Genomic DNA, 211668 nt, shown 5'->3' with positions numbered 1-211668 from the left:
AAGCTAAGCCTCACAGCGCCGATGGTACTGCAGGGGGGACCCTGTGGGAGAGTAGGACACCGCCGGACTCCTTTTAGACAAGAAGGCCACCCAATGCTGGGTGGCCTTCTTGCGTTAACGCGCAGGTGCTGCGTCAGCGGGCCAGACGCGCCTCGAGCGTCGCCGCTGTCTCGCGCACCGCGTTCGCCAGTACGACCTCCGCACCGTCGGCGTCGGCCCAGGTGACCGCGACCGCGGCGACCGGCCAGCCGGCGACGTCGCGCACGACGGCGCCCACCGAACGCAGGCCTTCCGCGACCTCCCCGTCCTCCGTCGCATACCCCCGAGAGCGTACGTCCCGGAGGAGTTCGCGCAGCTCCCCGGGGTGGCGGGGACCTCGTCCGGTGCGGTCGGAGAATGCCGACGACGCCGGGTACAGCGCGCGTACCTGTTCGCGGGGGAGAGCGGCGAGCATCGCCCGCCCGGTCGCCGTCAGGTGCGCGGGGAGGCGCACGCCGACGTCGGTCACCAGGGCGGGCCGCCGCGGCGCACGCTCCTCGACGATGTACAGCACGTCCCCGCCGCTCATGACCGCCAGGTGCGCGCTCTCCCCGAGCTGGTCGGAGAGCCCGGCGATGAGCGGACGGCCGAGCCGTGCCAACGGCTGCTGCCGGGCGTAGCCTCCAGCCAGCTCGAAGGCCGATGTCCCGAGTCCCCACCGGCGCTCCTCGCGGAGGTGCAGCACGAAGCCGTGGGTGGCGAGCGTGCGCAGCAGGTGATAGACCGTCGATCGCGGAAGCGTCAGCTCGCGGGCGATCGCGGACGCGGCCACCGGCGCCGGCCGGCCCGCCAAGTAGCTCAGGATGCGCAGGGTCTGCGCCGCGGCAGGCACCTGGGCGTCAGCGGTCTCGGAGATGTCTGGGATCACAGACAAAGGTTGCCACGAAGCCGTGTGCACGTCGACCCCGCGGGTGTGGAATCGAGACATGAGCGATCCAGCCCCTGTCCTCGTCGGCGCCGCCCCCCTTTCCCCGGCCGAGGTCGTCCGCGTCGTCCGTCACGATGTGCCCGTTGTCGTCGACCCCGCGGCGCTGGCCAGAGTCGCCGAGACCCGGCGTGTGATCGACGGCCTCGCCGCGGACCCGCACCCGCATTACGGGGTGTCCACGGGCTTCGGTGCCCTGGCGACGACGTTCATCGCTCCGGAACGGCGACTGCAGTTGCAGGCGAGCCTCATCCGCTCCCACGCCGCGGGAACCGGCGCCGAGGTCGAGCGGGAGGTCGTACGCGGGCTCCAGGTGCTGCGCCTCCAGACGCTCGCGTCCGGCCGCACCGGGGTTCGCCCCGTCGTGGTCGAGACGTACGCCGCGCTGCTCAACGCGGGCATCGTGCCGGTGGTCCGCGAGTACGGCTCGCTGGGGTGTTCCGGGGATCTCGCGCCCCTCGCCCACATCGCCCTCGCGGCCATGGGCGAGGGCGATGTGCGCGACAGCGCGGGCCGGCTCGTCCCGGCGGCCGACGCCCTCGCGGACGCTGGCATCGAGCCGCTCACGCTCGTGGAGAAGGAGGGCCTCGCCCTCATCAACGGCACCGACGGGATGCTCGGCACGCTGGTGCTCGCGCTCCACGATCTGGAGACGCTGCTCCTGACGGCGGATGTGGCGGCGGCGATGTCGGTGGAGTCGCAGCTCGGCACCGATGCGGTGTTCGCCGCCGATCTCATGGCGCTGCGTCCGCAGGCGGGGCAGGCGGTATCCGCCGGTTACCTCCGGGCGCTGCTCGCCGGGTCGCCGATGGTCGCGAGCCACAAGGGCCCGGAAGACGGCCGTGTCCAGGACGCGTACTCCCTGCGCTGCTCGCCGCAGGTGCACGGCGCCGCGCGCGACACGCTCGGGTATGCCGAAATGATCGCGGAGCGCGAGCTCTCCAGTGTCATCGACAACCCCGTCATCACCCTCGACGGCCGCATCGAGTCCAACGGCAACTTCCACGGAGCGCCCGTCGCCGCGGTCCTCGACTTCCTGGCGATCTCGATCGCCGACGTCGCCTCCGTGTCCGAGCGGCGCACCGACCGCGCGCTGGATCCGGCCCGCAGCCACGGGCTCCCGCCGTTCCTCGCGGCGGAGGTCGGGGTCGATTCCGGGCTGATGATCGCGCAGTACGCGGCGGCCGGCATCGTCTCCGAGCTCAAGCGTCTCGCGGTTCCCGCCTCGGTCGACTCCATCCCCTCCTCGGCGATGCAGGAGGACCACGTCTCGATGGGCTGGGCCGCAGCACGGAAGCTGCGTCGGGCGATCGACGGCCTCTCCCGCGTCCTCGCGATCGAGATCCTCACCGCCGCCCGCGCGCTGGATCTCCGCGCGCCGCTGGAGGCAGGCCCGGCGACCGGCGCCGTGCGCGACCTCGTCCGCACGGTCGCCGCCGGCCCCGGCCCTGACCGCCACCTCTCGCCCGAGATGGAAGCCGTGACCGCCCTCGTCCAGTCGGGTGCCATCGCCCGTGTCGCAAAGGAGCACATGCATGACTGAGGAGAACGCAGCGCGCACGGTACGCGCAGCCCGCGGTGCCGAGCGCACCGCCAAGAGCTGGGGCGCCGAGGCGGCCAAGCGCATGCTCATGAACAACCTCGATCCCGAGGTCGCCGAGCACCCGGAAGACCTGGTGGTCTACGGCGGGACGGGCAAGGCGGCGCGTAGCTGGGCGGCGTACGAGGCGATCGTCCGCACGCTCGACGAGCTGGAGCCGGATGAGACGCTGCTCGTCCAGTCCGGCAAGCCGGTGGGCGTGTTCCGCACCCACGAGTGGGCGCCGCGCGTGCTCATCGCCAACTCGAACCTCGTGGGCGACTGGGCGACCTGGCCGGAGTTCCGCCGTCTGGAGGAGCTGGGGCTGACCATGTACGGCCAGATGACCGCCGGCTCCTGGATCTACATCGGCACGCAGGGCATCCTGCAGGGGACGTACGAGACGTTCGCCGCGGTCGCCCGCTCGCTCGGGCGCGATTCCCTGCGGGGGACGCTGACACTGACGGCCGGTGCGTGCGGGATGGGCGGGGCGCAGCCCCTCGCCGTGACCCTCAACGAGGGCGCGGTCCTGATCGTGGACGTCGACGAGACGCGGCTGGCCCGCCGTGTGGAGCATCGGTACCTCGACGAGTACACCACCGACCTCGATGCGGCGGTGGCCCGGGTCGTCGCGGCGAAGGACGCCGGTCACGCCCTCTCGGTCGGCGTCGTGGGCAATGCCGCGGAGATCTTCCCTGAGCTCCTGCGGCGGGGCGTGCCCATCGACGTGGTCACCGACCAGACCAGCGCCCACGACCCCCTCGCGTACCTGCCGATCGGTGTCGACGTGGCCCGGTGGAAGAAGGAGGCGGCGCGCGATCCCGAGGAGTTCACCCGGCGGTCGAGGGAGTCGATGGCCGCCCACGTCGCCGCGATGGTCGGCTTCCAGGACGCGGGGGCGGCCGTGTTCGACTACGGCAACTCGATCCGCGCGGAGGCGCAGCTCGGCGGCTTCGACCGGGCGTTCGCGTTCCCCGGATTCGTCCCCGCCTACATCCGCCCGCAGTTCGAGGAAGGGCGAGGACCGTTCCGCTGGGTGGCGCTGTCCGGAGACCCGGAGGACATCTTCAAGACGGACCGCGCGATCGCCGAGCTCTTCCCCGAGGACACCGCCCTGCACCGCTGGCTCGACAAGGCGGGGTCGGCCGTCCACTTCGAGGGCCTGCCGGCGCGTATCTGCTGGCTGGGCTACCAGGAGCGGCACCTCGCCGGACTGAAGTTCAACGAGATGGTCGCCTCGGGAGAGCTGTCCGCGCCGATCGTCATCGGCCGCGACCACCTCGACTCCGGCTCCGTCGCATCGCCGTACCGGGAGACCGAGGCGATGAAGGACGGTTCCGACGCGATCGCCGACTGGCCGCTGCTCAACGCCCTCCTCAACACCGCCTCCGGGGCGTCGTGGGTGTCGCTGCACCACGGCGGCGGGGTGGGGATCGGACGCTCGATCCACGCCGGGCAGGTCACGGTGGCGGACGGTTCGGCTCTCGCGGCGGAGAAGCTCGCCCGGGTGCTGACGAACGACCCCGGTACCGGTGTCATGCGGCACGTGGACGCCGGGTACGACCACGCCAAGGAGGTCGCCCGCGACCGCGGACTGAAGGTGCCGATGCTGTGACGACGACGCTCATCTCCGGGATCGGGGAGCTGACGACCAACGTCGCCGCCGGGGGCGACCCGACCGGCACGCTCCGCGAGGCGGCCGTGCTGATCGACGGCGCGCGGATCGCGTGGGTGGGCTCGTCGGCCACGGCTCCCGCGGCGGATGAGGTCGTCGACGCCGGGGGTCGGGCCGTGATCCCCGGATTCGTCGACAGCCACAGCCACCTCGTCTTCGGCGGCGATCGGGCGGCGGAGTTCGAGGCGCGCATGGCGGGGCAGCCGTACGCGGCGGGCGGCATCCGCTCGACGGTGCAGGCGACGCGGGCGGCGACCGACGACGAGCTGCGCGCCCGACTGCACGGGTTCATCGAGGAGCTGCGGACGCAGGGCACCACCACGGTCGAGATCAAGAGCGGTTACGGTCTCGCCGTCGCGGAGGAGGAGCGCCTCGTGCGCCTCGCCGCCGAGGTGACGTCGGAGGTCACGTTCCTCGGCGCGCACGTGGTCCCGGTCGAGTACGCCGACGATCCCGATGCCTATGTCGACCTCGTCGTGGGGCCGATGCTCGACGCCTGCGCCCCGCACTCCCGGTGGATCGATGTCTTCTGCGAGACCGGCGCCTTCACGGTGGCGCAGTCGCGACGGATCCTGGAGGCGGGCAGGGCCCGGGGCCTTGCTCCTCGGGTGCATGCGAGCCAGCTCGGTCCGGGCGACGGCGTGCGGATGGCGGTCGAGCTGGGGGCGGCATCGGTGGATCACGGCACCTACCTCACCGACGCGGACATCGCCGCGCTCGCCGCATCGGACACGGTGCTCACGCTGCTGCCCGGCGTGGAGTTCTCCACGCGCCAGCCCTATCCGGATGCGCGCAGGCTCCTCGACGCGGGTGTGACGGTCGCGCTGGCGTGCGACACGAACCCGGGGTCCAGCTTCACCTCGTCCATGGCCTTCTGCATCGCCATCGCCGTGCGGGACATGGGCATGACCACGGCGGAGGCGGTCTGGGCCGCCACCGCCGGCGGGGCGCGGGCACTGCGGCGCGACGACATCGGCCGGATCGCCCCCGGGGCGCGCGCCGACCTCGTGCTGCTCGACGCCCCCTCCCGCGTGCATCTGGCGTATCGCCCGGGTGTGCCGCTGGTGCAGCGCGTCTGGAAGGACGGGGCGGCCGTCGTCTGAGGGCGGCTCGGGCTAGCGTGCCGCGAGGCCCGCGAGCAGCTCGAGCACGCAGAGGGCGGCGAGCCGCACGGTGCGACCGTCCTCGGCGTCCGCGGTCGCGTCGACCTCGGCGATGTCGGCGCTCGCGACCCGCGGATCGGCGGCGACCGCCCGGGTGAGGGCGCGCAGCTCCCACGCGGCCAGGCCTCCCGGGACGCTGGCCGGGCACCCCGGTGCGACCGCGCGGTCGCACACGTCCACGTCGATGTCGAGGTGCACCCGGGCGGCGTCGCCCGCGCCCGCGATCTCGACGGCCTCGGCCACGACGTCGGCGATGCCGCGACGGCGCACGTCGTCGAGGGTGACGACCCGGATGCCCCAGTCGGCCGCGCGGCGGGCGTACGCGGCGGAGTTCGCGAAGTCGGCGAGGCCGATCTGCACGATCCGGGTGGGGTCGATGCGTGCGGTGGGGAGGGCGGACGCCGCCGGGGCGTCTTCGACGAGTCGCCGCACCGGCGTGCCGTTGGAGACGCCGTCGCGCAGGTCGAAGTGGGCGTCGAACGTGATCAGGCCCGTCGCCCGGGCGCCGAGCGCGACCGGATAGGTGAGGGAGTTGTCGCCGCCGAGGGCGATGACGAGGTCTGACGCTCCCGCGAGTTCCCGGACCCGCTCGATCGTCCGCGCCTCTCCCGCGTCGCCGTCCGGCTCCGGCACGTCCCCGGCGTCCGCGATGCGGAGCACCTCGTCCAGGTCGATCGTCGGTGGGCCGAGGACCGTCGTGCCGTAGCGGGGGAGCGCCTCGCGGATCGCGGCCGGGGTCGCGTGCGCCCCGGTCGGGGACAGGGAGGTGCGCCAGGTCGGGACGCCGAGCAGCACCGCATCGGCCGTGCCCTCGAACGCGGGCCAGGCGCCGGCGCGCGGCCACAGCGGATCGTGGGACAGTGCCATGTCAGACTCCCGGGATCAGGGCGTGGGCGACGGTGAAGATCGCGAGGCCGGCGAGGGCGCCGACGACGGTGCCGTTCAGGCGGATGTACTGCAGATCGCGGCCGACCATGAGCTCGATCTTCTCGGTGGTCTCGGCGGGATCCCAGCGCTCCACGGTGTCGGTGATGATCGAGGCGATGTCGTGCCGGTACCGGTCGACGAGGAAGACAGCCGCATCGGAGACCCACGTGTCGACGCGGCGCTGCAGGGCGGCGTCGGTCGTGAGCCGCTCGCCGACCTCCTGCAGCGCCTGCACGGCGCGACGGCGCAGCCCGCTCTCCGGGTCGGCGAGGGAGGTGAGGAGTCCGTTCTTGGCGGTGTTCCACGCCTCTGCGGCGAGGGCGCCGACGCGCGGGCTGTCGAAGAGCGCGGCCTTGGCGTTCTCCAGCTTCTCGCGCGTCGCGGGATCGTTCTGCAGGGCGTCCGCGAGGCGGGACAGGTACCCGTCGATCGCGAGGCGGGCCGGATGCTGCGGGTCGGCCTGCACGGCGCGGACGAACTTGACCGCCTCGTTGTACACGGTGTCGTCGATGAGGCGGTGCGCGATCTTCGGCATCCATCCGGGGAGCCGCCGGGAGACGAGTCCGGTGAAGGAGGCCGCGTTGGCGTCGAGCCATCGCCCGATGCTGTCCACCGCGAGGTCGACGGCACCGTGGTGCGCCTCCGCCTCCACGATCTTCTCCAGCCACGCCCCGGCGGGCGGCCCCCACTCCGGCGCGACGAGATGCTCGCGCGCGAGGTCGGCGAGGAGATCGCGCACGTCGTCGTCGCTCAGGGCGTTCAGCACGGCCGTCGCGACCGTCGCCCCCTCTGCCGCCACGCGCTCGGCATGCGGGGTCTCGCGAAGCCACTCCCCGGCGCGGAGGGCGATCGCGGTGCTGGTCAGCTTGGTGCGCACGACGTCGGCGGCGAGGAAGTTCGTCTCCACGAACTCGCCCAGCGTGCGGCCGATCTCGTCCTTGCGGTTCGGGATGATCGCGGTGTGCGGGATGGGCAGGCCGAGCGGACGGCGGAACAGCGCGGTCACCGCGAACCAGTCCGCCAGCGCGCCGACCATGCCGCCCTCCGCCGCGGCGCGGACGTACGCGAGCCCGCCGACCCGCTCCTGGAACGCGAAGGCGACGACGAAGGCGAGGGCCATGAAGATCAGCGCCCCGAGCGCGACGGCCTTCATCCGCCGCAGCGCGCGCCGGCGCTCCTGGTCGGCGACGGAGAGCAGCGTCGTGGGTGTTCGCGGCATGACGTCATCCTTTCACGGGGCGAGTAGCCTCGATACGTGATCGAAGACATCAAGAAGCGCGCCCTGCACCGCACCAGCATCCTCGAGGGTCAGATGCGCGGCGTCGCGCGGATGATCGAGAACGAGGAGTACTGCATGGACATCATCACGCAGTCCCGCGCGATCCAGCGCTCCCTCGAGTCGCTCAACCGTCTGCTGCTGGAGAACCACCTGCGCACGCACGTCACCCACATGTTCGAGGACGGTGGCGAGGAGCGCGACAAGGCCGTCGGCGAGCTCCTCAAGGCGTTCGACTTCGACCGCAAGTAGCGGCCGGCGGGGGACGCCTCTCAGGCGACCGCGTACCCGTCGGCGACCGCCAGCGCCTCCTCGATCGCTGCCAACCCCCGCACCAGCTCCGCCTCCTCGATCACCAGCGGCGGAGCGATGTGCACGCGGTGGAAGTGCGTGAAAGGCCAGACCCCTGCCCGCTTCGCGGCGGCGGCGAACGCCGTCATCGGGGCGGCGTCGGCACCGCTCGCGTTGAACGGCACCAGCGGCTCCCTGGTCTCCTGATCCCGCACGAGCTCCACCGCCCAGAACAGCCCGCGACCGCGCACCTCGCCCACGCTCGGATGCGACTGCGCCCACGAGCGCAGGGTCGGACCGACGACCCGCTCGCCGAGGTCGCGCACCCGTTCCAGGATGCCGTCGCGGCGGAACACCTCGAACGTGGCCACACCGGCCGCGCAGGCGAGAGGGTGCCCGGAGTACGTCAGTCCGCCCGCGAACGGGACGGTGTCGAAGGCCGCCGCGATGCGGTCGGAGATCACGACGCCGCCGAGGGGCACGTAGCCCGAGTTCACGCCCTTCGCGAAGGTGATCAGGTCGGGGCGGCCCTCGAAGGCATCGATCCCGAACCACTCGCCGAGCCGGCCGAATCCCACCATCACCTCGTCCGCGATGAAGACGATCCCGTAGCGATCGCAGAGCGCGCGTACCCCGGGCAGATAGCCGGGCGGCGGAAGCAGCACGCCGTTGGTGCCGACGACCGTCTCGACGATGATCGCGGCGATGGTCTGCGGTCCCTCGAGCTGGATGGTCTGCTCCAGATGCGCGAGGGCGCGCTCCGTCTCCTGCTCGGTCGTCTCGCTGTGGAACGGGGAGCGGTAGAGGTACGGTCCGAAGAACCGCACGGCCCCGGTGTCCGTGACGTCGTTCGCCCAGCGGCGCGGGTCGCCGGTGAGGGAGATCGCGGTCGCGGTCGAGCCGTGGTAGCTGCGGTACATCGACAGCACCTTCCGGCGGCCCGTGGCCTGCCGGGCCATGCGCACCGCGTACTCGTTCGCCTCCGCGCCGCCATTCGTGAAGAACACCTTCTCGAACCCGTCGGGAGCGACCTCGGCGATGAGACGGGCGAGCTCCCCGCGCACATCGTTGGCCATCGACGGCTGGATGGTCGCGAGCCGCCCGGCCTGCTGCTGGATCGCGGCGACGAGGTCCGGGTGCTGGTGGCCGAGGTTGAGGTTCACCAGCTGGCTGGAGAAGTCGAGGTAGGCGGTGCCCTCGTAGTCCCAGAACGTCGAGCCCCGACCGGTGGCGACCGGCAGCGGGTCGATCAGCGCCTGCGCGCTCCAGGAGTGGAAGACATGGGCGCGGTCGTCGGCGCGCACCTGCGCCTCGGCGTCCGAGGCGGGGAGCGGGAAGGTGAGTCCGTGGCGGTCGGTGAAGGTCGTCATCGTGATCGCTCCTCGTCAGTGGTTGCTCGGGAAGCCGAGGTCGATCTGCGACGGGGTGTGGTCGGGCCACCGCGTCGTCACGACCTTTGACCGCGTGTAGAAGTGCACCGACTCCGGGCCGTAGATGTGCGCGTCGCCGAAGAGCGAGTCCTTCCACCCGCCGAACGAGTATGCGCCGATGGGCACCGGGATCGGGACGTTGACGCCGACCATGCCGACCTCGATGTCGAACTCGTACTGCCGCGCCGTCCCGCCGTCGCGCGTGAAGATCGCGGTCCCGTTGCCGTAGGCGTTCGCGTTGACGAGCGCGACCGCCTCCGCGTAGGAGCCCACGCGCACGACGGACAGGACCGGGCCGAAGATCTCGTCGTCGTAGACGCGCATGCCGGGCGTGACGTCGTCGATCAGGCTCACCCCGAGGAAGAAGCCGTCGCCGTCGAACCGCTTCGTGGTGCCGTCGACGACGACCGTGGCGCCCTCCCCGGGGGCCTCTGTGACGTAGGAGGCGACCCGGTCACGGTGCTCCGCGGTGATGAGGGGCCCCATCTCGCTCGCCGCATCCGTGCCGGGGCCGATCGAGAGGCCGTCGATGCGGCGGGCGATCGCGGCGACGAGGTCGTCGGCGATGTCGCCCACCGCCACGAGCACGGACACCGCCATGCAGCGCTCGCCCGCGGAGCCGTAGGCTGCGGAGACGGCGGCGTCGGCGGCCGCGTCGATGTCGGCGTCGGGCATCACGACCATGTGGTTCTTCGCGCCGCCGAGCGCCTGGACCCGCTTCCCGGCGGCGGACGCCCGTCCGTAGATCGACCGGGCGATCGGGGTCGAGCCGACGAAGCTCACCGCCTGCACCTGCGGGGAGCCGAGGAGCGCGTCGACGGCCTCCCGGTCGCCGTGCACGACGTTGAGGACGCCGTCCGGGAGACCGGCCTCGCGGAAGAGCCGTGCGAGCCAGACCGCGGCGGACGGATCCTTCTCGCTGGGCTTGAGGACGACGGTGTTGCCGCACGCGATCGCGGAGGCGACCATCCACAGCGGCACCATGACCGGGAAGTTGAACGGGGTGATGGCCGCGACCACGCCGACCGGCTGCTTCACGGAGTGCACGTCGACCCCGCGGGCGACCTGCTCGCTGCGCTCGCCCTTGAGCAGGTGCACGAGCCCCGCGGCGAACTCGACGTTCTCGATGCCCCGGGACACCTCGCCGGCCGCGTCGGACAGGACCTTCCCGTGCTCGGACGTGACGATGGCGGCGAGCTCGTCCGTCCGTTCCTTGAGGAGCTGACGGAGCCGGAAGAAGACGTCGGCGCGTTTGATGAGGCTCGTCTCCCGCCACGCCGGCAGGGCGGCAGCAGCGGCGGCCACCGCGGCGTCGACCTCGGTGGCCGAGGCCAGTGCGACCTCTTTCGTGACGGCACCTGTCGCCGGGTCGAAGACGGGGCCGCGGCGCGCCGCCTCGGCGGTCTCGGTGCCGTTGATGACGTGACGGACGATGTCCACGGGTGCTCCTTCGCAGAGGGGATCGCGTCTCGCACACTCTGACCGAGGGTCGCTACGCTGGGGTTCGGCCCATGCTGACAGGAAACGGAGCGCGTGCGGAGTGGCAGAGCGTCAGGACTTCTCGGTGGATCGGACAGATCGTCCGGATCGATCGCCTTCGGTGCTGCGTGTCGGGGACGTGCTCGCGCTTCCCGCGGTGCAGGCGGGGGCGCCGACCGTCCTCGTCGGGGGCCCGGCGCTCGACGCCGGGGTGCGGTGGGTCCACGCCTCGGACAGCGCCGCCGTCGCCCGCCTGCTCGACGGCGGCGAGCTGCTGCTCACGACCGGCGCGGCCTGGCCGACGAACCCCGCAGCGCTGCGCGTGCTCGTGGCGGAGCTGGCGGCGGTGGGGGTGTGCGGCATCGTCGTCGAACTCGGCCCGCGGATGCCCCGCGTCCCGGTCGCGGTCGTCGAGGCCTGTGCCGCCTCGGGCCTCGCCCTGATCGCGCTCGGGGTGGAGGTCAAGTTCGTCGCGGTGACCGAGGCCGTGCACCGCGCGCTGATCGAGGCCCAGACCGTGGCGCTCCGCGAGCGTCAGCGCCTGCACGACCTCTTCACCACCCTCAGCCTCCGCGGCGCGCCGGCCGACCTCATCGTGTCCGAGGTCGCCCGCGCGCTCGACGCCCCGGTCCACCTCGAGAATCCGGCGGGGGAGGTCGTGGCGGTCGAAGCGCTCCGCGCCGCGGTCGGTGAGGCCCTCCGCCAGGCGGAGCGGGGCGGCGATCGGGTGCCCGTGCAGGCGCGCGGTGTGCGCTGGGGCTGGCTCATCGCGGCGGAGGGTCCGCCGCACCCCGCCGGTCGGTCCACGGTCCTGGAGCTGGGAGCGACGGCCCTCGCCTTCGGCTGCCTCGCTGATGGCGAGGGGGCGTGGACCGTGCTCGCCCATCGCAGCCTCGTCGAGGATCTTCTCGGTGCGCGGTTCGCCCGCGAGGAAGACGTCGAGGTCCGGCTCCGGAGACTCGGGCTCGACCTCTCGGGCGGGACCGTCTCCGGCCTCGTCTTCCGCACGGACGAGGACGCGGGGACGCTCGTCGCCCGCGCGCGTGCGGCGGGGCTGTCCGCGGTGGGGGCCCGGCGGGGAGCGGACCTGGTCCTGCTCCTGGCCGCCGGATCCGACGCGCTGACCGATGCCGTCCTCGCGCACCTCTCGGACGGCGCGCCCGTGACCGTCGGACCGAGCGCCGAAGGCGTCCGCGGCCTCCTGGCCTCGATCCGCGCCGCGCTCGACCTCGCCGCACGGCCGTCCGGGGGCGACGTGCCGGCGGTCCGCCGCGTCGCCGACCGGCCCCTCGAACGCCTCGTATCCGCTCTGCGCGACGACCGGCGGCTCCAGGCGCACAGCGAGCAGATGCTGGAGCCGCTCGTCCGTCACGACCGGGATCGCCGCGGAGACCTGCTCGCGGTCCTCGCTGCCCTCGTCGCGCACCCCGGCAACCGCTCCGCGGCGGCGGCCGCGAGCCATCTCTCGCGCTCGGTGTTCTATCAGCGCCTCGCGCTCATCGGCGACCTGCTCGGCGCGGATCTGGACGACGGGGAGACCCTCGCCGCCCTGCACCTCGCCCTCCTCGCCCGCCGTCGCGAGGAGACGCGGCCGCGCTGAGACCGACCGTCAGCGCGTGCCCCAGGCGAACTGCTGCTTCTGGAGCTTCGCGTAGATGAAGGTCTCGGTCGACACCACGCCCGGGATCGGCCGGATGCGATCGTTGACGAGGGCCAGCAGATGGTCGTCGTCCTCGCACACCGCCTCGACGAGCACGTCGAACGATCCGACCGTGATCACGACGTAGTCGACCTCGTCGATGTCGGCGATCGCCTCGGCCACGCCTCGGGCGTCCCCGGCGACCTTGACGCCGACCATCGCCTGCCGGTGGAAGCCGAGCTGCATGGGATCGGTCACCGCGACGATCTGCATCACTCCGGACTCGGTGAGCCGCTGCACGCGCTGCCGGACGGCGGCCTCGCTCAGGCCGACGATCCGGCCGATCTCGGAGTACGAGCGCCGCCCGTCCTCCTGCAGCATCTCGACGATGGTCTTGGAGATCGCGTCGAGGGTATGGTCCTTCTTCGACGGTGCCATGGTGTGATCTTGGCACCGCGGACGGTCGTGGACAACGGGGTGTGCGTGCGCCCGCTCAGGCCTCGATCGGGCCCAGCCAGGCGCTCGCCGCGGTGGCGTGCGCCGACTCCGGGTCGGAGGGATGGAACGCGCCGGCGAGGACGTCGCGATACAGCCGGGAGAGCTCGTTGGCGCTGAAGTACGAGCCGCCGCCGGCCACCAGCATGGCCTCGTCGACGACGTGCTTGGCCATCGTCACCGCGCGATGCTTGACGCCCGAGAGCGCGGGGAACCAGCCCGCGCCGCGGTCCGCGCGCTCGTCGACATCGCGGGCGAGTACGGCGATCTGCGGAGGGAGGGCGTCGTAGGCGAGGGCCATGTCGGCGATCCGCCAGCGGATGTCCGGATCCTGGCTGTACGCGGCGCCGCTCTTCTTGGAGCGACGCCGATGGGCCGTCGCCACGGCCAGCTCGAGGGCCCGCCGGGCGATTCCGGTGTAGACGGAGGCGAGGAGGATCTCGAAGACCGCGAAGATGCCGAAGACGATCGGGTCGGGGCTCGGGCCGGGGTCGATCCGCCGCACGACGTGCGCCGCCTCCGCGACGGCCCCGTTGAGGCGCGTGGTCCGGCTCTGGGTGCCGCGCATGCCGAGGGTGTCCCAGTCGTCGGCGGTGGTGACCGCGGACGTGCGGTCGACGAAGGCGAACACGAGCTTCGGCGCGTCCGGGCTCGTGGTGTCGAGCCCGTGCAGGCCGAGCTTCGTCCACACCGGGGCGAGCGAGGTGAAGATCTTGGTGCCGGTGAAGGCGTAACCCCCGGCGCCGTCCGGGACCGCCGCCGTGTCGCTCCCGAACAGCACGAGGTCGTTGCCGCCCTCGCTGATGCCGAACGCGAAGACCTCGCCGGCCACGGCGCCGTCCTGCACGAACTCGAGACCGGGGACCCCGCGGTCCGAGAAGACCTTGGCGACGCCGGTCCAGACGAGGTGCATGTTGATCGCCAGGGCAGTTGCGGGCGCGGCGCCCGCGAGCCGCTGCTGGAGGAGGGCGGCCTGCTCGAGGCCGAGTCCCGCGCCGCCGCGCTCCCGCGGCACGAGGATCGACAGGTAGCCGGCCGCGCGGAGCTCATCGAGGTCGGCCTGGGGGAAGGTGTTCTCCCTGTCGTGGAGGGGGGCGCGCTCGCGGATGCGGTCGAGTAGGTCGTCGGGGAGATACGCCGACGGGTCGAAGTCGTTCATGCCAGAGCCTCCAGGAGCTGTCGGATGGATTCCTCCGGGCGGTCGCGATGCACCGAGTGGCCGGCGCCGGCGACGACCGACAGGGAGATGCGGGGGTTGCTCGCGAGCACCTCGTCGGCGAGGGCCCCGGTGAAGATGCTGGAGACGGTGGGATCGCCGCCGATCACGTGCGTGGGCACCGTCAGGCGGGCTGCGTGTGCACGGACGTCCCACGGCTGGTTCTGTGCGCTCGTCTGCTCGACCGCCCACACGCTCGCCCGCCGGACGGCGTCGACCTTGAGCTCCTGGTCCTGCGGGTGCCAGTGCGGGTGCTCCTGCCGCACCGCGTCGAGGCGGTTGTCGGCGAAGGCGCGTTCCTGGCTGCGGCGGACGTCGGCCGCGTCCTGCTGGACGACATGGATCGCGGGATCGATGAGGACGAGGCGTCGTGTCCAGTCCGCGTCGTCCGCGGCGGCCACCGTCCCGGCGGCGCCGCCGAGCGAGTGTCCGACGACGGCATCCCAGGCGCCCGCACCGGGAGGGCGCGTGGCGGCGAGGTCCGCGGCGTACGCTGCGACGGAGTAGTCGAGCATGCGCGGGGCGTCTCCGTGGCCGCGCAGGTCCACCGCCGTCGCGTGCCAGCCGGCCGCTGCGAGGGCGTCGCCGAGCCGCCACATGAGCGCGCCGGACGATCCCAGACCGTGCACGAGGAGGGCGCGTCGCGGCGCAGCGACATCGCCCCAGCTCAGGCGGGGGAGGGTGACGGGAGCGGACATGGCACCAGCCTACGACTGCGCCGGGGCGTGGCGGGCGGCGTCAGAGCGCGGGCTCCAGAGGCGGCAGGTCGGCCGCGATGCGGAGCACCCGCGCGGCGGCCTCGTGTCCGGCGGCCAGGCGGGTCTCGAGGTCGGCGCCGTCGAGCGTCGCGGCGAGGAACCCGGACGCGAAGGCGTCGCCGGCACCGACGGGCTCGACGACATCGACCACCGGCGCGGGAACGAACACCGGGTCCGCGTCGCCCGCGAACGCCGTCGCGCCGACGTCGCCGTCCTTGACGACGAGTAGGCGGCAGTGCGGGAGGTGGGCGCGGATCTCCGCTGCTGTGGCGGTCCCCCAGATGCGCTCGGCCTCGTCGCGGCCGACGAAGGCGATGTCGGCGGCGTCGGCCAGACGAGCCAGGGTGGCGGCCGCCTCTTCCGGGCTCCACAGCGCCCGGCGGTCGTTGACGTCGAACGAGACGACGGCTCCGGCGGTGCGCGCGTCGGCGAAGAGCTGGTCGACCATCGCCAGGCACGTCGCGGACAGCGCCGGGGTGATGCCCGTGGTGTGCACGATGCGCACGCCGGCGAGCTGCGCGGGGGACAGGAACCCCGGTGCCATGCGCGAGGCGGCCGAGCCGCGGCGGTAGTAGTAGACGGCCGACGACTCCACGCCGGGATCCTTGAACATCACACCGGTCGGTGCCTCGGCGTCGATTTCGGTCCACAACTCGACGCGACGCCGTTCCAGCTCGGCGGTGAGACGTCGGCCGAGGGGATCGTCGCCGAGGCGGGAGGCCCAGGCGGCGCGGTGGCCCGCGGCCGCCACGCCGACCGCGACGTTCGCCTCCGCGCCCGCGTGCGTGATCGACGCCGTGTCGGCGGACGCGAGGTCGGCGCCGGTGGGAGTGATCAGCGCCATCGACTCGCCGACGCACACGATCGCGGGGGAGGAGGACGGGACGGAGGGGCTCATGAGGGGGTGACCGCCAGGGGCTCGGTATCGGGATGGGGGCTCGCGTCGCGGTGACGCAGATCGGGGAAGGAGCGCACGAACACGATCGAGACGAGCAGTCCGACGCCCGCGAAGATGGTGGCGGCCAGGTAGGCGCCGCGCCAGTCGCCGACGTCGACGAGGAAGCCGGCGACCGCCGATCCGGCTGCGGCGCCGATGAGCTGGCCGGTGCCCGCCCAGCCGAAGGCCTCGGCGGTCTCGCTGAACTTCACGCTGGCCGTGGTGATGGCGAACAGCACCGCGAGGGCGGGAGCGATGCCGATGCCGGCGAGGATGAGCGTGCCGCCCAGCCAGAAGACGTTGAGCATCACCATCGTGAGGGCCAGGCCCACGGTGACGATGAGCAGGCGGCGCGCCATGGCCCACGGGCCGATCGGGATGTGGCCGAAGGCGAGACCGCCGGCCAGGCTGCCGGCGGAGAAGACGGCGAGGATGAGGCCCGCCGCGAGGCTGCCGTGCTCGAACGTCGCGACCACGCCGACCTCGACCGCCGAGCAGGCGCCGATGAGGAGGAAACCGATGACCGTCGCGAGGAGCACGGGCGGCTTGAGGACGACCTTGCCCAGCGCATTGCGGCTGCGGGGGATGCGCACGCGGCCGACCTCGGGGGAGAGGATGAACCACGCGCCGCCGGCGACGAGGACGATCGCCACCAGGAGCAGACCCTCCATGGTGCCGACCTGGGTGGAGACGAGGGTGATGACCACCGGGGCCAGCACCCAGATGATCTCCTGCAGGGACGCGTCGAGGGAGAACAGCGGCGTGAGCTGGCCGGCGTTCACGAGCTTGGGGTAGATCGTGCGGACGGCCGCCTGCACGGGCGGGGTCGACAGGCCGGCGATCATGCCGAGAGCCATGTAGCCGGGGACGGAGAGCGGCAGCAGCCCGAGACCGAGCACGGCGATCACGCAGACGGACAGGGTGAGGGTCAGCACCCGCCGCATGCCCCAGGCGCCCATCCACCGGCTGGTGATGGGGCCGGCGACCGCCTGGCCGACGCTGGTCGCGGCGAGCACGAGGCCCGCCGATCCGTACGATCCGGTCTGCTGCTCGACGTGCAGCAGGATCGCCAAGGACATCATCCCGTTGGGGAAGCGCGCGGTGAGCTGGGCGGCGATCATGCGGCCCACTCCCGGCGTGCGAAGAAGATCCCGATAGCCCGCCACTCGACAACGGTACCGGGCGGCGGCGACGTCGGAGGGACGGGCCGACGACCGACACGCCGCGACACGCCGTGGACACGCCGACGGGCGAATTCCACAGGCCTGGGGATGTCGGAAGCCCCTCGTAGGGTGCCCCCTGTGGATGGATCTCTCACAGGCTCCTCCCAGCCGCGATTTCCCGCGGGTCGACGACCCCGGGAGAGGGGGTCCGCCTGTGGAAGAAACGGTGGACAACCTGTGTTGTATCTGTAGAGAGCGGTGGAAAAACTACACGGATGTAACTACTACCCCTTGTGGTCGCACCGAATGTCCGTCCCTATATGTAGTATTGAGATCCCGGCGGAGGTCTGCCGGAGAAACCAGAGATTTGAGGGGTTCAGATGTCGATCACGGTGTACACCAAGCCTTCCTGCGTCCAGTGCAACGCGACCTACCGTGCCCTGGATGCCAAGGGCATCGAGTACGAGATCCACGACCTGTCGGAGGACCCGACGGCCCTGGAGCAGGTCAAGGCGCTCGGCTACATGCAGGCGCCGGTCGTCGTCACGGACGAGGACCACTGGTCGGGCTTCCGTCCCGACAAGATCGACGAGCTCGCGTCCCGCCTGGCGTGAGCCTTCGGCGTCGCTCAGGGACCGGGGTGAATCATGCACCTAGTCGCTACCGCAGCGCCGCTCCTGGTCTACTTCTCGAGCGTGTCGGGTAACACCGCGCGCTTCATCGAGAAGCTCGGGCTCCCCGCCCGACGCATCCCCCTCCACCGGAACGAAGAGGACCTCGTCGTCGACGAGCCCTTCGTGCTGGTCACCCCCACCTACGGCGGGGGCGTCGGGCGCGGGGTCGAGAAGGGGGCCGTGCCCAAGCAGGTGATCCGGTTCCTCAACTACGAGCGCAACCGGCGCCACATCCGCGGGGTCATCTCCGCGGGCAACACCAACTTCGGCGACGCGTTCTGCCTCGCCGGCGACATCATCAGCCGCAAGTGCCACGTGCCTCACTTGTATCGGCTCGAGATCTTCGGCACACAGGACGACGTGGATCGCGTGAGCGACGGATTGGAACGACGGTGGAATCTTCAGTGACCGAGACAGTGGCATTCAAGGTGAACCCCGCGTACGAGGGCCTGGACTACCACGCGCTCAACGCGATGCTGAACCTGTACGACGCGAACGGGAAGATCCAGTTCGACGCCGACAAGCGCGCCGCGCGGGAGTACTTCCTGCAGCACGTGAACCAGAACACGGTGTTCTTCCACTCGCTCAAGGAGCGCCTGGACTACCTCGTGGAGAAGGAGTACTACGAGGGCGCTGTCATCGAGAAGTACTCGTTCGACTTCGTGCAGAAGCTCAACGACCTCGCCTACTCGAAGAAGTTCCGCTTCGAGACGTTCCTGGGTGCCTTCAAGTACTACACGAGCTACACGCTGAAGACGTTCGACGGCAAGCGCTACCTCGAGCGCTTCGAGGACCGCGTCGTGATGACCGCGCTCGCCCTGGCGGACGGCGACGAGAAGCTCGCCGTGAACCTCGTCGAGGAGATCATCTCCGGTCGGTTCCAGCCGGCCACCCCGACCTTCCTCAACGCGGGCAAGGCCCAGCGCGGCGAGCTCGTCAGCTGCTTCCTGCTGCGCATCGAGGACAACATGGAGTCGATCGCCCGCGGCATCAACTCCGCCCTGCAGCTCTCGAAGCGCGGCGGCGGCGTGGCCCTGCTGCTGTCGAACATCCGCGAGGCGGGCGCCCCGATCAAGCAGATCGAGAACCAGTCCTCGGGCATCATCCCCGTCATGAAGCTCCTCGAAGACAGCTTCAGCTACGCCAACCAGCTCGGCGCGCGTCAGGGTGCCGGTGCGGTGTACCTCAACGCCCACCACCCCGACATCATGCGCTTCCTCGACACGAAGCGCGAGAACGCGGACGAGAAGATCCGCATCAAGACGCTGTCGCTCGGTGTCGTGGTGCCGGACATCACGTTCGAGCTCGCCAAGAACGACGAGGACATGTACCTGTTCTCGCCGTACGACGTGGAGAAGGTCTACGGCGTCCCGTTCGGCGACATCTCGGTCACCGAGAAGTACCGCGAGATGGTCGACGACCCGCGCATCAAGAAGACCAAGATCAACGCCCGCGAGTTCTTCCAGACCGTCGCCGAGATCCAGTTCGAGTCCGGCTACCCGTACGTCATGTTCGAGGACACGGTCAACAAGGCCAACCCCATCAAGGGGCGCATCAACATGTCGAACCTCTGCAGCGAGATCCTGCAGGTGAACACGCCGACCACCTACAACGACGACCTGTCGTACAAGGAGATCGGCAAGGACATCTCCTGCAACCTCGGCTCGATGAACATCGCGCTGTCGATGGACGCCGACGACCTCGGCCAGACGGTCGAGACCGCGATCCGTGCGCTCACCGCGGTCAGCGACCAGAGCCACATCCGCTCGGTCCGCTCGATCGAGGACGGCAACGACCGGTCGCACGCGATCGGCCTGGGGCAGATGAACCTGCACGGCTACCTCGCCCGCGAGCACGTCTTCTACGGCTCGGAGGAGGGTGTCGACTTCACGAACATCTACTTCTACACCGTGCTGTTCCACGCGCTGCGCGCCTCGAACCAGCTCGCGATCGAGCGCGGCACGGCGTTCGACGGATTCGCCGACTCGACCTACGCGTCCGGCGAGTTCTTCGACAAGTACATCGACCGCGCCTGGGTCCCGGAGACCGAGAAGGTCAAGGAGCTCTTCGCCGGCAAGCACATCCCGACGCAGGAGGACTGGGTCCAGCTCAAGGCGTCGATCCAGGAGCACGGCATCTACAACCAGAACCTGCAGGCCGTGCCGCCGACGGGCTCGATCTCCTACATCAACAACTCGACCTCCTCGATCCACCCGATCGCCTCGAAGATCGAGATCCGCAAGGAAGGCAAGCTCGGTCGCGTCTACTACCCGGCGGCGTTCATGACGAACGACAACCTGGAGTACTACCAGGACGCGTACGAGATCGGCTACGAGAAGGTCATCGACACGTACGCCGCGGCCACGCAGCACGTCGACCAGGGCCTGTCGCTGACGCTGTTCTTCAAGGACACCGCCACCACGCGTGACATCAACAAGGCCCAGATCTACGCATGGCGCAAGGGCATCAAGACGATCTACTACATCCGTCTGCGTCAGCTGGCGCTCGAGGGCACCGACATGACCGAGTGCGTCTCGTGCATGCTCTGACACTTCGACAGGCTCAGTGACCCAGGAACTAGGACAAGAATGACTCCTCACTCCCCGCTCAAGCTGGTCTCCAGCGTGCAGGCGATCAACTGGAACCGCATCCAGGACGACAAGGACCTCGAGGTCTGGAACCGTCTGGTGAACAACTTCTGGCTGCCGGAGAAGGTGCCGCTGTCGAACGACGTGCAGTCGTGGAACACGCTCACCCCCGACGAGCAGCTGCTCACCATGCGGGTGTTCACCGGGCTCACGCTCCTCGACACGATCCAGGGCACCGTCGGCGCGGTGTCGCTGATCCCCGACGCGATCACGCCTCACGAGGAGGCCGTCTACACGAACATCGCGTTCATGGAGTCGGTGCACGCGAAGAGCTACTCCTCGATCTTCTCGACGCTCGCGTCGACGAAGGAGATCGACGAGGCGTTCCGCTGGTCCACGGAGAATGTGAACCTTCAGAAGAAGGCGCAGATCATCATGGACTACTACCAGGGAGACGACCCGCTCAAGCGCAAGGTCGCCTCCACGCTGCTGGAGTCGTTCCTGTTCTACTCGGGCTTCTACCTGCCGATCTACTGGTCGTCGAAGGCGAAGCTGACGAACACGGCCGACCTCATCCGCCTCATCATCCGCGACGAGGCCGTGCACGGGTACTACATCGGCTACAAGTTCCAGCGCGGACTCGAGACGGCCGACCAGGCGCGCAAGGACGAGCTCAAGGACTACACGTTCTCGCTGCTCTACGAGCTCTACGACAACGAGGTGCAGTACACGCAGGACCTCTACGACGGCGTCGGGCTGACCGAGGACGTCAAGAAGTTCCTGCACTACAACGCCAACAAGGCCCTGATGAACCTGGGCTACGAGGCGATGTTCCCCTCCAGTGTCACCAACGTGAACCCGGCGATCCTGTCGGCGCTCTCCCCGAACGCGGACGAGAACCACGACTTCTTCTCCGGCTCGGGCTCCTCCTACGTCATCGGCAAGGCCGAGGCCACGGAAGACGACGACTGGGACTTCTGAGCCCCCTTCGGAGAGAGCGTGATGTACGGCGTGAACACTAGTAGTGTGCGAACGATCGAGGAGATTCGCAAGACCGCACGGATCTTGGTTATTGATGATTCCGCGTTTCCGTTCAAATCTCAATTTGAGAAAGACGGCTATCATATCGAGCGCTGGGCGACCATCAAGAACCTCTCTCAGTTGACCGACGGTCACTATCATGTGATCTTGCTCGATATTCATGGTGTCGGATTAAATGTCGATCCCGACCGGCAGGGGATCGGAGTTTTGGCGCACATTAAAGAAACAAACCCGGCGCAGCCGGTGCTCGTGTACTCCGCGAAACCGCACGGTGTTCGCGCAATAGATCAGTTAAAGCTCGCCGATGGTGTTCTCGATAAGTCCCAAGCGTACGTTGATTACAAGTCAAGTATTGACCGTATTCTCACTGCACGCTCGACCCCTGAGGCATATATCGCAATGGTTAATGCGTACCTTGGGGCTGACGTGGCGCGCGCGCCGAAACTTGTGCCGCGCGTTCTCAAGGCGATCCAGACGGGTAGAGTCGATCGTCTCGCGAAGTACCTCAATCGAGCTTTGCATGAACCGACTCAGATTGATCGGGTGCTGGCAATCGTCAGTATCGGAGTGACTACTGTCGGCCTATTTCAAGGATAAAGAAATGAGGGTTCGATGGCGAACCTTTGGGAAGTTTTTCCGTTTCCAACTATCTCCATGGGGGAAATTACAAACGGTGCGCTCATGGACGCCCACCCTGCTTGCGTGAGGTGTCGTGCACGTCCGTGCGTGGAAGACTCTCAGCAGCGAGAGCCGGCCGAGATTGCTCACTGCCGATACGGAATCTCCTACTCTCGTGTCGATGACGTGAGGAATATCATCGGCCTTACGGTTGGGCTTCCGGAGCAGTCCGCTGCGGCCCGACGTGCTTATAGTCGGGACAAGCAGCGCCGCGCAACTCCCGGTCAGGTTCGATCGGCCGTGCAAGCTGCCCAGAGGCTCGGGACCGGGCTCGTGGAGAGCTTCGAGACGAGTCGGCAAGAGCTCCTCGCGGCGCTGGCTGCTGACCCGGAGATGCTTAAGAGTCTGGCCGAGCAGTTGAGGCATGAGTTCGATGAGAACCTTGAGCAGAGTCACGATTTTCTACAATTGCTTACGCAGGTTCAGGGCAACGCTGAAGCGATCCTGCTGGATAAGCACCCTGGGATGGACGTTGACCTCGCCGCAGAAAAGTCCCCCCACGAAGGAGCAATTTTCTTTGCCGCGAAACTGATGAAGGTCAAGATTGATTCCCTTGTCTACCTTCAGGAGATCAATCGAGTGCACGGTGGGGAGACGCGTTTCCAAATTCACCCATTCATTCTGAAGTACGTTCGAATCTACAAATGGCAAGCGGAGCAGCGTGAACTTCGAATTCGGCTTGATGGTTCGTCGTATGCTGCTGTTTTCTTAAGTGGTGATGCGGTCGGCGCAGTTGTGCAAGCGCTTTTGGATAACATGGTGAAGTATGCGCCTGCAGGTTCTAACGCGACCGTCGAGTTTGCAGAAAGCGGCGATCGAGTTGCCGTAAGTTTTCGGTCGATTGGTCCAAGAATCGAGAAAGAAGAGATGTCCAAGATATTTCTGCCTCGGTATAGGGCGGTTTCTGCTCGCCGGATTGAGTCACTTGGACAGGGAATTGGTTTAGCAACGGCTAAATCAATCTCGGACGTATTGGGGCTTCAGCTATCGGTTGAGCAAGATGCTGATCCTCATCCGTCGTACTCAGGCAGGTTCTCTACGACATTTTCGTTGAGCTTTACAAAAGCTGTCTAGTCAAGCTCTAGCACAACGAGGTGCAGTACACGCAGGACCTCTACGACGGCGTCGGGCTGACCGAGGACGTCAAGAAGTTCCTGCACTACAACGCCAACAAGGCCCTGATGAACCTGGGCTACGAGGCGATGTTCCCCTCCAGTGTCACCAACGTGAACCCGGCGATCCTGTCGGCGCTCTCCCCGAACGCGGACGAGAACCACGACTTCTTCTCCGGCTCGGGCTCCTCCTACGTCATCGGCAAGGCCGAGGCCACGGAAGACGACGACTGGGACTTCTGAGTCCTGCGCGGTGGGACGCAAGCAGAGTAATGCGTCCGACTCCGGCCGACCCGACCCTCGGGCTGGCCGGAGGCGCCGTCGGGTGACCCACCGTGAGCCTGACGATCGCGGTCCGGTCGTCCGCTGTCAGCGCTCAGACGGAACGGTCGGGCTACGGCACGTACTCGCCCGATGTGTAGTCGGCGACGAGCTTCAAGGTGCCCGCTGACGGCCGCGCGGACACCCACACGGTGCGCGGATCCCACAGGTTCCCAGGCACCGACAGTTGCGGCGTCGCCCCCATCTCCGCGGCGAGTTGTTCCGGGGTCATGCCGTCGGGTGGGCGAACGGTGAACGTCACCGAGCAGCCGCCGCTTCCGCAGCCTTCGCTCTGGCCGACCACCTGCGCGCAGGCAGGGAGGGGCACGGCTGACAGGGGAGGAGTGTCGCCCTCGTCCGCCATCATGAACAGCCAGCCCAGCCGTGCGAGGTAGAACACGATGAGGAGAGCTGCGGCGACGATCAGGCCGACCCGGATCCTGCGGCGCCGGGTCGCACCCTTCTCCTGCGGACCGTGGTCGGCTAGCGGAGCGGGTTCCATGGCGTGAGCATACCCATCGCACCCGGAAGATCCATCCGCCGCAGAACGAGCATGACGTTCACAGGGCGGCGGCCTTCGCTCCGCGCCGACTGCGGCGAGAGTCTCCGCACCCGCGGCATCGGATACGCAACGACGCCCCAGCGCTGAGGATGTACGGGAGTCGGCGTGCGGTATTGGAGGATGGAGAGTGGCCGTGCCGAAGGTTCTCAGGCGCATGGTGGTGCGGACCTTCGGCTATCAGAGAGAGGTTCTGGATGAAGATGCCGACGAGTCGCTCATCGCAGAACCCCCCGCGAGGCTTCCTCCGACGTGTGCTTCATCTGCTGGGCGCGGCTGCGGGCGCGATCCTGATCGTTGTCGGGGTCCGCTTCGGCACATCACCCGATTTTCAGTACATGTGTGGGCCGGGAACCTATGGGGGCCCCTGCAGTGGTGCCACGATCCTCGCCCTCGCCTGTCTCATCGCGGGGGCGGTGCTGTATGGGCAGTTCGGAACCCGCCGGTGGCTCTGGGTACCCGGTGCCGGTGCTGCGGGCGCGGTCATCCTCGCCGAGTATCAGGGCGTTCCCGTGAACCCCTTCTCTTTCGCCGTCGTCCTCATCCTCGCCGCAGCGGCGGTTGCGACGAGTGTGATCGGCATCATCAAAGGGCATGTTGCGCGTTCCGCGAAGTAGCGCGGTCGTCTCACGAAGGCAGAGTCGCAAGCAGACAGTGCACCGGTTTCGATGATCGTGACGGGGATGGTCGTGCCTGGGGGCGTCCGACCCCGGCCGACCTGACCGCCAGGCTCTGACGTTCTGGTTCCGGCCCGTGATCGCGAGCCGTGGAGTGACGGGGAGTCGGTAGACCGCCGACTCGCGTCGATCAATCGCCGAGTACCGGGACGCCCCAGATCCGTGCCGCATCGGAGATGAGGCGATCCATGCCATCCGGCGACTCCCGGCGAAGCGGCGCGTCGTCCCTGGTCACCGGGACCGGGATCGCGACCTGTCCCGCTTCCTGCGAGACCACGATCACCAGGGTCGGATAGAGGAAGGCGCCCTCCTGGATGCCGCCCCTCGTCACGCCCTGGATCCGGTCCCGGGGAATGCTGTAGGCCGTGAGGAGACGCGCTCCGCCGCGGACCAGCCGAAAGCCCGAGGGCTCGATGACCCCGGTGGGGCTCGCCGTGAGCAGGCCGCGGGGTGCGGCGCCGAGTCCGAGAAGGGGGATCGTGCGCGAGAGGTACGCGGCCACGCCGTTGAGGGCGTAGGAGCCGAAGATCCGTGCCTGCGGCTCACGCTCCCGCAGTGCTCGCCGCTGGGCGCGCTGCACTCGTTGGATGCGCCCGAGCACGATCCAGATGATCAGACCGGCGAGTGCCACGCCAGCGCCGAACACGAGCGAGGTCGCGACGGGCGGCTCGCCGTCCAACAGGGGGCGCACGAGCGCCCCCCAGACGAAGAACGCCGCCAGTGCGGCAGCTATCGCGAGCATCAGTCTGTTGGCGGGCGGGTTCCGGCGCACGAGATCAGCCGCCCCACAGGAACGCGGCGGCGGGAAGGAGCGCCAGGACGCCGAGCACGGCTCCGACGACGGGCCACGCATACCCTCCGCCGTCGGCGCGGGCGAAGACGAGCCCGATCACGCCGAGGATGAGGGCGATGCCGCCGAAGAGGACCGCGAGCGGCAGCGTGAGGAACACCAGCCATCCGTAGTTCGGGTCCGCCGTCCCCGCCAGGACGAAGACGATCGCGGTCGGCAGGATCCCGACGACCGCCGTGGCGGCGGAGGCGACTCCGCATCCGAAAGCGCGGCGACGGGGCAACGGAGGGATCTGAGTCACCCCGCGATCCTAGCGATCACGCGACTCGGCGAGGGCGAGCCCCGGCCGCTCGCGGAGGAAGCCCTTCCTTTCCGCATCGGTTTCGGCTGGACTGTGCGCATCGGTGTCGAACCAATCGGAGGGTGGGACAGATGTACCGCAGCAATGGGAACTACGAAGCATTCGCACGACCCCGGAAGCCGGAGGGGGCCGACGACAAGACGGTCTGGCTGGTCGGCGGCGGTCTCGCCGCGATGGCGGCCGCGATCTTCATGATCCGCGACGGGCAGGTCGCGGGGGAGCGGATCACGATCCTCGAGGAGCTGGGGCTGCCCGGCGGCGCGCTGGACGGGATCAAGTACCCCGAGAAGGGGTTCGTCATCCGCGGCGGCCGGGAGCTGGAAGATCACATGGAGTGCCTGTGGGACATGTTCCGCTCCATCCCGTCGTTGGAGATCGAGGGTGCCAGCGTGCTCGACGAGTTCTACTGGCTCAACAAGGACGACCCCAACGTCTCCCTGTGCCGGGTGACCGAGAAGCAGGGGCAGGACGCGCATACGGACAAGCTCTTCACCCTCTCGGAGAAGGCGCAGAAGGAGATCGTCGCCGTCATCCTCGCCACCCGCGAGGAGATGGAGGGCAAGCGGATCGACGAGGTGTTCGGCGACGACTTCCTCGGCAGCAACTTCTGGCTGTACTGGCGGACCATGTTCGCGTTCGAGGAGTGGCACTCGGCGCTGGAGATGAAGCTGTATCTGCACCGCTTCATGCACCACATCGGCGGGCTGCCCGACCTGTCCGCGTTGAAGTTCACGAAGTACAACCAGTACGAGTCGCTCGTGCTGCCGATGCGGAAGTTCCTCGACGACCACGGCGTGCAGTTCCGGTTCCATCACACCGTGACCGACATCCAGTTCGACATCGAGGACGGTCGCATCCAGGCGACGCGCATCGACTGGATCGCCGACGGCGAGCCCGGCGGCGTCGACCTCGGTCCGGACGACCTGTGTCTGGCGACGATCGGGTCGCTGACGGAGAACTCCGGGAACGGCGATCAGCACACCGCTCCGGAGCTGAAGACCGGCCCGGCCCCGGCTTGGGACCTCTGGAAGCGGATCGCCGCGAAGTCGCCCGCGTTCGGGCGGCCGGAGGTGTTCTGCAGCGACATCGACAAGACGAAGTGGGAGTCCGCCACCGTCACCACCGTCGACGAGCGCATCCCGAAGTACATCGAGAAGATCTGCAAGCGCGACCCCTTCAGCGGCAAGGTCGTCACCGGCGGCATCGTCACCGCCAAGGACTCGGCCTGGCTGATGAGCTGGACGGTGAACCGGCAGCCGCACTTCAAGGCGCAGAAGCCGAACGAGATCGTGGTCTGGGTGTACGGGCTCTTCGTCGAGACGCCCGGCGACTACGTCAAGAAGCCGATGCAGGAGTGCACGGGCGAGGAGATCGCGCAGGAGTGGCTCTACCACCTCGGTGTGCCGGTGGAGGACATCGCCGAGCTCGCCGCGTCGGCGGCCAAGACGGTCCCGGTGATGATGCCGTACGTGACCTCCTTCTTCATGCCGCGCCGGGCCGGCGACCGTCCGCAGGTGGTCCCGGAGGGAAGCGTCAACTTCGCCTTCCTCGGACAGTTCGCCGAGACGACGCGCGACACGATCTTCACCACCGAGTACTCCGTGCGCACCGCGATGGAGGCCACGTATCAGCTGCTCGACGTGGAACGCGGCGTGCCGGAGGTCTTCAACTCGACCTACGACATCCGCTACCTCCTCAAGGCGACCGCGCGGCTGCGCGACGGCGAGGCCGTCCACATCCCCGGCCCGAACTTCCTCCAGGGTCGCCTCCTGGACAAGCTCGACAACACGCAGATGGGAGAGCTGCTGACGGACTTCGGGCTCATCCCCGCGCACGGCGCCACGGTGCCGCGCCCGCGGGACGACGATGCGATCGCGTGAGCATGCGCTCGACGAGACCGATGCCCGGGAACCCGTGGCCGCACGACATGACCCTCACCGTCGAGGACCGTCCGCACACGCTGCTGGAGCTCCTCTGGATCCGCGAGGCGCACGGGCTGGATCCCGCCGATGACGCGCTCCCGCCGCCGCTGGTCGATCGACCGGCGGCGGCCGCGCGGCGCGTGGACGAGGAGACCCGGGCGCGCTGGACGGAGGTCTGGCCCCGCATCTGGGGCGACGCGGTCGCGCACGCCGCGACCGAACCAGACCAGGCGCTGCTCGACCGCGCCGTCGCCACGACGCTGAGTCCGGATGAGCGGGAGGCGGTGCTCACTCGGCTCGTCGGGCCCACAGCGCGGGACGAGTTCGGGGTGGAGGTGTCCGATGATGCGGCGTACCGCGCGTGGGAGCGGCGCGGTTCCGAGGCACATCTCGCGACGCACCTCACGACGATCGCGGACAGCCCCGAACGCCGTGACGTCGCCACCCTGGCCGATGCCTGGCGGCGCGGCCTCGGAAGGGTGGTGGCGCTGCCCTGCCGGGGGACGTACGTCCGGCAGATCGGACCGCAAGCGCTCCTGGTCACCGATGAGGTGCGGAGCGACTCCGCCGCGTACCGCGCGGCGCTGGACTCGTTCGGCCGAGGTCTCCCGGAGCGCCCGTCGAGGGCGTGACGTCCCGCGGGCCGAGTCAGAGGACGAGCGGGAGGAACGACACGATCAGGCCAACGGCACCGACCGCGGCGAAGACCACCCCGACAGTCCGCAGGACCCGGCGCAGATGCGGCGGCTCACCGATCCGGATGCGGGCCGGGTCGTTCGAGCTGTGGAACCCGTCGACCCATCCATCGGTGGTGGCCGCGGGCTCGCCGCGGCGCAGCGGTCTCTCGTGGAAGTCGCCGCCGGCGAACCAGCGAGCGGTGGGGCGGCCGTCCCGATCGATCACGGCGATCTCGACGGGGACCCACTGCCCCTCGACGAGCCGGATCAGCAGGGCCACGATGAGCAACGGGATTCCGACGCCGAGGCCGATCCAGGACAGCACCTCACCGACGACGGAGAGGGTGTCCACGAGCTGCACGACTCCATCGTAGAGAGAGGAACCGGTGGGAGAGTCACGCCGTCGGACGGGATCGCGGGCGGTGGGCCTGCTCCAGGTTCCTCCGAAGCCGGTCGCGGCTCTGTCCGTCGACGGACATCGCCCACATCGGGGTTCCGGGGGCGCTGCGCCAGGACGCGGCGAGCGGGCTGTCGTCGACGGTGTCGAAGCCGAGCTCGTCGTAGAGCTTCGTGACGAATGCGACGGCGTCGGCGTGATCGCTCGAGACGACCAGAGCCGTCCGATCAGCGGCTCCCCTCGGCCGCGCGAGCCTCACCAGGACCGGCACGGAGTCCTCCGGCGTCCGCGCGGGAACACGGCCGTGGAACTGGATGTGGCTGAACTCCCGGGCTCGGGGCACACCCGACCCCGCGGGAGCACGCCCTGGCGCGGGCGCTGCGCCTGGACGCCGACCACGTCGCTCACCTGAGAGCGCTCGCCGCAGAGCCGCCCGCCGTGGGGGCCTCGCCGCGGGACGACGTGCTGCCGCAGACGTCGCTCGACCTCATCGAGGCTCTGGGCCAGCCCGCCTGCACCCGGATTGGGAAGGGGTTGCCGCGTGCATGACTGCCGGCCTCCGGTACGCGATGGGCGCAGGGGACGACGCGCGGCTCCACGCGCTGGCCGCGGAGCTCTCCGGGGCCAGCGCGACGTTCCGACGGATCTGGGCGCGACACGACGTCCGTGCGCAGCGCGGCGCCGTCGTCCGCCTCACCCACGCGGAACGGGGCGAGCAGATCTTCACCCGCGAGCAGCTCCGCCTGAACGGGACGGACGGGCTCGCGCTGGTCATCTACTCTCCCCGCGCATCGTCCGTGGGGACGACCGCCGCCATGCGCCAGACCGGCGGCGCACCGTCGGCATCGGTGAGGGCAGTCGTCCGGAATCCGTGACGCTCGTAGAGGCGCACGTTGCGCGCATCCGAGGTGTCCAGCACCACGGGTCCGCCGCCACGGCGAGCGACCTCGTCGAGTGCGAAGCGGAGGAGGTGCGAGGCGATCCCGCGTCCCTGTCGGCCAGGGTGCACGCCCAGGGTCTCGAGCCGCCACGCGCCTGCGGGGGAGGGGGTCTGGTCGACGCGGTCGAGGCGGTCGCCGTGCAGCGCGACCACCTGCGCGATGAAGGCGGCCTCCGGTTCCGCGGCGTCCGGGCGGAGAAGCGCGATGGTGCCCGCGCCCTCACCGGCGACCGCGACGATCCCCTGGTCGTGCGCGTACCCGAGGTACAGGCGCTGCAGGGCCGCGAGCCGCGCGTCGTAGTCGTCCTCGGGGATCACGTGCCGGGTCCAGGGGTAGTCGCGGAAAGCGGCGGCGAGCGTCTCCGCACAGGTCGCCAGATCCTCGCCACGGGCGAGGCGCACATCGACCTCCGTGTCGTCGTTCATTCCGGTGTCCTCTCGGTGGTGGCCCCCGCGTCGATGATCGCCTGAAGCGTGGCGAGGTGCCGGGCGAAGGCGGCGCGGCCGGCGTCCGTGATGCCGACCCAGGTGCGTGTGCGGCGACCGGAGGCCTCTTTCCGTACGGTGACGAAGCCGGCGTCGGCGAGCGCGGTGAGCGCCTGCGACAGCGTGGAGTCGCTGACCTCGAGGAGGTCGGCGAGGAATCGGAAGTCGACGTCCTCCAGGTTGCGCAGGGCGGCCAGCAGGGAGAACCTCACCGGGGAGTGGATGAGGGCGTCGATCTCCCGGCGGGGGTGACTCATCGACGGGAGCTCGCGAACACGCAGGCGAGGATCGGGGCGACCGCCACGACGCCGGCGAGCACCCACCACCAGGGGGAGGATGCCCCGACCAGCTGGAGCGCCGGATCGAACATAAGGGTGTGCAGCGCGAACCACGTGCACAGGGCGATCCCCATGTTGCGGAACCCGTTCCGGGGGACGGAGCGGCGGTAGCGGACCGCGATCATCCAGATCGAGATCGTCACGAGGGCGAAGGGTGCGAACGCCTTCCAGTACGGGACATCGGCGACGTCGATCGAGAGGGTGAACGCCAGGGCGTAGGTCGCCTGCGCGATGACGAAGATCCGGAACCAGCGCGTCGCGCGCCGGGCCTCGCGGCCGATCCGCTCGGTGTCGGCGAGCTGCTGAGCCGCCTCTTCCACGGTGTACTGCTTGTCGATCATGAAAGCACTTTATCAGGCCTAAAGTGAAAAGAGGCGACGGCCGCCGCTCAGCGCCGCACACCCTCCGCCTCGCCGAGTCGCGCGAGCTCGGCCGCGGTCGGCGCCCCCTCCCAGTCGCCGGACGACAAGCACGCGAAGGCCCCCGCGGCCACCGCCCGCTGCACCCGCTCCGCGAGAGTCGCCTCCGCGGGCCGCAGGCTCAGGTACCCCGCCACGAAGGCGTCCCCGGCACCCACCGTGTCCACGGCGTCGACTGCCACGGCCGGCAGGTCGAGGCGGTCGCGGCCGTCGTCCGCGAAGGCCCCGGCCGCGCCGCGCTTGATGACGACCTCTCGCGGACCGAGGGTGCGCAGGCGCTCCGCGAGCTCACCCGGCGTCCCCGCGCCGACCAGGATGGCGGCTTCCTCCTCGCCCGCGAACAGCACATCGGCGGCCGAGGCGAGGTCACGGTAGGCGGCGCGCGCGTCCCGGCCGCGCCAGAGCGCGGCGCGATGGTTGACATCGAACGAGACGCGGGCGCCGGCCGCCCGGGCCCGCCGCGCGGCGTCCTTCGCGCAGGCGAAGGAGTCGGGGCCGAGCCCGGCGAGGATCCCTGTGAGGTGGACGACGTCCGCGGTGGCCAGGAGCGCGTCCGGGACGTCCGCCGGTGCGAGCCCGGAGGCGGCGCTCCCCGCGCGCCAGAAGGTCACCGTGGCCATCCCCGTGGTCCGTCGATGCTTGTGCATGATCCCCGTCGGGCGGTCGCTGCGGCGAGGAGCATGGACCGTCACGCCCTCCGCCCGCAGCTCGCGCGCGATGAGATCGCCGAGTGGATCGTCGCCCAAGAGGCTGACCCAGCTCGCGCGTGCTCCCAGGCGCGCCAGCCCGATCGCGACGTTGCTCTCCGCGCCGCCGAAGCTCAACGTGTGCGCCCGCGCGGAGTCGAGGGGGCCGGGCCGGTCGTTCGTGACCACACCCATCGCCTCGCCGACCGTGACGACGTGGAGCGGTGGGAGGGTCACGCGCCGCGTCCGCGGGCGACGGCCGCGAGCGCCTGCTCGGCGCGCTCGCGAAGGGCGACGAGACTGCCGCCGGCGAACGCATCCCCCAGGAGCGGGCCGCCCAGGCTCACCGCGATGCAGCCGGCGGCGATCCACGCGGGGATCTCGTCCAGCGCGATGCCGCCCGAGGGCAGCGTTCGCACGTCCGGGAAGGGTCCGCGCAGTTGCCCGATGTAGTCGGGGCCCACGGTCGCGGCCGGGAAGATCTTCACCGCCGCCGCGCCGAGTCGCCACGCGGCGTCCACCTCGGTCGGCGTCATCGCGCCCGGGTAGACCGGCACCTCCCCGGCGGCGGCCGCCTCCGCCACGCCGGGCATGATCCCCGGCGAGACGAGGAAACGGGCGCCGGCGTCGATCGCGGCACGCGCCTCGTGCTCCTCCCGGACCGTCCCCACGCCGATCTCCGCCTCACCCGCCGCTGCGATGAGTCGGGGCAGGGTGGCGATCGTGCCCGGGGTCGTCAGGGTCAGCTCGATGCAGCGGACGCCGCTCTCGGCGAGGGTCCGCACCACCGGTTCGTACAGGCTCGCATCGGGTGCGCGGAGCACGGCCAGCACGCCGGTGCGGGTGAGGGTGTCGGACGGGGTGGGGCGCATGATGGTCTCCTGCGGTCGGTCGCGCGGGGCGGTCAGGGGGTCGCGGTGGCGAATCCAGGGCGGGTGCCGTAGCGGCCGAGGGTGTCCTCGTCGAGGGTCACCCCGAGTCCGGGCGTCGCGGGGATGTCGAGGCGGCCCTCGGCGTCCAGCGTCCAGCCGCCGTGGATGAGGTCGTCGACGTAGGCCGAGCCCGTCTTGTACTCGACGAGGTCGGTGGCGGAGAGGGCGGAGGCCAGCTGCAGGTCGGCCGCGAGCCCGATGCCGGTGTTCCAGCCGTGCGGGATGAGCCGGATGCCGCGGTCCTGCGCCGCCCACCCGATCCGGCGGGACTCGCTCAGTCCGCCGCCCTTCGTCGTGTCAGGCTGCACGATGTCGAACGCGTGCCGGTCGAGGTAGGGCTGGAAGCTCTGGCGGCGGGTGAGCACCTCTCCGCCCGAGATGCGGACGGGGGACGTCGCGCGGAGCTCCGCGAAGCCGTCGATGTCGTCCGGGGCGAGCGCCTCTTCGAACCAGGCGACGTCGTAGTCGGCGAGCATCCGGGCGGTCCGCTTCGCCCAGGCCCTGTCGCCCGGGAAGAAGGCCTCGGATCCGCCGGCGTCGACGGCCAGCAGTCGATCGCCGACCGCGGCCCGTGCGGCGGCGACGGTGGCCTCGTCGGTCGCCGCGTCCACGCGGCCGAACTTCCACCAGCCGATCTTGAAGGCGGAGAAGCCGGTCGCGACGAGCGCCTCGAGATTCTCGGTCATCGGGCCGGCCTCGTCCATGAGGACCGACGCGTACGGGCGGACGCGGTCGCGGTGGCGCCCGCCGAGGAGTCGTCCGACGGGCTGGGAGGCCGCCTGGCCGGCGATGTCCCACAGGGCGATGTCGATGGCGCTCGTCGCGTGGGTGAGGGATCCGCCGCGTCCCATCCAGAAGGCGGTCTGGTGCAGCGTCTCGGTCAGGCGCTCGACTTCCTGGGGGTTCTCGCCGATGAGGTGCGGGGAGAGCAGGTCGATGGCGCCGCGCACCAGGGCCTCCGAGGTGAAGGCGCTGCCGACGCCGACGATGCCCTCGTCGGTGTGGACCGCCACGAGAGTGTGCACGATGTCGTCGGGCTGCAGCTCGTGCGACCATCCGCCCTCGGGTGTCGCACCTCGCAGTCCGCACGTGTCGATTCGGGTGATGCGCATGAAGACCTTCCAACCGTGATGAGGGAAAGGGAGCCCCTTCCGAAACCGAAGATAGTCGATTGTCGACAACTGGGCAATCTGTGGGTAATGTCTGTTCCTGCACCCGTCAGCGGTGCGACGAGAGACCACAGCGTTGTGCACGACGGCAGCGCGAAGGCCCGAACCCGAAAGGCATCACAATGAAGTTGACGCGTATCCTCACCGGCCTCGCCGTGGCCGCGACGACCGCCCTCGCCCTCACCGCGTGCACCTCGAGCGGCGGCGCGGGAGCAGGCGGCCAGGAGAGCACCCTCACGAAAGTCCTCGAGAAGAAGACGCTCGTCGTCGGTGTGTTCGCGGACGCCCCGCCCTACGGGGTCATGAAGAGCTCGGGGGAGTACGAGGGCTTCGACATCGACGCCGCGCAGGCGCTCGCCGCCTCCCTGGGGGCGGAGATCGAGTACGTGTCCACCACGAACGCGAACCGCATCCCGCTGCTGGAGACCGGCAAGGTCGACATCGTCATCGCCGCCCTCACCAACCTCGACGAGCGTGCGCAGAAGGTGGCCATGTCCCGTCCCTACGCGGCGGAGGGCCAGGTCGTCCTGGTCCCGGCGGGGAGCGACATCACCTCGTACGACGACCTCGCGGGCCGCAGCGTGGCCGCCACCCGCGGCAGCGTACCCGCCACCATCCTCGAGAAGCGCTTCCCGGAGGCCGACGCGAGCCTGTTCGAGGCGGTGGCCGACTCCATCCAGGCCCTGCGCAGCGGCAAGGTCGACGCCCTGATGGAGAGCAACTCCGTCGTCCAGGGCATCCTGGCCGACTCCGGCGACGAGTTCGTCGTCGTCGACGCCCCGCAGCTGAGCCCGTCCGTGGTCTCGATGGGGCTGAAGCAGGGCGACCAGCTGTGGCTGAACTACGTCGACAACTTCATCCGGAACTACAACATCAGCGACGCGGCGAACGACTCGTACAACGAGTGGCTCGGCACCGACGTCCCCGAGCTCATCAAGTAGCGACCTCCTCGGCTGCCCCGCCCCGGGCGGGGCAGCCGGAACGGACAACTCATGCAACTCTTCTTCGGGGACCTCATCCCCCATGCGCCCGAGCTGCTCGCCGGCCTCGGCATCAGCATCCTCATCACCCTCGCGGCCGTGCTCATCGGGTCGCCGCTGGGCGTCGGCGTGTACCTGCTGCGCGCCTCCCGTCTCCCCGTGCTCCGCGCGATCGGCGCCGCGTACGTCGAGGTGATCCGGAACACCCCGCTGCTGCTGCAGCTGTACCTGATCTACTTCGCCCTGCCGTCGGTCGGCGTCAACTTCGATCCGATCACCGCGGGCATCCTCGCCCTCAGCGTCAACAACTCCGCGTACCTCGCGGAGATCTACCGCGCCGGTTTCGAGGCGATCCCGCAGGGGCAGATCGAGGCGGCGGACGCCCTGGGTCTCTCGCGACGGACGACGTTCCTCCATGTGCGTCTCGTGCCGGCCCTGCGCAACGTCTTGCCGTCGCTGACGAACCAGGTGATCCTGCTGTTCCTCGCGTCCTCCATCGCCTCCATCGTCGCGGTGCCCGAGCTCATGCACGTGATGATGGGCATCACGACGAGCACCTTCCGCACGATCGAGACGTTCGTCGTCGGCGGGCTGCTCTATTTCCTCGTCGCGTTCCTCATCGCGGGGGCGTCGCGTCTCCTGGAGACGCGCGGCATCCGCTGGAAGGTGGCCTGATGTTCACGTCGTTCGATCTGCCCGATCTCCTCCTCATCCTCCAGAGCGCGTTCGTGACGCTGCAGATCTGCCTTCTGGCGGTGGTTCTCGGCGGGGTGGTCGGCATCGTCTCCGGCATCCTCGCGGCGAGTCCGTTCGCCCCGCTGCGCTGGATCAGTGCGATCTGGGTGGGGGCGATCCGCGGGGTCCCCGTGCTGCTCATCATCTTCTTCGTCTACTTCGCCCTGCCCCTGATGTCGCCCGGCAGCAACGTGCCGGACTACTGGGCGGCCGTGATCGCCCTCACGATCTTCGCCTCGGCGTACATCAGCGAGATCGTCCGCGGCAGCATCCAGGCCCTCCCGCGCGGTCAGTTCGAAGCGGCGCAGGCGCTGGGCCTCTCCTGGCCGAAGCAGCTCCGGTTCGTGGTGATGCCGCAGGCAGCGCGCATCATGGTGCCGCCGGGCATCGGCTTCCTCGTCGTGCTCATCAAGGACAGTTCGCTGGTGGCCGTCATCGGCCTGATCGAGCTCACCCGGGCGGGCAACATCGTCGCCTCGCAGACCGGTCAGCCCATCCTCGCCTACCTCGTGGTGGGGGCGGTCTACTTCGTCATCTGCTTCGCCCTCTCCGTCGCCGGCCGCCGCTATGAACGCCGACTCACCATCCACGCGCGCCCGCCCCGGGTGGAGGACGCGCTCACCCCCTCCCGAGGAGACTCGAAATGATCACTGTCACCGACCTGCGGCTCAGCTTCGGCGCCACGGAGGTGCTGCACGGGATCACGTGCGACGTCGCCGAAGGCGAGGTCGTCTGCATCATCGGGGCGTCCGGCTCCGGCAAGAGCACCCTGCTGCGCTGCATGAACGGACTGGAGACGCCCAGCCACGGCAGCGTCGAAGTGAACGGGCACCTGCTCACCGCGAAGGAGCGCCGGGCCGACCTCGCCGCCGTCCGCCGCGACGTCGGCATGGTGTTCCAGCAGTTCAACCTCTTCCCGCACCTCACGGCGCGGGAGAACGTCACGCTCGCCCCGCGCAAGGTGCTCGGCATCGGGGCGTCGGAGGCCGCCGCGCGGGCCGACGCCCTGCTGGCGAAGGTCGGCCTGGCCGCCAAGGCCGACGCCTACCCCGGCAACCTGTCCGGCGGACAGGCCCAGCGCGTCGCGATCGCCCGCGCCCTCGCGATGCAGCCGCGCGTGATGCTCTTCGACGAGCCCACCTCGGCGCTGGACCCCGAGATCGTCGGCGAGGTCCTCTCCGTGATGAAGGGGCTCGCGCAGGAGGGCATGACGATGGTCGTCGTCACGCACGAGATCGGCTTCGCCCGCGAGGTCGCCGACCGCGTCATCTACATGGACGACGGGCGCATCGTCGAGAGCGGCACCCCGCAGCAGCTGCTGTCCCACGCGCAGACCGAACGGGCGCGGGCGTTCCTCGGGAAGGTGCTCTGACGTCGTGATCGACCTCCTCATCCGCGGAGCGACCGTCATCGACGGCACCGGGGCAGAGCCGTTCCCGGCCGACGTCGGGATCGTCGGCGATCGCATCGCGGTCGTCGCGCCCGATGCCGGCATCGCCGCGGCCGCGGAGCTCGACGCGGGCGGCCTCCTCCTCACCCCGGGGCTCATCGATCCGCACAGCCACAGCGACTGGTCGATCCTGAGCAACCGCGATGCGCTGAGCACGGTGCACCAGGGGGTGACGACCGAGGTCGTGGGCAACTGCGGCGTCACGTACGCGCCGATCGCCGACGGCGACGAGGAGACCGCCCGCCGAGCGCTCGCGGCCTTCGGCTACGACGGCGAGGTGCGCTGGCGGTCGTTCGCCGACCTCCTCGCCGTCGTGCACGACGGCGGCACGGCGCAGAACCTCGCCTGGTTCGTCGGGCACACGGGTCTCCGTCGCGCCGCCGAGCGGACGGAGGGCGACCTCGTGCGCACCATGGAGCGGCATCTCCACGAGGCGCTCGACGCCGGCGCGCTCGGTTTCAGCTCCGGTCTGGAATACGGGGCGGGGCGCAACGCCTCGACACCGGAGCTGGAGGCGCTCGCCCGTGTCGCGGGACGTCATGACGCCATGTACGCCAGCCACATCCGCAACCGGGACACGGCGCTCGCGGAGGCCGTGGCGGAGTTCTTCCGCGTCGTCCACGCCGGGGAGCTACGCGCGCAACTGTCGCATCTGAACGTGCGACACGACACCGGCGCGCACGAGGGGGCGTGGGAGGAAGCGGTGGCCCGGCTGGAGAGCGAGCGTCGGTCCGGGGTCGACGTCCTCGCGGACATGACCCCCTATCCCGACGGCATCGGACTCGCCGCGGGACTGCTGCCCGACTGGCTGCTCTCGGCGGGGGAGGAGGCCGCGGCCGACGCCCTCCGCGACCCGGCGGTGCGTGCGCGGGTGCGTGCGGACGCCGACCGGTACTGGCGCTTCGTGCACAGGGGCCAGTGGGAACGGGTCCGGCTGGCGGTGAGCCCGGCCACCCCCGACTGGGAGGGGCTGATCCTTCCGGAGATCGCGGCGGCGAACGGGACGGACGAATGGGACGCCTACTTCGACATCATGGCGGCGTCGGGTGGCGACCTCGGAGCCGTGCAGTTCATGGGAGCGCTGTTCCATCCCGACCACGTCGCCGAGGCGGTGCGCCATGAGCGCTTCCTCCTCGGCGTGGACGGCTTCACGTCCCGTCGGGACGGCGTCCTCGGCGCCCGGACCCCGCATCCCCTGTTCTTCCACGGCTCCCAGCACTTCCTGAGCCACCATGCCCTGCGCGCGAGGACTCTCCCCCTGGAGGCGGCCGTCCACAAGATGACCGGCGCGGTCGCGCGGCACTTCCGCCTCCGCGATCGGGGCGTCGTCGCCGACGGGGCCTTCGCCGACCTGGTCCTGTGGGACCCCGAACTGCTGCGGGCGACGGACACCTTCGTCCTGCCCGAGACCTACGCCACCGCCGCCCGTCACGTCTGGGTGAACGGCACCGCGGTGGTCTCGTCGGGAGCGCGCACCGTGCACCGACCCGGAATCCGACTGGAGAGAGCCGATGTCCTCTGAATACTCATCCGCCGTCGCCGGCGCCGCGCCCGAGCGCCGCCGTCGCAGGAGCGCCGCCACGACGCCCCCGCCAGGGGAGAGCGGACGTCTCACCCCCGCTGTGACCGGGTTCGCGGTCGCGGCTGCGGTCGGCGGCTTCCTCTTCGGCTTCGACACGGCCGTCATCAACGGCGCGGTCACCGCCATCGAGAACAACCTCGGACTGGACGCCGTCGGTCTGGGCGTCGTGGTCGCCGTCACGCTCCTCGGGGCGGCGGTGGGGGCGCTCGGCGCCGGGTGGATCGCGGACCGCATCGGACGGCCCCGCACCATGCTCACCGCCGGCGTCGTCTTCTTCGTCGCCGCGATCGGGTGCGGTCTCGCGCAGGGCGTGGTCGACCTCGCGGTGTGGCGGCTCGTCACTGGCATCGCGGTCGGGTTCGCGACCGTGCTCGGCCCCCTCTACATCTCGGAGATCGCTCCGGCACACGTCCGCGGACGGCTCGCCTCGATGCAGCAAATGGCGATCGTGCTGGGGATCTTCGTCGCCCTGCTCTCGGACAGCGGGATCGCGTGGGTGCTCGGCGGCGCGGATGCGGAGCTGTTCCTCGGGCTGCCGGCCTGGCGCTGGATGTTCATCGCGGGGGTGGTGCCGGCGCTGATCTACCTGGTGCTCGCGCTCGTCGTCCCGGAGTCCCCGCGATTCCTCGTGGCGCGTGGCCGGGTGGAGGCGGCGCGTCGGGTGCTGATCCGGCTGCAGCGCGTCGCGCCGGCGGAGGCGCGACTGCTCACGGACCGCATCGAGGAGTCTCTGCAGCACAAGGACGCGGGGCGCTTCCGCGACCTGCTGGACCGGCGTCGGGGGCTCCTCCCCGTGGTGTGGGTGGGCATCGGGGTCGCCGCGCTGCAGGCGCTCGTCGGCATCGACGTCATCTTCTACTACTCCACCTCGTTGTGGGAGTCGGTCGGCTTCGAGGAGTCCGCCGCATTCGGGCTGTCGGTGCTGAGTTCCTTCATCAACGTGGCGGCCACCGTCGTCGCGATCGTCCTCATCGACCGAGTGGGGCGTCGCAGGCTGCTGCTGACCGGCTCGGTGGGCATGTTCGTCAGCCTCGTGATCGTGAGCATCGGCTTCTCCACGGCGCGCATCGTGGACGGGGCGCCCCAGCTGGACGGCGTGTGGGGCCCGGTGACGCTGATCGGCGCGAACCTGTTCGTGGTCGCGTTCGCGGTGTCGTGGGGTCCGGTCGTGTGGGTGCTGCTGGGGGAGATGTTCCCCAACCGGATCCGCGGCGTCGCGCTGTCCGTGTGCGCCGCGGCGAACTGGCTCGCGGGCGTGGCGCTCAACTTCTCGTTCCCCAGCCTGCGGGACGTGTCGCTCCCCGGCAGCTACGCCCTGTACGCGGTGATGGCGGCGCTGTCGTTCCTGCTCGTGTACTTCGGGGTCCGTGAGACCAACGGCCGCTCGCTCGAGGAGATGGGGGCGAGCGCGGGACGCGGCGGGCCGGAGGGCCCGTCGCGATGACGACGTCGCGCCCGGGTGCCGGGGAGCACGCGTCGGACGCGGCGACCGTGCACGTTCTGCGGGCGGGGCGCGCGCGGGCGACGGTCGTGCCCGCGCACGGCTGCCTGATCCATGAGTTCGATCCGGGCGGTGGGGACGTGCTGTGGTCCGACGGCCGTCGCCCGCGCGTGCTCGTGCCCTCGGAACTGACGGGGGAGGAGTCGGCGCAGGAGTTCGACGAGGAGGTGCTGGTCGGCGGATGGTTCCCCATGTTCCCCGGCGCGGGACTGCCGACCCCGTCCACGGCGCAGCACGGATGGGCGCCCCGGGTGCCGTGGACGATGGTCGCGCACGCCGACGACCGCGTGGTGTGCGTCGCCGACGGGCCCTTCCTCGACGGCGGGGTGGCGGAGCTGACCCGCACGATCGCTCTCGAGGACGGCGCCCTCACGGTCTCGACCGTCGTGCGGAACACGGGTTCGGGGGTCCGGTCGTTCACGTGGGGCGAGCACCCCTGCTTCTCTCGCGCGTTCTTCGCTCCGGGGCGCGTGCTGTTCGCCGGAGAGCCGGTCGTCGCCGTGCCGGCGCACGCGGACGGCGGGGCGGGTCATATCGCCCGTCACGGGGCGCATGCGACCGGCGCGCTCCTCGGGCCCGCCGGCTCGGTCACGCTGCGAGACGTCGCCGGGACGATGCCGCACTGGCTGCTGTGGTCCAACCACGCCGCCGCCGACCTTCCCCGCGCGGACACGATCGCGTGGGAGCCGTCCACGGCGGCGGGACTGGGGGTGGGCGATGCGCTCGCCGCCGGGACGGTGCAGCGGCTGGAGGCGGGCGACGTGTTCCACGCGGTGGTCCGCTGTGAATGGACTTTGTCGACAATCTCTCACGCATCGGTACGATGACATGATGAGCGCTCTCTCCTCCCTCCCCGCGGTCCCTGCGGCGTCGCGCCGCGAGCGCGTCGCCGAGATCCTCCGCGAGGCCATCACCACCGGCGACCTGGAGCCGGGTCAGAAGCTGACCGAGCTCGAACTGGCCGCCCAGCTGGGGACCAGCAGGGCGCCGGTGCGGGAAGCCCTGCGCCAGCTCGAGCAGGAAGGCCTCGTCGTCTCCTACCCGTACCGCGGCACCGAGGTGCTCGGCGTCTCCCAGGAGGAGATCGAGAACGTGCTCGTGCCCATCCGCATCGCGCTCGAGCGCTTCGCGTTCGAGAAGGCGATGGCCGTCGTCACCGATGAGGACGTCGCCGCCCTGACCGCGATCATCGACAGCATGGACGAGGCGGCATCCGCGGGCGACCTCGCCCGGCTCGCGGACGACGACATCCGCTTCCACGAGGCCATCGTGCTCCTCTCGGGGCAGCAGCACTGCCTGCAGATCTGGCGCACCATCCAGCCGCGGGTCCGCGCCTACTTCCGTCGCGACGCGAACTACTACGCCGACTCGCATGCCGTCGCGGACCAGCATCGCGAGCTGATCGGCGCGCTGCAGAGCGGCGACCGCGATCACGGCCTGGACGTCATCACGGAGCACATCCGCACCCACTTCTCCGCGGCCACCGCTCCGGAGGCCGACCGGTGAGCACGGTCGTCGTCACCGGTGCCGCCGCCGGGATCGGCCGCGGCATCGTGCTCCGCGCCGCCGCGCGGGGCCAGGACATCGCCCTCCTCGACATCGATGAGCGCGCGCTTGCGGACACTGCGGCGGCGGCGCTCGCCGCGGGGGCGTCGTCCGCCCTTCCGCTCCGCTGTGACGTGAGCGTCGAGAGCGAGGTCGACGCGGCCTTCACGACCGTCGCCGAGCGCCTGCCAGCGATCTCCGGGGTCGTTGCGAATGCGGGCATCGAGGTGAGCGAGACGCTGACGTCGGCGAGCGTCGAGTCGTGGGACCGCGTGATGGCGGTCAACCTCCGTGGGACCTTCCTCACGGCACGGGCGGCCTTGCAGCGCTGGCGAGCCGTGGGCACGGGCGGATCACTGGTGTGCGTCTCGTCGCCGTCCGCCTTCGTGGGCTTCGCCGGGGGAGCGAACACCGCCTACGGGGCATCGAAGGGCGGCATCTCCGCGTTCGTGCGGGCCGCCGCGTTGGACGCCGCCCCGGACGGGGTGCGGGTCAACGCCGTCGTCCCGGGCGCCACCGACACCGACATCCTCTACTTCGGCCTGGAGGGGGAGGCGTTGGCCGCCCGCCGCACCGAGCTCGGGGAGGCGGCACGTCAGCAGATCCCGCTCGGCCGGATGGCGCGTCCGGAGGAGATCGCCGACGCCGTCCTGTGGCTTCTCGGCCCGGAGAGCGCGTACGTCACCGGCAGTCACCTCGTGTGCGATGGCGGCCTCCTCGCGAAGAGCGCGAACACCTTCTAGGAGCGAGCCGGTCGGGCCTTCGCGGATAGCCTGGTGCGCATGACGGATTCCGCAGAGGTGCCGACGTCTCGCCCGATGGACGCGTGGCTCGACGCCCTCAGTCGGCCCACCGGCTCGCCGGGAGGGGGCGCAGCATCCGGGGTGATGCTGGGCCTCGCTGCCGCGCTGATGGGCATGGTCGCCGGGTACACCCCGGACGACCCCGCGGTGGTCGAGGGCACGGGCCGGCTCGACGCGGTGCGCGCCGAGCTCCTGGAGGCCGTCGAAACGGACGGGATCGTGTCGGCCCGCTTCGGCGCGGCGCTCGGGCTGGCGTCGGACGATCCCGCGCGGGAGCAGCGGGTGCGGGAGGCGGCTGTCGAGGCGGCGCGGTCGGTGGCACAGCTCGGGCGCATCGGCATCAGCCTCGTCGCGGAGGCCCGTGCGCTCGCCGCGGACGGCAACCCACACCTCGCCGTTGACCTCGCCGTCGCCACGGAGGCTCTGGAAGCGGGGCTGGCGGGGGCGTCCCTGAACCTTCGGGCCAATCTGCGGCTCGCCCGCGTGCACGGGGCATCGGCCGCGATGCGGGCATGGCTCGACGAGGAGGTCGGACGACTGGCTGAGGCGCGGACCCAGGTCGAGGGGATCACGGCGGAGCTGTCCGCGCGCCTCGACTGACGTGGCGCACGAGCGGTCGCTGCATGCGCGTCGAGGAGATCCTCGATGCGTGGGATCTGCACCCGGATGGTCCGCTCCGGTCCCGCGAGGCCGGCGGTCGGCGGGTGGCTCTTGATAGCATCCCGCCCATGAGGACGCCGGACTCCGATGCCACTCGGCCCGAGCACGACCGCGCCGCGATCAAGGAGCGGGTGTACGCGACCTTCACGGGCCTCGCCATCGTGCTCGTGCAGAACTCCAACGTCCAGCACACCAGCGCCCTGCAGGCCACCGTGACCCTGCTCATCGGCATCGTCGCGATCGCGCTGGCGGGCTTCGCCGCCGATCTGGTCGCACACCTCGCGACGCATGGCAGCTTCCCCCGGGGAGCGGACCTGCGCGAGGTCCTGAAGCTCACAGGCACGGCGCTCGGATCGGCGGCGGTGCCGCTGCTCGTCCTGCTTGCCGCCGTGCTGGGGTGGATTGAGCTGCGGACGGCTCTCACCATCGCGTCGATCGTCTACGTCGCGATCCTCGGGCTCATCGGGTACGTCGCCGTCCGCCGTACCGGGGTGAGGTGGTGGCAGCAGCTCATCGCACTGGGCATCCTCGTCGGGCTCGGCGGCGTCGTCGTGCTGGTGCAGCAACTCGCGCACGGACACTGACGGACACAGCCGTTGCGCGGACCGTGCGCATGGTTCATCCTGAACGTGCTGCACGGGCCGGCTTGGGGGGCCTCGACGGTCACGCTGCGGCCGACGGAGCGCCTGCCACTCACCTCCCTCCCCCGGCGGGCGCTCCGCTGCGAGAGCGATCTGCCGCCGTACCGACGCCGTTCGACTCACCCGGGTGATCATCATCCCCGCCCCTGTGATCGTGCGGCCCTCAGGCTTATCGTCGGTGACCAACGGCGGGCTGTCGCAGTCGGAGAACCCGTCACTCGGATCATCGGCGAGATCGAGGGACACCATGCACACGGAGACCACGCGCGCACGCTCGCGGACAGCAGGGGCACTTCTGGCGACGGCCATCGCGGCGGCGATGGTGCTCTTCGGCGCGACGCCGGCGTCCGCGCTGTGGGATCCCGACCCCGTTCTGCCGCGGGCGGGCTTCTTCACGCAGGTCACCATCACCGGCTCGCAGTACCCGACGAACGTGACGGGTGAGCTCACGACCCTGGCGCCGACTCCCGGCGCGTACCCGGCGACCGGCGCCTCGGTGGAGGCCGTGAGTCCGCAGCTCATCACCATCGCCGACCCCGTCTCCGGAGCGACCGCGTCGGCCTACTGCATCGACTTCAGCACGGAGACCGGCATCGGCGCTGGCTACAACATCGGGGAGTGGGACGCGTCGAACGTGCCCAACCTCGACTACATCAACTACATCCTCAACAACTACTTCCCGTTCAACACGGCGAACCCGCTCTCCGGTCTCCCGCTCTCGCAGCAGGTCGCCGCGGTGCAGAGCGCGATCTGGTACTTCAGCGACGGCTTCGTGCTGGCGACGGGGACGAATGCGACCATCCGGAACGCGACGGCCGCCGTCGTGCAGGCCGCCCTCGACAGCGGCGGCCTCCCGGAGCCGTCCGTGCCGACGCTCGCCATCGACCCCGACACCACCACGGTGCCCGAAGACGGGTCGATCGTGGGGCCCTTCACCGTCTCCGGCACCACCGATGGCACGCTGGACGCCGCCGTGGGAGTGGAGGTCTTCCTGGATCAGGCGGGGACCCAGCCAGTTCCCGTCGGCACCGCGGTGGCCGCCGGCACGCAGCTCTGGGCGCGGTGGACCGGGCCGGCTGCGCCGGTGAACGGATTCCGGATCACGGCCCAGGCCTCGCTCACCCAGGGCACGGTCTATCTCTACGACACGGAGTCGTCGGACAGGCCCGCGGCGCAGAAGCTCGTCCTGGCGCAGACGACGACGCTCCCGCTCCGCACCGGCGTCCGCGCGACCCCGTATGCGTCCGGGGAGGTCAGCGTGCAGAAGATCATCGCCGGTGACGGCGCGGGGCTCCAGGACGCCATCACCATCGACCTCGCCTGCACCCCCGCCCCGGCTGAAGGCGTCGTCGTCTCCGCCACGATTCCCGCGGGGGCCACGAGCGCGGATCCGGTGGTCTTCACCGGCCTGCCGGACGGGGCGACGTGTACGGTCAGCGAATCCGCGGACGGCGCCAACGATTCGGTCACTCTCGCGGCGCAGACCATCGAACCGGAGACGGTGACGGTCGACGCGGCCGCGACGGAGCCCGTCGTCGTGACCGTGACCAACACGTACGACCCCGTCGAGACGCCGAGCAACGGTGGCGGCGGCGGTGAGGGCGGCTCCGGCGGAAGCGCCGGCGAGGGCGAGGGACTCGCCGCCTCCGGGCCGACACTGATGACCGGTCCGCTGACGGTCGCCGGCCTCGGGCTCCTGCTCGCCGGTGCCCTCCTCCGGATCCGTCGTCGGGCGAACCTCCGCTGAGCAGGTGGGGGCGCGGCCTGGCCGCGCCCCCACCTGGGGATCAGGACCGCGGGGCTTCGTCTCGCCGCGGTTCCCCTCCGTCGTCCTCGTTCGCGATGCGGATGCGCCGACCCTCTTCGATGTCCTTCCGCTCCTTCTCCGCCCGCTTGTCGCTCTGGCGGGTGTCGCGCGCGGGAAGCTGGATGTCGCGTTCGGCGGCGATCCCGGCCTGGAGCTGGCGGCCGCGTTCCAGTTCGGCGTCGAACTCGGCGCCGAACAGGAGGGCGAGGTTCGCGATCCACAGCCAGAGCAGGAACACGATGACCCCCGCCATCGATCCGTAGGTGCGCTCGTAGTTGGAGAAGGTGGTGACGTAGAGCACGAAGCCGAAAGTGGCGATGGCCAGCACCACGATCGCCACGAGGGCGCCCATGCTGATCCACCGGAACTTCGGCTGCTTGGCATTCGGGGTCGCGTAGTACAGCATCGCCACGAGGAAGACGACGACGAACAGCAGCAGGGGCCACTTGGCGATGTTCCACGCGAGCTGCACGCCCTCACCCGCGCCGATCGCGTCGCCCAGTGCCGACACCATATCCCCGGAGAGCACGAGCACGATGGCGACGATCGTCAGGGAGACGACGGTGATGAGCGTGACGAGCAGCTGCATGGGGCGCAGCTTCCAGAACGGCCGCCCCTCCTCGATCTCGTAGATGCGGTTCATCACCCGGCTGAACGCTCCGACGTACCCCGACGCCGACCAGAGAGCAAGGAGTATTCCGAACACGAGCGCGATCCCGGCGCCTGGCGCCTGGGAGATCTGCTCGATGGGTCCGCGGAGGGCTTTCGCGGTCTCCGGCGGGGCCACGTCGCCGATGATGCCCAGCACCGCGTCGGCGGCGGCCCCGCCCTGGCCGAACACGCCGAGCAGCGAGAAGACGGCGATCATGGCGGGGAAGATCGAGAGCACCGCGTAGTACGTGAGGGCCGCCGCGCCGTCCATGCACTGGTCGGCGGAGAACTCCCGGACGCTCTTGACGAGGACGTACTTCCACGACCGCTTCTGCAGATCGGTCGGGCTGTCCGGCTTCTCGTCGTGCTCGGGCGGTGGAGCGGACGCGGATCCGCTGCGTGCTGTGGCTGCCTTCGACATGGTTCCTCCTCGCGCCGGCGCGAGCGCTGCTCCCGCGATCCAGTCCTATGAGGAGAGGAGGTGTTCCGGCACGGGGGTTGCGTGAACGCGAGTCGAGGGGGATGCTGTGCCGGCGGAGGGTCATGCGGCCGGGTACGTGACCACCGCGTCCGCGCGGACGACGGCGCCGCCGCTGAGCTCCGCCCTATCGACGTGCCCCGGACCGAGGATATGGCGGACGACCTCGTCCCGCGCGAGGAGGTGGTCGGCGATGATCCGTCGATGGCATCGCCACCACACGCTCTCCGAGCACATGACCGTGACGCGCCGCGCGCGACCCTCGGCGCGGAGCTCATCGAGGGCGCGTCCGAAATCCGCGGACAGGGCGTGATCGGCGTAGTTGTGGAAGCTGCGGTTCTGCCACCACGCGTTGGTCTCGAAGGGCACGTCCCTGCTCACCGGGCGTCTACCCGTCAGCGCCTCTTCGCGACGGTAGGCGATCCCCGCGTCCTGCAAGGAAGAAGCCAGCGCGTCCTGGTCGAACTGCGGGTACCGCTTCGAGCCGGGGAGACGCCGCACGTCGACGACACTCTCCACGCGGCTCTCCTGCACGAGCCCGAGGAACTCGTCGATCGTGCGGGTGGAGTGCCCGATGGTGAAGAACGGCTCAGACATGAGGCGACCGTAGCCCACTCGTCCCCATCCACGGACGACCCTTGCCCTGCCGCGGTCCCCGCACCTACGGTGAGGTGACGGGTGGGGATCCGCACCCGGGGCGGGGGCCGTTCGATGAGTAAAGTCCGATTCGGAGTTCTGGGCGTGCTGCTGGCCGCGGTCGTCGGCATCGGTGGTGCTCTTCCCGCCGTCGCCGCCGAACCCACTGCCCGGCTCTCGCTCTTCAAGGCGATCGAGAACCTCGACACGGGGGCCAGTCTCGGAGACCGCACCCTGTGGACGATGCACGCGGTCAACGTGGCCACGGGTGAGACCTTCACCGGCGACGGCCTCAACGGCATGCAGTCGCGCCTCATCCCACCCGGCACCTACCGCATCTTCGAGACCGGCGGCGTGGCCGGGTACGCCTTCTTCTCCTGGAACTGCGACGGCGACGTGACGACGCAGCCGGAGCGTACGATCACGATCACCGCGAACCAGTCGATGACGTGCACGGTGCAGAACAACGCGATCCGGAGCAGCCTCACGCTCGTCAAGAACGTGCAGGGCGGGGGCGCGGCCCCGTCGGAGTGGACGCTGCGGGCCCAGGGACCGTCGACCATCGAGGGGGCGGGAGGCTCCGCTGCGGTGCAGAACCAGCCGGCACGGATCGGCACGTACACGCTGAGCGAGTCCGGCGGACCGGGGAGCTATGTGGCAGGACCGTGGACGTGCGAGCGGCGGGATCTGACGACCGGCGCGACCGCCGCCGTCCCCGTGGCCGGTGATCAGTTCGAGATGACCCTCGGCGGCGCGGTGACCTGCCAGATCACGAACACCGGGGATCTGCCCCACCTGACGCTCGTCAAGGAGGTCGTCGATCCGGCGGCGACCGGATACCCGCTGGCCGCCCCATCCGACTTCGTCCTGACCGCGAGCGGACCCGAGCGGATCTCCGGCCCTTCCGGGTCGGACGCCGTCGACCACGCCTCCATCGACCCCGGTGCCTACACGCTCGCCGAGAGCGGTCCCGCCGGATACAGCGGTGGCGCGTGGACCTGCGTCGACGCCACGAGCGACGGCGGGATCGACGGGGCGCTCCTCTACGTGCGGGAGGGCTCCGACATCACCTGCCGCATCACCAACACCTTCGCGGGCGGTTGGCTCACCCTCGTCAAGAACGTGGTGGGCAGCGACCAGCCGCCGTCCGACTGGACCCTGACGGCCGCGGGACCGGAGACGGTGACCGGTGCCTCCGGATCTGCGGCGGTCACCCGCGTCCCGGTGCCGGTCGGCGACTACGCGCTCGCCGAGGCGGACGGACCCGCCGGATACGCGGCCGGGCCGTGGTCGTGCACGGGCGGCGCCCTGGCGACCGACACCGTGACCGTCGGCGCCGGAGCGGACGTGACCTGCACGGTCACGAACACCCTCGAGGTCGGCCAGCTCACTCTCGTGAAGAACGTCGTGAACGCCGGCGGCGGTCCCCTCACCGCGCAGGACTGGGAGCTCACCGCGGCATCGGCCGACACCGTCATCAGCGGGGTCTCCGGCTCGGGCAAGGTGAGCTTCGCGGCGGTGGCCCCGGGGACCTTCACCCTGTCGGAGGCGAGCACCGCTCCGGAGGCGGGCTCCTATGTGAGCGAGGGCTGGTCGTGCGTCGATGACGAGGGCACTCCCGTCGGCTCCGGCGACACCGTCGAGGTCGTGCCGCTGGAGAGTGTGATCTGCACCGTCACGAACCGGTGGACCCAGTCGACCCTGACGCTGCGCAAGCAGGTCGCCTCCGCCTTCGGCACGCCGGCGCTGCCCTCGGCGTGGACCCTGACCGCGACCGACGGTGCCGCCACGGTGTCGGGACCCGCCAATTCCCCCGCCGTCACGCAGGCGGCCGTCGTCCCCGGCGCATGGACGCTGAGCGAGCAGGACGGCCCCACCGGCTACGATCCGCTCGGCTGGAACTGCTCGGGCGGGACGGTGACCGGCGACGTGGTCCAGGTGCCGCCGTCCGCAGACGTCGTGTGCATCCTCACCAATGCATCGATCACGCCGAGCCTGACTCTCGTCAAGCAGGTCGTGAACGGCGAGCGCGGACGCGCGGTGCCCGGCGACTTCGAGCTGAAGGCCCGCGGCCCGGGCAACGCGGCGCTCTCCGGCCCCAGCGGCTCGGAGTTCGTCACCGACATGCAGCTTCCGCCGGGGGAGTACATCTTCTCCGAGGATGGCCCGAGCGGCTATGAGGGTGAGTGGTCCTGCACCGGCACGACCTGGGACGGGACCACGGCGACGCTGGGATTCGGAGAGGACGCGATCTGCACCGCCACGAACACCTTCGTCGGCGGCACTCTGACGCTCCGGAAGACCGTCGTCGGGGATGGCCCGGGAGCCCCGGCCGGGCCCGCCGACGCCACGGACTGGACGCTGCGTGCAATCGGTGGCGGAGAGTTCCCGCGCCCGCGCATCGAGGGAGCGTCCGGCGAGACGGCGGTGACCCTGGCTCCGCTCGGGGCCGGTGCGTTCCGGCTCTCGGAGCGGGCGGTCGCGGGCGCGCCCACAGCGGACTACCGCAGCGACGGCTGGGAGTGCACCGGGGGCGTGCTGGAGGGCGACATCGTCCAGGTGACCGCAGGGGTCGACACCGTGTGCACGGTGACGAACGTCTACGACCCCCGCTCCGGTCCCGACCCCGAGCCCGAGCCGGAACCCGAACCCGAACCCGAGAATTCGGATCCGGGCACGGATGTCGACCCCGGGACGGCGACCGGGGCGGACGGTGGGGCGGCCTCCGACCTGGCCACGACGGGTCTCGCGCCGGGCGCGGCCGCGGCGGCAGGCGCCGGTGGTCTGCTCGTGCTCCTCGGTGCCGGACTCCTCGCGGCGCGGCGGCTTCGGCGCGCGCGGCACGGGCATCCCGGATCGCGCTGATCCGACCCCTCCGCCCACGCACGGCGGGTCCGCCCTCGAGAGGACGGACCCGCCGTGCCGAGGCTCAGCCGGCGGCCGGTGCGATCTCGTTCGGCGTGACCTCCAGTTCGGTGCTCGCGAGCACCTCGCCGGTGGTGAGGTCGACCGCGTGCACGCTGTCCGCGGCCGGCTCGGTCACGTACGCGATGTCGCCCGCGACGACGATGGCGGGGTGCGGGTCCTGCCACTCGGCGGGCCCTTCCCACGCCTCGATGACCGGGTAGGAGTCGGTGATCTCGCCGGTCTCCGGGTCGAGCACGTGGATGGCGCCGTCGGCGCCGAGGATGTAGGCCAGGTCGCCCGGGCCGCGCGCGACGTCCCGGAAGGTGTACTCGGCCCCTTCGGGCAGGGACACGACCTCGGACGTCATCGCCGCGGTGTCGATGAGCGTGACGGCGCTCAGCAGGTAGCCCTCGGCGTCGGGGTCGTTCTTGTAGTCCCCGACGATGATCGGGCTCGTCTCGCTCACGTACGCGTTGCCCATCCGGCCGTACGGCTGGTCGGGTGCGGCGAGCTTGGTGATCTCGCCGTCCTTGTACACGAGCGCGCCGTCCTCGCACCCGAAGACGACCACCTCGTCGGCCGCGGTCCCTTCGCCGTGGACGCCGGGGCACTGGTCGGACGAGGCGATCTCCGTACCGTCCGCATCGCGCACGACGATGCCGCTGCGACCGTCCGCATCGCCCACCGTGGTGAGGAACGTGCCGTCCTCCAACAGCACCGAGACGCCGTGGTGCGCCTCGACGCCGTCGACGGTCTCCACCGCCGGGAGACCGCCGTCGCCGAGGTCGGCGGTGTCGAAGATCGTGGTGTCGCTCGTGCCGTCGGCGTAGAGGATCGTCTTGCCACCGTGGCGGACGACATGGCCGGGGGTGTCGGCCGCGAACACCGTGTCGGTCAGGACCGCCTCGTCGGCTGACCCGGCCCCGGTGTCGAGCACCTGGAAGCCTTCGCTCATCGTCACCATGACATGGCGACCGTCGCCGGCCGGGTTCAGGCGGGTGAACGGCTCGGAGTCGAAGTCGGCGACGGTGTCGAGGGTCTCGCCGTCGAGGACGAGGATGCCGCCCTCATACGAGATGGCAACCCGGGGGCCGGCGTCCGGTTCCGGGGCGTCGCTCGCGGCGGAGCCGGCTCCAGCCGTGGTCGAGCAGGAGGCGAGCGTCACGGCGGCGCCGAGGGCGACGGCCCCGACCAGCGCCCGGCGCAGGGGGAGTGTCTTCATGCGGTGCTTCTTTCTTGTGAGGGATGGTCTCAGCGGGTGAGACCGGAGGTGATGCGCTCGGTGTTGACGCGCATCATGGTCAGGTAGTCCGGTGCGCCGCCGTCTTCGGCGGTGAGCGACTCGGTGAAGAGCTCGATCACTTCGATGCGGACGTCGGCCTCGTCGGCGAGCGCCTGGACGAGGCGGTCGGGGGAGGAGGACTCCGCGAAGACGGCGGGCACGCCCGTCTCCTCCACGGCACCCACGAGATCGGCGAGGTCGGAGGCCGAGGGGGCCGCGAGCGTGGTGCCGCCCGGGATGACGGCACCGACGACCTCGAAGTCGAAGCGGTCGGCGAGGTAGCCGAAGACGTGGTGGTTGGTCACGAGCGCCCGACGGTCGTCGGGGATCCGGGCGAACGCGCTCGTCATCTCGTCGTCGAGCGCCGTCAGCTCCTCGCGGTAGCCGGCGACGTCCGCCGCGAGGGTGTCGGCGTCGACCCCGTCGAGCGCGGCCAGGGCGGGCTGCAGGGCGTCGACGACGTCGATCATCCGCGCCGGATCGGTCCAGAAGTGGGAGTCCGGCATACCCGCGGCATCGCCGTCGCGGTAGTCCAGGACGTCGATCGCGTCGCCCGCGACGAAGGACGGCACCTCGGCCGCGACGGCCGCGTCGAGATGCTGCTGCAGGCCCTCCTCGAGCCCGAGCCCGTTGGAGACGAGCAGGTCGGCGTCCCGCAGCGTGGCGGCCTCCTGCGCCGAGATCTCGAACGAGTGCGGGTCGGCGTTCGGCTTCATGAGGGTGACGACGCGAGCCTGATCGCCGATGAGCTCGCCGACCACATCGCCCAGGATGTTCGTCGAGACGACGACCACCGGCCGCGTATCGGCGGGAGGGGCGCAGGCGGTCAGAGCGGCGGCGGTGAGCGCGGTGAGAACCGCGGCGAGGGGTCGCAGGAGGCGCATGTCAGCGTCCCGTCTCGGCGACGAACGCCGGAGCGTCGGCGGTATCGAAGGTCCGCGCGAGGCGGGCGTCGTCGGCGTAGTCGATCTCGAACAGCCGGTGCTCCGCCGGGCCGCTCAGATAGGCGCGGTGCTGATCGGCGATGAGGGCCGGAGCCTCGCCCGCCGCCAGCGATTCCGCCACCAGCGGGGTGGTCTCCGCCCGCACCGTCCCGTCGAGCGCGCTGAGCACGAGCACGCGTCCGTCCTGGGTCAGCGCCAGGAGGGTGTCGTCCTCATCGCCGACCGCGGTGACCTGCGCGAGGGGAGTGGGGGCGGTGAGCACCGTCCAGGCCTGCGCGCGGGTGTCGAGGACCCGGATGTCGGTCGGTCCGGCGAGGCCGGCGACCGTGGGGCGCCCTTCGCGGTTGTGGAACGCGGACACGGCTCCGGCCGGCGCTCCGTCCGGGTACGGGATGCGGTCCACGGTGAGCGCCCCGGCTTCGACACGGGCGAGCAGGGCACCGTCGGCGCAGCCGATGACCGCCCCGACCCTGGTCGTGATCGTGCCGGTCGGTGCGGCGCAGTCCTCCCGGAGGCCGGTGCGCTCGCCGTCCGCCGTGTAGCCGACGACGACTCCGCCCGCCTCCCCGTCGGCCTCGGTCACCAGTGCGAACGACCCGACCGGCACCACCAGCCCCTCGTGCGGGGAGCGCTCGATGCGGAACAGCTCACGGATCTCCCCCTTCGACAGGGCCTCCGTGTCGAGGAGGACAGCGTCTCCGGATCCGGAGAAGGAGATGCCGGTGCCGCCGGTGGTCGAGCTGTTCGTCGTCGCGACCGTCGCCGCGCCGTCGCCCTCCACCGTGCCGAGCAGGGCGGGATCGGCGCGGTAGTAGTGGAAGTGGTCGACGTGGTCCCACGTCCAGACGCCGCTGTCGACGACCTCGACGCCGTCGCCGGTGTCTGCGAAGAGGTACCGGCCGTCGGTCGTCATGCCCTCCGGGGCGGCCACCGTGCCGATGTCGGTGACGCTCTCGTCCAGGAGGTCGAGGTGGGTGACCCGACCCTGCGCGTCGATGGTCGTGAGTCCGAGCTGCGGTTCCGCGACCTCTTCCGCTCCGGCGATCGCGCCGTGGCCGTCTCCGGCGGAGGAGGAGGTGGCGGGGCTCTGCGCCGCGGGCCCGGCACAGGACGCGAGGGGGAGAGTCAGGGCGGCGACGGTGATGAGGGGAAGGAGGCGGGAATGCACGAAGAGCCTTTCGGGACGAGTCAGGAGGCGGCGACAGGGACGGGAGGGGCGATCGGCCGTCGGGTTCGCACGGCGACCCGCGCCGCCCAGGACAGACCGGCGAGGGCGATCGCGGCGGCGGCGACGGACGCTCCCGCGGCGGTGGCCGCATACCAGGACGCGAGGAGACCGGCGAGGACGGCAGCCACGCCGAAGGCGCACGCGAGCGCCATCCGCGTGGGCAGGCGCGACGTCCACTGTCCGGCGGCGACCGCGGGGGCGAGGAGCAGACCGACGACGAGCAGCGAGCCCACCGCCTGGTACGACGCCACCACCGCGAGGGTCACCAGTCCGACCAGGGCCGCCTGAGCCCACCGGGGGCGGAGCCCGAGCACCGTCGCGATACGGGCGTCGAGGGCGAGCGCGACGAACGGCCGATGGCAGAGGGCGGCGACCGTCACTCCCACGACCGCGGCCGCGGCGAGCAGGAGGAGGTCGGCGCGGGTGATCGCGAGGATGTCGCCGAAGAGGATCGCCGTGGCATCCGTGGCGAAGCTCCCGGAGTGGGAGATGACGATCACCCCCAGGGCCAGCATCGCGACGAAGAGCAGTCCGATGCTCGTGTCGTAGGAGAGCCGGGCGCGTCGTTGCAGGGCGCCGATTCCGATGCTCATCGCGACGGCGCTGACCGCCCCGCCGACGAGCACGGGTGCCCCGAGCACCGTGGCCAGCGCGACGCCGGGCAGCATTCCGTGCGCCAGGGCCTCACCGAGGAAGGCCATCCCGCGGACGACGACCCAGGTGCCGACGACCCCGCAGAGGACCGCGACGAGAGCGCCGCCGATGAGTCCGCGCTGGAAGAACTCGAGCGTGAACGGGGTGAGCAGGGCGGCGAGCGAGGGGGTCACGGAACGCGAGCCTATTCGTAGTTGAGAATGATTATCAAATTCATAAACTGGAGACATGACGAGAACCCTCCGTGCTGCCGACGGCGCCCTGCGTCTCGACGGCGTCTCCGTCCGGCTCGGCGACCACGAGGCCCTGCGCGGCGTCACCTTGGAGGTGGAGGCGGGTGAGTTCGTCGTCGTCACCGGTCCGAACGGCGCGGGGAAGTCGACGCTCCTGGAGGTGGCCGCCGGGGTGCGCTCACCGACCAGGGGGCGGCGGAGTGCGACCGGGCCGATCGCCTTCGTGCCGCAGCGCGCCGCAGTGCCCCCGGGCCTTCCGCTCACCGCGCGAGACGTCGTGACGGTCGGGACGTGGCGTCGGCTCGGGGCCTTCCGCCGGCGGGATCGGCGGGCGCGTGCGGCGGTGGCGGCGGCGATGGAGCGCACCGCTGTGTCGGCTCTGCAGCGCCTGCCGTTCGCGACGCTGTCCGGCGGCCAGCAGCAGCGTGTGCTCCTGGCTCACGGGCTCGCGGGGGAAGCAGGCGTCCTGCTCGTGGATGAGCCGACGACGGCCCTGGACGCCGCATCGGTCCGTCGCATCCGGGCAGTGCTGCGGGAGGAGGCGGATCGCGGGGCGGTCGTCCTCTGCGTCACACACGATGCTACCCTGATCGCCGATGCCGACCGCGAGGTCGCGCTCCGCGACGGCATGAGGCTCTCTGCGTCGCGCTGAGGGGACCAGCCGCTCAGCGGAGCGCGATCAGAGGCCGTGGCCCATGTCGAAGTCGGAGAGCGCGGGGACCTCGATGTCGCCGGGAGACGACGAGTCGCTCCGCGGCTTCGGGAACAGGCGGTGGGCCTGCAGTTCGTCGACCTCGGCGGAGAAGTCGGGATCAGGTTCCCCGGTGTGGTGGGGGCTGACGAGCACGTCGTTGCCGACGCCGACGAGGAGGTCGGCCCAGTCCTTCTCGCCCTCCAGGAGGATCGGGATCTCGACCGCTTCGGACTCGCCCTCCCTGGCGATGGCGGCGGCCAGGGCGAGCAGCGTCTCCGCGACGTCGTCAGAGGTGATGAGCTGCTGGCCGGCGTAGGAGACGAGTTTCATGCGGGCATCATCGCCTGCCCGCCGCCGTCGCGCACGGGGGTTGCGCTCGCGGGCGAGAACCGTTAGGTCGCTCCGCCTTCGAGTATCTAACTGGGTGAGGTACCGCACGTCAGCGCAGGTAGGCATCGACGAGGAGGGCGCCACGGATGTCGCGGAGCCGGTCGACCAGCCGGGTGATGCCGCTCGCACCGAGGGAGGTGAGCGGGAGGTCGAAGGGCCCGAGGGGCTCGAGCTTCCCCATCCGCACCCGCACGACCTCCCAGCCGGCGCCGCGCACCGCGCGATCCTTCCGGCGATCGGTCTCCTCCCTCTTCCCGACGTGCTCCAGCCCGTGTCGGCCGACCGTGTCGTACTCGATCGCGATCCGCAGTTCCGGGAGCAGGATGTCGGGCCACACCTCCGTATGCCGGAAGAACGGCCGCGCGACCTTGATCGCGTTGACGTCGTCGGGGAACACCAGTCGCGCCGCCAGTGCCTCCCGCAGCTTCCCCTCCGCCGCCGAAGCCGGCTTCGGAGCGCACGCGCTCAGGAACGCCGTGCCCGTCGGCAGCGCGGGAGTCTTCGTGCACAGCGCCGGCGCGGGCTTCTTCGGGCGAGCGGGGAGTGCCCGCGCCTCTCCGAGGATCACGGGCTGCGGACGCGCCAGCGCCGCGCATTCGGGGCACCAGGACGAGCGCCGTCGCACCCGCCCCGGGCGTTCGCGCTGCTCGGTCGGCGTCGCCGCGAACAGATGGCCGACGGCGCATTCCCAGCAGAGCAGCACATCGGCCGCCAACGGGATCTGCGAGAGCGTGATGCCGTGGTTGAGCTCCGGGTGATACTGCCGGATGAGCTCGGGGTAGGCCGCCCACGCCGCCCGGTAGGTGCCGACCGCGTAGGGCACGTCGAGTCCGCGCGAGAACTGGCGTCTCGCCCACCACTGCTGCACGGGCTCGGGCACGACAGCGACGGTAGGCGAGGCCACGGACATCGCCGCTGCGGAGTCACCAGGGTGAACATCGACGGCTGCTCTGTCGTGTCCGCAGGGGCGCGCCTAGGGTCGGTGGCGAAGACCGGTGCCTCTGCGCGCGTGGAGAGCATCTCCGATCGCAACCGAAAGCAGGAAACCATGGCTGAACTGATCGTCATCTCCTATGACACCGAGAGCGACGCGGAGGGTGCTTACAACCGCGTCCAGGCCCTGCAGGACGACCTCGTCGTCGAGCTCGCCGGCCTCGCGCTCGTGAAGGTGGACGGCGAGGGCAAGACGAAGGTGGAGTACCCGGGCGCCGGGAGCAGGATCGGCCTCGGCGTCGCCTCCGGCGCTCTGTTCGGTGCGCTGATCGGCATCCTGTTCTTCATCCCGGTCGCCGGCCTGGTGTTCGGCGGCCTCCTCGGGGCCCTGTTCTCCGGCCTCGACAAGACCGGCATCGACGCCGAGTTCCGCGACCGCGTGAAGGCCACCGTGACGGCAGGCAAGTCCGCCGTCGTCATCTACGCGCTCAAGCTCACGGAGGACAAGTTCGCCGAGGCGCTGGCCCCGTACAACGGCACCGTCGTGCAGACCTCGCTGTCGAAGGAGGACGAGGCCGAGCTGGTCAAGGACCTCGGCGGCCACTGACCGCCGACCGATGCGCCCGTCGTGGATCCGTCCGCGGCGGGCGCATCGGGTGTCGGGTGTCGGAGGGGCGTGACAGGCTGCGAACGTGGACACGCTGAGCCTCCGGCCCTGGTCGGCCGACGATCTCCCTCTCCTGCACGCGGCGAACGCCCCGGAGATGACGGTGCACCTCAACGGGCCGGAGAGTGCGGCGGAGGTGCAGGCGCGTCACGAGCGGTACCTGCGTCTCGTCGCGGGGGACGAGGCCCTGATGTTCGCGATCATCGACGACGAGGGGCAGCCTCTCGGCTCGATCGGCGCGTGGCGGATCACGTGGCACGACGAGCCGGCGTGGGAGACCGGCTGGTTCGTGCTGCCTGCTGCACAGGGCCGGCGAGTGGCCGCCCGGGCTCTGGCTCTGCTCGTCGATGTCCTCCGCGATCGCGCAGGGGAGGGGCGTTCGCTGCTCGCGTTCCCCGCGGTCGACAACCCGGCGTCGAACGCGGTGTGTCAGCGGGGCGGATTCACCCGTCAGAGAACCCTCACGGAGCAGTTCCGCGGAGCCGAGCTCACGGTCAACGAATGGGTGCTCGACCTCGCCGCCGACTCCTCGGCGGCATGACCTCGTCGGGTCAGCGGCGCACGCGCGCCCTGGTCTTCGCGACGCCGGCGAGGGTCGCTCGTACCGGCGTTCCGAGGTAGAGGCCGAGGGAGGCGCCGGAGGCGAGCGCGATCCCGATCACGGCGGCGTCGATCAGCGATCCGCCGACGGTGAGCATCCCGGTGGAGGTGCCCGCTGCGTGCACGACCTCGAGGAGGCCCTGGAACACCGCGACACCGGGCACGAGCGGGACGATCGCGGCGGTCGTCACCGCGACCGAGGGCACGTGCAGGTTGTGCGCGATGAGCATGCCGATGAAGCTCGCCAGCAGTGCTCCGACCGCGCTCGCCGCGGCCGGGTGGAGCTGGAGCGCGACGGTGCCCGCGTACCCGGCAAGGGTGACGGCGCTGAGCAGGGCGCTGACGAGGATGATGCGGATGCCCGCGCCGTTGAACACGGCCACGGCGACCGCGATGATGATGGCCCCGACGAACTGGTTGAGCAGCGGGCCGAAGGGCGCTGGGTCGTCCGGCAGCTCCATCGTGAAGCCGAGCACGCCGCCGAGCTCCAGGCCGACGAGGATGCCGATGACCACCCCGAGCGTCTGCATCGTCAGGTCGAGGATGCGGCCGCCGGCCGTGAGCGCGAAGCCGTCGATGGCGTCCTGCGCGGCGCCCACCACCGTGAGCCCGGCGAGCATGAGCACGATGCCCGAGGCGACGATGATCGACGGGCGGATGCCGACGAACGGTTCGATCCCCGCGCTGCCGAGCGCCGAGACGGCGACCGCGACGACCGTGGTGACGAGGCCTCCCGCGATCTGGCTGAAGAACAGCGGCACTCGCAGCCGGGCCAGGCCCGCCTGGGTGAGCGCCGCCCCCAGCGCGGCGACGAAGGTGAGGCCCACGATGAGCGGGGAGGCGCCGAGCATGATGCTCACGCCGACCGCGAGGAGCGCCCGTGCGACGATCACCACGGACTGCTGGTAGCGGAAGGGCACGCGACGGATGACCCGGAACGCGGTGCGTGCGGATTCCAGATCCAGGCCGCCGTCGATGTCGGCCACGAGCGCCTGCACGCGCTGCAGCTTGGCGTGGTCGGGGGCGGCCACGCGGACCACGCGGACGAGCGTCTCGGGCCACACCTCCCCGCTGAGGTGGAAGGACACCGTGATCGAGTTGTAGGTCACATCGACCTGGACGCCCTTGAGGCCGTACGCCTCGCAGACGCGCGTGATGGCGAGCGTGACCTCGTGCGCGGAGGCGCCGACCGCGAACATCGACTCCCCGATGCGCGTCGCCAGATCGAGGACCCGCGGCACCGTGTGCTCGTCGATCACGGGCATCGCCTCGGTGTGGGCGACGGAGGACGGATCCGTGTGCAGCAGCCGGCGGACGGACAGGAGCAGTCGCTGGGGGGAACGCGCGGGCATATCTCCCATTCTCCCGCGGACGAGGGCCACCCGATCGACGGCCCGTCTGTCAAGGCCCGAGACGGCCCCCCGGCCCTGCTTCTACAGTGGGGTCTCGCCGCGCCGCTCCCGACGCCGTGGCAGGAGGATTCGACGATGACGGATGACTCGCTTCCCACGGAGGCGCTGCTCGATGGGCGCTACCATCTCCGGGAGTGCGTCGGGCAGGGCGGGATGGCCCGAGTGTACCGCGCGGAGGATTCGCTGCTCGGGCGCACGGTCGCCATCAAGATGCTCCGCGCGGAGACCGAACAGGGTGCCGCCTCCGAGCGCGCCCGCGGCGAGATGACCGTGCTCGCCTCGCTCAACCACCCCGCGCTGGTCACGCTGTATGACGCGCAACTGCATCCGGGACGGGCGGAATACCTGGTGATGGAGTTCGTCGACGGCCCGACCCTCGCCGAGCGGATCGCCCAGGGGCCGCTGCCCTCGGACGAGGTGGCGGCGCTCGCGGCTGATCTGGCGGAGGCCCTCCATGTTGTGCACGGCGCGGGGATCGTCCACCGCGACATCAAGCCCTCCAATGTCCTGCTCACCGGGCGCTCCCTCGCCGGGAGCCGGTCGGGCGCCAAGCTCGCCGACTTCGGGATCTCGGTGCTCGTGGACGCGGCCCGGCTGACGTCTCCCGGAACCGTGATCGGTACCGCGGCATACCTGGCGCCGGAGCAGTTGAACGGCGCGGCGCCGGCGCCTGCCGCCGACATCTATGCGCTGGGCCTGGTCCTGCGCGAAGCGCTCACGGGAGAGCGCGCTTTCGCGGAGGCCGAGGGGATCGGTGCCACCCTTGCCCGCTTGATCGATCCCCCCGCGATTCCGGAATCCGTGGGTCCGGCATGGTCCGCGCTGCTGCAGCGGATGACCGCGACGGATCCGGAGGACCGGCCGAGCGCCGCCGGCGTCTTCGCAGCGGTGTCCGCCCTCGCGCACGACCCCTCGATTCCGCCGCGGCCCCCGGTTCCGGCTCCGATCGCCGCCGCAGCGCTCGCGGAACGGGAGCCGGCCGGTCCGTCTGCTCCGACACGAACCCTCGTGCTGCCCGCTCCTCCGTCTCCCGAGGTCGGGATGCTCCGCTCCCGGACTCCTCGCCTGCAGCGGGCTCGGCGACGCCGCGGACTCCTGACCGGAGCCGTGGCGGTCGCGGTCGCCCTCACCGTCGCCGGAACGCTCTGGGCGGCCGGAGCGCTCAACCCGAACCCTGTGGTGACCCCTGTCGACACCGAACCGACCCCGCGCTCGTCGCCCACGCCGGCGGTCGTCGTGCCCGTCACCGTGCCGGAAGAGGCGGACACGCCGGCGACCCCGGTCGAGGCCCCGGCTCCGGAACCGGCGCCCGACGTGCCGGACGACAAGAAGGCAGAGAAGGCTCAGGAGGCAGCTCAGAAGGCCGCCGACGAGCAGCGGAAGGCCGAGGAGGACGCGCAGAAGAAGGCCGAGAAGGCTCAGGAGCGCGCCGAGAAGGAAGCGGAGAAGGCCCAGGAGAAGGCCGAGAAGGCGAAGGGGGAGGACACCGACCTCGAGGACTGAGTCCTCGGGCCTGTGCGTTCCTCTACGGCGGAGCCGGTGTCAGACGGCGAGATCCGCGAGCTGCCGGGAGGCGGTGCTCGTCTCCGTCGGCTCCGGCACCAGATACAGGCCGTTCGGCGTGTTCGCGGTGAACGCCAGCGCGTCCACCCACCGCCGGTTGATGGCCGGAGGCCTGCTGCCGAAGAACTTGAACACGATGTTCGAGTGCGCATGCACCCAGACCGTCGTCCGGCCGCCCCCGACGGAGGCGTCTTCCTTCCACGAGAACGGCATCGGTTCGCCGCGCCGGAGCTTCGTCGTCATGACGAGCTGGATATGTGTGAGAGCGCGGTCCTCGATCTCGATCTTCGGACCGCCCTCATAGATGAACTTGCCCATTCGATGGATCCTTCGTTCCATCTCCACAGGAACCCGTTGCCAAGAGGCGCAACCATGCCGATCGCTGGTGGGGATGTCTCCACGCTCTCACCGATCCGGGCTTTGTACCACCCCTCCTTCGTCCATCCGGTCGCGGCGGACGTCCCGGTTCTCAGATGCGGCGGGGGCCGGGGCCGCTCTCGCCGAGGGCGTCCTCCGGATTGAGCAGGCGGCAGGCCTTGAGGGACAGGCAGCCGCAGCCGATGCAGCCCGCGAGCTCGCGCTGCAGATGCTCGAGCTGGGTCCGCCGCTCCTCGAGCTCGGCGCGCCAGCGCTTGGCCACGCGGCGCCAATCGCCGTGCGAGGGCGGGGCGTCGACGGGCAGGGTCTGGAAGAGCTCTTGGACCTCGCTGAGCGGGATGCCGATGCGCTTGGCCACCACGATGATCGAGATCCGTCGCAGCATGTGGCGGCGATAGCGTCGCTGATTACCCGGCGTGCGCGTCGACGCGATGAGGCCGAGCTGCTCGTAGAAGTGCAGCGCGGAGGGCGCGACGCCCGTGCGTCGGGTGACCTCCCCGATCGGGAGGAGATCGTCCGGTTCCATCCGCCGCCCTTCCGTAGACCTCAACAATACTTGAGGAACGGGCGGAACGGTCAGCGCGAGGTCGGCGGAAGCTTGTCGACGCCGTGGCGGTTCGGCTTGTCTGGCTCGGCCGCGGTCTCCGGGGTCACGTCCGGGCTGTCGGCCGGCGCGCCCGACGTCGGATAGTGCGGCTCGTCGATCTCGACGGCCTTGTCCCGCTCGTCCGCCGGGGGCAGGTGGTCCAAGGGCTGCTTGATGTCATCGGGGTGGTGGCTCATGGCCCCAGGGTGCGCTGTGCCGCGTGCGGCACCCAAGGGGGTTGTCATCCGGCCCGCCGTGTGGTCGGTGGGTGGCGCTACTACGGGTCGAGCGCCATGCTCCGCGCCGAAGGCGGTCCGGATCTCATGCTCTGGGAGGCGCCGGGGCACGCGCCGATGAAGCTCACGGTGTCGGGGGAGGAGCGGCCGCTCTTCTTCCTGCGCACGACCGAGATCCACGCGCTCGCCGAGCGGTTCGCGGCAGAGGGCGTCGAGGTGGTGAGCTTCGACGACGGCGGCTTCGCCCTCTTCCTGAAGTTCTTCGACCCGGACGGCACCCTGCTCGGACTCATCCAGCACGCCGCCTGAGCCCGGCGTCGCGCGCGGGTCGTCGGGCTCCGCGGCCCTGTCGGTGGGTGCCGGGCTGGGCTATCGTCGGGGCACGGCTCCGCGCGGAGGGGCTGCGAGGAGGAGCGCATGGAGCAGGTCGACACGGTGATCGTGGGCGCGGGCGTGGCGGGATTGACGGCGGCGCGGCTGCTGCAGGATGCCGGGCGGACGGTCGTGGTGCTCGAAGCGCGCGACCGGATCGGCGGCCGGGTGCACACGGATCGGACCGACGGCATCGTCGATCTCGGCGCCTCGTGGATCCACGGTGTCGACGGCAGCCCGGTAGCGGCGGCTGCCGAGGCCTTCGGCATGCGGACCGTGGAGTTCACCGTCGGCGGTTTCCAGGTGGACAGCCGGCCGATCGCCTATCACGGCCCCGACGGGCGCCCGCTCTCCGCCGAGGAGACGCGCGCCTTCGCCGCCGATGTCCACGCGGTGGACGCCGTGCTCCCGGACATCATCGCCACCTCCCGCCCCACGGCCTCCTACCGCGACGTCACGGACGAGGCCCTCTCGCGCCAGGGATGGAGCGCCGAGCGTACGCAGCGGGTGCGGGAGTACCTGGAGCATCGCGCCGAGGAGCAGTACGGGGCGTGGATCGAGGACCTCGCCGCGCACGGCCTCGACGACGACGCGATCGAGGGCGACGAGGTCGTGTTCCCCGACGGGTACGGCGTGCTCCCGGAGCGCCTGGCCGAAGGCCTCGACATCCGGCTGGAGCACCTCGTCACCCGTGTCGACTGGAGCGACGACGGCGTCTGGGTGCGGACCTCGCACGGCGACTTCTCCGGGGACACGACCGTCATCACGGTTCCCGTCGGCGTGCTGCAGGCCGGAACCATGGAGATCGTCCCTCCGCTGCCGCCGGTGAACGCCGAGGCGCTGGGGCGGCTGCGCATGAACGCCTTCGAGAAGGTCTTCCTGCGGTTCCCGACGCGGTTCTGGGAGGACGGGGTGTACGCCCTCCGGCAGCAGGGCCCCGAGGCGCGATGGTGGCACTCCTGGTACGACCTCACCGCGCTGCACGACGAGCCGCTCCTGCTCACCTTCGCCGCCGGGCCCGCCGCGGCAGCCACGCGGGACTGGAGCGATGCGGAGGTGCAGGCCTCGATCATGGCGCAGCTCCGCCGGCTCTACGGCGACGGAATCCCCGATCCGATCGGGATGCGCCGCACGGCCTGGCAGGACGATCCGTTCGCGCACGGGTCGTACGCGTACATGACGGTCGGGTCGATCACCGCGGATCACGACGACCTCGCCACCCCGGTCGGCGGCGTGCTGCACCTCGCCGGCGAGGCCACGTGGACCGACGATCCGGCCACGGTCCCGGCGGCCCTGTTCTCCGGGCATCGTGCGGCGGAGCGCATCCTCGGGCGGGCGGTCCCGATCGAACGACTGTGGACACCGGAGTGACATGCCCCGGCGCCGGCAGTGTGGCCGTCGCCATACGTGCGGTCAACCCCCTGCGTCATTCCTCGCCGCCGCGCATACGGTCGTCGGACCGAACAGAGGAGGAGAGCATGAGCGACCCCCAGAACACGCAGGGCACCCCCGGCGCCGACGAGGAAGCCGACACGGCCTCCGGCGGCGCTCCCGACGACAGCGGTGAGAGCACCGACGACGTGCTCGAGCGCGAGACGACGGACGACGAGGGCAAGCCCCTCGAGAACCCGTCCGGCGGCTGACCGCCGCACCGCCCGAGGGTCAGCCGCGCCCCAGGTGGCGCGGCTACTCTCGGGTCATGCGCCGCATCGCTCTCGTCCCTCTGCTGCTCGCCGTCGGTCTCCTCGCCGGGTGTGCGCAGGTCACCCAGGCCGCGGGAGACGCGTTCGGAGTTCCGGTCGCGGAGACGTGCGCGACCATCGACGACGCGTACGCGCAGTATCAGGAGCTGCTGAGCCAGGGCGACGCGTCCGCGGAGCAGCTCGATGCCGCGCGCGACGACCTCGTCGCCACCCTCGACGGCGTCGCGGACGGAATGGACGGGCAGCTCGGCGACCTCATCCGCTCCGGCGCCGATCAGCTCGGCGGCATGACCGACCTTCAGGCCCCGGAGACGGTCGAGGCGATCGAGCGCCTCCACGACGGACTCTCCTCCTTCTGCGGCTGAGCCGGCTCGCGCGGTCGTGTCGCGACGTACCACTGCCGGAGCAGCAGCACGATGAGCAGTACGTCGACGGCGTCACCCGCGTAGAACATCAGCTCCGCTCCGATCCGCGCGTCCCCGGGGTCGACACCCACCGGAGGGTGTGCCCACAGCCACTTGGCGAGGATCGAGTGCGCGGCGATGAAGACGATGAGGACGGACGCCCGTACGGTGACGGAGGCTCGATGCGGATCGGGATCGAGGCCGAGGATGCTCGCGGTGAACAGATACCCCGTCAACAGGACGTGCAGGTGCACGGCAGCATGCAGCCACGGTGAGGCGTGCATGAGGGGGAACAGCGGCGTGGCGTAGAGGAGCCACACCCCGCCGATGTTGAGGGTGCCTGCGACCACGGGATGCGTGAGCACCCGGATCGGGGCGCTGCGCAGCACCCGGGAGAGCACACGAGCCTCGGCGACCGGAAGGGCGCGGAGGGCCAGGGCGGCGAACGGTCCGACGGTGCCGACCGCGGTGCACAGCAGACCGCTCATCCAGGCGGCCGTCCGTGGCCGCGGCCACGGACTGCGGTCGCGGGTCCGCCGCAGCGCGACGAGATACAGCACGGCGGCGCCGAGGAGGAGGACGAGGGCGAGGAAGGGGAGGACGTCGATGCCCCCCGCCCGTCGCATCCGCATCGAGGCCCGGAACCCGAGGCGGGTCGTCGTGCCGGTCGTGTGGATGCCGAGGCTTGTGGTCGACGACGCCGTCGAAGAGCTGGAAGAACCCGACCCCGATAGTTGCGAAACCGCAACTATCGGCGTATGGTTGATCTCGATCAACTTTCTATGCAGGAGCATTCCCCCGTGACACACACCTCATCCTCTTCCGAGACCGCGCGCTCGGCCCGCGAGGTCTTCACCGCGATCTCCGGCCTCATCGTCGGCATGTTCGTCGCCGTGCTCTCCGGCACGGTCGTCTCGACCTCGATGCCCGTCATCATCGCCGACCTCGGCGGCACCCAGTCGCAGTACACCTGGGTCATCACCGCGAGCCTTCTCGCCACCGCCGTCTCGACGCCGATCTGGGGCAAGCTCGCCGACCTCGTCGACCGCAAGGTCCTCATCCAGATCTCGCTCATCCTCTTCACGGTCGGCACGGTCATCGCCGGCTTCTCGACCGACACGAACATGCTCATCGCGGTCCGCGTCGTGCAGGGCATCGGCGTCGGCGGCCTCATGTCGCTCGTCATGATCGCCGTGGCCCTCATCATCTCCCCGCGCGAGCGCGGCAAGTACATGGGCGTCGTCGGCGGCATCATGGCCCTCGGCACGATCGGCGGCCCGCTGCTCGGCGGCGTCATCACCGACGCCTGGGGCTGGCGCGCCAACTTCTTCGTCGGCGTCCCGTTCGCGATCGTCGCGCTCGTCCTGCTGCAGTTCACCCTGCACCTGCCCAAGCCGCAGCGCGGCACCAAGGTGTCCATCGACTACTTCGGCATCGTCCTGCTCGCCGTGGGCGTCTCGACCCTGCTGATCTGGGTCTCCATGGGCGGCAACCAGTTCGACTGGGACTCCGGGACCAGCATCGCCCTCGCCGTCACCGCGGGCGTCGCCATCGCCGCCTTCGTCGCCGTGGAGTTCTTCGTCAAGGAACCCATCGTCCCGATGTCGCTGTTCCGCAACCGCACCTTCACGCTGTCGGTCATCGCCTCGATCGCGATCGGCGTCTCGATGTTCGCGACCTCGGTCTTCCTCGCGCAGTACTTCCAGCTGGCCCGTGGCGCCACGCCGACCGAGTCGGGCCTGATGACCATCCCCATGATCATCGGTCAGATGGGCGCGTCGATCATCATCGGACAGCTCGTCAGCCGCTTCGGCAAGTGGAAGGGCTGGATGGTTACCGGCTCGATCCTCGCCACCATCGGTGTGAGCCTGATGGCCACCCTGCGCTACGACACCCCGTTCACCCTGGTGGCCGTGTACATGTTCGTCCTCGGCGCCGGCCTCGGCATGGTCATGCAGAACCTCACCCTGATCGTGCAGAACGACACCGCGCCGCAGCAGCTGGGTGCCGCCTCGTCGAACGTCAACTTCTTCCGCACGATCGCCGGCACCATCGGCGTGACCGTCATGGGATCGCTGCTGTCGACCAGCGTGGCCGACTTCATGAAGGACGGCCTGAAGGGCTTCGTCCCGACCACGCCCGACGAGATCAGCGCCCTGGAGCGCCTGGGCTCCGGAGACGTGCCGAAGGTGGGCGAGCTGCCCGACACGATCCGCACGATCGTCGAGAGCGCCTACGGGCACGGCATCGCGGACGCGTTCATCCTCGCCATCCCGCTGGCCGTGATCGCGATCATCGCGATCGCGTTCATCAAGAACAAGCCGTTGTCCACCAAGAACGCCGCGGAGCAGCTGCGCGAGCAGGCCGAGGAGTCCGTCATCGAGGTCTCCGAGGCCGAGGTCGGCGCCAACCTCTCGACGGGGACGATCCGCACCGGGCAGGCCGGACCGGCGACCACCACGGGGTCGGTGAGCGTGCTCGAGCGCGACGATCGGAAGCAGGAGCGCTGACATGATCGCGTCCGAGGCGGTCGGCACCCCCGACGTCGACACCGCCCTCAGCGACCTCCAGGCGCATCTCAACCTCATCTTCGCGCGGACCCGGTCGCTGTGGAAGGAATCGGCGTCCCGGGTCCACCCGGAGCTGCAGGTGGCGGGGTACAAGCTGCTCACGTTCATCGACCGGGCGGGCTCGGCCAGCGCGCACGAGCTCGCCGAGCGCTTCGAGATGGACAAGTCCGTCGTCAGTCGCCAGGTGCGGATGCTGGAGGACCTCGGGCTGATCGCCTCCGTGCCGGACGAGCGTGACGGCCGGCTCCGGGTGCTCACCGCGACGCCCGCCGCGTGCACCGCTCTCACCGAGGTCCGGCGAGAGTACGGCACCCGGCTCCGCGCCGTGATCGACGAGCTCACGCCCGCCGAGATCGACGCCGCGTCCAAGGTGTTCCGGCTCCTCGCCGAGGTCTGAACCGGGCCCCGCGACCGCCTGCGGTCGCGGGGCTTCGCCGTACACTGGCGATATGCGCGCCTCGTCCGACGATCCCGCCGACGACGCTCCCCTCGACGATCTCGACCAGGCGGTCGCCCGCGTCGAGCACGAGCTCGGCCGTCTGTTCGCCCGCATCCGCGTCGGGTGGCGCGAGGCTGCCGCCACCGTGCATCCGGACCTCCAGCCGCTCGGGTACCAGGTGCTGACCTCGATCCTCGCCGGACGGGCGACCTCGGCGGGGGCTCTCATCGAGCGCCTGCAGACGGACAAATCCGCCGTGAGCCGGCAGGTGCGTCAGCTCGAGCAGCTCGGGCTCGTCGAGAGCATCCCCGATCCCGAGGACCGCCGCGCCCGGGTGCTGGTGGCGACCCCGCTGGCCGAAGAGCGCGTCGCTCTCGCCCGCTCCCGGTATGAGGGGCGCATCGGCGAGCGACTGCGCGGCTGGACGGCCGCCGACCTCGACCACTTCGCGAACCTCGTCGCCGATCTGGGCGGTTGATACACCGGAACACCTGGTCGATTCACGGGAATACAGCGGCCGGCCGTGTCCTTGGTCCCTCTGTGACTCTCTACGACTCCGCCGACTTCGGCTCGCTGCACCTGTCCAACCGCGTCGTCATGGCGCCGCTCACCCGCACGCGTGCGGACGCCGACGGCGTGCCGACCGCGATCATCGAGGAGTACTACCGTCAGCGCGCGGGGCAGGGGCTGATCATCTCCGAGGGCGTCTGGCCCGTCCTCGAGGGCAAGTCGTACCCCGGGCAGCCGGGGATCGTGACCCCCGCCCAGATCGACGGATGGCGACGCGTGACCGACGCCGTGCACGCCGAGGGCGGCACCATCGTCATGCAGCTCATGCACGGCGGCCGGGTGGGCCACCCGGAGATCTCCGGTGAGCCCCGCGTCGTCGCCCCGAGCGCCCTGGCCGCCCCCGGCCAGACGCGGACGCCCCAGGGCAAGGCCGACCTGCCGGTCGCGCACGCCCTCACCCTCGACGAGATCCCGGTGGTCGTCGAGCAGTTCGTCCAGGCCGCGCGGAACGCGATCGTGGCCGGCTTCGACGGCGTCGAGGTGCACGGCGCCAACGGCTACCTCGTCCACGAGTTCCTGTCTCCCGTGTCCAACGTCCGCGACGACCGGTACGGCGGCGCGCCGGAGAACCGCGCGCGCTTCGCGATCGAGGTGACCACGGCGGTCGCCGCCGCGGTGGGTGCCGACCGGACCGGCATCCGGCTCTCTCCGGCCCACGGCATCCAGGGCGTCATCGAGGACGACGCGGCCGACGTCCTCGCGACCTACACCGCGCTCGCCGAAGGACTCGCGCCTCTGGGGCTGGCCTTCGTCGATGTGCTGCACCCCGAGCCCGCGGGAGAGCTCGTCCAGGCCATCCGCCGGGCGGCGGGCGCACCGCTGATCGTCAACACCGGCTTCGGCGTCGAGACCACCCGTGCCGCGGCAGAGGAGCTGGTGGCCGAGGACTGGGCGGACGCGGTCGCGGCCGGGCGTCCCGTCATCGCCAACCCCGACCTCGTGGAGCGCTGGCGGACCGGGGCCGAGCTGAACGAACCGCGCCCCGAGCTGTTCTACGGTTCGACCGCCGAGGGGTACATCGACTACCCGTCCCTGGAGGTCGCGCGCGCCGGCGAGTGATGCGGAGCGCCCGCTGTCACACGACGATGTCGTCGGCCGTGTGCAGCGGGCGCCATCCGGTCTCGCGGATCCCGCGTCGGGGGAGGACGTCGGCGTCGGGCAGCGGGCCGAGGTCGACTCCGGTGAGGGTGGTGACCGCGGCGACGGGCACCTGGAAGGTGCGGAAGGCTCCGAGCGACGCGACGGCGAGGACACCCTCCCGGGTGTCGACGAGCTCGGTCTGGTCGAGGAGGAACGCGGCGGCGGCGAGTCGGCCCTCGGAGCTCCAGGCCGCGATCTTCCAGAACCGGAGGGGGATGCGGATGCCGCGGTACGGCGGGTCGGTGTCGGCGAGCACCGGGGCGGTGAAGACGGACAGGCGCTGTGCGGTCGTCTCGGCATACGCGAGCACGTGGTCCTCCAGCCCGAGCCAGAGGTCTTTCGACTGGTTGAAGACGGCCGCCTGCGGCGCCGCGTTGGGGTAGGTGAAGGTGGCTTCCATGGCCGCGCGGGCGTCGGAGCGCTCGCCCCAGCCCGGATCGCGGCGGCGCACGAGATGCCCGCGGTCGAGGTCGTTCCCCGCATAGACCGCCGGACCCGCCTGCTCCTCTGCGGGCACTCGCGGGTCAAGACGCCACTCGCCCGTCCGGGGGAGATCCCGCAGGCGGGCGCCGTCGATGGTGACGGCCGTCACCGCGGCGAGCCGCCGCTCCGGGTCCAGCAGCACCGTGAACCGCGGCGCCGGCAGGGTGCGCACCGCCATCGGGGGCACGGGGAGCGGGAGCGGGATGCCGAGGAACCCGGGGTCGTAGCCGTCCGTCATGCCTCCATCGTGCCCCGGCCCGCCGACATCGGGTGGCCGTATCTCAGGCGGACCCGTTGTCCTCCGCGCGCCGTGCCGCGGCCTCCCGCATACGGCGGCGGATGCGCAGCGCGATGAACACCAGGAGCAGCAGGATGAGCAGGCCGACTACCACGTCGGAGATCACGCCGCTCCACTGCTCGAGGATCGGCCGGATGGCGGGGCCGAAGGCGAACCCGAGGCCGATCCAGATGCCGTTCCAGACGGCCGACCCGACCAGGGTGTACAGCGTGAACTTCCACAGCGCCATGCGCTCGATGCCGGCGGGGATCGAGATGAAGGAGCGCACGAGAGGCACGCAGCGGCCGAACAGCACCGCGCCGCCGCCCCAGCGGGCGAAGAACGCCTCCGCCTTGTCGAAGTCGTCGTGGTCGAGGAGGGGGATGCGTCCGACGATGCGTCGGGTGCGGTCCCGGCCGACCGCCGCGCCGAGTCCGTACCAGATCCACGCGCCGACGAGCCCTCCGAGGGTGGCCGCGGCCCAGGCGCCCCAGGCGTTCATCCGGCCGTCGTAGGCGAGGAACCCCGCCGCGGGGAGGATCGCCTCGGACGGGATCGGGGGGACGAACGTCTCGATGAGCACCGCGAGGCCGACACCGACCTCACCGAGGGTCTCGATCAGGCTGAGCACCCAGCCGATGAATCCGTCGTAGCCGGGGGCGGAAGCGGCGAGGGGCAGGGTGCCGGGGGTCATCGTGTCCTCTGTCGGGGGATCGCGGTGATCGTGCGGAGAGCGGGTCCGTCGGAGCGGACATCGCCTCTGCACGGTATCGCCCTTCCCTGGACTCCGCCTGCGTGCGCAGGGAGCGGGAGGAGCCGGCGTTGTCAAGGCGCTCGTCGCCGTCCGACGGTACGGAGATCATGGATCCCCATCGACCGAGGAGGCAGCATGACCGATCCGCGCCAGGACGAGACGACCGGGTTCCCGGGGGAGCCCCCGACCGCCAACAACGGAGAAGGCGACGCCCCGGAGGTCGACGTGACCGATCTGGAGCCGGAGGAGATCGAGGACGGCGTGGAGGTCGACGACCGTCCCTGATCGGTAGGGGAGATTTTGACATAGGTCAAAATCTCCCCTACCGTCGAGTCATGGGCACGGCGGAGAGCAGAGACGGCGAGACCGATGCGATCAGCGGTGTCACCGCCGCCGAGATCTCCGAGAGCGTGCGCGACCTCGTCGAACGGGGAACCCTCGTCGCCGGCGACCGCCTCCCTCCTGTCCGCACCCTCGCACAGCGCCTCGGCGTCAACCGCAACACCGTGCTCGCGGCCTATCGCTCCCTCGTGACGGCGCGCATCGCGACCACCGGCGGGCGCACCGGCACGACGGTGCTCGGACCGGCTGCCACGCCGGATGAGGGCTTCACGCCCGGAACGGCCCTGCGTGACATCGCCAGTGGGAACCCCCAGGCGGCCCTGCTGCCCGATCTCGCCGCGGCCCTCGCGGCGGTGCATCCCCGGTCCGTCCTCTACGGCGAGTCGGTGATCGACGCCGAACTCGCCGAGTGGGCGACGCGCTGGATCGCAGAGGACCAGCCGCGTCCCTTCCGGCTCTCGGTCACCGCGGGCGCCGTCGACGCGGTGGAGCGGCTGCTCGCCCAGACGCTCGTGCACGGCGACCGGGTGGGCCTCGAAGACCCCTGCTTCCTCTCCAGCATCCAGACCGCGCGGCTGGCCGGGTACACGCCCGTCGCCATCCCGGTCGACGAGGAGGGGCTGACCGTGGAGGGAGTGCGCGAGGCCCTGGAGGCCGGCGTGCGCGCGATCGTCTGCACGCCCCGTGCGCACAACCCCACCGGGGTCAGCACCAGCGCCGCCCGCGCTGCGGAACTGCAGGAGGTGCTCGCGCCCCATCCGCATGTCCTCGTGATCGAGGACGACCACTTCTCCCTGCTCGCCCCCAGGCCCTACGCGAGCATCATCGGCCCGGCGCACGAACGCTGGGCCCTCGTGCGGTCGGTGTCGAAGTTCCTCGGGCCGGACATGCGCCTGGCGGTGACGGCCTCGGACCCGGTCACGGCGGAGCGGCTCGCCCTCCGGCTCAGCCCCGGGACGATGTGGGTGAGTCATGTCATGCAGCAGCTCGCCGCGGCCATGCTCCGTGACGAGGAGGTCCATCGGCTCATCGCGACGGCGGGCGCCCGCTACGCGGCCCGCAATCGGTCCTTCGTGGCGCTCCTCGCCGCCCGCGGAGTGGAAGCCTCCGGGGCGAGCGGCCTGAACGTGTGGGTCGACGTCCGCGACGACGCCGGCGTGGTCGCGGATCGACTGGCGCGCCGCGGATGGCTCGTCCGTCCGGGTTCCGAGTTCGCCCTGGAGGACGAATCCGCCGGGGGGCGCCACGTGCGGGTGACCGTGCACGATCTCGACGACGCGGAGCTGCGCCGCCTCGCCGACGATGTCGCCGCAGCCGCCGGACCGGCCTCGACCGAGGAGGGCGCGTGATGCAGGGCGAGACGGCGGGTGTCTTCCGGGTCGGGCGGTCGTCGCGACTGGACGGCGTGCTCTACGACCTGCGCGGTCCGGTGGCGGAGCGGGCCGCAGAGCTGGAGGCCCGTGGCGAGCAGATCCTCCGCCTGAACATCGGCAATCCCGCCCCGTTCGGCTTCGAGGCGCCGCCGGTCATCGTGGAGGCGCTGCGAGCGGCGCTTCCCCGTGCCCACGGCTACTCCGAGTCCCCTGGTCTGCCGGAGACGCGCGAGGCGATTCGCGCGCACTATGCGCGCCGACCCGGATTCCCGGCCCTGGGGATCGATGCGGTGACCGTCGGCAACGGGGTGTCCGAGCTCGTGGGCCTCACCCTGCAGGCGCTCCTGGAACCGGGGGACGAGGTGCTCGTCCCGAGCCCCGACTATCCGCTGTGGACGGCTTCGACCGTCCTCGCCGGAGGAGAGCCGGTCCACTACCCCTGCGTCGAGGAAGCCGGCTGGCGTCCCGACCTCGAGGCCATGGCTGCGGCGATCGGACCGCGCACGGTGGCCATCGTCATCATCAACCCGAACAACCCGACCGGGGCGGTGTACGACCGCGCGACGCTGGAGGGCATCGCCGACCTCGCCCGTCGTCACGGACTGCTCCTGCTCTCGGACGAGATCTACGACCGCGTCGTGTACCCAGGCTTCACGCACCTCTCCACGGCGCAGGTCGCGCCCGACGTGCCGTGTGTGACCTTCGCCGGACTGTCGAAGACGCACCGCGTCGCCGGATATCGGGCGGCCTGGGCGCTCACGACAGGATTCGCCGCAGACGACGCCTTCCTCTCGGGAGTGCGGCTGCTCGCCTCGATGCGGATGTGCGCGTCCGTACCGGCGCAGCATGCGATCACGGCGGCGCTGGAGCACGACACGTCGCTCGACGCCCTCGTCGCGGAGGAGGGGCGTCTGACGGTGCAGCGCGACGCGGCGACGGCGGCGCTGCGGGAGATCCCCGGTGTCGAGGTGCAGGAGGCCGGTGGTGGGCTCTACCTCTTCCCGCGGCTCGATCCGGAGGTCTACGGCATCCAGGATGACGAGCGCCTGGTGCTCGACCTCCTCGATGCGGAGCGCATCCTCCTGGTGCACGGGCGGGCCTTCAACGGCGCGGACTCCGACCACGTGCGCGTCGCCTTCCTGCCCGAGACGGAGGTCCTCGTCGACGCCGTGCAGCGCTTCGGCAGGTTCCTGCAGGGGTACTCGCCGCCCCGGAACTGACGACGCCCGAACCCGGTGGAGTGACCGAGTGGCCAGGTCGCGGTCCGCAAGACCGTGTACGCAGGTTCGATTCCTGCCTCCACCTCTGAGAGGACACCCGCGGCCGGCGGGTGAGTTCAGGCCGCGAGGCCGAGCCAGGCGCGCGGCGAACGGCCGAGCCGCTGGGCGAACGCGCGGGAGAACGCCGACGCGCTGGCGTAGCCCAGATCGGCGGCGACCGCGCTCACCGACATGCCGGCGCGCAGCTGCTCCTGGGCGATCGTGAGCCGCCACTCCGTCAGGTAGTCGCCCGGCGCGCGGCCGACGACCTCTTTGAAGCGGGCGGCGAAGGCGCTGCGCGACATGGCCGCGGTGCGCGCGAGCGTGTCGAGGTTCCAGGGCTCGCCGGGTGCTTCGTGCATCGCCACGAGCGCGGGTGCCAGACGCTCGTCCGAGAGTCCGGGCAGCAGTCCCGGGGGAAGCGCCAGCTCGCCGGAGTGGTCGAGCATCCAGCGGAGGAGCTGGATGAGCACGACCTCGAACATCCGGTCGGCGAGCAGGGGACGACCGCAGCGCACGTTGTCGACCTCGGCGAAGAGGAGGTCGAGCGCAGGCGCGAGGGTGGACACCTCGTCGAGCGGCAGGACGATCACGGAGGGGAGGGTGCGCACGAGCGGGTGGGTGGCCCCGCCGTCGAAATCGATCGTGGCGCAGGCGAAGTCGGACTCCTCGGTCGGGGCATTGAGGAAGGTGTGATCGATCGGGCGGGGGAAGAACAACAGGCTCGGGCGTGTGATGGTCTCGCGCTCGATGCGTCCGTCCGGGCGCTGATGCGTCACCTCCATCTCGCCGCGCCGCAGCACGTGGAGGAAGCCGTGGCCGGCGCTCGCCGCGAAGACCGTGGTGCCGCAGAGCGGTCCGGTGTGGAACAGGCGACTGCGCACTCGGAAGCGGTCGAGCAACGGGGTGAGGCGGTCGAGCGGCGGCATTCCTCCATTCTTCTGGACGATGTGTCATGAAAGCAAGATCAAATGATACGTATCGTACTCACTGCCGCGGAAGACTGAAGGGGAAGCCGAACCCGGCTCGTCTCGAAACAAAGGAGCATCCCATGCCCAACGTCCCTCTCGTCGACCGTGAGACCGCCACCGGCCCCGTCAAGGACCAGCTCGAGCAGATCGACTCCGCCTTCGGCGCCGTCCCCGCCATGTTCCGCGCGGTCGCGAACTCGCCTGCGGCCCTGACCAGCATGTGGAGCGCGTTCGGCGCCTACGGTGGGGGCACGCTCGGTGCGGCCCTGGGTGAGCAGATCGCCGTCGCCGTCGCGAACCGCAACTCGTGCGGCTACTGCCTCGCCGCGCACACCGCGCTCGGCAAGAAGGCCGGCCTCTCGACCGAGGTCCTCGCCGAGGCGCAGGAAGGCACCTCCGACGACCCGCGCACCGCGGCGCTGTTGGCCTTCGCGCTCAAGCTCGTCGACGAGCGCGGCCAGGTGACCTCGGCCGATGTCGACGCCCTCCGCGCGCACGGCTGGAACGACGAGCAGATCGTCGAGACCATCGGCCAGGTCGCGCTGAACCTCTTCACGAACTACGTGAACATCGCGCTCGACGTGCCGATCGACTTCCCGACGGTGCCGCTGCGTCGCGCCGCCTGAGGTCGAGGGGAGCAGAGGCCGGATTCGCTGGGGGTCCGGCCTCTTCCGCTGCCCCGGCCGGCTCGCTAGGCCTCGACCGCATCCAGCCAGTCGGTGAGGACGCGGGTGGCGAGCGTCTCGAGCCGGGGGCCGAGGGCGCGTGCCTGCTCCCGGATCACCCGCGGGTCGATGCCGTTGTGATGCAGTTCGTGGGCGTGGCCGATGAGCCAGCGCTCGATCGTGCGGTGGTCGGCTTCCAGGTGGAACTGAAGGCCGAGAGTGCGCCCCACCGCGAAGGCCTGATGCGGGAAGCCGGGCGTGTGCGCCAGGGACTGCGCCCCGGCGGGGATCGCGAACTCGTCCCCGTGCCAGTGCAGCACGGGCTCGCCGTCGAGCGGGGCCAGGACCGACTCCCGGCCCTCGGGCGTCAGCGTGAGCGGACCGAAGCCGATCTCGACCGCGCCGGTCGGCCGGACCGCTGCGCCCAGGGATTCGGCGAGGAGTTGCGCGCCGAGGCAGACGCCCAGCGTGGCGCCGCCGCTGTCGAGTCGCGCCGCGACGGCGGCCTTCGAGGAGCGCAGGAACGGGTAGCGATCGTCGTCGTACACCCCGATCGGACCGCCGAGGACGATGAGCAGGTCGGCTCCGGCGACGGCGTCTGCGTCGAGTTCGTCGATGCCGGCATCGAGGAGGGTGGTCTCGTAACCGCGCTGCGCCAGCAGAGGAGCGAGGATCCCGAGGTCTTCGAAGGGGACGTGGCGGACGGCGACGGCCGTGCGGGGCGTGCGGGACGCGGACATGCACTCTCCTCGGATAGATTTGACCTATGCCAAAAATAGCACAGGAGGTTCAGGGCTCCGAAGTGATCGTGCACGCCGCGGGGGTCCTGTTCGACTGCGATGGCGTGCTGGTGGATTCGGTCCCCTCGGCGGCGATCGCGTGGGATGCCTGGGCCCGCCGGTACGCCCCGGGATTCGACTTCCTCCGAGACGCCCCGCACGGCATGCGACCGAGTGAGGTGGTCGCGGCGATCGTCGGGCCGGAGCGGGCCGCCGAGGCGACCGTCGATCTCCTCGCGCGAGAGCTCGCCGTCGCCCCGGCGACCACCGGGATCCCGGGGGCCGCTGCCCTGCTCGCTGCGCTGCCGTCCGAGCTCTGGGCGGTTGCGACGAGCAGCAACAGGGCGGTCGCGACCGCGCGGATGCGGGGTGCGGGCATCCCGGCACCCGCCCTGCTCGTCGCCGCCGAAGACGTGGACCGCGGCAAGCCCGCTCCCGACCCCTACCTCCGCGCCGCGCGTCTGCTCGGGCGGGACCCGCGGGACTGCGTGGTCTTCGAGGACTCGGCACCGGGGATCCGTGCGGCGCGGGCGGCAGGCGCGGGGCTCGTGGTCGGAGTGGGCGCCGGCTCTGCGGCGGCCCACCCCGACCTGATCGTGCACGACCTCGCCCGCGTGCGCTGGAGCGGCGAGGCGCTGTGCCTGCAAGTGCTCAGCGGAGCGCGCTGAGGGCCTCGTCGATGACGTCCACCGCGACGTCGAGCTGCTCGTCCGTCGTCGTGAGTGTCGGCAGGAAGCGGATCACGTTGCCGTCGCTGCCCGCGGTGAGCAGCAGGATCCCGCGCTGGGCGGCGAACTCCGCGACCATGGAGGCGGCCCCGGCCAGCGGTCGCGTCGTGCCAGGGGTGCTCAGCTCGAAGGCCTGCATGGCACCGATCCCGCGGACGTCCCCGACGACGGCGTGACGGGCGCGCAGGCCCTCGAGCCGCGCGGACAGGTGCGCGCCGATCCGCCGGGCGTCCGCGAAGAAGGTCCCGTGCTCCAGCTCGTCGAACACCGCGAGGGCGGCGGCGATCGAGACCGGGTTTCCGCCGAACGTGCCGCCGAGGCCGCCCGGGTCGGGTGCGTCCATGATCTCGGCGCGACCGGTCACCCCGGCCAGGGGCAACCCGCCGGCGATGCCCTTCGCCGTGAGCACGAGGTCCGGAACGAGGTCGAAGTGCGTGCTCGCGAACCATGTCCCGGTGCGCCCGAGGCCCGTCTGGATCTCGTCGGCGATGAACACCACGCCGTTCCGCGTGCACCACTCCTGCAGGGTCGGCAGGTAGCCCGCGGCAGGGACGACGAAGCCGCCCTCGCCCTGGACGGGCTCGGCGATGACGGCGGCGAGGTCGTGGACGCCGATGCGCTGCTCCAGATGGGCGATCGTGCGCGCCGCGGCCTCCGTCCCGTCGAGGCCGTCCCGGTAGGGATAGGAATTGGGGACACGGTGGATGTCGGGAGCGAACGGGCCGAACCCGGTTCCGTACGGCGCCGCCTTGTGGTTCATGGCGAGCGCGAGGTTGGTGCGCCCGTGGAACGCGTGGTCGAGGGCGGCGACAGCGCGCCGTCCCGTGTGTCTCCGGGCGATCTTCACCGCGTTCTCGACGGCTTCGGCGCCGGAGTTCGCGAAGGCCGTGCGGGTCTCGTGGGTGCCGGGCACCTTCTCCGCGAGCAGCTCCGCGAGGCGCACGTAGCCCTCGTACGGGGTGACGGTGAAGAGCGTGTGCGTGACCCGATCGAGCTGCTCGGCCGCGGCGGTGACGGCGGCGAGGTTGGTGTGGCCGATCGTCGTCACGCCGATGCCGCTGCCGAGGTCGAGGAAGCGGTTGCCGTCGACATCGGTGACCCAGGGGCCGTCGGCGTGCTCGATGTAGACGGGAAGCACGCTGCCGACGCCGCGGGGGACGACCCGTTGCCGGCGCTCGTGCAGCGCCTGGCTCCGCGGCCCTGGGACCTCGGTGCGCAGGCGCGGGGTCGAGAGGGCGATGTCGGAGAACAGGCCGGGTGCGGACATGAGAGGGCTCCTTCGCGAAGGGGGCGTCGGCGGGCGCGCGACGTGGTCCCGAAGCTATGTTAGATTTTGACCTATGTCAAAGTCTGAGCCTGTCGGAGACGGCGCCGCGCGCTACCCGACGGCCGTCACCGCCGCGGACTTCCGTGCCAACCTCGCCGCCGTCCGCGCCCGTATCGATGCCGCCGCCGAGCGGGCGGGACGTGATCCGGGTGCGGTGCACCTGCTCCCGGTGAGCAAGACCGTCCCGACCGAGCGGGTGCGGGTGGCCATCGGCGCCGGGCTGCGTCGGCTCGGGGAGAACAAGGTGCAGGAAGCCGTGCGGAAGAACCGGGAGACGGCCGATCTGGACGTGGACTGGGTGGTCATCGGCCACCTGCAGACGAACAAGGCCAGGGACGTCGCCTCGTTCGCCGCGGAGTTCCAGGCGCTCGACCGGCTCCGGGTCGCCGAAGCCCTGGACCGGCGCCTGCAGGCCGCAGGGCGCAGCCTCGACGTGTACGTGCAGGTGAACACCTCGGCCGAGGACTCGAAGTTCGGGATGCCGCCCGACGAGCTTCCGGGCTTCCTGAAGGCCCTGCCGTCCTACGGTGCCCTCCGTGTCCGCGGGCTGATGACGCTCGCGCTGCTCACACCGGACGACGCCCGGGTGCGGGAGTGCTTCGCGCTGCTGCGCACTCTTCGGGACAGGGCGCGCGAGGAGACCCCCGAGCTCATCGGCGACGGCGCCCTCTCGATGGGCATGTCCGGCGACTATGAGATCGCCGTCGAGGAGGGGGCGACGTGCGTGCGGGTCGGGCAGGCGATCTTCGGTGCGCGTGCCGTCCCCGACAGTCACTACTGGCCGGAGGGTTGACCCCGCTCAGTCCTCGGTGCGGAAGCCGGCCGCCTTGTGCGTGCCGTCGCAGAAGGGCTTGAGCGCGGAGAGTCCGCAGCGGCACAGGGCCACGGTGCGTCGGCGCGGGTCGATCACCGTGCCGTCGCTCGCGTGCAGCTCGATCTCGCCGCGCACGAGCAGCGGGCCGTCGGGGTACGCGGTGACCGTGACCGGTTCGTCCCGGCCGCTCATGCGGTCGTCCTCTCTCGCAGTGCCGAGCGCCCTTCGCTCCAGGCGTCGAGGGTGTGGGCTCCGGCCCAGCCGTCGACCGTGAGGCACGCGGCCGCGCCGAACAGGATGTCCGCCAGCAGTTCCGGACGGTCCTCGGCGAGGCTGCCCGCGAGGTCACGGGCGGCGATCTGCTCGTGTACCGCGTCGGCCTCCACATGCTCCTCGAAGTACGCGGCGACCTCGTCGGCGAACCCCAGCCGGTGCAGACCGTCGGCGTAGAACCGGCACGGGATGGACGAGGTCATCTCGTAGGCGGCGAGGTGGCCGACGATGGCGCCGACGAGCCGGCGGTTGAGTCCGAACAGGCTCATCATGTTGTGCGAGGCGAGCGTGATCGCCGGGGCGTCGTCGACATAGGCGCCGTAGGTGTCGTCGAGTCCTGCGGCGCGCAGGGCTCGGGCGTAGAGCTCCGCATGCACCCGCTGCGGGCGGCCGCCGCCGTACTCGTCTGACTGGATCTCCACGAGCGCGGCCTTGGGGCGCCCGGTCAGCCGCGGAATCGCCCACGAGTGCGGATCGGCCTCCCGCAGCGTGTACACCGATCGCAGGATCAGGGACTCCTCGGCCTGCTCGCGGGTGGCCTTCCTGGCGATGTGGCGCGACAGACTGGGGCCGGTGTCCGCGGCAGCGAGGGCGAACAGGGCGCGACCCACGGCGTCGACCGTGGGTTCGGGAAGCTCGGGCACCGGCACGGTGTCACGCAGTGCGGCCTCGAAGGCGTCCTCGAGGATACGGCGTGCCGTGACCACCCCGGCATCCCACTCGAGACTCGCATCCAGCTGCGGAAGCGATCCGTAGGAGGACGCGTAGAGGACCAACAGGGCGAGCTGGATGTCGTCGTCCCTGACCACGTCGTCGCTCGCGGCGACGGCTGCGGCGGCGAGGTCGGGGAGGGTGGCGGCGTCGTCACCGCTACCCGTGAGGACACCGAGGACGGCGCTCGACAGGGGGCCGCGCGGCGAGAAGGCGACCGCGGTGTCGGCGTCGAGGGTGGAAACGGTCATGAGGAGGGGCTCCCATCGGATCGATCACCCGCATCCTCACCCGCGCGAGCGGAGACCACCAGGGACTTGACGCCGAGGCGCTCGGCAGGCAAGCGCGCCCGCCGTCACGGGCACCCGGCGAACACGTACCCCTCCTCGTCCGGAGTGACGAGGTCGCGATCGCGGAGCACTGTCGACGCCGGGGTGTCCGGGTCGGCACACAGCTCCGCGAACGGCCGAGGGAGCTGATCCGTGTACTCGATGTCGATCACGTGCGGCCCGTAGACCGCGGTGTACGCGCCGCACTCCGCGTAGGCGGCGCACTCCTCCGTCACGGCGAAGTCGAAGCCCGCGCGCTCCTTCAGGGCGTCGGCATGTTCGGCCGCGTTCTTCTGCCCGGCGGCGAGCCCGACGCCGTGCGCCGCGTCGACGAAGAGCTCCGCGAGGGCGAGGTTGTCGTCCAGGCTCAGGGCGCCGTCCGCGCGCGAGAACGAGTCGAGGTTGTCGAACTCGACCGCCTGGAAGCCGGAGTCCGCACAGCCCTCGATCCACGGGATCACGATCTCGGCGATGCGGGACCGCTGTGCCGCGCTGCCGGTGTCCAGGAGGGCCTCGTCGGGCCAGTCGGGATCGACGACCACCTCGTCGCCGTCGTGCAGGAGCAGGTCGTCGGGCCAGGTGTCCAGCTCGCCCGGCTGGGTCTGGAAGCCGTTGACGTAGCAGACGGAATAGAGGCCGGCGGCGGGCTCCGCGCTGCGGTCGCGGGCGACGATCCTCACACCCTCGGGCGGGTCGTAGGCGCCGCCGAGCTGGTAGTCCGGGAGGGCGGCGGTCGGAAGCAGCGCGACAGCGGCCGACGGCGCCGTTCCCTCCGCGGGGAGAGTGGACGGAGCGGTGCAGGCGGAGAGGGCGAGGATCCCGACCGCGACGAGGGCCGTCGGCGCCAGGGAGACGCGTGCGCTGCTTCGACCGCGCAGGGGACGAGGGAGGCTCATCGCGGCTGAGGCGTCGGCTGCGCGGGGGCGTCGGCGGGCGGGGCCGCGGCCTCCGAGGGGTTCCGGCGGATCCCGATCCACGACACGACGCCCCCGAGCACGAGGAGCGCCGCCGTCACCCAGGCCGCGTTGCGGAACCCGTCGAGGTCGAGGGTGCCCCCGACGATGGTCGACAGCATCGCGACCACGAGCAGACCGGCGACGCGGGAGACGGCGTTGTTCACGGCGGAGGCGATGCCGGAGTGGTTCTCGTCGATGGCGCCGAGGATCGCGGCCGTCAGTGGGGCAACGGTGAGCGACAGGCCCAGGCCCATCACGATCATGGCCGGGAGCACCTGGGCCCAGTAATCGAAGCCGGCGTTCACGGTCAGCAGCATCAGGGCTCCGACGGCCATGATCAGCGGCCCGACAGTCATGAAGATGCGCGGGCCCCAGCGCCCCGCCCACCCGCCGGCACGGGAGCTCAGCAGGATCATGAGGATCGTCATCGGCAGGCTCGCGAGCCCCGCCGCCGTCGCGCTGAGTCCCGCCCCCTGCTGGAGGTAGACGCCGACGACGAAGCCGTTGAGGGAGAGCGAGGCGTACACGAACAGCGTGGCGAGGTTGCCCCACCCGAAGTCGCGCACCCGGAACAGCCAGAGCGGCATGAGCGGCGTGGCCGAGCGGCCCTGGCGCCACAGGAAGACGGCGAAGAGCGCGGCCCCGGCCACGGCGGGGATCCAGATCGCGGGGGAGGCCCACCCGAGGTTCGGCTGCTCGATGAGCGCGAAGACGATGGCGCCCAGGCCCAGGGCGCACAGTGCACCGCTCCACCAGTCGACGCGGACGCCCCGCGGGTGCTCCGGCAGATGCAGGCGGGCGAGCAGCACCAACGTCACCCCGATGGGGAGGACGTTGATGAGGAAGACGAAGCGCCAGGACAGGAAGTCGACGAAGAGCCCGCCGAGCAGCGGACCGACCAATTGAGCGGCCGTGGTGAAGGCGGTCCAGACGCCGATGGCCCTCGCCTGGAGGTCGCCGCGCATGGTCGCGGTGATGAGCGCGAGGGAGCTGGGGACGAGCAGGGCCCCGGCCGCCCCCTGCGCCCCGCGGGCCACGATGAGCATGAGCGGGTCGATCGCGGCGGCGACCGCGACGGACGCGATGCCGAAGGCGATGAGGCCGATCCGCATCACCAGCACCCGTCCGTAGGCGTCGGACAGGGAGCCGGCGAGCAGGATCAGCGCGCTGAGGGTGATGAGGTACGCGTCGACGACCCACTGCTGCGTGGTGATCCCACCGCCGAGCTCCTCGCTGATGGCGGGAAGGGCGACGTTCACCACTGTCCCGTCGAGGAACGTGACGAACGAGGCCAGCACGGCGATCGCGATGACGAGCCGCTGGAGCGGGGCGAAGGATGACACAGGCCGACCCTACTCCGGGCGACGGACGCGAGGGCCCGGTCAGGCGGCCGGTGTTCCGGTACCTTCCTGCAGGAGCCGTCGGAGCGCGGGGAGCCCGTCCCGTGCGTGCGCCGCACGCTGCCGTGCCGCGCCGGTCCCGTCGGCCCGTATCCGGGCGAGGCCCGCCCGTACCGCGTCCGCATCGCCGAGCTCGTCCAGCACCGGTCCGATGTCGTCGAGCAGGTGCTCCGCCACCGTCCAGGCCGGGGCGATCTCGCCCGTGAGCGGATCCAAGAGGCGCGCCGTCATCCCCGCTCGCGACGCCATCCAGATCGACGCGTCGATCGTCTCCGTCTCATCGGCGACGATCCGCTGCCCGGACGACAGGGCTATCCCGCGGGTCAGCAGCGCGGAGAGGACGGCGTCCTCCGCGGTGAGCTGCGTGTCCGCGACGCGCGCCTCCACGGTCGGGTAGCGCTCGGAGAGGCGCACCGCCCAGGAGAGGGAGGTCGCCTCGCCGATGGTCCCGAGGTCGAGGAGCTGGTCCACGCGCGTGCGGTAGTCGTCGACGTCGGCGAACCGGGGCGGACACCACGACGAGGGGAGTCGGCGGATGAGCATGCTCCGCCAGCTCGCGAAACCCGTGTCGAGACCGTTGCCGAACGGGCTGTTCGTGCTGAGGGCGAGCAGCAGGGGCAGCCACGCGCGAAGCCGATTCAGAGCGCGGACCCGCTCCTCCTCGTCCGGCACCTCCACGTGCACGTGCAGGCCGTTGACCTCGTGCTCGCGGGTGAGGTGCGCCAGCCGTCGCGCGACGTCGTCGTAGTGCGCCGACGGCGAGAGGCGCGGCGAGCGGAGAGTGGTGAACGGCGCGCCGGTCGGTGCCGCGATCGCGCGCCGGACGCGGGCCTGCCTCCCGATGGCCGCGCGCAACGCCGTCAGCTGCTGGACGGCCTCGGCGCCGGTGCGTACCGGATCGGTGAGGGCCTCGACCTGTGAGGCCAGGTACTCGGTGGTCACGCGTCCGGCGGTGACGTCATCGCCGATGCGCTCCAGGATGTCACCGCTGAGGGCGACGGGGACGAGCGAATCCTCATCGAGCAGAAGGAACTCCTCCTCGATCCCGAAGCGCGTCATCCGGGTCAGTGGTTTCGCAGTTCGGAGATGAGCTCGGCCTTGCGCTTGCCGCTGTAGCCGGTGAGACCCAACTCCTTCGCGCGCTTCCGCAGCTCGGGAACGGTCCAGTCCTCGTAGTCCCCGTGCTTCCCGCCGCGGCGGCCGACCGAGCTGCGGCCGTCTCGTGCGGCCGCGTTCGAGATGCGGGCGGCCTTCTCCTTCGAAGCCCCGTCGTCGCGGAGCTCTTCGTACAGCTCCGGATCCTTCAGCGAGTTGTTGCGTCGTCCTGGCATTGCTCTGCTCCTTCGCGCATCGGGAGGGTCCAAGTCAACCCCCTCCAGAGAGGGTGTGGTTCGGGTCTAGCGTGAGGTCACCGCAGTCGGGCCCCCGCGCCCCCAGAGAAGGGAAAGACCGATGAACATCCTCCTGATCATCGTCATCGTCATCGCCGTGATCCTCGCGATCACCGGAGGACTGGTGCAGTCGCTCCAGTTCCTGCTGTGGGTCGGTCTGGTGCTCCTGGCCATCGCCGTGATCGCCTGGCTGATCCGAGCGATCACCGGCAGCCGCAAGGTCTGACCCGAGTGCGGAGGGGGAGGCTCGCCATCGGCGAGCCTCCCCCTCTTCATGGGTTCAGCGGGTGGGGGATCAGCGGTTGAACGCGTCCTTGACGCTGTCGCCGGCCTTGCCCGCGGCGTCCTTCACGTTCTCGCCGGCCTGCTTCGCGTCGGCCTTCACCTGATCCGCCTGGCCTTCGGCCTCGAGCTTCTCGTTGTCGGTGAGCTTGCCGAAGCCTTCCTTGACCTTGCCACCCAGCTTCTCAGCGGAATTCTTCATGTCATCTGCGCCACTCATAAGAGGCTCCTCTCCTGGACGGATCGATTTCTCTTCGAGCGTCGCACCGGCGTCGCGGTCCGTCCACGGGATTGACATTCACCGACGGGCGTGTCAGCGTTCCGCCCCCATCGACTCCCGCCCGCACAGGGGTTAGCCTGGCGCCAGGCGGGTGTCCTGCCCGTCGTCCTCGACAAAGGGAGCGGTGTGCGATGGACGCGATGATGATGGGTGCCATGTCCAGGAACATGGAGTCGATGCCGGACATGGCGATGATGGACATGTCGGTGCTCCAGGCGTGTATGGACGCGTGTGCCGCCTGCGAGCAGGCCTGCACGGTGTGCGCGACGCAGGAGATGGACTGCGCCCCCGCGTGCATGAACTGCGCGGACGTGTGCCACACGATGATGCGATCGATGCTCCGCATGCAGGGGATGACCCCGGCCACGATGATGGCGATGCTGGACGCGTGTATCGCGATGTGCCAGATGTGCATGGACGAGTGCATGCAGCATGCCGATCACAGCGACGTCTGCCGCCTCTGCGCTCAGGCGTGCCAGGCCTGCATGAACGCGTGCATGGCGGTCCGCGACATGATGATGGCGAGCGCCTGACCCGAGGGGATCAGGCCCTCGTCACACGACGGCGACGTTGAAGCGGGTGCGTCCCACGGCGAGCACGGCGTAGTCGAGGTGGAGGGCGACCGGGCTGCCGATGGCGGCCTCCAGCGCGGCGCCGGAACCGTTCCACAGCGAGTGCGTGGTGCCGTCGAGCGTGCGGACGACGAGGTCTCCGGCGCCCGGATCCGCCGCGATCACGAACGCGTCCGCCCATCGCGCCGGGGTCGCTGCGGCGAGACGCTCCTGGATCAGATGAAGGGCGTGGCCGGGGGCCGAGGAGGAGCAGCGGCCGCCGTTCCTGCACATGCACGTCGCACGCTCACGCACCTCGAGGGGCGGACGGCGGTGCAGCGGCGTGGACACGGGGACTCCTTCGGATCGGCGTCCGGCCAGAGTACGTCGACAGGGTCGGGATCCCGCAGCGCTCCCGACACGCGACGAAACAAACGGGTGTAGGCTCGCCGGGTGCTGTCGTCGATGAGCGCCCTCGGGGCGCGGAGCGGAGCTGCAGGCGCGTTCAGCGCCGCAGACAGAGGCTGAGGACCGGCCGGAGGCGGAACCCCGTCCCCGGTGCTGCGTCGTACCCCGGCATCGTCCGGGTGATCCTCCGATCCGTCTCGCCGTTCCGGCGATCACACCGAAAGCTCTTCCCCTCATGCGTCCCATCGACGAGCGCGCCCTGCGCGCCTCCTTCTGCAACGCCTCCCGCAAGGAGGTCTCCGACATCACTCTGCCGCCCGGCTTCGCCGAGACCGATTTCGACCGGCTCGACTACCTCGGCTGGATCGACCCGAAGCTGCCCCGGCGCGCCTACGTCGTCGTGTGGATCGACGACGAGCCCGTGGGCGTCGTGCTGCAGCGCGCCGAGCAGCGCGTGCTCGCCCGCGCCCAGTGCTCGTGGTGCGAGGACGTGACGCTCCGCAACGACGTGCAGCTGTACGTCGCCCGACGCGCCGGGGCCGCCGGCCGCAAGGGCGACACGGTCGGTGTGCTCGCGTGCGCGGAGTTCGGCTGCAACGCGGCGGTGCGCAAGCTCCCGCCGCTGGCCTATCCGGGGTACGACCGCGAGCTCGCGCGCGAGATGCGCATCCTGCGGCTGCAGGAGCATGTGACCGGATTCGTGCGCGAGGTCGCCCGGACCGACTAGGCCGTCACGGCGCGGACATGCGCGAGGGCGGGTGCCGCCCACGCCGCCGACAGGCGGGCGAACGCCTCGAAGCTGCGTCCGCCCGGCCAGTCGGCCGGCAGCATCGCCGGGGGCAGTCCCGGATCGGTGTAGGGCAGCACCCGCCAGCGGTCGATGAGGTGCACGTACGCGGGGAACGGCGCATCCGGGAGCGCGGTGAGCGAGGCCTGGAAGGCTTCGTGCTCGCCGCGCAGCGCGTCCAGGTCCCACCACGCCGCCGCGGCCTCGGCCAGCGTGCCGGCCGGGGCGGGGGCCGACGCGTCGAACAGCGTCGCCCAGCGGCGGGCGCCGAGCTCGTCGAGGATCTGCTCCGCCTCCGCCCTGAGGTGCCCGGGGCAGATCCACAGGGCGGGGGAGACGACGCCGGCGCCGATCCACTGCAGGCGCCGGCGCAGCTGATGACGCACGCTGCGCGCACTCTCCGGGATCGAGAACGACACGAGGCACCACGGATCGTCGTCGGTCATCTCCTGCATCCGGAAGATCCGGCGGTCGCCGCGCTCCAGCATCGGCACGGCCGCCGGGCTCAGCCGGTAGCCGACGGCGTCGCGGCGCTCCGGCAGGAGCAGGCCCTTCTGCTTGAGACGGGCGATGCCCGTCCGGGCGGGAGCGGCGGGGATGCCGAGGTCGGCGGCCAGCGCCACGAGATCGGCGGCCGAGATCCAGCCTCCCAGCGGGCGCAGATACAGGCCGATCAGGGTGCGCAGGAGCGAGGCGGTGCTGCCGGGGCGGGCGTCGATGTCATCGAGCACGACCGGCGCCGCGGGGTCAGGAGACACCGGACTCCAACGCGTCCCTGACCGCGAGCACCCCGGCCACGGTCTCGGCGTGTGAGGTGCTCAGCGGCGACAGCCCGAGCCGGATCCCATCAGGGAAGCGGAAGTCGGGGATGACGCCGTCCGCCCAGAGCCTCCGGGTGACCTCCCGGAAATCGGGGTGGCCGATCGTGATGTGTCCGCCGCGTCGCGCCGGGTCACGAGGGCTGAGCAGGCGGACGTCCAGCGGCGCGAGCAGCTCGTCGTACGCCCGCACAGCGAGCGCGGTGAGCGACTCCGACTTCGCGCGCACGCCGTCGATCCCCGACTGCTCGATGAGGTCGATCATCCCCTGCATCGCGAGCATCGAGGTCACCGGCGGCGTGCCGCTGAGGAGCTGACGGATGCCGTCGGCGGGGACGTACTCCGGGCCCATGGCGAAGATGTCGGCCGCGCTCCACCAGCCTTGGATCGGCTGCCGCAGCAGGCCCTGCAGGTCGTGGCGGAGGTAGGCGAACGCGGGCGATCCCGGGCCGCCGTTGAGGTACTTGTAGGTGCAGCCGACGGCCATGTCGACGCCCCAGTCGTCGAGCTGCATCGGCACGACACCCGCCGAATGGCAGAGGTCCCACAGCATGAGCGCTCCCGCGTCATGGACGACGGCGGTGATGGCGGGCATGTCGGCGAGGGCGCCGGAGCGGTAGTCGACGTGGCTGAGCGAGACGAGCGCCGTCCGCTCGGAGACCACGGCCGCGACGTCGTCGACCGTGACGCCGTGTACCGGGTCGGGCGTGATCCAGCGCAGCGTGGCCCCCATCTCCGCCGCGACGCCCTCGGCGAGGAACCGGTCGGTGGGGAAGTTCCCCTCTTCGATCACGAGCTCCGTCCGCCCCGCGGATCCCTGAGCCGTGCCCCTGGGGCCCTGAGCCTGTCGAAGGGCCCCCCGCATGAGCTTGTACAGCAGGACGCTCGTGGAGTCCGACACGACCGTCTGCCCCGGCCCCGCGCCGAGGGTGATGGCGCCGATGCGGTCTCCGAGCTCCATCGGCAGGGCCATCCACTGTTCGTCCCAGGAGCGGATGAGGCGTGTGCCCCAGTCCTCGCGCACGAACGCGGCGAGCTTCTCCGGCACGTCGCGCAGCGGGCGGCCGAGCGAGTTGCCGTCCAGATAGGCGGTGACGCCCGGGGCCTCGACGAACGCGTCGAGGTGCGCGGCGAGCGGGTCGGCGGCGTCCAGGGTGCGGGCGGCGTCGAGGAGGGCGGTGTCGGCGGAGCGGTCGGTCATGTCACACCTTCAGGTCGGCGGCGGTGAGGGGGCGGGCGGCCAGGGGATCGGCGGATCCCGGTGGCAGCAGGAGCAGGAGAGAGCGGGGATCGAGCGGGTCGACCGGCGCGAGGGCGCGGAGGAGGGTCTCGTCGTCGAGCCCGGCGGTGCGGAGGGCACGGACCTCGTCGGGGTTCATGTCAACGGGGGTCGGGCCGTTGCCCATGTCGGTGCCGTAGCGGACGGTGCCGCCGGCGGCATGGAAGCGGGCGACGTTGTCGATCGCGATGGCCCTCGCGGCGGGGTCGTGGATGGCGAGTGTGCTGATCCAGGAGGCCCGGACGGCCTGCTCCGCGATCTCCTCGTCGTCCAGGCGCTCGGTGAACGGGGCGTGCGCGAGCTGCGTCGCTCCGAGGCGGACGACGCGCTGCGCCTCGCCGGTGCCCTCCGCATGGGCGACGACGGGGAGGCCGTGCGCAGTGGCGAGCTCCACGATCGCGCGGAAGAGGGCGTCGGCGAACACAGGGCCGGCGGTGCTGTTGCTCGCGATCTTGATGAAGGACGCGCCCGACGCCGCCATCTCCGCCACGGCGGCCGCCGCCCCGGCGGGGTCCGCGATCTCCCGCACCGATCCGGCCGGAGCCCATGCCCGATCCGAGGGGTAGCCACCCGGCGAAGTGAGGAAGGCGCCGGCGTACCGGACGGTTCGCAACTCAGGAGAATCCGGCCCCACCGTGCGCGAAACCGCGCCGGCGCCGCCTCCGTCGGCCAGTTCTCCTGCATTGTGGACGGCGATAGACGCGACGGTCGACGGGTCGCCGCCGAGGTCGACCACCCGTCCGAGGCGCGACGAGGCCAGGAGCATGTGGTCGACGAGCTGCAGATGCACGTGGTGGTCGGTGAAGCCGCCGACGATGCGTCCGGCCAGGGCTGGGGTGCCGGGGGAGGGCTCCTCATCGCGGAGCTGGGGGCGCCCGTCCGCGCCGAGCCCGACGACGCCGTCGCGCCAGCGCTCGCCGTCGAAGAACGTCGCCGCGAGCATCAGGAGCCGATCTCGGTGCGGACGGTGTAGAGCTCCGGGAAGAACGTCAGGTCGAGGGCGCGCTGCAGGAAGCCGACGCCGCTCGATCCACCCGTGCCGACCTTCATCCCGATGGTCCGGGACACGGTCTTGAGGTGGCGGAAGCGCCAGAACTGGAAGTTGTCCTCGAGATCGACGAGGTCCTCGCAGGCCTCGTAGAGGTCCCAGTGGGTGCGCGGGTCCTGGTAGATCGCGCGGATGGCGGGTACGAGGGCCGGGGTCTCGCGGTACGGCTGGCGCACGTCCCGGTCGAGGATCTCGCGCGGGACGGGGAGCCCGCGGCGCGACGCATAGCGGAGGAACTCGTCGTACAGCGTGGGCTTCTCCCACTCGGTGGTGAGGAGCGCAAGGTTCGCGGGGTGGTCGCGGAAGACGCTCAGCATCTTCTCGTTCTTGTTGCCCAGCGCGAACTCGACGGCGCGGTACTGCACCGACTGGAAGCCGGACGAGTTGCCGAGCGCGCCACGGAACTGGGCGTACTCCGTCGGGGTCAGTGTCGCGAGCACCGACCACTGCTGCGTCATCACGTCCTGGATGCGCTTGACTCTGGCGATGCGCTTGAGGGCGTCGCGCAGGTCGTCGGCCGCGAGCAGTTCCCGCGCCGAGCTGAGCTCATGCAGCAGCTGCTTCAGCCAGAGCTCCGTCGTCTGGTGCTGGATGATGAACAGCATCTCGTCGTGGTGCTGCGGGTCGCTCACCGGGTGCTGTGCCGTGAGGAGCTGGTCGAGCGCGAGGTACGAGCCGTAGGTCATGCGACCGGAGAGGTCCGTGACGATCCCGGACTCGAGTGCGCGTTCGTTCTCGGTGTGCATCCCGTAAACATATCACTTTCGTGCCGGTCGTCACAGAGACGTTATGTCCAAATCCCGACGCATCGGCACGACCCGGCGACAGTGGCACGGGTATCCGGAGGATTCGGTCCTGCACCCGTGCCGCAGTCGTGCACCCGTGCCCGGCTCGTGCATCCGTGCCCGGGTCCGACTGCAAGACCCGGCGACAGTGGCACGGTTATCCGGAGGATTCGGTCGTGCACCCGGGCCGGAGTCGTGCATCCGTGTCGGAGCCGAGGTCGGACGAAAGAGGCCGGGTCAGCGGGTGTGCGCGTCGAGGAAGGCGATGGTGTCCGCAAGCGCCTTCCGGGCCTCGGGGAGATCGAGGTGGAACTGGTATTCGTGCGGGAGCTCCGGCTCGTGCGGCGCGGGCCAGAACACCGGCGTCACGTCGACCCCGAGCTCCTGGAGCCGCTTCGACATCGGGATCGACTGGAGCCAGGTGAGCCCGTCGCCGTTGCCGCCGGAGATGTAGGTCGCGGGGAAGTCGGCCGTGACCCAATCGACGGTCGACATCGTGGCGCCCGTCGAGTCCTCCGCCCAGGTCTTCGTGCCGGAGTACGCCCACATCGCCGACTTGAAGCCCCATCCGGCGACCCCGTCGAGTTCTGCCAGTGCGGCGAGGTCGTAGACTCCGCAGTTCAACACGGTCGCGACGAGCTGGTCTGCGCGGATCGACGGGCGGATGCCGAGGATCTCGGCGTAGTCCGGATTCGTGATGAGTGTCGCCATCTGGCTGGCGAGCTGGGCCCCGGCGGAGTCTCCTGCCAGCACGATGCGGCGCGGATCGACGCCCAGTTCCGCCGCGTGCGCGTCGATGTAGGCGAGGGCCTCGTCGAGCTGGTGGACGGCGAGCGGATACACGCCCTCGGGTCCGCGGGTGTAGTTCACGCCGATGGTCGTGTAGCCCTCCGCGGCGAGGATGCGGAGGTACGGATCGACGTCCTCCTTCGATCCCGAGATCCAGGCGCCTCCGTGGATCCACACCACGGTCGGCAGTGCGCCGTCGGCGGAGGCGGGGCGGAAGACGTCCATCGTCGTGTCCGCGCCGGCGTCACCGTAGGCGACATCCTTCCGCTCGTCGAGGGCGGTGTCCGGGACGTGCTTGGTCATCTCGGCGGCGGTCTCGTCGCCGCCTTTCGTGAACACGGAGCGGATGATCATCGCGGACGGCCACGGGGTGAGCGCGCCGACGATCGCGACGACGGCGGCGACCGCGGCGAGGGTGCCCACGGCGATCTTCGTGCGACGCCAGGGCGTCCGACCGGTCTTCGCGGCCACGGTTCCGGCGGTGCTGCGGGAGTCTTCCACGGCCTCAGTGTGCCAGCATCCGCCGTCATGGACCGGGAATGACGGGCGTCCTCACCCGGCGAGGCTCGCGAGGAGACGCCGGAGGCCGTACTCGAAGGCGCGGTCGACGTCACCCCCGAGTCGGAACGCCCCGGACAGTTCCATCTGCAGGAATCCGGTGGCCCAGGCGGTGAAGAGACGCGCGGCGTCGAGAGCGTCCGTCTCGCCGACCGCGGTGGCGCAGGCGCGGATGACGGGGGCGGCGGAGCGTTCCAGGGCCTCGCGGGAGACCGCGGCGTTGAACATGAGGCGGAAGCCCTCCGGGTGCGCATGAGCGAAGGCGCGATAGGTGCGGGCGAGCGTGGAGAGGTCGTCGCCGGCCGCCTCGAGCTGGGTCGCGAGGGCATCGACGGATGCCGTGGCGACCGCGACTCGCAAGGCCTCACGATCGCGCACGCGCTTGTAGAGGGAGGGGGCCCGCACGCCGACACGCTCCGCGACCGCCTGCATCGTGAGTCCCGCAGGACCGTCGGCCTCGATGATGTCCTGGCCGGCCGCGACGATGGCATCGATCGACGTGCGTTCGGGGGTGGGCATGGATCCTCCTCGATGGCTATTGACAGTAGCCATGATAGCTACGTAACGTAGCCATCGCAATCGCCCGAGAGGATCATCATGAAGCTCGCCCCTCACCTCCACCGCCTCGGCAACGACATCGTCGCCTCGTACCTCATCGACCTGCCCGAGGGCATCACCCTCGTCGACGCCGGGTTGCCCGGGCACTGGCATGACCTTCAGCGGGAGCTCGCCGTGATCGGCCGCCCGCTGTCCGACATCCGCGGACTCGTGCTGACCCACGGCGACAGCGACCACATCGGATTCGCGGAACGACTGCGTCGCGAGTCCGGCGTTCCGGTGTACATCCACGGCGCCGATGCACACCGCGTGCGTACCGGGGAGAAGCCGAAGACCCCGATGGGTCCTTCCCGGATCGGTCCCATGCTCGGGTTCCTCGCCTACGGCCTCCGCAAGAGTGCGCTCCGCACGCGCCACGTCACCGAGGTTTCCGAGGTCGCGGACGGCGACGTGCTCGACCTCCCCGGGGCCCCGGTCGTCGTGGGTCTTCCGGGGCACTCGCCGGGGAGCATCGCGGTGCACGTCCCGGCGGTCGGCGCGGTGTTCGTCGGCGACGCCCTGACCACGCGGCATGTGCTCACGGGGGAGGAGGGCGCGCAACCCGCCCCGTTCACCGACGAGCCCACAACAGCCCTGGCCTCGCTCGACCGCCTCGCGGCGCTCGAGGCCGAGTGGGTCCTTCCCGGCCATGGTGCTCCGTGGCGCGGAACTCCCGCCGACATCGCCGCCGCGGTCCGCGCCCACGCCTGACGCTCGCCCCTGTCGGGTTCACCAACGCCCCTCCCCGCGTCTGCCGAGGTGCACTTTCCGTCCCGCCCGAACGCCGCACCACGGTGCCGGATCGATAACGCACCGCCGTCGCGCGGCGGAGGTGCATTTCGCGTCCCGCGACGGGGACTCCGTGCGGGATCGAAAACGTGCCCGGTGGGCCCGCGCGAGGGGCGGAATCCGTCCCGCTGGCAGGGCTCGCCGGCGTGCGGGATCGAAAACGGGCGCGAAACGGTGTGCGGAGGTGCGATTTCCGTCCGGCACGGGCGCGGGATGCGGGCCCGGGGGAGGGGGTCAGGGGGAGAGGAGGGTGGCGGTGTCGGTCACGGTGATCTGCGGGGGATACAGGGACATGACCTGCACGGCGGCGGAGTGGTTCTCGGCCGTGGAGCCGGCGCAGGCATCCGCCACGAGCGTCACGCGTGCCCCGGCGTCCGCGGCGGCGAGAGCGGTGGACACGACGCAGCAGTCCGTGGACACCCCTGCGAGCACGATCCGACCACCGCGCCCCACGATCGCCTCCAGCTCCGGACCCCACTTGCCGAACGTCGGGAGGTCGACGGTGGGATGAGGCGACAGGCCTTCCGCCTCGGGGACCAGCGCGTACAACGGGTCGTCAGCGGGGCGGTCGGCGAACGGCCACGCGGCGAAGTACTCGCCCCAGGAGGTCGAGCGGTCGGCCGTCGGCAGCCACCGGGTCACGAGCACGCGCTCGCCGAAGGCGTCCGCGAGGCGCCGGATGTTCGTCATCGCGGCGGCGAAGAACGGCGAGCCCCAGGCCGAGTCGGGCGACGCGAAGATCACCTGCGGATCGACCACCACGAGCCAGCTCTCGTCTGCGGAACCGGCCGCCTCCTCGGCCCCGCGGCCTGCCGCCCCCTGGGTCCCTGAGCCTGCCGCTCCCTGGGTCCCTGAGCCTGTCGAAGGGCTCACGACTCCTGCCGCCGGATCTTCCCGGCCCGCGCGAACCAGGTCACGAGGAACGAGAGCACGAGCGCCACGAACACCCCGAGGTTCGCGTACGCCCAGTCCCCGTCCGTCCCGCCGACGAGGAACAGGAGGTATCCCTGCCAGTTGTTCCACGGCGCCGAGTCCGCGAAGCCGTTGAGGACGAGGCCCCACCCGATCACGCTCGCGACGACCATGGTGCCGATCGAGGTCCAGTCCCAGGCGCCGTAGCGGCCGCGGCTGTCGAACAGGGCCGCCTCGTCGTAGTCCTTCCGGCGACGCAGGATGTCGGCGATGAGGATGCCGGCCCAGGAGGCCAGCGGCACGCCGAGGGTGATGAGGAAGCTCTGGAACGGGCCGAGGAAGTCGGTCGCGAAGAAGACCACGAAGATGGTGCCCGCGGTGAGGATCGCGCCGTCGATCGCCGCCGCCGACGGCCGCGGGATGCGGATGCCGAGGCTGAGCAGGGTCAGGCCCGAGGAGTAGATGCCGAGCACTGCGCCGGAGACGAGCGCGAGCACGGCCGTGAACAGGAACGGCGCGAGCACCCACACGGGCAGGATGCTCGCCAGCGCGCCGATCGGATCGGCGGCGATCGCGACCATGAGCTCCTCGTCCGATCCCGCGAGCAGCAGACCGAAGACGACGAGGATGACCGGTGCCACCGAGCCGCCGATGGTGTTCCAGGCGACGATCGCCCCGTCGGACGCGGTGCGCTTCTGATAGCGCGACCAGTCCGCGGCGATGTTGATCCACCCCAGCCCGAATCCGGTCATCACCATCACGAGCGCGCCGACGACCTGGCCGATGCCCCCGTCAGGACGGGCCAGCACCGCGGCGAGGTCGATGGTCGGCGCGGCGAGGATGATGTAGACGATCGTCACGACGCCGGTGATCCACGTCAGCACCGACTGCAGCCGCATGATCGTGTGGTATCCGAGCACGGAGGCGGCGACGATCAGCGCGGCGACGATCACGGTCGCGAGGATCTTCAGCCACAGACTGTCGCCGTCGCCGCCGAGCTGCGTGATGACGGTCGCCGTCGCGAGCACGGCCATGATCGCGAGGAACGTCTCCCACCCGATCGACGTGAGCCAGGACACGATCCCTGGCACCTTCTGCCCCTGCACGCCGAACGCGGCCCGGGAGAGCACCATCGTCGGCGCCGACCCGCGCTTGCCCGCGATCGCGATGAGTCCGCACAGCAGGAACGACACGACGATGCCGATGACCGAGACGACCGTCGCCTGCCAGAAGGAGATGCCGAAGCCGAGCACGAACGAGCCGTACGACATCCCGAACACCGACACGTTCGCCGCGAACCACGGCCAGAACAGGTCGCGGGGCTGGGCGGTCCGCTCGGACTCGGGGATGATCTCGATGCCTGCACGCTCGATGAGAGCCGGCCTGATGTCGGTCATCCTCACATCCTGGCACTCCGGGGGCACACTCCGCGCGGCCCGATTCAGCCGGCGAAGAAGGCCCCGGCCACGCGGGTCAGGTCGTGCAGGTCCGAGACGCCGGCGAGCTCGCGGGCGGAGTGCATCGAGAGGATCGGGATGCCCACGTCGACCGTCCGGATGCCGAGCCGGGTCGCGGTGATCGGGCCGATCGTCGAGCCGCACGGCACGCTGTTGTTCGAGACGAACTCCTGCGTCACCACCTCGGCCCGATCGCACCAGTTCCGCCACGAGGCGGCGCCGACCGCATCGGTCGCATAGCGCTGGTTGGCGTTGAGCTTGAGGATGGGTCCGGAGCCGAGCACGGGCTGCACGACGGGGTCGTGCCGGCCGATGTAGTTCGGGTGCACGGAGTGCCCCACGTCGCTGGACAGGCACCACGACGACGCGTACGCCTGGCGGCGGGCGGAGCCGTCGGCGCCGAGCCCCGCGTACAGCCGTTCCAGAACGTCTTCGAGGAAGGGGCCTGCGGCGCCGGAGCGCGACTCGGAACCGAGCTCTTCGTGATCGAACGCGGCGAGGATCGCGATCGGCGCGCCCGCCACGGGGGCGTGTGCCGCGAGGGCCACGACGCCCGCGTGCACCGAGGCGAGGTCGTCGAGCCGGCCGGAGGCGAAGAACGCGTCGTCCTTGCCGAACACGGCACCCCGTGCGGCGTCGGCGACCACGACGTCGTAGCCGCGGATCTCTGCGGCGTCCACGCCGGCGGAGTCGGCGAGCTCGGCCAGCAGATCGGCCTCGGTCGGATCGCCCAGACCCCACACCGGCTGCGTCTCGGTCTGCTTGTCGAGCGCGAGGCCGTTGTTGACCCCGCGATCGAGGTGGATGGCGAGCTGGGGGAGGCGCAGCAGGGCTCCGGTGTCGGCGAGGACGACCCGGCCGTCGGCGAGGGCGAGCCGGCCGGCGAGGCGCAGCTCCCGGTCGAGCCAGGAGTTCAGCAGCGGACCGCCGTACACCTCGACGGCGGCCTGCAGCCAGCCGCGGGCTCCGGTGGTGGGCTGCGGCTTGAGCTTGAAGCCGGGGGAGTCGGTGTGCGCTCCGAACACGTGCACGGGCGTCGTGGAAGACGCATCCTCCGGCACCACCCACGCGATCGTCGCGCCGTCGCGGACCACGAGGTACCGGCCTCCGGGCTGCGCAGGCCAGGCGTCCGCCTCCTGCAGCCGTGTGAACCCGGTCTCCTCCAGACGGCGGGCGGTCTCGGCGGCGGCGTGATAGCTCGACGGGGAGGCGGCGACGAAGTCGGCGAGGTCTTCGGCGTGGGCGAGGGCGTCCGGGGTGACGGGCATGGCATGACCTTCCTGCGCAGGGTGTCCTTCGAGCGTAGTCGCGCCTGGTCACCGCGCCCCTCCCGGTCGGAGATAGGGTGGTGGCGATAGCGCCTAGGGTTCCGGGGTCTGCACCCGTCTGGTCCGAGCGGCGCCACGGTCCTCCTCCGCAGGAGGGCCGTCATCTGACAGGACAAAAGCCCGGAGGACCCGATTCGTCGCGCCCGCGGCGGAGGGAAGGGTCTGCCGTGTCCGCTGTCGCTCTCGTCCTCGTCCTCTCCGCCGCGATCGCCCACGCGTCCTGGAACGTCATCGCGCACGGCATCAGCCGCGCCGGCTCGCCGTTCCTGTGGTGGGGTGCGGTCGCCAGCACCGCCGTCTGGATCGGGGCCGTGCCGTTCACGGGCGGACTCGGTGCGGCCGACCTCGGCTCGTTCGCACTCGGGGTCTCCGTCTCCGCGGTCCTGCACGTCGCCTACATGGCCGTGCTGCAGCGCGGCTACCGGGAGGGCAGCCTGTCGACCGTCTATGCGACCGCACGCGGCACCGGCCCCTTCCTCTCCGTGATCGTCGCCGTGCTCCTGCTCGGCGAACGCCCCTCGGCCCTGGCGCTCGTCGGCGTCGCCGCGGTGATCGCCGGTGTGGTCGCGATCGGGTTCGTCGACCGCCGTCCGGCGGGCAGCGGGCGCCGCATCGACCCCGGCCTCCTGTTCGGTGCTCTCACCGGCGTGGCCATCGCGGTCTACACGATCTGGGACGCCCACGCGGTGCGGGAGTGGGAGCTGTCACCCGTGGCGTTCATGGTCGGGACGACGCTGCTGCAGGTGCCGTTCTATTCCGTGGCGGTGCGCGGACGATGGGGTGCTGTCGTGGCGCTGGGGCGCACGCAGTGGCGCCGCATCCTGGCCTTCGGCATCCTGTCGCCGCTGTCCTACATCCTCGTGCTGACGGCCATCCAGATCGCTCCGGTGGCTCTCGTGGCACCGCTGCGGGAGGTCAGCGTCGTGCTCGTGAGCCTGTTCGGCGCCTTCGTCCTGCGCGAGTCCCGGCCCGGCTTGCGGATCGGCGCCTCGCTGGTCGTCCTCACCGGGATCGTGCTGCTCGCGCTCTGAGGCCGCGGCTCACCGGAAGGTGACGAGGCCGGCGTGGGCGGCCGTGACGAGGATCTGCACGCGGTCGCGCAGGTGCCACTTCGACATCATGCGACCGAGGTGGGCCTTCACGGTTCCCTCCGAGACGATGAGCGCCTTCGCGATCTCGGCATTGGACATGCCCTTCGCGAGGCACTGCAGCACCTCCTCCTCGCGCTCGGTGAGCGGTTCGAGGGTCTCCGCCGCCGCGGTGGGAGTGGAGTCGCGCACATGGCGGATGAGCATCGACGCGATGCGGGGCGACAGCGAGCTCGCTCCCGCGAACACCTCGCGCACGCCCGTGACGATCTCCTCCGCGCTGGAGTCCTTGAGCAGGTAGCCGGAGGCGCCTGCGCTCAGCATGGGCAGCACCGTGTCGCTGCCGTCGAGTGTGGTGACGGCGAGGATGCGCACGTCGGGCCACCGTTCGGCGATCGCCGCAGTCGCCTCGATGCCGTTCATCTCCGGCATCTGGACGTCCATCATCACGACGTCGGGCTTCTCGCGCTCGACCGTCGTGAGGGCCTCCACACCGTCCTCCGCCTGCGCCACGACCGTGATCTCGGGCGCGCGCGACACGAAGTGCGACAGCGCGGAGCGGACCAGAGGATCGTCATCGACGATCACCACGCGGATTTCCTGCATGGAGGAAGCCTAACGGCGTGAAGCGGGCGCTCTGAGGATGTAGACCTTTGGCTATCGAGGTCTGGACGAACGCCAGATGTGCGCTCCGCTCGCCGCCGAGAAGATGAATACAGACATCGACAAACGGCACTAGAACGGAGGTGAATGTAATGACTTTCTGGCAGCAGGTTGGCAAGCTTTTCGGTTTCACTCGCTAGGATAGCTGGCGAATAGGAGACAGTGCACCATGGCCTTAGACCAGTCAAAACGGGCGGTGCCTGACATTTTCCGACTCGCACGCGGCGAACGCCTCACACGCGTGGAGAGCATCGTCATCCTCGCGATCATCGGCGTGATGGTCGCGATCGACGTCTTCACTCTTTTCACGGATCCCACCGTGAATCCCCTCGCCTCCGCGGTGAGCATCGCCTCCACTCTGGCTACCGCTCTGTTTCTCTGGTCGCCTCTGATCGCCACGTGTGCGATCGGTGTCGTCCTGGTGGCCTCCTTCTTCACGGGGACCGAATCGCAGGTCCTCATCACCGCCGCCCTGGCGTCTGCGCTGGTCATGCGCCTGGGCTGGAGCCCTCTTGTCCTCTCCTACACCGGAGTCTTCCTCGTCGCTGCGTCGGTCATGGCGTACGGAGACTCCGATGTCCCCGTCAATGTCGGCATCTACCTGATTGCGGCCACGGTCGCCGGGGCCATCGGCCTCGGACTCCGGCTGGCCTTCGACCGGGGACGTCGCCTCGAGCACGAGCTGGAGGCTGCGGCGGAGCAGGAACGGGAAGCCGTCCTCGCCGAGCGACGATGGATCGCCGGCGAGCTGCACGACAGCATCGCGCACCACCTCACGGTGGTGTCGCTGCACGTGCAGATGCTCGAAGACCCCGACGCCAGCGATGGCTCCCGGGAGGCGATCCGTGTCGCCGCCCGGAAGGCCATGACCGACCTCCGTTTCGTGATCGACCTCGCCGACGACGGCCCCCGTGCCGCGGGTATGCCGACGGGCGACCTCGTCGCGGCGGTCGAGGAGGCGCAGACCGAGTTCGAAGCGGCCGGGCACGAGGTTATCCTCGATGGCGACCCCGGCGACGAGCGCATCCCCCGGGCCGTGGAGATCGTGCTCGCGCGCATCGTGCGCGAGTCGGCGACGAACGTCCTGAAGTACGCGGGCCCCGGCACCGTCGAGATCCGTCTCGCCGTGGACGACGACAAGGCCCACCTGTCGCTGCGGAGTCCGCTGCCCACGACGCCGCGTCGCGAGCTCTCCTCCAGCCGGACCGGACTCGGACGGATGGCCGAGCGCGTGATGGGCGCCAGCGGCGAGTTCAGCGCCGGGGAGGTGGACGGGCATTGGCTCGTCTCCGCCGTGTTGCCGGTGGTGTGAGCCCCGCGTAGTCTGAGACGACGCCCGTGATCCCGGGCCTGAGACCGTAGACGAAAGTCTACGAGTGTCTCGACATTCGGCACTTCAGCGGCCTCGCGGTGCCGACATATCCTGAAGGCTCCCCAGATAAAGCGTCCCCAGCGCTGCGATCGCGGGCGCGATCTTTCTGGCTTCTTAAACTCCCGCGCCCGCGGTCGCGAATCTGTTCCGGGGCTCAGCCGCCCACCGCTCTCATGTAGTGTCCGTCCGTCGAGATCCCGGATGCCGCCACCGTGAAGCGCACCACCTCGCTGAGGTAGCGGTCTTCCGATGCCTCGAAGATGCGCCCCTCGGCGTCCCGCGACGTCCGCGTGAGGCGGAGGATCGGGGTTCCGCGCGGCACACGCAGGAGCGCGGCGTCCTGGTCGTCGGCGGCGACCGCGTCGATCACGTGCTGCAGGGTGACGATGGGATGGCCGACCGAGGCGAGGTACTCGGTGATCGACACCTCATCGAGGTCCACCTCGAACAGCTGGCGCCCGACGTCCTCGGTGTACGCGAGGCGCTCCAGCATCGTCGGTCGGCCGTCGAGAAGCCGCAGCCGGACCACGCTCACGATCGTGTCGTCGCGTCCCACGCCCAGTGCCGAGGCGAGGTCTCCCGCGCGACGCAGGCTGAGCTCCTGCGTCTGCGCGCCCGGCGAGACGCCGAGGTCCCGCGCCCAGCGGGTGAAGGGAACCGAGACGTCCACCGCCTGATTCGCCTTCCGTGCCACCACGCGCGCAGGGCGGCCGCGTCCCGTCTCGATCAGCCCTTCGGCGCGGAGGGCCGCCAGGGCGTTGCGGATCGGACCGCGTGACGTGCGCCAGCGCTCCGCGAGCTCCGCTTCGGTCGGCACGTCGTCCCCGGGGCGGAGCGTCCCGTCGGCGATCCGCGTGCGGAGGTCGTCGGCGATCTGGGTGTACACAGCTTCGGCCACATAGGTACATTACTTCGTTCGACGCCGTCGCACAGTCGGCGTTGCGCGCCTGTTCACCCAAGCGAATGCCGGGTGAACGCCGCCTGAACTCTTCCGAGATAGGTATACATCTCGGCCGCGGGGCTGGGAGAGTCGTCCCTGGATCACTCCTCCCACCCTGAAAGGTCCTCATGAAGCTCCGCGCTCTCCCTGCCCTCGCCGGCGCTGCGATCCTCGCGCTCGGCCTCGCCGGCTGTTCCGGATCGGCCGACGCCACCGACGCCTCCGCCGACGCTCAGTCGGTCGGCGGATTCGCCGTCGACGAGAACACGCTCGTCTTCGGGGTCGTCCCCGACTCGGTGGACACCGAGACGAACTACCAGCCGCTCATGGACTACATCGCCGAGGTCACCGGCAAGGCCGTCGAGTACCACGAGTCCACCGACTACGCCGCGCTCATCGAGGCCGCCGTCGCCGGCAAGGTCGACGTCGCCTCGTTCTCGGGGTTCACCTACGTCACCGCGACGAACAACGGCGCGAAGCTCACCCCGATCTCCTCCATCGTGACCGAGGAGGGCCAGGAGCCCGGCTACTACTCGCAGGCGATCGTGCCGGCGGACAGCGACATCTCCAGCCTCGAGGACTTCGCGGGCAAGAAGGTGTGCTTCGTGGATCCCTCCTCCACCTCCGGCTACCTCTTCCCGTCGTACAACCTCATCGAGGCGGGCGTCGACCCGAAGACCGACATCACTCCCGTGTTCGCGGGCAAGCACGACGTGAGCGTGCAGAAGGTCGGCGAGGGCGTCGAGTGCGAGGCCGGCTTCGCCGAGGACTCCGAGGTCGAGAAGTCGGACACGGTGAAGGTCATCGCCGAGACCATGGTCCCGGGTGCTCCGCTCGTCTACTCGTCGTCGCTGCCGGACGACGTGGCGACACAGCTCGTCGACGCCCTCGGCGAGGTCACCATCGACGACATCATCGCGGCGGGCATCGACAGCGCGGACTCGGACGCGTTCCGCAGCGTGTTCTTCGCCACCAAGCCGGTGGACGACGCGTACTACGACCTCATCCGCGACATCTGCGCCGAGACCGAAGCCGAGCAGTGCCAGGGCTGACGCCCCGCGCCTGACGACAGGAGAAGCCATGACCGCGGCATCCGACACCCTCATCCGCCTCGCCGGCGTCACGAAGACCTTCGGCAGCACCACCGCCCTCAAGGACGTCACGCTCGAGGTGGCCCAGGGAGAGATCGTCGTGCTGCTCGGGCTCTCCGGTTCCGGCAAGTCCACGCTGCTGCGGCATCTCGACGGCCTGGAGCTGCCCAGCTCCGGGTCCGTCGAGGTGCTCGGCGCGTCCGTTCCCTCGATGAAGGGGCGGGCGCTGCGACAGCTTCGCAGCAGCGTGGGCTTCATCTTCCAGCAGTTCGAGCTCGTGCCTTCGCTGACCGTGCTGGAGAACGTGCTGACAGGGTCGCTCTCGCGGATGCGCGGCCCGCGGCTCGGGCTGTGGAGCTATCCCCGCGCCGCGAAGCTCACCGCGCTGGAGCACCTCGACCGCGTCGGCCTCCTCGACCGCGCCTACCAGCGCAGCGACACCCTGTCCGGCGGCCAGCAGCAGCGCGTGGCCATCGCCAGGGCCCTCATGCAGAAGCCGGCGATCCTCCTGGCCGACGAGCCCGTCGCCTCCCTCGACCCGGAGTCGAGCGAGCAGGTGATGGCCCTCATCCGCGAGATCGCCGCCGACGAAGGCCTCACCGTCGTGTGCAGCCTGCACCAGGTCGACCTCGCGATCAGCTGGGCCGACCGGATCGTCGGGCTCCGGCACGGCGAGGTCGTCCTGGACACCCCGACGGACGGACTCACCAAGGCCGAGGTGATGGAGATCTACGGCCGCGTCGCGACGACCACGGCGGAGATCCGCGCCGTGCAGGTGGAACTCGTCGACGCCGTGACCACGGTGGGGGCGTCATGACGACGGTGGGGGCCTCGACACGGGGCGCTTCGACAGGCTCAGCGACCCAGGGCGGCGGCTCAGCGACCCAGGCCGCTTCGACAGGCTCAGCGACCCAGGGCAGCGGCTCAGCGACCCAGGGTGCTTCGACGGGCTCAGCGAACCAGGGCGGAGGGAGCGTCGCGGAGCGGGCGCCGAAGCGGCCGCTCTCGGCGGAGCGCATCGCGGCGGGGCTCACCCTCGTCGTCCTCGTCGTGCTCGGCATCGTCGCGGTGCGGGACGTGGGCATCTCGATCCCCGCGATGGTGCAGAGCTGGGGCAACGCCGAGAACTTCCTCGCCCGGGTCGGCGGACTCTCCTTCCCCGCGCCGGCCGACCTCGCCTGGCTGATCGCCCTGACCGTCGGCCTCGTGCTCGTCGGCACGCTGCTGGCGGCCGTGCTCTCCGTGCCGATCGCCTACCTCGCCGCTGCGAACACCACCCCGGGCGCCGGCTGGCGCGCGGCAGCCCGCTTCCTCGGCGTCCTCACCCGTGCCCTTCCCGACGTCGTGCTGGCCATGGCCTTCGTGCTGATGTTCTCGCTCGGCACGCTGCCCGGCATCCTCGCGATCGGCATCCACTCGATCGGCATGATCTCCAAGATGTTCGCGGACGCCATCGAGCAGATCGACGAGGGGCCGCGTCTCGCGATCCGCGCCGCCGGCGGCTCGAAGCTCCAGGAGTTCACGGCGGGCATCCTCCCGCAGGTGCTGCCGAGCTGGGTGGCGACGGTGCTGCACCGCAACGACATCAACCTGCGCGGGAGCGTCGTGCTCGGTTACGTGGGCGTCGCCGGCCTCGGTCTCGAGATGTCCTATGCGTTCAAGGCGCTGAACTACGGCAAGGGTCTCGGGATCGCGCTCGTGATCTTCGTGCTGTGCATCGTGATGGAGATCATCTCGAGCACGGTGCGGGGCGCGATGCTCGGTGAGCAGAAGCAGACCCGTTCCTGGATGGACCGGATCGTGCACCCGCGCCTGCGTCGGCGGTCGCACGCGCCCGCCGAGGGCCGCCCGGCGTGGGCGGCGAGCCCGGAGACCGCGGTGCGTCGTCCGTGGACCGCGCAACGCGTGCGCCACACCGCGGCCGGTGCCGTCGCGCTCCTCGTCGTGATCGGCAGCGTCGTCGTGAGCCAGATCACCTGGTCGGACCTGTTCACCTTCTGGGCGAAGCTGCCCGACGTCGCCGCCCGGTTCTGGCCCCCGTCGTTCGGCAGCTACGACACGGTCGCGATGCTGGAGGCCATGCGGGAGACCGTCGCCATCGCGCTCGCCGCCACCGTCCTCACGCTCCTGCCCTCGCTGCTGCTCGGTTCGTTCGCCGCGCGCAACGTCGCCCCGCACGCGGCAGGGCGCGGCACCGCCCGTCTGCTGCTCGTCGGCATCCGCGGCATCCCCGAGCTGATCCTCGCCATCGTCCTCGTCGTCATCACGGGTCTCGGCGCGCAGGCCGGCGTCATCGCGCTCGCGATCGGCGGCATCGGTCTGCTCGGCAAGCTCATCGCCGACTCCTTCGAGGAGGTCGACCGCGGCCCTGAGCGCGCGCTGCGGGCGGTGGGCGCCACACGGATGCAGACGTACACGTCGGCCACGCTGACCCAGGGCACCCGAGCCCTCATCGGGCACAGCTTCTACATGCTCGACACCAACATCCGCGCGGCCACGATCCTCGGCATCGTCGGCGGCGGCGGGGTCGGCTACTACCTGCTGAACGCCAGCCAGGGCTCGCGCTACGAGACCGTCACCGCGATCGTGCTGATGATCCTCGTCACCGTGCTCGCCGTCGAGGGGCTCGCGATGTGGATGAGGAAGGTGTTCCGATGACCGGGGCGAAGAATCCGGACCTCGTCGTGGTGGGGACCGGCATCGTCGGTCTCGGCGCCGCCTTCGCCGCCGTGCGCCGCGGGCTCCGGGTCGTCGTCGTCGAGCGCAGCGCCGCCCCGACCGGCGCCACGATCCGCAACTTCGGCCACCTCTGCATCGGCGCGCAGGGCGGAGAGGCACGGCGATACGCGGATGCCTCCCGAGAGCTCTGGCTGCAGCTCGCCCGGGACGCGGGGTTCTGGCTCCGCGAGTCGGGCACGCTCGTGGCCGCCCGCCACGAGGACGAGTTCGCCGTGCTCTCCGCGGCGGCGCGGGACGGCGGCATCCGGATGCTGGAGGCCGCCGAGCTCCTGCGCCGTGCGCCGCTGCGCCGGAACGGGCTCGTCGGCGGTGCCCTCATCGAGGCCGACCTGCAGACGGACCCGCGCACGGCGGCGACCGCGATCGTGCGCCACCTGACGGCACAGGGCGTCGAGTTCCGCTTCCGCACTGCGGTGACGGCCCTCGGCGCGGGACGGGTGGAGACCACGCGCGGGGCGATCGACACCGGGGCGGTCGTCGTGGCCGTCAACCACGACATCGACCAGCTCCTGCCCGAGGTCGCGGAACGGCACGGGGTCGTGCGGTGTGCGCTGGACATGATGCGGGCGGCCGTCTCCTTCCCGCGACCGTTGACCGCGCCCCTGCTGACCGGCTGGTCCCTCATCCGGTACGGGCGGTTCGCCGACAGCCCCGAGGCCCGCACCCTCCGCGAGCGCCTGCACGCCGAGCGGCCCGACCTCGCGGCCCTCGATCTCAATCAGATGTACACGCAGCTGCCGGACGGCACGCTCATCCTCGGAGACTCCCACGCCACCGACGCCGCCCCGTCGCCGTTCCAGCCGGAGGCCGCGTTCACCGCGTTCCTCGACGAGGCCGAGGCCCTGTTCGACGGGGCGGCGCCGCGGGTCATCGAGCGGTGGCAGGGCGTGTACGCGAAAGCCCCCGGCGAGTTCCTCGTCGACCGCGGAGATGACGGCGCCCTCGTGCTCGCCGCGACCACCGGCATCGGCATGACCTGCGGTCTCGGGCTCGCCGACCTGCACCTCACCGCCGCCCTCGGCGGCACCCCTGCTCTGGAAGGAACACCATGACCACTCCGATCGAACTCGTCGTCCTCGACATGGCCGGCACCACCGTCCTGGACGACGGCGTGGTGGAGCAGGCGTTCCAACGCGCCGCCGAGCGCACCGGCGTCGCCGCGCGGCTGCCCTGGGAGGATGCCCTCGACTACGTCCGGGAGACGATGGGGCAGTCCAAGTTCGACGTCTTCCTCCATCTCGCGGGCGGCGATGCGAGCGCGGCGCGGCAGGCCACCGCGGCGTTCGAGACCGCATACGCCGAGATCGTCGCCGAGAGCGGCGTCGCGGAGATCCCTGGAGCGGCGGACGCGATCCAGGGGCTGAAGGACGCGGGGCTGACCGTCGTCCTCACCACCGGATTCGCTCCGGTCACGCGACAGGCGCTCATCGACGGGCTCGGGTGGGGAGGACTCGTCGACCTCGCCCTGTCTCCGGTCGATGCCGGCCGCGGACGCCCCGCGCCCGACCTCGTCCTCACCGCCCTTCTGCGGACGGGCGCGTCAGCGGTGCAGGCTGTGGCCGTCGCCGGCGACACCGTGAGCGACGTCGATTCCGGCCGTCGTGCGGGGGCGGGCTTCGTCGCGGGGGTCCTCACCGGGGCGCACGATCGCGCGGCGCTGAGCGGAGCGGGGGCCGACGTCGTGCTGTCCGACGTCACGGCGCTGCGGACAGCGCTGGCGCAGCGCGAGCTCCTTCCTGCCGTCGCCTCCGTCTGAGGTCGTGTCATGGGAACGGTGCTGATCCGCCCACCCGGCCACCGGAGGGACGTCGCGCTGCGCCCCGCAGCCACCGCGATGGTCTGGATCGGCGAAGGCCACCCGCACGAGACCATCGCCGTCCCCGGGGTCGCGCTCGGTGATCGGGACGTGCTCGTCGCGGTGGAGATGTCGACGATCTGCGGATCGGACGTGCACACCGTGCAGGGCCGCCGGTCCGCGCCCGCGCCCCTCGTCCTCGGGCACGAGAGCGTCGGTCGGGTCATCGCGCTGGGCGACGACGGTGCGGAGGCGGTGGACGAGACCCCGCTGCGGATCGGCGACCGCGTGGTGTGGTCTGTCACGGTGTCGTGCGGCACCTGCGATCGCTGCCGGCGCGGCCTCACGCAGAAGTGCCGGGACCTCGGCAAGTACGGCCATGACCGCGTCGGGGCGCACAGCGACCTGACCGGAGCCTTCGCCAGTCATGTGCAGCTGCGGGCCGGCACCGCGATCGCGCGCGTACCGGAGGCGCTGCCGGCCGCGGTGCTGGCTCCGGCCGGCTGCGCGACGGCGACGGCATGGGCGGCCGTGGCGCGAGCGGCGCGTGACATCGATCTCGACGGTGCCGCGGTGCGCATCCACGGTGCAGGACTGGTGGGGATCAGCGCCGCGGCGATCGCGGCCGAGCACGGGGCCGTGGTCGAGGTGCGCGATCCAGACGACGATCGCCGTGGCTTCGCCGCTCGCTTCGGAGCCACCGCGCTCGACCGTGACCCGGACGTGGTCATCGAAGCCTCCGGGCACGCCGTCGGGGAGGCGCTCGCCGGCGTCGCCGTCGGCGGCACGGTCGTCCTGGTCGGGAGCGTGTTCCCGGCGGCGCCCGTCCCGCTGGAGGCGGAGGATCTCGTCCGCCGTCTCGTCACGGTGACCGGCGTGCACAATTACAGCGCTGACGACCTCGCAGCAGCGGTATCGTTCCTCGCGGGGCGCGGGCGCGCCTATCCGTTCGCCGAGGCCGTGGGCGCCGTGCGACCGCTGCTCGACATCGACGCCGCTCTCACGGAGGCTGCGGTGCCGGGCGCCCCGCTGCGGGTGGGTCTGGTGCCGGGCCGCTGAGCCCTCAGTCGGAACCGGTGCGCCGGGGCCCTGCGGGATGGAGTCCCTCGGCGTGGAAGGCGAGCAGGCGCACCGCGGCGTCGACGCTCGCCGACAGGATCTCGTCCGGGTCACCGGTCAGGGCCAGCCTCCGGTGCCCGGCGTCGTCGGCGGTGGCCCAGCCGAGGTACACCGTGCCGGCGGGATGACCGCCCTCCGGACCGGGCCCGCCCACCCCGGTCGTCGAGACGCAGATGTCGGCGTCGAAGAGCTCCCGTGCGCCCCGGGCGAGCTGCTCGGCGCAAGCGGCGGACGTCGGGTCGGTCCCCGGGGGCAGCCCCAGCACCCTCTCCTTGACCTCCGTGAAGTACGCGACGATGCCGCCGGCGAACCACCCCGACGCCCCTTCGCCCGCACCGATCGTGTTCGCGAGGCGTCCGGAGGTGAGCGACTCCGCCACGCTCACGCGCAGACCTCGGCTGCGGGCGAGCTCGCCGAGGTGCTCGAGGTCGGGGGTCTCGTTCGGTGCGGTCATCGGGGCGCTCCTCTCGTCGGTTCCCCCTACGCTACGGACCCCGTGGCGCCCTGTCGCAGGGGATTGACAACGACGCCCGCGTCAAGCCCCTGGAGGGCCGTCGCCCGGCGCGCCATCGTCGAGGAACGTCACACCGACGAAGGAGGCGGACATGGCGGAGGATGCGCGGGACACCGCAGGGATGCGGGCGGTCTTCTGGATCTGGGCGGGGATCATCGGCGTCGGGCTCGCCGTGATGATCGGCCTGCCGCTGGGAGGGCGATGACATGCGCTCGCGGATCAAGGACCACGCCCTCAGCCTCTTCTTCCTCGCCCTCTTCGTGCTGGCTCTGGCCGGCCAGGCCATCGCCGGCTACCTCCGGAACAACGACGAGCTCCTCGACCACGGGCAGCCGACGATCGGCTTCGGAGACTTCCTCTGGTCGTCCGACTTCGCGGTCGACGTCGCCGAGAACTGGCAGTCGGAGTTCCTGCAGTTCTTCCTCTTCATCGCCGCGACGATCTGGTTCGTGCAGAAGGGCTCCCCGGAGTCGAAGAAGCCCGGCGACGAGGGGCCGGGCAGCGATGCCGATCAGCTCGTCGGCGCGCACGCCCGCCCGGACTCTCCGCGGTGGGCCCGGGCGGGCGGGTGGCGAGCGGCGGTGTTCGGCAACTCGCTGCTGCTCGTGATGGGGGCAGTTTTCGTGCTGTCCTGGCTCGCGCAGTCGCTCGCCGGGACAGTGGTCATGAACGAGGAGAACGCGATGCACGGCCTCGCCGCGATCACCTGGGGCGACTACGTGACCAGCTCCGACTTCTGGGACCGCACCCTGCAGAACTGGCAGTCCGAGTTCCTCGCGGTGGGGACGATGGTCGCGTTCGCGATCTACCTGCGCCAGCGGGGGTCAGCGGAGTCGAAGCCCGTCGGCACCCCGCACCATCAGTCGGCCTTGGAGTCCGACTGAGACCGCTCGTCGTTGACGTCGGCCTGGGACAGCCGCTCGTCGTCGGCGTCGTAGCCCGCACGCGCCTCCTGCAGCGGCTGGTCGGAGTACTCGCCGCCCTGGCGTCCACCGAACGGACGGCCGTGGTCGGCGAACTCCTCGCGGGCGAAGACCAGCTCCCACGGGCCCACCGTGAAGCGCGATCCGGTACGCAGCGTCTCCGTGCGGTCGCCCGGGTGGGTCGCGTCGGCATCGGGGTTGGAGTTCATCTCGCCGTCGGCGTGCAGGGTCACCACGTACTCGTCACGGTCGTCGTGCACGACCGTCGCGTGCACCGGCTCGGTGTCGGCGAGGCGCAGCTCGTTCCCGGCGGCCGATCCGATGCGGACCTCCTCCATGTCGAGCGCGAACTCGGTGCGCTCGTCGTCGCGCCGCACGCGCAGTCGCGGGTTGCCCGCGCCGCGCTCTGCGTGGGTGGTGCCGGGCGTGTAGCCCTCGTCGGGACGGTCGTCGATGTGGCGGTCAGTCATGGCGGTGCCCTCCTCGGGTGTCGATGATTCGAGGCTAATCGCCGCGCGGATCGCGCGCAGGGCCTTGACTTCGACGCGCGCATCGCCCTCCGGGGCCGATTTGCCGTGCGCCCCGCCCGAGGGCTTACCCTCTAACCCATAGGCCGATCCCGGCAGTGTCCGCCGGGCTGAGGACCACCCGACCGAGGAGCATCACCCGATGGGCAAGTTCATCTACGAAGGCAGCGTGAAGACCGAGATCGAGGATCGGGCGCTCACGCACCTGCAGCTCGTCATCACGGCCAAGCTGCGTCGCGGCGAGCCGTTCCCGTTCAGCTGGCGCGAGGACGCCAGCGTCGGCGGCGGACGGACGACCGTCTGGATCCAGCCGGGCAGCTCTCTCGTCTTCAAGTACTTCGGCAGCCGCCAGCCCGCGGTCAACCGGGCCTGGGTCGAAGCGCTCGCCTTCACCGCGAATTCCCCCAGCGGGCTCTACCTCGTCCCCGAGCCCGCCGAGGGCGCCGAGCCCCCGCACGGCGACGTCCCCTCCGCCGGCTGACACCCGCTGTCGCGGAGACCGCCCCGGGCTGTCAACCCCCTGCCGTCCCTCCTCCGGAGCCACGAGGCTCGATCACGACCTGATCGACAGCCCCATGACAGGAGGAGCGGACATGACCGACACCACCCGCGACGGCGGCCTCACCGACCCCCGACACGCCCACCATGAGGACGGCTTCCCGGCGCAGAGCCAGGACCAGCCGGGCCTCACCGAGAAGACGACCCCGGAGCCGGACCACGGCGAGCAGTCCTACGTCGGCCACGGCCGGCTCGAGGGACGGCGCGCGCTCATCACCGGTGGTGATTCCGGCATCGGACGGGCGGTCGCGATCGCCTTCGCCCGCGAGGGTGCCGACGTGGCCATCGTGCACATGCCCGAGGAGCAGGCGGACGCGGAGGAGACGCTCGCGCTCGTCCGCGAAGCCGGTCGCACAGGCGTCAGCATCCCGGGCGACGTCCGCGAGGAGGCCTTCGCGACCGATGCGGTGCACCGTGCGCGTCGCGAGCTCGGCGGACTCGACGTGCTCGTGCTCAACGCGGCCTATCAGCACGACATCGACGGCTTCGAGAACCTCGACACCGAGAAGATGCGCCGCGTGTTCGACACGAACCTCGCCGGCCTCGTCTTCTCGGCCCGGGCTGCGTTCCCCGACCTCGAGCCGGGATCCAGCATCATCGTGACCTCGTCGGTGCAGTCGGCGCAGCCGTCGCCGGGACTCATCGACTACGCCATGACGAAGGCGGCGCAGGTCGCGTTCGTCAAGGCGCTCGCGGAGGAGGCCGGGCCGCGCGGCGTGCGCGTCAACGCCGTCGCGCCGGGGCCGATCTGGACGCCGCTGATCCCCGCGACCGGGTGGGGGCCCGAGCGCCTGGAGACGTTCGGTCAGGACACCCCGCTCGGACGCGCGGGGCAGCCTGCGGAACTCGCCGGTGCCTACGTGTACCTCGCCTCGGCGGAGTCGTCGTACGTATCCGGCGCGGTCCTCGCGGTGACGGGTGGCAAGCCGCTCTGATCCGCGCGAGGACGGCACAGGCGGCGGGGAGGCAGGGCCCCGCCGCCTAAGCTTGTCTGGTGCAGAGACCCGCGGCATCCGGACCCCTCGTGGGCGTCGCGCTCGTCATCGGATCCTGCCTCTCGCTGCCGTTCGGCGCCGCGGTGGCCGCGCAGCTCTTCCCCGTGCTCGGGCCGTGGGGCGTGACGTCGCTCCGCGTCGCGATCGCCGCGCTGCTGCTGGTCGTCATCGTGCGCCCGCGGCCCCGCGCCTGGACCCGGTCGCAGTGGCTCGCCGCCGTGCTGTTCGGGGTGTCCCTGGCCGCGATGAACGGGTTCTTCTACGCGGCGATCGACCGCATCCCCCTGGGGCCCGCCGTGGCCATCGAGTTCCTCGGGCCGCTCGTGCTCGCCGCCGTGCTGACCCGCCGTCTCGCCGACGCGGTCTGGGTGGGCGTGGCCCTGCTGGGCATGGCGCTGCTCGGCGTCGACGGCCTCGTCGGCGCCGAACCCCTCGATCCGCTGGGCGTCGTCTTCATCCTCATCGCGGCCGGATTCTGGGTCATGTACATCCGGATGAGCGCGCGCGTCGGCGCCCTCATCCCCGGCAGCAGCGGTCTCGCGATGGGACTCGTCGTCGCGGCGGTGCTCCTCATCCCCGTGGGCGTGCCCGCGGCGGCGACGGTGGCGCTGGATCCGCAGCTCCTCCTGCTCGCGGCGGTCACCGCGGTGCTGTCGTCCGTGATCCCGTACAGCTTCGAGCTCGCGGCGCTCCGCCGGCTCCCACAGCGGGTGTTCGGCGTGCTGCTGAGCCTGGAGCCCGCGTTCGCGACCCTCGCCGGGTGGCTCATCCTCGGACAGGACGCCACGCCGCTGCGGCTGCTCGCGGTGGCGCTCGTGATCGCCGCGAGCGTCGGGACGACGCTGGGCGTGCGCCGCGACCGGAGGGGCGACGGCCCCGCGGGACCGTTCACCGCGCCGATCCCGCTTCCCGACTGACGCCCCTCCGGTCGGGCGGCTCTCATGCCCGGACGGCCACCGGCTGCGGCAGCGGGTAACGGCGGCGCAGCATCACCCGCTGCACGAGGGTCCACACCACCGTGACCGTGAGGTAGAGCGCGGCGGCGAGGGGGACGAAGGCCGCGAAGACCGCGGTGAGGTAGTGCAGCGCGGCCATCATCCGGAGCATGCCGGGGGAGCTGAGTGGAGAGTCGTCGCCCTCGACGGGGGCCGGTCGGAACACCCGCCGGGTGACCTCGGCGACGGCGATCATCACGGCCAGCAGCACGCCGAAGACCGCGAACGTCGCCGGGGTCGCGGTGCCGCCGAACAGGGCCGACACTAGGCTCGTGCCGAGCGGGGCGCCGAAGAGGTCGTGGGTGAGCAGCTCGTTCGGGTGTCCGGCGATCTCCGGTCGCAGGAACAGCGTGTAGAGCAGGCCGACGACCGGTGCCTGCGCCAGCACGGGCAGCATCCCGGCGAAGGGCGAGGTGTTCTCGGCGCGGTAGAGCGCCATCATCTCCTGCTGCAGGCGCTCCGGGTTCTTCCGGTGGCGCTGCTGCAGCGCGCGCAGCTTCGGGGCGAGGCGGGCCCTGGTCTGCTCGGCTCGGGCCTGGGAGATGCCGACGGGGATGAGGAGGGCGCGCACGAGGAGGGTCACCAGGACTACGGCGAGGGCGGCGGCGGAGGGGCCGGCGAGGGGTTCGAGAAGGGTGGAGAGGCCGTTCAGGGCACCGTAGGCGGCGTCCAGGAGCGCAGCGAGGGGAGGGAAGGCGAAGATGTCCACGGGAAGGTCCGTTCGATGAGGTCGGGAGGGGTCGGCGAAGGCCGCGCGGTCCCGGTCGGACGGACTACGCGGCGGTCGCGACTCCCGGCGCTCGCGGACGAGGGTGTCCGGCGGCATCCGGATCGCTCTGTGGCAGGAGGGTTCCGACATCGATCGCCCGCAGCGGGTGCGGGGCATCGGCGGAGGCCTGGTGGCGCACGCTCAGCACGAGCGCGAGCGTGAGGACCGTGACGGCGAGCAGCGCGATCGCGAGGCCGAGCGCGGCGGCATCCGGCACCGTCACGAGACCGATCGCGGCCGCGACGAAGCCGAGCATCTGCCCGAACCACTCGCTCATGCCGCGAGCTTACCCCGTTCGAATCGCCTGGATTGCTGTATCCGGGCCGCCGATGTAGCCATTCAGGCGATTCGAAGGGCGTACGGTCGGGGTATGGCGACAGAACTTCTGGGAGTCGAGCATCCGATCGTGCTGGGACCGTTCGGGGGGAGCTCGTCGGTGGCGCTGACGGCGGCGGTGAGCGCGGCCGGCGGGCTGGGGTCGTACGGGCTGTACGGCTACGACGGCGACCGGATCCGCGCCGTCGGGGCCGAACTGCACCGCGCCACCGACCGTCCGTTCGCCCTGAACATCTGGTTGCCTGTGGGGGACGAGGTCGCGCCGAACCCGCAGCACGCGGTCTTCGCCCAGGCGCTGGAGCCGTTCTACGAGGCCGTCGGGGTTCCGGTGCCGGCCCGGCCCGAGCGCTACGTCCCCGAGCTCGACGAACAGCTCGACGCGGTGTGGGAGGTCGCCCCGGCTGTGCTGAGCGTGGTGTTCGGGGTGCCGTCCGCCGCTCTCGTCGCCGAGGCCCGCGACCGCGGCATCCGCATCGTCGGCACCGCCACCACCGTCGCGGAGGCCGTCGCGCTCGCCGAGGCCGGAGTCGATGCGGTCGTCGCCTCGGGAGCCGAGGCGGCCGGGCACCGGGTGTCGTTCCTCCGTCCCGCTGCCGAGTCGCTCGTGGGCACCGTCGCGCTCGTGCCGCAGATCGTGGACGCCGTCGACGTGCCCGTCATCGCCGCGGGCGGGATCGCGGACCGCCGCGGGGTCGCTGCGGCCTTCGCCCTCGGTGCCTCCGGCGTGCAGGTGGGGACGGCGTTCCTCGCGACCGCCGAGTCCGCCGCGACGGCAGCGCACCGCGACGCCATCCGGACCACCGCCGCCGACGAGACCGTGCTGACCAGGGCGTTGAGCGGACGCCTCGCCCGCGGAGCCCGCAACCGCGCGGTGCGGGCGATCGAGGCGAGCGGCACGATCGCCCCGTTCCCGATGCAGAACTGGCTCACCGGACGGTTCCGCACGGTGGCAGGGGAGCAGAATCTCGGCGAGCTGCAGTCGCTGTGGATGGGGCAGGCCGCCCCTCTCGCGCGCGGGACCATCGCTGCCGAGGTCTTTGCGGAGCTGGCAGCCGGAGTCCCCGGCCGGTGAGGAACGCCAGGTTCCTGGCTAGAATGGCGTCATGTCCACGCAGAACGTCTTGGAAGCGCGCAACAACCTCTCGCGCCTGATCGCCGAGTCCCAGGCGGGTGAGGACGTGGTCATCACGAAGCGGGGCACTCCGGTCGCCCGTCTGGTCCCCATCGGTCCGGTCGACGTGGTGCGGAGCGGCCGCCTCCTCGTCGAGTGGATCGAACAGCATCCGCTTCCGCCCCGGCTCGTTCGGACCGCCGAGGAGCTGGACGCGCAGGTCGCCGAGAACCGGGACGCCTGGGAATGATCTATCTCGACTCGTGCATCCTCATCTACGCCATCGAGGACCGCGGTCCGAGGGGCGATGCCGTGCGGCAGGCACTCCGCGACGTCGACGACGAGGTGGCGTCGAGTCCACTGGCACTCCACGAATGCCTCGTGCTCCCCGCGCGCGAGCGCAATCCGGAGCTCCGTGACCGGTACCTGGCTCTCTTCGAGCGGATGGAGATCGTCGCGCTCGATACGACCGCGTTCGTCCGATCGGCCGAGCTCCGTGCCGACTTCGGCCTGAAGACCCCGGACGCGCTGCACCTCGCCGCCGCCCAGCTGTCGGGGTGCACGGAGCTGTGGACGAACGACAAGCGCCTCGCCGCCGCGTCGCACGGGCTCGCCGTGGACATCCTCGACCGCTGAGCGGCGGAGCGCTATAGGATGACGGTCGAGCGGCCGTGCACGATCACCCGGTCCTCGGCGTGCCACTGCACGGCCCGGGCCAGCACCAGACGCTCGACGTCGGCGCCCCGGCTCTGAAGCTCGGCCGCGGACTCGGAGTGCGTGACCCGCGTGACGTCCTGCTCGATGATCGGCCCCTCGTCGAGGTCGGCCGTGGCGTAGTGCGCCGTGGCCCCGATCAGCTTCACGCCGCGCTCCTTCGCCCTGGCGTAGGGGTTCGCGCCGATGAACGCGGGCAGGAACGAGTGGTGGATGTTGATGACGGGGGCTTCGAGGCGCGTGATGAAGTCGTCGCTGAGGATCTGCATGTACCGGGCGAGCACGACGAGGTCGACGTTGCCGCGGAGCAGGTCGAGCTGACGCTCCTCCATCGCCTGCTTGTCCGTCGAGGGGATGTGCACGAACGGCACGCCGAAGGAGCGGACGGCCTCGGCGAGGTCGGGGTGGTTCGAGACGACCATGGTGATGTCGATGTCGAGCTGCCCGCGCTGCGTGCGCCACAGCAGCTCCATCAGGCAGTGGTCGTACTTCGACACGAAGATCGCCACGCGCTTGCGGCGGGCGACGTCGTGCAGCGACCACTCCATGCCGAAGCGCTCGGCGACCGTCGCGATGTCGGCCTCCAGCGCGGGGCGCGCGGCGGCCAGCCCGTCGAGGTGGATGACGGTGCGCTGGAAGAACCGCCCGCCCTCGGAGTCGGTCGAGTGCTGGTCGAGCGAGATGATGTTGGCCCCGTGCTGGGCGAGCACGCCGGCGACCGCGGCGACGATGCCGGGCTGGTCGTCGCAGGCGATCAGCAGGCGGGCGGTATCGGGCTGGGTCATGGCTGCTCCTCGGGGTGTGCATCGATTCTGCCGTGCCGCGCGGGTGGGGAGCGAATCGCCCACAGCGTCGCTACCCTGAGACCGTGGATGCGAGCGACGTCGGACTGGTGCTGATCCCGCTGCTGGCGGTGGCCGCACCGCTTCTGGCTCGCGGCGTCCGCCCGCTCGTCCGGGTGCCGATCGTCGTGTTCGAGCTCGTCCTCGGGATCCTCGTCGGCCCCGCCGTGCTCGGCTGGGTCGAACCGGGCCCCCTTCTGGAGAAGCTCAGCGACTTCGGCCTGGCGGTGCTGTTCTTCGTCGCCGGCTCGGAGATCGACTTCCGCCAGGTGGCCGGGAAGCCCCTCGCCCGGGCGTCGCTGGGCTGGCTGCTCAGCGTGCTGCTGGGCATCGGGCTCGGGTTCTTCTTCGCCCCGGGCGAGGGCATGGTCGTCATCGGGATCGCGTTGAGCTCGACCGCTCTCGGCACGCTGATGCCGATACTGCGCGATGCGAAGGAGCTGGACACCCCGTTCGGCCGTGCCATCAGCACGATCGGCGCCGTGGGGGAGTTCCTGCCGCTGATCGCGATCTCGATCTTCCTCAGCACCCGGACGACGCCCCTGGCCACGGCGGTGCTGCTGACCTTCGTCGTGCTGGCGGGACTCGCCGTCCTCGTCGCGCACCGGGTGCCGCACGGGCGCCTGCACGGCATCGTGCGCGCGACCCTCCACACCTCCGACCAGTTCGGGGTGCGCTTCGTGATCCTCCTCATCGCGGCCCTCGTCGGCCTCAGCGTGATGCTCGACCTGGACATGCTCCTCGGCGCCTTCGTCGCGGGGGCCATCTGGCGCATCATCATGGCGCGGGCGCCCGAGAAGGATGCGGCGGAGGTCGAGAGCAAGATCGAGGGTCTGGCGTTCGGCTTCCTCGTCCCGGTGTTCTTCCTCTACACGGGGGTGACCTTCGACCTGCAGGCGCTGCTGACGTCTCCCTCGGCGATGTCCCTGGTGCCGGTGTTCCTGCTGGCGCTCCTGGTGATCCGCGGATCGGCCGCCCAGCTGTCCGCCCCGGCGGGCGCGAGCGGACGCGACCGCGCCGCGCTCGGCCTGCTCGCAGCCACCGGGCTGCCGATCATCGTCGCGGTCACAGCGATCGGCGTGGATCAGGACATGCTCGACTCCGGGACCGCGGCCGCGCTGGTCGGGGCGGGCATGCTGTCGGTGCTCCTGTACCCGCTGATCGGGATGACGCTGCGGGGCGATCGTGCGCAGGTCGCGGGCCCGCGCCTTGCCGACCAGACCACGCTGGGGGAGCTGTGACCACCGCCTCCGCCCTGCTGACCCAGGCCGTGCAGGATCTCGCCGGCGCCCCCAAGGAGGGGCTGGGCGAGGAGAAGGACTCGCGCTGGCGCGGGCGTCGGATCGTCCGTGTCGGCGAGGCCTGGCACCTCGGCGTCATCCTGCTCACCGACACGCATGCCCTGGCGACGGCGGAGGTGCTCCGCGCGGCGGACCCGGGGCGTCGGGGATACACCGCCGAGTCGGCGCGCGCACGGGCCGAGCGCCGGGCCCTCGCCCTGCGCGGCGGCTTCCACGAGGGGGATGTCGTGCACGTCGGCTGGAGCGTGATCGACGTCGACGCGGTGGACGCCGGAGGCTCCTCCGGTCCGCTCGCGCTCCTTGACGGCGTGCCGTCGGTGCGCTGGAGTCAGGCGGGCGGTTTCATGCCGCTGGATGCCTACCTGCGCGAGCGCATCCCGCTGCTCCGCGGCGACGCCCCGGCCTGATCTCAGCCGAACAGCTCGGCGAAGCGGCGGAGCAGGGCGGCGCCCTCGGTGACCGAGGCCGCGAGGACCTCCTGCTGCACCGCGTCGAACTGCGCCGGATCGAAGTACCCCGTCGTGCGGTAGAACGTCATCCGATCGGCGAAGTCGCGCGGCGTCGGCTCGGGATGGAACTGCGCGGCGTACAGGTGCGTCCCCACCCGGTAGGCCTGCACGGGGCAGGCCGCGTTGGTAGCGAGCAGCACGGCCCCCGGCGGAGTCGTCGCGGCGCTCTCCTTGTGCGCGGTGAACACGGTGAGCGCGGGGCCGGACGGGCCGAACACGGGATCGACGGCGCCCTCCGGTGTCGTGTCGATGACCGTCGCGCTCGCCGCCTCCGGCATGGTCGTCACGACCTCGCCGCCGAGGAGCCGGGTGAGCACCCCGATGCTGAAGCAGGTGAAGAACGCGGCGATCCGCTGTTCCCGTGCGGCGCGGGCGAGCGTCTCCAGATCGGCCTCCACGCGCCGCTGCACCGGGGTCTTCTCGACGTCGGTGACGTTGAAGGGAGAGCCGCCGATGACGACGCCGCGGTAGCGGTCGAGGTGGGCCTCGGTCAGCGGCTCGTGCAGCAGATCGAGACGATCGACCACGTCGACTCCGAGCGCCCGCCGGAACGAGGCGTGCTCGGCATCCGCCGCCCCGGTCTCGGGTCGCACGCAGACGTAGAGAAGCGAGGCCATCAGGCGATTCTAACGAGGGGGAGGGTCCGGTCCTGACGGCTCAGCGGGACGAGTTCGCGGTGCGTCCTCGGACGATCCCGACGAACGTCTCGACGTCGGGCGTGGTCCGGTCGCGCGGCCAGGCGAGGGCGACCGTCGAGACCGGGCCGTCGGCGAGGACCCGGTAGTCGGCGTCCTTCCGGTGGTGCAGTCGGGCCAGCGACATCGGCACGAGGACGATGCCGACACCCGTCGCCGCCGTGGCGATCGCGTCGGCGGTCGACAGGGGGCCGCCGCGTGGGGGGATGGTGCCCGGCACCTCCATCGGCCCGAGCACGTCGTCGGACAGGGAGTGCAGCACCTCGCCGTCGAGGTCGGCGGTCGTCAGCTCGTCCGCCGCGAGCAGGTGCGAATCGGTCGAGGCCACGACGACCGGGACCTCGCCGTACAGCGGGATGACGTGCAGGGCGTCGTCGTCCAGCGGGAGGCGCACGAGGGCGGCGTCGAGATCGTCGAGCGCCTCTCGCTGCCCGGAGACCTCGATCGGGACGAGTTCGAGGGCCACGTGGGGCAGGCGCCGCTTCCACGTGTCGATCCACTTGCCCGGCGTCGCTCCGGGCACGGCGCCGAGGCGGAACGTCCGCGGCTCCTCGGGTGCGGCGGTCGGTGCGTCGAACACCACCTTCTCGGCGCGGGGTGCGCGGCGCGGAGCCGGCTTCCCCTGGCGTGAGCCGCTGCCCCCGGCACGGCCCCGGTGGGCGGGTGAGCCCTTGCCGGAGCCCTTCGCGGGTCGTCGTCCCTGGTGCGCCATGGGATCCAGGCTACTCGGCGTCCTCCGAGTCCTCGGCGGGGGAGTTCCGCTGGGTCCGCCGGACCAGTCCGGCGACACCGCCGACGAGGAACAAGGCCCCCGCCGTGAGGAGCACGATCGTGAGCAGGGTGGCGGGAGTCATCGTCCCGACGCCGTCGGCCAGCGCGGCGCGGCGCTCCGTATCGGTGAGGAACCACAGCGCCCCCGCGGCGATCGCGGCGAAGGTCGTCCCCCAGATGACGGCTGCCCAGCGCACCCGGGGTGCGGTGACGGTCTCGGTGCTCATTCCTGGCCCTCCTCGGGCTCCTGCAAGGTCACGACGATGACGCCGCTCGCCTGGTCGATGGTCACGGGCTGGATCGTCGAGGGACTGCCCTCCTCGGCGGAGATGTTCGCGGAGATGACGTTCTCGTCACCCCGCGGCGTGGCGGCGATGACGCCGGTGTCCATGACCATCGGATCGTCCGGATCGACGCGGAGCCAGCTCACCTCCACTCCGTCGCCGACGGTGCCGCGGAGCTGCAGCTGTACGCCGGCGTCGACGAAGATCTCGGTCCGCCCCGACCCCTTCTCGATCTCGATCGGGCGGGGGCCGCCGTCGTGCCGGTGGAGCTGCAGGTACAGGTCGCCGAACGGCTGTCGGACGTGCGCCTCCTGGCTGTTCGTGAGAGAGGCGTACCCGAGGGTGAGGCCGGGCATCGTGGACAGGAAGCCCGTGAGGAGACCCGCGGCCAGCGTCACCACGGTGAGGAAGGCCAGGGCGCCGCTGCGGCGACGGAGGGCTCCGGCCGTGATCATCGCCAGGGCCAGGACCAGCGCGCCGGACAACAGCCCCAGCGCGCCGCCGAAAGCTTCACCGACGGCGAGTCCCACGCCGGCGCCGACGACGATCGCGAGTCCGAGGGCGGTCATGACGAAGGCGAAGCCGGCGCGCGGATTCGACGCGCGGCGGATACGTCGGCGCTCCGCGGCTGCGGCGGCGAACACGGCCGCCTCGGCCTGACGCTCCCGGCGGAGCTGGTCGCGTGCGGCTCGCTCCGCATCCTGCTGCTGGCGGCGCCAGGCCTGATCCTGCTCCTTCCAGGCGGCGTGCTGGGCGCGCCAGGCCTCCAGCGCGGCGGGGTCCTGGGTGCCCGGAGGCAGGGGTGCGGGAGGTGCGGGAATGGCGAGGACGTCGTGCCCGACGGCGTCGGCGAGCGGTACCGAGACCGGACCATCCGTCGCCATGGAGGGAATGGCGTCCGCCCCCGTGGCGGGACCCGAACCCGCGTCGGGGGCGGACGCGGCCGGGGCCGCCGGATCTGCGGAAGCCCCCGCCGGATCCGGCGCGGAAGCGCCCGGAGTGCGGCGCGCGGCACGCACGATGAGGAAGAGCAAGGCGGCGGCGAGCACGAGCCCGACCACCCAGGTGACCGTCGACAGTGCCGACCAGCCGTCGTAGCCGAGGCCGAACAGGCGCCCGGCGAGCGGCGCCGTCGGGAAGAGGCCGATCACGGCGAGGGCGAGGATGCCGAGCTGCACGGGGTCGTACCGGCGCTGCAGCAGATCACGCAGATGCACGCGGCCGTCGACGTCCGGCAGCACCGCCCAGGCGAGGGCGTACAGGAACAGGGCCGGAAGACCGAAGAGGGCGGCGACGACGAGGACCCCGCGCACGATCAGCGGATCGATGCGGAGGCGGATCGCGATGCCCGCCGCGACACCGCCGAGCCAGCCGTCGGTGCGCACCACCCCGAGGCCGGCGACCCACAGCAGGAACCGGTCGGCGCCGCGCGGTCGGCGGGGGGCTTCCGGTGCCGGTGCCTCGTGGTCGGCGGGCGGTGGCGGAGCGGTCGGAATCGTCATGAGTCGATCCTCGCGGTCGGCGGCGCCGCGGGGCCATGGGGGGATCCCCTGAGCGCACCCTGATTCCGCGACAGGGAGGTCCCGGAGAGCGGAGGCGGATGATTGGATGACCGTATGCCCTCCGCCGTCTCCACGCTCCCCGGCCCCGCGCCGGCGACCGCGCGTCCGGCGCTGACCCGTGATCGCGATGCTCTCGTGACCGGAGTGAGCGCCGGGCTCGCACGCCACCTCGGTGTGCGCGTCGGGCTGGTGCGGGCGCTGTTCGTCGCCCTGACGCTCTGCGGCGGCGCGGGTGTGCTCCTGTACGCCTGGTGCTGGACCTTCATGCCGTGGACGGAGGGGACGACGGCGCCGACGCATCGCCTCCCGGTCGCCTGGCTCCTGCTGGTCCCCGCGGCCGTCGGTGCCCTCGTCGTCGTGGTGTGGCGCGGGGGCAGCGACTGGCTGAACGGCTCGATCCCTCCGGGAATGGCGGCCGTGGTCGTCGGCAGCACCACGCTGTGCGCGACCGCCTCCGGGCTGTGGGCCACGCTCATCGATCGCACCGACACGGCCCGCGGCCCTCGGCACACCACCACCGTCCGCATCCTCGCGGTGCTCATCCTCGGCCTCGTGGTCCTCCTGCTCCTCTCGTGGCCGATCGCGCGCTCGGGTGTCGTGCTCGTGCTGCTCCCGCTGGCCGGGCTGGTGGCGGTGGTGGCCTCGGCCCTCATCCCGCGCTGGCGGGAGCTGGCGGGGGAGCGCGTGCGCCGCATCCGGGAGGAGCAGCGCAGCGTCATGGCCGCCCACCTGCACGACTCGGTGCTGCAGACGCTCGCCCTCATCCAGAACCGGGCCGGGGCATCGAGCGAGGCGGCACGGCTGGCCCGCGCGCAGGAGCGAGAGCTGCGTGCCTGGCTGTACGACGGCGATGCTCCGGCGGACAGCGACCTGCCGACCGACCTGCGCGACTACGCCGGAGCGCTCGAGATCGACCATCCGGTCCGGATCGAGGTGGTCTCGGCCGGGCTGTCGGCGGAGCGGGCGAGCGGGGAACTGGCGGCCGCGGCCCGGGAGGCGATGCTGAACGCCGCCCGGCATGCGGGCGGCGAGATCTCCGTCTACATCGAGGGTCGTGTCGACGGCGTCGACGTGTTCGTCCGCGACCGCGGTCCCGGATTCCGGCTCGACGAGGTGCCCGGCGATCGGCTCGGCGTGCGGGAGTCGATCATCGGGCGGCTGCGTCGCGCGGGCGGCACGGGGTCGGTGCGCAGCGCCGACGCCGGTACCGAGGTGCATCTGCGCCTGCCCACCATCTCGTCCCCGGAGCGGGGACCGATCCGACAGGAGCCCCGTGGCTGACCGTCTCCGCGTCGTGATCGTCGACGACCACTCCATCTTCCGCTCCGGCCTGCGGGCCGATCTCGATGCGAGCGTCGAGGTCGTGGGCGAGGCGGCGGACGTGCCCTCCGCGATCGCCGTGATCGTGGAGACGACCCCGGACGTGGTGCTCCTCGATGTGCACCTCCCTGGCGGTGGGGGCGACGACGCGACGGGTGGGGAGGCCGTGATCCGAGGGACGCGACCGTCCACGACGCGGTTCCTCGCCCTGAGCGTCTCCGATGCGGCGGCCGACGTCGTGCGGGTGATCCGGGCCGGGGCACGCGGCTACATCACCAAGGGGTCATCGGGCCGCGAGGTGAGCGAGGCCGTGCACGCCGTCGCCGAGGGGGACGCGGTGTTCTCGCCGCGGCTCGCGGGATTCGTGCTCGACGCGTTCGGCGCCGTGGCCGGCGAGACCGCCACCGCGACGGACGAGCTCGACCGCCTCTCCTCGCGCGAGCAGGAGGTGATGCGACTGATCGCCCGCGGCTACGCGTACAAAGAAGTAGCCGCAGCCCTCTTCATCTCGATCAAGACCGTCGAGACGCACGTGTCGTCCGTGCTGCGCAAGCTGCAGCTCTCCTCCCGCCACGAGCTCACCGCGTGGGCCTCGGAGCGGCGACTGCTCTGAGAGCGGTCAGGCCGCCAGCCAGAGACCCTTCTGATCGGTGGCGACGGTGAGCCCCGCCGCGACCGTCTCGTCGTCGCCGATGCGGGCGCCTCGCACGATGCGGGCCCCGGCGCCGATGTCGGTGCGGACGCCGACGTGCGCGTGATCGCCGACCGCCGCGCCCTGGCCGACGTGCGCGTGGGCGTCGATGTACGCGCCCTCGCCGATCACGGCGTCCTCGTCCACCCACGCACCGCGGGCGACGATGGCCCCCGCTCCGACGCGTGCTCCCGGTTCGATGTAGGCTCCCGCCTCGATGTGCGCCTTCGGATGCACCTTGGCGCCATGCGCGACGAGACCGCGACCGTTGGCGTGCTTGCGGTACCGCAGCGTCGCTCCGTGGTCGTTCTCGATGTCGACGTAGTTCTTGCCCACGATTCCTCCCGTGCTCCGGAGTTCTCCGGATATATCAACAACCACGGGAGGGGGAGATTCATTCCCGCGGATGGATACGGCTCAACGCTGACACCGAGGGCACCAGAACGTGATCCGCTCGCGGGTCGGATCGGCCCCCAGCTCCCCGCGGCGGATGAGGGTTCCGCAGCGTCGGCAGGGGCGTCCGGCGCGTCCGTAGACCCACGTCGCCTGCCCTGGGCGGTCGATGCCGGTGAAGGTGCGGTTGCGGCGGTCGCGGTTCGCGCGGATGGTCCGCACGCCCAGGTCGAGGAGGGCGGCGACGTCGACCTCCGGGGTCGGAGTGGTCGGCAGGATTCCGCGGAGGAACAGGAGTTCTGCCGCGTACTCGTTGCCGAAGCCCGCGACGTTGCGTTGATCGAGCAGGGCGACGTGGATGGCCCGGGTGTCGGCGCCGAGTCGGCGCGCGGCCTCGATCGGGTCCCAGTCGGCGGCGAGGGGGTCGGGGCCGAGGTAGCCGACGAGGTCGTCTTCATCGCGGGTGGGGACGACCTCGACGTCGGCGATGTCCACGCCGACCGCCTCGCGCTCCGCCGTGCCCACGATCGCCCGCACCTTGAACGCGGGATGCCGCCACTTCTCGCCGGGCCGGTACACGAACCAGGCGCCGTCCATGCGCAGATGCGAATGCAGCGTGCTCTCGCCGATCCGCAGCAGTAGGTGCTTCCCGCGAGGGACGGCGCCCTGCACGCGCTGTCCGGTCAGATCGAGGGTCGCGAAGCGCGGCACGCGGAGGTCGAAGCGCGTGACCTCGCCGCCCGCGAGGGCCTCGTCCAGGCGGCGGGCCGTGCGGAAGACGGTATCGCCCTCAGGCATCAGGCGATCCCGGTCGTGCGGTCGTGCCGTCCCGGCGCCGGTGCGGGGGTGGCGACCGCGAGCGGGGTGCGGGCCTGCATGTCGCGCGCCAGCATCGTGCTTCCCGCGACCGCGGCCGGCATCACGGCGACGGCGCCGCCCGGGATGAGGAAGCAGAGCTGGGTGGCGACGCCGAAGCCGAGCACGCGGGCGCGACTGCCGGAGAACAGCGCGGCGCGGGCGGCGGGGCTGAGATCGCGCGCATCGAAGGCTCGACCGGTCAGCTCCCGCGCGAGCAGGCGGCCCGTGAGGACCACGCCGGACACCGCGCCGAGGACGCCGCCGACACCGGGCACGAGGCCGACGAGGAGCACGAGGAGGGCGATGAGGATGCCGAGCACGACCAGTCGGAGACCTTCACCGACGGTGGTCCAGAAACTGCCGCCGTCGACGGGAGGCGGGTCGCCGAGGTCCTTCTCCACGGCGTGCCAGATCCGCTGGTAGAACGGGTCGCCGATCGTGAGGGTGAGGGCGCTGAACACCGAACTGGCCAGCGCGAGCGCCGCGGCGACCACCACGAGGCTGACCGCGGTCCGCAGGAACCCGCGCCAGGGCTCGACCCATCCGTCGGCGAAGGGGGTGAGCCAGGCCGACAGCGAGGGCATCGACAGGATCAGCGGCACGAGGACGGCGGCGAGGAGCACGAGCGCGATGATCGCGGGGACGAGCCCGAGCGCCATCAGGCCCGGACGAGTGCGCCACACGCCGAAGCCGCGGAACAGGGTGCGGACGCCGGCGGCGAACTCTCGGATCATGGCTCCAGGGTAGGGGTGGGTCGGTGGTGGTCGTGGTGAGGCCGGGTCAGACGGCCTTGCGGAGCGTGAAGCCGCGCGGCGTCTGCACGAAGCCCGCCTCCTGCAGGGCCCGCCCGAGGACGGTGCCGTAGACCCCCTCGCCGTTCACCTTCTCGACGGTGAGGGTGTCGAGGCGGCGGTCCCTGGCCGTCGTCGCGAGGTCGGCGGCGGCGGCCTGCAGTACCTCCTCGTCGTCCGTGAAGCACAGCACGGTCCGTCCGCCGCGCTCGAGCGACAGGACGAGGGCACCGTCGACGAGCACCACGAGGCCCCCGGCCTTGCGCCCCGGGCGATGCGAGACGCCCTCGAGCTTCGGCCACCCGAGCGCCGCGCCGTACGGGTTCGCCGGGTCGGTGGCCGCCAGAGTGACGGCCTTCCGCGGCGGCGGATCGGCAAGACCGGCGTACGTGCGGAGACGGTCGACCGTGGCGGAGGCGGCGAACTGCGCGGCGCCGAGCTTCTCGATCACGTAGCCGCGGCGGCAGTGCCCCGCCTCCTCGAACCCGGCCAGCACGCGGTACGCCTGGGCGAATCCGCCGGGGACGCCCTCCGACTGCACGGCTCCGCGGGTGACCACCCCGTAGCGGTCGAGGAACAGTCCGGCGGTGACGGTCGCGCGCCGCGCCGGATCGGTCTCGACCTCGGGGAGCAGCGACCAGCGACCGCCGATGGAGGTCGGGCGAGGAGCCGTGCGCGTGAGCGACATGCCGCGATAGGTGCGCGCACGCGGGGCGCGGCGCTTGACCTTGTGGGCCTGGGAGCCCCCGGTCAGCAGCGAGCGGATCGGCGCGAAGGTGTCGTTGGTGACGTGCCCGGACCACGTCAGCGACCACAGGGCCTCCAGCACCGACTGCTCGTTCTCGGCGCCGGTCATCTCCTTGAGCTGCGCGGCGAAGTAGGCGCCGCCCGCCGCGAGGGCCGCGAGGAGGCGCGCCTCCAGCGACTCCGCGGCGATCTCCGCGTCCGGATCGGGGAGGGTGAACGGGGCGAGATCGGCCGGGTGCAGCGAGACCCATCCGTCGCGCCCGGGGAGCGTGCCGTGTCCCGACCAGATCACCTCGCCTGCGGCCGTGAGCTCGTCGAGCATCGCCGGGGTGTAGTCACGCACCCGCGACGGCAGGACGAGCGACTCCCAGGCGCTGGCGGGGATCGGGACGCCGGCGAACTGCTCGATCACCGTGAGTACGCCGTCGATGCCCTCCAGGGGTCGACCGAGATGCTGCCAGTCCGGCAGGAACCGCGCATAGGCCTCCGGGGAGACCGGCTCGACGGACCCGCGGATGGCCGCGAGTGACCGCATGCGCAGCCGCCGCAGCACCTCGGTGTCGCACCACTCGATGTCGTCGCCGCTGCCGGCCGCGGTGGGGAGGAAGTACCCGCTCGTGAGGCGGCCGTTCGTCTCCAGGCGTTGCAGGGTGTGCCGGGCGACCGCGTTACCGAGACCGAAGCGCTCGGCGACGGACGCGGTGGTGAACGGGCCGTGGGTGCGGGCGTGACGGACCACGAGGTCGCCGAGGGGATCCGCCAGGGGCTCGAGGAAGGCCACGGGGATGCCGGTCGGCAGGGCCGCGCCGAGCGCGTCGCGCAGGCGCCCGGCGTCCTCGATCGCGGCGACCCTGACCACCCCGGCGATCGTGACGGGGATGGCCCGCCGCGCGGTCACGAGGTCGTCGAGCAGCGTCGCCGCGGTCGCTCCGCCGGTGGACTCCGGATCGAGGCGTGCCGCCACCTCGTCGGCGTCGAGCGGTCCGAGCAGCCGGAGCAGGTCGGCGACGCCCTCCAGGCCGCGCGCCCGACGCTCCGGGTCGAGGCGCTGGGCCTCGCGCTCGAACTGCGCGATGACGTCGGGGTCGAGGAGCTCGCGCAGCTCGACCGTGCCCAGCAGCTCGCCGAGCAGCGCGGGATCGACGGACAGGGCGGCCGCTCGGCGCTCGGCCAGCGGCGAGTCGCCCTCGTACATGAACGCGCCGACGTAGCCGAAGAGGAGGTCGCGCGCGAAGGGCGACGGCTGTCCCGGCTGGGTCTCGACGAGGCGGATGCGGCGGTCGGCGATGCTGGTCGCGAGCTTCCGGAGCGACGGCAGGTCGTAGACGTCCTGCAGCACCTCGCGCAGGGTCTCCAGGATCACGGGGAAGGTGGGATGCCGGCGGGCGACCTCGAGGAGCTGGGCCGAGCGCTGGCGCTGCTGCCAGAGCGGCGTGCGGCGATTGGGGTTCGTGCGGGGCATGAGCAGCGCCCGCGCGGCGCACTCGCGGAACCGCGAGGCGAACAGCGCCGAGCCTCCGACCTCCTGCGTGACGAGCTGCTCGAGCTCGTCCGGATCGAACACGAAGAGCTCCGCACCGGGCGGCTCGGACTCGGCGTCGGGGATGCGCACGATGATGCCGTCGTCGCTCGCCACCGCGGAGCCCTCGACGCCGAGACGCTCCCGCACGCGCGCATTGATGGCGAGCGCCCAGGGCGCATGCACCTTCATGCCGTACGGGGAATGCAGGATGACGCGCCAGTCGCCGACCTCGTCGTGTCCGCGCTCCACGGTGAGCGTACGGTCCGTCGGCAGGGTGCCCGTGGCCTCCCGCTGCTCGGAGAGATGCGCGAGGAGGTTGGCGCGCGCCTGCTCGTCGAGTCCGGCCGCGATGAGCCGCTGCTCCGCCTTCTCCGGCTTCGCGGCGGACACCTCGCGGGAGAACGCCCCGAGCGCCTCGCCCAGCTCGAACGGGCGGCCGATGCCGTCGCCGTGCCAGAACGGCACCTTGCCGGGCTGGCCGTAGGCGGGGATGACGTTGACCCGGTCGTGGGTGATCTCGGCGATGCGCCAGCTCGTGGTGCCCAGGGTGAAGACGTCGCCGACGCGGGACTCGTAGACCATCTCCTCGTCGAGCTCGCCCACTCGGGCGCCCGTGGACTCGCCGGCCACGAAGACGCCGAACAGCCCCCGGTCGGGAATGGTGCCGCCGCTGGTGACCGCGATCCGCTGTGCCCCCGGGCGGCCCGTGAGCGTGCCGGCGTCGCGATCCCAGACCAGGCGCGGGCGCAGCTCGGCGAACTCGTCGGAGGGGAAGCGGCCGGCCAGCAGGTCGAGCGTGGCCTCGTACGCGGAGCGGGGGAGCGACTGGAACGGGGCGGAACGGCGGACGGTCTCGAACCACTCCTCGACGCTGATCGCTCCGAGGGCGCTGGCCGCGACGGTCTGCTGGGCGAGGATGTCGAGCGGGTTCCGCGGCACCTGGATGGCCTCGATCTTCCCCGCGAGCATCCGCTCCGTCACGATCGCGGTGTGCAGCACGTCCCCGCGGTGCTTGGGGAACAGGGCCGCGCGGCTGATCTCGCCGACCTGGTGCCCGGCCCGTCCCACGCGCTGGAGCCCGGAGGCCGCGGACGGCGGCGCCTCGACCTGGATCACGAGGTCGACGGCGCCCATGTCGATGCCGAGCTCCAGGCTGCTCGTGGCGACCACGCAGCGGAGCACCCCCGACTTCAGCTCCTCCTCGACCTGTGCGCGCTGCTCTTTCGACACCGAGCCGTGGTGAGCCTTGGCGAGCACGGGATCGGCGCCGGCGGTGGACCCCGCCTGTGCCATCATCGCGGCGGGCACGGTCGGCTCCGGAAGAGCGACCCCGATCCGCTCCGCATAGATCTCGTTCAACCGTCCGGTCAGCCGTTCGGCGAGGCGGCGGGAGTTCGCGAAGACGATGGTCGAGTTGTTCTGGAGGATGCGGTCGACGATCGCCTCCTCGACGTGCGGCCACACCGAGCCGGTGACCTCGGTGTACTCCGCATCGATCCCCGGGGCCTCCGGCGGCGCCCCGGGCGGGGGTGGCGGGTTGGTCATGTCGTCCATCGGCACGACGACGCCGAGCTCGAAGGTCTTCGATGCCGGGGGAGCGACGATCTCGACCGGGTCGGCGCCGCCGAGGAACCGCGCCACCTCGTCGATCGGGCGGACGGTCGCCGAGAGGCCGATGCGCTGCGCCGCGGTCTCCGCGCCGTGGGATCGGCGGAGGGCATCGAGGCGCTCCAGGCTCACCGCGAGGTGCGCGCCGCGCTTGGTGGCGGCGACCGCGTGCACCTCGTCGATGATGACCGTGTGCACGTCGCGCAGGGTGTCGCCGGCCCGGCTCGTGAGCATGAGGTACAGCGACTCGGGCGTCGTGATGAGGATGTCGGGCGGATCGGACACGAGCTTGCGGCGATCGCTCGACGTGGTGTCACCGGAGCGGACGCCCACCGTGATGCCGGGGGCGGTGAGACCGAGTCGCCGCGCGGACTGCCCGATGCCGATGAGGGGCGAGCGCAGGTTGCGCTCCACGTCGACGCCGAGGGCCTTGAGCGGGGAGATGTACAGGATCCGCGTGCGGGACCCGTCCTTCTTCGGCTCCTCCGGGAGGTCGGCGCGCTCGCGGAACACGCTGTCGATCGCCCAGAGGAACGCCGACAGGGTCTTGCCGGAGCCCGTCGGAGCGACGACGAGGGCGTGCTTGCCGGCGGAGATCGCCTCCCACGCGCCCGCCTGCGCCGGCGTGGGTGCGGTGAAGGCACCCCGGAACCAGTCCTGTGTGGCCGGGGTGAAGCGGTCGAGCACGTCGCTCATGCCTCCATCATTCCCGACCCCACCGACATCCGGCCCGGACCTTGACACCCGGCTGCGCCACCCGCACGACCTCGTTCCGCCCGCACGACGGAACCACGGTTCCGGTCGTGCGGGCGGACCCGGGTCGTGCAGACGGAACGACGGATGACGTCACCCGACCTCCCGCAACCCGCCGTCGGCATCGATCTCCAGGGTGAGGTCGAGGTCGAGCCGGGCGAGGAAGGCGTCGTCGTGACTCACGACGAGCACCGCCCCGCGGTACGCCCGCAGCGCCTCGACGAGCTGGTCGACCGTGTCGAGGTCGAGGTTGTTCGTCGGCTCGTCGAGGACGACGAGGTGCGGAGCCGGATCCGTGAGGAGTAGCCGGGCCAAGGCGACCCGGAACCTCTCCCCGCCGGAGAGCGCCGACACCGGGCGGTCGGTCGTCCCGCCCCGGATGAGGAACCGGGCGAGCCGGTTGCGGAGCTCCTTCTCCGGGACCTGGGGTGCCGCGGCGGCCACGTTCGCGAACACGGACAGGCCCTCGTCGAGACCGTCCACCCGCTGCGGCAGGTAGCCGATCCGGTCGGTGAGCGCCTCCGCCCGGAGCTCCGGCCGCTCCCGCGCCTCGTCTCCGGAGTCGGGCGCGGCGCCGGAGACCAACCGCTCCAGCAGCGTCGTCTTGCCGGCGCCGTTGCGGCCGATGAGGGCCACGCGCTCCGGACCCTGGATCACCCACGACCGCTCCGGTCCGCCGAGCTCGGCGATCCGCCGGCTCCGCGACACGTCGGGGTCCGGCAGCTCGATCTTCATCGAGGCGTCGGAGCGGACCCGTCGCCCCGCGGCATCGTGTGCCGCGCGGGCCGCGTCCTCCTTCGCGCCGACCTCGGTGCGCAGCCTCCCCGCGGACACCTCGGCGGCCATCTTCCGACCGTGCGCGACGATCTTCGGGACGCGCTTCTCGACCTCGGCCTTCTTGGCGGTCCGGGCCCGATGGGCGAGCTTGACCTCGGCCTCGATCCGCTGCCGCTTCTCCTTGCGGAGCACCTGGGCGGCGGCGACCTCGGCCTGCTTCGCCGCGTCCTGCTCCGCGTCGAGCCACGCGCGCCACTCGGAGTAGGGGCCGCCGAACACGGAGAGGTTCCTTCCGTACAGCTCGGCGGTGTCGTCCATGAGCTCGAGCAGAGCGAGGTCGTGGCTCACGACGATGAGCGTGCCCTTCCAGGACTGCACCATCGCGGCGAGGGCCGCCCTGGCGTCGCGGTCGAGGTTGTTCGTCGGCTCGTCGAGGAGGGTGATGGGAGCCCGGCGCAGCCGGATGCCGGCGATCGCGACGAGCACGGCCTCCCCTCCGGACAGCTCACCGACCGTGCGGTCGAGGAAGGCGGGGGCGAGCCCGGCCTCCGCGAGGGAGGCCTCCGCCCGCGCCTCGATGTCCCAGTCGTCGCCGACCGCGTCGAAGTGCGCGGGGTCGACGTCACCGGCGGTGATGGCCCGCACGGCATCGAGGGCGGCCGTCACCCCGAGGAGGTCGGACACCCGACGGTCCACGTCGAGGGTGAGCTGCTGGGGGAGGAAGGCGACCTCGCCCGAGGTGGTGACGGTTCCGGAGGTGGGGGCGAGCTCCCCGGCGATCAGCCGGAGCAGCGTGGACTTGCCTGCGCCGTTGCGGCCGACCAGTCCTGTGCGCCCGGCGCCGAAGGCTCCGGACACGCCGTCGAGGGCGACCGTGCCGTCGGGCCAGGTGAGGGAGAGGCGGTCGAGGACGACGGCGGCGTGCGAGGAAGAGGGCTGTGACATGGGGTGTCTCCTGTCGAGTGCGAGGGTGCACTGACACCGAGCCCTTCGGACCGTGGAGTCACGGGAGCGGAGGAGGGCGTCTGCCGGGGAGTCGGCGATCGTCGGGTCAGCGCGCGAGAAGAGGGGCGCGGAGGCGACGATTCAGATCAAAGGACTTCCAGACACGGCGGACAGGACGCCACGACGATACCCGGGCGTGTCGCGCCGCGCAACTCCCGGGCGTGTCGCCGGTCCGTCGCGCGGGGATGCGGGGCCGCGCGACGGCTCGTACCGTGGAGGCATGGCAGATGATCGGAACCCCAGTCCCGACGAGATGCGCGCACGGACGGGCCTCGGCATCGGTCTCGCGGTGGGCATGGCCATCGGTGTCTCGATGGGGATGGCGCTGGGCAACTGGATCCTCGGCATCGGGATCGGTCTCGCGATCGGCGTCGCCCTGTCCGTGGCGTTCCGCGGTTCCGCGGGCGGCAGGGGAGACGCGGCGGAGGGCGATGTCGAAGACCCGGACTCCGCTGACGGCGCTCAGGACGGCCGGGACCCGTCCGCCTGATCCGCGCCGATCCCCTCGACCCAGGTCGTGAGGAACCGGTGCACGTCGCCGAGCTCCTCCTCGGAGATGCTGTGGGTCAGTCCGCTGTAGACGCGACCGGACAGGGACGTGTGCGTGGGGAGCCATTGCGCCGTGTGGGCGATCAGCGGCGCGGGGATGACGTCGTCGTGGGAACCGCGGCCCCAGAACACCGGGGGGCTGACCTCCGCGAGGCACGCATCGCCGGGGAGGGCGTCCGGGGCGGCGTAGCCGCTCAGCGCGACGACCGCGCCGAACCGTTCGGGGGCCAGCCGCAGGGCCTGGAGTGACACCGCGGCGCCCTGGGAGAACCCGAGCAGCGCCACCGACGGCGCGTCCGCCGCGGCGTCGTCGAGCCAGCGCAGGAACGCCTCCGCCGCGAGGGTGACGGCGGCGGAGCTGCGTCCGTCGAGCCCCTCGATCGGGTACCAGGAGCGACCGGGGGTCGGCCACGGCGGGGTCAGTGGTGCGGCGACCGAGGCCACGGCGACGCCGGCGGGGAGATACGGGACGATGCCGAAGAGGTCGTGCTCGTCGGCGCCGTACCCGTGCAGCAGCACGAGCAGCGGGAGCCCGGCGCGGTCGGTGTGCGACCAGCGCGTCGCCGCATCGTCGATCGTCAGGTTCTCGGTCACACCGTCATCCTGCCAGGGCTCGCGCCGGTGCTGCCATCGACGAGGACGGCTGGTAGAAAGGAGGCATGGCGGTGCGCACACCCGATCCGGAGCCGGAGCCCGAAGACGAGGGCCTCGGTTCGTTCCGCGATGCGAACCCGCCGGTGCCGGATGCGAACCCCGGCTGGCTGAGCGACGTCGAGCTGGAAGAGGCCCGGCGCCACCTTCCGATGCTCTACGTCGAGGCGATCCCCGTGCGCACGGACGGCTCCGGTCAGGTCACCGAGATCGGCGTGCTGCTGCGGTCCACCCCGCTCGGCGAGATCACACGCACGATCGTGTCGGGCCGGGTGCGCTTCGGCGAGACGATCCGCGACGCGTTGTTCCGCCACGTCGAGAACGACCTCGGTCCGATGGCCTTCCCGCTCCTGCCGCCGCAGCCGCTGCCGTTCACGGTGGCCGAGTACTTCCCGATCCCGGGGGTGAGCGCGTATCACGACGACCGCCAGCACGCCGTCTCCCTCGCCTTCGTGGTGCCCGTGACCGGGACGTGCGAGCCGCGCCAGGACGCCCTCGAGGTGACGTGGTTCTCCCCGGAGGCCGCCGCCTCCGACGCCGTCGCCGCCGAGATGGAGGGCGGCCGCGGCACCCTCATCCGCCACGCGCTCGCCAGCCTCGGCCTCCTCCGCTGACGCGCGTTCTTCTCCCCGAGGCCCCGGGTTCGCGTCGAGACCCCGGCTACGCCGCGCGCTGAAGGCGGGGTCTCGGCGAGAACCGGGGGCCTCGGCGGAAGATGAAAGCTTGTCTTCGGAGCGGGGGAACCGGTATTCATGACGGAGGTGATCTGCTCAGAACGCCCTGATCCGCGCGGTCGATGACCGCGTCCGTCCCGAAGGATGCCCATGGCGTTCGCCGCTCCGCTCCGCCGTCTCCGTGCGCTGGCCGTCACGGTCGCCGCCGCCCTCCTCGCCTCCGGTCTGGTCTTCGTCGCGACACCCGCGACCGCGGCCACGACCGCGCTCGACCCGGCCTTCCCCGGCGTCGCGGAAGCGCTCCCCACCGCGGTCGCCGCGGCTGCGGACGTCGCCGCGTCTCCCGGCCAGGCCGACCCCGAGAGCACCGCCACCGTCTCCGGTCGCGTCACGTTCCCGACCGGCGTCGACGTGTCCCGGGGCCGCACCTTCGTCGCCGCCTACGCTCCCGGCGCCGGAGTCCCCGTCGCGGCCGCTGCCGTCACCGACGGCTCGTACTCCCTGCGCGTGCCGCAGGGCGACGTCGTCCTCGGTGTGGTGTCCGAGGGGCGCGCCGTCTTCGACCAGGGCGGTCCGCAGAGCGGCGAGGTCCTGGCGGTCGGGGCCGAGGGCGTCGTCCGCGACGTGCAGCTCGAGCGCTCGGCCCTGATCTCCGGAAGCGTGACCGCGCCGAAGGGGACCGATATCACCGGGCAGCGCGTCGTCGTCGCCGTCTACCCGGTCTCGGGGGCGGGGACCGTGGTGGGTGCCGCCGCCCCCGTGACCGACGCCGGCACCTTCGCCGTCGGCGGACTGCCCGCGGGCGCGTATCGCGTGGCCTTCGTCTCGGGAGCTGCGGGAGCGGTCTCGGAGTGGTGGGACGATGCTCCTCGTTTCGAGAAGGCGCGGACCATCACGCTCGCCGCCGGGGCCACGCAGTCCGGAGTCGTCGCCGCGCTCGAGCCGCTGCACCGGATGGAGACCTCCGTTCCCACGATCAGCGGGACGGCGACGGTCGGGCAGACGCTCCGTGCGGCGCCGGGGGTGTGGACGTCGGGCGCCGCGCTCGGATACCAGTGGTACGCGAACGGCGTCGCGATCTCGAAGGCCACCGCGTCGTCGCTCACCCTCACCACCGCGCACGCGGGAGCCCGCATCACGGTGCGCGTGACCGGGAAGAAGGCGGCCTTCGCGTCGGCGACCGTCGCGTCCGCGGCGACGTCGGCCGTGCTGCGGGTGCTGACCGCGCCGACCCCCGCGATCACCGGCACCGCCACAGTCGGACAGACGCTCAAGGTCAAGACCGGGACATGGACGGCGGGGACGCGGTTGACCTACCAGTGGTACGTCGACGGCGTGGCCGTCGCCCGAGCGACCGGGACCTCCTTCAAGATCCCGTCCTCCGCGGCGCTGAAGCCGGTGACGGTCGTCGTCTCCGGGACCAAGTCGGGGTACGCCGCAGCATCGAAGCGCTCGAAGCCGACGGCCGCCGTCAAGGGGATCCTCTCCGCGCCGACGCCCCGGATCACCGGCTCCGCGATCGTGGGCTCCCGTCTCACGGCGGTCGCGTCGACGTGGACCGGCGGCACGCGGCTGAGCTACCAGTGGTACCTGAACGGTCGCGCGATCGCGCGGGCGACCGGCTCCACGCTGGTCGTCACCGCGGCCATGGTGAAGTCCAGGATCACGGTCAAGGTCACCGGGACGAAGAGCGGCTACGTCACGGCCGCGCGCACCTCCGCGCAGACCGCCGCCGTGACGTATCCCGCCCGCACCACGCCGGTCTCCACGTGGAACTGCCCCGCCTGGGCTCCCATCAAGGGCAACGCGCAGTCGATGATCTACCACGTGCGGAGCGGGGCGTACTACGCGAAGACCAAGCCCGAGGTGTGCTTCTCCACGGAGAGCGCCGCCGTCAAGGCCGGTTACCGCAAGTCGAAGCGGTAGCCGTCCCTCCGCCGAGACCCCGGCTTCCCGCCCACACCCCGGTATAGACCCGCGGATACCCCGGGGTCTCGACGCGAACCCGGGGTCTCGGCGCGTCAGGGTGCGGAGCGGGGTCAGGGGCTGGTGAGGCGGGCGAGGGCGTCGACGAAGGCGTCGACGTCGGACTCCTCGGTGTCGAAGCCGCACATCCAGCGCACCTCGCGGCGGGCGGCGTCCCAGTCGTAGAAGCGGAACACGTCGCGGAGCTGATCGGCGACGCCCTCGGGCAGGGTCGCGAACACGCCGTTCGCCTGCGTCGGCTGCGTGAACTCCACCCCGACGATCGATCCGTCGGCGAGGCCGTCCTCGATCCGCGCGCGGAGCCGGGCCGCCATGGCATTGGCGTGCCGGGCGTTCCGCAGCCACAGGTCGCCGTCGAGCAGGGCGATGAGCTGCGCCGAGACGAAGCGCATCTTCGACGAGAGCTGCATGTTGAACTTGCGCGCGTAGTTGAGGCCCACGGCGGCGTCCGGGTTCAGCACGACGATGGCCTCGCCGAGCATGGCGCCGTTCTTCGTGCCGCCGAAGGTCAGCACGTCCACCCCGGCGTCGGTCGTGAACGCCCGCAGCGGCAGATCGAGGGCGGCGGCCGCGTTCGACAGGCGCGCACCGTCGACGTGCAGCTTCATGCCGCGCGCGTGGACGTGATCCGCGATCGTGCGGATCTCCTCCGCGGTGTACAGAGTGCCGAGCTCGGTGGACTGCGTGATCGACACCACGAGCGGCTGCGCGCGGTGCTCGTCGCCCCAGCCCCACGCCTCGCGGTCGATGAGCTCGGGGGTGAGCTTGCCGTCGTCGGTGGGGACGGTGAGGAGCTTGAAGCCGCCGATCTTCTCCGGCGCTCCGCCCTCGTCGACGTTGATGTGCGCGGTCGAGGCCGCGATCACGGCACCCCAGCGCGGCAGCATCGACTGCAGACCGGTGACGTTCGCCCCGGTGCCGTTGAACACGGGGTACGCAGCGGCGGTGTCACCGAAGTGCGCCTGGAACACCTCCTGCAGGCGGGCGGTGTAGGCGTCCTCGCCGTAGGCCACCTGATGGCCCCCGTTCGCGGCCGCGAGGGCCGCCAGGACCTCGGGGTGGATGCCGGAGTAGTTGTCACTGGCGAAGCCCCGGATGGCGGGGTCGTGCGGGATGCTCACCGGACAAGCCTAATCGCCTTCCCCTACCGGATGTCCGAGGCCCGCTCTACCCTCGAACCCATGGAACGCAGCGCGGCGAAGACCGCTTTCGCGAACGTCCTCGTCAACACGTTGATCGCCAACGTCACGACGAGCTTCCTGTGGTTCGCCCTCACCTTCTGGGTCTACATCGAGACCCGGTCGGTGCTGGCCACGGGCATCATCGGCGGTGCCTACATGCTGTTCGTCGCGTTCTTCGCGATGGTGTTCGGCACCATCGTCGACCGTCATCGCAAGCACCGCGTCATGCTCCTGTCGAGCGTCATCTCGGCGGCGGCGTTCCTCGTCGCGGGCGTCCTCTACCTGTGGCAGCCCGAGGCGTCCCTGCTCGACCTCGGCGGGCCGTGGTTCTGGCTGTTCTCCGGCGTCATCCTGTTCGGCGGGGTGATCGAGCAGCTCCGCAACATCGCGCTGTCCACCACGGTGACGCTGCTGGTGCCGGAGGAGAAGCGCGCCAACGCCAACGGTCTCGTCGGCACGGTGCAGGGGCTCGCCTTCCTCGTCACGAGCGTCTTCTCCGGCCTCTCCATCGGCTTCCTCGGCATGGGGTGGACTCTGGGGATCGCGATCGTGGCGATGGCCCTCACCTTCGCGCACCTGCTGTTCATCCGGATCCCGGAGTCCGAGCCCGAGGTCGACCCGGAGGCGAAGAGCGCCGTCGACTTCCGCGGCAGCGTCCAGGCGATCCGCCAAGCTCCCGGACTGTTCGCGCTCATCGTCTTCTCGACCTTCAACAACCTCATCGGCGGCGTCTACATGGCGCTCATGGATCCGTACGGGCTCACGCTCTTCGACGCGCAGATGTGGGGGTTCGCCCTGGCCTTCGCGTCGACCGGCTTCCTGATCGGCGGGGGACTGGTGGCCAAGTTCGGCCTCGGCAGGAAGCCCGTGCGCACGATGCTGCTCATCGTGATCGCGATGGGACTCCTCGGGGCGATCTTCATGCTGCGCGAATGGTGGCCGCTGTACGTCCTCGGCATGTGGGTGTACATGGCGCTCGTGCCGCCCGTCGAGGCCGCGGAGCAGACCGTGATCCAGAAGGTCGTCCCGTTCGCGCGCCAGGGACGGGTGTTCGGCACCGCGGCCGCGATGGAGGCGGCGGCGGCCCCGATCACCGCGTTCCTCATCGCCCCGATCGCCGAGTTCCTCGTGATCCCGTACATGGACAGCGCGCAGGGGCAGCGGCAGTGGGGGTGGCTCCTCGGCGAAGGTGAGGCGCGCGGCATCGCGCTCATCTGCCTCTTCGCGGGTCTGATCATGGTGGTCGCCGCGACCCTGGCCTTCTTCACCCGGTCGTATCGCACGCTCACCGAGCTGTACGCGACCGCGCCCGATCCGGCTCCCGACGAGGCTCCCGAACAGGCTGCCGACGGTGCACACGAAGCGACCGGCGAACCGGACACGTTCCGCGACGCCCCGCCGATCGTCCCCGGCATACCGCCCGAGTCCCGGTGACGATCCGAGCCCTCGGTGGCGGTTCGAGGAGCGGGGCTCAGCCCAGGTCGAGCACCCGGTCGTTGAGGTCTGCGGCGTCGGTGTCCCAGAGCCCGACGAGACGCGCCGCGAGAGCCTCGGGATCGAGGGCCTTGGCGCGGAACACGACGGCAGCGGTCCGCAGCGGTTCGTCCCCCTCGCGTGCCGCCTTGGCGTACCCCTGAGCGACGGCGCGGGTCCACGCTTCGCTCGCCGCCTTGACCGCTGCATAGTTCGCTCCGCCGGCGAGGGGGCGTGCAACGGCGGTCGACGACACGATCGCGAATCGTCCGGCAGCGGAGGCGCGGAGGGATCCGTCGAAGGCGCGGCTCGTCGCCCGCACCGCCTCCAGCGCCGGCAGCAGCGCCGCGAAGTCGTCGTCGGTCTGTCCGGCGAGTCCGCCACCGCCCCGCCAGCCGCCCACGAGGGGCACGACCGCATCGACGGCGTCGAGCCGCGCGGCGAGCGCCGTCATCTCGGCGAGGGAGGTCGCATCGGCGAGCTCGGTCTCCGCCCCCGCCTCGGCCAGCGGACGCAGCCGCTCGTCCGTGCGGCCGGTGGCGAGCACCCGGGCCCCCGCGTCGCGCAGCGCCCTCGTCGCCGCGAGGCCCGCCGCGCTCGTCGCCCCCGCCAGCACGACCACCCGGTCCCGGGCTCCCTGGCTCTTCGGCGTCGTCATGCGGTGTCCTCTCGGTCGGAGATGCCTCTGCGGCCGGACCCGGGATCCGGGTCTCCGGCCGCAGAGGGGGTGCGCCCCAGCGTCACAACGGAGCGGTGCGGATCAGTCGTCCGTACCGCGGATGCCGACCGTCGACTCGATGACCGGCTTCATCTTCTTGTCGAGGGTCTCGAAGAACATCGACAGCGGGAACTCGTCGTCCAGGACCGCGTCGGTGTAGCCCTTCGGTGCTCCGGCGAGGATCTCGTCCGACAGACCGCGCGCCCACTGCGAGGCAGGGTGCGGGGTCAGCGTGCCGCGGACCAGCTCGTAGGCGGCGAGCCAGTGCGCGACCTTGGGGCGGTCGATCGAGTGCCAGTACAGGTCGTCGATCGCGTCACCCAGGGCCACGACGGCGTCCGGCACGTTCTCCCAGTCGAAGGCGAGCGCCGTGTCGGTCCAGTGCAGCACGCCGCGCTGGTGCAGCCAGGCGAACAGGAGCTGGCCGCCGACCGCGTCGTAGTTGCGCACGCGCGAACCGGTGATGGCGAAGCGGAAGATGCGGTCGAAGATCACGGCGTACTGCACGAGGTGCGCGTACTCGTGCATCTCCCGCTCGGTCTCCGTGAGCTCCTCGCCCGCGGCGACCCGGGCGTCCAGCGCCCGCTCGATCTTCACCGACTCGCGGAACGCCGTCATGTCGCAGCGCATCTCCTCCAGCGAGTAGAGGAAGAACGGCATCCGCTGCTTGATCATGAACGGGTCGAAGGGCAGGTCTCCGCGCATGTGGGTGCGGTCGTGGATGATGTCCCACATCACGAAGGTCTTCTCTGCGACCTCCTGATCGTCCAGCATCGCCGCCGCGCGCTCGGGGAGGTCGAGGTTGGTGATCTCCGAGGCCGCACGGACCACGCGGCGGTAACGGGCGGCCTCACGGTCCTGGAAGATCGCGCCCCAGGTGAAGGTCGGGATCTCGCGCATGGCGACGGTCTCCGGGAAGAGCACCGCGGAGTTCGTGTCGTAGCCGGGCGTGAAGTCCACGAGGCGCAGCGAGACGAAGAGCTTGTTGCCGTAGTCGCCGGCCTCGAGTGCGGCGATGAACTCCGGCCAGATGGTCTCGACGATGAGCGCCTCGACCAGGCGGTCGCTGGAGCCGTTCTGCGTGTACATCGGGAAGACCACGAGGTGGCGGATCCCGTCGATGCGGTGCTGCTGCGGCTGGAACGCCACGAGCGAGTCGAGGAAGTCGGGCACGCCGAAGCCCTCGGACGCCCAGCGCTCGAAGTCGGCGACGGAGGCGGCGAGGTAGTCCGCGTCGTGCGGGAAGGCGGGCGCGAGTGCCCGGATCGCGGCGGTGATCTGCCCGACGAGGGCGGTCGCCTGGTCCTGGGTCGCTGAGCTCGTCGAAGCGCCAGGGATCGAGCCGTCCTTGATCTGCAGCTCACGGATGGCGATCGCGGCCTGCTTGAGCTGTGCCCAGGCGGCGGAGTTCTCCGCGATCGACGCATCCTCGACGACCTCGGGTTCGCCGACGACGGCCTGAACAGCGGAACTGTTGGCGGAAACGAGGGACATCGGAACCTCCGATCGCAGTGAAAAACGGAAAGATTCCGGTGATAACGGAATCCTGACGATAATCTTACAGCCATGGATGATTCTGTCGACCGTGCGATCCTGGCGACCATCTCCCGCGACGGGCGGGCGACGCTGTCGCAGCTCTCCGACGCCGTCGGGCTGTCGGTGTCGGCGGTGCAGTCCCGGCTGCGGCGGCTCGAGACCCGCGGCGTCATCACCGGCTACCGCGCGATCCTCGATCCCGAGCAGGCGGGCACTCCGTTGTCCGCCTTCATCGAGATCACCCCGCTCGATCCGGCCCAGCCCGACAACGCCCCCGAGCTTTTGGAGCACCTCGACGCGATCGAGGCCTGCCACTCCATCGCCGGCGACGCGAGCTACATGCTCTTCGTCCGGGTGCCGACGCCGCGCGACCTGGAGCAGCTCGTCCGCGACGTCCGGCTCGCGGCGAACGTGAGCACCCGCACGACCGTGGTCCTGCAGACCTACTACGAGCACCGTCCCATCATCCCGGTCTCGACCACCGAGTAGGGCGGCGTCAGAGCAGCGCGCCGACGAGCGCCTCGCCCAAGGGGGTGCGCACGTGCTGCATGCGGGAGCCCTCCCGCTCGCTCACCACGAGTCCGGCGTCCCGCAGCACGGTGAGATGGTGTGACGCCGTCGACAGCGCGAGCCCCGCATCGGCGGCCACCTCCGAGGTCGTGCGGGGCGTCCCCGCGGTGAGGAGGATGCCGGCGCGCGCCGGGCCGAGCAGGGCGCCCAGGGCGGCCACGGTCTCGGTGGTGTCCCGTGCCCACCCCGCGGTCACGCCACGGGCGGGATAGAACAGCGTCGGCTGCGCCGGCGGCTCGGTGAGCACCAGGCAGCCCCAGGACGAGAGGACGGAGGGCACCAGCACCAGACCGCTGCCGCGGCAGTCCACGTCCTCGCTGTGGCGGCGGAGCGAGACCCGCACCGCGCCCGCGCCCCACGAGACCTGGGGATGGAGGGCTCCGGCCATCCCGGCGATGCCGGTCGTCGCGATCGCCCGGGCGCGAACGGCGATGTCGGCCCGGAGGAGGCGCTCCAGCTGAGGCCAGGCCGGTGCCAACGCGGCCTCCCAGACCTCCTCCCAGGCATCGGCGATCATCGCACGGGCGCGCGCCGGCCGGGCGGACAGGTCGCGCAGGGCCTGACGCTGTGCACCCGTCGAGCGCTGGATCCGCTTGCCGAGGTCGACCCGCAGCGGGTCGAGTGCCGCCTTCCGCAGTGCGGTGAGTTCCGCCTCGGGGGTCAGGTCGCCGCGCGGCGTGCTGGTGAGGAAGTCCGGGAGGTAGCCGTCGTCGCCGATCACCGTCGCCAGGAGCGCGAAGGCGTCGCGAGGCAGCCACTCCCGCGCGGTGCGGAGCCACCCCCACTGCAGGGGGTGCGCCGCCGGGCGGAGGAGCACGCGCACCGCATGCGCCAGTTCGTGCCCGGGGGAGATGCCGAACCGCACCGCCTGGATGTCGCCGGCACTCAGGTGGAACTCGACCCGGTGATCCGGGTGGTCGACGCCCTCGACCGGCGCGGAGTTTCGATCCACGTCGAAACTCTAGGAGGTGCGACGCCTGCTGTCGACACTGGGGTCATGACCGAGATCCACGTTCCTCCCCTCGTCCCGAGCGGTGCGATCCGCATCGGCACAGGGCGCAGCCGCCGATTCGTCGGCGCCGACCACGGAGCCGCCGTCTCCTACTTCTTCGTCGAGAACCAGCCCGGAGAAGGGCCGGGGCTGCACTGGCACCCCTACTCTGAGACCTGGATCGTGCTCGAGGGCACGGTGCGGATCCGGATCGGCGACGACGTCCTCGTCGCGCGAGCCGGAGACACCGCCACCGCGCCCGCCTTCACGCCGCACGGCTTCACCAACGCGGGGACCGGACTCCTCCGGATCCTGTGCATCCACGCGTCCGACACGATCATCCAGACGTTCCTCGACGAGGACTGAGAGCGGAGACCACCATGTCCTTCCAGGCGTACCTCGACAAGGTCGAGACCCAGACCGGCCTCACGCCGCGGCAGTTCATCGCCCTCGCGCAGGAGCAGGGGTTCGACGAGAGCACGAAGTCCACCGTCGTCCTGAACTGGCTCAAGCAGGAGTACGGCCTCGGCCACGGCCACGCGCAGGCGATGGTCCACGTCATCCTCAAGGGGCCGAAGATCAGCGACAAGCACGTCGGCACGACCGGGGCGCACGCCGACAAGACCGACGAGCTCTGGCTCGACGGCAAGGACAGCAACCCGCACCGCTGAGTTCGCCGCCTCGCCGCGACGACTAGGATTCCGTGGGTGGCAGCATCCTCCCAGCGCAAGAAGAAGTCCGGTCGGCGCACCCCGCCGCGCACCAGCGGCAACCCGGCCAAGCGGCCGGTCGTCGAGGCGGGTCCCGTGACGATCGGCGACTGGATCGGCGCGGCTCGTCTGCGCACGCTGCCCCTGGCGATCGCCCCCGTCGTCATCGGCACGGGAGCCGCGCGCAGCACCGGGCCGGAGTTCCACTGGGTGATCGCGCTCGCATGCCTCGCCGTCGCGGTCCTGCTGCAGATCGGCGTGAACTTCACCAACGACTACAGCGACGGGATCCGCGGCACCGACGCCCACCGGGTCGGCCCGGCGCGGCTCACGGCCTCCGGGCGGGTGAAGCCGCGCACGGTGCTCGTCATCGGACTCGTGTTCTTCGCGCTCGCCGCGGTGGTCGGTATCGCGATCGTCGTGCGGACCGGGCAGTGGTGGATGCTCGCCGTGGGTGCGGCCTGCATCGTCGCCGCCTGGTTCTACACCGGGGGCAAGAGGCCCTACGGGTACTACGGCCTCGGCGAGGTCTTCGTCTTCGTGTTCTTCGGGCTCGTCGCCACTCTCGGCACCACCTGGGTGCAGGTCTTCATGCTCCCGCAGCAGGCCTGGCTGGGAGCGATCGCCGCCGGACTGTTCGCCTGCGCCGTGCTGCTGGCCAACAACCTCCGCGACATCGATCAGGACCGAGAGGTCGGCAAGCGCACGTTGACGGTCCTCATCGGCCGCCGCGCCACACAGGTCCTCTTCACGCTCTTCGTGCTCGTGCCGTTCGGCATCGCCGTGTTCCTCGCGTTGCTGTTCCCGATCGCCTGGATCTCGCTGCTCGCCCTTCTCGCCGGCCTCCCCGCGATCGTGATCGTCTGGACCTACCGGCAGCCGCGGGAGCTGGTCATCGCCCTCGCCCTGACGTCGCTCACCTCGCTGCTCTACGCCGGCGCCCTGTTCTGGGCCTTCGTCGGCTGACCTGCTCGCCGTCTCCCGCGCCTCGCCGGGCACAGGGCCCGAGATGCCGGTCGAACCTATGGTTTAGCCGAGAGTTTTGAGACCCGGTCCAACAATCGGACCTGCCTCGGATCTCCGAAGCTGTGTACGGCGGGCCTGCGTCAGGGGCGGTCGTCGGAGGCGCCGTCGACGAGCTCGTCTTCGGCCGCGGCGTCGGCCTGTCGGCCGGAGACCTTGCCCTGCCGACGCTCATGCAGGCGGGCGGACGCGTCGGAGAGCGGGGTGCGGAGGAACAGCATCGAGATGCTCGCGCCGATGAGAGCCGCGAAGATCGCGGCCAGCCACCAGAACTCGCGGAAGATCGGGAAGAAGAACCACAGGATGGCCAGCGGGACGAGGAACGCCAGCAGGCGCAGCACGGTGTAGACGAGGAGGGGGGCGGGCTTCTTCACCCGTTCAGTCTACGTTCGCCGCTCCGTGCTCCCGCTGTGACGCCGGAGTCCGAGGCTCGCGAACGGGATGCCCCGCACCACGCGCCGCCACGGGTGTTCCCCCAGGGTCCACAGCAGCTCGTCATCCGGGTCGAGGGCCAGATCCTCGCAGCCGACCGGCAGGGCCACCGGGTGTCGGGTGAGGGCCTGGCGAGGTCCCGACCACAGCATCCCGGGGCGCAGGTGGTCGGACTGCGACACGAAGTAGCGGTCGCCCCACCGCACGGCCCCCTGCATGTGCCGGATGCCGGGAGTGAACCGCTCGTGTTCGACGAAGCCGTCGTCGGTGCCGTCGGGGATCGTGAACTCGCCGATAGCCCCGGTCTCCCGACCCCGGTACTCGCCGATGAGCACGCGGGGGAGCGGCGTCCCGTCCGCGTCGAACACGCGACCGAGGAAGGAGCACCGCAGCGCCACCGGGTGACGACGGGTCCGCACCGCGACGACCGTCGTCCGCCGGTCCCGGCGGCTCGTGCCTCCGCGGATCCGCTGCGCCTCCGTGCCGTGCACGCGCCGGAGCGCACCCAGGTCGAACTCCCAGATGCCCTGCCCTGTCGCCGCCGCGAACAGGCGGTCGCCGAACCAGGCGAGACCGCCCGCATGGATGGGCGCGGGCTGCAGGACGCCGTCGTCGTCGGCGACCGCCAGCACGATGTCGATGCGGCGGGCGCGCGCCCGATCCACGAGGACGACCCGCGAGGCGAGGTGGCGACCGGTGCGATCCTGGCGGAACCAGCTCACCGCGAGGGCGCGCCGTCCGCGGCGCTCGCCGACGTCGATGCCCTGGGGGTACCAGCGCTGCGTCCACGAGCGGGCGGTGAGCCAGCGCAGCTCGATGCCGCCCCGCCGGCGGCGCCGACGCATCGGGCGCCACATCGTGTTCCACGGCCAGCGCATCCGTCCATCGTCGCCGATCCGGAGACCGCATGCGAATTTTCACGGATTGACCTAGGTCGATTCGCACGATCGAACAGACAGTTGTATCGTGTTACGTGTTGAGTGCTGATCTTCATGGAGTCGCGCTCGACGACTCCTCGCGGTCCGCTGGTGGGGGCCAGTACCGCCGCGAGGTGGCCGTCGCCTCACGGTGGCGGTTCACCGGATGCTCGCATCCGGCAGTGCAACGCACTGGGGGTGTGGCTCGTTCGGGTGCGGGCCACACCTCAGCGTCCGCCCTCCTCGACGCCGCCTGTGTCGTGCTCAGACCGTGCGCCAGTCGTGGCTCTCGATCGCCGCACCCGCCTGGGGCCCCATCTGGAGCATGCCGCCGTCGATCACGACCGAGGCGCCGGAGATGTACGCGGCCTCGGGCGACGCGAGGAACGCGATCAGGGCGGCGACCTCGCGGGCATCGCCCGGGCGGCCGAGCGGAATGCCGGGACGGTCCTCGGCGTGCGGGTCGGTGTCGGTCTGCCCGGTCATCGGGGTCGCGATCTCACCGGGGGCCACGCTCACGGCGCTGATCCCGTACCGGCCGAGCTCGAGTGCGAGGTTCTTCATGAGTCCGCCGAGACCATGCTTGGCGGTGTCGTACGCGCTCGCCCCCACCATCGGCTGGTGCTCGTGCACGCTGGTGACGGCGATGAGACGTCCGCCGCGCCCCGCGGCGACCATCGACCGGGCCGCTCGCTGCAGGCAGACGAAGGCGCCGGTGAGGTCGGTGTCGAGCACACGGTTCCACTCGTCGAGCGTGACGTCGAGGAACGGGGTCTGGAGTCCGGCACCCGCGTTGTTGACGAACACGTCGACGCCGCCGAGCTCTGCGATCAGCCCGTCGATCACGTCGCCGCAGGCGGGGATGTCGGAGACGTCGAGCTGCGTCACCACCGCGCGGGCGCCGTGGCTGCGCACCTCGTCCGCGGTCTCCTGGGCGCCGGCCTCGTCGCTGTGCCAGGTGATGCCGACGTCGATACCCGCTGCGGCGAGGGCGACGGCGGTGGCACGACCGATCCCGGAGTCGGCACCGGTCACGATCGCGCGGCGGGCCTCGGCCTCCAGCCGCGCCTGCGGCTCTCCGGCCTCCGCCATCGGCGTCGGGGTCTTGTCGTTGTGCTGAGATTCGGACATGTCGGCCTCCTGCTCGGGCGTCATCGGTGCGAGCGACGGTACGGGGGCGGCGCGGCGCGGTCGAACCGGTTGACGACGCGCGGCAGCGACGCTAGCGGTTCTCGTCATCCGGCGACTCATGGTGTTATCCCAGGCAACGGTCCTGGCGGGGAGGATCACGGCCGGGTAACGTCATCCCCATCGCGGCGATCCGGGCGGTCCCGGGCCCCGGCTCATATCCGGAGGCGTTGCGGGTTCGACTCCCGCCGTCGCGTCCACTCGGTCCCATGCTCGGCCGCTCATCCCGGATGATGGAGGCATGCCTTCCGCCCCTCGCCCCGGACTCCGGGTCTCCGCGGGTCTGACGATCCCGGATGCCGAGCTGTCCTGGCGGTTCTCCCGATCGTCGGGGCCTGGCGGTCAGGGCGTGAACACCACGGACTCCCGGGTCGAGCTGGTGTGGGATGCGGCGCATTCGGGGGCCGTGTCGCCGACGCAGCGCGAGCGGATCCTGGAGCGGCTCCGCGGACGGCTGGTCGACGGCGTGCTGACGATCGCCGCGTCCGAGCACCGCGCACAGTTGCGCAATCGGGAAGCAGCCAGGGAACGGCTCGCCGCGCTCGTCGCGGAGGCGATACGTCCGCCGGCGCCGGCCCGACGGGCGACGAAGCCGAGTCGGGGATCGAAGGAGCGGCGGCTGACGGCGAAGCACCGCCGCACCGACGTCAAGAGCCTGCGGCGGCGCCCCCGCGAGGACTGACGTCCGGACCCGTCTGTGCGCTCCGCGAGCCGGTGAGCTGCTCCTCGATCGGGGCCCAGCCGTGTTCGAGGAGCGCGGAGCCGGCGTCGAGCACCGCCTGCTGGTCGTCGCTCTCGGTGACGAGGATCTGCATCTGCAGGACGAACCGCGCGTACACCCGGACCTCGGGAGTGGGGGTCGGGATGCCGAGCTCGTCGGCGATGGCCGCGGCGAGCGCATCCTCATGGCGCAGCCACATCTTCGACGCGTAGTCGCGGAGCGCCGGGGTCTCGTTGAGGAAGCGCAGGAAGACGCGGGCCACGTCGTCGCCGTGCTCGTCGAGGTTGGCGCCGACCTCGGCGGCGTAGAAGTCGTGGATGGCCCGGTTGATCGTCACGCCGGTCGGCCGGTCGCGCACCGCCGAGACGAGGCGATCGCGCTGCTCGTCGTCCTCGTCGAAGACGAGAGCCTCCTTCTGCGGGAAGTGGGCGAACACGGTGGTGGGGGAAACGTCGGCGGCGTCGGCGACCTCGCGGATGCTCACGTTGTCGAACCCGCGCTCCAGGAACATCCGGGTGGCCACGTCGGAGATGTTCTTGCGGGTCGCGGCCTTCTTGCGCTCGCGGCGGCCCGGGGGCGGGGGCGTCGTCATGCGGCCACCTTATCGCGCGTCCGAACCAAAACTGTATTGACACCAAAACTGGTATCGATACACTTTCGGTATGACTTCACCTCATCTCCCCGTTCGCGGCGCCGGCCGCGCCTGGGTCATGCTCGTCGTCCTGACGATGCTCACGGTCATCGGCATGACCGTCGTCCTTCCTGTCCTGCCGTTCGTCGTGCTGCAGTACGTCGCGCACGAACACGACCTCGCTCTCTGGGTCGGCGTGCTGGAAGCGGTCAACGGCCTGTGCGCCTTCCTCGCCGCACCGCTCCTGGGGCGGCTCTCCGACCGGTTCGGACGACGACCCGTCATCATCGTCGCGGCGTTCGGCGCGGCCTTCTCGATGGCGCTGTTCGGCGTGGGCGGGGCGATCTGGGTGCTCGTGCTCGCCCGTGTCATCCAGGGGCTGACGGCCGGAGACCTCCCCGCGCTGTTCGCCTACCTGGCCGACATCACGCCGCCCGAGAAGCGCGCGCAGCGCTTCGGCCTCCTCGGCGCGCTGACCGGCATCGGCACCATGATCGGCCCCGCCATCGGCGGTCTGCTCGCCGCGATCGACCTGCGCCTGCCCGTGTTCCTCACCGCGGCGGTCGGGCTCACGATCGCGGTCCTCAGCATCTTCCTGCTGCCCGAGAGCCTGCGGCCGGAGAACCGCATTGCCCGGATCGCTCTCCGCGACGTCCAGCCGTTCGGGGTGTTCCGTACCGCGTTCGGTCGGCCCGAGCTCCGCGGGCTGATGATCGCGTTCGCACTGCTCGCGCTGCCGTTCGGATTCTTCGTGAACAACTTCAGCGTGCTGGCCCTCGACGCCACCCAGTGGGGGCCGACGCAGATCGGCCTGCTCACGGCAGGCGTGGGCATCATCGACATCCTCATCCAGGGCGTGCTGCTCGGCATCCTGCTGCCGCGGATGGGGGAGCGCGGCGTGATCGTCAGCGCCATCACCGCGCAGGCGGTCGGTCTCGCCGGCCTCGCGATCGTGGCCTCGCTGCTCGCCCAGCCGTGGCTCTTCATCGTCGGGGCGCTCCTGCTCGCCGCCGGTCAGGGCGCGGCGCAGGCTGCGATGGACGGGGCGATGTCCAACGCCGTCGGCGACGACGAGCAGGGCTGGCTCGGAGGGGCCACGCAGTCCCTCAACGCCGCGATGGGCACGATCGCCCCGTTGATCGCGGCCGCCCTCTATACCGCGGTCAGCCATGCCGCGCCGTACTGGCTGGGCGTCGGGATCATGGTCGTCGCCGCACTGGTCGTCGCGCGGGCGCACATCGCGAACACGGCGAAGCGTGAGCCGCAGGCGCAGGAGGCCGTCGAGGTGGCCGAGGCGCGGCTCTGAGCAGAAGGACCCGGCGCAGCGTCGATGGTCCGCGGGGTCAGCGCTCCCCGCGGACGAGCTCCACCCCCGCCCCGGCGAACTGCCGCAGCGTGGCATCGGGGAGGAAGGCCCGGGTGAGGGCTCCGCCGATACGGGTGAGGTCGCTCTCGTCGCGGAAGAGGAGGTAGAGGGTCTCGTAGCGGGGGTGGAACTTCTCCTTGAAACGGTGCAGCGAACGGAAGCCGTAGACGGGCTCGAGCGCGTCGGCGAGACGCTCGCTCAACGCGGCGATCACGCCCGCGTCCGGCGGGTAGTCGTGCGCGAGCGGAGCGCCGGAGAGCGACATGATCTCGGCGCCCTCCTCCGAGAACTGCTGGGCGGAGGCGCCGATCAGGTACTCCATCACCGGTCCGAAACCGCCCTCGCGGCGTCGCATGAGGTCGAGGGTCCAGCCGCGCACCACCCCGCCCTCCCCGTACACGGGCAGCCAGGAGAGGAAGCCGTCGACGTCGCCGTTCGGAGCGATCGCGAGCGCGAGGCGGACCTCGGGGTCCTCCGCCTCCTCCAGGGTCCCGAGCGTGAACCGCATCTCCGGAAGGTCCTTGTCGCCGACCCACGCCTCCGAGATCGCGCGGAGCTGCTGCCGCAGGCCCCAGGTCTCCGCGGCGAGGTGGGTGAGCCGGAAGGTCATCTGCTCCCGCCCCGCCCGGTTGAGGGAGGTGCGCACCGGTTGCCAGCGCTTGCCGGTGAAGGTGAGACCCGGGAGGTCGACGATCGTGTCGTCCGCCACCACCAGGCTGCGCCAGGTCTCCGGGACCGCCTCTCTCGTCGCCTCGTCCGCACTGAAGAAGCACGGCACGAGTCCGGCGTCCTCGGCCGTGCGGATGAAGTCGCGCACCGCCGCCGCACGGGACTCCGCCGGCCCGATCGGGTCGGCGAGGGCCAGGGCGACGCCGTTGCGGCGCTGATAGGCCACGATCCCGCCGTCCACGCGGGCGTAGCCGTTGCCCTCCCAGGTCGTCATCCAGGACAGGGTGCCCCCGCCGTGCGCCCGCAGTTCGCGCCGGAGTTCGTCTGCGGTCGGGGCGGGCTGCCGGCCCAGAGCCGTCGTGCGCCGTGCGCGGAACGCCCGCCGCACCGCGACGAGATACACGAGCACGAGAGCCCAGAGCACGCCCGTGGCGAGCGTGAGCTCGGTCTCCGCGTCGATCACCATCTCGAGCTGTGCTTCGCTCGTGAGGATGATGAGGACCAGCACGAGGGTGGCGGCCAGCACGTTGAGAGGTCCGAGGATGACGGCGACGACCCACGCCCAGCGGCGACCGCGCCGCAGGCCGTTCGCGATGACCAGGATCACCGCGACGTCGATCGCCGTGTCGATGAATCCGCCCGATGCCGGGTCCGTGGGGCCGAACGGGCCATCGGTCGGCACGAGGACCGTGATGATCTCGATGGCCACGAGCGTGAGCACGGCCATCACGGCGATCAGCCGCTGCTCCCGGACCGTCGTGCGCCGCACGCGCAGGCTCCGGTCGACGAAGAGGACGAGCAGCACCGCGAACAGATGCTCCAGGTCGGCGAGCTTTCCCCAGAACATCATCGCGACGAACATGAATCCGAGGAGCACCAGCCACGCGCGCACCCGCCACGGCGGACGGAACAGCCCGAGGGCGGCGGCGATGCACGCCATGGTGCCGCCGGACGCGCCGACGTCGAGGGCCTGCGCCTGGGTCTGCGCCCACGCCCACGGCAGCTGCGACACCAGCAGCAGGAACAGAGCGGTCGCGAAGATCGCGAAGAGCTGTCCGACCGTGAAGTAGGCGAGGGCGACCCGGGTGCCGCGGCGGTGCTCCAGGTAGCCCATACCCCAGAACCCGGCGATGGTGAAGAGGTACACCCAGGGCTGGTTGACGAAGAACGTCCCCGTGACCGGCGTCCACCACTTGCCCTCAGCCAGGCTCGGCAGCCCATAGGCGACGGCGGGGAAGAGGGCCGAGTCCTCGAACGGCCGCCACAGCCCCTGCCAGACCACGCCCGTGAGCAGCACGAGACCGATCATCGTCAGCGTCGCCGGCGTGGTCCGCAGGGCCCCGAACAGGAGCCGGGCTGACGAGGGGCGCTCCGAGGTCATGCGCTCAGCGTAGAGGTGGGGCCGCCGCTGGGTGACCCCACCGACCGGATCACTCGGCGACGGCCGCGGCGATCGCCTCCTCCAGGTCGTTCCACTCGACGAGCTCGACCTTCTCGCCGTCGACGAAGAAGGTCGGGGTGCTGCTCACGCCCAGCCGCTCGCCGTCGCGCTTGTCCTGCTGCACACGGGCGAGGGTTGCCGGATCCGCGACCGCGGCGTCGTACGCGGCCAGGTCGAGCCCGAGCTCCTCGGCGAACGCACGGAACACCTCCGGCGTCTCCGTCGACTGCTCGCCCCACTGCGTCTGCGTCTCGAACAGGCGGTGGAACATGTCCTCGTAGCGGCCCTGCTGCGCGGCGGCCTCGGCGGCCAGCGCGGCCTGGGTCGAGTTCACGTGCCCGGGCAGGGGGAAGTACCGGGTGACGTACCGGATGTCGCCGTCGTAGGTGGCGCGCAACTCCTCCACGATCGGGTAGAACGCGCCGCAGGCCTCGCACTCGAAGTCGAGGAACTCGACGACCGTGACGGCGTCGGGGCCGCCCTCGTCGAGCACGTGGGAGTCGGTGCGGACGGTGGGCAGCTTCTCGCCGGCCTCGGGGTCGGGCTGCGCGGGCTGCTGGCTGAGGGCATAGACGATGCCGACGACGAGCAGCACGACGGCGACGGCGACGGCGATGAGGGTCGCCTTGACGGGGGTCTTCATGGGGTCTCCAAACACGGGTGATACGACGAGGGGTGCCGCGGAGGCGGCCGGAGCCGGCGTCGGATCAGGTGCGGGAGATGGAGAGCTGGATGAGCGAGACCGCGGACAGGAACGGGCGGGGGCCGGCGCGGAACCGTGTGGTCGCCCGGGGGAGGAGATCGCGGAACCGCAGGCCGCTTCTGGTGCGCAGGTGCCGGAAGAGAAGGACGAGGGCGACGCAGCAGATAGCTGCCGCCGCGCACGCCGCCGCGGCGGCCGGATCCGCCGGTGGGACCTCGGTGACCGGTCCCGCAGCCGGGGTGTCGATCGGCTGCGAGACGCCGGGGGCGAGGCACAGGGTCGCGTGCGCATCCGCCGTCCCGTGCGAGGCCGACCACGCGCCGACGACGAGCAGGAGCGCGAGGCCGACGGCGATGACGATCCGGCTCTGCAGGACCCGCTCGGCGCGCGCTCGCGGCGTCGGGACGGGGGCGAGGGGCGGCATGTCCCGCGCAGTCTAGCAACGGACGCTTTGCCCGCCCCGGGCCCGTCCGACCCCGACATGCCTACACTGGAGGGGTGGCGAGACTACTGATCGTCGGCGGCTTCCTCGCCGCCGTGTTCTGGGTGTACAGCATCGTCGACTGTGCCGTGCAGCCGGCGACGCGGCACCGGGGCGTGCCCAAGGCCGCCTGGGTCGCCATCGTCGTCCTCATCCCCGTCATCGGCGGGATCCTCTGGTTCGTCATCGGCCGTCGCCGGGCGAACGACCAGGGCGTGCCGCGCACCGTCGCTCCCGACGACGACCCCGCGTTCCTGCGCAGCATCAGCAAGGCGGAGCAGGACGCCCGCATCCGTCGTCTCGAGGAGGAGCTCGCGCGGCTCGACGAGGAGACCGACGAGCCGCCCGCCGCGGATCCGCGCCCGTGACGTCGTCGCCGGCGATGGAGGCCGCGGCCTCCCTGTTCGCCGACCTCGTGTCCCACGGCGTCCGTGATGTCGTGCTGTCTCCCGGCTCGCGGTCACAGGCTCTCGCGCTCGCCGCGGCGGCCTTCGCCGACGAGGGCACGCTGCGCGTGCACGTGCGGATCGACGAGCGGGTCGCCGGGTTCACCGCCCTGGGCATCGCACGGGAGACCCGGGTCCCCGTCGCGCTCGTGTGCACCAGCGGCACGGCTGTCGCGAACCTCCTCCCGGCCACGATGGAGGCCTTCCACTCCGGGGTGCCGCTGCTGCTGCTCACCGCGGACCGGCCTCCCGAGCTGCGGGGAGTCGGTGCGAATCAGGCGACCATCCAGGAGGGCCTCTTCCACCCCTGGGTCCGGGCGCAGATCGACGCGCCCGTTCCCGGAGACGGCGCGTGGGACGGCCTCGCCGCGCGCGTGGTCGCCCTCGCGCTCGGGGCGGCGGAACCCGAGTCCGGGCTTCCCGGCGTCGCCGGCCCCGTGCACCTGAACCTGCCGTCCCGGGAACCGCTGTCGGGCGCGATGCCGGCACGGACGCTGACGCTGGGGGAGGCGCCGCGCCTGCCGGAGCCGGAGGCGTTCGCGCTGGAGCGCGGGCCGCGCACAGTGGTCCTCGCGGGCGCCGATGCGGGTGCCGCGGCGGAGGAGATCGCCCATGCCGGCGGGTGGCCGCTCATCGCGGAGATCGTCAGCGGCGCACGCTTCGGACGCCAGGTGGTGCACGGGTATCGCCGACTGCTGTCCCGCGACGACCTCGGCGGACGCATCGAACGGGTGGTCGTGCTCGGACACCCGACGCTCAGCCGCGAGGCCGCACGGCTGCTGTCCCGCGCGGACGTGGAGGTGATCGCGGTCCGCAGGGGCGGCGAGGAGCTGAATCTGAATCACCGCACGCGCGCCGTCGCGGCCGTCACGGTCGCCCAGGGGGAGACCGACCGGGAGTGGCTCGGCGCGTGGATGCGGGCCGCCGCCGACGAGGCCGTTGATCTCAGCGAGAACGCCCCGGACACCGAAGGACTCTCCTCCACCGACTTCGCCGCCCGCCGCGACGCTGTGCGCGCGGAGCTCGACGCCGTGCGGCGCCCGCTCGATCGCGAGCGCCTCGTGGATGCGGTGTGGCGGGCCACCTGGCCGCATGACCGTCTGGTGTTCGGGTCGTCCCGCCTGGTCCGCGTCGCCGACGAGGTGCTCGGCGGCAAGAAGGTCCCCGTGCACGCCAACCGCGGTCTCGCCGGGATCGACGGCACGATCGCCACCGCCACGGGCATCGCCGTCGCCAGCCAGGCCGCCGGGGCTCCGGGCGTGACCCGGGTGCTGCTCGGCGACCTCGCGTTCCTCCACGACGTCGGTGCGCTGCTGTTCCCGAGCGACGAGACGGAGCCGCGACTCCAGATCATCGTCGGCAACGACGGCGGTGGCACGATCTTCGACGGCCTGGAGGTGGCGGGCACCGCGCCGGCCGCGCACCTCGATCGCGTGTTCTACACCCCGCACGGGGTGCGCCTGGAGCACCTCGCGCTCGCCTACGGCTGGGAGTATCAGCGGGTCACCACGCGGACCGCTCTCGACCAGGCGCTGACGACGCCGCGTGGCGGTCGCCAGATCATCGAGGTGCCGCTGCCGCGGTGACTGGCATCATGTGCGTATGAACGCGCACACCTGGACGCAGAACCTGCGGGTGCGGCCCGGCTTCCGCCTCGCCGACGTCGATCCCGACAGCAAGCCCGGCTACGACCACGGCAAGTCCCGCGGCACGGCCGACCTCGAAGCCGGTCTCGAACGCCTGAACGACCTGCAGGAGCGGCTGTTCGCCGAGAGTCGGGTGGGCACGGCGCAGGACGCGGTGCTGCTCGTCCTGCAGGCGATGGACTCCGCAGGCAAGGGCGGCATCGTCCGGCACGTGGTCGGGGGCGTCGATCCGCAGGGCGTCGCGCTCGCCGCGTTCAAGGCGCCGACGGCGGAGGAGCGGCAGCACGACTTCCTGTGGCGCGTCGAGAAGAGGCTGCCGGAGCCCGGGTTCATCGGGGTCTTCGACCGCTCGCACTATGAGGACGTGCTCATCGGACGGGTGCGGCAGCTCGCCGACGCCCCCGAGATCGAGCGGCGCTACGACGCGATCAACGCGTTCGAGGAGCGCGTCGCGGCGTCCGGCGTCCGCATCGTCAAGGTCATGCTGCACATCTCCCCGGAGGAGCAGAAGGCGCGGCTGATGGAGCGCCTGGAGCGCCCGGACAAGCACTGGAAGTACAACCCGGGCGACGTCGACGAGCGGATGCTGTGGCCGCAGTACATGGAGGCGTACCAGACCGTCTTCGATCGCACGTCGACCGAGGCTGCGCCCTGGTACGTCGTGCCGGCGAACGCGAAGTGGTACGCGCGGCTGGCCGTGCAGGAACTGCTGCTGGCCGCCCTTGAGGACATCGATCCGCAGTGGCCGGTCGCCGACTTCGACGTCGAGGCCGAGAAGAAGCGCCTCGCCGCGAGCTGACCGGGGGGGGCTCAGGCCAGCGCGTCGACGAGCGGGCGGAACTTCACCCGGGTCTCGAGGAGCTCGCTCTCGGGATCGGATCCGGCGACGATCCCGGCCCCGGCGTAGGCGGTGACCGCGATCGCGTCGTCCGTCGTCGTGAATTGCGCGCACCGCAGGGCGATGGCCCACTCGCCGTTGCCGTCCGCGTCGACCCAGCCGACCGGTCCGGCGTAGCGCTCGCGGTCGAACGGTTCGAGCTCCCGGATGGCGGCGATGGCCGTCGGTGTCGGGGTGCCGGCGACGGCCGCGGTCGGGTGGAGTGCGCGCACGAGGTCGAGGGCCGAGCGGCCGTTCTCCAGCTCGCCTTCCACATCGGTCGCGAGGTGGAAGAGGTTGGGCAGCTTGAGCAGGAAGGGCTGCTCGCTCGCCGCCAGGGCCCTGGTGTACGGGCGGAGGGACGCGAGCACGCTCTGCACGGCGTACTGGTGCTCGTCGAGGTCCTTGGTGCTGGAGGCGAGGTGCGCGGAGGCGGCGGTGTCCGCGTCGGCGTCGGCCCCGCGCCCGATCGTTCCGGCCAGCACACGAGCGGTCACCGTCCGGTCCTGCACCGTGACGAGGGTCTCCGGGCTCGCGCCGATCAGTCCGTCGACCGCGAAGACCCAGGTGTCCGGGTATCCGGTGGCCAGCGCGCGGACGAGTCGCCGCAGGTCGGAGCCCGCGGGGATGGTGCCCTGGAGGTCGCGGGCGAGGACCACCTTGCTGAGCTCGCCGTCCGCGATGCGGGCCAGCGCGCCCCGCACGGCGTCCTGGTAGCCCTGGGGGCTCTGCGCTCCGGGGCCCACGGTGCCCGCCCAGTGCGGTCCGTACTCCGCGGCCTCGACGGCACCCGGCGCACGCTCGTCGTCGGAGCGGTGGATGCGGGTCTCCCAGAAGCGGTCGCCGTGGCGGCCGAGGATCCGCGACGGGATGACGAGCACGCTGTCGGCGCGCGAGTCCTCGTCGAAGGTGAAGGCCCCGAACGCGACGAGTCCGGTTCCGGGGAGACGCAGCGGATCGGAGAACTCGGCCGCCGCCGCGAGCCCCTGCCAGAGCGCCGCGAGGGTCTCGGCGCGGGTGCGCCCCTCCTCGGCCGACGGGCGGAGCTCGGCGACCGGATCACCCACCGCCACGATCCCGTCGCCGCGGCGGAACCAGGCGAGCGGGCGGGCGGGGTCCGCGAAGGAGAGGAGGTCTTCGACCGGATCGATCTCTCGGGTCTCCACGACCAGGGGGGTGTGCTGCACGACTCCAGCCTATTCCGCGGACGTAGGGTGGGCGGATGAGCGATGCGCGTCCCGCAGCCGGTGCCGAGATGATCTTCCAGTGGCGCAAGTGGGACGGGTCGCCGCACTGGCGCCACGAGTGCGTGTACCTCGGTGCCGACCGGTGGGGCGACTGGATGGGGCAGCCCACCGGCTGGCACAGCGCCCGCCCGGGGGCGGAGTTCCACGCGGCCACGCCGAACGTCACCCTTGTCCCGCCGAGCGCCGACTTCGCGCTCACCGTCAATCGCCGGCACCCCCGGGGGATGCGTGTCTACATCGATCTCGGGTGGGACGTGCGGTGGTCGGACGACCCGCTGCTCGCGACGGGCATCGACATGGACCTCGACGTCGTCCGTGTGGAGGGCGAGCGCGGCACCTGGGTCGACGACCGCGACGAGTGGGCGGAGCACAGCGCCCGCTACGGCTACCCGGCCCCCGTCATGCGGCATCTGGAGGAGCTGGCGCTCGACCTCGAGACGAGGGTCAGGGAACGCACGGCGCCGTTCGACGACGCCACGGCCGATCCCTGGCTGGACCGACTCGAAGCGCTGGACCTCGCGCCTAGACTGGACGCGTGACCGCGAACGACAAGAACCGCGCCGATCTCGGCAAGGACCCCGCCCGCGTCAGCGGCATGTTCGACCAGGTCGCCGCCGGGTATGACCGCACGAACACCGCGATGACGTTCGGCAACGACGCGCTGTGGCGGGCCGCGACCACCCGCGCCGTCGCCCCGAAGCCGGGGGAGCGCATCCTCGATCTCGGAGCGGGCACGGCATCCTCCTCCGCCTCCCTCGCCCGCAGCGGCGCGCAGGTCGTCGCGGCGGACTTCTCGCCCGGCATGCTCGCCGAGGGGCAGCGTCGCCATGGAGCGATGCGCAACCTCTCCTTCGTGCAGGCGGATGCCACCGCCCTGCCGTTCGCGGACGAGGAGTTCGACGCGGTGACGATGTCGTACGCGCTGCGCAACGTGAACGACCCGAAGAAGGCGCTGCGCGAGCTCTACCGGGTGACCAAGCCGGGCGGCCGCCTCGTCATCAACGAGTTCTCCACGCCTCCGGGGAAGCTGTTCCGCGGGGCCTACCGGTTCTACAACGCGCAGGTGCTCCCGCGCGTGGCCCGGGTCGCCGGAACGAACGGCGACGCCTACGACTATCTGAACGAGTCGATCCGCGACTGGCCCGACCAGAAGCGGCTGTCCGAATGGATCAGGGAGGCCGGCTGGCAGGATGTCGCCTACCGCAACCTCACCTTCGGCATCGTGGCCCTGCACCGGGCGCGCAAGCCCGCGTGAGCACGGCGCGAACGGCGGCACCCGACGCAGGTAGGCTGGGAGCGTGACTTCGAGCCCCAGCGCCCCGGGTTCGCGACTCGCGAGCCGTCTCGGCTTCAGCGATCGCGTCTTCGTCGGTCCCGCCGCGCGTCGCATCGCCCGCACCATCGAAGACGGACTGGAGCTGGTCGAGACCGGGCTCGCGGACGACGTGCGTGTCGCCGACCCCCTCGCCGACGCCGCCAGCCGCTATCTGTACGAGGCCGGCGGCAAGCGCATCCGCCCCGTCCTCACGCTGCTCGCGGCCCAGCTCGGCGACGGCAACACCCGAGAGGTGATCGACGTCGCGAAGGCGCTGGAGATCACGCACCTCGGCTCGCTGTATCACGACGACGTCATGGACGGCGCGGACCGCCGCCGCGGTGTCCCCGCCGCGCAGACGGTGTGGGGCAACAACATCGCCATCCTCACCGGCGACATCCTCTTCTCGCGCGCCAGCCAGCTCATGTCGCGGCTCGGCGAGCGCGCCATCCGGCTCCAGGCCGACACGTTCGAGCGCCTCGTCCTCGGGCAGATGCACGAGACCCTCGGTCCGCAGCCGGACGACGACCCGATCGCGTTCTACATCCAGGTGCTCGCGGACAAGACCGGTTCGCTGATCGCGGCGGCCACCCAGGGCGGCGTGATCTTCTCGAACGCCCCGGCGGAGTACGAGGAGCCGCTGCGCGTCTACGGCGAGAAGATCGGCGTCGCCTTCCAGCTCCTCGACGACGTGATCGACCTGTCGGCCAAGCCCGAGGAGACGGGCAAGGTCCCGGGCACCGACCTGCGCGCGGGCGTCCCGACCATGCCATACCTCCTGCTCAAGGCGGAGGACGACGACGCCGCAGCCGACCTCGCCGCCCGCATCGACGACGGTGTGGCCCTCATCGCCGACGGCGCCGACCCGGCGATCCTCGACGGACCGCTGGACGAGCTCCGCGACCACGCCGTCACCCAGAAGACCCTCGAGCTCGCCCACGCGTGGACGCAGGAGGCGATCGACGCCCTCACCGCCCTTCCGCGCGGCACCGTGCGCGAAGCGCTCACCCGATTCGCCGAGACTCTCGCCGAGCGCTCCAGCTGACACCGTACGGGCCCCGGGCCCGGGTGTCCGCCGCGACGGCACACGAAAGGACCTCCATGACCAAGCTGAGACTGGCCATCGTCGGCGCCGGCCCTGCAGGCATCTACGCCGCGGACATCCTGTTGAAGGCCGAGCGCAAGTTCGACGTGTCCATCGACCTGTTCGAGCAGCTCCCCGCCCCCTACGGGCTCGTCCGGTACGGCGTCGCCCCCGACCACCCCCGCATCAAGGGCATCATCACCGCCCTGCGCGACGTGCTCGACCGTGGCGACATCCGCCTCTTCGGCAACGTTCGGTTCGGCGAGGACATCACGCTCGACGACCTCAAGAAGCACTACAACGCGGTCATCTTCGCCACCGGGGCGATCCGTGACACGTCGCTGGACATCCCCGGCATCGACGCGGTGGGCTCCTACGGCGCCGCCGACTACGTGAGCTGGTTCGACGGACACCCCGACGTGCCGCGCGAGTGGCCGCTGGACGCCGCGTCGGTGGCGGTCCTCGGCAACGGCAACGTCGCCCTCGACGTCTCCCGCATGCTCGCGAAGCACGCGGAGGACCTCCTCGTCACCGAGGTCCCCGAGAACGTGTACGAGGGACTCAAGGCGAGCGCCGTCACGGATGTGCACGTGTTCGGCCGCCGGGGCCCGGCCCAGGTGAAGTTCACGCCGCTGGAGCTCCGCGAGCTGGGGGAGCTCCGCGACGTCGACATGGTCGTCTACGACGAGGACTTCGACTACGACGAGGCCTCGAAGGACGCGGTCGCGAGCAACAAGCAGGTCATGGTCATCGACCGCATCCTGCAGTCGTGGCGCAAGCGCGACTCCGTCAACAACGCCGGCGGCACCGCCTCGCGCCGTCTGCACCTGCACTTCTGGGCGCGCCCGGTCGAGGTGCGCACCGACGAGAACGGCCGTGTCGCGGCTCTCGTGTACGAGCGCACCCAGCCGGACGGCCAGGGCGGTGCGGTCGGCACCGGTGAGCTGCGCGAGGTACCCGTGCAGGCGCTGTATCGCGCGATCGGATACTTCGGCTCGCCGCTGCCGGGCGTCCCCTTCGACAAGAAGCACGGCGTCATCCCGAACCACGAGGGCCAGGTGCTCGCGAAGGACTCCAACGACCGCGTCCCCGGCGTGTACGCGACCGGCTGGATCAAGCGCGGCCCGGTCGGCCTCATCGGCCACACGAAGTCCGACGCCATGGAGACCGTCCGTCACCTGATCAACGACCAGGGCTCGTGGTGGCACCCGGAAGACCCGTCCGAGGAGGCCATCCCGGCACTGCTCGCCGAGCGCGGCGTCGCCTGGACCGACCTGGACGGCTGGCACCGCCTCGACGAGCACGAGATCAGCCTCGGCGCGCCCCAGGAGCGGGCGCGCGTGAAGGTCGTCCCGCGTGAGGAGATGGTGCGCGTCTCCCGCGGCGAGTGAGTCGTCTCGGCGCCGGGGCGTGCTCCCGGCGCCGGGCCCCCGCGCCCCTAGGCTGAGGCCATGCGACCTCGTGCACTCCTGGCCCTCGGCGCCGTGGCCGTGCTCCTGCTGTCCGGTTGTGCGCCCGAACCCGAGGTGAAGCCGACCAGGACGCCGTCGGCCGCGGTCACGACCGCGCCGACACCGGGGGCCGAGGCGCCGACGCCCGCCTTCGACGTGGACTGCGCCGATGTCGACGCGGCCATGTCGAGTGCGCTCGGCGAGGCCGGCGGCGACGTCGCCGAGGTCCTCGGGGTCTGGTCCTCCCCGAGCTGGTACCCCGGACCGGCGCAGCACATGTTCCAGCGGGCCGGCGGGATCGCCTGTTCGGCGGGGACGGCGGAGCGCAACTGGGAGGTCACGATCCTCCCGGACGCGGACGAGGTCACGACGGGGGCGGAGTCCCGCGGCGGATACTTCGGTGAGGAGGCGCGCTGCGAAGGCGGCGGGTACTGCTTCTTCCAGATCGTCGACGGCGACGTGCTCGTCTCGGCCACGATCGTCGACCCGGAGCGCGGACCGGACGACACCGCGTCGCTCGAGGAGGTGCTGCGCGGGCTCGCCGCGACCGCCGTCGCCTCGCTGCAGCCCGTGGAGGTCCCGGAGAGCCCGGTCGCCGGGGTCGACTGCACGCGCTTCCTCACCGCCACCGAGCTCGCGGAGCGGGTCGGCGCCGAGGTGCACGTCGTCGACGCCTTCGGCGGCTGGTCCATCCCGGCCGAGGTGTACCAGGAGCGCAACGGCTCGCGGATCTGCTACTACGCCTCGGCCGAGGACGAGTATGCGGCACAGGGCTACCTCACCCTCACCACGCTTCCCGGCGGCGCCTGGGCCTTCGACCGGCTGGACGGCGAGGACACCGTCGACGTCGAGGGGGCGGACGCCGCCGTGACCGGCGTCGACGAGCTCGGCCGGTCGGTGCTCGACCTCCGGGTGGGGCAGGACTGGCTGCGTCTGACCACGTTCGAAGGGTCAGGGATCGACGACCTCGCCCCGATCGGCGCCGCCATCGCGGACGATTTCTCCGTGGCCCGCCCCGGCGGCGAATGACGGCCGTGGGCTAGCCTGGGCACGAGGGGGAGAACGCATGGCCGAGTGGATCCCGGATGTGCTCGGAGACGAGTTCGCCCAGCTCACCCTCGACCTCGGCAGTGACGAGCAGGGCCCGGTGGTGGCCACCCTCGTGCGCGCGCTGCCGGCTCCGGTCCCGTGGTGGGAGCGCGCTCGGCGCCGTCGCCCGCTGCTCGAGGGCGTGGACGTGCTCTACATCCACGGGTGGTCGGACTACTTCTTCCAGAAGCGGTTGGCCCGATTCTGGACCGCTCGTGGTGCCCGCTTCTTCGCCCTCGACCTCCGCAAGTACGGGCGCAGTCTGCGCGAGGGCCAGACCCCCGGCTACATCACCGACCTGTCCACCTACGACGAGGACATCGCCGCGGCCCTGGACGCGATGGGGCGCGGCGAGGGCGGCGAGGAGAGCGGGCGACGCCTGATCCTGCTCGGACACTCGACCGGAGGGCTGACGCTGAGCCTGTGGGCGGCCCGGCATCCCGGCGCGGCCGATGCTCTCATCCTGAACAGTCCCTGGCTCGAATTCCAGTTCGCCCCCGTGCGCGCCGCGATCGCCCCGATGGTCGAGTTCCAAGCGCGGATCCGACCGCTCGACGTCGCGCCGCAGGTCGACCTCGGCTACTACACCCGGGCGCAGCAGGAGGTGGCCGACCCGGACGACCCAATGGAGGTCAACACCGCGTGGCGTCCCGTGCAGACGATGGCCGTGTACGCCGGGTGGCTCAACGCGATCCTCACCGGGCACAAGGCCGTCGCCGCGGGTCTGGACATCGCGGCGCCGGTCTGCGTCCTCCTGTCGAAGCGGTTCGTGCCGCCGACCCGGTGGTCGGAGGAGCTGACCGCCGCCGACTCCGTCCTCGTCGTCGACGACATCGCCCGCGCGGCCCTGCGGCTCGGCTCCTCCGTGACCGTCGAACGGATCGACGGCGCCCTGCACGACGTCTTCCTGTCCCGGCATGAAGCCCGCGAGGACGCGTATCGTCGCCTGCACCGCTGGGTCGTCGGCTGGCGCGCCGCTCAGACGTAGTACATCGCGCGTGCGAGGCGCTCCGCCTCGTCGCCGTCGCCGGCGCGCACCGCTTCGGCGAAGTCGGCGTACACCTGCCGCATCCGCTCGCGATCGCCGGGGCGCACCACCCAGGCGCGCAGGTTCCGGGTCACCGCGACGGCGACATCGTCGATGAGCATCCGGTGCTGACGGTTCCCGCTGTGGTCGGCGAGGTAGGCGAAGACCGCCCATCGCGCCCGTGCCGTGGACGCACCGTCGGTGAGCGAGTCCTGCATCCGAGCGATGAGCTCCTGCACCCGCTCGCGCTGGACCGCGCTGAGTCGTGGCACCGCCATCCGGGCCGTGATGCCTCCCTGGTAGCCGGCGAACTCCAGCGACTCGGCCACCACCTGCGGCGTGACCATCGTCACCTCCGTGTACCGGCTCGGGTACATCGTCACCAGTCCCAGTCGCTCCAAGCGCTGCAGTGCTTCGCGCACCGGCGTCCGCGAGACGTGGAGCTCGTCCGCCACGTCGACGTCCCGGATCCGGTCGCCCTCGGCGAACTCTCCCTCCGTGATCAGCCGCCCGATGTGGTGGAACACCTCATCCGCCAGCAGCTGCTTGTTCTCTCCGATGCTCTTCGACTCGATCTGCGCCATGGCCCAGCCCCCGGTGGTTCTCGGTCTGCGACCGACGTCCGCTCCCGGGCGATGAGGGGAGCGACGGCCGCAGGATTGCCGTCATGCCTCCTCGGGGGCCGATCCGCGTGGGGGGCGCGCAGCGGGCGGGGAGGCCTGTCATGAACCCGGGACCGGTCGGCGTGCGACGTCGGCAGACCCCAGGCCGACGCGAGCTCCGGGGGCCTGCGCCGCTCCCTCCCCTGAGCCGGCGTGGCATCCTCGAAGCGCATCCACCGCGGCGATCGGGTGTCGGGCGGGGATGGCGTCGGAGTCGTGACGAGTCACGACCGCTTCCAGTCTCGACGAAGAACACCGATATCTCGGTATGCGTTGACCGGGGAAAAGAAAGGGCCCGGGATGACTCCCGAGCCCTGGCCTCCGACCCGAGTGGCGTCAGCGGTAGTTGATGAATTGCAGATCGATGTCGAGGTCGCTGCCCTTGAGGAGCGCGATCACAGCCTGGAGGTCGTCGCGGCTCTTCGACTGCACGCGTAGCTCGTCGCCCTGGATCTGGCTTTTCACACCCTTGGGGCCCTCGTCGCGGATGATCTTGCCGATCTTCTTCGCGTTCTCGGAGGAGATGCCGTCCTTCAGGCTCGACATGATGCGGAACTCCTTGCCGCTGGCGAAGGGCTCGCCCGAGTCGAGGCTCTTCAGGGAGATGCCGCGCTTGATGAGCTTGGACTGGAACACGTCGAGGACGGCGTTCGCACGCTCCTCGGTGTTCGCGGTGATGAGGATCTGCTCGCCGCTCCAGGCGATCGAAGCGCCGGTCCCCTTGAAGTCGTAGCGCTGCTCCACCTCTTTGCGCGCCTGGTTCAGGGCGTTCTCAGCCTCCTGGCGATCCACTTTCGAGACGATGTCAAAGGAACTGTCAGCCATGCCTCAACTGTATCCGCGGCTGTGCGGAAAGTCCCGTGGGCGCGGCACCCCGGGAGCGCGTCTCCGGATCACAGGACTGATCGGCGCGTACGGTGGCGACCCGATGGCGGTGACCTCTCCGAACGGCGACCAGGTCGGCTACGTCACAGTCGCCTACGAGTGCGAACTGCTCAGCGACCCGGCACCGGACAGGGGCGAGATCGTCGAACTGGGCTGGTTCCCCCGAGGGGCCATCGCCGCCTTGCCGCGTCGTGACTGGATCGACCGCGTCATCCGCGATGCGCCGCATCGTGCGGGCGGTGACGTCGCACGCTGACGCTTCCGCCTCCGGCCGATATGGAAGCGTTTTCATGCCTCGCGCCGGGCGCCGGGCCGATCACGGGTTGATATCGACGCGGTTGCGGATTGTGATCGCCTTTCGAAACGATGCATACTGTAAGCGCTTGCAGTCTTGCAGGCGCTCAGCACTGAGAGAGGCACACACCAATGAAGGTGAACAAGAGGGGCATGGTCGCCGCGGGCGCCATCGCCATCGTTTCGGCTCTGACGCTCGCCGGCTGCTCGACCGGATCCGGCGGCGACGACTCTTCCTCCGGTGGGGACAGCGGCGGCACGCTGACCGTCTGGGTCGACGCCGAGCGGGTCGACGCGCTGCAGGGCGCGGCGGACGCGTACCAGGAGAAGACCGGTGTCACGGTCAAGCTGGTGGGGAAGTCCGTCGACGACATGAAGGACGACTTCATCCAGCAGGTCCCGACCGGCAAGGGCCCCGACGTGGTCATGGGCGCTCACGACTGGCTCGGCGAGCTCTCGACCAACGGTGTCGTCGCGCCGATCGAGCTCGGCGACAGCTCCGAGGACTACCTCCCCGTCGCGCTCCAGGCGGCGACCTATGAGGGCACCGTCTACATGCTCCCGTACGCGGTCGAGAACATCGCGGTCCTGCGCAACGCCGACCTCGTCCCCGAGCCCGCGACGAGCTTCGACGACATGGTCTCGAAGGGCACCTTCGTCGTGGAGCAGGGCGCCGAGGGCAACCCGTACCACCTGTACCCGTTCCAGACCGCGTTCGGCGCTCCGGTCTTCGGCACCGACGACAGCGGCAGCTACGACCCGACCGACCTGCAGCTCGGCAGCGAGGGCGGCTTCGCCTTCGCCGACTGGCTGGGCGCGCAGGGCGCGGCCGGCACGCTGAACACCGACATCGACGGTGAGATCGCCAAGCAGCAGTTCCTCGACGGCACCGCCGCCTTCTGGCTGACCGGCCCGTGGAACGTGGGCGCGGCCACCGAGGCGGGCATCAACGTCGAGATCGACCCGATCCCGAGCCCGACGGGGGAGACAGCCTCGCCGTTCGCCGGCGTCAAGGGCTTCTTCGTGAGCGCCGAGTCGAAGAACAAGGTCGCGGCCAACGACTTCCTCGTCAACTACCTCGGCACGGAGGACGTGCAGCTGGAGCTGTTCAAGGCCGGCAACGTCCTCCCGGCCCTCACCGCTGCCGCCGACACCGCGGCGTCCGACCCGATCATCGCCGGCTTCCAGTCCGTCGGCGCCGACGCGGTCCCCATGCCGGCGATCCCCGCCATGGGCGCTGTCTGGCAGTTCTGGGGCGTGGCCGAGGCCGCCATCATCAACGGCGAGGACCCGCAGGCGACGTGGCAGAAGCTCGTCGACGACGTGACCGCCGCGATCGAGTAACGGCCGACAAGATGACGACCCTGCCGGGGCGGGCCACCCAGCCCGCCCCGGCAGGACCATGACGAGGACGACATGACAGACACCGAAGAGCGCACCGCGCCCCCCACGCCTCGGCAGCGCCAGGCGGCGAAGATCGCCGAGGCGGCCTCCCGACCGATCGGGTGGATGCTGCTCAAGATCCTGTTGCTGGCGATCGTGGACGCGATCGCCGTCTACGCCGTGTTCGTGCTGCTCGTGCAGCGCGAGTGGCTGGTGCTCGGCCTCGTCGTCGCGGTGACGGTCGTCGTCAACTACATCTACTTCTCCCGCAAGCGCATCGCGGCGAAGTACCTCACCCCCGGCATCATCTTCCTGGTCCTGTTCCAGGTCTTCACGCTCCTCTACACCGGCTACATCGGCTTCACGAACTACGGCACCGGTCACAACGGGAGCAAGGAGCAGGCGATCTCGTCGCTGCTCGCCTCCGCGCAGGAGCGCGTCGAGGACTCCCCGACGTATCCCGTCACGGTGGTCGAGCAGTTCGGCACCTACGGCCTCCTCGTCACGGATCCCGACGACGGGGATGCGCTCCTCGGCACGGCGGAGCAGCCTCTCGCCGAGGTCGACGCGGAGTTCGAGGGTGGCAAGGCCGTCGCCGTCGACGGGTGGACCACGCTTCCGCTGGCCACCGTCTTCACCCTGTCGGAGGAGCTGGAGCAGCTCTCCGTCCCGTTCAGCGACGACCCCAACGACGGCAGCCTCCGTGCACCCGACGGGCAGAACGGCTACCTGTACGTCTCGACGCTGACCTACGACGCCGCTGCCGACACGATCACGGACACCGCGACCGGCACGGTCTACAGCGATACCGGCGACGGTGCGTTCACCGCGGAGGACGGCGGGCAGCTGCTGCCCGGCTGGCAGACCACGGTCGGCTTCGACAACTTCGTCCGCGCGGTGACCGACGAGTCCATCCGCGGTCCGCTCATCTCCGTCACCGTCTGGACCTTCGTCTTCGCGCTGGTTTCCGTCGCGACGACGTTCTTCCTCGGCCTGCTGCTCGCGCTCGTCTTCAACAACACGCGCATGCGCTTCCGCAACGGCTACCGGATCATCCTTATCCTCCCGTACGCCTTCCCCGCGTTCCTCTCCGCGCTCGTCTGGGCCGGGATGATGAACGAGAGCTTCGGGTTCATCAACCAGGTGCTGTTCGGTGGCGCGGCCATCCCGTGGCTCACCGATCCGGTGCTGGCGAAGGTGTCCGTGCTGCTGGTGAACCTCTGGCTCGGCTTCCCGTACATGTTCCTCGTCTGCATGGGCGCGCTGCAGGGCATCCCGGACGACGTGAACGAGGCCGCCGTCATGGACGGCGCGAACGCGTGGCAGATCTTCCGCCGCATCAAGCTGCCGCTGCTGCTGGTGACCGTGGCGCCGCTGCTGATCTCGTCGTTCGCGTTCAACTTCAACAACTTCAACCTGATCTACATGCTGACCAAGGGCGGCCCGCGCTTCAGCGACGTGTCGATCCCCGTCGGCCACACGGACATCCTCATCTCGATGGTCTACAAGGTGGCCTTCACCGGTCAGACCCGCGACTACGGTCTCGCCTCCGCCTTCACGATCCTGATCTTCGTCGTGGTCGCGACGATCTCGATCATCAGCTTCCGCAAGACCAAGGCCCTCGAGGAGCTGAACTGACATGAGCACCGTCCCCAGCACCGCCACCGCCCCGCGCACCGCTCCGCCGCGTCGTTCGTTCGGCGCCTGGTTCGCCGACACCGGATGGCGTCACCTCGTCGCCATCGTGGTGAGCGCCTTCGCCCTCTTCCCGCTCCTGTACGTCGTGTCGGCCTCGCTCAACCCGAAGGGCACGCTCACCGGGTCGAACCAGCTCTTCTCGGCCATCGGGATCGACAGTTACGTGCGCATCCTCAGCGACCCGCAGAACCCGTACGGAACGTGGTTCCTGAACACGCTGCTCATCGCGGTCGTGACGGGCGCGGTCACCGTGTTCATCGGAGCGTGTGCGGCATATGCCTTCTCCCGCATGCGCTTCGCGGGCCGTCGCGTGGGGCTCGTCACCATCGTCGTGGTGCAGATGTTCCCGCAGCTCCTCGCTGTGGTCGCGATCTTCCTGCTGATGTCGACGCTGGGGGACTGGTTCCCGGCGATCGGCCTCAACACGCACACCGGCCTGATCCTCGTCTATCTCGGCGGCGCGCTCGGTGTGAACACCTACCTGATGTACGGCTTCTTCAACACGATCCCGAAGGAGATCGACGAGGCCGCCCGCATCGACGGCGCCGGGCACGCGCGGATCTTCTTCACGATCATCCTCCGCCTGGTCGCCCCGATCCTCGCGGTCGTCGGTCTGCTCTCCTTCATCGGCACGGTGAACGAGTACGTGATCGCCAGCGTCATGCTCGTCGATGTGGATCAGCAGACCCTCGTCGTCGGTCTGACCAAGCTCGTGGCGAACCCTCGCTACGCCGACTGGTCGGCCTTCTCCGCCGGCGCGGTCATGGCGGCGATCCCGGTGATGGTCCTCTTCCTGTTCCTGCAGAAGTACATCGTCGGCGGTCTCACCGCGGGGGCGACCAAGGGCTGATCGACGCACCGGCAGGCGCTAGCGTGCGTCACATGCTACCTTGTGAGGCATGACAGCGGACGCCGGGGCGCAGATGCGCAAAGGAGTGGTCGAGTACTGCGTACTCGGCCTGCTCTCGCGCGAGCCCATGTACGGCTGGCAGCTGTCGGAGGAACTCACCGGCGCCGGGCTGATCGCCAGCATCGGCACGCTCTACCCGCTGCTCGGGCGGTTGCGGGACAACGGCTGGGTGACGACGTTCGACCGGCCGTCCGAGAGCGGTCCGGCGCGCAAGTACTACCGGCTCACGGATGCCGGTATCGATCAGCTCGCGCGCTTCCGGGCGCAGTGGGCGCCGTTCGCCCGTGCCGTCACGGGCATGGTGGGGGAAGGATGACCATGACCGAGAAGACCGCAGCCGAGCTGCGTGACGACTACCTGGCCCGGCTGGACGAGGCGATGCGCGGCCTCCCGCACGGTGTCGCGTCGGACATCCGCGGCGGGATCGCGGAGGAGCTCGACGGGCTCGACGCGGAGGCGACCGCGGAACGGATCGACAGGCTGGGGGATCCCCGAGGGATCGCCCGTGAAGCGGGGGACGAGGTGCCGACGGTGCCGCCCGTCGTGTTCCCTGCGCCCGCGCCCGCTCCGTCGGCACCTCGCACGCCGACGACGGCGACGCGGGGCTTCGCGATCGCGGCCGCGCTCACCCTGAGCTTCGGCGGGATCGTGGTGCCGGTCGTCGGCTGGTTCGTGGGCGCGGTGCTCGTGAGCCTCAGTGCGATGTGGCGGACCTGGGAGAAGGCGCTCGCGATCCTCGTGCCCTTCGCGGCCGCGGGGCTGTCCTTCCTGATCACCTCGACCATGACGGGGTTCTCGACGGGGTCGGCCTCCGGCAGCTCGACCGGCGGCGACGCGGTGTCGGACGTGGTGAACCCGCTCGTCCCGTCCTTCGGGGAGTGGCACCTGCTCCTACTGCTGGGGTTCCTGCTGGTCCCGGCGTCCGGGCTCTGGCTGCTGTGGCGGATGCGCGGCCGCGGCGTCCGCTGACCGAGGCCGCCGCGTCGCGGCGTTGCTCACGGCCTGCGCGGGGGCGCGGGCCTACGGTGGGACCATGGCACGGGTGGGTGGTCGGAACCTCGGGATGAGCTGGTTCGCCGGCATCGTGTGCGCCGGGATCGTCGGCGCCCTGGTCTGGCTCTCACTGCCGATGCTCCCGATCCTCGCGCAGTTCGCCGGCGACGCGCTCCGCAGCACTTTCCCCTGAGCCGCGGAACCCGCGCGGCGACGCGTATGGCGACACGACGGCACGCCTCCGGAAGCGCCGGGACGCGCGGCGGTAATCTCGCACTGCACATCCCCGATGAGAGGCGCATCCCATGAGTGATCCCGAGGCTCGTCAGCCCGAGAAGTCGAACGACGTCGACGACGTCGACGACGTCGTCGGCAGCGCGAACGCCGGTCTCGACGCCGCAGCGGCAGCCCGCGGAGATGTTCCCGGCGGCGCGGACGACGTCGACCGCTCGCGTGCCGAAGACGCGACGCCGGCGTCTGCGGAGACGCCGGCCGACCACGCCGCCGCGCGGCAGGAGCCCGCGGTCGACCCCGATCTCGCCGCGTTCGAGGCCGCCGAGCGGGAGCACCCCGGCACCTTCGCCTCCTCCGCACCGGCTCCAAGCCGTACAGAGGGCGACCGTCCCGTCGCCGACAGCTTCGGTGACGAGCGACGCGACGCGACCCCCGAGACCTCGCTGTACGCGACGTCGGAGACCTCGCTGTACGACACCTCGGCCCCCCGCGCGCACGAGGAGTCGGCCATGGCAGGCGCCGCCTACGCCTCCCACGCCGACGACACCGACACCCGGATCGTGCCCTCCGAGCCGCTCACGAACGGTGCCGCTGCCGCCGCGCCGCAGCCCCAGCAGCCGCAGCCGATCTTCGTGCAGGCGCCGGAGCCGCCGCGCGAGCGCGGCAACCGCGGCACCGCCGGGGCCATCGGCCTGCTCGCCACCGTCGCCTTCGCGCTGCTCTACCTCGCGACCGTCCTCGGCCTCGGCGCTCTCGCCGGCGACGTGAACGGGGAGAACATCGGCGAGGCGCTCGTGGCCCCGCTGCTCACCTGGGGCTTCTGGACGCCGGTGGTCGTGTTCTTCCTCGGCTTCTGGCTCCTCGGAGCGATCATCAACCGTGGCCGCTGGGGCCTGTGGGTGGTGTTCGGCATCGTGGTCGGACTCATCGCCTACGCCGGACACATCCTGGGGCAGCTCTTCGAGGCGCCGTTCTGGAAGCTCACGGCGTCGCAGGGCCTCGAACTCGCGGGGGAGCAGCTGCTGGCACCGCTGGCGATCGCGGCCTTCGTGTTCGCCCGCGAGCTCACGATCTGGTTCGGCGCCTGGGTGGCCCGCAGCGGCGCCCGCAAGACCGAGCTGAACGAGGAGGCGCAGCGCGAGTACGAGCGCACCCTCGAGGCCGGTCCCACCCTGTCGAGGTAATCACGAACACCACCACGCCGAACCCCCGCGGGCCCGAGTCCGCGGGGGTTTCGGCTGTCCTCGCGGCAGTGATGGCCACCATCGCCTTCTTCGCCCTCGCCGTCTTCGGCCTGGGTGCGCTCAGCGTCGCCACCGACCGGGACATCATCGATGCACCGGGCCTCGGGCAGATCCCCGGGGTGTCCGGCATGGTCGCGGCGGTCGTGGTGTTCGCACTGGTCCTGTGGGCGACGGTGCGGCGGGGACACGCCTCCTTCGGCTCCGCTCCCGTGATCGCGCTGCTCACGGCCCTCGTGCACCTGGCCACCGTCTGGTTCGCCGTGCTCGTCGCGACGAGCGACGTGGTCGTGGCCACGGCCGTCGCCGGAGATCTCGTCCGCGGCGGCGCGAGTCTCGTGCTCCTCGCCGCGGCGGCGGTGGCCGCCTGGGGCGGGATCGCCCTGCGCCGCACGAAGTCGGCGCAGCCGCGATGGCCGTGGGAGCGCGACGAGGGGGAATGACACCCCGGAAATCCGCGCCGTGAGCGGCGACGCGCCGTACGCTGGTGGGGTGGAGCGCTCATTGGAGACGCAGGTCGACCAGGCCGTCGAGGCCTGGTTGCGCTGGGTGCCGCGCTGGGAGCCGGCGACGCACCGCGGCCGGACCGCGCCCTGCCGACGCTGTCTCGGCTCGCCCATCCTCGCCGCCGCGGGAATCGCCGGCACCACCCCGCACGGCGTCCAGCACGGCCTGTCGACGCGCATCAAGACGATCGTCGACCACGCGGTCGCCGAGTACACCGCGCGGAACCTCCCCACGCTGCAGCGGGAACTCGACCAGCAGGCCGCGCGCAACAGGGCACGCAGCTATCGACCGACGGAAGACCTCGACCCCGAGTTCGAGGGCATGCCGCTGGACCCGGAGCCGGTGCCCGGTGCCCCCTTCCTCTTCACGATCGCCGGCCTCGCCGACGACTCCGCGGCCGAGCTGCCACCGCTGCCTCCGCTCTCCGACGAGGCCAAGACGGCACTGCGACAGGAGGTCGCCCTCGCGGACGAGTACGCGAACCTCGTCGGCCGGGAGATCTGCGGGATCCTGCTCCGGCACCGCATCACGATCCAGGCGGCGGTGTCCCGGCACGTCGAGCCGCAGATCGAGGCGCTCCTCGCCGAGCTGACGGAGTCGCTGGACTCCCCGTTCGACCCCGACATCCCCTGACTCCGCGCGGGCCGGGCGAGGGCGGCCGTCATTTGACCGTCAGGTTACGCGGCATTACACTTGATCAGGTGTGTGCACGTCCTGACGTGCGCGCTGGGCGTCGGCACCTCGCCGGTCCGCCCCCACGGCATACCCACCACACCAAAAGCTCGCCGGTTCCGGCGTGCCGGTGGGTCATGATGTGAAACCCATCACGCTGTCACCGTGCAGCACTATGAGGAGAGAACGTGCCAACCATTCAGCAGTTGGTTCGCAAGGGTCGCTCGCCCAAGGTCTCGAAGACCAAGGCGCCCGCGCTCAAGTCGAACCCGCAGCAGGCCGGGGTCTGCACCCGCGTCTACACCACCACCCCGAAGAAGCCGAACTCGGCGATGCGCAAGGTCGCTCGTGTGAAGCTCCGCAACGGGACCGAGGTCACCGCGTACATCCCCGGTGAGGGCCACAACCTGCAGGAGCACTCCCTGGTGCTCGTCCGCGGCGGTCGTGTGAAGGACCTCCCCGGTGTGCGTTACAAGATCGTCCGTGGCGCTCTGGACACCCAGGCCGTCAAGAACCGTAAGCAGGCTCGTTCCCGCTACGGCGCGAAGAAGGGTTGAGTTAGATGCCTCGTAAGGGTCCCGCCCCCAAGCGCCCCGTCGTCAACGACCCGGTCTACGGCGCTCCGATCGTCACCTCGCTGGTGAACAAGATCCTCGTCGACGGCAAGAAGTCGCTGGCCGAGTCGATCGTCTACGGCGCCCTCCGCGGCGTCGAGGCGAAGAACGGCCAGGACGCCGTCGCCACCCTGAAGAAAGCGCTCGACAACGTGCGCCCCACGCTCGAGGTCCGCAGCCGCCGCGTCGGTGGCTCGACCTACCAGGTTCCGGTCGAGGTCAAGCCGCACCGCGCGAACACCCTCGCGCTGCGCTGGCTCGTGAGCTACGCCAAGGGTCGTCGTGAGAAGACGATGACCGAGCGTCTCCAGAACGAGATCCTGGACGCGTCGAACGGCCTCGGTGCCGCGGTCAAGCGCCGCGAGGACACCCACAAGATGGCCGAGTCAAACCGCGCGTTCGCTCACTACCGCTGGTAACCCCTTCGACGGGCTCAGGGACCCTTCCGCGTTCCTGGGCCCGTCGCACCCCCTCTTCGCAGTACACCTGCTGCTCCAATAGATAAGGACACTCCTGTGGCACAAGACGTGCTCACGGACCTGAGCAAGGTCCGCAACATCGGCATCATGGCGCACATCGATGCCGGCAAGACCACGACGACCGAGCGCATCCTGTTCTACACGGGCGTCAACCACAAGCTCGGCGAAACGCACGACGGTGCCTCGACCACCGACTGGATGGAGCAGGAGAAGGAGCGCGGCATCACGATCACGTCTGCCGCCGTGACCTGCTTCTGGAACAAGAACCAGATCAACATCATCGACACCCCCGGTCACGTGGACTTCACGGTCGAGGTGGAGCGCTCGCTCCGCGTCCTCGACGGCGCGGTCGCCGTGTTCGACGGCAAGGAGGGCGTCGAGCCCCAGTCCGAGACCGTGTGGCGTCAGGCCGACAAGTACAACGTCCCCCGCATCTGCTTCGTCAACAAGATGGACAAGCTCGGCGCGGACTTCTACTTCACGGTCGACACGATCATCAACCGCCTCGGCGCCAAGCCGCTGGTGCTGCAGCTCCCGATCGGTGCCGAGAACGACTTCGTCGGCGTCATCGACCTCATCGAGATGCGCGCCCTGGTGTGGCCCGGCGACGCCAAGGGTGACGTGACCATGGGCGCCTCCTACGAGGTGCAGGAGATCCCGGCCGACCTCAAGGACAAGGCCGAGGACTACCGCCAGCAGCTGCTGGAGACGGTCGCCGAGACCGACGAGGAGCTTCTCGAGAAGTTCTTCGGCGGCGAGGAGCTCACCGTCGCGGAGATCAAGGGCGCCATCCGCAAGATGGTCATCGCCAGCGAGATCTACCCGGTCCTCTGCGGCTCCGCCTTCAAGAACCGGGGTGTGCAGCCGATGCTGGACGCCGTCGTCGACTACCTCCCGTCCCCGCTGGACGTGCCCGCCATCGAGGCGCACGACCCGAAGGACGAGGAGAAGATCATCGAGCGGCACCCCGACGCGAAGGACCCGTTCGCGGCCCTGGCCTTCAAGGTCGCCGTGCACCCGTTCTTCGGTCGTCTGACGTACGTGCGCGTCTACTCGGGCGAGCTCGAGTCGGGCGCTCAGGTCATCAACTCGACAAAGGGCAAGAAGGAGCGCATCGGGAAGATCTTCCAGATGCACGCCAACAAGGAGAACCCGGTCGACAAGCTGACCGCCGGCAACATCTACGCCGTCATCGGCCTGAAGGACACCACCACCGGTGACACCCTCGCCGACATCGCGCAGCCGGTCGTCCTCGAGTCGATGACGTTCCCGGAGCCGGTGATCGAGGTCGCCATCGAGCCGAAGACCAAGGCCGACCAGGAGAAGCTGGGTCTCGCGATCCAGAAGCTCGCTGAGGAGGACCCGACCTTCCGCACGGAGCTCAACCCCGAGACCGGTCAGACGACCATCAAGGGCATGGGCGAGCTGCACCTCGACATCCTCGTGGACCGCATGAAGCGCGAGTTCCGCGTCGAGGCGAACGTCGGCAAGCCGCAGGTCGCGTACCGCGAGACGATCCGCAAGGCCGTCGAGAAGCACGACTACACGCACAAGAAGCAGACCGGTGGATCGGGTCAGTTCGCCAAGATCCAGTTCAACATCGAGCCGCTCGAGCTCGACGGCGAGAAGACGTACGAGTTCGTGAACGCGGTCACCGGTGGCCGCATCCCGCGCGAGTACATCGGCTCGATCGACGCCGGTTTCCAGGACGCCATGAACGTCGGTGTCCTCGCGGGCTACCCGATGGTGGGCGTCAAGGCGACCATCGTCGACGGTGCGGCGCACGACGTCGACTCCTCGGAGATGGCGTTCAAGATCGCGGGCTCCATGGGCTTCAAGGAGGCCGCTCGCCGTGCCAACCCCGTGCTGCTCGAGCCGCTGATGGCCGTCGAGGTCCGTACTCCGGAGGAGTACATGGGCGACGTCATCGGCGACCTGAACTCGCGTCGTGGCCAGATCCAGTCGATGGAGGACGCCGCCGGCGTCAAGGTCGTGCGCGCCGCGGTGCCGCTGTCCGAGATGTTCGGCTACATCGGCGACCTGCGCTCGAAGACCTCGGGCCGTGCCGTCTACTCCATGGAGTTCGACAGCTACGCCGAGGTCCCGCGCGCGGTGGCCGACGAGATCGTCCAGAAGGCCAAGGGCGAGTAACACTTCTGGGAACCCTGGGTCGCTGAGCCTGTCGAAGCACCCGGGGTTCCCAGGTCACCTACAACTTCACATTCCCTCTCTACTAAACTGAGAACCTAACCCGTAGAGAACCGGTCGCAAACCAGTGCCCGGCACCTCTACAACGACGTCCTGAGGAGGACCCAGTGGCTAAGGCCAAGTTCGAGCGGACCAAGCCGCACGTCAACATCGGAACGATCGGTCACGTCGACCACGGCAAGACCACGCTCTCCGCAGCGATCTCGAAGGTGCTTGCTGACAAGTACCCGTCCGACACGAACGTGCAGCGTGACTTCGCTTCCATCGACTCGGCGCCGGAAGAGCGCCAGCGCGGTATCACGATCAACATCTCGCACATCGAGTACGAGACCCCGAAGCGCCACTACGCCCACGTTGACGCCCCCGGCCACGCCGACTACGTCAAGAACATGATCACGGGTGCGGCGCAGATGGACGGCGCGATCCTCGTCGTCGCGGCCACCGACGGCCCGATGGCGCAGACGCGCGAGCACGTGCTGCTCGCCAAGCAGGTCGGCGTCCCCTACCTGCTCGTCGCGCTGAACAAGTCCGACGCGGTCGACGACGAGGAGATCCTGGAGCTCGTCGAGCTCGAGGTCCGCGAGCTGCTCTCGAGCCAGGGCTTCGACGGCGACAACGCTCCCGTCGTCCGTGTCTCCGCTCTCAAGGCCCTCGAGGGCGACGAGAAGTGGGTCGACGCGATCCTCGAGCTCATGCAGGCTGTCGACGACAGCGTGCCGGACCCGGAGCGTGACCGTGACAAGCCGTTCCTCATGCCCGTCGAGGACGTCTTCACGATCACCGGTCGTGGCACCGTCGTCACGGGTCGCGCCGAGCGTGGCACCCTGGCCATCAACTCCGAGGTCGAGATCGTGGGTCTGCGCCCGACGCAGAAGACGACCGTCACCGGTATCGAGATGTTCCACAAGCAGCTCGACGAGGCCTGGGCCGGCGAGAACTGTGGTCTGCTCCTCCGCGGCACCAAGCGCGAGGACGTGGAGCGCGGCCAGGTCATCGTGAAGCCGGGTTCGGTCACGCCGCACACCGACTTCGAGGGCACGGCCTACATCCTGTCCAAGGACGAGGGTGGCCGCCACAACCCCTTCTACACGAACTACCGTCCGCAGTTCTACTTCCGCACCACGGACGTCACCGGCGTCATCACGCTGCCCGAGGGCACCGAGATGGTCATGCCCGGCGACACCACCGACATGACGGTCGAGCTGATCCAGCCGATCGCCATGGAGGAGGGCCTCGGCTTCGCCATCCGTGAGGGTGGTCGTACGGTCGGCGCCGGTACGGTGACGAAGATCATCAAGTAAGCATCTGCTTCCTCGCAAAGGGGTCGAGCCTTCGGGCTCGACCCCTTTGTCGTCGGTGGGCGCGGCATGAGCCCGCGCACCGATCCCCTAGGATGAGAACGCCGCGAGGCCGCGGCAACCGTCTCCGGCGGGACCGAGTTCCCGCCGGATCATCCGATATATCAAAATGACGGTTCTACGGAGTCGTACCGTGCCCATGAGGCTCGAAGAGGAGAAGCATGTCCCCGGGGGAGTGGTTCGTCGCGTTCAGACGAGCGTGGCTGGGGATGCTCATCGCCTTCCTGCTGTGCGTCATCGGCTCGGGGGCTCTGCTTCTCGTCACGCCGCCCGCGTACGAGGCCGAGGCGGAGATCGTCTTCAGCGCCGACCCGGGGGCGACGAACTTCGTCCCGCGCACCGTGGCGACGAACGCCGCGGTGCGGGCACGCTCCGCGAGCGTCATCGCGACCGTGGCCGAGAGGTTCGACGTGGACCGGACGGAGCTCGCCGACGGAGTGTCGGCGACCTGGATCGCGGACACCTCGATGACGGCCATCATGGTCACGCACACCGACCCTCGTCTGGCTGCGGATCTCGCCACCGCGATCGCGGAGACGGCAGCCGACCAGGCCGGGTCCGACGTCCGTGCCCGCGCCTATGGGGCGGCGATCCCCGAGTCCCCGGTGCGGCCTCAGGTCGCGACCACTCTGGCCGTCGGGGTCCTTCTCGGGATCGCGCTCGCTCTCGTCTACGTCGCACTGCGGTTCGCGCTCTCCCGACGGATCCGTTCCGTGGCCGACGCGGCCGACCTGACCGGGCTCCCGGCCTATGCGCTTCCGAGCGGTGAGCTCACGGAAGAGCAGACGCACGAGCTCCAGATGCTCACCAGCGTGTGGGCAGGGGAAGGACGAGCCATCGCCCTGCTGCCCGTGGACGCCACCATCGACGTCTCCGCGGTGGTCGAGCGCATCGAGGCCGGGCCCGCCGGACTGACCGTCGTGCGCCTGCCGCTGTCCCGGAAGGGCGTCCCTGACGCGGCTGCTCTTCAGCGCGACGGCGCGCTCGTCCTCCTCATGAAGATCGGCGAGACCAGCAGACGCGCGGCGGACACGCTGGGCCACCTCCGACGTGACGGCGTGGCGAACCTGCGCGGGGTGATCGTCCTCGGCAGCGGCACGCGACGGCGTGCGACGAGTGTCGTGAGCGAACCGGCGAACGAAGGACGCGCATGAGCACGGTGGACGAGACCGAGCGCCGCAAGGGCCATCTCTTCGCCCTCGATGGACTCGCGTGGACGGTGGCGGGCCTGCTCGTCGTGCTCCTCCGCTACGACTTCCTCGTGCCGGCCGTGGTGTGGCCGTTCACCGCGATCGTGGTCGCCGGCCTCATCGCCGGGCAGTTCGCCGCCGGCTTCATCCTGCACCTGTACCGCGGGCGCTATCTCTACGGGTCGATCGAAGAGGTGCGTGCTCTCGGCCTCAGCGCGCTCATCGTCGGGGTCCTCCTGGGCGGCGCCCTGCTGGTGTGGATGCGTCAGCCGGCCGAAGCCCTCCGCAGCGCGCTCTCGGCCACCGCCATCGCGCTCATCCTGATGCTGGTCTTCCGCTATGTGCCCCTCGTCTTCAGCCGGAACGCCAAGGAGGCGCCGGCCGCATCCCGCAAGGTGCTCGTCTTCGGGGCCGGGTGGGTCGGGCAGCAGCTCATCAGCCGGATGCTCAACGAGACGCAGGATCCGGTCTTCAGCCCGGTGGGGCTCATCGACGACGACGTGAAGAAGCGGAACCTGCGGGTGAAGGGCGTCCCCGTGCTGGGCACCCTCTCGCAGCTGCAGGCCGCCGTCGAGGTCAGCGGAGCGACGGAACTCATCATCGCCGTCGGACGCGCCGACGCGCCGCTGCTGCGTCGCGTCACCGATGCCGGCACGGCCGCAGGGCTGAACGTGCTCGTGCTCCCCGAACTCGACAAGGTGCTGCAGGGGGCGAGCCGGATCCGCGACCTCCGCGACGTGAGCATCGAGGACCTCATCGGCCGTCAGCCCGTCGATACGGACGTCAAGTCCATCGCCGGATACGTGACCGGGAAGCGCGTGCTCGTGACGGGTGCCGGAGGATCGATCGGGGGCGAGCTGTGCCGCCAGCTCGCGCAGTTCGGCCCGGAGACCCTCATCATGCTCGACCGCGACGAGAGCGGACTCCAGGGCAGCCAGCTCAGCATCTCGGGCCACGGCCTGCTCGACACCGACGACGTGGTCCTGGCCGACATCCGCGACGTGGAGTCGCTGCGGGAGATCTTCCGGAGGCATCGCCCGCAGGTCGTCTTCCACGCGGCGGCCCTGAAGCACCTCCCCATGCTCGAGCAGTATCCCGACGAGGCCTGGAAGACGAACGTCCTGGGTACGCGGAACGTGCTCGAAGCGGCCCTCGACGTCGACGTGGACACCTTCGTCAACATCTCCACGGACAAGGCGGCGAACCCGTCGAGCGTGCTCGGACATTCGAAGCGCGTCGCCGAGAAGCTCACGGTGTGGGCCGCGAACACCTCCGGGCGCCGCTACCTCTCGGTGCGGTTCGGCAACGTCATCGGCAGCCGGGGCTCGATGCTCCCGATGTTCCGCACCCTCATCGAGGCCGGCGGCCCGGTGACGGTCACGCACCCCGAGGTCACGCGGTACTTCATGACCATCTCCGAGGCCTGCCAGCTGGTGGTCCAGGCCGGCGGCATCGGCCGTCCCGGCGAGGTGCTCATCCTCGACATGGGTGAGCCCGTGCGGATCCTCGACATCGCCCAGCGCATGATCGCGATGTCCGGCGAGTTCATCGAGATCGTCTACACCGGCCTGCGCCCGGGGGAGAAGCTCCACGAGGAGCTGATCGGAGCCGACGAGGTCGTCGAGCGGCCGTTCCACCCCCAGATCCAGCACACCTCGATCGGGAGCATCAGCCCGCAGGCACTCGACCGGGACGGCTGGATGCGGCGCCTGCGGCCTGCGGACGAGGAAGAGCCCGCGCTCGGGCGAGAAGGAGAGCTCCAGCGATGAGCGACCGCATCTACATGTCCTCCCCGGACGTCGGTGAGCGGGAGGAACAGGCGATCGTCGCGGCGCTGCGCTCCGGGTGGGTCGCGCCGCTGGGACCGGACGTCGACGCGTTCGAGCGTGAGCTGAGCACGCGGGTCGGCGCCCGGCACGCCGTGGCCCTGAGCTCCGGGACCGCGGGGCTCCACCTGGGTCTCCTCGCCCTCGGCATCGGCGCCGGGGACGTGGTCGTCACCTCGAGCTTCACCTTCGCGGCCACCGCGAACGCCATCGCCTACACCGGTGCGACGCCGCACTTCATCGACGCCGACCCGCAGACGGGGAACATGGACGTGGCGCTGTTGGCCTCCGTCCTCGAGGGGCTCGCCGGCCAGGGCACGCCGGCCGCGGCGATCGTCCCCGTCGACCTCCTCGGCAAGGTGGCCGACATGGAGAGCATCGAGTACCTCGGCCGCCAGTACGGCATTCCGGTGCTCGCCGATGCCGCCGAGTCGCTCGGCGCCCGTCGTCACGACCGCGCGGCGGGGAGCTTCGGGACGGCCTCGGTGGTCTCCTTCAACGGCAACAAGATCATGACCACCTCCGGCGGCGGCATGCTGCTGACCGACGACGAGGACCTGGCCGACCGCGTCCGCTACCTCGCGACGCAGGCCCGGCAGCCGGTGGCGCATTACGAGCACACCGAGATCGGGTACAACTACCGGCTGAGCAACCTGCTCGCGGCCCTCGGGCGCGCCCAGCTCTCCCGGCTCGACGACATGATCGAGCGTCGCCACCGTTGGCGGGACGAGTATCGCGCGCTCTTCGACGACGTGGAGGGCGTCACGATCTTCGGCGGCGAGGACGACGCGGACGACAACGCCTGGCTCACCGCGGTGCTCGTCGACGAAGCCGTCGCCGGGTGGAGCGCGTCGGAGCTCTCCGCGCACCTGGGGACGCACGACATCGAGTCACGGCCGCTGTGGAAGCCGATGCACCTGCAGCCGGTGTTCGCCGATGCACCCGCCGCGGTCACCGGGGTCGCGGAGCGGTTCTTCCGGACGGGCATCACCCTTCCCTCCGGCTCGGCGCTCTCGGATGAGCAGATGCAGCGCGTGCAGAGCCTGATCCGTGAGTTCCTGGCGGAGCGGGCATGAGCCGGCTTGTCTCCGACGCACTGAAGCGGGCGGGGGACGTCCTGGTCGCCGCCGTCGTGCTCGTCGTCACGCTGCCGCTCCAGATCGTCGTCGCGCTCCTGATCGTGGCGCGGCTGGGACGTCCGGTCGTCTTCCGCCAGCCGCGTCCCGGCCGGAACGGGGAGATCTTCACGCTCTACAAGTTCCGCACGATGCGCCCGATCGATCCGCACCGCGGCGTCGCGAGCGACGAGGACCGGCTGACCCGCTTCGGGCGGCTGCTCCGCGGCACGAGCCTGGATGAGCTCCCGACGTTCTGGAACGTGCTCCGCGGCGACATGAGTCTGGTCGGTCCGCGACCGCTCCTCGTCTCCTACCTCGACCGCTACACCCCCGAGCAGGCGCGACGGCACGAGGTGCGGCCGGGAGTTACCGGACTCGCGCAGGTGAGCGGGCGGAACGCCGTCGACTGGGACGAACGATTCCAGCTCGACGTGCGCTACGTGGAGCAGCGGTCGCTGCGCCTCGATCTCTGGATCCTCTGGCGCACGGTGGCCGTCGTCGTGCGCCGCGACGGCGTCAGCGCGCAGGGCCATGCCACGATGCCCGAGTTCCGACCGGAGCGGAGGGACGTCGATGCGTGACCTCGTCATCCTCGGGGCCGGCGGGTTCGCTCGCGAGACGCTCGACGTCGTCGAGGCGATCAACGCCGTCTCCCCGGCGTACACGGTGCAGGGCTTCGCCGACGACGCGCCCCGCGCCCTCGCCCTGGAGCGCCTGCACGAGCGCGGACATCGCCACCTGGGCGGCATCGACGAGGTGCTCGCCGCGTTCCCCGGCGCGGGCGTCGTCATCGCCGTCGGTGCGCCGGTGCACCGCGCCGCCCTCGCCGCGCGCGTGGACGACGATCGCGCCGTCACGCTGGTGCATCCCGGCGCCTCCATCGGGTCGCGCACCGTGATCGCCGCGGGCTCGGTGGTGTGCGCCGGAGCGCTGGTCTCGACGAACGTCCGCATCGGACGCCACGGGCACCTGAACCCGGGCGCGATCGTCGGGCACGACAGCATCCTGGCGGATGTCGTCTCGGTGAACCCCGGTGCCGTCGTGTCCGGAGATGTGCGCATCGACGCGCAGGTGCTCGTCGGCGCCAACGCCGTCGTCCTCCAGGGGCTGCACATCGGCGAAGGCACGACGATCGGCGCCGCCGCCTGTGTCACGAAGGACGCCCCTCCCCGGGTGACACTGGTGGGTGTGCCCGCCCGCGTCCACGAAACGACAGGAAAGAGTCACAGCTCGTGAAGGTCCTCATCACCGGCGGAGCCGGCTTCATCGGTTCCAACCTCGTGCGCCGCTTCAACGCCGAGGCTCCGGAGGTCGACGTCCACGTCCTCGACGACTTCAGCACCGGGCGCGAGACGAATCTGGCCGGCACCAGGGCGACGGTGCACCGCGGCTCGGTCGCGGACGCCGAGGCGGTCGCCGCGGCGTCGGCGGGTGCCGACGCGATCGTCCACCTCGGAGCGCTCGGCAGCGTGCCGCGCTCCATCGACGACCCGATGGCCTCGCACGTCGCCAACCTCACCGGCACACTGACCGTGCTCGAGGCCGCGCGCCGCGAGAACGCCTACGTGGTCATGGCGTCGTCGAGCTCCGTCTACGGAGCGAACCCGGCACTGCCGAAGTCGGAGTTCGACTGGACCCGCCCGATGAGCCCGTACGCCGCGACCAAGCTCGGGGGAGAGGCGTACGTGCTGGCCTACCAGTACTCGTACGGCCTGCCGACGCTGGCCTTCCGCTTCTTCAACGTCTACGGGCCGTATCAGCCGGCGGACCACGTGTACGCCGCCGTCATCCCCCGCTTCCTCGACGCCGCTCTCGCCGGTCGTCCGCTGACCGTGCACGGCGACGGGCTGCAGTCCCGCGACTTCACGAGCGTCGACAGCGTGACGCAGGCGCTGATGGTCGCCGTCCGCGACCGGGTGGTCTCCGAGCATCCCGTGAACCTCGCTTTCGGGACCCATACCTCGCTGCGCGAGCTGATCACCGTGATCGAGGGCGAGATCGGCACCTCGGTCGCCGTCGAGCACGTCGAACCGCGCCGCGGCGATGTGAGGGCGTCGCAGTCGGACGGGGTGCGGTTGCGCGAGCTGTTCCCGGACGTCCGGCCCGTGCCGCTGGAGGACGGGATCGCGAAGACGGTCGCATGGTTCCGGAGCAAGGACTCGTGAGCGCAGCCGACCCGGCGCGCATACTGATCGGAGTCACCGCCGACGTGTCCGTCGGGCTGCTGTCCGGACTGCCCCAGACACTGGCCGCCGACGGCTGGGACGTGCACGTGCTCAGCTCGCCGGGGGAGCGGCTGGACGCCCTGGGTGAGGTGCCGGGCGTGACCGTGCACCCGTTGCCGATGGCGCGGGAGATCGATCTGCGGCGCGACGTCCGCGGACTCCGCGAGTGGATGCGGGTGATCCGCCGGATCCGACCGGACGTCGTGTTCGTCGGTACTCCGAAGGCCGCCCTGCTCGGGATCACCGCCGCTCGGCTCCTCGGCGTGCGGACGCGTGTCTACCACCTGCGCGGCCTCCGGCTGGAAACCGCCACCGGAACGCTGCGGCGCATCCTCTCGGCGATGGAACGGCTGACCATCCGCCTCTCGACGAGGACGCTCGCGGTGAGCCCGAGTCTCCGGGAACGGGTGCTGGCGCTGGGCCTGGCTCCCGCGTCGCGGGTCGTCGTGCTCGGACGGGGGAGCTCGAACGGCGTGGACGTCGGACGCTTCTCGCCGGACACCCCGCCGGTGGACGTCGACGGTCTCGACCCCCAGGTGCCGGTGATCGGATTCGTCGGACGGCTGAATCACGACAAGGGCCTCGAAGTGCTCGCCGACGCCTGCCGTCTCCTCGACGAGGAGGGGGTCGCGCATCAGCTGCTGGTCGTCGGGGGCGTCGACGGCGCGGAGCTGACGGCGTTCGCGCGGCTCCGCCGAGCGCCGATCGTGCTCGGCGCGGTGGCGGACACGGCGGGGTACTACCCGCTGATGCGCGCGCTCTGCCTCCCCACCCTCAGGGAGGGCTTCCCCAACGTGGTGCTGGAGGCGAGCGCGACCGGGGTCGCGGTCGTGACGACCGATGCCACGGGCGCCGTCGACTCCGTGATCCCCGAGCGCACGGGCCTGGTGGTGCCCGCCGGTGATGCGGCGGAACTCGCCGTCGCGCTGCGCCGCGTGGTCGAGAACCCCGACCTCGCCGCCCGGCTGGGAGCGGCGGGCCGCGATTTCGTGGTCGAGGGCTTCCGCCGCGAGAGCGTCCAGTCCGCGGTGGGCGCGTTTCTCCGCGGCGAGCACGACCGGGGGCGGCGATGACCGACATCCCGAACGGCCTCGCATCCCTCGTCGTGGTCGTCCTGCTCATCGGCCTCACGGTCCTGACCTGGTTCGTCGCCCGTCGTGCGTTCCTCCCCGTGGCGGTGCACAACGGAGTGTGGGCGGTCACGCTGACGCTCGTGGCGTCGGGGCTCATCGCATACCACCGGGCGTCCCTCGCAGCGTGGGGAGTGCTGGTCGTCGGGCTCGTCTTCTTCTCGGTCGGGGCCTGGGGCGGCGCGGCGCTCGGATCCCGTACCGCGCGGAAGGCGGACCTCGCCCCCCGGGATCACGCGCTCGTGAGCCGGCGGACCCTGCTCATCCTGTCCGGGGCGTATGTGCTCGGTTTCGGCACCTACCTCTGGACGATCCTCCAGCGCTTCGGCTGGGAGACGTTCCTCTTCCAACCGGAACGCATCCGCGGTGCAGCGGACTCGTACCTGGCGGACGTGCCGGTGTGGGCGCGGTTCCTCATGTACATCGGGCCTCTGCTTCTCGCGATCCTCGTGGTGCCGGGATCGGTTCGGCGAGGGCTGGCGTGGTGGTGGCGGGTACCTGCCGCACTGCTCCTGGCCGTCTCGATGCTGGCGCTGCTGCAGCGCACCAACCTCTTCGCGGGCGTTCTTCTCGCCATCGCTGCCCTTCTTCTCCTCTGGCGTCGGACGCGCGGCGCCGACATGTCGCGCCACTGGTATCTACGCCCCTGGGTCATGGCCGCCGGGGTCGTCGTGATCGGTGCAGGGGCGCTGGTCGCCTTCCAAGTGGTCGCGAGCGCACTGGGCAAGACCGGCGACATCGGCGCGAACGTCTCTCCCGCGCTGAGCGCGTCCGGACTGTCGAGCCCCTTCATCTACCTGACCGCCGGCGTCCCGGCTTTCCTCTCTCTGGTGGACTCCACCAACGGCGCCTGGCCACCCGTCGGCGGCTCACGGCTCGTGTACGGCGACTACAACCCCCAGACCTTCGGCGCCGCCTATTTCGAACCGGTTCTCAGCCTGATCCCGGGGGCGCGCACGTGGACACCTTCGGCGCCCTTCGTCGATGTCGGCACGCTGACGAACGTCTACACATGGATGGAGCCCTTCTACCGCGACTGGCGGGCGGTCGGTGTCGCCCTCGGCGCAGCAGGCGTCGGCCTGCTCGTCGCCTACCTGACCGCGACGCGGAAGGCATCGCCCGTCCGCTGGTGGCTCGCAGCCCTCCTCGTCTCCACGCTCTTCCTCGCCACGTTCGCCCAGAAAACCAACAACACGCTCTACCTCGTGACGGCGGCGATCATCGTCGTCCTCGGCATCGTGAACGCCCGAAGGCCGAGACAGACATGAACGCGCTGCACACGTTCACGAGCTACGGCCGGACGGCGGGGAGCGCGCGCGTCCGCGTCTTCGACTGGCTGGATCGGGTGGACGCACCCGCGGTCTCGCACTCGTACCTCGACGGAGCGAACAACTCCGCCCGGGCGCTGCTGCGGGATCCCCGGCGGCTCCTGGCCGTCGAGAGCGAGCTGCGTCGCGCCTCCGTCCGCGACGCCACGGTCCTCGTCTCGCGCCAGGCGAGCCCCGTGAGCAGGGGCGGCGTGGAGGCGCGCCTGCTCCGTCGCGCCCGGACCGGCGTGTACGACTTCGACGACGCACTCTTCCTCGACCGCCGCGGGCTCTTCCCGAAGGCCTCGATCTGGCGGGCGGCGGTGTCGGCGGCGGATCGCGTGATCGCGGGCAACGCCACCCTCGCCGAGGAGGCGAGCCGGCTGAACCGGGACGTGCTCGTCATCCCCAGCTGTGTCGACCCGGCCCAGTACACGCGGAAGACCGACTTCGCCGCGCAGGAGACCCCGCGTGCGGTCTGGATCGGCTCACCGGCCACCGAACGATACCTCGGCGACATCGCGCCCGCGCTGCTCCGCGCGCACACGGAGACGGGTATGCGGCTCACCGTCATCAGCGCGGGACTCGCGTCGCTCGGCCCCCTGGATGCGATCGTGGACCGGGTCGCGTGGTCACCGCAGACCTTCGGGGCCGCGCTCGCCACGGCCGACATCGGGCTGATGCCGACTCCGGACACTCCGTGGGCGCGGGGCAAGTGCGGCTACAAGCTGCTGCAGTACGGCGCCGCGGCCCTCCCGATGATCGGCGACCCGGTCGGCGTCAACGCCGAGATCCTGCAGCGGGCGGACGGCCTCGCGCCGCGCACCGCGGGGGAGTGGACGGACGCTCTGGTGGGCTTCTTCGGAGAGAGCGCGCAGCGACACCGGGACCGCGGGGAGACGGGGCTCCGTGCCGTCGCCGAGCACTACAGCTTCTCGGCGTGGGAGCCCGTCTGGCGTCAGGCCGTCGTCGGCGCCTGACCGGAGCGTCGGGCCACGACGAGCCAGCACACCGAGGACAGGAGCGTGCAGACGGCGTAGGCCCAGATCGCTCCGCTCAGCCCGGCCAGCAGCGCACCCACAAGAGGGCCGACGACGCCGAGCGCGGTCTGCACCAGGCGGGCAGTGAGAAGGCCCCGGCGGGAGGCGCGGAGGCGGGAGACGATGTAGAACGTGTGTCCGACCATGTTCGCCATCACGAAGAGCGCCGTCGGGAGGGCGAAGGGCACGAGATCGCGGAGGGTGCCCAACGGCCAGGGAGTCGCCCCGAGCAGCAGCAGTGCGGCAGCGGCGAGGGCCCCGAAGACGACGCCCCCGGCGAGGACGAGTCCGATGGTGGGAGCAGACATCCGCAGGCGCGCGATACGCGGACGGATCGGGTTCAGCAGCAGGCGCACGGGCGCCGCCACGTTCGAGACCGCGCGGTACACGCCGAACGGGCCCACTCCGAGGATCGGGGCGAGCGCGTACGGTGTGCCGATCGCCGAGGCATCCATGATGAGGGAGTCGCGGAGCAGCGGCGCGATCGCCGTGCGGCGCTGACGGATCCAGCGCAGCAGCGCTCCCGGGCGGACCGGAGCCGGCCACGTCGAGAAGAAGGCCGCCGCCAGGCTCGATGCCGCCCAGGTGCCGAGCACCCAGGAGAGCTCACCGCTGTGGAGGAGGAGGGTGACCGCGCTCAGGCCGAGCGCGATCACCGCTCCCACCGCGTCACCGACGAAGGAGCCTCGCGTGTCGCCGTGCTCGACCGCGTAGAAGCGCGCGGCGGAGCGGTAGGCGCTGCCGCCGATCGCGAGCGCGACGAGCCACCAGTACGGGGTCAGTGCGGAGTCGGTCACCGCGACCGCCAGCCCCGCGACCGCGGCGAAGAGCAGAGCGAATTCCGTGGAGGCGCCGCCGAAGTCGCGCCACGGCACGGGCGTCTCGACGCGCGAGCGGGTGGCGGCCTCGCAGATGACGGAGAGGGCCAGGGACAGCGCGAACGCCCCGGCGAGATAGACGATCGAGAAGAGTCCGAAGTCGGTCGGTGCGAGCGTGATGAGACCCAGCACCTGCACGGACAACGTCGCGACCGCGGCGGCCGATGACGTGAGGATCAGGCGCAGCGAGCTCACAAACGAACGACCCGGGGGCCCGTGAGCCGGCCCTTGGTGTCGAGCACCGGGTTCGGCGAGTCCTGGAGCAGGCTCAGATCGAAGTCGGAGTGGTCGGTCACCAGGATTACGAGGTCGGCGGCGGCGATCTCCGCGGCCGAGTACTCGACGCGCTCCACGGCGGCCGGCCAGCGGTGCGTCTCGACATGGGCGTCCGCACCCCGGATGGACGCGCCGAAGGCGGTCAGCAGCTCGATGAGACGGAGCGACGGGGACTCGCGGATGTCCGCGGTGTCGCGCTTGTACGCGAGACCGACGAGCAGGATCGTGGAGCCGTTGAGCGATCGGCGATCCTCGTTGAGGAGCTCCATCGACCGCTGCGCCACATAGTCGGGCATGTGGTCGTTGACGTCGTTCGCCAGCTCGACGAAACGGAAGCTGCGTCCGAGCTTGCGGCGCACCTGCCAGGAGAGGTAGCTCGGGTCGACGGGCAGGCAGTGCCCGCCGACGCCCGGTCCGGGCGTGAACTTCATGTATCCGAACGGCTTCGTGGCCGCGGCGTCGATCGACTCCCAGATGTCGACGCCGAGGTCGTGCGCGAAGACGGCGAGCTCGTTCACCAGCGCGATGTTCACATGGCGGAAGGTGTTCTCCAGCAGCTTGGTAAGCTCCGCCTCCTTCGGCGTCGTCACCGGGACGGTCTCGTCGACGAGCTGGTCGTAGAAGTCCTTCACCCGGGCGAGGGAGTCCTCGTCGATGCCGGAGACCACCTTGGGCGTGTTGACGAAGCCCCACTTCGGGTTGCCGGGGTCGATGCGCTCCGGGCTGTAGCCGACGGCGAAGTCACGACCGGCGACGAGGCCGGATCCGGCCTCGAGGAGCGGGACGAGGATCTCCTCCGTGGTGCCGGGATACGTCGTGGATTCGAGCACGACGGTCGCACCGGGGGTGAGCCGCGTCGCCAGCGACTCTCCGGCGGACTCGATGTAGGAGATGTCCGGCAGGCCTTCCCGCAGCGGGGTGGGGACCGTGATCACCGCGACATCGAAGCCCTCTGCGTCGTCGTAGTCGGACGAGGCGAGGTACCTCCCGGTCTCGATTGCCTCGGTCAGCTGAGCGCTCGAGATGTCATCGACATACGACTGGCCGCTGCGCAGGGCGCTGATGCGCACCGCGTCGACATCCAGGCCGACGACCGTCATGCCCACCTCCACGGCGCGCATGGCAACCGGGAGTCCCACATAACCCTGACCGACGATGACAGCTTTCACGTACGCTCCTCCATGGTGTGGTCGAACCCCGCCATGGGCGTGCGATGCCGTGCGCATCGCTGCTCAGGTCCACGTCGGTAGTATATTGCGGTGACCCGAGACTCCCGACGTGCGCGTCGAGCCCACCGAGAGCAGACGAGCCGCCGCCGACGACGGACGCGGATCATCCTCTGGATCGTCGGGGTCGTGCTGGCTCTCCTGATCGCCGTCGGGGTCATCGCCGCCCTCCTCATTCCCCGGGCGCTCGACGCCAGGGACAAGCTCGAGGCTTCGGTGCCGCTCGCCCAGAGCATCCCGGGGATGATCGCCACCGGAGACACCGCCGGCGCGCAGGCCGCAGCCGAGGAGCTGACCGAGACCGCCACCTCCGCCCACGAGCAGACGAGCGGCTTCCTCTGGGAGTCGCTGGAGTGGGTGCCCGTCGTGGGGCCGAACCTCCATGGCGTCCGCATGGCGACCGGGGCCGTCGAGGAGCTGGCCACCCAGGCGCTCCAGCCCGCCTCCACCATCGACATCGCGGCGCTCCGACCGTCCGACGGGGGACTCGACCTCGACGCGATCCGCGGGATCGGCGACGTCGCCCACGCCGCGGACGACGCGGTCCGCAGCGCGTCGGCTATGCTCGCCGACGTCGACCGCGACGCGCTCCTCGGGCCGGTCGCCTCCGGTGTCGATCGCATCGAGAAGATCCTCGGCCCCGCCGGCACCACGATCGCCGGCGCACTCCCGCTGATCGACGCGCTTCCGGAGATCCTCGGCGCCGGCGGACCCCGTGACGTCCTGGTCATCTTCCAGAACAACGGCGAGGTGATGTCCGGCGGCGGCACCATCGGCTCGCTCGCGCAGGTGCACATCGACAACGGTGCGATCTCGATCGTCGACCAGTCGTCCGCGTCGGGGCGCGACTTCCCGAACTTCCTTCCGCCGGTCGGAGGGGTGACGGATGAGGAGGCCGATCTCTACGGCAACCTGTTCGGGAGCTACGTGCAGGCGCTCACGCGCTCGCCCCGCTTCGACCGGACGTTCGAGATCGCGCGGGACATGTGGCGCGAGGCGAAGGGCGTGGAGGTCGACGCCGTCGTCGCCCTCGACACCGTCGCATTGAGCTACCTCCTCGTCGCGACCGGCCCCGTGGCGATCCCCGGCGGGCTCGAGATCTCCAATTCGAATGCGGTCGCCATGCTTCTCGGCGACCTCTACAAGACCTACGAGCCGGCGCAGGTCGACATGATCAATCAGGTCTTCGCGGGCCTCACGCTGCAGAAGCTCATGGGCGGGCAGGTCGACTTCGCCAAGCTGTCGTCCGTGCTCGGACTGGCAGCGGAGGAAGGACGGATCGCGATCTGGAGCTCGCGGGAGTCCGAGCAGGCCCTCATCGCCGGCACTCCGCTCGACCGCCGTGGTCCCACGGCGGCGGAAGGTGCAGAGGCGTTCGGCGTCTACTTCATCGACCGGACCCCGGGGAAGATGCAGCGGTACATGACGCAGCAGATCGACGTGAGCCAGCCGGTGTGCGCGGCCGACGGTCGTCGCCATGTGTTCGTCACGGTGACGCTCGGCAACACCGTCGACCCGGCCGCGGTCCCGTCCCTGCCGGAGTACGTCACGGGCATCGGCCTGGAGACGCCGAAGGGCTCCATGCAGGTCGAGACCCTCGCCTTCGCGCCCCCGGGGTACTCCCTGCTCGGGCAGCGGACCGACACGACCCTCACGCGGGACGAGGTGCACCGCGACCAGGAGTTCACCGTGGGCACCATGCGGCTCTACCTGGCCCCGCAGGAGACGCGGACGCTGACCTACGAGTTCGTCGCCGACTCCGACCAGGCCACGAAGATCGAGTTGGACACGACCCCGGTCGTGACTCCGACCACGCTCACCCAGAACGCGGTCACCTGTCAGTGACCGCTGTGAGGGCGGTCGACTCTGGTGACGACGCGCCGCTTCGTGCAGACTAGGCGCACATCGCACATCGTCTCCGAAGGGGAATCATGGGTATCGAGGACGCCGTCAACAAGGGCAAGGACCTGTACGAGCAGAACAAGGACAAGCTCGCCGAAGCCGTCAAGAGCGAGCAGGCCGAAGACGTCAGCGACAAGGTGCTCGACGGCGTCGCCGACTTCGCGAAGAAGATCGCACCGGGCGCGGCGGACAAGATCGACGAGATCCGCGACAGCGCGGACAAGAGCATCGGCAACGAGTAGAGCCGGACGTCTCCGCGGAAGAGCGGCGGCCCCGAGACCGGGGCCGCCGCTCTTCCGCGTCCGGGGGAATGCCGGTGCACAGCGCCCTCGGTTGTGGCGCATTCGCGGATACATCGAGTAGGATCATGTCGACCGCCTGGGGATCTTGCGGTCGGGGGCGCCGAAGGGGTTCGGCTCCCGAATCACGCGGTTCGTCCGCGTTGGAAATCTGGGGAAAACGATTTTGGGGATCATCGTGCGACGCGCGCACTCCGTGCGCCTGAGCGTCTCCCCGCCTGCGCGGCGGGTCTTCCGCCGTGCCCTCGGTCGAGGCGTCCGGCGTCCCTTCACGCTGGATTCCTCGCGTTCGGTGTGCCCCCTCGCACTGAACGCCCTCCCCAAGCGGGGCGAGGCATGGGGATGCCTCGCCCCGCGCTCCTCCGCGGGCTGAACGCTCGCGGAGGAGGGGGTCCCTGAGAGTCCGGTGAGCGCGACACGCCCGGGTTTGCAGAAGTGAAATCCGCCGTGGCAGAATAGACAGGTTCGATATTCCGTCGCCGCTGTGCGTGCGCCGGATCACTGCCAGGGCAGTGCATAGACGGCGCCTCCTCCGGGAGGCCGCAGGGTTCTAGGCCGCGGGCAGCAGAACACAATCCCGACACCTTCATCATCGAGGGCACTGCCGTGCGCGGCGTGGGTCGGGCATCCGTCACCTCCGGGTGTGCGGCTGACAGCAGAACAGTGGTGCAGCCTCTTCGACAGGCTCCCGACCGCGAGGTCGAGGGCCCGAGAAGAACGAGTGCCGAGGCGCGAACAGCGCCGACGTGCGTCCAATGCCCCAGGGCCACCCGGTCCCGGACGGTAAGACGCTTAAAGAGAGAGAGCAGACAATGGCGGGACAGAAGATCCGCATTCGCCTGAAGTCGTATGACCACGAGGTCATCGACACGTCCGCACGCAAGATCGTCGACACCGTGACCCGTGCGGGCGCGACCGTCGTCGGACCCGTGCCCCTTCCGACCGAGAAGAACGTCGTGTGCGTCATCCGGTCGCCCCACAAGTACAAGGACAGCCGCGAGCACTTCGAGATGCGCACCCACAAGCGCCTGATCGACATCGTCGACCCGACGCCCAAGGCCGTCGACTCGCTGATGCGTCTCGACCTGCCGGCCGACGTCAACATCGAGATCAAGCTCTGAGGTTCGACATGGCTGACATCAACTCCAAGGTTTCCAAGGGCATGCTCGGCACCAAGCTCGGCATGACCCAGGTCTGGAACGAGAACGGCAAGCTCGTTCCCGTCACCGTCATCGAGCTCGCGCCGAACGTGGTCACCCAGATCCGTACCCCCGAGAAGGACGGCTACAACGCCGTGCAGATCGCGTACGGCCAGATCGACCCGCGCAAGGTGAACAAGCCCCTCTCGGCTCACTTCGAGGCTGCCGGCGTCACGCCGCGTCGCCACGTGACCGAGGTCCGCACGGCCGACGCCGCCGACTACACCCTGGGCCAGGAGCTCACGGTGGACGGCACGTTCGAGGCCGGCCAGCTCGTCGACGTCGTCGGCACGAGCAAGGGCAAGGGCACCGCCGGTGTCATGAAGCGCCACAACTTCAAGGGCGTCTCGGCATCGCACGGTGCGCACCGCAACCACCGCAAGCCCGGCTCCATCGGCGCATCGTCGACCCCGAGCCGCGTCTTCAAGGGCATGCGCATGGCCGGCCGTATGGGTGGCGAGCGCGTGACCGTCCTCAACCTCACGGTGCACGCCATCGACATCGAGAAGGGACTCATGCTCGTCAAGGGCGCCGTCCCCGGTGCTCGCGGCCGCATCGTCTACGTCCGCAACGCAGTGAAGGGTGCCTGATCATGGCTGACTCCACTCTCGCGCTCGACGTCCTCAAGGCAGACGGCAAGAAGGCAGGCTCCGTCGAGCTTCCCGCCGCGCTGTTCGACGTCAAGACGAACATCCCGCTCATCCACCAGGTCGTCGTCGCGCAGCTCGCGGCGGCTCGCCAGGGCACGCACTCGACCAAGCGTCGTGGCGAGGTCTCGGGTGCCGGCCGCAAGCCCTTCAAGCAGAAGGGCACGGGTAACGCCCGCCAGGGCTCGATCCGCGCGCCGCACATGACCGGCGGTGGGATCGTGCACGGCCCGAAGCCGCGCGACTACTCGCAGCGCACCCCCAAGAAGATGATCGCGGCCGCCCTGCTGGGCGCGCTCAGCGACCGCTTCCGCGGTGACCGTCTGCACGCGATCGACACCTTCGGCACCGACGGCGCGCCGTCGACCAAGGCCGCCGCGGGCTTCCTCGCCCAGGTCGCCACGTCGAAGAACGTCCTCGTGGTCATCGAGCGCGGCGACGAGCTCGCGCTCAAGAGCATCCGCAACCTCGGCCACGTCCACGTGCTGACGTTCGACCAGCTCAACGCCTACGACGTGCTCGTCTCCGACGACATCGTCTTCACCCAGGCCGCGCTCGAGGGCTTCATCGCCTCCAAGTCCGGCGCCAACCAGGAGGTCTCCGCATGAGCGAGCAGGCATCTGTTCTCCAGACGGCCCTGAACAAGGACCCGCGCGACATCATCCTGAAGCCGGTCGTGTCCGAGAAGAGCTACGGCCTGATCGACGAGGGCAAGTACACCTTCCTCGTCGACCCGCGCGCTTCGAAGACCGAGATCAAGCTCGCCATCGAGAAGATCTTCGGCGTCAAGGTCGCGTCCGTCAACACGATCAACCGCGTCGGCAAGGCCCGTCGCACCCGCTTCGGCACCGGTAAGCGCAAGGACACCAAGCGCGCCATCGTGAGCCTGAAGTCGGGCACCATCGACATCTTCACGGCAATCGGCTGATCCGGGGGATAAGGACAATCATGGCTATTCGCAAGTACAAGCCCACGACCCCGGGCCGTCGCGGCTCGTCGGTGGCTGACTTCGCCGAGATCACCCGATCGACGCCGGAGAAGTCGCTGCTGCGCCCGATCTCGAAGACCGGTGGTCGCAACAACCAGGGCCGCATCACGACCCGTCACATCGGTGGTGGCCACAAGCGCCAGTACCGCGTCATCGACTTCCGTCGCAATGACAAGGACGGCGTGAACGCCAAGGTCGCGCACATCGAGTACGACCCCAACCGCACCGCGCGCATCGCGCTGCTGCACTACTTCGACGGCGAGAAGCGCTACATCCTCGCGCCGGCGAAGCTGAAGCAGGGCGACATCGTCGAGTCGGGCCCCGCGGCGGACATCAAGCCGGGAAACAACCTCCCGCTGAAGAACATCCCCACGGGTACCGTCATCCACGCCATCGAGCTCCGCCCCGGCGGCGGCGCGAAGATGGCGCGCTCGGCCGGTGCGTCGGTCCGCCTCGTCGCCAAGGACGGCCCCTACGCCCAGCTGCGTCTGCCCTCCGGTGAGATCCGCAACGTCGATGCGCGCTGCCGCGCGACCATCGGCGAGGTCGGCAACGCCGAGCAGTCGAACATCAACTGGGGCAAGGCCGGCCGCATGCGCTGGAAGGGCGTCCGCCCGACCGTCCGCGGTGTCGCGATGAACCCGGTCGACCACCCGCACGGTGGTGGTGAGGGCAAGACGTCCGGTGGACGTCACCCCGTCTCCCCGTGGGGTCAGGCCGAGGGCCGCACCCGCCACGCCAACAAGGAAAGCGACAAGTACATCGTGCGTCGTCGCAACGCCGGCAAGAAGCGCAAGTAGGAGTAAGAGAAGATGCCTCGCAGTCTCAAGAAGGGCCCCTTCGTCGACGAGCACCTGCTTCGCAAGGTGGTCGTGCAGAACGAAGCCGGCACGAAGAACGTCATCAAGACCTGGTCCCGCCGGTCCATGATCATCCCGGCCATGCTGGGTCACACGATCGCGGTCCACGACGGTCGCAAGCACATCCCCGTGTTTGTCTCCGAGACCATGGTCGGTCACAAGCTGGGCGAGTTCGCGCCCACCCGCACCTTCCGCGGCCACGAGAAGGACGACAAGAAGGGCCGTCGCCGCTGACGCGGCGGCGATAGAGGAGAGAGAAATGGTGGAGTCCATCGCACGCGTGCGACACATCCGCGTGACCCCTCAGAAGGCTCGTCGTGTCGTCGCGCTCATCAAGGGCAAGCAGGCCCAGGAGGCTCTGGCGATCCTGAAGTTCGCTCAGCAGTCCGCCAGTGAGCCGATCTACAAGCTTGTCGCGTCGGCCATGGCCAACGCGCAGGTCAAGGCGGATCGTGACGGCGAGTACCTCGACGAGCAGGACCTGTACGTGAAGAACGCGTACGTGGACGAGGGCACGACGCTCAAGCGTTTCCAGCCCCGTGCACAGGGTCGCGCTTTCCAGATCAAGAAGCGCACGAGCCACATCACGGTCGTGCTCTCGACGCCGGAGGCGGCCCCTGCCGCGGCCGGTGACAGCAACAAGAAGGCGAGCAAGTAATGGGACAGAAGGTCAACCCGTACGGCTTCCGCCTCGGCATCACCACGGACCACGTGTCGCGCTGGTTCTCCGACTCGACGAAGCCGGGTCAGCGTTACGCCGACTACGTGGCCGAGGACATCAAGATCCGTCGCCTGCTGCAGACGCAGCTCGACCGTGCCGGCGTCTCGAACATCGAGATCGAGCGCACCCGTGACCGCGTCCGCGTCGACATCCACACCGCCCGCCCGGGCATCGTGATCGGTCGTCGTGGTGCAGAGGCCGAGCGCATCCGCGGCGACCTCGAGAAGCTCACGGGCAAGCAGATCCAGCTGAACATCCTCGAGGTCAAGAACCCCGAGGCCGACGCTCAGCTGGTCGCCCAGGGCATCGCCGAGCAGCTCTCGGCTCGCGTGGCGTTCCGTCGCGCGATGCGCAAGGGTCTGCAGGGCGCGCAGCGCGCGGGAGCCAAGGGCATCCGCATCCAGGTCTCGGGCCGTCTCGGCGGCGCCGAGATGAGCCGGTCGGAGTTCTACCGCGAGGGTCGTGTGCCGCTGCACACGCTGCGCGCGAACATCGACTATGGCTTCTACGAGGCCAAGACCACCTTCGGCCGCATCGGCGTGAAGGTGTGGATCTACAAGGGCGACCTCACCGCCAAGGAGCTCGCGCGCGAGCAGGCCAACGCGCCGAAGTCGCGCCGTGACGACCGTGGTGACCGCCGCCGTGCCCCGCGCAACGAGGCACCTGTTGCAGAAGGAGCGTCGGCATAATGCTCATCCCCCGTAAGGTCAAGTACCGCAAGCAGCACCACCCGGGGCGCTCGGGTCAGGCCACCGGCGGCACGAAGGTCTCCTTCGGCGAGTTCGGCATCCAGGCCCTCACCCCCGCGTACGTGACGAACCGTCAGATCGAGTCCGCTCGTATCGCGATGACCCGTCACATCAAGCGTGGCGGCAAGGTGTGGATCAACATCTACCCGGACCGTCCGCTCACGAAGAAGCCGGCCGAGACCCGCATGGGTTCCGGTAAGGGTTCCCCCGAGTGGTGGGTCGCCAACGTCAAGCCGGGCCGCGTCCTCTTCGAGGTCGCGGGTGTCGACGAGCAGCTCGCTCGCGAGGCACTGACCCGTGCAATCCACAAGCTGCCGCTCAAGGCACGCATCATCAAGCGCGAGGAGGGCGACGCGTAATGGCGATCGGCACCAAGGAGCTCGCTCCGGCAGAGCTCGACACGTTCGAAGACCAGCGCCTCGTTGAGGAGCTGCGCAAGGCCAAGGAGGAGCTGTTCAACCTCCGTTTCCAGTCGGCCACCGGCCAGCTGGAGAGCCACGGCCGCATCCGCGCCGTCAAGCGCGACATCGCGCGCCTCTACACGGTGATCCGCGAGCGCGAGCTGGGCATCCGTGCGACGCCCGCTCCGGTCGAGGCTCCCGCGAAGAAGGCGACCAAGTCGAAGGCGAAGAAGGCGGACGCCGCCGAGGACGCCCCGAAGGAAGAGGCTGAGTGATGGCCACCAAGAAGGAAGCCGCCGTCGAGGCTGAGCACGCCGCTCACGACGTGCGCGACGCCGACGCCCGCGGGTACCGCAAGGCCCGTCGTGGCTATGTCGTCAGCGACAAGATGGACAAGACGATCGTCGTCGAGGTCGAGGACCGCGTGAAGCACCCGCTTTACGGCAAGGTCATCCGCCGGACGTCGAAGGTCAAGGCGCACGATGAGGCGAACTCCGCCGGCATCGGCGACCTGGTCCTGATCAACGAGACCCGCCCGCTGAGCGCCACCAAGCGCTGGCGTCTGGTGGAGATTCTGGAGAAGGCCAAGTGATTCAGCAGGAGTCCCGTCTCAAGGTCGCCGACAACACCGGCGCCAAGGAGCTGCTCACGATCCGCGTCCTCGGTGGCTCGCGCCGCCGGTACGCCGGTCTGGGCGACACCATCGTCGCGACCGTCAAGGACGCGATCCCCGGTGGCAACGTCAAGAAGGGCGACGTCGTCAAGGCGGTCATCGTCCGCACCAAGAAGGAGACCCGTCGTCCCGACGGCTCCTACATCAAGTTCGACGAGAACGCCGCCGTCATCCTGAAGAACGACGGGGAGCCCCGCGGCACCCGTATCTTCGGGCCGGTCGGCCGTGAGCTTCGCGACAAGAAGTTCATGAAGATCGTCTCGCTGGCACCGGAGGTCATCTGATCATGGCGAAGATCAAGAAGGGCGACCTGGTTCAGGTCATCTCGGGCGCCAAGCCCGAGCGTGGTGGCGACCGCGGCAAGCAGGGCAAGGTCCTCGACGTCCTCGTCGAGCAGAACCGTGTCGTCGTCGAAGGCGTCAACTACGTCACCAAGCACACGCGCGTCGGTCAGACGCAGCGTGGCACGAAGACGGGTGGCCTCGAGACCGTCGAGGCGCCCATCCACATCTCGAACGTCGCACTCGTCGACCCCTCGACCAAGAAGCCGACCAAGGTCGGCCACCGGGTCGAGGAGCAGACCAAGGACGGCGTGAAGCGCACCGTCCGCGTGCGCTTCGCGAAGAAGAGCGGTAAGGACCTCTGATGGCAACGACCGACGCTGCGGTGGCTGGCAAGATCCAGCCCCGCCTGAAGGCGAAGTACAACGCCGAGATCAAGAAGGCTCTGCAGGACGAGTTCGGCTACGAGAACGTCATGCAGATCCCCGGCCTGGTCAAGGTCGTCGTGAACACCGGTGTCGGCGAGGCTGCTCGCGACAGCAAGGTGATCGATGGTGCGGTCGACGACCTCACCAAGATCACCGGCCAGAAGCCGATCGTCACCAAGGCCCGCAAGTCCATCGCGCAGTTCAAGCTGCGTGAGGGCCAGGCCATCGGCGCGCACGTCACCCTCCGTGGCGACCGTGCGTGGGAGTTCGTGGACCGCCTGGTCTCGCTCGCGCTGCCCCGCATCCGCGACTTCCGCGGTCTGTCGGCCAAGCAGTTCGACGGCAACGGCAACTACACCTTCGGTCTCCAGGAGCAGAGCGTGTTCCACGAGATCGATCAGGACAAGATCGACCGCGTCCGTGGTTTCGACATCACCGTCGTGACCTCGGCGAAGACGGACGACGAGGGTCGGGCGCTGCTCCGTCACCTCGGCTTCCCGTTCCGCGCGGACGACGCCCAGGCGTGACCTTTCGACGGGCTCAGTGGTCTCGTGTCACTGAGCCCGTCGATGTGCACGTACAATTGAAGATTGCGTGCTCATCGCAGGCCGTCTGTCGTGTAACGGCAGCCGGAACCTCATGAACGAAAGTAGACAACAATGACAATGACAGACCCGGTCGCAGACATGCTGACCCGTCTGCGCAACGCGAACTCGGCGCACCACGACACCGTGACGCTGCCGTCGAGCAAGCTCAAGACGCACATCGCAGAGATCCTCCAGCAGGAGGGCTACATCGCCGGTTGGGAGACCTCCGACGCGCGCGTGGGCAAGAACCTCACGCTGACGCTGAAGTACGGCCCGAACCGCGAGCGCTCGATCGCGGGCATCAAGCGCGTGTCGAAGCCCGGCCTCCGCGTGTACGCGAAGTCGACCGAGATCCCCACGGTCCTCGGCGGCCTCGGCGTGGCCATCCTGTCCACCTCCTCCGGTCTCCTCACGGACCGCCAGGCTGAGCAGAAGGGCGTGGGCGGAGAAGTTCTCGCCTACGTGTGGTAATCCGAAATGTCGCGTATTGGACGACTTCCCATCGACGTTCCCGCGGGCGTGACCGTTTCGGTCGACGGCCGTGAGGTCGCGGTGAAGGGCCCCAAGGGTGAGCTCACCCTCACGGTGGCCAGCCCCATCGAGGTGTCGGTCGAGGAGAACCAGGTTCTCGTCACCCGCCCCGACGACGAGCGCGAGTCCCGGTCGCTTCACGGCCTGACCCGCACGCTCATCAACAACAACATCATCGGCGTGACCCAGGGCTACACCAAGGGTCTCGAGGTCGTCGGCACCGGTTACCGCGTGCAGCAGAAGGGCAACTCGGTCGAGTTCGCCCTCGGCTTCTCGCACCCGGTCCTGGTCGACCCGCCCGCCGGCATCACGCTCACGGTCGAGGGCACGAACAAGCTCACCGTCAGCGGGATCGACAAGCAGGCCGTCGGTGAGGCGGCTGCGAACATCCGCAAGATCCGCAAGCCCGAGCCGTACAAGGGCAAGGGTGTGCGCTACGCCGGCGAGGTCGTGCGTCGCAAGGCCGGAAAGGCTGGTAAGTAACCATGGCTGTGAAGTCGAAGTCCGACGCCCGCGCGCGTCGTCACGCCCGTCTTCGCAAGAAGATCGTGGGCACCGAGGTGCGTCCGCGCCTCGTCGTCAACCGTTCGGCGCGTCACGTCTTCGTGCAGCTCGTCGACGACAGCAAGGGCCACACGGTCGCCTCGGCCTCGACGCTCGAGACCGACCTGCGCTCGCTGGATGGCGACAAGACCGCCAAGGCTCGCAAGGTCGGCGAGCTCCTCGCCGAGCGTGCGAAGGCCGCAGGCGTTTCCGAGGCAGTGTTCGACCGTGGCGGCAACCGCTACGCGGGTCGTGTCGCCGCCATCGCCGACGGCGCCCGTGAAGGGGGTCTGGCACTGTGAGTGACAACAAGGAGAACGAAGTGACCGAAGCGGCTGCTGCCACTTCCGAGACGGCCGCCGGCACCACGCAGGCTGAGCCCACTCGCGACCAGCGGGACGGCCGCCGCGGCGGACGTGACCGCAACCAGGGCGGCCGCGACCGCAACTCGCGCGACCGCGGCGACAACCAGTTCCTGGAGCGCGTCGTCACCATCAACCGCGTCTCGAAGGTCGTGAAGGGTGGTCGTCGCTTCAGCTTCACCGCTCTCGTGGTCGTCGGCGACGGCAACGGTCTGGTGGGCGTCGGCTACGGCAAGGCCCGTGAGGTCCCCCTGGCGATCTCGAAGGGTGTCGAAGAGGCCAAGCGCAACTTCTTCCGCGTCCCGCGCGTCGGCAGCACCATCCCGCACCCCGTGCAGGGTGAGTCGGCCGCCGGTGTGGTGCTCCTGCGCCCCGCCGCCGCCGGTACCGGTGTCATCGCCGGTGGTCCGGTCCGCGCCGTGCTCGAGTGCGCCGGCATCCACGACGTGCTGTCCAAGTCGCTCGGCTCGTCGAACACGATCAACATCGTGCACGCGACGGTCACCGCCCTGAAGGAGCTCGAGGAGCCCCGCGCCGTCGCCGCACGTCGTGGTCTCGAGTTCGACCAGGTCGCCCCGGCCCGGCTCGTCCGCGCCGAGGCCGAGGCCATCGCCGCACAGAAGGTAGGTGCCTGATGGCCGCGCGACTCAAGGTCACGCAGATCAAGTCCAAGGTGAGCGAGAAGCAGAACCAGCGCGACACGCTGCGCAGCCTCGGTCTCAAGCGGATCGGTGACACCACCGTCCGCCCCGACGACGCGCAGACGCGCGGCTACGTCAAGACCGTCGCCCACCTCGTCAAGGTTGAGGAGATCGACTAATGGCTGAGAAGAACGAGGCCGTCGAGGCCGAGAAGGCCACGAAGAAGGCGGCGGCTCCCAAGGCCGACGCCGCCAAGAAGCCCGCCGCGAAGAAGGCACCGGCCAAGACCGCTGCCGCCGACGCGAAGGCCGACGGCTCCGCCAAGGCTGCGCCGAAGAAGGACGCCCCGGCGTCCCGCCCCGGCGTGCTGAAGGTCCACCACCTGCGTCCGGTCCCGGGTGCCAACACCGCGAAGACCCGTGTCGGTCGCGGTGAGGGCTCGAAGGGCAAGACGGCCGGTCGCGGCACGAAGGGCACCAAGGCCCGCAACACCGTGCGCGTCGGCTTCGAGGGTGGCCAGATGCCGCTGCACATGCGCACGCCGAAGCTGCGCGGCTTCAAGAACCCGTTCCGCGTCGAGTACCAGGTCGTGAACCTGGAGAAGCTCGCGGAGCTCTACCCCCAGGGTGGCGACGTCACCGTGAGCGACCTGGTCGCCAAGGGTGCGGTTCGCAAGAACGAGAAGGTCAAGGTTCTCGGCAACGGCGACATCGCCGTGAAGCTCACCGTCGCGGTCGACAAGGTCTCGGGTTCCGCCGAGCAGAAGATCGTGGCTGCGGGCGGATCCGTCAAGTAACCACTGCGGAAGAGGGGTCGGAGATTCTCCGGCCCCTCTTCTGGTTCGGTGGGGGAGAAGCCGACCGCCCGCATTCCCCGGACCTCGGAGTGGGTTACCCTGGTGTTTCAGCCGCCCCTCGGGGGTTCGGCCACCTTTTCAGGAGGAACGTTCTTGTTTAGCGCCATCGCGCGGATCTTCCGCACGCCCGACCTGCGTCGGAAGATCGGTTTCACTCTCGCGATCATCGCGATCTACCGTCTCGGCTCGAACGTCCCCGCGCCGTTCGTCAACTTCCCGAACGTGGAGCAGTGTCTCGCGGCCAATGCTGGCACCGAGGGTCTGCTCGGACTCGTCAACCTCTTCTCCGGCGGCGCTCTGCTGCAGCTGTCGATCTTCGCGCTCGGTGTCATGCCGTACATCACGGCGACGATCATCACGCAGCTCCTGCGCGTCGTCATCCCGCACTTCGAGGCGCTGCACAAGGAGGGCCAGGCCGGACAGGCCAAGCTCACCCAATACACGCGGTACCTCACGATCGCGCTCGCGCTCCTGCAGTCGACGACCCTCGTCACCGTCGCCCGCACCGGTCAGCTCTTCGGAACGACCGACATCGGCGCGTGCACCCAGCTCCTCACGAACGACGTCTGGTGGGCGCAGGTGCTCATCATCATGGCGATGACGGCCGGGACCGGTCTGATCATGTGGTTCGCCGAGCTCGTCACCGAGCGCGGCATCGGCAACGGCATGTCGCTGCTGATCTTCACCTCCATCGCCGCGACCTTCCCCGGTGCGATGTCGATCATCTGGCAGACCCGCGGCTTCGAGGTGTTCCTCCTCGTGCTCCTCGTCGGCATCATCGTGATGGGTCTCGTCGTCTTCGTCGAGCAGTCCCAGCGGCGCATCCCCGTGCAGTACGCGAAGCGCATGGTGGGACGCCGGACATACGGCGGCACCAACACGTACATCCCGATCAAGGTCAACATGGCGGGCGTGATCCCGGTCATCTTCGCCTCGTCGCTGCTGTACATCCCCGCGCTCATCGCCCAGTTCAACACCCCGCAGGACGGTTCGACGCCGCCCGCCTGGGTCAGCTGGATCAGCGCGAACTTCACCACCGGCAACAGCCCGATCTACATGGCGGCGTACTTCCTGCTGATCATCGGGTTCACCTACTTCTACGTCGCGATCACGTTCAACCCCGTCGAGGTCGCCGACAACATGAAGAAGTACGGCGGCTTCATCCCCGGGATCCGGGCCGGCCGTCCGACCGCGGAGTACCTGGACTACGTGCTCACCCGCATCACGCTCCCCGGTTCCCTCTACCTGGGCCTGATCGCCCTCATCCCGTTGATCGCCCTCGCCACGGTCGGCGCCAACCAGAACTTCCCGTTCGGTGGCGCGTCGATCCTCATCATCGTCGGCGTGGGTCTCGAGACGGTCAAGCAGATCGACGCCCAGCTGCAGCAGCGACACTACGAAGGACTTCTCCGATGACAGCATCCGCACGTCTTCTCATCGTCGGTCCGCAGGGTTCCGGCAAGGGCACGCAGGGTGTGCGCATCGCCGAGTCCTACGGCATCCCCGTCGTCTCGACCGGCGACATCTTCCGCGCGAACATCAAGGAGGGGACGGCGCTCGGCCAGCAGGTCACCGCGATCCTCGACAAGGGCGACCTCGTGCCGGACGAGCTGACGAGCGAGATCGTGCGCGACCGGCTGAGCCAGGACGACGCGCAGAACGGCTTCCTCCTCGACGGCTACCCCCGCAACACCGCGCAGGTGTCGCACCTGGACGCGTTCCTCGAGGGACGCGGCGAGGCGCTGGACGCGGTGATCCTCCTCGACGTCCCCCGTGAGGAGAGCATCGCCCGCCTCGCCCTTCGCGCCGCCGAGCAGGGCCGTTCCGACGACACCGACGAGGCCATCGCGCACCGACTCGACATCTACGAGAAGGAGACGGCGCCGATCATCGAGGTCTACAGCAGCCGCGGCATCGTCGACCGCATCGACGGCGTGGGCTCCCTCGAGGAGATCACGGAGCGCATCGCCGCCGCCCTGGCCGCTCGCGGACTGCGCTCCGCCGCCTCCGCCGCCTGAGATGTTCCGCCGCTCGATCTACAAGACCCCGGCTCAGCTCCGAGCCCTGGTCGAGCCCGGCCTCATCACCGCCGAGGCCCTCGACGCCGTCCGCGCCCTCATCAAGCCCGGAGTGAAAACGATCGAGCTCGATGCCGCCGCCAACCGCGCGATCGTGCAGCGGGGAGCGGAGTCGAACTTCCAGCTCGTCAAGGGCTACCACCACACGATCTGCGTCTCGGTCAACGAGCAGGTCGTGCACGGTATCCCGGGGGAGCGGGTGCTCCAGCCGGGCGACATCGTCTCGGTGGACTGCGGCGCCCAGTTCGACGGCTGGAACGGTGACAGCGCGATCACCGTCGTCGTCCCCGATCCCGAGCGCCCGGAGCTCGTCGCCCGCCGCGAGGAGCTCTCCCGCGTGACCGAGGGGTCGATGTGGGCGGGCATCGCCGCGATGGCGACGGCATCCTCGATCGACGAGATCGGCGCCGCCATCCAGGACTACATCGAGGCGCAGGGGCCGTCTGCCGTGAGCGGCGAGCCCTACGGGATCCTCCGCGAGTACGTCGGCCACGGCATCGGGCGGAAGATGCACGAGGCGCCCAGCGTCTTCAACTACCGGACACCCGACCGCGGCGCGGACGTGAAGCCCGGGCTCGTGCTCGCCATCGAGCCCATGGTGACCGCCGGCGGCGAGGCGACCTTCGTGGAGGACGACGACTGGACCGTCACGACGGTCGACGGCACGGACGGCTCACATTGGGAACATAGCGTCGCCCTGCATGATGGGGGCATCTGGGTGCTCACCGCGCCCGATGGTGGAAGAGCCGGACTCGCCCCGTTCGGGGTCGAGCCTCGAGAGATCGGAAAGTAATGGCAGCGGCGAAGAGCAACACCAACTGGTTCGCGATCGGCGTCTCCATCGCTGTCGTCGTGGTCCTGGTGGCCCTCGGCGGACTCGTGGTGTTCCTCAACAACCAGGCGACCTCTCCCGGCGCCACCCCGACCGCGAGCGACAACTTCGACGCCGAGGCCGGCTCCATCTCCATGGGCGACGGCGACACCACGGTGTCGGTCTTCCTCGACTTCCAGTGCCCGGTCTGCAAGTCCTTCGAGGACCAGTTCGGCGCCGCCCTCGAGGCCAAGGCGCAGAGCGGCGAGATCACCCTCGAGCAGCACCCCATCGCGATCCTGGACCGCTTCTCGCAGGGCACCGAGTTCTCCTCCCGTTCGGCCGGTGCCGCGTTCTGCGTCGCCGAGTCCGACTCCGACCTCTACTTCGACTACGCGAAGGTCCTGTTCGAGAACCAGCCGGCGGAGAACAGCCCCGGCCTCACGAACGAGCAGCTCGCCGAGTTCGCCACCCAGGTCGGCGCGGGCGACGATGTGGTGTCCTGCATCACGGACGAGACGTACCGCAAGTTCGGTGCCGCGCAGGCGAAGGCCAACGACATCCAGGGCACCCCGACCGTCGAGATCGACGGCGAGCGGCTCGACCTCCAGAACCAGGAAGACATGAAGCGGTTCACCGACCTGCTCGGCTGACACGCACTGACCCCTCGACGCCCCATCCGGCCAAGTTGCCGGATGGGGCGTCGTCGGATAACATAGATCTTTGGTGCCTTGTGCCATGCGTTCGGCGTGTCCGATCCGGCCCGGTACCGCACATCACCCACCCACCGCAGATCGACCGGTCTGCAGAAGCGTCAGCGAGGCTATGGCTAAGAAAGACGGTGTCATCGAGATCGAGGGCGTCGTGTCGGAGGCTCTGCCCAACGCGATGTTCCGCGTTGAGCTCAGCAATGGACACAAGGTTCTGGCGACGATCTCCGGAAAGATGCGGCAGAACTACATCCGCATCATCCCCGAGGACCGCGTGGTCGTGGAGCTCAGCCCCTACGACCTGACCCGCGGCCGCATCGTCTACCGCTACCGCTGATCGGTCGAGAAGTAACACCCCAGGCTCCACGCCTGCCCGGTGAAGACAGCGAACAGGAAACATCATGAAGGTCAACCCCAGCGTCAAGCCGATCTGCGATCACTGCAAGGTGATCCGCCGCCACGGCCGCGTGATGGTGATCTGCAAGAGCAACCCGCGTCACAAGCAGCGCCAGGGCTGAGTGCCCCGCTGCGTGGGCGCCGCTCTCGCAATCTCATAACTCAATACGACACGGCAGGATCAGAACCCGCGGAAGCGGGGGACACCTCGGGGCGGAGGCCCGGGCACCGATCCTGCTCCACACCTCCACAACACCCAGGAGAACCGCATGGCACGTCTTGCCGGCGTTGACATCCCGCGCGACAAGCGCGTGGTGATCGCCCTTACCTACATCTACGGCGTCGGCCGTACCCGCTCGGTCGAGATCCTCAAGGCGACCGACATCGACGAGAGCATCCGCGTGAAGGACCTCAGCGACGACCAGCTCGTCGCCCTCCGCGACTACATCGAAGGCAACTACAAGGTGGAGGGTGACCTGCGCCGCGAGGTGGCCGCAGACATCCGCCGCAAGGTCGAGATCGGCTCCTACGAGGGCCTCCGCCACCGTCGTGGCCTCCCGGTCCGCGGTCAGCGCACCAAGACCAACGCCCGTACCCGCAAGGGCCCGAAGCGCACCGTCGCCGGCAAGAAGAAGGCCCGCTAAGCAGCGGCCAGGGACTAGGAGAACACTTTCATGGCTGCACCCAAGGCCGCCGCGCGCAAGCCGCGCCGCAAGGAGAAGAAGAACATCGCGCTGGGCCAGGCCCACATCAAGTCGACGTTCAACAACACCATCGTTTCGATCACCGACCCGTCCGGCGCTGTCATCAGCTGGGCGTCGTCGGGTGGCGTGGGCTTCAAGGGCTCCCGCAAGTCGACCCCGTACGCCGCAGGCATGGCCGCCGAGTCGGCCGCCCGCCAGGCGCAGGAGCACGGCGTGAAGAAGGTCGACGTCTTCGTGAAGGGTCCGGGCTCCGGCCGCGAGACCGCGATCCGCTCGCTGCAGGCCGCCGGCCTCGAGGTGGGTTCGATCCAGGACGTCACCCCGCAGGCGCACAACGGCTGCCGTCCGCCGAAGCGTCGCCGCGTCTGATGCGTGTGCCGAGCCGCTCGTCCTTCGGGCGAGCGGCTCGGCGCCCCGCGTGGGGCATCGACTTCCACAACTCAAGACCTCACCCCACCACATGTCATATAGCGGGCATGTGATCGAAAGGAACACAGAGTGCTTATTGCACAGCGTCCCACACTGACCGAGGAAAAGATCGTCGAGAACCGGAGCCGGTTCATCATCGAGCCTCTGGAGCCCGGCTTCGGCTACACGATCGGCAACGCGCTGCGTCGCAGCCTGCTGTCGTCGATCCCCGGCGCCGCTGTCACCAGCGTCCGCATCGACGGTGTGCTGCACGAGTTCAGCACGATCCCCGGCGTGAAGGAGGATGTCACCGAGATCATCCTCAACATCAAGCAGCTGGTCGTCTCCAGCGAGCGCGACGAGCCCATCACCGCGTACCTCCGCAAGACCGGTGCCGGTGAAGTGACCGCCGCCGACATCTCGGCTCCGGCCGGTGTCGAGGTGCACAACCCCGAGCTCGTCATCGCGACGCTCAACGACACCGCCAAGTTCGAGCTCGAGCTCACCATCGAGCGCGGCCGTGGCTACGTCTCCGCGACGCAGAACCGCAACGAGTACGCCGAGGCCGGTCAGATCCCGATCGACTCGATCTACTCGCCCGTGCTGAAGGTCAGCTACCGCGTCGACGCCACCCGTGCCGGTGAGCGCACCGACTTCGACAAGCTCATCCTCGACGTCGAGACCAAGTCGGCGATCAGCCCCCGCGACGCCGTCGCCTCGGCTGCCAAGACGCTCACCGAGCTGTTCGGTCTCGCCCGCGAGCTGAACGTCGAGGCCGAGGGCATCGAGATCGGCCCGGCGCCGGTGGAGGCTGTGAACTCCAGCGAGCTGTCGATGCCGATCGAGGACCTCGACCTGTCGGTCCGCTCGTACAACTGCCTGAAGCGTGAGGGCATCAACACCGTTTCTGAGCTCGTCGCCCTGTCGGAGACGCAGCTCATGAACATCCGCAATTTCGGCCAGAAGTCGGTCGACGAGGTGCGCGACAAGCTCATCTCGCTCGGTCTGTCGCTCAAGGATTCGGTGCCCGGTTTCGACGGCGCCCACTTCTACGGCGGCAGCGAAGACGAGTCCTTCTGATACCCGACCCTTTCTGACCAGGAGTTAGACGATTATGCCCAAGCCCACCAAGGGTCCCCGCCTCGGAGGCGGCCCCGCCCACGAGCGCCTGCTGCTTGCCAACCTCGCCGCTGCGCTGTACACCCACAAGTCGATCAAGACGACCGAGACGAAGGCCAAGCGCCTGCGTCCGCTCGCCGAGCGCCTCATCACCTTCGCCAAGCGCGGAGACCTCCACGCCCGCCGTCGCGTGCTGTCGGTCATCGGTGACAAGGAAGTCGTGCACGTCCTGTTCAACGAGATCGCTCCGCTCGTCGCGGACCGCGAGGGTGGCTACACGCGCATCACCAAGGTCGGCAACCGCAAGGGCGACAACGCCCCCATGGCCGTGATCGAGCTCGTTCTCGAGCCCGTCACCCCGAAGGCGAAGTCGACCAAGAAGGCCGCTGCGGCCCCGAAGGACGAGAAGCCGGCTGCCGAGGAGGCTCCCGCCGAGGAGACCGTCGAGGCCCCCGCGGACGAGACCCCTGCCGAGGACACGGCTGCCGAGGCCGGCGCCGAGTCGCAGGCCGAGGGCGAGGCCGCTGAGGCCGCCGCCGAGGACGCTGTCGAGAAGAAGTCCGAGTAAGGATCTCTCTCTACGAAGCCCGCCGCCCCTCCGGGGTGGCGGGCTTCGTCGTTCAGCGGGGGTCGGTGATCCGGTAGCGTGCCCCGGGACGCCCCTTGGTGGAGTAATCCAGAGACCGCACCGCCTGGCCCGTGGCGGCGAGGTGCTCGAGATAGCGGCGCGCACTGACGCGGGAGATGGCGAGATCCTCTCCGATCTCGGTCGCGGAGGCATCCGGTCGGGCGGCGAGGGCGGCGGAGACCCGCTCCAGCGTCTCGGCGCTCAGCCCCTTCGGCAGCCCGTACCGCTCCCGGAAGGCGATGATCGCATCGGCGGCCTCGACCCGGCGCACGACGTCGTGCAGCTCGGTGTGGTCCCGGAGCAGCAGCGTCGCCCCCACGTCGGCGGACCCGCTCCCCGAGGCCGTGCTCCGCGCGACCAGCACATGCGAGCCGACGATGACGGGGCGTCCCGCGGCCTCCCCCTCACGGAGCACGGTGGCGAGCTCGTCGCCGAGGACGTCATCCGCGGGAGCGCCGTCGAGATCGGCGGCATCGCGACCGAGGAACCGCGCCGCCGCGTCGTTGACCAGGGTGATCCGCCCTGTGCCGTCCACCGTGACGACCCCTTCGCTCAACCCATGCAGGGTCGTCTCCTGGTTCTTGACCAGCGCCGCGATCTGGTGCGGCTCGAGCCGGTAGATGCGGCGCCGGATGAACGACGTCACCCACGCGGCGCCGAAGACCCCGAGAACCGCCGCGGCGAGCATGGCGGAGATGAGTCCGACGAGGTTGCTGGTGAACTCCTCGTTCAGCTCCGACTCCAGGATGCCGACGGAGGCGGTGCCGATGACCGTGCCGTCCTCGTCGCGGATGGGCACCTTCACGCGCCACGAGGTCCCGAGCGTCCCGGTCTGGGTGCCCACGAAGATGTCGCCGCCCAGCGGGATCGACGGGTCGGTGGACACCCGCTCGCCGATGCGGTCGGTGTTCGGATGCGAGTACCGGATGCCCTCGTCGTTGGCGACCACCACGTAGGCGAGATCGGAGGCCTCGCGGATGACCTCGGCGACCGGTTGGATGGCGGCGGCCGGGTCGTCGTCGTCGAACGCGTCGAGGACCACGGGAAGAGCGGCGACGGACTGGGCGACCGCCTGCATGCGGTCCTTGTAGGCCTCGCGGAGCGCGTTCTCCTGGAACGCCCCGGCGGCGATGCCGGTGGCGAGGGTCACCAGGAACACGATCAGCGCCTGCAGCGCGAGCAGCTGCACACGGAGCGTCATCTTCGAGGCCACGGGTCCATTCTCCCGGGTGGGTGGACGGGCCGCGAGCCGCCGGCGGAGGTGTTCACGACCAATAGTTACGGAACGCGACCAATGGTTTCCGAAGCTTGAGCGGGCGCATCCGCGCCTCGACAGTGGACGGATTGCACCCGAACGCTCAAGGAGGAGCGCCATGAATCACGCCCGCATCGGGACCCTCGCCGCGGCCGTCGCCGCGACCGCCCTGGTCCTCACCTCGTGCTCGACCGCGGACGGCGGTACCGCCGGCTCCGACGGCGGTGACGAGGCGGTCGCCATCACCGACGTGAACATCGTCGTCCCCGCCGACCCGGGCGGCGGCTGGGACCAGACCGGTCGTGCCCTCTCCCAGCTGCTCACCCAGGAGGACATCGTCGGCTCGGCGCCGGTCACCAACGTCGGCGGGGCCGGGGGAACGGTCGGCCTCGCGCAGCTCGCCAACGAGAAGGACCCGGCGACCCTCATGGTCATGGGCCTCGTGATGGTGGGTGCGGTGGAGACCAACGCCTCGGCCGTGCGCATCGAGGACATGACCCCGATCGCCCGCCTCACCGACGAGCCCCTCGTCGTGGTGGTCCCCGCGGACTCCGAGTACGACACCCTGGAGGACCTCGTCGAGGACGTCGTGGACAAGGGCCAGGAGGTCACGATCACCGGCGGCTCCGCCGGGGGAGCCGACCACATCCTCGCCGGACTGCTGCTCGAGGAGGCGGGGCTCGACGGCGCGGAGATCGCCGAGAAGCTGAACTACACGCCCAACTCGGGCGGCGGCGAGGCCACGTCGCTGATCCTGGGCGGCAAGGTGTCGGCAGGCATCTCCGGCGTCGGCGAGTTCCTGCAGCACATCGAAGCCGGCACCATGAAGGCTCTCGCCGTCTCGTCGGAGGAGCCGGTCACGCAGCTGCCGGACGTCGATACGATCACCGACTCCGGATACGACGTCGTGCTCACCAACTGGCGCGGCGTGATCGCGCCGGGCGGCATCAGCGACGCCGAGCGCTCGGAGCTCGAGCGCATCGTCACCGAGTTGGAGGCGTCCGAAGCCTGGAAGGACGAGCTGGAGACGCGGGGCTGGGCGGATGCCTTCCTCACGGGTGCCGAGTTCGACGAGTTCCTGGACGGCAACATCACCGAGGTCACCACGACGCTGCAGAACATCGGGCTGGTCGGCTGACATGACGACCGGGTCTTCCGGACCCGGCGAGGAGGTGCGGACCGACGCCCGTCGGTCCGCACGCCTCGTCGCGTCCCTGCCGCGGGGGGAGCTCGTCTTCGCCCTGCTCATGGTGGCGCTCGGCGTGTTCGCGTTCGCCGGTGTGTTCACCATCCATGTGCCCGCGGGTGGCCAGGTCGGGCCGACCGTCTTCCCGCTGTTCGTCTCGGTGCTGCTGCTCGGCTCGTCTCTCGCCGTCGTGGTGAGCATCCTCCGCGGGCACCGCGGTGTGCCGGAGGAGGGGGAGGACGTCGATCAGAGCCTGCCGACCGACTGGCTCACCCTCGTGAAGATCGTGGCGCTCGTGGTCGCTCATCTGCTCCTCATCGAGCCGCTCGGCTGGGCCCCGGCAGCGGCGCTGCTGTTCGGCGGCGTCGCGTGGGCGCTCGGCGCGCGGCGGTGGTGGATGGCGCTCCTCATCGGCGCGATCATCGCGCTGGTCGTGCAGGTCGTGTTCGGCGGTCTGCTCGGGCTCTCGCTCCCGTGGGGACCGGCGCTCGGCTGGCTGGGAAGGATGTTCTGATGGACAGCTGGAGTCTGCTCCTCGAGGGGTTCGCGACCGCGCTGCAGCCCCAGTACCTCGTGTTCGCCTTCTTCGGCGTGCTGATCGGCACGGCCGTGGGCGTCCTGCCCGGAATCGGGCCGGCGATGACCGTCGCCCTGCTCCTTCCGCTCACCTACACGCTCGAGCCGGCCGCGGCGCTCATCACGTTCGCGGGCATCTACTACGGCGGCATGTACGGCGGGTCGACCACGAGCATCCTGCTGAACACCCCGGGGGAGTCGTCGTCGATCGTGACGGCGATCGAGGGCAACAAGATGGCCAAGCTCGGGCGGGGCGCGGCGGCGCTGGCCACCGCGGCGCTCGGGTCGTTCGTCGCGGGGACCCTCGCCACCGTCGGCCTGACGCTGCTCGCCCCGGTGCTCGCGCAGTTCGCCGTGAACCTCGGGCCCGCCGACTACGTCGCGCTCATCGTCGTGGCCTTCGTCACGGTCGGCGCGCTGATGGGGTCCTCCGTGCCGCGCGGCCTGCTGTCGCTCGGCGTCGGCCTGTTCCTCGGCCTGGTCGGCACCGACTGGCTCTCGGGGCAGCAGCGGTACACGCTCGGCCTGCTGCCGCTGGCGGACGGCATCGACGTGGTGCTCGTGGCGGTCGGGCTCTTCGCCGTCGGCGAGACCCTGTACGTCGCGGCCCGGCTGCGGCACGGCGCGATCGACGTGATCCCCGTGTCGCGCGGGTGGCGCAGCTGGATGAC

The 211668-nt window shown here is 70.6% G+C and carries 236 protein-coding genes, 2 tRNA genes and 1 pseudogene (1 of these 239 running past the window's edge); 149 read left to right on the top strand and 90 right to left on the bottom strand.

All coding sequences use genetic code 11. The annotated features are described in order from the left end of the window. Positions 1 to 133: 133 nt before the first annotated feature. Positions 134 to 871 (bottom strand): IclR family transcriptional regulator, encoded by a 738-nt coding sequence (locus BV453_RS11865; protein WP_249521686.1) that lies wholly within the window; start codon positions 869 to 871, stop codon positions 134 to 136. 94 nt (positions 872 to 965) lie between these two features. Between BV453_RS11865 and hutH the strand changes: the two genes are divergently transcribed. Genes hutH through hutI form a run of 3 tightly spaced genes read left to right on the top strand, consistent with a single transcriptional unit; the run spans position 966 to position 5321 of the window. Further along, positions 966 to 2507 carry a histidine ammonia-lyase gene (gene hutH, locus BV453_RS11860; RefSeq protein WP_249521678.1) on the top strand — a complete coding sequence of 514 codons (1542 nt, stop codon included), beginning with the start codon at positions 966 to 968 and terminating at the stop codon, positions 2505 to 2507. Next, on the top strand, positions 2500 to 4158 hold the full coding sequence (hutU, locus tag BV453_RS11855) for a urocanate hydratase (protein ID WP_249521677.1): 1659 nt from the start codon (positions 2500 to 2502) through the stop codon (positions 4156 to 4158). Before hutH ends, hutU begins: the two co-directional genes overlap by 8 nt. After that, complete coding sequence (gene hutI / locus BV453_RS11850) at positions 4155 to 5321, top strand: imidazolonepropionase (RefSeq protein WP_249521676.1); 1167 nt, start codon at positions 4155 to 4157, stop codon at positions 5319 to 5321. Before hutU ends, hutI begins: the two co-directional genes overlap by 4 nt. Before the next feature lie 12 nt (positions 5322 to 5333). Here hutI and BV453_RS11845 read toward each other — a convergent pair whose 3' ends face one another. Together BV453_RS11845 and BV453_RS11840 are read right to left on the bottom strand one after the other, a co-directional pair. Further along, entirely contained in the window at positions 5334 to 6248 is a 915-nt protein-coding gene (locus tag BV453_RS11845) for an agmatinase family protein (RefSeq protein ID WP_249521675.1), read from the bottom strand. 1 nt (position 6249) lies between these two features. Next, positions 6250 to 7527, bottom strand: coding sequence for a DUF445 domain-containing protein (locus BV453_RS11840; protein WP_249521674.1), 1278 nt, complete (start codon positions 7525 to 7527; stop codon positions 6250 to 6252). A gap of 36 nt (positions 7528 to 7563) precedes the next feature. On the opposite strand from BV453_RS11840, the gene BV453_RS11835 reads away from it, so the two are divergent. Then, positions 7564 to 7836, top strand: a complete 273-nt coding sequence (locus BV453_RS11835; RefSeq protein ID WP_025102619.1) for a metal-sensitive transcriptional regulator — start codon at positions 7564 to 7566, stop codon at positions 7834 to 7836. Between the two features lie 20 nt (positions 7837 to 7856). Here BV453_RS11835 and BV453_RS11830 read toward each other — a convergent pair whose 3' ends face one another. Then, positions 7857 to 9245: an aspartate aminotransferase family protein gene (locus BV453_RS11830; protein ID WP_249521673.1), complete on the bottom strand. Its 1389-nt coding sequence runs from the start codon at positions 9243 to 9245 to the stop codon at positions 7857 to 7859. Positions 9246 to 9260: 15 nt separating this feature from the next. Beyond that, complete coding sequence (locus BV453_RS11825; protein ID WP_249521672.1) at positions 9261 to 10745, bottom strand: CoA-acylating methylmalonate-semialdehyde dehydrogenase; 1485 nt, start codon at positions 10743 to 10745, stop codon at positions 9261 to 9263. Between the two features lie 160 nt (positions 10746 to 10905). Here BV453_RS11825 and BV453_RS11820 point away from each other — a divergent pair, with 160 nt between their 5' ends. Further along, positions 10906 to 12384: a PucR family transcriptional regulator gene (locus BV453_RS11820; RefSeq protein WP_025102616.1), complete on the top strand. Its 1479-nt coding sequence runs from the start codon at positions 10906 to 10908 to the stop codon at positions 12382 to 12384. 9 nt (positions 12385 to 12393) lie between these two features. Here the strand turns inward: BV453_RS11820 and BV453_RS11815 are convergent, their stop codons facing one another. From BV453_RS11815 to BV453_RS11795, 5 genes are read right to left on the bottom strand one after another with little or no spacing between them, the layout of a single operon-like run. Continuing rightward, positions 12394 to 12861 carry an Lrp/AsnC family transcriptional regulator gene (locus BV453_RS11815; protein WP_025102615.1) on the bottom strand — a complete coding sequence of 156 codons (468 nt, stop codon included), beginning with the start codon at positions 12859 to 12861 and terminating at the stop codon, positions 12394 to 12396. A gap of 55 nt (positions 12862 to 12916) precedes the next feature. Further along, the gene (locus tag BV453_RS11810; RefSeq protein ID WP_249521671.1) at positions 12917 to 14077 is read right to left on the bottom strand and encodes an acyl-CoA dehydrogenase family protein; all 1161 of its coding nucleotides are present in this window, start codon (positions 14075 to 14077) and stop codon (positions 12917 to 12919) included. Then, positions 14074 to 14832 (bottom strand): alpha/beta fold hydrolase, encoded by a 759-nt coding sequence (locus BV453_RS11805; protein ID WP_249521670.1) that lies wholly within the window; start codon positions 14830 to 14832, stop codon positions 14074 to 14076. Before BV453_RS11805 ends, BV453_RS11810 begins: the two co-directional genes overlap by 4 nt. Before the next feature lie 40 nt (positions 14833 to 14872). After that, positions 14873 to 15790, bottom strand: a complete 918-nt coding sequence (locus tag BV453_RS11800) for a sugar kinase (RefSeq protein WP_249521669.1) — start codon at positions 15788 to 15790, stop codon at positions 14873 to 14875. After that, positions 15787 to 16995 carry an MFS transporter gene (locus BV453_RS11795; RefSeq protein ID WP_025102612.1) on the bottom strand — a complete coding sequence of 403 codons (1209 nt, stop codon included), beginning with the start codon at positions 16993 to 16995 and terminating at the stop codon, positions 15787 to 15789. The genes BV453_RS11800 and BV453_RS11795 overlap by 4 nt, the downstream gene beginning before the upstream one ends. Before the next feature lie 377 nt (positions 16996 to 17372). On the opposite strand from BV453_RS11795, the gene nrdH reads away from it, so the two are divergent. From nrdH to BV453_RS11760, 7 genes and pseudogenes are all read left to right on the top strand, one after another. After that, positions 17373 to 17606, top strand: a complete 234-nt coding sequence (gene nrdH, locus BV453_RS11790) for a glutaredoxin-like protein NrdH (protein ID WP_017202656.1) — start codon at positions 17373 to 17375, stop codon at positions 17604 to 17606. Positions 17607 to 17639: 33 nt separating this feature from the next. Further along, complete coding sequence (gene nrdI, locus BV453_RS11785) at positions 17640 to 18074, top strand: class Ib ribonucleoside-diphosphate reductase assembly flavoprotein NrdI (protein ID WP_249521668.1); 435 nt, start codon at positions 17640 to 17642, stop codon at positions 18072 to 18074. After that, positions 18071 to 20215 carry a class 1b ribonucleoside-diphosphate reductase subunit alpha gene (gene nrdE, locus BV453_RS11780; protein ID WP_029989124.1) on the top strand — a complete coding sequence of 715 codons (2145 nt, stop codon included), beginning with the start codon at positions 18071 to 18073 and terminating at the stop codon, positions 20213 to 20215. The genes nrdI and nrdE overlap by 4 nt, the downstream gene beginning before the upstream one ends. 39 nt (positions 20216 to 20254) lie before the next feature. Beyond that, positions 20255 to 21235: a class 1b ribonucleoside-diphosphate reductase subunit beta gene (nrdF, locus tag BV453_RS11775; RefSeq protein WP_025102609.1), complete on the top strand. Its 981-nt coding sequence runs from the start codon at positions 20255 to 20257 to the stop codon at positions 21233 to 21235. A 45-nt stretch (positions 21236 to 21280) separates the two neighbouring features. Further along, positions 21281 to 21892 (top strand): hypothetical protein, encoded by a 612-nt coding sequence (locus tag BV453_RS11770; RefSeq protein ID WP_249521667.1) that lies wholly within the window; start codon positions 21281 to 21283, stop codon positions 21890 to 21892. 354 nt (positions 21893 to 22246) lie between these two features. After that, positions 22247 to 23047, top strand: a complete 801-nt coding sequence (locus tag BV453_RS11765) for a HAMP domain-containing sensor histidine kinase (RefSeq protein ID WP_249521666.1) — start codon at positions 22247 to 22249, stop codon at positions 23045 to 23047. A 14-nt stretch (positions 23048 to 23061) separates the two neighbouring features. Further along, positions 23062 to 23328, top strand: a pseudogene (locus BV453_RS11760) (ribonucleotide-diphosphate reductase subunit beta); the annotation flags it as partial. A 151-nt stretch (positions 23329 to 23479) separates the two neighbouring features. On the opposite strand, the gene BV453_RS11755 reads toward BV453_RS11760, so the two are convergent. After that, the gene (locus BV453_RS11755) at positions 23480 to 23908 is read right to left on the bottom strand and encodes a hypothetical protein (RefSeq protein WP_249521665.1); all 429 of its coding nucleotides are present in this window, start codon (positions 23906 to 23908) and stop codon (positions 23480 to 23482) included. A 311-nt stretch (positions 23909 to 24219) separates the two neighbouring features. Here BV453_RS11755 and BV453_RS11750 point away from each other — a divergent pair, with 311 nt between their 5' ends. After that, complete coding sequence (locus BV453_RS11750; RefSeq protein ID WP_249521664.1) at positions 24220 to 24582, top strand: hypothetical protein; 363 nt, start codon at positions 24220 to 24222, stop codon at positions 24580 to 24582. A gap of 190 nt (positions 24583 to 24772) precedes the next feature. Here BV453_RS11750 and BV453_RS11745 read toward each other — a convergent pair whose 3' ends face one another. Together BV453_RS11745 and BV453_RS11740 are read right to left on the bottom strand one after the other, a co-directional pair. Beyond that, positions 24773 to 25384 (bottom strand): hypothetical protein, encoded by a 612-nt coding sequence (locus BV453_RS11745; protein WP_249521663.1) that lies wholly within the window; start codon positions 25382 to 25384, stop codon positions 24773 to 24775. Between the two features lie 34 nt (positions 25385 to 25418). Continuing rightward, a complete protein-coding gene (locus BV453_RS11740; RefSeq protein WP_249521662.1) occupies positions 25419 to 25733 on the bottom strand; it encodes a hypothetical protein in 315 nt (104 codons plus the stop codon). Between the two features lie 131 nt (positions 25734 to 25864). On the opposite strand from BV453_RS11740, the gene BV453_RS11735 reads away from it, so the two are divergent. Both BV453_RS11735 and BV453_RS11730 read left to right on the top strand, forming a co-directional pair. Next, on the top strand, positions 25865 to 27673 hold the full coding sequence (locus BV453_RS11735; protein ID WP_249521661.1) for an oleate hydratase: 1809 nt from the start codon (positions 25865 to 25867) through the stop codon (positions 27671 to 27673). Positions 27674 to 27693: 20 nt separating this feature from the next. Then, on the top strand, positions 27694 to 28347 hold the full coding sequence (locus BV453_RS11730; RefSeq protein ID WP_249521660.1) for a hypothetical protein: 654 nt from the start codon (positions 27694 to 27696) through the stop codon (positions 28345 to 28347). A 16-nt stretch (positions 28348 to 28363) separates the two neighbouring features. On the opposite strand, the gene BV453_RS11725 is transcribed toward BV453_RS11730, so the two are convergent. Together BV453_RS11725 and BV453_RS11720 are read right to left on the bottom strand one after the other, a co-directional pair. Then, entirely contained in the window at positions 28364 to 28753 is a 390-nt protein-coding gene (locus BV453_RS11725) for a hypothetical protein (protein ID WP_126893822.1), read from the bottom strand. Positions 28754 to 28787: 34 nt separating this feature from the next. Next, complete coding sequence (locus BV453_RS11720) at positions 28788 to 29132, bottom strand: hypothetical protein (RefSeq protein WP_249521659.1); 345 nt, start codon at positions 29130 to 29132, stop codon at positions 28788 to 28790. Here BV453_RS11720 and BV453_RS16960 point away from each other — a divergent pair. Further along, positions 29104 to 29664, top strand: coding sequence for a hypothetical protein (locus tag BV453_RS16960; RefSeq protein ID WP_374209031.1), 561 nt, complete (start codon positions 29104 to 29106; stop codon positions 29662 to 29664). The genes BV453_RS11720 and BV453_RS16960 overlap by 29 nt on opposite strands. Here the strand turns inward: BV453_RS16960 and BV453_RS11715 are convergent. The 6 genes from BV453_RS11715 to BV453_RS11690 are packed head-to-tail and all read right to left on the bottom strand — an operon-like array spanning position 29565 to position 33702. Further along, a complete protein-coding gene (locus tag BV453_RS11715; RefSeq protein WP_249521658.1) occupies positions 29565 to 30155 on the bottom strand; it encodes a GNAT family N-acetyltransferase in 591 nt (196 codons plus the stop codon). The genes BV453_RS16960 and BV453_RS11715 overlap by 100 nt on opposite strands. Then, positions 30152 to 30472, bottom strand: a complete 321-nt coding sequence (locus tag BV453_RS11710; RefSeq protein WP_249521657.1) for a transcriptional regulator — start codon at positions 30470 to 30472, stop codon at positions 30152 to 30154. The genes BV453_RS11715 and BV453_RS11710 overlap by 4 nt, the downstream gene beginning before the upstream one ends. Continuing rightward, a complete protein-coding gene (locus BV453_RS11705; RefSeq protein ID WP_249521656.1) occupies positions 30469 to 30894 on the bottom strand; it encodes a hypothetical protein in 426 nt (141 codons plus the stop codon). Before BV453_RS11705 ends, BV453_RS11710 begins: the two co-directional genes overlap by 4 nt. Before the next feature lie 47 nt (positions 30895 to 30941). Further along, complete coding sequence (locus BV453_RS11700; RefSeq protein WP_249521655.1) at positions 30942 to 31895, bottom strand: sugar kinase; 954 nt, start codon at positions 31893 to 31895, stop codon at positions 30942 to 30944. Then, entirely contained in the window at positions 31892 to 32530 is a 639-nt protein-coding gene (locus tag BV453_RS11695; protein WP_249521654.1) for a bifunctional 4-hydroxy-2-oxoglutarate aldolase/2-dehydro-3-deoxy-phosphogluconate aldolase, read from the bottom strand. The genes BV453_RS11700 and BV453_RS11695 overlap by 4 nt, the downstream gene beginning before the upstream one ends. Before the next feature lie 32 nt (positions 32531 to 32562). Beyond that, positions 32563 to 33702: a mandelate racemase/muconate lactonizing enzyme family protein gene (locus BV453_RS11690; RefSeq protein WP_126893826.1), complete on the bottom strand. Its 1140-nt coding sequence runs from the start codon at positions 33700 to 33702 to the stop codon at positions 32563 to 32565. A gap of 179 nt (positions 33703 to 33881) precedes the next feature. On the opposite strand from BV453_RS11690, the gene BV453_RS11685 reads away from it, so the two are divergent. From BV453_RS11685 to BV453_RS11630, 12 genes are all read left to right on the top strand, one after another. Then, positions 33882 to 34700, top strand: a complete 819-nt coding sequence (locus tag BV453_RS11685) for a transporter substrate-binding domain-containing protein (protein ID WP_085605722.1) — start codon at positions 33882 to 33884, stop codon at positions 34698 to 34700. Positions 34701 to 34751: 51 nt separating this feature from the next. Next, positions 34752 to 35414: an amino acid ABC transporter permease gene (locus BV453_RS11680; RefSeq protein WP_126893827.1), complete on the top strand. Its 663-nt coding sequence runs from the start codon at positions 34752 to 34754 to the stop codon at positions 35412 to 35414. Next, positions 35414 to 36121: an amino acid ABC transporter permease gene (locus BV453_RS11675; protein WP_249521653.1), complete on the top strand. Its 708-nt coding sequence runs from the start codon at positions 35414 to 35416 to the stop codon at positions 36119 to 36121. The genes BV453_RS11680 and BV453_RS11675 overlap by 1 nt, the downstream gene beginning before the upstream one ends. Continuing rightward, complete coding sequence (locus BV453_RS11670) at positions 36118 to 36846, top strand: amino acid ABC transporter ATP-binding protein (protein WP_085605728.1); 729 nt, start codon at positions 36118 to 36120, stop codon at positions 36844 to 36846. Before BV453_RS11675 ends, BV453_RS11670 begins: the two co-directional genes overlap by 4 nt. A 4-nt stretch (positions 36847 to 36850) precedes the next feature. After that, positions 36851 to 38446, top strand: coding sequence for an amidohydrolase family protein (locus BV453_RS11665; RefSeq protein WP_249521652.1), 1596 nt, complete (start codon positions 36851 to 36853; stop codon positions 38444 to 38446). Next, positions 38436 to 39950 (top strand): sugar porter family MFS transporter, encoded by a 1515-nt coding sequence (locus tag BV453_RS11660; protein WP_249521651.1) that lies wholly within the window; start codon positions 38436 to 38438, stop codon positions 39948 to 39950. Before BV453_RS11665 ends, BV453_RS11660 begins: the two co-directional genes overlap by 11 nt. After that, positions 39947 to 40834, top strand: coding sequence for a hypothetical protein (locus BV453_RS11655; RefSeq protein ID WP_249521650.1), 888 nt, complete (start codon positions 39947 to 39949; stop codon positions 40832 to 40834). The genes BV453_RS11660 and BV453_RS11655 overlap by 4 nt, the downstream gene beginning before the upstream one ends. 4 nt (positions 40835 to 40838) lie before the next feature. Beyond that, entirely contained in the window at positions 40839 to 41513 is a 675-nt protein-coding gene (locus BV453_RS11650; protein ID WP_126893831.1) for a GntR family transcriptional regulator, read from the top strand. Next, entirely contained in the window at positions 41510 to 42295 is a 786-nt protein-coding gene (locus BV453_RS11645; RefSeq protein ID WP_085605736.1) for an SDR family NAD(P)-dependent oxidoreductase, read from the top strand. The genes BV453_RS11650 and BV453_RS11645 overlap by 4 nt, the downstream gene beginning before the upstream one ends. A gap of 39 nt (positions 42296 to 42334) precedes the next feature. After that, positions 42335 to 42955, top strand: coding sequence for a cyclodeaminase/cyclohydrolase family protein (locus BV453_RS11640; protein WP_085605738.1), 621 nt, complete (start codon positions 42335 to 42337; stop codon positions 42953 to 42955). Positions 42956 to 43083: 128 nt separating this feature from the next. Further along, complete coding sequence (locus BV453_RS11635) at positions 43084 to 43599, top strand: hypothetical protein (protein ID WP_249521649.1); 516 nt, start codon at positions 43084 to 43086, stop codon at positions 43597 to 43599. A 304-nt stretch (positions 43600 to 43903) separates the two neighbouring features. Continuing rightward, positions 43904 to 45403 (top strand): thioester domain-containing protein, encoded by a 1500-nt coding sequence (locus tag BV453_RS11630; protein ID WP_249521648.1) that lies wholly within the window; start codon positions 43904 to 43906, stop codon positions 45401 to 45403. A 40-nt stretch (positions 45404 to 45443) separates the two neighbouring features. Here BV453_RS11630 and BV453_RS11625 read toward each other — a convergent pair whose 3' ends face one another. Together BV453_RS11625 and BV453_RS11620 are read right to left on the bottom strand one after the other, a co-directional pair. After that, positions 45444 to 46535: a YihY/virulence factor BrkB family protein gene (locus BV453_RS11625; RefSeq protein WP_249521647.1), complete on the bottom strand. Its 1092-nt coding sequence runs from the start codon at positions 46533 to 46535 to the stop codon at positions 45444 to 45446. Positions 46536 to 46655: 120 nt separating this feature from the next. Beyond that, the gene (locus BV453_RS11620) at positions 46656 to 47189 is read right to left on the bottom strand and encodes a DUF488 family protein (RefSeq protein ID WP_025102556.1); all 534 of its coding nucleotides are present in this window, start codon (positions 47187 to 47189) and stop codon (positions 46656 to 46658) included. A 114-nt stretch (positions 47190 to 47303) separates the two neighbouring features. Between BV453_RS11620 and BV453_RS11615 the strand changes: the two genes are divergently transcribed. Continuing rightward, positions 47304 to 50093: a hypothetical protein gene (locus BV453_RS11615; RefSeq protein WP_249521646.1), complete on the top strand. Its 2790-nt coding sequence runs from the start codon at positions 47304 to 47306 to the stop codon at positions 50091 to 50093. A gap of 64 nt (positions 50094 to 50157) precedes the next feature. Here the strand turns inward: BV453_RS11615 and aztD are convergent, their stop codons facing one another. Genes aztD through aztB form a run of 4 tightly spaced genes read right to left on the bottom strand, consistent with a single transcriptional unit; the run spans position 50158 to position 54416 of the window. Then, positions 50158 to 51357 (bottom strand): zinc metallochaperone AztD, encoded by a 1200-nt coding sequence (aztD, locus tag BV453_RS11610; RefSeq protein ID WP_249521645.1) that lies wholly within the window; start codon positions 51355 to 51357, stop codon positions 50158 to 50160. A 29-nt stretch (positions 51358 to 51386) separates the two neighbouring features. Next, positions 51387 to 52301, bottom strand: a complete 915-nt coding sequence (gene aztC / locus BV453_RS11605; RefSeq protein ID WP_249521644.1) for a zinc ABC transporter substrate-binding protein AztC — start codon at positions 52299 to 52301, stop codon at positions 51387 to 51389. A gap of 1 nt (position 52302) precedes the next feature. After that, positions 52303 to 53529 carry an ABC transporter gene (locus BV453_RS11600; RefSeq protein WP_085605753.1) on the bottom strand — a complete coding sequence of 409 codons (1227 nt, stop codon included), beginning with the start codon at positions 53527 to 53529 and terminating at the stop codon, positions 52303 to 52305. Positions 53530 to 53549: 20 nt separating this feature from the next. Next, positions 53550 to 54416: a zinc ABC transporter permease AztB gene (gene aztB, locus BV453_RS11595; RefSeq protein WP_249521643.1), complete on the bottom strand. Its 867-nt coding sequence runs from the start codon at positions 54414 to 54416 to the stop codon at positions 53550 to 53552. A 55-nt stretch (positions 54417 to 54471) separates the two neighbouring features. Between aztB and BV453_RS11590 the strand changes: the two genes are divergently transcribed. Further along, positions 54472 to 55128, top strand: coding sequence for a metal ABC transporter ATP-binding protein (locus BV453_RS11590; RefSeq protein WP_085605757.1), 657 nt, complete (start codon positions 54472 to 54474; stop codon positions 55126 to 55128). A gap of 27 nt (positions 55129 to 55155) precedes the next feature. Here BV453_RS11590 and BV453_RS11585 read toward each other — a convergent pair whose 3' ends face one another. Together BV453_RS11585 and BV453_RS11580 are read right to left on the bottom strand one after the other, a co-directional pair. Then, a complete protein-coding gene (locus tag BV453_RS11585) occupies positions 55156 to 55500 on the bottom strand; it encodes a hypothetical protein (protein ID WP_025102549.1) in 345 nt (114 codons plus the stop codon). A gap of 109 nt (positions 55501 to 55609) precedes the next feature. Next, the gene (locus BV453_RS11580; RefSeq protein WP_085605829.1) at positions 55610 to 56440 is read right to left on the bottom strand and encodes a zinc-ribbon domain-containing protein; all 831 of its coding nucleotides are present in this window, start codon (positions 56438 to 56440) and stop codon (positions 55610 to 55612) included. A 168-nt stretch (positions 56441 to 56608) separates the two neighbouring features. Between BV453_RS11580 and BV453_RS11575 the strand changes: the two genes are divergently transcribed. Both BV453_RS11575 and BV453_RS11570 read left to right on the top strand, forming a co-directional pair. Next, a complete protein-coding gene (locus BV453_RS11575; protein ID WP_025102547.1) occupies positions 56609 to 57100 on the top strand; it encodes a DUF1269 domain-containing protein in 492 nt (163 codons plus the stop codon). Positions 57101 to 57185: 85 nt separating this feature from the next. After that, positions 57186 to 57701, top strand: a complete 516-nt coding sequence (locus BV453_RS11570; protein WP_249521642.1) for a GNAT family N-acetyltransferase — start codon at positions 57186 to 57188, stop codon at positions 57699 to 57701. 10 nt (positions 57702 to 57711) lie between these two features. Here the strand turns inward: BV453_RS11570 and BV453_RS11565 are convergent, their stop codons facing one another. Continuing rightward, a complete protein-coding gene (locus tag BV453_RS11565) occupies positions 57712 to 59112 on the bottom strand; it encodes a threonine/serine exporter ThrE family protein (protein ID WP_249521641.1) in 1401 nt (466 codons plus the stop codon). Positions 59113 to 59247: 135 nt separating this feature from the next. Here BV453_RS11565 and BV453_RS11560 point away from each other — a divergent pair, with 135 nt between their 5' ends. After that, a complete protein-coding gene (locus tag BV453_RS11560; RefSeq protein WP_085605763.1) occupies positions 59248 to 60675 on the top strand; it encodes a serine/threonine-protein kinase in 1428 nt (475 codons plus the stop codon). Positions 60676 to 60714: 39 nt separating this feature from the next. Here BV453_RS11560 and BV453_RS11555 read toward each other — a convergent pair whose 3' ends face one another. From BV453_RS11555 to BV453_RS11545, 3 genes are all read right to left on the bottom strand, one after another. Beyond that, positions 60715 to 61053 (bottom strand): hypothetical protein, encoded by a 339-nt coding sequence (locus BV453_RS11555; protein ID WP_025102543.1) that lies wholly within the window; start codon positions 61051 to 61053, stop codon positions 60715 to 60717. Between the two features lie 151 nt (positions 61054 to 61204). Further along, entirely contained in the window at positions 61205 to 61639 is a 435-nt protein-coding gene (gene soxR, locus BV453_RS11550) for a redox-sensitive transcriptional activator SoxR (protein WP_025102542.1), read from the bottom strand. A gap of 50 nt (positions 61640 to 61689) precedes the next feature. Further along, complete coding sequence (locus BV453_RS11545; protein WP_025102541.1) at positions 61690 to 61896, bottom strand: hypothetical protein; 207 nt, start codon at positions 61894 to 61896, stop codon at positions 61690 to 61692. Between the two features lie 96 nt (positions 61897 to 61992). Between BV453_RS11545 and BV453_RS11540 the strand changes: the two genes are divergently transcribed. The 4 genes from BV453_RS11540 to BV453_RS11525 all read left to right on the top strand — a co-directional run bounded on the left by BV453_RS11540 (position 61993) and on the right by BV453_RS11525 (position 64375). After that, positions 61993 to 62244: a VOC family protein gene (locus BV453_RS11540; protein ID WP_085605767.1), complete on the top strand. Its 252-nt coding sequence runs from the start codon at positions 61993 to 61995 to the stop codon at positions 62242 to 62244. Positions 62245 to 62352: 108 nt separating this feature from the next. Then, the gene (locus BV453_RS11535) at positions 62353 to 63678 is read left to right on the top strand and encodes an NAD(P)/FAD-dependent oxidoreductase (protein ID WP_249521640.1); all 1326 of its coding nucleotides are present in this window, start codon (positions 62353 to 62355) and stop codon (positions 63676 to 63678) included. A 107-nt stretch (positions 63679 to 63785) separates the two neighbouring features. Beyond that, positions 63786 to 63950 (top strand): hypothetical protein, encoded by a 165-nt coding sequence (locus BV453_RS11530; RefSeq protein ID WP_164498166.1) that lies wholly within the window; start codon positions 63786 to 63788, stop codon positions 63948 to 63950. 56 nt (positions 63951 to 64006) lie between these two features. Further along, on the top strand, positions 64007 to 64375 hold the full coding sequence (locus tag BV453_RS11525) for a hypothetical protein (protein ID WP_025102538.1): 369 nt from the start codon (positions 64007 to 64009) through the stop codon (positions 64373 to 64375). Here the strand turns inward: BV453_RS11525 and BV453_RS11520 are convergent. Beyond that, positions 64309 to 65046 (bottom strand): cytochrome c oxidase assembly protein, encoded by a 738-nt coding sequence (locus BV453_RS11520; protein ID WP_249521639.1) that lies wholly within the window; start codon positions 65044 to 65046, stop codon positions 64309 to 64311. The two genes, BV453_RS11525 and BV453_RS11520, sit on opposite strands and share 67 nt — an antisense overlap. Before the next feature lie 150 nt (positions 65047 to 65196). Here BV453_RS11520 and BV453_RS11515 point away from each other — a divergent pair, with 150 nt between their 5' ends. The 4 genes from BV453_RS11515 to BV453_RS11500 all read left to right on the top strand — a co-directional run bounded on the left by BV453_RS11515 (position 65197) and on the right by BV453_RS11500 (position 69052). Then, positions 65197 to 66924 (top strand): MDR family MFS transporter, encoded by a 1728-nt coding sequence (locus tag BV453_RS11515; RefSeq protein ID WP_060922712.1) that lies wholly within the window; start codon positions 65197 to 65199, stop codon positions 66922 to 66924. A gap of 1 nt (position 66925) precedes the next feature. Then, complete coding sequence (locus BV453_RS11510) at positions 66926 to 67381, top strand: MarR family winged helix-turn-helix transcriptional regulator (RefSeq protein WP_025102534.1); 456 nt, start codon at positions 66926 to 66928, stop codon at positions 67379 to 67381. 52 nt (positions 67382 to 67433) lie between these two features. Further along, a complete protein-coding gene (locus tag BV453_RS11505; RefSeq protein WP_025102533.1) occupies positions 67434 to 67901 on the top strand; it encodes a MarR family winged helix-turn-helix transcriptional regulator in 468 nt (155 codons plus the stop codon). A gap of 62 nt (positions 67902 to 67963) precedes the next feature. Then, the gene (locus BV453_RS11500; RefSeq protein WP_308195737.1) at positions 67964 to 69052 is read left to right on the top strand and encodes an alkene reductase; all 1089 of its coding nucleotides are present in this window, start codon (positions 67964 to 67966) and stop codon (positions 69050 to 69052) included. A 16-nt stretch (positions 69053 to 69068) separates the two neighbouring features. Here the strand turns inward: BV453_RS11500 and BV453_RS11495 are convergent, their stop codons facing one another. Together BV453_RS11495 and BV453_RS11490 are read right to left on the bottom strand one after the other, a co-directional pair. Further along, positions 69069 to 69854 (bottom strand): DNA/RNA non-specific endonuclease, encoded by a 786-nt coding sequence (locus BV453_RS11495; protein WP_025102531.1) that lies wholly within the window; start codon positions 69852 to 69854, stop codon positions 69069 to 69071. A 43-nt stretch (positions 69855 to 69897) separates the two neighbouring features. Then, entirely contained in the window at positions 69898 to 70587 is a 690-nt protein-coding gene (locus BV453_RS11490) for a DedA family protein (RefSeq protein ID WP_025102530.1), read from the bottom strand. 195 nt (positions 70588 to 70782) lie between these two features. Between BV453_RS11490 and BV453_RS11485 the strand changes: the two genes are divergently transcribed. From BV453_RS11485 to BV453_RS11470, 4 genes are all read left to right on the top strand, one after another. Beyond that, positions 70783 to 70932: a hypothetical protein gene (locus tag BV453_RS11485; protein ID WP_157544381.1), complete on the top strand. Its 150-nt coding sequence runs from the start codon at positions 70783 to 70785 to the stop codon at positions 70930 to 70932. A gap of 50 nt (positions 70933 to 70982) precedes the next feature. Beyond that, positions 70983 to 72338: an aminotransferase class I/II-fold pyridoxal phosphate-dependent enzyme gene (locus BV453_RS11480; protein WP_025102529.1), complete on the top strand. Its 1356-nt coding sequence runs from the start codon at positions 70983 to 70985 to the stop codon at positions 72336 to 72338. Next, entirely contained in the window at positions 72338 to 73582 is a 1245-nt protein-coding gene (locus BV453_RS11475) for an aminotransferase class I/II-fold pyridoxal phosphate-dependent enzyme (protein WP_249521684.1), read from the top strand. Before BV453_RS11480 ends, BV453_RS11475 begins: the two co-directional genes overlap by 1 nt. A 14-nt stretch (positions 73583 to 73596) precedes the next feature. Then, positions 73597 to 73667, top strand: a tRNA-Cys gene (locus BV453_RS11470). 31 nt (positions 73668 to 73698) lie between these two features. On the opposite strand, the gene BV453_RS11465 is transcribed toward BV453_RS11470, so the two are convergent. After that, a complete protein-coding gene (locus tag BV453_RS11465) occupies positions 73699 to 74550 on the bottom strand; it encodes an AraC family transcriptional regulator (RefSeq protein ID WP_025102527.1) in 852 nt (283 codons plus the stop codon). 122 nt (positions 74551 to 74672) lie between these two features. Between BV453_RS11465 and BV453_RS11460 the strand changes: the two genes are divergently transcribed. Beyond that, positions 74673 to 75218, top strand: coding sequence for a carboxymuconolactone decarboxylase family protein (locus BV453_RS11460; protein WP_025102526.1), 546 nt, complete (start codon positions 74673 to 74675; stop codon positions 75216 to 75218). Between the two features lie 65 nt (positions 75219 to 75283). On the opposite strand, the gene BV453_RS11455 is transcribed toward BV453_RS11460, so the two are convergent. Continuing rightward, positions 75284 to 75997: a glutamine amidotransferase gene (locus BV453_RS11455; protein WP_249521638.1), complete on the bottom strand. Its 714-nt coding sequence runs from the start codon at positions 75995 to 75997 to the stop codon at positions 75284 to 75286. Between the two features lie 26 nt (positions 75998 to 76023). Here BV453_RS11455 and BV453_RS11450 point away from each other — a divergent pair, with 26 nt between their 5' ends. Continuing rightward, positions 76024 to 76704, top strand: coding sequence for an HAD-IA family hydrolase (locus BV453_RS11450; protein WP_126893864.1), 681 nt, complete (start codon positions 76024 to 76026; stop codon positions 76702 to 76704). Here the strand turns inward: BV453_RS11450 and gabT are convergent. Further along, a complete protein-coding gene (gene gabT / locus BV453_RS11445; RefSeq protein WP_249521637.1) occupies positions 76688 to 78031 on the bottom strand; it encodes a 4-aminobutyrate--2-oxoglutarate transaminase in 1344 nt (447 codons plus the stop codon). The genes BV453_RS11450 and gabT overlap by 17 nt on opposite strands. Positions 78032 to 78104: 73 nt before the next feature. Here gabT and BV453_RS11440 point away from each other — a divergent pair, with 73 nt between their 5' ends. Continuing rightward, positions 78105 to 78884 carry a YggS family pyridoxal phosphate-dependent enzyme gene (locus BV453_RS11440; RefSeq protein WP_249521636.1) on the top strand — a complete coding sequence of 260 codons (780 nt, stop codon included), beginning with the start codon at positions 78105 to 78107 and terminating at the stop codon, positions 78882 to 78884. 6 nt (positions 78885 to 78890) lie between these two features. Here the strand turns inward: BV453_RS11440 and BV453_RS11435 are convergent, their stop codons facing one another. The 6 genes from BV453_RS11435 to BV453_RS11410 all read right to left on the bottom strand — a co-directional run bounded on the left by BV453_RS11435 (position 78891) and on the right by BV453_RS11410 (position 83905). Then, positions 78891 to 79097 (bottom strand): CDGSH iron-sulfur domain-containing protein, encoded by a 207-nt coding sequence (locus BV453_RS11435; RefSeq protein WP_025102521.1) that lies wholly within the window; start codon positions 79095 to 79097, stop codon positions 78891 to 78893. Then, positions 79094 to 80140: an iron-containing redox enzyme family protein gene (locus BV453_RS11430; protein WP_249521635.1), complete on the bottom strand. Its 1047-nt coding sequence runs from the start codon at positions 80138 to 80140 to the stop codon at positions 79094 to 79096. The genes BV453_RS11435 and BV453_RS11430 overlap by 4 nt, the downstream gene beginning before the upstream one ends. 104 nt (positions 80141 to 80244) lie before the next feature. Further along, positions 80245 to 81114: an endo alpha-1,4 polygalactosaminidase gene (locus tag BV453_RS11425; protein WP_249521634.1), complete on the bottom strand. Its 870-nt coding sequence runs from the start codon at positions 81112 to 81114 to the stop codon at positions 80245 to 80247. Further along, positions 81111 to 82517, bottom strand: a complete 1407-nt coding sequence (locus BV453_RS11420; RefSeq protein ID WP_249521633.1) for an MFS transporter — start codon at positions 82515 to 82517, stop codon at positions 81111 to 81113. The genes BV453_RS11425 and BV453_RS11420 overlap by 4 nt, the downstream gene beginning before the upstream one ends. Positions 82518 to 82556: 39 nt before the next feature. After that, the gene (locus BV453_RS11415; RefSeq protein WP_249521632.1) at positions 82557 to 83633 is read right to left on the bottom strand and encodes a YbdK family carboxylate-amine ligase; all 1077 of its coding nucleotides are present in this window, start codon (positions 83631 to 83633) and stop codon (positions 82557 to 82559) included. A gap of 5 nt (positions 83634 to 83638) precedes the next feature. Then, on the bottom strand, positions 83639 to 83905 hold the full coding sequence (locus BV453_RS11410) for a Rho termination factor N-terminal domain-containing protein (RefSeq protein ID WP_025102516.1): 267 nt from the start codon (positions 83903 to 83905) through the stop codon (positions 83639 to 83641). Between the two features lie 121 nt (positions 83906 to 84026). Between BV453_RS11410 and BV453_RS11405 the strand changes: the two genes are divergently transcribed. Next, the gene (locus BV453_RS11405; RefSeq protein ID WP_164498167.1) at positions 84027 to 84191 is read left to right on the top strand and encodes a hypothetical protein; all 165 of its coding nucleotides are present in this window, start codon (positions 84027 to 84029) and stop codon (positions 84189 to 84191) included. Between the two features lie 69 nt (positions 84192 to 84260). On the opposite strand, the gene BV453_RS11400 is transcribed toward BV453_RS11405, so the two are convergent. After that, positions 84261 to 84449, bottom strand: coding sequence for a CsbD family protein (locus BV453_RS11400; RefSeq protein WP_370670658.1), 189 nt, complete (start codon positions 84447 to 84449; stop codon positions 84261 to 84263). A 233-nt stretch (positions 84450 to 84682) separates the two neighbouring features. On the opposite strand from BV453_RS11400, the gene BV453_RS11395 reads away from it, so the two are divergent. Next, positions 84683 to 85060 carry a hypothetical protein gene (locus BV453_RS11395; RefSeq protein ID WP_249521631.1) on the top strand — a complete coding sequence of 126 codons (378 nt, stop codon included), beginning with the start codon at positions 84683 to 84685 and terminating at the stop codon, positions 85058 to 85060. A 21-nt stretch (positions 85061 to 85081) separates the two neighbouring features. Here BV453_RS11395 and BV453_RS11390 read toward each other — a convergent pair whose 3' ends face one another. After that, positions 85082 to 85429: a hypothetical protein gene (locus BV453_RS11390; RefSeq protein ID WP_249521630.1), complete on the bottom strand. Its 348-nt coding sequence runs from the start codon at positions 85427 to 85429 to the stop codon at positions 85082 to 85084. Between the two features lie 292 nt (positions 85430 to 85721). Here BV453_RS11390 and BV453_RS11385 point away from each other — a divergent pair, with 292 nt between their 5' ends. Next, positions 85722 to 86213 (top strand): FBP domain-containing protein, encoded by a 492-nt coding sequence (locus tag BV453_RS11385; RefSeq protein WP_025102512.1) that lies wholly within the window; start codon positions 85722 to 85724, stop codon positions 86211 to 86213. Here BV453_RS11385 and BV453_RS11380 read toward each other — a convergent pair. From BV453_RS11380 to BV453_RS11355, 6 genes are all read right to left on the bottom strand, one after another. After that, positions 86210 to 87031, bottom strand: coding sequence for a PaaX family transcriptional regulator C-terminal domain-containing protein (locus BV453_RS11380; RefSeq protein WP_249521629.1), 822 nt, complete (start codon positions 87029 to 87031; stop codon positions 86210 to 86212). The genes BV453_RS11385 and BV453_RS11380 overlap by 4 nt on opposite strands. After that, a complete protein-coding gene (locus BV453_RS11375) occupies positions 87021 to 88292 on the bottom strand; it encodes a kynureninase (protein ID WP_126893870.1) in 1272 nt (423 codons plus the stop codon). The genes BV453_RS11380 and BV453_RS11375 overlap by 11 nt, the downstream gene beginning before the upstream one ends. A 1-nt stretch (position 88293) precedes the next feature. Then, entirely contained in the window at positions 88294 to 89313 is a 1020-nt protein-coding gene (locus tag BV453_RS11370) for an amidohydrolase family protein (RefSeq protein WP_249521628.1), read from the bottom strand. After that, the gene (locus BV453_RS11365; RefSeq protein ID WP_126893872.1) at positions 89313 to 90164 is read right to left on the bottom strand and encodes a tryptophan 2,3-dioxygenase; all 852 of its coding nucleotides are present in this window, start codon (positions 90162 to 90164) and stop codon (positions 89313 to 89315) included. Before BV453_RS11365 ends, BV453_RS11370 begins: the two co-directional genes overlap by 1 nt. Positions 90165 to 90440: 276 nt before the next feature. Then, a complete protein-coding gene (locus BV453_RS11360; RefSeq protein WP_025102507.1) occupies positions 90441 to 91493 on the bottom strand; it encodes an alpha/beta hydrolase in 1053 nt (350 codons plus the stop codon). Positions 91494 to 91544: 51 nt separating this feature from the next. Further along, on the bottom strand, positions 91545 to 92069 hold the full coding sequence (locus BV453_RS11355; protein ID WP_249521627.1) for a TetR/AcrR family transcriptional regulator: 525 nt from the start codon (positions 92067 to 92069) through the stop codon (positions 91545 to 91547). A 78-nt stretch (positions 92070 to 92147) separates the two neighbouring features. Between BV453_RS11355 and BV453_RS11350 the strand changes: the two genes are divergently transcribed. Further along, a complete protein-coding gene (locus BV453_RS11350) occupies positions 92148 to 92858 on the top strand; it encodes an MBL fold metallo-hydrolase (RefSeq protein ID WP_249521626.1) in 711 nt (236 codons plus the stop codon). Between the two features lie 312 nt (positions 92859 to 93170). On the opposite strand, the gene BV453_RS11345 is transcribed toward BV453_RS11350, so the two are convergent. The 3 genes from BV453_RS11345 to BV453_RS11335 all read right to left on the bottom strand — a co-directional run bounded on the left by BV453_RS11345 (position 93171) and on the right by BV453_RS11335 (position 96573). Continuing rightward, entirely contained in the window at positions 93171 to 93698 is a 528-nt protein-coding gene (locus BV453_RS11345) for a cysteine hydrolase (RefSeq protein WP_249521683.1), read from the bottom strand. A gap of 107 nt (positions 93699 to 93805) precedes the next feature. Continuing rightward, positions 93806 to 95245, bottom strand: coding sequence for a cytosine permease (locus BV453_RS11340; protein ID WP_249521625.1), 1440 nt, complete (start codon positions 95243 to 95245; stop codon positions 93806 to 93808). A gap of 44 nt (positions 95246 to 95289) precedes the next feature. Further along, positions 95290 to 96573 (bottom strand): M18 family aminopeptidase, encoded by a 1284-nt coding sequence (locus tag BV453_RS11335; protein WP_062765465.1) that lies wholly within the window; start codon positions 96571 to 96573, stop codon positions 95290 to 95292. 227 nt (positions 96574 to 96800) lie between these two features. Between BV453_RS11335 and BV453_RS11330 the strand changes: the two genes are divergently transcribed. Continuing rightward, positions 96801 to 97664 (top strand): EamA family transporter, encoded by an 864-nt coding sequence (locus BV453_RS11330; protein WP_249521624.1) that lies wholly within the window; start codon positions 96801 to 96803, stop codon positions 97662 to 97664. A 9-nt stretch (positions 97665 to 97673) separates the two neighbouring features. Here BV453_RS11330 and BV453_RS11325 read toward each other — a convergent pair whose 3' ends face one another. Further along, complete coding sequence (locus BV453_RS11325; RefSeq protein ID WP_231729504.1) at positions 97674 to 98327, bottom strand: response regulator transcription factor; 654 nt, start codon at positions 98325 to 98327, stop codon at positions 97674 to 97676. A gap of 298 nt (positions 98328 to 98625) precedes the next feature. Between BV453_RS11325 and BV453_RS11320 the strand changes: the two genes are divergently transcribed. Next, a complete protein-coding gene (locus BV453_RS11320; RefSeq protein ID WP_249521623.1) occupies positions 98626 to 99696 on the top strand; it encodes a histidine kinase in 1071 nt (356 codons plus the stop codon). Between the two features lie 214 nt (positions 99697 to 99910). On the opposite strand, the gene BV453_RS11315 is transcribed toward BV453_RS11320, so the two are convergent. After that, positions 99911 to 100654 (bottom strand): GntR family transcriptional regulator, encoded by a 744-nt coding sequence (locus BV453_RS11315; protein ID WP_249521622.1) that lies wholly within the window; start codon positions 100652 to 100654, stop codon positions 99911 to 99913. 170 nt (positions 100655 to 100824) lie between these two features. Here BV453_RS11315 and BV453_RS11310 point away from each other — a divergent pair, with 170 nt between their 5' ends. Genes BV453_RS11310 through BV453_RS11285 form a run of 6 tightly spaced genes read left to right on the top strand, consistent with a single transcriptional unit; the run spans position 100825 to position 107380 of the window. Then, a complete protein-coding gene (locus BV453_RS11310) occupies positions 100825 to 101748 on the top strand; it encodes a phosphate/phosphite/phosphonate ABC transporter substrate-binding protein (RefSeq protein ID WP_249521621.1) in 924 nt (307 codons plus the stop codon). A gap of 28 nt (positions 101749 to 101776) precedes the next feature. Continuing rightward, entirely contained in the window at positions 101777 to 102604 is an 828-nt protein-coding gene (gene phnC, locus BV453_RS11305) for a phosphonate ABC transporter ATP-binding protein (protein ID WP_062765447.1), read from the top strand. Beyond that, positions 102601 to 104445 carry an ABC transporter permease gene (locus BV453_RS11300; protein WP_249521620.1) on the top strand — a complete coding sequence of 615 codons (1845 nt, stop codon included), beginning with the start codon at positions 102601 to 102603 and terminating at the stop codon, positions 104443 to 104445. The genes phnC and BV453_RS11300 overlap by 4 nt, the downstream gene beginning before the upstream one ends. Continuing rightward, positions 104442 to 105578, top strand: a complete 1137-nt coding sequence (locus BV453_RS11295) for a TIGR03364 family FAD-dependent oxidoreductase (RefSeq protein WP_249521619.1) — start codon at positions 104442 to 104444, stop codon at positions 105576 to 105578. The genes BV453_RS11300 and BV453_RS11295 overlap by 4 nt, the downstream gene beginning before the upstream one ends. Further along, positions 105575 to 106282, top strand: coding sequence for an HAD family hydrolase (locus BV453_RS11290; protein WP_249521618.1), 708 nt, complete (start codon positions 105575 to 105577; stop codon positions 106280 to 106282). The genes BV453_RS11295 and BV453_RS11290 overlap by 4 nt, the downstream gene beginning before the upstream one ends. A 9-nt stretch (positions 106283 to 106291) precedes the next feature. Further along, positions 106292 to 107380, top strand: a complete 1089-nt coding sequence (locus tag BV453_RS11285) for an alcohol dehydrogenase catalytic domain-containing protein (protein ID WP_249521617.1) — start codon at positions 106292 to 106294, stop codon at positions 107378 to 107380. A 4-nt stretch (positions 107381 to 107384) separates the two neighbouring features. On the opposite strand, the gene BV453_RS11280 is transcribed toward BV453_RS11285, so the two are convergent. Then, complete coding sequence (locus tag BV453_RS11280; protein ID WP_249521616.1) at positions 107385 to 107894, bottom strand: CinA family protein; 510 nt, start codon at positions 107892 to 107894, stop codon at positions 107385 to 107387. A 266-nt stretch (positions 107895 to 108160) separates the two neighbouring features. On the opposite strand from BV453_RS11280, the gene BV453_RS11275 reads away from it, so the two are divergent. Then, entirely contained in the window at positions 108161 to 108838 is a 678-nt protein-coding gene (locus tag BV453_RS11275) for a DUF6766 family protein (protein WP_249521615.1), read from the top strand. Here the strand turns inward: BV453_RS11275 and BV453_RS11270 are convergent. Further along, the gene (locus tag BV453_RS11270; RefSeq protein ID WP_062765427.1) at positions 108814 to 109347 is read right to left on the bottom strand and encodes an FHA domain-containing protein; all 534 of its coding nucleotides are present in this window, start codon (positions 109345 to 109347) and stop codon (positions 108814 to 108816) included. The two genes, BV453_RS11275 and BV453_RS11270, sit on opposite strands and share 25 nt — an antisense overlap. A gap of 199 nt (positions 109348 to 109546) precedes the next feature. Here BV453_RS11270 and BV453_RS11265 point away from each other — a divergent pair, with 199 nt between their 5' ends. The 3 genes from BV453_RS11265 to BV453_RS16770 all read left to right on the top strand — a co-directional run bounded on the left by BV453_RS11265 (position 109547) and on the right by BV453_RS16770 (position 111874). After that, the gene (locus BV453_RS11265; protein WP_062632996.1) at positions 109547 to 109885 is read left to right on the top strand and encodes a hypothetical protein; all 339 of its coding nucleotides are present in this window, start codon (positions 109547 to 109549) and stop codon (positions 109883 to 109885) included. 112 nt (positions 109886 to 109997) lie between these two features. Continuing rightward, a complete protein-coding gene (locus BV453_RS11260; protein WP_025102487.1) occupies positions 109998 to 110897 on the top strand; it encodes an SDR family oxidoreductase in 900 nt (299 codons plus the stop codon). Positions 110898 to 110956: 59 nt separating this feature from the next. Further along, positions 110957 to 111874 carry a DMT family transporter gene (locus BV453_RS16770; protein WP_062632992.1) on the top strand — a complete coding sequence of 306 codons (918 nt, stop codon included), beginning with the start codon at positions 110957 to 110959 and terminating at the stop codon, positions 111872 to 111874. 22 nt (positions 111875 to 111896) lie between these two features. Here BV453_RS16770 and BV453_RS11250 read toward each other — a convergent pair whose 3' ends face one another. Next, positions 111897 to 112661: a membrane protein insertase YidC gene (locus tag BV453_RS11250; RefSeq protein ID WP_249521614.1), complete on the bottom strand. Its 765-nt coding sequence runs from the start codon at positions 112659 to 112661 to the stop codon at positions 111897 to 111899. A gap of 64 nt (positions 112662 to 112725) precedes the next feature. Further along, positions 112726 to 112998 (bottom strand): DUF6412 domain-containing protein, encoded by a 273-nt coding sequence (locus tag BV453_RS11245; protein WP_062765409.1) that lies wholly within the window; start codon positions 112996 to 112998, stop codon positions 112726 to 112728. A gap of 93 nt (positions 112999 to 113091) precedes the next feature. Between BV453_RS11245 and BV453_RS11240 the strand changes: the two genes are divergently transcribed. Genes BV453_RS11240 through BV453_RS11230 form a run of 3 tightly spaced genes read left to right on the top strand, consistent with a single transcriptional unit; the run spans position 113092 to position 114804 of the window. Next, a complete protein-coding gene (locus tag BV453_RS11240; RefSeq protein ID WP_249521613.1) occupies positions 113092 to 114129 on the top strand; it encodes a nitronate monooxygenase family protein in 1038 nt (345 codons plus the stop codon). Between the two features lie 31 nt (positions 114130 to 114160). Beyond that, positions 114161 to 114418, top strand: a complete 258-nt coding sequence (locus tag BV453_RS11235) for a type II toxin-antitoxin system Phd/YefM family antitoxin (RefSeq protein WP_249521612.1) — start codon at positions 114161 to 114163, stop codon at positions 114416 to 114418. Then, the gene (locus tag BV453_RS11230; RefSeq protein ID WP_062765400.1) at positions 114415 to 114804 is read left to right on the top strand and encodes a type II toxin-antitoxin system VapC family toxin; all 390 of its coding nucleotides are present in this window, start codon (positions 114415 to 114417) and stop codon (positions 114802 to 114804) included. Before BV453_RS11235 ends, BV453_RS11230 begins: the two co-directional genes overlap by 4 nt. Before the next feature lie 11 nt (positions 114805 to 114815). On the opposite strand, the gene purU is transcribed toward BV453_RS11230, so the two are convergent. Next, positions 114816 to 115667 carry a formyltetrahydrofolate deformylase gene (purU, locus tag BV453_RS11225; RefSeq protein ID WP_062632982.1) on the bottom strand — a complete coding sequence of 284 codons (852 nt, stop codon included), beginning with the start codon at positions 115665 to 115667 and terminating at the stop codon, positions 114816 to 114818. An 83-nt stretch (positions 115668 to 115750) separates the two neighbouring features. On the opposite strand from purU, the gene BV453_RS11220 reads away from it, so the two are divergent. Beyond that, positions 115751 to 116965: a cation:proton antiporter gene (locus tag BV453_RS11220; protein ID WP_062632981.1), complete on the top strand. Its 1215-nt coding sequence runs from the start codon at positions 115751 to 115753 to the stop codon at positions 116963 to 116965. Further along, positions 116962 to 117432 (top strand): glutaminase, encoded by a 471-nt coding sequence (locus tag BV453_RS11215; RefSeq protein WP_249521611.1) that lies wholly within the window; start codon positions 116962 to 116964, stop codon positions 117430 to 117432. Before BV453_RS11220 ends, BV453_RS11215 begins: the two co-directional genes overlap by 4 nt. 2 nt (positions 117433 to 117434) lie before the next feature. On the opposite strand, the gene BV453_RS11210 is transcribed toward BV453_RS11215, so the two are convergent. From BV453_RS11210 to BV453_RS11195, 4 genes are read right to left on the bottom strand one after another with little or no spacing between them, the layout of a single operon-like run. Further along, a complete protein-coding gene (locus BV453_RS11210; protein ID WP_249521610.1) occupies positions 117435 to 118151 on the bottom strand; it encodes a GMP synthase in 717 nt (238 codons plus the stop codon). Positions 118152 to 118191: 40 nt separating this feature from the next. Beyond that, a complete protein-coding gene (locus BV453_RS11205) occupies positions 118192 to 118941 on the bottom strand; it encodes a LysR substrate-binding domain-containing protein (RefSeq protein ID WP_249521609.1) in 750 nt (249 codons plus the stop codon). Between the two features lie 10 nt (positions 118942 to 118951). Further along, the gene (locus tag BV453_RS11200; RefSeq protein WP_249521608.1) at positions 118952 to 119227 is read right to left on the bottom strand and encodes a hypothetical protein; all 276 of its coding nucleotides are present in this window, start codon (positions 119225 to 119227) and stop codon (positions 118952 to 118954) included. Next, on the bottom strand, positions 119224 to 120786 hold the full coding sequence (locus BV453_RS11195; protein ID WP_249521607.1) for a PspC domain-containing protein: 1563 nt from the start codon (positions 120784 to 120786) through the stop codon (positions 119224 to 119226). The genes BV453_RS11200 and BV453_RS11195 overlap by 4 nt, the downstream gene beginning before the upstream one ends. A gap of 114 nt (positions 120787 to 120900) precedes the next feature. Between BV453_RS11195 and BV453_RS11190 the strand changes: the two genes are divergently transcribed. Both BV453_RS11190 and BV453_RS11185 read left to right on the top strand, forming a co-directional pair. Then, entirely contained in the window at positions 120901 to 122127 is a 1227-nt protein-coding gene (locus BV453_RS11190; RefSeq protein ID WP_249521606.1) for an ATP-binding protein, read from the top strand. Beyond that, positions 122120 to 122779: a response regulator transcription factor gene (locus tag BV453_RS11185; protein WP_249521605.1), complete on the top strand. Its 660-nt coding sequence runs from the start codon at positions 122120 to 122122 to the stop codon at positions 122777 to 122779. The genes BV453_RS11190 and BV453_RS11185 overlap by 8 nt, the downstream gene beginning before the upstream one ends. Positions 122780 to 122785: 6 nt before the next feature. Here the strand turns inward: BV453_RS11185 and BV453_RS11180 are convergent, their stop codons facing one another. The 5 genes from BV453_RS11180 to BV453_RS11160 all read right to left on the bottom strand — a co-directional run bounded on the left by BV453_RS11180 (position 122786) and on the right by BV453_RS11160 (position 131251). Next, positions 122786 to 123193 carry a DapH/DapD/GlmU-related protein gene (locus BV453_RS11180; RefSeq protein WP_025102471.1) on the bottom strand — a complete coding sequence of 136 codons (408 nt, stop codon included), beginning with the start codon at positions 123191 to 123193 and terminating at the stop codon, positions 122786 to 122788. Positions 123194 to 123274: 81 nt separating this feature from the next. Further along, complete coding sequence (locus tag BV453_RS11175) at positions 123275 to 124048, bottom strand: DNA-formamidopyrimidine glycosylase family protein (protein WP_249521604.1); 774 nt, start codon at positions 124046 to 124048, stop codon at positions 123275 to 123277. Further along, entirely contained in the window at positions 124048 to 124842 is a 795-nt protein-coding gene (locus tag BV453_RS11170; protein WP_249521603.1) for an EI24 domain-containing protein, read from the bottom strand. The genes BV453_RS11175 and BV453_RS11170 overlap by 1 nt, the downstream gene beginning before the upstream one ends. A 46-nt stretch (positions 124843 to 124888) precedes the next feature. Continuing rightward, positions 124889 to 129472 (bottom strand): ATP-dependent helicase, encoded by a 4584-nt coding sequence (locus BV453_RS11165; RefSeq protein WP_249521602.1) that lies wholly within the window; start codon positions 129470 to 129472, stop codon positions 124889 to 124891. Positions 129473 to 129622: 150 nt separating this feature from the next. Further along, positions 129623 to 131251: an ABC-F family ATP-binding cassette domain-containing protein gene (locus BV453_RS11160; protein ID WP_249521601.1), complete on the bottom strand. Its 1629-nt coding sequence runs from the start codon at positions 131249 to 131251 to the stop codon at positions 129623 to 129625. Positions 131252 to 131531: 280 nt separating this feature from the next. Between BV453_RS11160 and BV453_RS11155 the strand changes: the two genes are divergently transcribed. Next, entirely contained in the window at positions 131532 to 131801 is a 270-nt protein-coding gene (locus BV453_RS11155; protein ID WP_126893276.1) for a hypothetical protein, read from the top strand. Here the strand turns inward: BV453_RS11155 and BV453_RS11150 are convergent. Next, the gene (locus BV453_RS11150; protein WP_062765346.1) at positions 131774 to 132454 is read right to left on the bottom strand and encodes an alpha/beta hydrolase; all 681 of its coding nucleotides are present in this window, start codon (positions 132452 to 132454) and stop codon (positions 131774 to 131776) included. The genes BV453_RS11155 and BV453_RS11150 overlap by 28 nt on opposite strands. A gap of 65 nt (positions 132455 to 132519) precedes the next feature. Between BV453_RS11150 and BV453_RS11145 the strand changes: the two genes are divergently transcribed. After that, the gene (locus tag BV453_RS11145; RefSeq protein ID WP_025102462.1) at positions 132520 to 133125 is read left to right on the top strand and encodes a DUF4916 domain-containing protein; all 606 of its coding nucleotides are present in this window, start codon (positions 132520 to 132522) and stop codon (positions 133123 to 133125) included. A 210-nt stretch (positions 133126 to 133335) separates the two neighbouring features. Beyond that, positions 133336 to 135111, top strand: a complete 1776-nt coding sequence (locus tag BV453_RS11140; protein WP_249521600.1) for a hypothetical protein — start codon at positions 133336 to 133338, stop codon at positions 135109 to 135111. Positions 135112 to 135224: 113 nt separating this feature from the next. Here BV453_RS11140 and BV453_RS11135 read toward each other — a convergent pair whose 3' ends face one another. After that, the gene (locus BV453_RS11135; RefSeq protein ID WP_249521599.1) at positions 135225 to 136292 is read right to left on the bottom strand and encodes a low specificity L-threonine aldolase; all 1068 of its coding nucleotides are present in this window, start codon (positions 136290 to 136292) and stop codon (positions 135225 to 135227) included. A gap of 60 nt (positions 136293 to 136352) precedes the next feature. On the opposite strand from BV453_RS11135, the gene BV453_RS11130 reads away from it, so the two are divergent. After that, a complete protein-coding gene (locus BV453_RS11130; RefSeq protein WP_249521598.1) occupies positions 136353 to 137786 on the top strand; it encodes an MFS transporter in 1434 nt (477 codons plus the stop codon). 37 nt (positions 137787 to 137823) lie between these two features. Here BV453_RS11130 and BV453_RS11125 read toward each other — a convergent pair whose 3' ends face one another. After that, positions 137824 to 138483: an SDR family oxidoreductase gene (locus tag BV453_RS11125; RefSeq protein WP_249521597.1), complete on the bottom strand. Its 660-nt coding sequence runs from the start codon at positions 138481 to 138483 to the stop codon at positions 137824 to 137826. A gap of 102 nt (positions 138484 to 138585) precedes the next feature. Next, entirely contained in the window at positions 138586 to 140037 is a 1452-nt protein-coding gene (locus BV453_RS11120; protein WP_249521596.1) for a DUF6421 family protein, read from the bottom strand. Positions 140038 to 140109: 72 nt separating this feature from the next. On the opposite strand from BV453_RS11120, the gene BV453_RS11115 reads away from it, so the two are divergent. Next, entirely contained in the window at positions 140110 to 140568 is a 459-nt protein-coding gene (locus tag BV453_RS11115; RefSeq protein WP_062765321.1) for an Lrp/AsnC family transcriptional regulator, read from the top strand. A gap of 7 nt (positions 140569 to 140575) precedes the next feature. Here BV453_RS11115 and BV453_RS11110 read toward each other — a convergent pair whose 3' ends face one another. Further along, positions 140576 to 141601: a DUF5937 family protein gene (locus BV453_RS11110; RefSeq protein ID WP_249521595.1), complete on the bottom strand. Its 1026-nt coding sequence runs from the start codon at positions 141599 to 141601 to the stop codon at positions 140576 to 140578. Between the two features lie 45 nt (positions 141602 to 141646). Here BV453_RS11110 and BV453_RS11105 point away from each other — a divergent pair, with 45 nt between their 5' ends. From BV453_RS11105 to BV453_RS11095, 3 genes are read left to right on the top strand one after another with little or no spacing between them, the layout of a single operon-like run. Then, positions 141647 to 142006 carry a cupin domain-containing protein gene (locus tag BV453_RS11105; protein ID WP_060922392.1) on the top strand — a complete coding sequence of 120 codons (360 nt, stop codon included), beginning with the start codon at positions 141647 to 141649 and terminating at the stop codon, positions 142004 to 142006. 14 nt (positions 142007 to 142020) lie between these two features. Then, positions 142021 to 142311 (top strand): DUF4287 domain-containing protein, encoded by a 291-nt coding sequence (locus BV453_RS11100; RefSeq protein WP_062765313.1) that lies wholly within the window; start codon positions 142021 to 142023, stop codon positions 142309 to 142311. Positions 142312 to 142347: 36 nt separating this feature from the next. Beyond that, positions 142348 to 143316: a 1,4-dihydroxy-2-naphthoate polyprenyltransferase gene (locus tag BV453_RS11095; protein ID WP_249521594.1), complete on the top strand. Its 969-nt coding sequence runs from the start codon at positions 142348 to 142350 to the stop codon at positions 143314 to 143316. Positions 143317 to 143456: 140 nt separating this feature from the next. Here the strand turns inward: BV453_RS11095 and BV453_RS11090 are convergent, their stop codons facing one another. The 3 genes from BV453_RS11090 to BV453_RS11080 form a co-directional block, all read right to left on the bottom strand. Next, positions 143457 to 143747 (bottom strand): DUF4229 domain-containing protein, encoded by a 291-nt coding sequence (locus BV453_RS11090; RefSeq protein WP_249521593.1) that lies wholly within the window; start codon positions 143745 to 143747, stop codon positions 143457 to 143459. A gap of 9 nt (positions 143748 to 143756) precedes the next feature. Further along, positions 143757 to 144683, bottom strand: a complete 927-nt coding sequence (locus BV453_RS11085; RefSeq protein ID WP_249521592.1) for a hypothetical protein — start codon at positions 144681 to 144683, stop codon at positions 143757 to 143759. A gap of 303 nt (positions 144684 to 144986) precedes the next feature. Then, positions 144987 to 145814 carry an SDR family oxidoreductase gene (locus tag BV453_RS11080; RefSeq protein ID WP_249521682.1) on the bottom strand — a complete coding sequence of 276 codons (828 nt, stop codon included), beginning with the start codon at positions 145812 to 145814 and terminating at the stop codon, positions 144987 to 144989. Between the two features lie 220 nt (positions 145815 to 146034). On the opposite strand from BV453_RS11080, the gene BV453_RS11075 reads away from it, so the two are divergent. Beyond that, positions 146035 to 146110, top strand: a tRNA-Met gene (locus BV453_RS11075). Between the two features lie 41 nt (positions 146111 to 146151). Then, positions 146152 to 146592 carry an alternative ribosome rescue aminoacyl-tRNA hydrolase ArfB gene (gene arfB, locus BV453_RS11070; RefSeq protein ID WP_249521591.1) on the top strand — a complete coding sequence of 147 codons (441 nt, stop codon included), beginning with the start codon at positions 146152 to 146154 and terminating at the stop codon, positions 146590 to 146592. Here arfB and BV453_RS11065 read toward each other — a convergent pair. Further along, the gene (locus BV453_RS11065) at positions 146558 to 147223 is read right to left on the bottom strand and encodes a TetR/AcrR family transcriptional regulator (RefSeq protein WP_062765296.1); all 666 of its coding nucleotides are present in this window, start codon (positions 147221 to 147223) and stop codon (positions 146558 to 146560) included. The two genes, arfB and BV453_RS11065, sit on opposite strands and share 35 nt — an antisense overlap. 70 nt (positions 147224 to 147293) lie before the next feature. On the opposite strand from BV453_RS11065, the gene BV453_RS11060 reads away from it, so the two are divergent. Further along, positions 147294 to 148568 carry an MFS transporter gene (locus BV453_RS11060; protein ID WP_249521590.1) on the top strand — a complete coding sequence of 425 codons (1275 nt, stop codon included), beginning with the start codon at positions 147294 to 147296 and terminating at the stop codon, positions 148566 to 148568. A gap of 37 nt (positions 148569 to 148605) precedes the next feature. On the opposite strand, the gene BV453_RS11055 is transcribed toward BV453_RS11060, so the two are convergent. From BV453_RS11055 to BV453_RS11045, 3 genes are all read right to left on the bottom strand, one after another. Continuing rightward, positions 148606 to 150678 (bottom strand): bifunctional lysylphosphatidylglycerol flippase/synthetase MprF, encoded by a 2073-nt coding sequence (locus BV453_RS11055; RefSeq protein ID WP_249521589.1) that lies wholly within the window; start codon positions 150676 to 150678, stop codon positions 148606 to 148608. 49 nt (positions 150679 to 150727) lie between these two features. Next, positions 150728 to 151381 (bottom strand): thioredoxin domain-containing protein, encoded by a 654-nt coding sequence (locus BV453_RS11050; protein ID WP_062765287.1) that lies wholly within the window; start codon positions 151379 to 151381, stop codon positions 150728 to 150730. 64 nt (positions 151382 to 151445) lie between these two features. Continuing rightward, a complete protein-coding gene (locus tag BV453_RS11045) occupies positions 151446 to 151865 on the bottom strand; it encodes a hypothetical protein (protein WP_249521588.1) in 420 nt (139 codons plus the stop codon). Between the two features lie 74 nt (positions 151866 to 151939). Here BV453_RS11045 and BV453_RS11040 point away from each other — a divergent pair, with 74 nt between their 5' ends. From BV453_RS11040 to BV453_RS11030, 3 genes are read left to right on the top strand one after another with little or no spacing between them, the layout of a single operon-like run. Then, positions 151940 to 152290 (top strand): PLD nuclease N-terminal domain-containing protein, encoded by a 351-nt coding sequence (locus BV453_RS11040; RefSeq protein WP_025102432.1) that lies wholly within the window; start codon positions 151940 to 151942, stop codon positions 152288 to 152290. Between the two features lie 14 nt (positions 152291 to 152304). Then, a complete protein-coding gene (gene menD, locus BV453_RS11035; RefSeq protein ID WP_249521681.1) occupies positions 152305 to 153954 on the top strand; it encodes a 2-succinyl-5-enolpyruvyl-6-hydroxy-3-cyclohexene-1-carboxylic-acid synthase in 1650 nt (549 codons plus the stop codon). A gap of 16 nt (positions 153955 to 153970) precedes the next feature. Further along, positions 153971 to 154813 (top strand): polyphosphate kinase 2 family protein, encoded by an 843-nt coding sequence (locus BV453_RS11030; RefSeq protein WP_085606404.1) that lies wholly within the window; start codon positions 153971 to 153973, stop codon positions 154811 to 154813. A gap of 11 nt (positions 154814 to 154824) precedes the next feature. On the opposite strand, the gene BV453_RS11025 is transcribed toward BV453_RS11030, so the two are convergent. Continuing rightward, the gene (locus BV453_RS11025) at positions 154825 to 156078 is read right to left on the bottom strand and encodes an isochorismate synthase (RefSeq protein WP_249521587.1); all 1254 of its coding nucleotides are present in this window, start codon (positions 156076 to 156078) and stop codon (positions 154825 to 154827) included. 35 nt (positions 156079 to 156113) lie between these two features. Here BV453_RS11025 and BV453_RS11020 point away from each other — a divergent pair, with 35 nt between their 5' ends. Genes BV453_RS11020 through BV453_RS10995 form a run of 6 tightly spaced genes read left to right on the top strand, consistent with a single transcriptional unit; the run spans position 156114 to position 162065 of the window. Then, positions 156114 to 156677, top strand: a complete 564-nt coding sequence (locus BV453_RS11020) for a DUF402 domain-containing protein (protein ID WP_085606400.1) — start codon at positions 156114 to 156116, stop codon at positions 156675 to 156677. Further along, positions 156674 to 157393, top strand: a complete 720-nt coding sequence (locus tag BV453_RS11015) for a class I SAM-dependent methyltransferase (RefSeq protein WP_062765270.1) — start codon at positions 156674 to 156676, stop codon at positions 157391 to 157393. The genes BV453_RS11020 and BV453_RS11015 overlap by 4 nt, the downstream gene beginning before the upstream one ends. Before the next feature lie 43 nt (positions 157394 to 157436). Beyond that, positions 157437 to 158498: a polyprenyl synthetase family protein gene (locus BV453_RS11010; RefSeq protein ID WP_060921235.1), complete on the top strand. Its 1062-nt coding sequence runs from the start codon at positions 157437 to 157439 to the stop codon at positions 158496 to 158498. Between the two features lie 56 nt (positions 158499 to 158554). Next, complete coding sequence (locus BV453_RS11005) at positions 158555 to 159928, top strand: FAD-dependent oxidoreductase (protein ID WP_062632898.1); 1374 nt, start codon at positions 158555 to 158557, stop codon at positions 159926 to 159928. 60 nt (positions 159929 to 159988) lie between these two features. Further along, positions 159989 to 161017, top strand: a complete 1029-nt coding sequence (locus BV453_RS11000) for a hypothetical protein (protein WP_249521586.1) — start codon at positions 159989 to 159991, stop codon at positions 161015 to 161017. A 37-nt stretch (positions 161018 to 161054) separates the two neighbouring features. Then, entirely contained in the window at positions 161055 to 162065 is a 1011-nt protein-coding gene (locus tag BV453_RS10995; RefSeq protein ID WP_126893292.1) for an alpha/beta hydrolase, read from the top strand. Here the strand turns inward: BV453_RS10995 and BV453_RS10990 are convergent. Together BV453_RS10990 and BV453_RS10985 are read right to left on the bottom strand one after the other, a co-directional pair. Beyond that, positions 162056 to 162688: a GntR family transcriptional regulator gene (locus BV453_RS10990; protein WP_249521585.1), complete on the bottom strand. Its 633-nt coding sequence runs from the start codon at positions 162686 to 162688 to the stop codon at positions 162056 to 162058. The two genes, BV453_RS10995 and BV453_RS10990, sit on opposite strands and share 10 nt — an antisense overlap. Before the next feature lie 414 nt (positions 162689 to 163102). Continuing rightward, positions 163103 to 163591, bottom strand: a complete 489-nt coding sequence (locus BV453_RS10985; protein WP_062765250.1) for a YajQ family cyclic di-GMP-binding protein — start codon at positions 163589 to 163591, stop codon at positions 163103 to 163105. 103 nt (positions 163592 to 163694) lie between these two features. On the opposite strand from BV453_RS10985, the gene BV453_RS10980 reads away from it, so the two are divergent. The 23 genes from BV453_RS10980 (at position 163695) to BV453_RS10870 (ending at position 186018) form a co-directional block, all read left to right on the top strand. Next, positions 163695 to 163907, top strand: coding sequence for a hypothetical protein (locus tag BV453_RS10980; protein ID WP_217316514.1), 213 nt, complete (start codon positions 163695 to 163697; stop codon positions 163905 to 163907). A 170-nt stretch (positions 163908 to 164077) separates the two neighbouring features. Beyond that, positions 164078 to 165289: a maltose ABC transporter substrate-binding protein gene (locus BV453_RS10975; protein ID WP_062765244.1), complete on the top strand. Its 1212-nt coding sequence runs from the start codon at positions 164078 to 164080 to the stop codon at positions 165287 to 165289. Positions 165290 to 165361: 72 nt separating this feature from the next. Next, on the top strand, positions 165362 to 166966 hold the full coding sequence (locus tag BV453_RS10970) for an ABC transporter permease subunit (RefSeq protein WP_249521584.1): 1605 nt from the start codon (positions 165362 to 165364) through the stop codon (positions 166964 to 166966). 1 nt (position 166967) lies between these two features. Then, on the top strand, positions 166968 to 167876 hold the full coding sequence (locus BV453_RS10965) for a sugar ABC transporter permease (protein ID WP_062765238.1): 909 nt from the start codon (positions 166968 to 166970) through the stop codon (positions 167874 to 167876). Between the two features lie 49 nt (positions 167877 to 167925). Next, the gene (locus BV453_RS10960) at positions 167926 to 168252 is read left to right on the top strand and encodes a PadR family transcriptional regulator (RefSeq protein ID WP_249521583.1); all 327 of its coding nucleotides are present in this window, start codon (positions 167926 to 167928) and stop codon (positions 168250 to 168252) included. A gap of 2 nt (positions 168253 to 168254) precedes the next feature. After that, complete coding sequence (locus tag BV453_RS10955; RefSeq protein ID WP_249521582.1) at positions 168255 to 168905, top strand: hypothetical protein; 651 nt, start codon at positions 168255 to 168257, stop codon at positions 168903 to 168905. 64 nt (positions 168906 to 168969) lie between these two features. Next, on the top strand, positions 168970 to 169122 hold the full coding sequence (locus BV453_RS10950; RefSeq protein ID WP_164498161.1) for a hypothetical protein: 153 nt from the start codon (positions 168970 to 168972) through the stop codon (positions 169120 to 169122). 112 nt (positions 169123 to 169234) lie between these two features. Beyond that, complete coding sequence (locus BV453_RS10945; protein ID WP_249521581.1) at positions 169235 to 170347, top strand: ABC transporter; 1113 nt, start codon at positions 169235 to 169237, stop codon at positions 170345 to 170347. A 71-nt stretch (positions 170348 to 170418) separates the two neighbouring features. After that, entirely contained in the window at positions 170419 to 170847 is a 429-nt protein-coding gene (locus tag BV453_RS10940; protein ID WP_238695598.1) for a hypothetical protein, read from the top strand. A gap of 49 nt (positions 170848 to 170896) precedes the next feature. Continuing rightward, on the top strand, positions 170897 to 171544 hold the full coding sequence (locus BV453_RS10935; protein ID WP_062765222.1) for a hypothetical protein: 648 nt from the start codon (positions 170897 to 170899) through the stop codon (positions 171542 to 171544). 227 nt (positions 171545 to 171771) lie between these two features. Next, entirely contained in the window at positions 171772 to 172140 is a 369-nt protein-coding gene (gene rpsL, locus BV453_RS10930) for a 30S ribosomal protein S12 (protein WP_013584051.1), read from the top strand. A 5-nt stretch (positions 172141 to 172145) separates the two neighbouring features. After that, a complete protein-coding gene (gene rpsG, locus BV453_RS10925; protein WP_017201608.1) occupies positions 172146 to 172616 on the top strand; it encodes a 30S ribosomal protein S7 in 471 nt (156 codons plus the stop codon). 96 nt (positions 172617 to 172712) lie between these two features. Continuing rightward, the gene (fusA, locus tag BV453_RS10920) at positions 172713 to 174827 is read left to right on the top strand and encodes an elongation factor G (protein WP_062632877.1); all 2115 of its coding nucleotides are present in this window, start codon (positions 172713 to 172715) and stop codon (positions 174825 to 174827) included. Positions 174828 to 174991: 164 nt separating this feature from the next. After that, complete coding sequence (tuf, locus tag BV453_RS10915) at positions 174992 to 176185, top strand: elongation factor Tu (RefSeq protein ID WP_062632876.1); 1194 nt, start codon at positions 174992 to 174994, stop codon at positions 176183 to 176185. 218 nt (positions 176186 to 176403) lie between these two features. After that, on the top strand, positions 176404 to 177396 hold the full coding sequence (locus BV453_RS10910; RefSeq protein WP_249521580.1) for a YveK family protein: 993 nt from the start codon (positions 176404 to 176406) through the stop codon (positions 177394 to 177396). Then, complete coding sequence (locus BV453_RS10905; protein WP_249521579.1) at positions 177393 to 179201, top strand: nucleoside-diphosphate sugar epimerase/dehydratase; 1809 nt, start codon at positions 177393 to 177395, stop codon at positions 179199 to 179201. Before BV453_RS10910 ends, BV453_RS10905 begins: the two co-directional genes overlap by 4 nt. Continuing rightward, a complete protein-coding gene (locus BV453_RS10900; protein ID WP_249521578.1) occupies positions 179198 to 180334 on the top strand; it encodes a DegT/DnrJ/EryC1/StrS aminotransferase family protein in 1137 nt (378 codons plus the stop codon). The genes BV453_RS10905 and BV453_RS10900 overlap by 4 nt, the downstream gene beginning before the upstream one ends. Next, positions 180331 to 180957, top strand: coding sequence for a sugar transferase (locus BV453_RS10895; protein WP_249521577.1), 627 nt, complete (start codon positions 180331 to 180333; stop codon positions 180955 to 180957). The genes BV453_RS10900 and BV453_RS10895 overlap by 4 nt, the downstream gene beginning before the upstream one ends. Then, positions 180950 to 181612: a NeuD/PglB/VioB family sugar acetyltransferase gene (locus BV453_RS10890; RefSeq protein ID WP_249521576.1), complete on the top strand. Its 663-nt coding sequence runs from the start codon at positions 180950 to 180952 to the stop codon at positions 181610 to 181612. The genes BV453_RS10895 and BV453_RS10890 overlap by 8 nt, the downstream gene beginning before the upstream one ends. Beyond that, positions 181609 to 182541 carry an NAD-dependent epimerase/dehydratase family protein gene (locus BV453_RS10885; RefSeq protein ID WP_249521575.1) on the top strand — a complete coding sequence of 311 codons (933 nt, stop codon included), beginning with the start codon at positions 181609 to 181611 and terminating at the stop codon, positions 182539 to 182541. Before BV453_RS10890 ends, BV453_RS10885 begins: the two co-directional genes overlap by 4 nt. Further along, positions 182538 to 183674, top strand: coding sequence for a glycosyltransferase family 4 protein (locus BV453_RS10880; RefSeq protein WP_249521574.1), 1137 nt, complete (start codon positions 182538 to 182540; stop codon positions 183672 to 183674). Before BV453_RS10885 ends, BV453_RS10880 begins: the two co-directional genes overlap by 4 nt. Next, complete coding sequence (locus tag BV453_RS10875; RefSeq protein ID WP_249521573.1) at positions 183671 to 184999, top strand: O-antigen polymerase; 1329 nt, start codon at positions 183671 to 183673, stop codon at positions 184997 to 184999. The genes BV453_RS10880 and BV453_RS10875 overlap by 4 nt, the downstream gene beginning before the upstream one ends. Then, on the top strand, positions 184996 to 186018 hold the full coding sequence (locus BV453_RS10870) for a hypothetical protein (protein ID WP_249521572.1): 1023 nt from the start codon (positions 184996 to 184998) through the stop codon (positions 186016 to 186018). The genes BV453_RS10875 and BV453_RS10870 overlap by 4 nt, the downstream gene beginning before the upstream one ends. Here the strand turns inward: BV453_RS10870 and BV453_RS10865 are convergent. Continuing rightward, positions 185997 to 187151, bottom strand: a complete 1155-nt coding sequence (locus BV453_RS10865; RefSeq protein ID WP_249521571.1) for a hypothetical protein — start codon at positions 187149 to 187151, stop codon at positions 185997 to 185999. The two genes, BV453_RS10870 and BV453_RS10865, sit on opposite strands and share 22 nt — an antisense overlap. Beyond that, positions 187148 to 188401 (bottom strand): nucleotide sugar dehydrogenase, encoded by a 1254-nt coding sequence (locus BV453_RS10860; protein WP_249521570.1) that lies wholly within the window; start codon positions 188399 to 188401, stop codon positions 187148 to 187150. The genes BV453_RS10865 and BV453_RS10860 overlap by 4 nt, the downstream gene beginning before the upstream one ends. 90 nt (positions 188402 to 188491) lie before the next feature. On the opposite strand from BV453_RS10860, the gene BV453_RS10855 reads away from it, so the two are divergent. The 32 genes from BV453_RS10855 (at position 188492) to rplQ (ending at position 207920) form a co-directional block, all read left to right on the top strand. After that, positions 188492 to 190303 carry a DUF4012 domain-containing protein gene (locus BV453_RS10855; protein WP_249521569.1) on the top strand — a complete coding sequence of 604 codons (1812 nt, stop codon included), beginning with the start codon at positions 188492 to 188494 and terminating at the stop codon, positions 190301 to 190303. Positions 190304 to 190389: 86 nt separating this feature from the next. Beyond that, positions 190390 to 190602 (top strand): hypothetical protein, encoded by a 213-nt coding sequence (locus BV453_RS10850; RefSeq protein WP_249521568.1) that lies wholly within the window; start codon positions 190390 to 190392, stop codon positions 190600 to 190602. Between the two features lie 869 nt (positions 190603 to 191471). Then, on the top strand, positions 191472 to 191780 hold the full coding sequence (rpsJ, locus tag BV453_RS10845) for a 30S ribosomal protein S10 (RefSeq protein WP_017201594.1): 309 nt from the start codon (positions 191472 to 191474) through the stop codon (positions 191778 to 191780). Positions 191781 to 191788: 8 nt separating this feature from the next. Next, positions 191789 to 192448 carry a 50S ribosomal protein L3 gene (rplC, locus tag BV453_RS10840; protein ID WP_062632874.1) on the top strand — a complete coding sequence of 220 codons (660 nt, stop codon included), beginning with the start codon at positions 191789 to 191791 and terminating at the stop codon, positions 192446 to 192448. A gap of 2 nt (positions 192449 to 192450) precedes the next feature. After that, complete coding sequence (gene rplD / locus BV453_RS10835) at positions 192451 to 193113, top strand: 50S ribosomal protein L4 (protein ID WP_025102407.1); 663 nt, start codon at positions 192451 to 192453, stop codon at positions 193111 to 193113. Next, a complete protein-coding gene (gene rplW, locus BV453_RS10830) occupies positions 193110 to 193433 on the top strand; it encodes a 50S ribosomal protein L23 (protein WP_025102406.1) in 324 nt (107 codons plus the stop codon). The genes rplD and rplW overlap by 4 nt, the downstream gene beginning before the upstream one ends. 20 nt (positions 193434 to 193453) lie before the next feature. Beyond that, positions 193454 to 194293, top strand: a complete 840-nt coding sequence (gene rplB, locus BV453_RS10825) for a 50S ribosomal protein L2 (protein ID WP_025102405.1) — start codon at positions 193454 to 193456, stop codon at positions 194291 to 194293. 12 nt (positions 194294 to 194305) lie between these two features. Beyond that, positions 194306 to 194587: a 30S ribosomal protein S19 gene (rpsS, locus tag BV453_RS10820; protein WP_017201589.1), complete on the top strand. Its 282-nt coding sequence runs from the start codon at positions 194306 to 194308 to the stop codon at positions 194585 to 194587. A gap of 25 nt (positions 194588 to 194612) precedes the next feature. Further along, positions 194613 to 195011, top strand: a complete 399-nt coding sequence (rplV, locus tag BV453_RS10815; RefSeq protein ID WP_025102404.1) for a 50S ribosomal protein L22 — start codon at positions 194613 to 194615, stop codon at positions 195009 to 195011. Beyond that, a complete protein-coding gene (gene rpsC, locus BV453_RS10810; protein WP_025102403.1) occupies positions 195011 to 195763 on the top strand; it encodes a 30S ribosomal protein S3 in 753 nt (250 codons plus the stop codon). Before rplV ends, rpsC begins: the two co-directional genes overlap by 1 nt. Then, positions 195763 to 196182: a 50S ribosomal protein L16 gene (gene rplP / locus BV453_RS10805; RefSeq protein ID WP_025102402.1), complete on the top strand. Its 420-nt coding sequence runs from the start codon at positions 195763 to 195765 to the stop codon at positions 196180 to 196182. Before rpsC ends, rplP begins: the two co-directional genes overlap by 1 nt. After that, positions 196182 to 196499, top strand: coding sequence for a 50S ribosomal protein L29 (rpmC, locus tag BV453_RS16650; protein ID WP_025102401.1), 318 nt, complete (start codon positions 196182 to 196184; stop codon positions 196497 to 196499). Before rplP ends, rpmC begins: the two co-directional genes overlap by 1 nt. Next, the gene (gene rpsQ, locus BV453_RS10795) at positions 196499 to 196816 is read left to right on the top strand and encodes a 30S ribosomal protein S17 (RefSeq protein ID WP_025102400.1); all 318 of its coding nucleotides are present in this window, start codon (positions 196499 to 196501) and stop codon (positions 196814 to 196816) included. Before rpmC ends, rpsQ begins: the two co-directional genes overlap by 1 nt. Continuing rightward, on the top strand, positions 196813 to 197181 hold the full coding sequence (gene rplN / locus BV453_RS10790; RefSeq protein WP_025102399.1) for a 50S ribosomal protein L14: 369 nt from the start codon (positions 196813 to 196815) through the stop codon (positions 197179 to 197181). The genes rpsQ and rplN overlap by 4 nt, the downstream gene beginning before the upstream one ends. A 2-nt stretch (positions 197182 to 197183) precedes the next feature. Further along, positions 197184 to 197543 (top strand): 50S ribosomal protein L24, encoded by a 360-nt coding sequence (gene rplX, locus BV453_RS10785; RefSeq protein ID WP_025102398.1) that lies wholly within the window; start codon positions 197184 to 197186, stop codon positions 197541 to 197543. After that, positions 197543 to 198133 carry a 50S ribosomal protein L5 gene (gene rplE / locus BV453_RS10780; RefSeq protein ID WP_025102397.1) on the top strand — a complete coding sequence of 197 codons (591 nt, stop codon included), beginning with the start codon at positions 197543 to 197545 and terminating at the stop codon, positions 198131 to 198133. Before rplX ends, rplE begins: the two co-directional genes overlap by 1 nt. Before the next feature lie 132 nt (positions 198134 to 198265). After that, complete coding sequence (rpsH, locus tag BV453_RS10775) at positions 198266 to 198664, top strand: 30S ribosomal protein S8 (protein ID WP_025102396.1); 399 nt, start codon at positions 198266 to 198268, stop codon at positions 198662 to 198664. A gap of 6 nt (positions 198665 to 198670) precedes the next feature. Then, on the top strand, positions 198671 to 199207 hold the full coding sequence (gene rplF / locus BV453_RS10770; protein ID WP_025102395.1) for a 50S ribosomal protein L6: 537 nt from the start codon (positions 198671 to 198673) through the stop codon (positions 199205 to 199207). 2 nt (positions 199208 to 199209) lie between these two features. Beyond that, entirely contained in the window at positions 199210 to 199569 is a 360-nt protein-coding gene (gene rplR / locus BV453_RS10765) for a 50S ribosomal protein L18 (RefSeq protein WP_025102394.1), read from the top strand. A 20-nt stretch (positions 199570 to 199589) separates the two neighbouring features. After that, a complete protein-coding gene (rpsE, locus tag BV453_RS10760; protein ID WP_200838869.1) occupies positions 199590 to 200264 on the top strand; it encodes a 30S ribosomal protein S5 in 675 nt (224 codons plus the stop codon). Continuing rightward, positions 200264 to 200449, top strand: coding sequence for a 50S ribosomal protein L30 (rpmD, locus tag BV453_RS10755; protein ID WP_017201575.1), 186 nt, complete (start codon positions 200264 to 200266; stop codon positions 200447 to 200449). The genes rpsE and rpmD overlap by 1 nt, the downstream gene beginning before the upstream one ends. Next, a complete protein-coding gene (gene rplO, locus BV453_RS10750) occupies positions 200449 to 201066 on the top strand; it encodes a 50S ribosomal protein L15 (protein ID WP_082758410.1) in 618 nt (205 codons plus the stop codon). Before rpmD ends, rplO begins: the two co-directional genes overlap by 1 nt. Positions 201067 to 201219: 153 nt before the next feature. After that, positions 201220 to 202542 (top strand): preprotein translocase subunit SecY, encoded by a 1323-nt coding sequence (gene secY / locus BV453_RS10745; protein ID WP_025102391.1) that lies wholly within the window; start codon positions 201220 to 201222, stop codon positions 202540 to 202542. Next, positions 202539 to 203144, top strand: a complete 606-nt coding sequence (locus tag BV453_RS10740; RefSeq protein ID WP_062765215.1) for an adenylate kinase — start codon at positions 202539 to 202541, stop codon at positions 203142 to 203144. The genes secY and BV453_RS10740 overlap by 4 nt, the downstream gene beginning before the upstream one ends. 1 nt (position 203145) lies before the next feature. After that, positions 203146 to 203997 (top strand): type I methionyl aminopeptidase, encoded by an 852-nt coding sequence (gene map, locus BV453_RS10735; RefSeq protein WP_085606378.1) that lies wholly within the window; start codon positions 203146 to 203148, stop codon positions 203995 to 203997. Continuing rightward, entirely contained in the window at positions 203997 to 204668 is a 672-nt protein-coding gene (locus BV453_RS10730) for a thioredoxin domain-containing protein (protein WP_062632864.1), read from the top strand. Before map ends, BV453_RS10730 begins: the two co-directional genes overlap by 1 nt. A gap of 172 nt (positions 204669 to 204840) precedes the next feature. Continuing rightward, complete coding sequence (gene infA, locus BV453_RS10725; protein ID WP_018171468.1) at positions 204841 to 205062, top strand: translation initiation factor IF-1; 222 nt, start codon at positions 204841 to 204843, stop codon at positions 205060 to 205062. Between the two features lie 64 nt (positions 205063 to 205126). Continuing rightward, complete coding sequence (rpmJ, locus tag BV453_RS10720; RefSeq protein WP_005050492.1) at positions 205127 to 205243, top strand: 50S ribosomal protein L36; 117 nt, start codon at positions 205127 to 205129, stop codon at positions 205241 to 205243. Between the two features lie 147 nt (positions 205244 to 205390). Beyond that, a complete protein-coding gene (gene rpsM / locus BV453_RS10715) occupies positions 205391 to 205765 on the top strand; it encodes a 30S ribosomal protein S13 (RefSeq protein WP_062632862.1) in 375 nt (124 codons plus the stop codon). Between the two features lie 30 nt (positions 205766 to 205795). Beyond that, the gene (gene rpsK / locus BV453_RS10710) at positions 205796 to 206194 is read left to right on the top strand and encodes a 30S ribosomal protein S11 (protein WP_045249905.1); all 399 of its coding nucleotides are present in this window, start codon (positions 205796 to 205798) and stop codon (positions 206192 to 206194) included. Between the two features lie 129 nt (positions 206195 to 206323). Beyond that, positions 206324 to 207313 (top strand): DNA-directed RNA polymerase subunit alpha, encoded by a 990-nt coding sequence (locus BV453_RS10705; RefSeq protein ID WP_025102386.1) that lies wholly within the window; start codon positions 206324 to 206326, stop codon positions 207311 to 207313. Positions 207314 to 207347: 34 nt separating this feature from the next. Further along, positions 207348 to 207920 carry a 50S ribosomal protein L17 gene (rplQ, locus tag BV453_RS10700; RefSeq protein WP_062632861.1) on the top strand — a complete coding sequence of 191 codons (573 nt, stop codon included), beginning with the start codon at positions 207348 to 207350 and terminating at the stop codon, positions 207918 to 207920. A 52-nt stretch (positions 207921 to 207972) separates the two neighbouring features. Here the strand turns inward: rplQ and BV453_RS10695 are convergent, their stop codons facing one another. Further along, positions 207973 to 209193 carry a PAS domain-containing protein gene (locus BV453_RS10695; protein WP_249521567.1) on the bottom strand — a complete coding sequence of 407 codons (1221 nt, stop codon included), beginning with the start codon at positions 209191 to 209193 and terminating at the stop codon, positions 207973 to 207975. Positions 209194 to 209353: 160 nt separating this feature from the next. Here BV453_RS10695 and BV453_RS10690 point away from each other — a divergent pair, with 160 nt between their 5' ends. The 3 genes in view from BV453_RS10690 to BV453_RS10680 are tightly spaced (at most 1 nt apart) and all read left to right on the top strand, a layout consistent with a single transcriptional unit that may run on beyond the window. Further along, positions 209354 to 210373 (top strand): tripartite tricarboxylate transporter substrate binding protein, encoded by a 1020-nt coding sequence (locus BV453_RS10690; RefSeq protein ID WP_062765201.1) that lies wholly within the window; start codon positions 209354 to 209356, stop codon positions 210371 to 210373. Between the two features lies 1 nt (position 210374). Beyond that, positions 210375 to 210935, top strand: coding sequence for a tripartite tricarboxylate transporter TctB family protein (locus BV453_RS10685; protein ID WP_217316505.1), 561 nt, complete (start codon positions 210375 to 210377; stop codon positions 210933 to 210935). After that, positions 210935 to 211668: the beginning of a tripartite tricarboxylate transporter permease gene (locus BV453_RS10680; protein ID WP_085606370.1), read on the top strand. It continues 814 nt past the right edge of the window; the window shows 734 of its 1548 coding nt (coding positions 1-734); its start codon is at positions 210935 to 210937; its stop codon lies beyond the right edge, outside the window. The genes BV453_RS10685 and BV453_RS10680 overlap by 1 nt, the downstream gene beginning before the upstream one ends.

This window comes from Microbacterium sp. ER1 (assembly GCF_023383675.1).
Classification (GTDB): domain Bacteria; phylum Actinomycetota; class Actinomycetes; order Actinomycetales; family Microbacteriaceae; genus Microbacterium.
This window is presented reverse-complemented; position numbering and strand designations above follow the sequence as displayed.

Bases quoted from the DNA above. Each gene is read 5' to 3' on its own strand.
- BV453_RS11060 (WP_249521590.1), top strand. From the start codon at position 147,294: ATGACTTCACCTCATCTCCCCGTTCGCGGCGCCGGCCGCGCCTGGGTC.
- BV453_RS10965 (WP_062765238.1), top strand. From the start codon at position 166,968: ATGAGCACCGTCCCCAGCACCGCCACCGCCCCGCGCACCGCTCCGCCG.
- BV453_RS11385 (WP_025102512.1), top strand. From the start codon at position 85,722: ATGCGTCCCATCGACGAGCGCGCCCTGCGCGCCTCCTTCTGCAACGCC.
- BV453_RS11280 (WP_249521616.1), bottom strand. From the start codon at position 107,894: ATGACCGCACCGAACGAGACCCCCGACCTCGAGCACCTCGGCGAGCTC.
- BV453_RS10690 (WP_062765201.1), top strand. From the start codon at position 209,354: ATGAATCACGCCCGCATCGGGACCCTCGCCGCGGCCGTCGCCGCGACC.
- BV453_RS11085 (WP_249521592.1), bottom strand. From the start codon at position 144,683: ATGCGCTGGCCGTGGAACACGATGTGGCGCCCGATGCGTCGGCGCCGC.
- BV453_RS11830 (WP_249521673.1), bottom strand. From the start codon at position 9,245: ATGACGACCTTCACCGACCGCCACGGACTCACCTTCCCGCTCCCCGCC.
- BV453_RS11715 (WP_249521658.1), bottom strand. From the start codon at position 30,155: ATGAACGACGACACGGAGGTCGATGTGCGCCTCGCCCGTGGCGAGGAT.
- aztC (WP_249521644.1), bottom strand. From the start codon at position 52,301: ATGCGCCTCCTGCGACCCCTCGCCGCGGTTCTCACCGCGCTCACCGCC.
- soxR (WP_025102542.1), bottom strand. From the start codon at position 61,639: ATGGAACCGGACGATCTCCTCCCGATCGGGGAGGTCACCCGACGCACG.
- rplC (WP_062632874.1), top strand. From the start codon at position 191,789: ATGGCTGACATCAACTCCAAGGTTTCCAAGGGCATGCTCGGCACCAAG.
- BV453_RS11195 (WP_249521607.1), bottom strand. From the start codon at position 120,786: ATGACGATTCCGACCGCTCCGCCACCGCCCGCCGACCACGAGGCACCG.
- BV453_RS11520 (WP_249521639.1), bottom strand. From the start codon at position 65,046: ATGCGGATGCGACGGGCGGGGGGCATCGACGTCCTCCCCTTCCTCGCC.
- BV453_RS11455 (WP_249521638.1), bottom strand. From the start codon at position 75,997: ATGTCCGCGTCCCGCACGCCCCGCACGGCCGTCGCCGTCCGCCACGTC.
- rplV (WP_025102404.1), top strand. From the start codon at position 194,613: ATGGTGGAGTCCATCGCACGCGTGCGACACATCCGCGTGACCCCTCAG.
- BV453_RS11125 (WP_249521597.1), bottom strand. From the start codon at position 138,483: ATGACGACGCCGAAGAGCCAGGGAGCCCGGGACCGGGTGGTCGTGCTG.
- BV453_RS11120 (WP_249521596.1), bottom strand. From the start codon at position 140,037: ATGTCCCTCGTTTCCGCCAACAGTTCCGCTGTTCAGGCCGTCGTCGGC.
- BV453_RS11350 (WP_249521626.1), top strand. From the start codon at position 92,148: ATGAAGCTCGCCCCTCACCTCCACCGCCTCGGCAACGACATCGTCGCC.
- BV453_RS11365 (WP_126893872.1), bottom strand. From the start codon at position 90,164: ATGCACACCGAGAACGAACGCGCACTCGAGTCCGGGATCGTCACGGAC.
- BV453_RS11155 (WP_126893276.1), top strand. From the start codon at position 131,532: ATGGCAGATGATCGGAACCCCAGTCCCGACGAGATGCGCGCACGGACG.
- BV453_RS10685 (WP_217316505.1), top strand. From the start codon at position 210,375: ATGACGACCGGGTCTTCCGGACCCGGCGAGGAGGTGCGGACCGACGCC.
- BV453_RS11810 (WP_249521671.1), bottom strand. From the start codon at position 14,077: ATGAACGACTTCGACCCGTCGGCGTATCTCCCCGACGACCTACTCGAC.
- BV453_RS11680 (WP_126893827.1), top strand. From the start codon at position 34,752: ATGCAACTCTTCTTCGGGGACCTCATCCCCCATGCGCCCGAGCTGCTC.
- BV453_RS11430 (WP_249521635.1), bottom strand. From the start codon at position 80,140: ATGACCGTTTCCACCCTCGACGCCGACACCGCGGTCGCCTTCTCGCCG.
- BV453_RS11235 (WP_249521612.1), top strand. From the start codon at position 114,161: ATGTCCACGCAGAACGTCTTGGAAGCGCGCAACAACCTCTCGCGCCTG.
- BV453_RS10960 (WP_249521583.1), top strand. From the start codon at position 167,926: ATGACAGCGGACGCCGGGGCGCAGATGCGCAAAGGAGTGGTCGAGTAC.
- BV453_RS11710 (WP_249521657.1), bottom strand. From the start codon at position 30,472: ATGAGTCACCCCCGCCGGGAGATCGACGCCCTCATCCACTCCCCGGTG.
- BV453_RS11545 (WP_025102541.1), bottom strand. From the start codon at position 61,896: ATGAGCCACCACCCCGATGACATCAAGCAGCCCTTGGACCACCTGCCC.
- BV453_RS11460 (WP_025102526.1), top strand. From the start codon at position 74,673: ATGCCCAACGTCCCTCTCGTCGACCGTGAGACCGCCACCGGCCCCGTC.
- BV453_RS11000 (WP_249521586.1), top strand. From the start codon at position 159,989: ATGCGACCTCGTGCACTCCTGGCCCTCGGCGCCGTGGCCGTGCTCCTG.
- rplE (WP_025102397.1), top strand. From the start codon at position 197,543: ATGGCAACGACCGACGCTGCGGTGGCTGGCAAGATCCAGCCCCGCCTG.
- BV453_RS11625 (WP_249521647.1), bottom strand. From the start codon at position 46,535: ATGTCGAAGGCAGCCACAGCACGCAGCGGATCCGCGTCCGCTCCACCG.
- BV453_RS11160 (WP_249521601.1), bottom strand. From the start codon at position 131,251: ATGTCACAGCCCTCTTCCTCGCACGCCGCCGTCGTCCTCGACCGCCTC.
- BV453_RS11115 (WP_062765321.1), top strand. From the start codon at position 140,110: ATGGATGATTCTGTCGACCGTGCGATCCTGGCGACCATCTCCCGCGAC.
- BV453_RS11335 (WP_062765465.1), bottom strand. From the start codon at position 96,573: ATGCCCGTCACCCCGGACGCCCTCGCCCACGCCGAAGACCTCGCCGAC.
- rplX (WP_025102398.1), top strand. From the start codon at position 197,184: ATGGCGAAGATCAAGAAGGGCGACCTGGTTCAGGTCATCTCGGGCGCC.
- BV453_RS10980 (WP_217316514.1), top strand. From the start codon at position 163,695: ATGGCGGTGACCTCTCCGAACGGCGACCAGGTCGGCTACGTCACAGTC.
- nrdH (WP_017202656.1), top strand. From the start codon at position 17,373: ATGTCGATCACGGTGTACACCAAGCCTTCCTGCGTCCAGTGCAACGCG.
- BV453_RS10730 (WP_062632864.1), top strand. From the start codon at position 203,997: ATGGCAGCGGCGAAGAGCAACACCAACTGGTTCGCGATCGGCGTCTCC.
- menD (WP_249521681.1), top strand. From the start codon at position 152,305: ATGGAGGCCGCGGCCTCCCTGTTCGCCGACCTCGTGTCCCACGGCGTC.
- rpsC (WP_025102403.1), top strand. From the start codon at position 195,011: ATGGGACAGAAGGTCAACCCGTACGGCTTCCGCCTCGGCATCACCACG.
- BV453_RS10940 (WP_238695598.1), top strand. From the start codon at position 170,419: ATGGCCACCATCGCCTTCTTCGCCCTCGCCGTCTTCGGCCTGGGTGCG.
- BV453_RS10955 (WP_249521582.1), top strand. From the start codon at position 168,255: ATGACCGAGAAGACCGCAGCCGAGCTGCGTGACGACTACCTGGCCCGG.
- BV453_RS10870 (WP_249521572.1), top strand. From the start codon at position 184,996: ATGAACGCGCTGCACACGTTCACGAGCTACGGCCGGACGGCGGGGAGC.
- BV453_RS11650 (WP_126893831.1), top strand. From the start codon at position 40,839: ATGAGCGCTCTCTCCTCCCTCCCCGCGGTCCCTGCGGCGTCGCGCCGC.
- BV453_RS11310 (WP_249521621.1), top strand. From the start codon at position 100,825: ATGAAGCTCCGCGCTCTCCCTGCCCTCGCCGGCGCTGCGATCCTCGCG.
- BV453_RS11045 (WP_249521588.1), bottom strand. From the start codon at position 151,865: ATGCCGCCCCTCGCCCCCGTCCCGACGCCGCGAGCGCGCGCCGAGCGG.
- BV453_RS11415 (WP_249521632.1), bottom strand. From the start codon at position 83,633: ATGACGCGCTTCGGGATCGAGGAGGAGTTCCTTCTGCTCGATGAGGAT.
- rpsJ (WP_017201594.1), top strand. From the start codon at position 191,472: ATGGCGGGACAGAAGATCCGCATTCGCCTGAAGTCGTATGACCACGAG.
- BV453_RS10985 (WP_062765250.1), bottom strand. From the start codon at position 163,591: ATGGCTGACAGTTCCTTTGACATCGTCTCGAAAGTGGATCGCCAGGAG.
- phnC (WP_062765447.1), top strand. From the start codon at position 101,777: ATGACCGCGGCATCCGACACCCTCATCCGCCTCGCCGGCGTCACGAAG.
- BV453_RS11535 (WP_249521640.1), top strand. From the start codon at position 62,353: ATGGAGCAGGTCGACACGGTGATCGTGGGCGCGGGCGTGGCGGGATTG.
- BV453_RS11100 (WP_062765313.1), top strand. From the start codon at position 142,021: ATGTCCTTCCAGGCGTACCTCGACAAGGTCGAGACCCAGACCGGCCTC.
- BV453_RS11375 (WP_126893870.1), bottom strand. From the start codon at position 88,292: ATGACCGACCGCTCCGCCGACACCGCCCTCCTCGACGCCGCCCGCACC.
- BV453_RS11230 (WP_062765400.1), top strand. From the start codon at position 114,415: ATGATCTATCTCGACTCGTGCATCCTCATCTACGCCATCGAGGACCGC.
- gabT (WP_249521637.1), bottom strand. From the start codon at position 78,031: ATGTCCGCACCCGGCCTGTTCTCCGACATCGCCCTCTCGACCCCGCGC.
- BV453_RS11635 (WP_249521649.1), top strand. From the start codon at position 43,084: ATGAGGACGCCGGACTCCGATGCCACTCGGCCCGAGCACGACCGCGCC.
- BV453_RS11805 (WP_249521670.1), bottom strand. From the start codon at position 14,832: ATGTCCGCTCCCGTCACCCTCCCCCGCCTGAGCTGGGGCGATGTCGCT.
- BV453_RS11815 (WP_025102615.1), bottom strand. From the start codon at position 12,861: ATGGCACCGTCGAAGAAGGACCATACCCTCGACGCGATCTCCAAGACC.
- BV453_RS11590 (WP_085605757.1), top strand. From the start codon at position 54,472: ATGACGAGAACCCTCCGTGCTGCCGACGGCGCCCTGCGTCTCGACGGC.
- rpsM (WP_062632862.1), top strand. From the start codon at position 205,391: ATGGCACGTCTTGCCGGCGTTGACATCCCGCGCGACAAGCGCGTGGTG.
- rplO (WP_082758410.1), top strand. From the start codon at position 200,449: ATGGCTGAGAAGAACGAGGCCGTCGAGGCCGAGAAGGCCACGAAGAAG.
- BV453_RS11405 (WP_164498167.1), top strand. From the start codon at position 84,027: ATGAACATCCTCCTGATCATCGTCATCGTCATCGCCGTGATCCTCGCG.
- rplB (WP_025102405.1), top strand. From the start codon at position 193,454: ATGGCTATTCGCAAGTACAAGCCCACGACCCCGGGCCGTCGCGGCTCG.
- nrdI (WP_249521668.1), top strand. From the start codon at position 17,640: ATGCACCTAGTCGCTACCGCAGCGCCGCTCCTGGTCTACTTCTCGAGC.
- BV453_RS11530 (WP_164498166.1), top strand. From the start codon at position 63,786: ATGAGCGACCCCCAGAACACGCAGGGCACCCCCGGCGCCGACGAGGAA.
- BV453_RS11555 (WP_025102543.1), bottom strand. From the start codon at position 61,053: ATGGGCAAGTTCATCTATGAGGGCGGTCCGAAGATCGAGATCGAGGAC.
- rplR (WP_025102394.1), top strand. From the start codon at position 199,210: ATGGCTGTGAAGTCGAAGTCCGACGCCCGCGCGCGTCGTCACGCCCGT.
- BV453_RS11065 (WP_062765296.1), bottom strand. From the start codon at position 147,223: ATGACGACGCCCCCGCCCCCGGGCCGCCGCGAGCGCAAGAAGGCCGCG.
- BV453_RS11005 (WP_062632898.1), top strand. From the start codon at position 158,555: ATGACCAAGCTGAGACTGGCCATCGTCGGCGCCGGCCCTGCAGGCATC.
- BV453_RS11175 (WP_249521604.1), bottom strand. From the start codon at position 124,048: ATGCCTGAGGGCGATACCGTCTTCCGCACGGCCCGCCGCCTGGACGAG.
- BV453_RS11105 (WP_060922392.1), top strand. From the start codon at position 141,647: ATGACCGAGATCCACGTTCCTCCCCTCGTCCCGAGCGGTGCGATCCGC.
- BV453_RS10950 (WP_164498161.1), top strand. From the start codon at position 168,970: ATGGCACGGGTGGGTGGTCGGAACCTCGGGATGAGCTGGTTCGCCGGC.
- BV453_RS11140 (WP_249521600.1), top strand. From the start codon at position 133,336: ATGGCGTTCGCCGCTCCGCTCCGCCGTCTCCGTGCGCTGGCCGTCACG.
- BV453_RS11400 (WP_370670658.1), bottom strand. From the start codon at position 84,449: ATGAAGAATTCCGCTGAGAAGCTGGGTGGCAAGGTCAAGGAAGGCTTC.
- BV453_RS10910 (WP_249521580.1), top strand. From the start codon at position 176,404: ATGTCCCCGGGGGAGTGGTTCGTCGCGTTCAGACGAGCGTGGCTGGGG.
- BV453_RS11170 (WP_249521603.1), bottom strand. From the start codon at position 124,842: ATGATCCGAGAGTTCGCCGCCGGCGTCCGCACCCTGTTCCGCGGCTTC.
- rplQ (WP_062632861.1), top strand. From the start codon at position 207,348: ATGCCCAAGCCCACCAAGGGTCCCCGCCTCGGAGGCGGCCCCGCCCAC.
- rplF (WP_025102395.1), top strand. From the start codon at position 198,671: ATGTCGCGTATTGGACGACTTCCCATCGACGTTCCCGCGGGCGTGACC.
- map (WP_085606378.1), top strand. From the start codon at position 203,146: ATGTTCCGCCGCTCGATCTACAAGACCCCGGCTCAGCTCCGAGCCCTG.
- BV453_RS11515 (WP_060922712.1), top strand. From the start codon at position 65,197: ATGCAGGAGCATTCCCCCGTGACACACACCTCATCCTCTTCCGAGACC.
- BV453_RS11745 (WP_249521663.1), bottom strand. From the start codon at position 25,384: ATGCTCGCGATAGCTGCCGCACTGGCGGCGTTCTTCGTCTGGGGGGCG.
- BV453_RS11055 (WP_249521589.1), bottom strand. From the start codon at position 150,678: ATGACCTCGGAGCGCCCCTCGTCAGCCCGGCTCCTGTTCGGGGCCCTG.
- BV453_RS11840 (WP_249521674.1), bottom strand. From the start codon at position 7,527: ATGCCGCGAACACCCACGACGCTGCTCTCCGTCGCCGACCAGGAGCGC.
- rpsK (WP_045249905.1), top strand. From the start codon at position 205,796: ATGGCTGCACCCAAGGCCGCCGCGCGCAAGCCGCGCCGCAAGGAGAAG.
- BV453_RS11670 (WP_085605728.1), top strand. From the start codon at position 36,118: ATGATCACTGTCACCGACCTGCGGCTCAGCTTCGGCGCCACGGAGGTG.
- BV453_RS11145 (WP_025102462.1), top strand. From the start codon at position 132,520: ATGGCGGTGCGCACACCCGATCCGGAGCCGGAGCCCGAAGACGAGGGC.
- BV453_RS10990 (WP_249521585.1), bottom strand. From the start codon at position 162,688: ATGGCGCAGATCGAGTCGAAGAGCATCGGAGAGAACAAGCAGCTGCTG.
- BV453_RS11675 (WP_249521653.1), top strand. From the start codon at position 35,414: ATGTTCACGTCGTTCGATCTGCCCGATCTCCTCCTCATCCTCCAGAGC.
- BV453_RS10945 (WP_249521581.1), top strand. From the start codon at position 169,235: ATGAGTGATCCCGAGGCTCGTCAGCCCGAGAAGTCGAACGACGTCGAC.
- BV453_RS11245 (WP_062765409.1), bottom strand. From the start codon at position 112,998: ATGAGCGAGTGGTTCGGGCAGATGCTCGGCTTCGTCGCGGCCGCGATC.
- rpmC (WP_025102401.1), top strand. From the start codon at position 196,182: ATGGCGATCGGCACCAAGGAGCTCGCTCCGGCAGAGCTCGACACGTTC.
- rplD (WP_025102407.1), top strand. From the start codon at position 192,451: ATGGCTGACTCCACTCTCGCGCTCGACGTCCTCAAGGCAGACGGCAAG.
- BV453_RS11690 (WP_126893826.1), bottom strand. From the start codon at position 33,702: ATGCGCATCACCCGAATCGACACGTGCGGACTGCGAGGTGCGACACCC.
- arfB (WP_249521591.1), top strand. From the start codon at position 146,152: ATGCCTTCCGCCCCTCGCCCCGGACTCCGGGTCTCCGCGGGTCTGACG.
- BV453_RS11440 (WP_249521636.1), top strand. From the start codon at position 78,105: ATGTCAAAGTCTGAGCCTGTCGGAGACGGCGCCGCGCGCTACCCGACG.
- purU (WP_062632982.1), bottom strand. From the start codon at position 115,667: ATGACCCAGCCCGATACCGCCCGCCTGCTGATCGCCTGCGACGACCAG.
- BV453_RS11410 (WP_025102516.1), bottom strand. From the start codon at position 83,905: ATGCCAGGACGACGCAACAACTCGCTGAAGGATCCGGAGCTGTACGAA.
- BV453_RS11615 (WP_249521646.1), top strand. From the start codon at position 47,304: ATGAGTAAAGTCCGATTCGGAGTTCTGGGCGTGCTGCTGGCCGCGGTC.
- BV453_RS11755 (WP_249521665.1), bottom strand. From the start codon at position 23,908: ATGGAACCCGCTCCGCTAGCCGACCACGGTCCGCAGGAGAAGGGTGCG.
- BV453_RS11655 (WP_249521650.1), top strand. From the start codon at position 39,947: ATGACGACGTCGCGCCCGGGTGCCGGGGAGCACGCGTCGGACGCGGCG.
- BV453_RS11325 (WP_231729504.1), bottom strand. From the start codon at position 98,327: ATGCAGGAAATCCGCGTGGTGATCGTCGATGACGATCCTCTGGTCCGC.
- BV453_RS10740 (WP_062765215.1), top strand. From the start codon at position 202,539: ATGACAGCATCCGCACGTCTTCTCATCGTCGGTCCGCAGGGTTCCGGC.
- BV453_RS11340 (WP_249521625.1), bottom strand. From the start codon at position 95,245: ATGACCGACATCAGGCCGGCTCTCATCGAGCGTGCAGGCATCGAGATC.
- hutH (WP_249521678.1), top strand. From the start codon at position 966: ATGAGCGATCCAGCCCCTGTCCTCGTCGGCGCCGCCCCCCTTTCCCCG.
- rpsQ (WP_025102400.1), top strand. From the start codon at position 196,499: ATGGCCACCAAGAAGGAAGCCGCCGTCGAGGCTGAGCACGCCGCTCAC.
- BV453_RS11205 (WP_249521609.1), bottom strand. From the start codon at position 118,941: ATGGCGCACCAGGGACGACGACCCGCGAAGGGCTCCGGCAAGGGCTCA.
- BV453_RS11130 (WP_249521598.1), top strand. From the start codon at position 136,353: ATGGAACGCAGCGCGGCGAAGACCGCTTTCGCGAACGTCCTCGTCAAC.
- aztD (WP_249521645.1), bottom strand. From the start codon at position 51,357: ATGAAGACACTCCCCCTGCGCCGGGCGCTGGTCGGGGCCGTCGCCCTC.
- BV453_RS11585 (WP_025102549.1), bottom strand. From the start codon at position 55,500: ATGAAACTCGTCTCCTACGCCGGCCAGCAGCTCATCACCTCTGACGAC.
- BV453_RS11480 (WP_025102529.1), top strand. From the start codon at position 70,983: ATGGGCACGGCGGAGAGCAGAGACGGCGAGACCGATGCGATCAGCGGT.
- BV453_RS10970 (WP_249521584.1), top strand. From the start codon at position 165,362: ATGACAGACACCGAAGAGCGCACCGCGCCCCCCACGCCTCGGCAGCGC.
- BV453_RS11165 (WP_249521602.1), bottom strand. From the start codon at position 129,472: ATGAGCGACGTGCTCGACCGCTTCACCCCGGCCACACAGGACTGGTTC.
- BV453_RS11295 (WP_249521619.1), top strand. From the start codon at position 104,442: ATGACCGGGGCGAAGAATCCGGACCTCGTCGTGGTGGGGACCGGCATC.
- BV453_RS11510 (WP_025102534.1), top strand. From the start codon at position 66,926: ATGATCGCGTCCGAGGCGGTCGGCACCCCCGACGTCGACACCGCCCTC.
- BV453_RS10890 (WP_249521576.1), top strand. From the start codon at position 180,950: ATGCGTGACCTCGTCATCCTCGGGGCCGGCGGGTTCGCTCGCGAGACG.
- BV453_RS11475 (WP_249521684.1), top strand. From the start codon at position 72,338: ATGCAGGGCGAGACGGCGGGTGTCTTCCGGGTCGGGCGGTCGTCGCGA.
- BV453_RS11620 (WP_025102556.1), bottom strand. From the start codon at position 47,189: ATGTCTGAGCCGTTCTTCACCATCGGGCACTCCACCCGCACGATCGAC.
- BV453_RS11285 (WP_249521617.1), top strand. From the start codon at position 106,292: ATGGGAACGGTGCTGATCCGCCCACCCGGCCACCGGAGGGACGTCGCG.
- infA (WP_018171468.1), top strand. From the start codon at position 204,841: ATGGCTAAGAAAGACGGTGTCATCGAGATCGAGGGCGTCGTGTCGGAG.
- BV453_RS11395 (WP_249521631.1), top strand. From the start codon at position 84,683: ATGTCCAGGAACATGGAGTCGATGCCGGACATGGCGATGATGGACATG.
- BV453_RS11300 (WP_249521620.1), top strand. From the start codon at position 102,601: ATGACGACGGTGGGGGCCTCGACACGGGGCGCTTCGACAGGCTCAGCG.
- BV453_RS10850 (WP_249521568.1), top strand. From the start codon at position 190,390: ATGGGTATCGAGGACGCCGTCAACAAGGGCAAGGACCTGTACGAGCAG.
- BV453_RS11465 (WP_025102527.1), bottom strand. From the start codon at position 74,550: ATGCCGCCGCTCGACCGCCTCACCCCGTTGCTCGACCGCTTCCGAGTG.
- BV453_RS11565 (WP_249521641.1), bottom strand. From the start codon at position 59,112: ATGCCCGCGCGTTCCCCCCAGCGACTGCTCCTGTCCGTCCGCCGGCTG.
- BV453_RS11370 (WP_249521628.1), bottom strand. From the start codon at position 89,313: ATGCTCGCGGCGACGTTCTTCGACGGCGAGCGCTGGCGCGACGGCGTC.
- BV453_RS10905 (WP_249521579.1), top strand. From the start codon at position 177,393: ATGAGCACGGTGGACGAGACCGAGCGCCGCAAGGGCCATCTCTTCGCC.
- BV453_RS10875 (WP_249521573.1), top strand. From the start codon at position 183,671: ATGACCGACATCCCGAACGGCCTCGCATCCCTCGTCGTGGTCGTCCTG.
- BV453_RS11800 (WP_249521669.1), bottom strand. From the start codon at position 15,790: ATGAGCCCCTCCGTCCCGTCCTCCTCCCCCGCGATCGTGTGCGTCGGC.
- BV453_RS11495 (WP_025102531.1), bottom strand. From the start codon at position 69,854: ATGACGGACGGCTACGACCCCGGGTTCCTCGGCATCCCGCTCCCGCTC.
- BV453_RS11735 (WP_249521661.1), top strand. From the start codon at position 25,865: ATGTACCGCAGCAATGGGAACTACGAAGCATTCGCACGACCCCGGAAG.
- BV453_RS11270 (WP_062765427.1), bottom strand. From the start codon at position 109,347: ATGACTGACCGCCACATCGACGACCGTCCCGACGAGGGCTACACGCCC.
- BV453_RS11355 (WP_249521627.1), bottom strand. From the start codon at position 92,069: ATGCCCACCCCCGAACGCACGTCGATCGATGCCATCGTCGCGGCCGGC.
- rplW (WP_025102406.1), top strand. From the start codon at position 193,110: ATGAGCGAGCAGGCATCTGTTCTCCAGACGGCCCTGAACAAGGACCCG.
- rpsG (WP_017201608.1), top strand. From the start codon at position 172,146: ATGCCTCGTAAGGGTCCCGCCCCCAAGCGCCCCGTCGTCAACGACCCG.
- BV453_RS11260 (WP_025102487.1), top strand. From the start codon at position 109,998: ATGACCGACACCACCCGCGACGGCGGCCTCACCGACCCCCGACACGCC.
- BV453_RS11525 (WP_025102538.1), top strand. From the start codon at position 64,007: ATGCGCCGCATCGCTCTCGTCCCTCTGCTGCTCGCCGTCGGTCTCCTC.
- rpmD (WP_017201575.1), top strand. From the start codon at position 200,264: ATGGCCGCGCGACTCAAGGTCACGCAGATCAAGTCCAAGGTGAGCGAG.
- BV453_RS11190 (WP_249521606.1), top strand. From the start codon at position 120,901: ATGCCCTCCGCCGTCTCCACGCTCCCCGGCCCCGCGCCGGCGACCGCG.
- BV453_RS11030 (WP_085606404.1), top strand. From the start codon at position 153,971: ATGAACGCGCACACCTGGACGCAGAACCTGCGGGTGCGGCCCGGCTTC.
- BV453_RS11845 (WP_249521675.1), bottom strand. From the start codon at position 6,248: ATGGCACTGTCCCACGATCCGCTGTGGCCGCGCGCCGGCGCCTGGCCC.
- BV453_RS11730 (WP_249521660.1), top strand. From the start codon at position 27,694: ATGCCCGGGAACCCGTGGCCGCACGACATGACCCTCACCGTCGAGGAC.
- BV453_RS10900 (WP_249521578.1), top strand. From the start codon at position 179,198: ATGAGCGACCGCATCTACATGTCCTCCCCGGACGTCGGTGAGCGGGAG.
- BV453_RS10895 (WP_249521577.1), top strand. From the start codon at position 180,331: ATGAGCCGGCTTGTCTCCGACGCACTGAAGCGGGCGGGGGACGTCCTG.
- BV453_RS11540 (WP_085605767.1), top strand. From the start codon at position 61,993: ATGCTCCGCGCCGAAGGCGGTCCGGATCTCATGCTCTGGGAGGCGCCG.
- BV453_RS11695 (WP_249521654.1), bottom strand. From the start codon at position 32,530: ATGCGCCCCACCCCGTCCGACACCCTCACCCGCACCGGCGTGCTGGCC.
- nrdF (WP_025102609.1), top strand. From the start codon at position 20,255: ATGACTCCTCACTCCCCGCTCAAGCTGGTCTCCAGCGTGCAGGCGATC.
- BV453_RS11490 (WP_025102530.1), bottom strand. From the start codon at position 70,587: ATGACCCCCGGCACCCTGCCCCTCGCCGCTTCCGCCCCCGGCTACGAC.
- BV453_RS11575 (WP_025102547.1), top strand. From the start codon at position 56,609: ATGGCTGAACTGATCGTCATCTCCTATGACACCGAGAGCGACGCGGAG.
- BV453_RS10975 (WP_062765244.1), top strand. From the start codon at position 164,078: ATGAAGGTGAACAAGAGGGGCATGGTCGCCGCGGGCGCCATCGCCATC.
- BV453_RS11630 (WP_249521648.1), top strand. From the start codon at position 43,904: ATGCACACGGAGACCACGCGCGCACGCTCGCGGACAGCAGGGGCACTT.
- BV453_RS11200 (WP_249521608.1), bottom strand. From the start codon at position 119,227: ATGAGCACCGAGACCGTCACCGCACCCCGGGTGCGCTGGGCAGCCGTC.
- BV453_RS11210 (WP_249521610.1), bottom strand. From the start codon at position 118,151: ATGGCCTCGCTTCTCTACGTCTGCGTGCGACCCGAGACCGGGGCGGCG.
- BV453_RS11505 (WP_025102533.1), top strand. From the start codon at position 67,434: ATGCGCGCCTCGTCCGACGATCCCGCCGACGACGCTCCCCTCGACGAT.
- rplP (WP_025102402.1), top strand. From the start codon at position 195,763: ATGCTCATCCCCCGTAAGGTCAAGTACCGCAAGCAGCACCACCCGGGG.
- BV453_RS11275 (WP_249521615.1), top strand. From the start codon at position 108,161: ATGCGCTCGCGGATCAAGGACCACGCCCTCAGCCTCTTCTTCCTCGCC.
- BV453_RS11080 (WP_249521682.1), bottom strand. From the start codon at position 145,814: ATGGCGGAGGCCGGAGAGCCGCAGGCGCGGCTGGAGGCCGAGGCCCGC.
- rpmJ (WP_005050492.1), top strand. From the start codon at position 205,127: ATGAAGGTCAACCCCAGCGTCAAGCCGATCTGCGATCACTGCAAGGTG.
- BV453_RS11240 (WP_249521613.1), top strand. From the start codon at position 113,092: ATGGCGACAGAACTTCTGGGAGTCGAGCATCCGATCGTGCTGGGACCG.
- BV453_RS11435 (WP_025102521.1), bottom strand. From the start codon at position 79,097: ATGAGCGGCCGGGACGAACCGGTCACGGTCACCGCGTACCCCGACGGC.
- BV453_RS11020 (WP_085606400.1), top strand. From the start codon at position 156,114: ATGAGCGATGCGCGTCCCGCAGCCGGTGCCGAGATGATCTTCCAGTGG.
- BV453_RS11640 (WP_085605738.1), top strand. From the start codon at position 42,335: ATGACGGATTCCGCAGAGGTGCCGACGTCTCGCCCGATGGACGCGTGG.
- hutU (WP_249521677.1), top strand. From the start codon at position 2,500: ATGACTGAGGAGAACGCAGCGCGCACGGTACGCGCAGCCCGCGGTGCC.
- BV453_RS11290 (WP_249521618.1), top strand. From the start codon at position 105,575: ATGACCACTCCGATCGAACTCGTCGTCCTCGACATGGCCGGCACCACC.
- BV453_RS11560 (WP_085605763.1), top strand. From the start codon at position 59,248: ATGACGGATGACTCGCTTCCCACGGAGGCGCTGCTCGATGGGCGCTAC.
- BV453_RS11450 (WP_126893864.1), top strand. From the start codon at position 76,024: ATGCCAAAAATAGCACAGGAGGTTCAGGGCTCCGAAGTGATCGTGCAC.
- rpsH (WP_025102396.1), top strand. From the start codon at position 198,266: ATGACAATGACAGACCCGGTCGCAGACATGCTGACCCGTCTGCGCAAC.
- BV453_RS11050 (WP_062765287.1), bottom strand. From the start codon at position 151,381: ATGAAGACCCCCGTCAAGGCGACCCTCATCGCCGTCGCCGTCGCCGTC.
- BV453_RS11265 (WP_062632996.1), top strand. From the start codon at position 109,547: ATGGGCAAGTTCATCTACGAAGGCAGCGTGAAGACCGAGATCGAGGAT.
- BV453_RS11685 (WP_085605722.1), top strand. From the start codon at position 33,882: ATGAAGTTGACGCGTATCCTCACCGGCCTCGCCGTGGCCGCGACGACC.
- BV453_RS11425 (WP_249521634.1), bottom strand. From the start codon at position 81,114: ATGAGCCTCCCTCGTCCCCTGCGCGGTCGAAGCAGCGCACGCGTCTCC.
- BV453_RS16960 (WP_374209031.1), top strand. From the start codon at position 29,104: ATGTGGCTGAACTCCCGGGCTCGGGGCACACCCGACCCCGCGGGAGCA.
- rpsS (WP_017201589.1), top strand. From the start codon at position 194,306: ATGCCTCGCAGTCTCAAGAAGGGCCCCTTCGTCGACGAGCACCTGCTT.
- BV453_RS11705 (WP_249521656.1), bottom strand. From the start codon at position 30,894: ATGATCGACAAGCAGTACACCGTGGAAGAGGCGGCTCAGCAGCTCGCC.
- BV453_RS11660 (WP_249521651.1), top strand. From the start codon at position 38,436: ATGTCCTCTGAATACTCATCCGCCGTCGCCGGCGCCGCGCCCGAGCGC.
- BV453_RS11485 (WP_157544381.1), top strand. From the start codon at position 70,783: ATGACCGATCCGCGCCAGGACGAGACGACCGGGTTCCCGGGGGAGCCC.
- BV453_RS10995 (WP_126893292.1), top strand. From the start codon at position 161,055: ATGGCCGAGTGGATCCCGGATGTGCTCGGAGACGAGTTCGCCCAGCTC.